Source organism: Microbacterium meiriae (assembly GCF_040685015.1).
Classification (GTDB): Bacteria; Actinomycetota; Actinomycetes; order Actinomycetales; family Microbacteriaceae; genus Microbacterium; species Microbacterium meiriae.
This window is the reverse complement of sequence record NZ_JBFBHD010000001.1, coordinates 1,512,037-1,736,232: the sequence shown is the minus strand read 5'-3', so window position 1 is coordinate 1,736,232 and position 224,196 is coordinate 1,512,037. Positions and strand designations below refer to the sequence as shown.

Here is a 224,196-nt window from a genome sequence, read left to right as displayed (position 1 = left end):
CCGATCTCGTTTCCGTTGTCAAGTCCGAGTTTCTTCGGCCAGACCGTGGGAACGGATCAGCATCCTTCATCCTGTTCACTCAGTGAGTGTGTGGGATTCGGGAGGTGTTAGCTGCTTGACGGGAGCCGGTCCGAGGACCTCCGCTCAACCGTTTGGGGCGAACAGGTAATAACTTACGTGGGTTCCAGGCATCGGGCAAATCACCGCCGATTCCCGGGCGTGTCGCCTCCTCCCGCTCCGTCCGACACCCTCTCGGCCGATGCGATCACCGACGGACCGGACGCCTCCTCGGGCTGCAGGTCGCCGATGCGCTTCGGCGTCGCGACGACGGCCAGGAGCGACACGAGGCAGGCGGCGATGACGAACAGCACCACGAGCCAGAGCCCTCCCCCGGCGGCCACGACGAGCGCGGTGGCGATGAGCGGAGTCGGGCCGGCGACCAGCGCGCCATTGAGCTCCCGGGCCGTCGCGACGCCGGTGAAGCGGTACCGGGTCGGGAAGAGGTTCGTGAGGAAGGTCCCGGTGGACGCCGCGGTCGCACCCACGGCGATGACGCCGAGCGCCGTCATCCCGAGAGCAGCCAGCACCGGGTCGCCGGACTGCAGGGAGAGGAAGACCGGGTACGTGAGGACGATCCCGGCGACCGAGCCGAACATCACCACGCGCTTGGCCCCGAACCGGTCGACCGCGACGCCGCCGAGGACCGGAGCGAAGGCGGTGAGCAGTGAGGACACCAGGACCGCGATCAGCGCCTCGACCCGAGGCATCCCGACCGTCAGCGTGAGGTAGCTCAGCGCGAAGGCGCTCAGCACGTAGTTGGTCACGTTGTGCCCGCAGACGCTGAAGAAGCCGATGACGAGCTCGCGGGGGCTGCGGCGGAACAGCTCCGCCAAGGGCACCTTCGTCGCGGACTGCTCCGCGTTCGTCACGGCGTCCCGGTACTCGGGCGTCTCCTCGAGGCGACGACGGATCCAGAGCGCCAGGACGAACAGGACGGCGGAGACCAGGAACGGAATGCGCCAGGCCCCGCCGAGGAGCACGTCGCCGGGCAGCATCGAGGCGAAGGTGAAGGCCAGAGTCGCGAGGAACGCTCCACCAGGGGCGCCTGAGGTGACCAGTCCGATGACCCGCCCTCGGCGGCGCTCTGGCGCGTACTCGGCGACGAGCGTGAGCGCACCGGCGAGTTCCGCACCGGCGCCGAAGCCCTGGATGAAGCGGAACAGGATCAGCAGGATCGGCGCCGCCACCCCGATCGCCTCGGCAGTCGGGAGGAGCCCGATGCCCACGGTCGCGATCCCCATGAGCACGATGGTCAGGATCATCGCGGGCTTCCGGCCGACCCGGTCGCCGAGGTGGGAGATGATGAGGCCGCCGAGCGGCCGCACCACGAACCCGACGGCGAAGGTCGCGAAGGCGAGCATCGAGGCGGAGGCGGGGATGACGTCCGGGAAGAAGAGCGGGCCGATCACGAGGCCGGCGGCGGCGCCGTAGAGCGCGTAGTCGTACCACTCGATGAGCGTGCCGAAATAGGCTGCGGCGATCGCCCGCCTCGCCTGCGGGGTCATGGTGCGCTGCTGTTCGTTGGCCATGGGGTGTCCTTTCGTCATTGAAAAGTGCTGGCGTGGTCGTGGTTATCCGGTCGGTGCGAGGACCGTGGTCCCCCGGCCGCGTACTTCAGCGGTCGTGCGCACGCCGAGAAGCTGCATCGTCGACAGGGTCTCGTTCGCCACGAGGTCGAGTGCTCGCTCCACCCCGATCCGTCCGCCTGCCATGAGGCCGTACATGTACCCCCGGCCGAGGAAGACGAAGTCGGCTCCGCACGCGATCGCGGCCACGACGTCGAGGCCGCTACGGATGCCGGAGTCGAGGAGGATCGGGATGTCGTCGCCGACGGCGGCGCGCACCGCACCGACGACCTCGATGGGCGCGATCGCACGGTCGAGTTGGCGACCGCCGTGGTTGGAGACCCAGATGGCGTCCGCTCCGGCGTCGATGAAGCGCTCGGCGTCGATGGCGGAGAGCACGCCCTTCACGACGATCGGCCCGTTCCAGTTCCCCCGCAGCCAGCGCACGTCGTCCAAGGACAGCGCGGGATCGAACATGCTGCTGACCACGTCGGTGACGCTTCCGGATCGGGGCCCGAAGTTCGCCATGGCCGGTGCATCGTGTGCCAGCAGATCGAGCGACCACGCGGGATGCAGCGCCGACTGCACGGCGGTGCGCAGCGTCAGACGCGGCGGCATCGAGAGTCGGTTGCGGTCGTCGCGGTAGCGCTGCCCCGGCACCCGAGTGTCGACGGTCAGCACGAGGGTGTCGAAGCCCGCCGCAGCAGCCCGCTCGATGAGGGCGAGCGACGCGGCACGATCCCGCCGCAGGTAGAGCTGGAACCATCGGCGCGCAGCGGGCGCCGCGTCGGCGACGTCCTCGATGCTCCGCGTGCCCATAGTGGAGAGCACGAACGGCACATCGCGGTTCGCAGCCGCGCGGACCCCGTCGGTCTCGCCGGCCGCGCGCATGAGGGCGGTGAGGCCGATGGGGGCGATGCCGATCGGCATCGCATGCTCGCGTCCCAGCAGGCGGGTGGTGAGCGACGCTCCGGCTGCGCTCTCCGTGACGGAGGGCACGAACCTCCGGCGGGCGAAGGCCGACTCGTTGTCTCGGGCGGCTTGCTCGGTCACCGCGGCACCCTCGACGTAGTCGAAGACGAATCCGGGCACGCGACGCTTCGCGAGCCGGCGGAGGTCGCCGAGGCTACGTGCCTCCGCCACGCGCGTCGCCTCGGTGGGAAGCGCCGGCGGAGCGAAGCTCAGCAGCTCGGTGAAGGTGCGGATGCGGCGTCGCAAAAGTCCTGGTTCCTCTCGGCAGCCCCGGGCCGGTCGAAGAGCCGACCTCGGTGTCGGCACCACCATAGCCACCAAATATCTCGGACACAATAGCGATATGCGTCAGATATATCTGACACGACCAGAGGGTCGCTCCTTCGCGACGAGCGCGGGTCAGGCTTCGAGGAATGCCTGGAGGACGAACTCCCGCAGCTCCACGAGGTGGCCGCGCATGGCCTCCTCGGCAGCCTGCGGATCGCCGGTGCGGATCGCCTCCAGCACCTGCTGGTGTCCGTTGTTCTCGACGTCCGAGTGGATTCGCGCATCGATCGCCGGGATCAGGTGATGACTCCGTGTCGTCTCGTCGAACAGGCCGCTCATGAGCGTCTTGGCCCGAGCGTTGCGCGCCGCGCCGAGGATGCACTCGTGGAAAGCGCGCGCCGCATCGGTCAGCTCCGCCGTGCCGGAGCCGCTGCGCTGCGCGTCCAGGATCGAGCTGAGCTCCTCGATGAAAGCCTCGTTGCCGTAGCGCGTCGCACCCGCCGCCATCGGCGGTTCGATGATCAGGCGCATATCGAGCACCTCGCGCACCTCGTTGATGCCCAGCGGGCGGACGACGTATCCGCGCCGGGGAAGGGCGACGACGAGCCCCTCGACGACGAGGATCTGCAGGGCCTCGCGCACGGGCGTCTTCGACACCCCGAAGCGCGCGGCCAGCTCCGGTTCGATGACGACCTCGCCCGGGGCGAGCCGGGTGCGGACGATGTCGTCCCTGAGCGCCACGTACACCTTCTGCGTGCGCGACAGCACGCGATCCCCCTCGCCGAGGGCTGCGGCGCGGCGCCGGCTGTCGACGGCATGCGTGTGCAGGGTCGAGCCGGATTCGCTGGGCGTCGCGTCCATGTCCTCAGCCTAGGGGCACGGAATCGAACCCCCGCCGCTGCTGAGCGGTCTCGTCGCAGCGGTCGGTCCGGCCCAGCGCTTCAACGAAAGAACCTCGCCCTGCGAGATGCGGGGCGAGGCTCTTGCGTTCTGTTCCTGTGGACCTAAGGGGATTCGAACCCCTGACCTCCTCGATGCGAACGAGGCGCGCTACCAACTGCGCCATAGGCCCGTGAACGACATCTACGTTATCACGCTCGGGATAGCCGACAGGACGAAGGCCCCGCATCTCCGTGTTTCCAGGGGAGTCGGGGCCTTCGTGGTGGCGGTGACGGTGGGATTTGAACCCACGGTAGGGGGTTACCCTACACAACTTTTCGAGAGTTGCACCTTCGGCCGCTCGGACACGTCACCGCGGATCAGTTTACGACACCGGGGCCGAGCGCGCGAATCGGCGGGTCACCAGGCGGTGGCGACCTCGGCGTGGGTGCGGAGGATGCCCTCCGTGGAGCCGGCGGGGGCGCGGCCGATGCCGCACTCCGTGGCGACGCCGAACTCCGGGGCGAACGGGACAGCGGCGGCGATCCGGCGACGCGCGCCCTCCGCGCCGTCCTCCCGGTGCACGAGGCCGAGGTAGAGCTCCTCGACCGGGGTGAGCTCGGCGAGCGGAGCGAAGTAGGCCTCGTCGTCGTGACCGATCGGCACGGGAAGGTGCAGCCAGGTGAGCGGACGGTGGGCCGCGGCGATGACGGCGTTGGCGTAGCGGACGAGCGCGCCGGCGTCGGTCGGCTCGAAGAAATGCTTCTCCCCCGCGTCGCCGTAGCAGAGGTGCACGCCCACCTCGACGTCGTCCGGGACGGCGTCGACGAGGGCGGCCAGACGCGAGACGAGTCCGTCGAACGGGTCACCGGGCCACCACGCCTCCATGACGGCGCCGTAGCCGGAGGCCCCCTCGATGATGCCCATCTCGCTCGCGACGTCCCACTGCACGGCGAGGTCCCCGTGCGGGATCGCGGCGAGGATCTCGTGGAGCTCGCGGAGCATCGCGGCGGTGTACACGGGCTCGATCGCGGCCCGGTCGTCGCCATGGAAGAAGGAGGAGATGACGGCGAGCGGGGTGGGCAGCGACACCTGGAACCGGGTGCCCGCCGCGACTGCTCCCTCCTCACGCAGCCGGGCGAAGAGCCCGTACGACTCGATCGCCGCGGAGGCGTACCCGAGCGGAGGCAGTGCGATGGTCGCCGGGTCCACGCCCTCGGCGATGCGGAGGCCGCGGGCGTCGATGCCGGCGGGGAACGGGATGGGCTCGTCGCCGATCCGCTCGATGCCGTCCGCCTGGCCGATGACGTCGGGCTGGAACATGATCCAGTGGAACCGCTTGCCGACCTCGCCGTCCGGGATGCGGCGCAACCGGTCGCCCAGCAGCTCCGCAGCGGTACGCATTGTGGTCTCAGCGTCGTCGAAGTTCACACTGCCCACGAGAAGGGCACCCTGGGGCTGCGTCATGCCCTCAGAATATCCCTCGCCGACCCACCCCCTTCCGGCCGGGCCACCCCTCTGCGTGCGGCCGGAAGGGGGTGGGACACACGCAAGGGGGTGGGTCGGCGAGGGGAGGTCGGGATTAGGATTGCCTAAGAACCCGCCGCCTCCGGGGGCAGAACGACGGGAAGGATGCAAGCAGCATGGGATTCATCACGTCTGCGGCGCTCGCCGAGACCGGATACGTGGTCCTCGACGACGAGACCACCCCGGTGGACCCGTCCGAGTGGCGTGACCTCGAGTACGTCGGCTGGCGCTCCTCCGGCATCACCCGCTTCGCACCCCTGACGAGCTACGCCGGCGACATCGACTGCAACGGCTTCTGGAACCACACACCCCCGCGCACCGACAAGGACGGCGTCTGGATCCCGGCGCAGGTCACGATCGCCCCGACCCTGCAGCGCCGTGCCCTGGCCCCGGGCGCCGGCGTCGGTCGCTGCCGGGTCATCGAGCTCCAGCCCAACGACTACGCCGACGCGATCTACAACCTGCACCAGGACGACAACAACCGCCTCAATGAGCCGGGCACGGGCTGGGTGGTCCGCGGGTATTACAACCTCACCGACGACACCGACTCGATGCTCATCCTCCGCTCCGACCGGTTCGACCCGGCCACCGAGGTCCGGCTGCCGCTGCGCGCCGGTTCGCGGATCATCGTCGACACGCAGCGCTTCTGGCACGCCGTGTGGCACCGCGGCACGGGCCCGCGGTACGCGCTCATCACCTCCTGGACCAGTGGCCCCGAGCTCGACGCGTACATCGCCGCCCACCACGGCGACCCGCATCCGGCGACGGTCGACCTCGACCCGCGTCTCATCGACGAGGCCCAGGTCGAGATGCACCGAAGGATCGAGGAGCGCCGTCGCGCGTTCGAGGCGCAGGGCATCGTGATGGAGCCGCCCGCCGACATGAACCTCGTCGGCTGAGGCTCAGACCGTCCGGCCGCCCTCGATCCGCACGACCCGGTCGACCGTCCCCGCGGGCGGCGCCACGTGCGAGATAAGCAGCACCGACTGCTCCCCCGTCGCCTGCAGCAGATCGCGCAGCAAAGCGTCCGAGGCCTCGGGGTCGACGCCCGCCGTCGGCTCGTCCAGCACGAGCACCGGGAAGCCGCGGAGCAGCGCGCGAGCCAGGGCGATCCGCTGCGCCTGACCGCCGGACACCAGCGCACCGCGGTCGCCCACCCGGGCGTCGAGACCCCCGCGCTCGCGGACCCACGCCGCGAGGCCCACACGGTCGAGCACGGCGAGGAGCTCGTCATCGGTGGCGGTGTCCCTCGCGAAGAGCAGGTTCTGCCGCACGTCCTCGTCGAACAGCTGCGGCTGCTGCTCGCACAGACCGACGATGCGCCGCAGTGCCGGTCCGGACAGGGCTGCCGCGTCGAGGTCGCCGATCCGGTACTCGCCGTCCACCCGGAGGAAGCCGACCAGTGCGGCCGCCAGCGAGCTCTTGCCCGCCCCGCTCGCTCCGGAGACGAGCACCCGCTCCCCGGGTGCGAGGTCGAGGTCCACGCCGGTCAACGCCGCCGCGCCTCCGGGCCAGTGCGCCGTGGCACCGCGCAGGACGAGGGCGGGCACACCCGCGACCTCGGCATCCTGCCCCGCGTCGGGCCGCAGCTCCGGCGGCATCCGTTCGGGCAGCACGTCCACGATGCGCTCCGCACTCGCGCGCACGCTCCGCCACGAGGCCGCGGCGATCGGCACGGCGCCGAACACCTCGAACACGGCCATCGGCACGAGCACCGCGACCGCAAGCCACGGGGCGTCGATGACTCCCGTGGCGAGGCCCGGGGCCGCCACGGCGAGCGCCCACACGGATGCGGCCCCGGCCATCAGCGACACCACTCCGGCCGCGACGGCCTGCGCGAGCGACGCCCGACTGACCACGCGACGCAGCGCGGCGTCCGCGACGCGGATCCGCTCCCGCGCCTGCGCCTCCGCACCGAACGCGAGGAGCACGTCGAGACTCCCGAAGTAGTCGACGAGGGCCGCGGACACCTCGGCCCGACGCGCCGACACCGCGGCCTCCGCGCGGGAGCCGAAGATCCAGCCGAGCCCGACCGCCGCGAACGCGGCGACGAGGAGGCAGACCGCGAGGGTCAGCGCGGCGGGTGGCGAGACGAAGGCGAGGAAGCCCACCGCTCCGAGGGCGACGACGCCCGAGACGGCAAGCGGCTGCACGACCCGGAGCGGGAGGTTCTGCAGGTTCTCCACGTCGTCGACGAGCGCCGCGAGCACCTGCCCGCGGTCGGTCGCGCCGAGCCCCGCCGGCGAGAGCGGGATGAGGCGGCGCACCATGTCGGAGCGGGTCGTGGCGAGCTGCCGGAGCGCGGCGTCGTGACCGCTCAGCCGCTCCAGGTACCGCGTGACAGCCCGGGTCACGGCGAAGAACCGCACCCCGACGACCGCGATGGACAGCGGCACGAGGGAGTCGACGATCGACGCGCTCACGATCAGCCAGCCGCTCACCGCGAGAAGGCTCACTGCGGCGGCCGCCGACAGCACCCCCCAGATCAGCCCGGGGAGGAAGCGGCGGAACGGCGGCTGCGCGAGCCGGAGCATGTCCCGGACCCGCTCGCTGCGCGTCGTCTCGGTCATGCGCTCACCCCCAGCGCCACGATCCGGTCGGCGATGTCCCTGGCCGAGCGGCGGTGCGAGACGAGGAGGATGGTCGCGCCGGCATCCGCCCGTGCGCGCAGCGACCGCCACAGCCGCTCCTCGGTGTCGGCGTCGAGGGCGCTGGAGGGCTCATCGAGCGCGAGCATCCGCTCCGGGGCACCGTCGTGGCGATACAGCGCCCTGGCCACCGCGACGCGCTGCGCCTGCCCTCCCGAGAGTCCCGCTCCCTGCACGCCCAGCACGCGGTCGGCCTCGATCCCCTCCGCGCACGCGGCGTCGAGGGCCCGGCGCACGCGGGCGAGGTCGGGAGCCGCATCGCCCAGAGCCACGTTCTCCGCGACGGTGCCGCGCATCAGCCCCGGCGCCTGGCCGGCCCAGGCGAGCCATTCCGACGGCGCGAGCTCGACGACGTCCCGTCCGTCCCAGGTCGCGGTCCCCGTGTAGTCCACCGCTCCGCGGAGGGCGGCGAGCAGACTCGACTTCCCGGAGCCGCTCGGTCCCTCGATCAGGGTCACCGTCCCCGGCTCCGCGACGAACGACACCGGCGGCAGGTCCCTCACCCGGAGCCCCTCGACCACGAGTCCGTGTGCCACCTGCACGACTCCGGCACGGCTGCCGGACGAGTCCACGGGGTTCGGTCGTGCATCCGTGTCCGGATCGTGCCTGCGCACCCCGCCGCGGTCCCGGTCGCGCGCCGCATCGAGCACATCGAACACGTCTTCCGTGGCCGCGACGCCCTCGGCCGCGGCGTGGAACTGCACGCCGACCTGACGGATGGGGAGGAAGGCCTCCGGGGCGAGCAGCAGCACGAAGAGCCCGACCTCCAGGCTCAGGTCTCCTGACAGCAGCCGGAAGCCGACCGCGACCGCGATGAGCGCGACCGCGAGCGACGACAGCAGCTCCATCGCGAACCCCGAGAGGAACGAGAACCGGAGCACCTTCATGGTCTCGCGGCGGTACTCGTCGGCGGTCGCCTCGATGCGGTCGGCCGCCCGACGGTCCCGGCCGAACAGCCGCAGCGTCGACAGGCCCTGCACCGTGTCGGCGAAGCGGGCGGCGAGGTGCTGCAGCGTCTGCCACTGCTTCTTCTGCACCGTGCGGGTCGCGATGCCGATGAGGATGAGGAACAGCGGAATGAGCGGCAGGGTGATGACGGCGGTGAGCCCGCTCGGCCAGTCCTGCCACCACATGACCGCGACGAGCACGGGCGTCGCGATGACGGTGAGCACGAGCTGCGGGATGTACCGCGCGAAGTACGCGTCCAGGGCTTCCAGGCCGTGACCGGCGGTGACGGCGATCTGCGTCTGGTTCCGCTGAGCGAGCCAGCCCGGCCCGAGTCGCCCGACCGCTGCGACGAGCGCCGCGCGCAGCTGCATCCCGGTGCGGGCCGCGGCCTGCGTGCCCGCCGCATCGGACGCGGCGATGAGCAGGCCCCGCAGCAGCGCCGTCGCCAGCAGCCAGAGCAGGGTCGCGGTGACGTCGCGACCCGCGATGGCGCCGACCACCGCCTCGGTGAGCAGCCACGCGAAGGCGATCGTCACCGCGGTCTGGAAGACGCCGATCGCGGCCGACGCCAGGAGGAACCCCCGGGCGGCGGCCGCGTATCGGAGCAGCCTCGGATCGACGGGTTTCACGCGTGCGCCGGAGCCCCCTCGATCGACCGGCGGGTGACGCGCTTACGGAACACCCAGTAGGTCCAGGTCTGGTACGCGATGACCAGCGGGAGGGCGATCAGCGCGGTCCAGCTCATGATCTGCAGCGTATACGGAGTGCTGGACGCGTTGGCGATCGTGAGGCTGAACGCCGGGTCGATCGTCGAGGGCATCACGAACGGGAAGAGGGCGGAGAACAGCATGACGACGGCGAACATGACCGTGAGCATGCCGGCGAAGAACGCCCACCCGTCGCGGCGGACGAGCGAGAAGCCGACCGCCGCGATCAGGCTGACCGCCGCGAGCGCACCGGCTCCGATGACCAGCCACAGCAGCGGCGCCTCGCGGCCCATCGCGATCGCGACCGTCCAGACCACCGTCGCGGCTGCGACGAGGATCGTCGGGATGGCGGCCTTCTTCGCGAGCTTCCGGGCATCCTCGTGCACCTGGCCGTCCGTCTTCAGCGCGACGAACAGCACGCCGTGCAGGAAGAAGAGCAGCAGGGTCGTGACGCCGACCAGCAGCGCATACGGGTTCAGCAGCGAGAAGAAGCCGCCGACGTAGATGTGGTTCTCGTCGATCGCGACGCCCTGCACGATGTTGCCGAAAGCGACGCCCCAGAGCAGTGCCGGGACGACCGAGCCGATGACGATCATCCGGTCGAAGCCCTGCTTCCACTTCCGGCTCTCCCGCTGGTGGCGGTACTCGAACGAGACGCCGCGGAGGATGAGCGCGAGCAGGATGAGCAGCAGCGGCAGGTAGAACCCGCTGAACAGGGTGGCGTACCACTCGGGGAACGAGGCGAACAGCGAGGCCCCGGCCACGATGACCCACGTCTCGTTGAGGTCCCACACGGGACCGATCGTGTTGATGACCTGCCGGCGGGAGACGTCGTCCTTGCCGAGGAACGGCAGCGACATGCCCACACCGAAGTCGAACCCGTCGAGGACGAAGTAGCCGACGAACAGGAAGGCGACCACCCAGAACCAGATCGTTGCGAGATCCATGATGCTCGTTCCTCTCAGTACACGACCGACGGCAGCTGAGCCGTCTCCTCATGGGGCTGTTCGTCGGTGTCCGGCCCCTTCTGGGCGGCCTTGACGATCAGCTTGACCTCGACGACGGCCAGCGCGGCGTAGATCGCGGTGAAGGCGATCAGCGAGATCAGGACCTCGAGTCCGCTCACCCCCGGCGAGACGCCGTCGCGGGTGGACATCAGGCCGAACACGATCCACGGCTGTCGGCCCATCTCGGTGAACACCCAGCCCATGATGTTGGCGGCGAGCGCGAGCGGGAACGACCAGATCGCGACCTTCCACATCCACGGTGCGACCGGCTTCGTGGCCTTCTTGCGCGTGACCCAGAGGCCGGCGACGGCGACGAGGGCGGCGGCCATGCCGAGGCCGATCATCCAGCGGAACGACCAGTACGTGATCCACAGGACGGGGGCGAAGTCGGTGAGGCCGGTGCTCGCGTAGGTCTGGGCGTACTCGGCGTTCAGGTCGTTGATGCCGTGCACGCAAGCGTCGAGCGTGTGGGTCGACAGCAGCGACAGCAGGTACGGCACCCGGATCGAGAACAGCTCGGAGCTGCCGTCCGGCGTGCCCAGCGTGAAGATGCTGAAGGAGGCGTCGGCGCCGCAGACCGTGTTGAACGTCGCCTCGGCTGCGGCCATCTTCATCGGCTGCGCGGCGTACATCGCCAGGCCCAGCTGGTCACCGGTGAGCACGACGCCCGCCGTGGAGAAGATCATCGCCCAGAGGCCGAACTTCAGCGAGACGCGCATGGTGTCGAAGTGCTGCCCGCGGGCCAGGTGCCAGGCGGACACCGAGATCACGACACCGGCGGCGAACATGAGCGCGCCGAAGATGGTGTGCGGGAACGCGGCGAGGGCGACGGGGTTGGTCAGCAGCGCCCAGAAGTCGGTGAGCTCGGCGCGGTTGGTCACCTCGTTGTACGTGTAGCCGACCGGGTTCTGCATGAACGCGTTGGCGGCGATGATGAAGTACGCCGACAGGATGCTGCCGATCGAGACGCACCAGATGGTGGCGAGGTGGATCTTCTGCGGGAGCTTGTCCCAGCCGAAGATCCAGAGGCCGATGAAGGTCGCCTCGAAGAAGAACGCCAGCAGGCCCTCGAAGGCGAGCGGGGCGCCGAAGACGTCACCGACGAAGCGGGAGTAGTCCGACCAGTTCATCCCGAACTGGAACTCCTGCACGATGCCGGTGACGACCCCCATCGCGAAGTTGATGAGGAAGATCTTGCCGAAGAAGCGGGTGAGGTGCAGGTACTGGACCTTGGCCGTGCGCACCCACGCCGTCTGGAAGATGGCTGCGACGAGCGCCATGCCGATCGTCAGCGGGACGAAGAGGTAGTGGTAGACGGTCGTCAGCCCGAACTGCCATCGGGCCAGGGCGAGCGGATCAAGCCATTCCATGAGCGACTCCCGTTCTGTTCGACGCCTGCGCGGCGGTGTCGCGCAGCTGCACGGTGCATTCGGAGGGCAGCGCGGCCTCGCGCACGCACTCGGCTTCGAGCGGACCCCCCGCTTCTGCCAGGATGCCCTGCATCAGGCCGAGATGCACCTGGCACAGCATCGGGCGGTCCTCCGGCCGGCCGGCCGCGTGCGGGCACGGGCTCAGGTCGACGGTCAGCCCGCGGTCATCCACGACCGGCTCGAAACCGCTCTCCTCCAGGTGCTCGACGAGGGCGTCGAGCTGGTAGGTGGCGTCCCTCCCGAGGGCGCTTCCGGTGCCGGGAAGGACGCTGCGGAGGAGGTCGCCGCGACGGGCGGCGGCCTTGGCCTTGTTCCGCGCGACCGGGCTGGAGGCGTCGGGGGCGCCGGTGGCGGCACGGTACAGCGTTCGAGGACGGCCCCGGGTGGTGCGGTGCTCCACGGTCGGGATCACGTAGCCGCCCTCGATGAGCCGCTGGAGGTGCTCGCGCACCGTGTTCGGGTGGAGGCCGGTGGCCTCGCACAGGTCGCCGATCGCGAGTTCTCCGGAGGCACCGGAGTGCCCGGCCTCGAAGAGGAGGTGCAGGATGCGCACCCGGGAGTAGCTGGAGATCGGCCCGCAGACGGACCCGCCGTTGGACATGTCTCAATTATCGGCCGGGACCGGTGGCCGTCGGGGGAACCGGGCCGTGAATAATCGCCTGGTCGATAGGGATGTCTGATCCCGCCGATAGCCTGGGGGCATGGCCACCCGGAAACCCGCTCCCCCCGCGTACGTCTGCACCGAGTGCGGGTGGACGACGGCCAAGTGGGTCGGCCGCTGCGGGGAGTGCCAGCAGTGGGGCACGGTCCAGGAGCAGGCCGCGCAGACCGGGATCCTCCGTCGCGTGAACGCGCTCGCCCCGACCGCCGATCGCGCCGCACGACCGATCACGCAGATCACGACCCAGGACGCCCCGCGGCGCACGAGCGGCGTCGGCGAGTTCGACCGTGTGCTCGGCGGCGGCATCGTGCCGGGAGCCGCGATCCTCCTCAGCGGCGAGCCCGGCGTGGGCAAGTCGACCCTGCTGCTCGAGGTCGCCGCGCAAGCGGCGCGGAGCGGGCGACGGGTGCTGTACGCGAGCGCGGAGGAGTCGCCGGCCCAGGTGCGGCTGCGGGCGGAGCGGACGGGCGCGCTGCACGACGAGCTCTACCTCGCGAGCGAGACCGACCTCGCCACCATCCTCGGACACATCGACGAGGTGCAGCCGCAGCTCGTCATCGTCGACTCCGTGCAGACCGTGTCGTCGTCCCTCACCGACGGCGCGGCCGGTCAGCCCAGCCAGGTGCGGGAGGTCGCCGCGACCCTGATCCGGGTGGCGAAGGAGCGCGACCTGCCGATCATCATCGTCGGGCACGTGACCAAGGACGGCCAGGTCGCGGGGCCCCGGGTGCTGGAGCACCTCGTCGACGTCGTGTGCCACTTCGAGGGCGACCGGCAGACCTCGCTGCGCTTCATCCGGGCGCTGAAGAACCGCTTCGGCCCCACCGACGAGGTCGGCTGCTTCGAGATGACCGGAGACGGCATCGCCGAGGTCCCCGACCCGTCCGGTCTGTTCCTGTCGCAGGGCGCCTCCGAACCCGGGACCTGTGTGGCCATCTCCCTCGAGGGCCGTCGCGCTCTCCCGGTCGAGGTGCAGGCGCTCACCGTGCCGAGCAACGCCCCGAACCCCCGCCGCATCGTGCACGGCCTCGACTCCTCGCGGGTGGCCATGGTGCTGGCCATCCTCGAGCGCCGGGCGGGCGTGCCCACCGGCAGCCTCGACGTGTACGTGTCCACGGTCGGCGGCGTGCGGTTCACGGAGCCCGCGGCCGACCTCGCCATCGCGATCGCCGTCGCCGGATCCATCCAGATGATCTCGGTCCCGCGTACGGTCGCCGCCGTCGGCGAGCTCAGTCTCGCGGGTGAGGTGCGGCCGGTGACGCAGGCGGCGCAGCGGCGGTCCGAAGCCGCGCGACTCGGCTACGAGCAGGTCGTGGACGACCGTTCGAAGACGCTGCGTGCCGCGCTGGGAGACGTCAGGGCACGGAACAGCACCCGTCGGCCCGACCGGGACATCCCGCCGTTCTGAGCCGGAGCGCGGCTGAGGTCAGGCGTCGAGGGCCTTGAGCAGTTCCACCGGGTCGGCCTGCATCGGGTGCGGTCCTGCGATGTCGAGGAACACGGTCGTGATCGGGTGCGCGGAGAGGAACGCCCGCAGCCAGGTCGCGTCGTAGATGCCCACGCCGGGCGGCAGGTTCGCCGGCTTGTTCTTCGCGTCGCTGAACAGCAGGAGGGCGAGGTCACCCGAGTTCGGGTCGCGGTAGGTCCAGACCTCGCCGCTGTCGAGCGGGTTGTCGCGGGCGCCCGGCTTGATGAGCGGGACGACGGTGGTGCCGTGCCGCAGGGCGAGCGCGACTGCGGCGACGTCCTGCTTCTCGAGCGCGAGCGCGAGCGCTTCGGACCGGAAGTCCTCGGGGGCGGGCTTCTTCTTCGCGCTCTTCCCGGACTTCGCCTTCTTCGCTGCCATGCATCCAGCTTAGGCATCGGGGCGACGCGGCGGCGCCGGGGAAAGATTGGGGCCCTCTCGAGTCCTCCATTGGGGACTGGGGTACTCGAGAGGGCCCTCGGACTCTCGAGCGGCGGTGTCGAAGCGCTGGGGACGCTGTGATTCGACGCCACTGGGGATGGCATGTTGCCGCATATCGGGAGAGTCACCTCTATGGTATCCCAAAGAGTGAGCCCTGTCAGCACAAGTGCCGGTCACGCCCTCAGAACAAGAGGATCTGGGTGGTCGTGGCGCTGGGGAAACCGCCGATCGAGACGCCCACGTGATACGAGGCCCCACCGCCGGGAGCCCGTTGCCGGTTCTCCTGCGCGCAGGTCTCGACGCTGGAGCGCGTGCGATCCCAGACGACCGGCTCCTTGCTCACCACGGTGGATCCCGCGGTGAGTGTGGCGATCATGCTGCTGGGGTTCTCCTGGCAGTCGGTCGACCGCCACCACACGTCCGAGCCGCTGGAGACCGTGAAGACCTGGGTCGTGGAGCCGACGTCGATCGTGCAGTCCCTGGTGCCCTTGTTGGTCAGCGAGATGGAGAGCTTCGGCGAAGCACCGTCGGCGTATGACTCGGCATCCGTCACGGCCTTCACCTCGACGTCCTTCGCCTCGCACGCGACGACGGCCGGAGTGGCGTCCGCAGAGGGCGAGGGTGAGGGCGACGGCGAGGCTGACCCGGACGGCGTCGGACCGGCGGTGGCGGAGGAGGTCGGCGCGGGTGCGGTCCCCTGCCCGTCGGCGGCCGCCCACGGTCGTGCGACGAGGAGCCAGACGGAGGCTCCGACGAGCGCGAGGACGAGGAGCAGTCCCAACAGCACCGCCAACCGCCGACGACGATAGACGGCGGCGGAGTGACGGGGCATGCCTCCAGGTTAAGCGATCCCCCTCCACGAGCCTGGGAGGCGCGAGCGGTCGTCCGGGGCTCAGAGCACCTTGAGCATCCGGGTGTTGCCGAGCGTGTTCGGCTTCACGTGCGCGAGATCGAGGAACTCCTCGACGCCGGCGTCGCCGCTGCGCAGGAGCTGCGAGTACACGTCCGGATCGACGACCTGCTCCCCGATGGGGGTGAAGCCGCGACGGCCGAAGAAATCGACCTCGAACGTGAGGCAGAACAGGCGCGTGAGCCCGAGCGCCCGCGCGTTCTCCTCGAGCTGCTCGACGATCGCCCGACCGACGCCGTGATGGAGCCAGTCGTCGCGGACGAGCAGGGTGCGCACCTCGCCGAGGTCCTCCCAGATCACGTGCAGCGCGCCGCAGCCGATCAGCTCGCCGTCGGCCTCGGCGACGACGAACTCCTGCACGGCGCCGTAGAGCACGGCGAGGTCCTTGCCGAGCAGGATGCGCTGCTCCACCATCGGCTGGAGCAGGTTCCGGATGCTGACGATGTCGGCGCTGCGGGCCGGCCGGACGATGTACGCGCTCACCCGACCAGCCTAGGACCCGCTCCTCCCGTCGGCTCTCAGACGGGGCACAGCTTCGGAGATCCCGACCGACACCCCGCCGCCCAGAGGCTGCGCCCCCGCGTGTCGTCTGCCATCTCCGAAGTTGTGGCCAGGAGGGCGGCGGAGCGGGGACGACGAAGGGGCGGATGCTGTCGCATCCGCCCCTTCGGGTGACCGGGTCGAGGATCAGTCGTTGCCGGTGATCGCCAGGTCGGGCGTGCCGGAGATCGCGCCGCCGCCGGTGTTGACACCGACCGCGACCTTCTCGCCGCGCGGGCCGTGCTCGAACAGGAACTCCCCGTCCTTCGCGTCGACCTTCACGTGGTCGCCCGAGTCGAGCTCGCCGTGCAGGATCTTCTCCGACAGACGGTCCTCGATCTCGTGCTGCATCGCGCGACGCAGCGGACGAGCACCCAGAGCCGGGTCGAAGCCGATCTCGATCAGGCGCTCCTTGGCCGACTGCGACAGCTCGATCGTCATGTCGCGGTCGAGCAGACGCTCGCCGAGGCGCTTCGTGAACAGGTCCACGATCTGCACCAGCTCGCTCTTGCTCAGCTGCGGGAAGACGATGATGTCGTCGACGCGGTTGAGGAACTCGGGCTTGAAGTGCCGCTTGAGCTCCTCGTTGACCTTGCCCTTCATCCGCTCGTAGCTCGTGGCGTTGTTGCCCTCGATCTGGAAGCCCACGGGGCCTCCGGCGATGTCACGCGCACCGAGGTTGGTGGTCATGATGATGACCGTGTTCTTGAAGTCCACGATCCGACCCTGGCCGTCGGTGAGGCGACCCTCTTCCAGGATCTGCAGCAGCGAGTTGAAGATGTCCGGGTGGGCCTTCTCGATCTCATCGAAGAGGACCACGCTGAACGGCTTGCGCCGCACCTTCTCCGTGAGCTGACCGCCCTCTTCGAAGCCGACGAACCCGGGAGGGGCACCGAACAGCCGCGAGACGGTGTGCTTCTCGCCGAACTCGCTCATGTCGAGCGAGATGAGCGCGGCCTCGTCGTCGAAGAGGAACTCCGCGAGCGCCTTGGCCAGCTCGGTCTTTCCGACGCCCGTGGGGCCGGCGAAGATGAACGAGCCGGAGGGACGCTTCGGGTCCTTGAGGCCGGCACGCTGACGACGGATGGTCTTGGAGAGGGCCGCGATGGCCTCCTCCTGACCGATGACGCGCTGGTGCAGCGCCTTCTCCATGAAGACGAGTCGGCTGGACTCCTCCTCCGTCAGCTTGAACACGGGGATGCCGGTCGCCTGGGCGAGCACCTCGGCGATCAGGCCCTCGTCGACGACCGCCTGGGTCGCGACGTCGCCCGCACGCCACTGCTTCTCGAGACGCAGACGCTCGGCGAGGAGGCTCTTCTCCTCATCGCGCAGGGAGGCGGCCTTCTCGAAGTCCTGCTCCTCGGAGGCGATCTCCTTCTGCTCGCGCACGGCGGCGATCTTCTCGTCGAACTCACGCAGCTCGGGCGGGCTCGACAGGATCGACAGACGCAGACGTGCGCCGGCCTCGTCGATCAGGTCGATGGCCTTGTCCGGAAGGAAGCGGTCGGAGACGTAGCGGTCGGCGAGGTTCGCCGCAGCCACGATCGCGCCGTCGGTGATCTGCACCTTGTGGTGCGCCTCGTACCGGTCGCGCAGCCCCTTGAGGATGTTGATCGCGTGCGGCAGCGTCGGCTCGTTCACCTGCACCGGCTGGAAGCGGCGCTCGAGCGCGGCGTCCTTCTCGAAGTGCTTGCGGTACTCGTCGAGCGTGGTGGCGCCGATGGTCTGGAGCTCACCGCGCGCGAGCAGCGGCTTGAGGATGCTGGCCGCGTCGATCGCGCCCTCGGCGGCGCCCGCACCCACGAGGGTGTGGATCTCGTCGATGAAGACGATGATGTCGCCGCGCGTGCGGATCTCCTTGGTGACCTTCTTCAGCCGCTCCTCGAAGTCACCGCGGTAGCGGGACCCGGCGATGAGCGAGCCGAGGTCGAGCGAGTAGAGCTGCTTGTCCTTCAGCGTCTCGGGCACATCGCCCTTGACGATCGCCTGGGCGAGGCCCTCGACGACGGCGGTCTTGCCGACGCCGGGCTCGCCGATCAGGACGGGGTTGTTCTTGGAGCGGCGGGAGAGGATCTGCATGACCCGCTCCGCCTCCTTCTCGCGCCCGATGACCGGGTCGAGCTTGTTGTCGCGCGCGGCCTGCGTGAGGTTGCGACCGAACTGGTCGAGCACCTGCGAGCCGCCCTGCGCACCCGACGGGGTGTCGTTGGACTGCGCGCCGACGGACGCGGGCTCGCGGCCCGGAGCGCCGGAGAGCAGCTGGATGACCTGCTGCCGCACCTTGTTGAGGTCGGCGCCCAGCTTGACGAGCACCTGAGCGGCCACGCCCTCACCCTCGCGGATGAGGCCGAGGAGGATGTGCTCGGTGCCGATGTAGTTGTGACCGAGCTGCAGGGCCTCGCGGAGGCTCAGCTCGAGCACCTTCTTGGCGCGCGGCGTGAACGGGATGTGGCCGGTCGGCTGCTGCTGACCCTGGCCGATGATGTCCTGCACCTGCTCGCGCACGGCGTCGAGGGAGATGCCGAGCGACTCCAGCGCCTTGGCTGCGACGCCCTCGCCCTCGTGGATGAGGCCGAGCAGGATGTGCTCGGTGCCGATGTAGTTGTGGTTGAGCATCTTCGCCTCTTCTTGGGCGAGGACGACCACTCGACGGGCTCGGTCCGTGAATCTCTCGAACATGTTGACTCCTTATTCGCACGGGGCGAAGACGCATGAAGCGCTTGTACATCGAGAGTAACGACCAGAAATGGCGGGTATGCCCGTGTTCGCCGTGGGCATAGCGAGGCCTTGACGGGTTTATCGACAGTCGTTATGTTAACGAAAGTCGATAAACACCGACCCACAGGAGGAGCACATGCTCGCCACGGAAAGACGCCCTTCGCTCGCCGACGGCATCGCGCTCGGGCTCATCGCCACCGGTGCCGTCAGCGTCGGGATCGGCGCCATCGTCGCGGTCGCCCAGGCCGCCGGCGCCCTGTTCTCCCCGTCGCCCACGGTCGCGATGCCGGTGCACGACGTCGACCTCTCCACCCTCGACGGGGTCGCCGGGATCGAGGGCGCCGCCGTCGACTCCGCCCTCGTCACCCTCACCGCGCCGCCCACGGGCGCCCGCTGGCTGCTGCTTCTGGAGACGGCGCTGCCCGCGCTCGCCACCGTGGCCCTGTGCGCGGTGGTGTGGTGGCTGGGCGTCTCCCTCATCCGCTCCCGCCCGTTCCGCGCCTCCCTCGGGTGGATGTTCGCCGTCGCCGCCTGTCTGCTGATGGCGGGCACGCTGTTCGGCCAGCTCGCCGGCGGCATCGGCCGGGCAGAGATCGTGAAGGACCTCGCCGCGACCGACCCCGCGGTCGAGGACGTCCTGTGGACGCTGCTCATGGAGTTCGATCTCGCACCCGTCGGGTGGGCGTTCGCGCTGGCTCTCGTGGCCGGTGTCTTCACCATCGGCCGCCGCCTGCAGCGCGACACGGAGGGACTGGTCTGATGGCCACCACCGCCACCCGCTCCGAGCGGGCCGATGCGATCACCGTCATCCTCTATGCGGCGGCGGCCCTCGTGACCGTCGGCATCGCGACGGTGCTCCGCGTGGGCGGCACCTTCCGCGACGACGGGATCGCGTGGACGCTCCCCATCGACGAGCAGCCGATCTCGGCGACCACCGATTCCGGGCAGATCTCGATCGAGGGCATCGCGCAGGAGGCGATGGTCTTCGCGACGGGGGTGAACAGCGTGTCGATCGCCGCCATCGTCGCCGCCATCGCACTGTGGGCCCTGGCCGCCGTCGCCGTCATCGGCGCGGTCACGCTCGTCGCCTGGAACTTCCTCCGCGGACGGTTCTTCGTGCCGGGCAATGCGCGCGCCTTCGACGTGATCGGCTGGACACTGGTGCTCGCGCCGATGGCGATCGTGATGCTCGAGACGATGGGACGCAACGGCGTGACCGCGGCGCTCGGCCTCGGCGACGGGGAACCCGTGCACCCGATCGAGTTCTGGGCGATCGCGCCGATCTTCGCCACCGGGGTCACCGTCGGCCTCATCGCCGTCGCGTTCCGTCGCGGCATCCGGCTGCAACAGGAGAAGGTCGTGCTGGAGAAGGAGACGGAGGGACTGGTCTGATGATCTCGTTCGGTTCGGAGGCCGTCTGGCCGTCTCTGCTCAACATCGGGATCGCGCTCGCGGTCTGCGCGGCCGTCGTCGCCCTCGTGGTCTGGAACAGCCGTCGCCGTGGCAGTCGCACGGTCGCCCTCGACGCGGCGCTCACGCTGTCCGGGTGGTGGATCACGCTCTCCGCGCTAGGCGCGGTGGTCATCGTCGTCAAGGCCTTCACCGTGGACTGGGCGGAGCTGCACGGTGCGACGACGGTCTTCCTCGACTGGCCCTCGAGCCTCCCGTGCTCGGAATACGGCGACAGCACGACGACCATGCTCACCTGCGGCGGCACGGAGCTGTCGGACTTCACGGTGGGCAACGCCTCGCTCGGGCTGCGCCTCCTCGCTGCGGCCGCACAGCTCAGCACCCTCGCCCTGACCACGATCCCCGCCGTGGTCCTCGCGCTCATCTGCTTCCACACCCTCCGCGGCCGCGCGTTCTCCCGCACCGTGACCCGCGCCCTCGTCGGGGGTGCGATCGCGTTCGGGGCGCTGGGCGTTCTCTCGGACCTCCTCAACGGCATCGCCGCCACCACCGGACTGCGGGAGGCCCTGCCGGCGGACAGCGCCTGGTATCCGCAGACCTACTGGCTCACCGTGACACCGCTGCCGTTCGCCGCGGCGCTCGGCCTCCTCGCCCTCGCCGCGGTGTTCCGTCAGGGCATGCGCGTGGAGCAGGAGCGGGCCGCCCTGGAGCGCGAGACGGAGGGGCTGGTGTGAGCCCGGCGGAGAGCGACGACGAGTTCACGGGCATTCACTGCCGTCTGGACGAGCTGCTGGCGGCTCGCGGGATGACGCTGACGGAGCTGAGCGCCGCCGTGGGCGTCAGCATCGTGAACCTGTCCGTGCTGAAGAACGACCGCGCCCGCGCGATCCGCTACTCCACGTTGCGGGCCATCTGCGAGGCGCTCGACTGCGAGGTCGGCGACCTCCTCGTCCTCGCCGATCGCTGACTCCCGTCGACCCGCCCCCTTGAGCGCGCCCCGGCCTCTTGCGGACGCACGCAGGGGGCCGAGACGCACGAAGAGGGGTGGGTCGGCGGAAGGGCGAGCACGGTCACACAGTGGATTGCAAGCCCCTTCTATGAGTCGGCTGTGAGTGGATACGGTCGTCCCATGATCAGCACCCGCATCCCCTCGCGTCGCGGCCTCCGCCTCCTGGCGATCGTCCCGGCCGCTGCCCTCGCCTTCTCCCTCGCCGCCTGCGCCGGAGAGAGCCGCCCCTCGGTCGACGATGTCGCCGACGGCATCCAGAAGGTCTTCGAGGGCACCCCGCAGGAAGAGGCCATGACCGACGATGCCGCCACCTGCCTGGCCGAGGCCCTGGTCGACTCCGACCTCAGTGATGAGACGCTCGGCTACATCGCCGACGGCGAGGACAAGCAGCGGGACGAGGCAGACAAGGCCCTGACGACCCAGATCATCCAGGACAACCTCCAAGACTGCGTCACGCCCTGAGGGCGGGATCGCAGCGAGGGATGACGGCCTCGGGAGGGCGGCCGTCATCCTTCGTCATATCCGCCCAGGGAATTCTCAGGCTCTCCTAGCGTTGAGCCTCATGGCGTGCACCCGGCGCGCCGCGATTCTGGAGTCCCCACCTCAATGAGCACCACCGCACGCGCCCAGAAGGCGCCAGACACCCGCGGGCCGGTCCGGAAGCTGCTGACCTCGTTCGGCTTCCAGATCATCGCCGCCCTCGTCCTCGGCATCGCCGCCGGTCTGATCGGCCGCCAGCTCGGCGCCACGGCCGAGAACCCGACCGCCCTGTCGGCCACCCTCGACACGATCGGCAGCTCCTATGTGACGCTGCTCCGCGCGGCCGTCGTCCCGCTGATCTTCACCGCGATCGTCGCCAGCATCTCGAACCTCCGTCGCGTGCAGAACGCCGCCCGCCTCGCCGGCCAGACGATCCTGTGGTTCGCGATCACCGCTTTCATCGCGGTCATCATCGGCATCGTCCTCGGCCTCGTGATCCAGCCGGGCAGCCACGCCGGCGACGGCCTGGAGCCCGGCGAGCCGTACACGGTCGGCACCTGGTGGAACTTCCTGCTCGGTCTCATCCCGCAGAACTTCCTCGGCCTGACCGTCAGCACCTCCCCCGGCGCCACCGAGGGTGCGTTCACCTCGAGCGTCGGCTTCAACATCCTCCAGGTGATCGTGGTCGCGGCCGTCGTCGGCATCGCGGCGCTCAAGGCCGGCAAGAAGGCCGAGCCGTTCCTCGTCTTCACCGAGTCGCTGCTCAAGGTCATCCAGCGCGTGCTGTGGTGGATCATCCGCATCGCGCCCCTGGGCACGTTCGGCCTCATCGGCTCCGCCGTCATCAAGTACGGCTGGGAGAAGCTCGCCTCCCTCGGCTGGTTCGCGGGCGCGGTCTACATCGGCCTCGCGCTCGTGCTGTTCGTCGTGTACCCGATCCTGGTGCGCACGCACGGCCTCTCCATCAAGCAGTACTTCTCGGGTGTGTGGCCCGCAGTGCAGCTCGCTTTCGTGAGCCGCTCCTCGATCGGCACGCTCCCCCTCACGGAGCGCGTGACCGAGCGCAACCTCGGCGTCCCCCGCTCCTACGCCTCGTTCGCGGTGCCGCTGGGCGCGACGACGAAGATGGACGGCTGCGCCGCGATCTACCCGGCCATCGCCGCGATCTTCGTGGCGCAGTTCTTCGGCATCGAGCTGAACTTCGTGCAGTACCTGCTGATCGTGATCGTCTCGGTCGTCGGTTCCGCCGCCACCGCCGGCACCACGGGCGCGGTCGTCATGCTCACGCTGACGCTGTCCACCCTGGGACTGCCGCTCGAGGGCGTCGGTCTGCTGCTCGCGATCGACCCGATCCTCGACATGGGCCGTACGGCGGTGAATGTCGCGGGTCAGGCACTCGTCCCCGCGATCGTCGCGAAGCGCGAGGGCATCCTCGACGAGGAGCTCTACAACGCACCCCGCGAGGGCCTGCCCTTCGCCGACGACTCCGGCGACGACGCCCCCGAGGCCGACGCCGCTTCCACCCCGGAGCCCGCCGGCGCGCGCTGACCCGGTCTCCTCACGAGCGCCCCACTTCCTTCCGGAGGTGGGGCGCTCTTGTCTCCCCCTCTCCACCCCGTCGACCCACCCCTTTGCGTGCGTCCCGGCCCGTTGCGGGCGGTCGCAGAGGGGTGGGTCGACCGGAAGGGGGTGGGTCGAGGGGAAGGAGGGGTCAGCTGCGACTCAGGGGGCGGGTCGCGCCGCGGGTGTCGAGCGCGAGCTCCTCGGCGTCCATCGCGGCCAGCAGCTCCCGCATGACCTCCTCGTCGAGCTCCCCGGCATCGCGCTCCGCGACGAGGATCTCCCGTCGCACCTGCAGCCATCCCTTGGTCAGCGCGACGAGGTCGTCGTAGGACGGGCGGGCCACGGTGTCCTCGACCTGCTGCGCGTCGTCGGTGTCCTTCTCCACCCGGGTCATGCGCTTCGTGAACGCGTCGAACATGCCGAGGTCGACCTCGCCGTGCTTCTGCTCCCACTCCCGACGCTTCTCGGCGAGATAGGCCTTGCCCGCCTCGCGGCTCTTGGCCTTGACCGTCTCCAGCGCCGCGACGTCCTCCTCGTGCTCCTCATCCCCGGCGATCTCCAAGCGCCGGATGAGCAGCGGCAGCGTGAGCCCCTGCAGCAGGAGCGTGCCGACGGTGACGATGAAGGCGACCACGACGATGGCGTGCGCGGCCTCGGTGTCGAGGCCGGCCAGGTCGGCGGCGGCCACCGCGATCGCCAGGGTCACCACGCCGCGCATGCCCGCCCAGGAGATGACCGCGTTGTCCTTCCACGTGAGCCGCAGACCCGCCATGCGCTCCCGCACGATCTGCGTCCGCAGCTCGTCCGTGCTCTGGTCGCGCCACCGCCGGGACCGCCGACGACGCTCGTCGAACTCCCCGGACGCGATGCCACGGTCCATGCGTGCGAGCCGGCGGCGGTCCTGGGAGTTCGACCACGCGCTGATCGGGTAGATGTAGAGCGGCCGGACGACGAGCACCACGAGCAGCACGGCGCCGGAGAGCAGGAGGATGTGCCCCACCGACTCGCTGCCGAGGTCGTTGAGCACCCGCGGGAACTGGAGGCCGATGTAGGCGAACACGAAGCTCTCCAGCAGCAGGTCGGCCGACAGCCACAGCGGCGCCTCCTGCTGCCGGGTCGTGTAGTCGGTGCGCGGGGCGTTGAAGCCGACGAAGAGGCCCATGGCCACGACCGCGAGGACGCCGGAGCCGAGCAGATGCTCCGCGATGTTGTACGCACCGAACGGGGCGAGAAGACCGAAGGTTCCGATCACGACGGGGTCGCCGATGCGCATCCGGAGCTGGTGCAGCACGATCCCGAAGACGAGCCCGATCCCCACCCCTACGCCGACAGCAAGGAGGAACTGCCCGACGCCGCCCCCGATCGACACGGTCGCTCCGGCGAGGATCGCGGCGAACACCCGGTAGAGCGTGAGCGAGGTCGCGTCGTTGATGAGGCTCTCCCCCGACAGCACCGTCATGATGCGGCGGGGCAGACCGAGACGACGACCGATCGCCGCCGCCGACACCGCGTCCGGCGGAGCGACGATGGCCCCGAGCAGCAGCGCGCCCGGCAGCGTGAGCGACGGCAGGATCCACCAGGCCACGAGTCCGACGGCGAACGCGGTGAGCAGCACCAGCCAGATCCCGAGACGGCGGATCTGCGGGAGGCTGCGCTTGAACCCGACGAACGACACGTCGAGGGCGGCGGAGTACAGCAACGGCGGCAGCACGAGGCCGAGCAGCAGATGCCCGTCGATCTCCAGTTCCGGCACGAACGGCAGGAACGACGCGGCCAGCGCGACGACGGTCACGAGCAGCGGTGCGGGCCACCCTCGCCACCGCGCGACGGCGGCCACGGCGACGGCTCCGACGAGGACGTAAAAGATCCCGGCTTCCATGCGGAAAGCGTAGCGGCGTCGTCCGCGCTCCCCGGTCCGCGGAGCATGGGCGGGGTGTCAGTCGCGGACGGGGCGCTCCCGTCCCGGCCCGTCCGCATCGAGGGCTTCGCGGAGGCCCGCGTTCTCGTCCTGCAGGTCGAGGACCCGCGCGATCCCGGCGATGTTGATGCCGTCCCCGCGGAGTTCGGCCGCGCGACGCAGGCGGGTGATGTCGTCGTCGCTGTACCGACGCGTGCCGCCGTCACTGCGAGCGGGCGCGAGAAGCCCCTTGCTCTCGAAGAGTCGGATCGTCGCCTCCGGCAGATCGACGAGCTGGGCGGCGACGGCGATGCCGTAGAGCGGGGTGCGCGAGTCGCGTGCGGTCATCCGGGTGTCCTCAGGTCGGGGTTGCGAAGAATCCTGCAAGTGTTCTATAACAAATCTATACCTGACGTGCAGATAATCTGCACACCACCTCAGCCCTTGCAGGGCCGCACGAAAGGAGAAACCTCATGGCACTGACCTTCGATCCCTTCAGCCAGCTCGACCGCTTCGCCGCGAGCGTCTTGGACTCCGTGCGCGCGCCCCGGTCGATGCCGGTGGACCTGTACCGCGACGGGGACCGCTACATCCTGCACGCCGACCTCCCCGGCGCCGACCCGGGCTCCATCGACGTCGACCTCGACGGCGGTCAGCTCACGATCCGCGCCCAGCGCACGGCCGACACCCGTGAGGGCGTGCGCTGGCTCGCCCGCGAGCGCGGGGCCGGGTCGTTCCTGCGCCAGTTCTCGCTCGGCGACGGTGTGGACCTCGACAACATCAGCGCCTCGTATGAGAGCGGTGTCCTGTCGGTCGTCATCCCCGTCAGCGAGCGGGCGAAGCCGCGCAAGATCGTCGTCGAGTCCGGCGAACAGCGCCAGGCGATCGACGCCTGATCATCCTGGGGGCGGTGCACTCGCGCCGCCCCCGCTCTTCTCCTCTTCTCACGGAAAGGACGAATCATGGCACTCTCCCCGACCCTCGACCGTTTCCTCGCCGACATGGAGTACCCGGCGACCCGCGACGATCTCCTGCGCGAAGCGGCGCGGGACGGACTGCCGGCGGAAGATCGCGCGGTGCTGCGCGACCTGCCCGAACAGAGCTACAGCGCCGCCTGGCTCATCCGCTACCGCCTCGCCCGCACCGCTCTCGCCGACGCGCTCACCCCCGCCTCGCGACTCGCCGCATAGGGAATGCCGGAGCGGCCGCCGAGGTTGCATCCGGAGATGAACGACGTCGCCCTCTCCGTCCTCGACCTCGTGCCGGTCCGCTCCGGCCAGACCAGCGCCGAGGCCATCTCCGCCTCCCTCTCCCTCGCCGCGACCGCCGACCGGCTCGGCTACCGCCGGTACTGGTTCGCCGAGCACCACAACATGCCCGCGGTCGCCTCGACCACGCCGCCGGTCCTCATCGCGGCCGCCGCCACGCGCACCTCCCGCATCCGTCTCGGCTCCGGCGGCGTCATGCTCCCGAACCACGCGCCCCTCATCGTGGCCGAGCAGTTCGCCGCCCTGGAGGCCATCGCACCCGGACGTATCGACCTGGGCCTCGGCCGCGCGCCCGGCAGCGACCCCGTGATCACCCAGCTCCTCCGGGGATCCGGGACCACCAGCGACGTGGAGCAGTTCCCCCGGCACGTGCAGGACATCGCGGCGCTCTTCACCGCCGACGGCGCCACCGTGCGCTTCACCTCCGGCGGGGAGTACACCGTGCGGGCGACCCCCGCCGCGACAGGAGTGCCCGAGGTGTGGCTGCTGGGGTCGAGCGACTACTCCGCACAGCTCGCCGCCTCCCTCGGCCTGCCGTACGTGTTCGCGAACCACTTCTCCGGACAGGGCCTGGAACGCGCCCTCGACCTCTACCGCACGAACTACCGTCCGAGCGAGGAGCATCCGGAGCCGCGGACCTTCCTCACCGTGAACGCCGTCGCGGCACCGACCGCGGAGGAGGCGGAGGCCCGCGCCCTCCCGCAGCTGCGGATGATGGCGCGACTCCGGCTCAACCAGCCGCTCGTCGCACTGGAGACCGTCGAACAGGCCCTCGCCGCGGAGCACGACGCCGCGACGGACCAGGTGGTCGAGGCCGCGCGGTCACGGTGGTTCGTCGGCACCGGGGAGTCCGTCGCCGCGGAGGTCCGCTCCTTCGCGACGACCTACGGGGTGGACGAGGTCATGCTCTCCCCGGTCGCCGGAGCCTACGACGCGGAGCCGAAGGACTCGGCTGCGGGGCGCGCCCAGACGCTGGAGCTCGTCGCGGGCGCGTGAGTCGCGTCTCGCGTCCCGGGCGCGTGAGTCGCGTCGCGGGCGCGTGAGTCACGTCGCGGGATCGATAACGGTCCCCGGCGCGGTCCGGCCGGCACTCTTTTGATCCCGGGTCCGGCCCCTTCCGAGGTGCGGGATCGATAACGGTCCCCCGCCTGCCCTGCGCGGCGCCTTTCTGATCCCGCACCCTTGACACCCGCCGCCCCCTCGCTCACGCCATGTGCGCCGCGCGCCTCAGCACGCGGGACCAGAAACGTGCCTCGGACCGCCATCGGAGGGGCATCTCTGATCCCGCTCGACGGGGACGTCTTCGCCACAGGTCCGTGTAGGTTCGGGTTTTCCACAGGAGCCGGACGGAGCGAGAGGAGACCGTCGGAGGGCGGGCACGCCACGGACAGCATGGACGCATGCGACACCGGATCCCTCTTCCACCTGACCTCGGCCCTCACTTCGCCGTCCGTGACGCCGCTGCCATCGGGGTCGGGCGGAAGAGGTACTCCAGCCGAGACCTCTCGCGGCCGTTCGCCGGCGTGCGGTCGACGGTGGAGCCCGCCACCTTCGACGATCGAGTCGCCTCCTACCTGCCGCGCCTCCGCCAGGGCCAGGCCTTCGCCGGCCGTACGGCCCTGCGACTGTGGGGCCTTCCCACACCCGTCCGCTGGTCACCCAGCGAGCCCCTCGATGTCGCTGTGCCCACCGGGACATCACCGCCCCGGACGGCCGGTGTCCGGGGGCGCCGTATCGCGCCCGGACGGGCAGATGCGTGGGACGTCAACGGAGTGCCGATGGTCGACCCGGTCAGCACACTGTTCCTGTGTGCACGGGAGTTCGCGTCGACGCCGATGGTCGTCGCGCTTGATGCCCTCCTAACGGCGTCCGATGTCTATCCGGGGCTGAGGACGGGCCGGCCTGTGGCAACCGCGGACAGCATCGAACGGCACTTGGTGCGATGGGGACGCTTCCCCGGGTGCGGCCGCATCCGAGAGGCGCTGCCGCTCGCGCGCCCGGGTGTCGAGTCCCCGAAGGAGACGGAGACCCGCCTGCTGCTCGTGAGCCTCGGACTGCCGGAGCCCGCCGTCCAGCACGTCGTCTCCCCGGGCGGACGCTTCCTCGCCAGGGTCGACCTCGCTTATCCGGAATACCGCATCGCCATCGAGTACGAAGGCGACGGCCACCGGACGGACCGCGATCAGTGGCGGGCCGATATCCGGCGCCAACGCGACCTCGAAGACCACGGGTGGCTCGTGATCCGGATGACCGAGCTCGATCTTCGCGATGGCGGAACGGTTCTCGCCGCGCGCGTCCGTCGTGCGCTCGACGTTCGACGCCAGCTCTGGGGTTGAGGTCCGTGTCACGGGCCGAACGGGAAGGCTTCTCCCCGGGAAGGGGCTGGCCCCGGGCCGCACTGAGGCGTAGCCTCGGCCGCAGAGAGAGGGGTTCGACGATGAGCACCAAGACACTCGCACTGTGGGTCGCCTACGGGACGAACGGTGTGGTGGGGAGCATCCGCCACGATGAGGACGGCTATGTGGTGACCATGGCGGGAGCGGACGCGGCAGCGGGCACCTATCCCAGCCTCGCCTCCGCGAAGGGCGCGCTACATGCCCGCATGCTGCCCGGCAGCGCCTGGCCGCGGTTCCAGGAGCACTGAGCACCCCACCACGCGTGCGGGATCGAAAAGGCGCCTCCCGCGACGGGGCGAGGCGCGAATCTGATCCCGCAGTGATCGCTACCGCGGGAGCGAGGCGGTATCTCCGCGTGGGTATGTCCAGGACTGCGGGACTGCGGGACTGCGGGACGGAATCCGCGCGTTGCCCGCGTCGGGGAGGCGCGAGATGGATCCCGCATGCGCACGGCACACGGGGGCGCGCGACGCACGGGCCGCGGCGAGACTCAGGCCTCGGGTTCGCCGGAGAGGATGCCGCGGAGCCAGTCGCGGGCCTCGATGAAGACCTCGTCCGAGTAGCGGTCGGGGTACTGCACGATCTGCCGATCGGCACGGGGATAGGACCCGAGGAACACCACGCGGGGGCTGAAGCGGCGGATCCCGAGCAGGGCGTCGGCCATCCGCTCGTGCTCGATGTGACCGTCCGCGTCGATCACGAACCGGTACCGGCCGAGCTCGTCGCCGATGGGCCGGGACTCGATGAGCGAGAGGTTGATGCCGCGCGTCGAGAACTGCTCCAGCATCTCGAGGAGCGAACCAGGGTGGTCGTGCGGGAGCTCCACGATCAACGAGGTCTTGTCGGCACCGGTCGGCACGGGCGAACGCGTGGTCCGCGTGACGAGGACGAACCGGGTCACGGCCGCCGCGTTGTCGCCGATGCCCTCGGCGAGGACGTCCACGTCGTAGTGCTGCACGATACCCGGGGCGGCGATCGCGGCCTGCGCGGGCGAGCTGCCGTCGAGGACACCGATGGCCGAGGCGACGTTGCTCGCCGCCGGCACGTGCGAGTGGGTCGGAAGGTGTTCGCCGAGCCAGCCGTGGCACTGCGCGTAGGCGACAGGGTGCGCGGCGATGACCTCGACCTGGTCGAGAGTGGTGCCGCGCGGTGCGACGAGGACGAAGTTCACCCGCACGAGGTACTCGCCGATGATCCGGAGCCCCGGCAGAGTCGCCAGCGCATCCTGCGTGGTGGACACACCGCCCTCGATGGAGTTCTCGATCGCGATCATGGCCGCGTCGCTGCGTCCTTCGAGCACATCCGCGAGCGCCTCACCCACGTTGTGCACCGGCCGCCAGTCCTGCCCCCTGGCCTCGGCCACCTGGTCGAGCGCCGCCTCCGTGAAGGTTCCGGCTGGTCCGAGATAGCTGTAGGTGCGGCGTGCAGTCACGGCGTTCAGCCTATCCCTCGGTGACTCATCGCAATCCCGCATGTCAAGCCGGATGCGAGCATCCGCCGCACGGGGCAGACTGAGTGCATGAGCAGCCGTGCCGGCCTCCCCGCGGAGGAAAGTGACCTGATCGACGTCGACGAGCTGATCGCCGCCTACTACGACCGCGTGCCGAACCCGGACGTCCCGAGCGAACGGGTCGTGTTCGGCACCAGCGGCCACCGCGGCTCGTCGCTCACCAAGAGCTTCAACGAGAACCACATCCTCGCCACGACCCAGGCGATCGTCGACTACCGTGCGGCGCAGGGCATCACCGGCCCCCTCTTCCTGGGGCGCGACACCCACGCCCTCTCCCTCCCCGCAGAGCGGAGCGCCATCGAGGTCCTGCTCGCGAACGGAGTGGACGTGCGCGTCGACGCCCGGGACTCCTGGGTGCCGACCCCGGCGCTGAGTCACGCGATCCTCACGTACAACCGCGACCGCGCCGCCGACGACCCGGGCCGCGCGGACGGCATCGTCGTGACCCCCTCGCACAACCCGCCCCGCGACGGCGGCTTCAAGTACAACCCGCCCCACGGCGGTCCCGCCGACACGGATGCGACCGGCTGGATCGCCGACCGCGCCAACCAGCTCATCGCGGGCGGCCTGGCCGAGGTGCGCCGCGAGCGCTTCGCCGACGTGGACTGGGACGCCATCACCGGATACGACTTCCGCGACGCCTACGTGCGCGACCTCCCGTCGATCATCGACATCGAGGCGATCCGCCGCGCCGGCGTACGTATCGGCGCGGACCCGCTGGGCGGCGCCTCGGTGGAGTACTGGTCGCTGATCGCCGAGATGCACGACATCGACCTCACGGTCGTCAATCCCGAGGTCGACCCCACGTGGCGCTTCATGACCCTCGACTGGGACGAGAAGATCCGGATGGACCCGTCGTCTCCGTCGGCCATGGCGTCGCTCGTCGCGAAGAAGGGCGACTACGACATCCTCACCGGGAACGACGCGGACGCGGACCGGCACGGCATCGTCACCCCCGACGCCGGGCTCATGAACCCGAACCACTTCCTCGCCGTCGCCATCGACTACCTCTTCTCGCACCGGGAGCACTGGCCGCGCGAGGCGGCGGTCGGCAAGACGCTCGTGTCGTCGATGATCATCGACCGCGTGGCCGAGTCGCTCGGGCGGCGTCTGCTGGAGGTCCCGGTCGGCTTCAAGTGGTTCGTGCCCGGGCTGCTCGACGGTTCCGTGGCGTTCGGCGGCGAGGAGTCGGCGGGGGCCTCGTTCCTGCGGCACGACGGCTCCGTGTGGTCGACCGACAAGGACGGCATCCTCCTCTGCCTGCTCGCGGCGGAGATCCTCGCGGTGACCGGCAAGACCCCGTCGCAGCGCTACGCGGAACTCGAGGACGCCTTCGGTTCGTCCGCCTACCAGCGCGTCGACGCCCCGGCCACCCCTGAGCAGAAGGCGACGCTGGGCAAGCTGACTCCGGAATCGGTGACGGCGACCACCCTCGCCGGCGAGGACATCATCGCGAAGCTCTCACACGCTCCCGGCAACGGTGCGGCGATCGGCGGCCTGAAGGTGCAGACCCCGCACGCGTGGTTCGCCGCGCGGCCGTCCGGCACCGAGGACGTCTACAAGCTCTACGCCGAGAGCCTGCGCGGCCCCGAGCACCTCGCCGAGGTGCAGGCCGAAGCCCGCGCCGTGGTGTCCGCCGCCCTCGGCGACTGACTCCGCCCCCGCGGGATCCGCAGGTGCCGCGGGATCGAAACCGCTCCCCTCGGCCACCGCCGAGGGGAGTCTTCGATCCCGCACCCCGGTGGACACCTCGTGCGGGATCGAGAGTGCGCCTGGCACGCGCCGGAGAGGGACGTAATCGATCCCGCGACCCGGGTCGAGCGAATCCGCCGAGTGCGCGCGTACGTCCCAAGGCCGTGGCGACGAGTCCTTCCGTTGTCGCAGGTCGGCCGCCCGTCTTCCGCCCACCGCTCCCGGTCGCGGGGTCGAAAACGTCCCTGCGAGAGATCGCGGAGGAGCGGTTTCGATCCCGTCCCGCCGGCCACCCCTGTCGCGGGATCGAAAACGTCGCTCCGGAAGACCGCGGAGGAGCGGTTTCGATCCCGTCCCGCCGGCCACCCCTGTCGCGGGATCCAAAACGTCCCTGGGGGCCTTCGCGGAGGGGCGGTTTCGATCCCGGGCGGGGCGGGACGGGGTGGGGTGGGGCGGGGCGGGACGGGGTCAGTCGGCGTCGGTGGAGGAGCCGAGGAGTTCGCGGACGCGGCTGGACACGCGGTGGAACTCCTCCGTCTCCAGCACGTCGGCGTAGCCGCGGCGGGCCGGGAGGTCGACGCGGTGCTCCTCCAGGATCCGTCCGGGGCGCGGACCCATCACGATGACGCGGCTGGCGAGGTAGACGGCCTCCGCGACCGAGTGGGTCACGAGCAGCACGGTCGTGCCGGTGGCGCTCCAGATCCGGTTGAGCTCGACGTTCATGCGCTCGCGCGTGAGGGCGTCGAGGGCACCGAACGGCTCGTCCATGAGCAGCACCCGCGGCTCGTGCAGCAGCGCCCGACACAGCGACACCCGCTGCTGCATGCCGCCGGAGAGCTCGTGCGGCAGCGACTTCTCGAAGCCGGTGAGGCCGGTCATCTCGATGAGCTCGTCGGCACGGGCCTGGGCCTTGCGCATGTCCATCCCGCGCATCTCGGCCTGCAGGAGGATGTTGCCGCGGACGCTGCGCCATTCCAGGAGCGCCGCCCGCTGGAACACGTAGCCGATGTCCTGCCGCGGACCCCGGACCTCGTCGCCGCGCAGGCGGATGCTGCCCCGGCTCGGCGCGGTGAGTCCGGCGACGGCCTTCAGGAGGGTCGACTTGCCGCAGCCCGAGGGCCCGGCGATGGAGAGGAACTCCCCCTCCTCGACGCGCAGGTCGACGCCCTCGAGGGCCGTGACCTGGCGCCGCTTGGAGGCGAAGGTGATCGCGAGATCCGAGACCTCGAGCGCCGGAGCTGTGCTCGTGGCCGCGGGTCCGCGTTCCTGCTGAACGTGAGTGTCCATGACGATCGGTCTCACTTCCCGGGGGTGAAGGCGTCGTCGAAGTAGGTCTCCACATCGCCGTCGCCCGAGATGAGCCCGGCCTCGGACAGCACCTCCAACGTGGACTCCCAGTCCTCGGTGGAGTTCGCGCCGGGAGCCTGACCCTCGGTGGCGTCGGTGTGGAGCAGCTCGATGGTCTCCTCCCACTGGTGCAGCAGGACCTCCTGCGACGGCATCTGCGGGTCCTTGCCCTCCATCGCGGCCACCGCGGCCTCGGGGTCCTCCTGCGCGGCCTCGAAAGCCTCCGAGGTCGCGGCGACGAGGGCCTCGACGAGCTCCGGGTCGTTCTCGATGGTGTCGGTCGGCGCGATGAGGCCGTTGCTGAAGAAGTTCAGGCCGGCGTCGGAGTAGCGCAGGTACTCGACGTCCTTGCCGCTCTTGTCGGCGATGGTCGGACCCTGGTCGTGTGCGAAGCCGATGAGACCGTCGACCTTCCCGGACAGCATGGCGGCGATCTTCCCCGCGGCGTCGAGGTTCTGCTGCGTCACATCGCCCTCCTCCAGGCCCACGGCCTCGAGGTACATCGGGAAGGTCGTGGTCGGGGCGTCGCCCGCAGAGACCGCGATGGTCTTGCCCTTGAGGTCTTCGGGGCTGGAGATGCCGGAGTCGGCGAAGACCTGCACGGCCGACGGCGTGGTCTGCAGGAAGACGCCGACGCTCTTGATGCCGACGCCCTTGTCGATGTTCGCGAGGACGGCGGGGGTGTCCGCCCAGCCGAAGTCGACCTGCCCCTGCCCGACGGCCTGCGCGGTCTTCGTCGAGCCCTGGCCGGCCTTGATCGTGAGGTCGATGCCGTGCTCCTCGAAGATGCCCTGGTCGACGCCGTAGTAGAACGCCGCGTGCTCGCCGTACGGGTACCAGTTGAGCATGAGGGTGACGGGCGTGAGCTCCCCGCCGTCACCGTCGCCGGAGCTCGCCGGGGTCGTCGATCCTCCGCAGCCGGAGAGGGCGAGCACCGCGGCGGACGCGAGGGCGATCGAGCTGAGGATGGTGCCTGACTTCTTCATCAGTGCCTTCTTTCGTGGGGGCGAGGGGGGTCAGAGTCGGACGGTGGCCGCGGCGACGTCGCGCTTGGAGGCGTGCCACGGGATGAGGAAGCGTTCGGCGATCTGGATGATGCCGAAGAGGATGACGCCGAGCAGCGACATGATGATGAGCGCGGCGAAGAGCATGGCGGTGTCGAGGTTGCCGTTGGCCTGCAGGATCACGTAGCCGAGGCCCTCGTTCGCGCCGACGAACTCGCCGACGACGGCACCGGTGACCGCGAGCGTCGCGGCGACCTTGAGACCGGAGAGGAGCTCGGGCAGCGCCGCGGGCAGCCGCACCTTGAGGAAGGTCTTGAAGCGGCTCGCTCCCATGGTCGACGCGAGCTGGAGGATCTCCGGGTCGACGGTGCGCAGGCCCGCGAGGCCCGAGATGACGACCGGGAAGAACGCCATGAGCACGGCCACGAGGATCTTCGGCTCCGCGCCGAACCCGAGCCAGACCACGAACAGCGGAGCGATCGCGATCTTCGGGATGACCTGGGCGAAGAGGATGACCGGGTAGAGCGTCTGCTCCAGACCCCGCGAGTACACCATGAGCACGGCGACGAGGACGCCGACGACGACCGCGATGACGAACCCGATCACGGTCTCGTAGGTGGTGACCCAGGTGTTCTGCGCGAGGTAGGCGGCGTTGTCGGTGAAGGCCGCCCAGGTGTCGGCGGGCGACGGGATGATGAACGCGGGCACCCACCCGAGGCTCGTGGAGACCCACCAGAGGGCGAGCACCGCGAGCACGAAGACGAGCGGGTGCCAGTGACGGCTCCACCAGCGGACGATGCCCGGAGGCTCGGGGCGGTCGGCGGCGATCGCCAGGGTCATGGTCGCGGAGGGGGCAGACGACATGGGGTCCTCGACATCTTCGTGAAGGATTCGGGAAAGCGCATTCCCGTTCGGTGTTGCGAGTCTATGCCGACCGTTCTGCCGTGTCAACGCACCGTGTCGCGCCCGCGCGGATCTCGCGCGTCGGCGCGGCCTCCGGGTCGGTCACCGCGACCGTGCCAGCTCCGCGCCCGCGACGCGAAGCCAGCGCGCGGGGTCGGCCACGGCGGCGGCGGACGACCCCGCCAACGCGGTCAGCGACACGGCCCGCGTGAACAGACCGGCGTCGGCATCGTCCGCGATCCGACCCGCGGCGAGCAGAGGACGCGCCCCCGCCTCGACGGCGAGCGCGGCGAGGAAGGACGGCACCTTCCCGTCACCCGACTGTCCGTCGTACGACCCCTCGCCGGTGATCACGGCCTCGGCGCCACGGACGGCCCCGGCCAGATCGACGAGCGCGGCCACCTCGGCCGCCCCCGGGGCGAGCATCCCGCCCCAGCGCACGAGCGCCGCCCCCGTACCGCCGGCGGCACCCGTGCCGGGGAGCTGCGGGTCGACGGGAAGGAGGGCGGCGAGACGGGCGAGCGCGTCGTCGACCCGGGCGATGTCGCCGGGCTCCGTGAGCCCCTTCTGCGGACCGAACACCGCCGCCGCGCCGCGAGACCCGGTGAGCGGATTGGTGACATCGGTCAGCACGCGGACATCCGGCGCGGTGCGCAGCGCGCCGAGATCCGCCGTGGCGATGTCCGCCAGACCCCGGGCTCCCCTCGCGACCGGCCGGCCGTCCCCGTCGAGGAAGCGCGCGCCGAGGGCGGTGAGCATGCCGGTGCCGCCGTCGGTCGAGGCGCTGGAGCCGATGCCGAGGATCAGTCGCGAGACGCCGTGATCGAGGGCGGCGGCGATCGCCTGCCCGAAGCCGGTCGTATCGGCATCCCAGGGCCGCAGACCGTCGAGGAGCTCGATGCCCGAGGTCGAGGCGATGTCGACGACGCCCGTGCCGCCGGGAGCATCGGTCGTGCTCGGCAGGAGCAGCCAGGACGTCTCGACGGGAGCGCCCGCCGGGCCGTCGACGGTGACCGGCATGCGCTGTGCATCCGGTACGGTCGTCGCGAACGCCGCGACGGTCCCCTCCCCGCCGTCGGCCATCGGGCGGAGGACGATGTCCGCCGCCGGCTCGACCTCCCGCCAGCCGTCGGCGAGCGCTGCCGCGGCCTCCGCCGCCGTGATCGTGCCCTTGAAACTGTCCGGAGCGATGACGACGCGGGTCATGCCCGGAGCCCCGGGGTGCTCGCGCGCACGACCACCTCGAGCGGGAGCGTCGGCTGCTGCCAGTCCTCGTCGACGATCGCCCGGAAGGCCTGATACCCGGCATCGCTCAGCGGCACGCAGACCGTGGTGAGCGCCGGGGTCACATCGCGGCTCGAGGGCACGTCGTCGAAACCGCAGACGGCGATGTCCGCGCCGACCTCCCGGCCCGCCGCGCGGATGGCCGCCATCGCCCCGATGGCCACCACGTCGCTGATGCCGAACACGACGGTACCCTCGGGGACTCCGGCTGCCAGGGCCTCGGCCATCGCCGTCGCCCCCGACTCGCGGCGGAAGTCTCCGCGGACGGTCTGCGCGACCTCGCCGCCGCCCTCCGCGAATCCGGCGCGGAAGCCCGCCAGCCGGTCGTCCGAGGTGCGCACGCCCTCCGCCGCCCCGACGAGCACTGCCGAGCGATACCCGAGTTCCGCCATCCGACGGCCGAGCGCGGCGGCCCCGGCCCGGTTGTCGATCTCCACCCGGCGGTCGCCGTCGCCGTCCGCGCCGAAGGCGACGACACGGCCCCCGAGGCGGGTGAACTCGGCGAGCTCGCGGGCGGTCTCCGCCTGCCCCTCCTCCTGCGTGCGCGAGGCGGCGAGGATGAGCCCCTGCGGTCGTTGTCCGCGCAGCGCACGGACGATCCGCGCCTCCCGCGCCGGGTCGCGCTCGGTGATGGCCACGGTCACGACGAGACCCTGCTCGTCGGCACCCCGCGCGACGCCCGATGCGATGAGTCCGAAGTAGGGGTCGGCGATGTCCGCGACGAGGAGCGCGATCACCGGCGAGCGTCCGCGGGCGGTCGCCTGCGCGGAGACGTTGGCGGTGTAGCCGAGGGCCTCGGCGGCGGCCTCCACGCGTTCCCGGAAGGGCGCCGCGACCTTGCGCTCGGAACCGTTCAGCACGCGAGAGGCGGTCGCCAGCGAGACCCCGGCCTCGAGCGCGACGTCATGCAGCGTGGGCGCCGGTCCCCGGGCGTGACGGGGGCGACGCGCGGCCGGCGGCTCTGCCGGTGTGGCGGACGGGGTCATGCTCCGAGCCTACCGACGAGGACGGATCCGCTTCGAGGGACGCTCACGGCCGCCGTCCGAGGAAACCGAGCAGGGCGGCGGCCTCACCGGCGAGGAGCTCGGGGGCGTCGTCGGGCACGAACTCCAACAGGGCGTCACGCGGCGGGTGCGGGGTGGCGGCCGCTTCCGCGAAGAACCGTGTCCAGAGCGCGGACCTCGAGCGCAGCGGGTGCCGTTCGGTGCGCGGCCACCAGGAGAAGACATGAGCGGCGGAGACATGGGGGCTGAGCCGACGGAACTCCTCGAGCACCGCGGGGACGGCGGCGCCGACCGTGGGCTGCCAGTACGTCGACAGCATCGGGTGGTCGACCTCGTGCAGGAGCGCGAGGGTGGCCGGGGCGGTGTCGGCGAGCGTGCCGCCGTGGAACTCCAGGGCGAGCCCGATGCCGCGGGCAGCCGCCTCGACCGCCGCCGCGCGGAGCCGCGTCACGACGCGGGCACGCTCCTGCGCGGACACCTCCGCGGAGCCGTGACTCCCTGCCCACACCCGCACGCGGTCGGCTCCGAGGGCCGCGGCGCTGTCGAGGACCGCGGTCAGCGACTCCTCCGATCCGGCTCGGAAGTACGACCCGTAGGACGCGACGGCGAGCCCGGCATCCGTGGTCATCCGCGCGACCTCCGCCGCGCGGCCGACCTCCCCCGGTGGCACATGCACGTCCCCGCCCCACTCGATCACCTCGAGACCTGCGGCGGCCGCGAGCGCGACGATCCTCTCCGGCGGCAGGGCACGGAACGTCACCGAGCACAGCCCTGCACGGATCCCCGTCATCCCGTCATCCTCTCAGTCCTCCCGATCTCCCCGACACCGGCCGGCCCGTCCATTCCCCGGGCTCCTCGGTCGGACGTCCCGGCCCCTTCCGTTCCCCGTCCTCGAGTCCCACCTGCACGACCCCGTCCCGCCTGCACGACCGAAACCTAGGTCTGATCGTGCCCACGGACCCGGGTCGTGCAGGTGTCCCTCGTCGACCGACACACGACGACCGACACACGACGACGGGACTGGGACGATGGGACTGGGTCGGATACACGACCCGGGCACGTCGGGACGACCGACACCCGGGGACGGGCCGTGCATCCGGGAACGGCCCGTGCATCCGGGAACGGGTCGTGCATCCGGGACCACGCCGGGACCAAGGAGGGGCCGGAGACGAGGGACCGGGACCAAGGAGGGACCGGGGATGGGCGTCACCGGGGCTCACAGGTGGGGGGCGACCGCCGTCGCGAAGGCCTCGGCCGTGCGCCGGACCACACGGGCCGGGTCGTCGGCCCAGACGTCGGCATGGAAGATCTCCACCTCGATGTCGCGGTCGTAGCCGGTGTCCTGCACCGCCCGCGTGAGGGTGCCGAAGTCGATCACTCCGTCCCCCGGATAGTGCCGGGAGAGCAGGGGGTCTGCGGCGAGGGGGGTCTTCCAGTCGCACACCTGGTACGTGGCGATGCGCCCCTCCCGTCCGGCCCTGGCGATCTGGTCGAGCACCTGCGGATCCCACCAGATGTGGAACGTGTCGACCGCGGCACCGACCACGGAAGGGTCGAAGTCCGCGGCGATGTCGAGCGCCTGACCGAGGGTGGAGACCACGGCACGGTCGGAGGCGTACATCGGATGCAGCGGCTCGATCGCAAGGGTGACCCCGGCGGCGCGAGCGTCGTCCGCGAGGGCGCCGATGGCGTCGCGGACACGCTCACGCGCCCCGACGAGGTCACGCGACCCCTCGGGCAGACCGCCGGCGACGAGGACGAGCACCGCGGTCGAGCCCTCCGCACCGGCCGCCGCGAGGGTGGCCGCCTCCTCGATCGCCCGGCGGTTGTCGTCGAGCGCGGCGTCACGCTCCGGACCGGGCGGAAGCGTGAAGAAGCCCCCGCGGCAGTGCGTCGTGAAGCGCAGGCCGGAGTCGGTCAGCATGCGGGCGGCGACATCGAGTCCCACCGCCTGCACGGGCTCCCGCCACAGGCCGATGGCCTCGACCCCCGCCGCCGCCGTGACGCGCAGGGCCGTGGCGAGGTCCGCGTGCTTCACGGTGGCCTGGTTGATCGAGAGCCGCGGATGCGGCACGGTCCCGACGCCGGGTGTCCGGGACTCGCGCTCCGCCGCCAGGCTCCGGGGGGCGGTCATGCGTCCACCCCGTTCAGCCGGAGCAGGCCGTGCCATCGCTCCCGGGCGAGCTCCGGCCGCTCCAGGGCGAGCGCCCCGTTCGCCAGCTCGACGATGCGGCTGAGGTGCGGCAGGCTCCGTGCGGAATGCAGCCCCCCGACCATCTGGAACGCGGGCTGATGGCCGTTGAGCCAGGACAGGAAGGCGACCCCGGTCTTGTAGTAGTAAGTCGGTGCCGCGAACACCTGCCGACTCAGCTCCTCCGTCGGGCCGAGGAGGTCGAGGTACCGCTCCGGGTCGTTCGCGTCGAGGGCCTGGATCGCGGCGGAGGCCACCGGGGCGAGCGCGGCGAACGCGCCGAGCAGCGCATCCGAGTGACCGCGCGACGCGGACCCCTCGGGCGCGGCAGCCCCGGTCAGGCTGTCCCCGCCGATGAGGCCGACGTAGTGGAAGTCGTCGCCGGTGAACATGCGCACGCCCTCCGGCAGCCGCTCGCGTACCCACACCTCGGAGTCCGCGTCGAGCAGGCTCATCTTCACCCCGGCGACAGCGGCGCGGTTCTCGCCGATGATGTCGAGCAGCACCCCGGCGGCCTCCTGCCACGCGGGACCACCGCTCCCGGCGGGCGACGAGGGCGCGAAGTAGCCCGCGAGCTCCGGGTCGAACGCGGTGCCGAGCCAGTGCAGCACGACGGGGACCGACGCGCGAGAGAGCACCTCGCGGTAGACGCGGCGATAGTCGTCGGCGGTCTCCGCGACCCGAGCCAGGTGCCGCGAGGCCATGACCACCGGCCCCGCCCCCTGCTCCTCGGCGAAGTGCAGCTGCTCGAGATAGGCGGCGATCACCTGATCGAGCGAGATGCGCTCCTCGTCGACATGATCGGTGTTGACCCCGACCACGACCGTGCCGCCCTCCTCGCGGGCGACCTCGGCGCTGCGGGCGATGAGCTCGCGCACCGCCGCCGCATCCAGCCCCATGTTGCGCTGCGCGGTGTCCATCGCGTCGGCGACGCCGAGACCCCACGAGTACACGTTGCGGCGGAAGGCGAGGGTCGCGTCCCAGTCGATGTCGGCCGGCTGTCCCGGGGTGTTGTCCGCGTGGACCTTCGGGACGACGTGCGCGGCGGCGTAGGCCACCCGGCTGCGGAGCGGGCCCTCCGGCCGCGTGACACCGGCGACCTCGCGGAGCTCCGTGTCGGCGGTGCGGCCGTCGGCGGCGAGCAGGCGGAGGGTGGTCATGCCTCGTCCAGGGTCAGGGGCTCGAGCACGATCTTGCGTCCCTCGGCGCTGGACGCGAGTCCGGCCTCGGCGAACTGGACCCCGCGCGCGCCGGCCAGCAGGTCGAACGGGTAGTCCGTCCCGAGGGCGAACGAGGTGAGGTACTCCTCCCACTGCTGCCGGAAGCCGTTCCGGAACACGTCGTTCGTCGGCACCTGCTGCCAGTCGGCGTCGTAGTCGTGGCTGTCCTCCAGGTCGGGGTTCCACACGGGCTTGGGCGTGGCGTTGCGGGGCTGGATCTTCGCACCGAACAGTCCGACGACCGCGGAGCCGTGCGTGCCGTCGACCTGGAACTCCACGAGCTCGTCGCGGTTCACCCGCACGGTCCACGAGGAGTTGATCTCGGCGATCGCCCCGCCGTCGAGCTCGAAGATGCCGTACGCGGCGTCCTCGGCCGTGGCCGTGTAGTGCTCGCCCTTCTCGTCCCAGCGGTCGGCGATGTGCACCGCGGCCTGCGCGTAGACGCTCTTGACCTCGCCGAACAGGTTCTCCAGCACGTAGTTCCAGTGCGGGAACATGTCGGTGATGATGCCGCCGCCGTCCTCGGTGCGGTAGTTCCAGCTCGGACGCTGCGCGGGCTGCCAGTCGCCCTCGAACACCCAGTAGCCGAACTCGCCCCGGACGGAGAGGATGCGGCCGAAGAAGCCCGAGTCGATGAGACGCTTGAGCTTCTGCAGCCCCGGGAGGTAGAGCTTGTCGTGGACGACGCCGGTCTTCACACCGGCGTCGCGGGCGAGGCGGGCGAGCTCCAGAGCCTCGTCGAGCGACTCGGCCGTGGGCTTCTCGGTGTAGATCGCCTTGCCGGCGGCGATGGCCTTCCGGATCGCGGATGCCCGGGCCTTCGTGACGAGGAAGTCGGCGTAGATCTCCCACTGCGGGTCGGCGAGGGCCGCGTCCAGATCGGTCGTCCAGTCCTCGATGCCGTGCTTCGCCGCCAGTTCGGCCAGCTTGGCCTCGCTGCGTCCGACGAGGATCGGCCGCACGGTCACGCGGCTGCCGTCGGGGAGCTCGATCCCGCCGTCGTCACGGATCGCGAGGATCGACCGCACCAGGTGCTGCCGGTATCCCATGCGCCCGGAGACGCCGTTCATGATGATCCCGATCTCGCGGGTGGGGGCCTGTGCCATCTCGGTCCGTTCCTCTCGGTGGAAGCTGTCGGCGCTGACAGGAGAATGTTGGTAAGCGCTTTCCGAGATCATGGCATGAGACGCTCGACCTCGCAACCGCGCCTAACGCGGAGGGGCCGTGCTCGCCCGCACGTGCAGCGCCGGGGCGACCTCCACGCGCTCGGCGGGCCGGGTGGTCCCCTCGCGCAGCCGATCCCGGAGAAGCTCCACCGCGCGGCGTCCGACGTGCTGCTTGGGCGGCCGCAGCGCGGTGAGCGGAGGGGAGCCGTGCTCCGCGACCTCGTCGTCGTAGGCGATCAGGGAGAGGTCGTCGGGCAGCCGCCAGCCCGCATCCTGCAGATGTTGCTGGAGCAGGAGCGCCTGCGGGTCCGAGTGCACGAGCAGCGCGGTCGTGCCCGTGTCACGGATCTCGGCGAGCACCGAGGACACGACGTCCGCCTGCGCGGGCCCCTCCATCCGGTCCAGCGCCGCATCGCGATCCACGCCCACCGCGAGACCGAGCTCAGCGACCGCCCGCGACCAGCCCTGCCGGAGCCCGGCGGAGGTCGGCGACTGCGGCGACGTGAGCACCCCCACCCGCCGGTGCCCGAGTGCGGCGAGGTGCCCGGCGGCGAGCGCACCCCCGAACGCGTGGTCCGTCGCCACGGTCTGCATCCGGGTGAGGGCGAGCGCGGGCGGGGTCCGGCGCTCGACCAGCACGACGGGAACCGGGAGCGTGTCCAGCCACGAGAGCAGCGCGTGTCCGTCGGCCCCTTGCGTCTCGGGGGCCACGATGAGGCCGTGCACGGTTCCGGATTCCAGGAGCGCCGCGATCTGGCGACGCTGGTCCTGCGCGGCGTAACTGGCCCCGCGGAGCACGAGCTGCACCCCGGTCTCCACCCCGGCGCTCCGGGCGCCGACGACGACCTGCGGCCAGTAGTAGCTCAGCGACGGCACCACCATGCCGATGCGGAACTGCGGCCCGGGAAGGGCAGCGCGGGCGACGGTCGTGTCCAGCGCGCTCCGCAGCACTGCTCCCCCGTGCACCCTGGTCAGCAGTCCGCGGTCCGCCAGCGCGGTGACGTCGCGACGGATGGTGAGCTCGGCCACCCCGAAGTCACGGGCGAGCTCGGCGACGCGCACGGCGCCGGTACGGCGCAGCTCGTCCAGGATGCGCTCGCGGCGGGAGAGGCCGAAACGCGGGGTGGGACGCTCTTCGGTCACACGATCCTCCCGACGTGCCGCACATCTTCGAGGGTGATGCGGGGGATCAGCATCCGGCTGCCTTCCGTGTACGAGTGTGTTCGATCTGGATGGTTCCTGTTCGATCACGTTGCCTGGGCTCGAACGCACAGTCTTCACTGGAACGGCACGCTTCGGCAAGCGCATACCCGAGACCCGCGGAGACTCATGGCCCACCGACCGTTCACCATCGCCGCCCTCTCCACGGAGGCGTGGGACCTCGTGTTCGACGACGCTCGGCGCGCCCGTCTGCGGACGCTCGTGGCCCCCGGCGCCCCGCTGCACACGCCCGCGCTCGACGCGGCCGCCGCGGCCGACCGCGTGTCAGGGATCGAGGTGCTGGTGACGGGCTGGGGCGCCCCCCTCCTGGACGCGGCCCTGCTCGACCGGCTCCCCCGACTCCGCGCGGTGTTCCATGCGGCGGGGAGCGTGCGCGGCGTCGTGTCCGACGCCTTCTGGGAGCGCGACATCCTGCTCACGTCCGCCGCCGAGGCCAACGCGGCCCCCGTCGCCGAGTACACACTCGCGATGATCCTGCTCTCCGGCAAACGCGCCCTCCTCCCGCTCCGCGGGGACGACGCACAGCGCGACCTGCGCATCGGGCCCCGCGTCACCGGCCGCATCGGCAACCTCGACCGCACGGTGGGCATCGTCGGGTTCTCCCGCATCGGGCGCCGCGTCGTCGACCTGCTGCGGCCCTTCCCCGGACTGCAGGTGCTCGTCGCCGACCCGTACGCGGACGCCGAAGAGGTGGCCGCGGCGGGCGCCCGGCTCGTCCCACTCCACGCCCTGCTCCCCGCCGTCGACCTGCTCTCCCTGCACGCACCGGCGCTGCCCGCGACGCGGGGGATGATCGGCCGCGCGCAGCTCGCGGCCCTGCGCGACGGCGCCACCGTGCTCAACACCGCGCGCGGTGCCCTCCTCGATCACGACGCGCTGCTCGCGGAGTGCGCCTCCGATCGCCTCGACGCGATCCTCGACGTCACCGATCCGGAGCCGCTTCCGCCCGACCACCCGCTGCTGCACCTGCCGAACGTCGCGGTCACCCCGCACCTCGCCGGCTCGCTCGGCACCGAGGCGCACCGGCTGGCCGACGCCGCCCTCGACGAGCTCGAGGCGTGGGTGGTCGGCCGTCCGCCTCGACACCCCGTGCACCGCGCCGACCTCGCGCACAGCGCATGACGATCCTCGCGCTGCCTCCGGAAGACCGGGCGCTCTCCCCGCACACGGGATGGACGCGCGCGCACCTGATGACGGTGGCCGATGCCATCCTCGACGGGGCCGCCCGTCATGCGAGCCCGGCGGGCGCGGGCATCCGGTACCCCGGCGCCCCTGGCGGCTTCGGCGCCGCGGTCGACGCGCTCGAGGGCTTCAGCCGCACGTTCCTGCTGGCCGCGTTCCGCATCGCCGGCGACCCACGCGGCACAGAGTCGCTGGCCGAGCGGTATGCCAGAGGGCTGGCGGCAGGTGTCGATCCGGCCGGTGCCGAACGGTGGCCGCGCCCCGACGAGGTCGACCAGGCGAAAGTCGAGGCCGCGGCGCTCGCCCTGGGTCTGCACCTCACCCGCGACACGGTGTGGGCGCGCCTGGACGACAGCGCCCGGACCCGCACCGTGGACTACCTGGCGGCCGTCGTCGGTGGGAGCCATCCGCCGAACAACTGGGCCTGGTTCCGGGTGCTCGTCGAGCAGTTCCTGGAGAGCGTCGGCGGGCCGTCCTCCGACGCGGACCGCGCAGCCGACTTCGCGCTGCTCGACGGCTTCGAGCGGGACGGCGGATGGAGCGCGGACGGCGCCGCCCGATCGTTCGACCACTACGCCGGCTGGGCGCTGTCGTTCTACCCGCTGCTCTGGGCGGACATGGTCGGCGACGAGCCGCGCCACGCGGATCGCATCGCCCGGTATCGCCGGCGGCTGGACGCGTTCCTCGACGACGCGCTGCACCTCGTCGGCGCCGACGGAGGACCACTCATCCAGGGCCGCAGCCTCACCTACCGTTTCGCGACGGCCGCCGCGGCCGGGGTCGCGGCGTTCTCCGGCACCTCGCGGCACGACCCCGGCCTCCTGCGCCGGGCGGTGAGCGGTCAGGTCCGGCACTTCACCGACCGCGGTGCGCCGGATGCGACCGGAGTGCTGCCACTCGGCTGGCACGGCGCCTGGCGTCCGCTCGCCCAGGACTACTCCGGCCCCGGCTCTCCGTACTGGGCGGCGAAGGGTCTCCTGCCGCTCGCCCTGCCCGCGGCGCATCCGTTCTGGACGGCCGTCGAACAGCCCCTGCCGATCGATCGGGGTCCGTTCACCCGCGTCCTCATCGCCCCGGGGTGGCTCGCGACGGGTACCGCGGACGGCATCGTGCGTGTGGTCAACCACGGCACCGACCACCGGATGCCGGGTGCCCACCAGCCGGATGCGCCGTTGTACGCGAAGCTCGGGTACTCGACCGCGACAGCGCCCGTGCTCGCCGGCCCCGGAGTCCGTGATCCGCTCGACGGCACGGTCGCCGTGGTGCGTGGCGGCCGAGCGAGCCATCGCTCCGGCTTCGCGACCGGAGCGCTGCGGAAGGTCGACGACGCCGTGCTCGGCGGCTCCTCCGGCCTCGTGCACTGGCACGACGGCTTCCGCGCGGAGTTCGATGTCGGCGGAGGCGGCGCGGCCGCCGAGACCACGGTCGGCCCCATGGTCGACGTGGTGTCGGCGCTCCGCGGACCGTGGGAGGTGCGGCTCGTGCGGGTCCGGGCGGGCGCGGGGACGGACGGGGTGATCCGCGACGGCGACGTCCTCCGCATCGGCGGCTGGGCGCTGTCCTCCCCGACGGTCGTCGAGACCGGCCCCGCGGTCGTCACCGCCGCCCTCGCCCTCGGCGGCGAGACGCAGAGCCGGGTCATCGGACTCCTCGGAGTCGACGGTGCGACCGCGGGGGTCCGACGGGAACGGGACGCGACCCCGCTCGGCCCGGAGACCGCCACCCCGTGGCTCTCGGCGGCGGTGCGGCCGGACGTCTGGATGGCCGTCGGCGTGCTTCTCGGGAGTTCCCCCGGCGTGCCGCAGCTCGACCTGCAGGCAGGCGACGCGGCGGTGTCCTGGCCGGACGGTGCCACGACACGCTTCCGCCCCGAGGAGTTCCTTCCGCGGGGGTGAGCGTCAGGGGCGTGCCGTACTCGCGCGCTCGACGAGCCGAGTCGGCACCACCACGGGCGCGGCGGGATCGGTCGCCGCCGCGTCGCCCTCCACGGCGGCGATGAGCGCTGTGACCGCCCGCTGCGCGAGCGCCGGGAAGTCCTGGCGGATCGTCGTGAGCGGCGGGAGGAAGTTCGCCGCTTCCGGGATGTCGTCGAAGCCGACCACGCTGACATCGCCGGGGACCGTGCGTCCGGATTCCGCCACCGCGCGCAGCAGCCCGAGCGCCATCTGGTCGTTGGCGCAGAACACCGCCCTCGCCTGGGCCAGGGCCGCCCCCGCGGCGAAGCCGGACTCCGCGCTCCAGTCCCCGCGCACGACCGCCGGAGGCGTGAGACCGGCAGCCGTCAGAGCCTCGCGCCACCCGCGCTCGCGCTCGGCTGCGGCGAACGAGTCCGCCGGTCCCGCGAGGTGGTGGACGGTCTCGTGCCCCGCGGCGAGCAGGTGGCGCGTGGCAGCCTCTGCTCCCGCGGCGTGATCGCTGTGCACCACGATCGCTCCGGCTCCTGCGGGAGCGTCCACGACGACAAGACGCAGCTCCGGCGGCAGAGTGGCGGCAGGGACCAGCGCCGAAGCCTCGTTCAGCACGAGGGCACCGTCGACACCCTGGTCGGCGAGCCGGGCGAACGCCGGGTCCACGCCGTCCGCAGCCGTGACGACCGTGAGCGCATAGCCGCGTTCCGCCGCCGCCTCGGCCGCGGCCTGCAGCATCCGGGAGTTGCCGACCGTGGCCAGGGTGGTCACGACGAGACCGAGGGTGTGGCTGCGACCGGTGCGCAGCGCCCGCGCGGCCCGATGCGGCCGGTACCCCAGTTCGGTCATCGCGGCCTCGACCCGCGCCCGCGTCTGCGGGTCCACGCGCGGACTGCCGTTGACGACGCGGGAGACGGTCTGTCCGGAGACACCGGCTCGCGCCGCCACAGTCGCCATGGACACGCGGGCGGACACCGACGCCGACAGCTTCCGGGCCACGGGATCCTCCGTTCACAACTCCGTCATGTTGACGTTAGCACGCAGCGGCACCTACCATGTTGACGTGAACACGCCCGAATCTCCTGAGTTGCGCACGGAGCGTCTCGGCGCCGGGGTCGTCAAGCGCCCGACCACCCTCGCCGACGGCCGTGAGCTCATCTACTACGACGACCCGGAGACGACCCTCGGCGCGGAACGGTCGGTCGACGCCCGCACCCTCGCCCCTCGACCCGACACCGCGACCATGCGGCTCGACGTTCTCACGGGCGACTGGATCACCGTCGCCGCCAACCGCCAGAACCGCGTGATGATGCCGGGAGCCGACGCCGACCCGCTCGCGCCGCAGACGCCGGCGAATCCGTCCGAGGTGCCGTCCCGGTACGACGTGGCCGTGTTCGAGAACCGCTCCCCCGCATTCGGCCCCGCTCTCGCCGAGCCCGTCGGCACCGCCCCCGGGGCGACGAACCCCCCGCGCGGCCTCGACGACCTCACCGCCCTGGGACTCGGGCGCACCCGCACCGCCGTCGGCCGCTGCGAGGTCGTGTGCTTCAGCCCCGAGCACTCCGGCTCCTTCGGCACCCAGACCGCGACCCGCGCCCGCACCGTGATCGAGGCCTGGGCCGACCGCACCGCCGCTCTGTCCTCCCTGCCCGGGATCCAGCAGGTCTTCCCGTTCGAGAACCGCGGCGAGGCGATCGGCGTGACCCTCCCCCACCCGCACGGGCAGATCTACGCGTACCCCTACGTGACCCCGCGCACCGCCCGGGTGCTGGAATCCGTCGACCGCACCGCACCCGACCTCTTCGCCCGCATCCTCGCCGAGGAGCAGGCGTCCGAGCGGGTGGTGTTCCGCGGCGAGCACTGGACCGCGTTCGTGCCCTTCGCGGCGCGGTGGCCGCTCGAGGTGCACCTCATGCCGCATCGGCACGTGCCCGACCTCGCCGAGACCACGGCGGAGGAGCGCGACGAGCTCGCCCCGCTCTACCTCCGTCTCCTCCGCGGCGTCGACGCGCTCTACGACAGCCCCACCCCGTACATCGCCGCGTGGCACCAGGCTCCGGTCCACGTCGGCCGCGAGAGCGTGCGCCTGCACCTGCAGCTCACGAGCCCCCGCCGCGCCGCCGACAAGCTCAAGTTCCTCGCGGGCTCCGAGGCCGCGATGTGGGCCTGGGCCGCCGAGGTCGCCCCCGAGCAGGGGGCCGCCCGACTCCGCGAGGCCCTCGCTCGCGCCGACCAGGAAGCCTCCGCATGACCTCCGCACACGACGCCGCCGTCGACCTCTTCGCCGCCCTCGCCGGGCGCACGCCGGACGGCGTCTGGTCCGCCCCGGGGCGCGTGAACCTCATCGGCGAGCACACCGACTACAACGACGGCTTCGTGCTGCCGTTCGCGATCCCGCAGCGCACGGTCGCCGCCGTCCGCCACCGTGCCGACCGACGGCTCCGCGTCGCCTCGACCTTCGCGGACGAGCCGGTCGAGATCGCTCTCGACGACCTCGACCGCCTCTTCCCCACCCCGCCCGGCACGGCGCCCGCGGTGCCGGAGTGGGCGGCGTACCCGCTCGGCGTCGCCTGGGCCCTCCGTGCGGCCGCCCCCGCGACCGCGGCCTCCGGCCTGGACATCGCGATCGCCTCCGACGTCCCGGTCGGGGCCGGGCTCTCGTCGTCCGCCGCGATCGAGGGCGCGACGGCCACGGCACTGAACGAGCTCTGGGACGCCGGCCTCGACGCGGTCGCCCTCGCCCGGATCGGACGCACGGCGGAGAACGAGGCCGTCGGCGCGCCCACCGGCATCATGGACCAGATGGCCTCGATGCTCGGGGAGCCCGACGCCGCGATCTTCCTCGACTGCCGCTCTCTCGCCGCCGACGTCGTGCCGCTGGGCATGGCCGACGCCGGCCTCGCGGTGCTCGTGATGGACACCCGCGTCACGCACGCGCACTCCACCGGCGGCTACCGGGAACGCCGCGCCGCATGCGAACGCGGAGCCGCGATCCTCGGAGTGCCCGCGCTGCGCGACGTCGCCGTGGCCGACCTCGCCCGCGCCGAGAGCCTGATGGACGACATGACCTTCCGCCGCGTGCGCCACATCGTCACGGAGAACCAGCGCGTGCAGGACACGGTGGCGACGCTGCGCACCGCGGGCGCACGCGGCATCGGCGACCTCCTCGTCGCGTCCCACGCGTCGATGCGCGACGACTTCGAGATCTCGACGCCGGAGCTCGACGCCGCGGTGGAGACCGCCCTCACCTCGGGGGCGGTGGGTGCGCGCATGACCGGCGGCGGCTTCGGCGGCGCCGCGATCGCCCTCGTCGACCGCGGTGCCGTGCCTCACCTCGCCGACGCGGTGCGGGGGCGGTTCGCCGCCGAGGGCTTCGTCGCCCCGCACCTGTTCGAGGTCAGCCCGTCCGCAGGTCCGCGCCGCGACGCCTGACACAATGAAGGGTCGAGCCGCCACCGCCGCGGCAGGAGAGGAACGCATGTCCTGGATCGTCACCGGCGGCGCCGGCTACATCGGTGCCCACGTCGTCCGCGCTCTCGCAGAGGCCGGTCTCTCCCCCGTCGTCCTGGACGACCTCTCCAGCGGCGTCGCCTCCTTCGTGCCGGAGGGCGTGCCCTTCGTGCAGGGCAGCATCCTCGACCGCGCCCTCGTCGAGGAGACCCTGCGCACGCACGAGGCGGAGGGCGTGATCCACGTCGCGGGCTACAAGTACGCCGGCGTCTCGGTCCAGCGCCCGCTGCACACCTACGCCCAGAACGTCGAGGGGACGCGGATCATCCTCGAGGCGATGGCGGCGGCGGGCGTCGCGAACATCGTCTTCTCCTCTTCGGCGGCCGTGTTCGGCACCCCGGACGTCTCCCTCGTCGTCGAGGACACCGCCAAGAGGCCCGCGAGCCCCTACGGCGAGTCGAAGCTCATCGGCGAATGGCTGCTCCGCGACCAGGCGATCGCCACCGCCGACTCCGACCGCCCGCTGCGTCACACCTCGCTGCGGTACTTCAACGTCGTCGGCTCGGCCGACCCGACGGTCTACGACGTCAGCCCGCACAACCTCTTCCCCATCGTCTTCGAGGCGCTGATCGAGGGCCGCACCCCGAAGATCTTCGGCGACGACTACGACACCCCTGACGGCACGAACGTGCGCGATTACGTGCACGTCGGCGACATCGCCGCCGCCCACGTCGCCGCAGCGCAGCGCCTGGCCTCCGGCGCACCGATCGAGCCCGCGTACAACCTCGGCTCCGGCGACGGCCTCAGCGTGAAGCAGATCATGGATGCGGTCGCCCGCGTCACCGGCATCGACTTCACCCCCGAGGTCGGCCCTCGCCGCCCCGGCGACCCGGATCGGATCGTGGCGACCGGCGAACTCGCGGCGCGCGACCTCGACTGGACCATGCGCTACACCGTCGACGAGATGGTGCGCACGGGCTGGGAGGCCCGCCGCGCCGCCGGCTGACCTCAGAGGTCGCGCGTGCGGATGGGGTAGAGCCAGAAGCACAGCCATCCGACCGCGGTGAAGCCCAGGGGGATGACCGCCAGCATCAGCCGGATGCCGCCGTCGACGGCCTCCAGCTGCGCGTCGCCGAGCCCGGCGTCGAAGCCCGTCGCGGTCAGCACAGCCGCGGCGACGATCGCCTGGAGGACCACGGAGCCGCGCACGACGAACCCGTTCACGCCGAAGTACGCACCCTCGCGACGGTGGCCCGTGCGATGCGCGTCGTCGTCGATGATCTGGGCGAGCACGACCTCGAGGAGCTGCAGCAGCCCGCCGACGCCGACGCCGACCGCCACCCCGACGAGAGCCGCCGCCCCCACCGACGTCGGGACCAGGTAGCCGAGCACCGCGACCCCGAACACCGCGACGCTCCACAGCAGCGCCGTGCGCGGGGAGGTGCGCCGGACCACCGCGCTCCACAGCACGATCGACGGGATGGCCGTGAGGAAGATGGCGCCGAGCAGGAGGCTGCCCTCGCCCTCGGCCGCCCCCAGCGAGTAGCGGACGTAGAACGGGACGGCGGCGAGGATCACGGCGATCGAGGTCTGCACGCAGAGCGAGCCCAGCACGTACGGCACGAAGGCGCGGTTGCGGAACGTGTAGACGAGCTGGTCCCGCCAGCGCATGGCCTCGGAGGCGGCCTCGGGCACCCGGCGCTCGATCATCCCGCCGAGGAACGACCACACGAGCAGCACGAGACAGACGCCGGACAGCACGAGGGCCATCCCGGGCCAGCCGATCGCGTCGTAGAGCGCGGGGGCTCCTGCCGTGCCGAGCACCATGCCGAGGATCGCGAAGATCTGCCGCGGCACGTTCCCGCGGGCGCGCTCCTCCGTGGTGCGGAAGATCTCCGGGAACAGCGCCGAGATGTTCAGCACCACCACGACGAAGGCGATGTCGTAGACCGCGACGACCACGAGGAACCACACGATGAGCCCGGCCGCCGGGAGCGCGGGCGGCATCCAGACGAGGGCGAACGCGACGACGAGCGGCACGATGCCGAGCCCGATCCACGGGATGCGGCGGCCCCACGGCGTGCGGATCCGGTCGGAGAGCGCCCCGACGACAGGGTTGAGCGCCGCGTTGAGGATGCCGTGGGCGATCATCGCCGCCGCCACCCACCCCGCGGGGACGGCGAGGTGCGAGACGTAGAAGTACACGACGAACGCCGAGAACGTCTGCGTCATCAGCTGCGTCGGGAACCCGGAGGCTCCGAAGGCGATGGTCTGGGAGCGGGTGGGAGCGGCGTCGAGACGGCGGTCGCGCAGCCGTTCGCCGAGCGCCGTCACCGGGCGTCTCCCCGCTGCAGCTCCCGCAGCGCGCGCCAGCCGACGCGGACCAGACCCTCCTCGACGATCGTCTGCTGCACGAGCGGGTCGTCGAGCAGCCGCAGCTCGTAGCCGCGTTTGGCCGCCGCGAAGTCCACCGCGGCGCGCAGCTCCTCGCCGTCGGCCATCGGATGCAGGTAGATCTCGGTGACACCGGGCGGGACGGCGCGCAGCACCGCGAGGAACCCGTCTCGGACCTGCTCGTACGACTCCTCATCGGCGGTGCCCTCGCCGCGCAGCTCGAACGGGTGCGTCCAGAGCCGATCGACGATCTCCACGCCGAAGGCATCCGCCACCGCCGCCGCCTCGGTGAGCTTCGCCTGCAGCATCGGATCGGCGTCCGCTCCCTCCATCTCGCGGGGCAGGCGGAAGGGGAGGCCGTGCCGGGCGGCGAGGTCGAAGACGGCGCGCAGGAAGTCCCGGCCGGTCAGCAGCCCGTAGACGGAGCCCATGTGGTTGTCGAGGTGGGTCACGTCGACGCCGGCATCGAGCGCCGCCTGCAACTGCGCGGCTATCTCGGCGGCGACATCCTCCTCCGACGCGTGCTGCTCCACGGTCGCGACGTCGGCGGGGAAGAAGCCGTCGGCGTCGACGAGGGTCGACGAGCCCGCGGTGAGCGGACGCCACCGGTATCGGCGCCACTCGCTCGTGAGGACGAGGTGCACGCCCACGTCGAGGTCCGGGTGCGCGGCGGCGAAGGCGAGTGCTTCCGGGGACCAGGCGCAGGGCACCATCACCGTCGCCGAGTCGATCCGCTCGCGGAGGAGGAGTCCGGAGATCGCCGCGTTCGCGGCATGGCACATCCCGAAGTCGTCGGCGTTGAGGATGACCGCCCTGGCACCGGACGGCAGCCCGAGTCGGTCGGCGAGAGCGGAGGAGGCGGTCATGGCGTGTCCTGTCGGGCGGTCAGCGGCCGGTGGCGGGTGCGCGGGAGGGTGTGAGGATCCGGGTGAAGACGTCGGCGCGGAGCGCGGAGGCCGCCTCACCCACAGCTCCGACGAGCGGCGCCTCCGGACCGAACGCCGAGGCGAGGAAACGGAGCGGCAGCTGCGCGGCGAACTCGTCCGCGACCCGCTCGATCGCATCCAGGAGCGCCGGGTGCACCGCCTCCCCGCCGAGGATGAAGGCCTCGGGATCGAGCACGAGGGCGACGCTGCCCGCCGCGAGGAAGAGCCGTCGTCCGATCTCCGCGACGAGGGCCTGCGCCGCCTCGTCTCCGCGTTGCGCCGCCTCCAGGTGGGCGAGGAAAGGCGCGTCGACATCCAGTCCGAGCCCGAGGGCGAGGTCGCGCACCACCGCGGCGCCCGCGACCGGGGCGCCGATGGGCACCGGCGTCTGCGGGAGGTACATCACCTCGCCCGCCACTCCCGAGAACCCGCGATGCAGCGCCCCGTCGATCACGATGCCGGCGCCGAGGTCGTCGTCGAGCAGCAGCAGCGCGAAACTCGCGAGGTCGATGCCGACGCCGGTGGTCGACTCGGCGAGCGCGGCGAGGTTGACGTCGTTCTCGACGCGGACCGGGCAGTCGAGGGCTGCCGCGAGAGCCGAGCGGAAGGCGCCGCCGTCCGGTCCCTGGTCGTCGCGGATCGCACCGTCCGACGCGACGATGCCGGGCACTCCGACGACGGCGAGGTGGAGCGCGCCCTTCACGGATCGGCGGCAGGCCGCGACGAGGGCGGCGATGTGCGCGACCCGGTCCTCGCCCGCGGGGAAGGCGCCGTGCCGTTCGGCTCTGATGGTGCCGGTCGCGTCGACGAGGACGACGTGGGCGGCGTGATGGTCCACGTGCACGGCCGCCGCGACCCCGAGGGCGGGGTGCAGAGCGACCCGGCCCGCCGCCGGTCCGCGGGTGTCGCGGTCGACCCCGGCCGCAGTGACGGCTCCCGCGGCGTCGAGCATCCGCAGTACCTGGGTCACGGCCGTGCGGGAGAGGCCGGTCGCCGCCATGAGCTCGGCCCTGGTCTGCGGTCCGCTCCGGGCGAGGCGCTCGAGGATCGCGCGGCCGTTGAGCGTGCGGAGCAGGGTCTGCGGTCCTGCGAGGGGTCGTGACATGCGGCGGAACCTCTGGGGGGTCGATTCTCGTGCGGAGTCGGTGCCCGCCAGCCTGCCACATCGCGTCGCACCCGTCGACCCGTCCTTCCCGGCTGCGTCGCCTGCACGACCCGGGCACGGCCGCACGACAGAACCCGGGATTCCTCCCCACAGACGCACCCGTGTCGTGCAGGTGTGACCGGGGAACCCGGAAGGACGTCGGCGGGCCCGCATAGGGTGGAGGGATGACGCCCCTGGTGATCCGAGACGCCGTCGCCGACGATGCCGAGGCCGTGGCCGGAGTGCACGTGCGGTCGTGGCAGGCGGCCTACGAGGGCCTCATCGACCAGGAGGTGCTGGACGGGCTGTCCGTCTCGGAACGGGCCGACGGGTGGCGCCGCATCTTCGCCGATCCGTTGCCCACGAGCCTCGGAACCCTGGTCGCGGAGCGCGACGGCACCGTCGTCGGCTGGGCGTCGTTCGGCTCTGGTCGCGACCCCGACGGCTTGGACGATGCCGAGCTGTACGGCATCTACGCCGACCCGACCGCGTGGTCGACGGGGGCGGGGCATGCCCTCCTCGACGCCGCCGAGCAGCGCATGATCGATGCCGGCCACACCCGCGCCTACCTCTGGGTCCTCGACGGCAACGACCGCGCCGACGGCTTCTACGCCCGGCACGGGTGGGAGCTCGACGGGGCCACGAAGATCGATCAGCGCCCGCAGTTCACGCTCCGGGAGCACCGCCGCGTCAAGCTCCTCGCCCTGCGCTGAACGACCGCCGCGTCAGTCGAGCGCGCTCATCACGTGCTTGATCCGGGTGTAGTCGTCGAAGCCGTACTGCGACAGGTCCTTCCCGTATCCGGAGTGCTTGAACCCGCCGTGCGGCATGTCCGACACGAACGGGATGTGGGTGTTGATCCAGACGCAGCCGAAGTCCAAGTCGCGGGAGAAGCGCATGGCCCTGGTGTGCTCCCGCGTCCACACCGAGGCGGCGAGCGCGTACGGCACGTCGTTCGCCATCGTGAGCGCCTCCTCCTCGGTATCGAAGGGCTGCACGGTGAGCACGGGTCCGAAGATCTCGCCCTGCACGACCTCGTCGTCCTGCTGCACGCCGGTCACGATGGTCGCCTCCCAGAAGTAACCGCGGTCGCCCTGCCGCCTCCCACCGGTGGCGATGGTCGCGTGCGCCGCAAGCCGGTCGATGAAGCCCTGCACCTGAGCGAGTTGGGCCGCGCTGCTCAGCGGTCCGTACAGCACGCCCTCTTCGTCCGGCACCCCGGTCCGCGCGTGCGTGCGGGTCCGCTCCACCAGTGCGGCGACGAGCTCGTCGTGCATCGACGCGTGCACGAGCACCCGGGTCGCCGCGGTGCAGTCCTGACCCGCGTTGAAGAAGGCCCCGGTGACGATGCCCTCGACCGCCTTCTCGATCGACGCGTCCGGGAAGACGATCGCGGGCGCCTTGCCGCCGAGCTCCAGGTGCACGCGCTTGACGTCGTCGGCCGCGGAGCGGGCCACGGCCATCCCCGCGCGCACCGAGCCGGTGATCGCCACCATCTGCGGTGTCGGATGCTCGACGAGGGCCGCTCCGGTCTCGCGGTCGCCGAGCACGACGTTGAGGGTGCCCGCGGGGGTGTGCGCGGCGACGATCTCCGCGAGCAGCAGCGTGGTGAGCGGCGTGGACTCGGCCGGCTTCAGCACGACGGTGTTGCCGGCGGCGAGCGCGGGAGCGATCTTCCACACCGCCATGTTCAGGGGGTAGTTCCACGGCGTCACCTGCCCGATCACGCCGATCGGCTCCCGGCGCACGAAGGAGGTGTGCCCGGGGAGGTACTCCGCGGCGGCTCGACCCTCGAGGCTCCGCGCGGCCCCGGCGAAGAACCGCAGCTGGTCCACCGACTGCAGGATCTCGTCGGCGACGAGCGTCGCCCGCGGCTTGCCGGTGTCCTTCGACTCGAGGTCGGCGAACTCCTCGGCCCGCGCGGCCATGTCCTCGGCGATGCGGAACAGGGCGAGTTGGCGCGCAGACGGCGGGGTGTCCCGCCAGGTCGGGAACGCCGCCGCGGCCGCGGCATACGCGGCATCCACGTCGGTGCGGTCGGAGATCGGGATCTCGCCGTAGGCTTCCTCCGTCACCGGATCGATGAGCGGCAGGCGCCCGCTCCCCGATGCGGTGACGGCGCGACCGCCGATGAAGTTCTGCAGGGGCACGGTCATCGTCGACGGTGAGGACATAGCGCCATGGTAGCCATCCGAGCGCGGAATCTGTAGCTTTTCGTCCACAGATCGACGGAATCAGTTGCGCAGGGCGGGTCAGAATGTCACGATCGGTACATGAGTCCGAAGACGCCTCCCCCCGCCCTCGACGACATCTCGAAGCGCATCGTCGAGCTGCTGCAGGAGGACGGGCGGCGTCCCTATGCGGAGATCGCCCGCGAAGTCGGGCTCAGCGAGGCCGCGGCCCGCCAGCGCGTGCAGCGCCTGACCGAATCGGGCCTGATCCAGATCGTCGCCGTGACCGACCCGCTGCAGCTCGGCTTCCACCGCATGTCGATGATCGGGATCCGGGTGTCCGGCGACCCCCGCGCGATCGCGGAGGAGCTCACGGCGATCCCCGAGCTGGCGTACGTCGTCGTCACCCTCGGGACGTTCGACATCCTCGTCGAGGCGGTGTGCGAGGACGACGACCATCTGCTCGACCTCATCGCCACCCGCATCCGCACCATCCCCGGCATCATCCAGACGGAGAGCCTGCTCTACGCCGGCCTCTACAAAGACCTCTACAACTGGGGAACGCGCTGACGCGCTCCCCTCGCATCGGAGTGAACATGGGCACCACGGTCTTCGAACGCCGTCGTCCTTCGCAGTCCGTCGTCGACGACGCCCTGCGCGACACGGCCCTGTCGGTCTTCTGGCTCGACGACGTCGAGCGGCCCGCGCATCCGCCGCTGCGCGGCACCGTGCACACGGACCTCGTGGTCGTCGGCGGCGGCTACACCGGGCTCTGGACGGCCGTGCGCGCGAAGGAGCGGGATCCGGAGCGGAAGGTGGTCCTCCTGGAGGCATCCCGAGTGGCCTGGGCGGCATCCGGGCGCAACGGCGGCTTCTGCGAGTCCAGCCTCACGCACGGCCACGAGAACGGCGTGAACCGCTGGCCCGAGGAGATCGACCGCCTCGAGGAGCTGGGCCACGAGAACCTCGACGGCATCGCCGAGACCGTGCGGCGGTACGACATGGATGCCGAGTTCGAGCGGACGGGCCAGCTCGCGGTCGCCGTGGAGCCGCATCAGGTCGAGTGGCTGCGCGAGGAGGAGGGCTTCCTCGACCGCGAGGCGGTGCAGGCGGAAGTGCATTCCCCCACGTTCCTCGCCGGCGCGTGGGACCGGGAAGGCAGCGCTCTCGTGCACCCCGCGAAATTGGGCCTGGAGCTCGCACGGGTGGCCGTCGAGCTCGGCGTGGAGATCCACGAGCACAGCCTCGTCCGGCGGATCGAGGGCGCGGACTCCGGTCCGGTGACCCTCGTCACGGAGCACGGCCGGGTGACCGCCGACGAGGTGGCGCTCGCGACGAACGTGTTCCCCTCGCTCCTGAAGCGCAACCGCCTCATGACGGTCCCGGTGTACGACTACGTGCTGATGACGGAGCCGCTGTCGGCGGAGCAGCTCGCGTCCATCGGCTGGCGCAACCGCCAGGGGCTCGCCGACAGCGCCAACCAGTTCCACTACTACCGGCTCACCGCGGACGACCGGATCCTGTTCGGCGGCTACGACGCGGTGTACCACTTCGGCGGCAAGGTGCGCCCCGCCTACGAGGACCGGATGGAGAGCCACCGGCGCCTGGCCTCGCACTTCTTCACCACCTTCCCGCAGCTCGCCGGCCTCCGCTTCACGCACCGCTGGGCCGGCGCCATCGACTCCTCCAGCCGATTCTGCGCATTCTTCGGCACCGCCCGCGGCGGTCGGGTCGCCTACGCCACGGGGTTCACCGGCCTCGGGGTCGGCGCCGCCCGGTTCGCGGCCGATGTCATGCTCGACAAGCTCGACGGCGAGGAGACCGAACGCACGCAGCTGCGGATGGTGCGCGAGAAGCCGATCCCGTTCCCGCCGGAGCCCGCCGCGTCCGTCGGCATCAACCTCGTCCGCGCCGCGATGGACAGGGCCGACCACAACGAGGGGCGCCGCAACCTGTTCCTGAAGACGCTCGACGCCCTCGGCATGGGCTTCGACTCGTGACCACGCTCACCCCAGGAGCCGTCGTCGACGCGGGGAACCTCGCGCTGACGCACGCCCCGCTGCCCGACGAGGACGTCCGCGACGGCGCGCCGACCACGGCCTACACGGTGCTCGACGATGCCGGCGGGATCGAGATCGGCGTCTGGGAGATGACGCCGGGCACGGCGGTGGACGTCGAGGAGGACGAGGTGTTCGTCGTGCTCTCCGGTCGCGCGACCGTGGCGTTCACCGCACCCGCGCTCCCGCCCGTGGGACTCGGCCCAGGGTCCGTGATGCGGCTCACGGCCGGCATGCGGACGGTCTGGACCGTGAGCGCGACCCTGCGGAAGGTCTCGATCGGGATCTGACGGCTCGTGCCGAGCGCGTCCCACTCAGGCCCGGCGGACCTCCGCGTGCGGGATGCGTGCGGCCATGACCCGCACCGCTTCCGGGTTGTCGTCCACGAGCACCGCCTCCCGACCGAGTGCGGAGGCCACCGCTCCGGTCGTGCCGCTGCCGGCGAAGAGGTCGAGCACCCGATCGCCCGGTCGGCTGGACGCGGTCACGATGCGCCGGAGGATGCCCTCGGGCTTCTGCGTCGGATAGCCCGTCTTCTCCCGTCCGGTCGTCGGGACGATCGTGTGCCACCAGACGTCGGTCGGGAGCTTGCCTCGTGCCGCCTTCTCCGCGGTCACCAGCCCCGGAGCCATGTACGGCTCCCGGTCGACGTCGTCGGAGTTGAACACGTACGTCCGCGGGTTCTTCACGTACACCAGGATCGTGTCGTGCTTGGTGGGCCACCGCCGCCGGGATTTCGCGCCGTAGTCGTACGCCCAGATGAGCTCGTTGAGGAAGCAGTCCCGGCCGAACACCGCGTCGAGCATGACCTTCGCGTAGTGCGCCTCGCGGTAGTCGAGGTGCAGGTACAGGGTGCCGTCGTCGGCGAGCAGCCGCCAGGCCTCCTCCAGCCGCGGCATGAGGAAGGCGCCGTAGTCGTCGAAGCTGTCGTCGTACGCGCGCAGCATGCCGCGCACCCGCTCGTACCGATGTCCGTGGAAGCCGTGCCGCACCTCCGGCCCGCCGACCGCGTGTTCAGAACTCAGGAGATCCGACGCGGTTTCGGCCGGTTGGGAGCTGCCCCCGTCCGGATCCGCCGATTCTTCCGGAGTTGTGAACGTGCGGCGGGCGGTGACCACCTGCCGCTCCCGCACTCTTCCGGTGTTGAACGGCGGGTCGAGGTAGACGAGCGTGAAGGACCCGGACGGCAGGGTCGCCGCGACGGCGAGGTTGTCCCCCTCGATCACCGACACCCGCCCCGGGACCTGGACCCCTGGGCCGTCCTCCTGGGTCCCTGAGCCTGTCGAAGGGCCTGAGCCTGTCGAAGGGCGTGAGCCTGTCGAAGGGCTTGAGCCTGTCGAAGGGCTCACGGAACGCGATGCAGCCACGCGTCGGTCGAGAACTTCGACTCCACCAGAGCCTCGGCATCGGCGTACTCGTCCGGCGTGATGCCGCCGTCCTCGGCGGAGGTGAGCGAGCGGAACGTGTCCTTGAAACGCTCGATGATCTCGGCACGTTCCAATCCGGTCTGGCTCCGCAGCGGGTCGACGCGCTTGGCGGCCGAGGTCGTGCCCTTGTCGCTGAGCTTCTCGCGGCCGATCCGCAGCACCTCGGTCATCATCTGGCCGTCGATGTCGTAGGAGAGGGTGGCGTGGTGCAGCACACCTCCGTTCGCGAGGCGCTTCTGCGCGGCGCCGCCGATCTTGCCGGTCGGGCTCGCGATGTCGTTGAGCGGCTGGTAGACGGCTTCGATGCCGAGCGAACGGAGCGCCTGCAGCACCCAGTCGTCGAGGAACGCGTAGGAGTCGGCGAAGGTCATGCCCGCGACGAGCGAGGCCGGCACGTAGAGCGAGTAGGTGATGATCTGCCCCGCGGCCATGAGCATCGCTCCGCCTCCGGAGATCCGGCGGACGACGTCGAAGCCGTGCTTCGCAGCGCCCTCGGGGTCGACCTCATTGCGATACGACTGGAAAGACCCGATGACGACGGCCGACTCGTCCCACTCCCAGATGCGCAGCGTCGGACGCCGACGCCCCTCGCCGACGCGGGAGGTGAGCACCTCGTCAAGGGCGAGGTTCATGCGCGGCGAGACCGCCTTCTCGTGGACGATCTCCCAGTCGAAGTCGCCCCAGCCGGGCGCCGTGACGAGCGCGCGGCGGACGGCGGTGCCGACCGCCTCGGGGGTGAAGCCGAGCAGCTGGGCCCCCTCGGGGAGGGCGCCGCGGACGGCCGCGGCGATGGCCGTGGCGTCGGACTCGACGGGGAGACCCTCGACAGCGGCGTTGATGTCGTCGAGCGCGGAGTCCGGTTCGAGGAAGAAGTCCCCGGCGAGCCGGAACCGCGCGATCCGGTCGTTCTCGACCTCGAGGTCGACGACGACGAGCTTGCCCCCAGGAACCTTGTATTCACCGTGCACGGATCCAGCTTAAGGCGCGCACTGCCCCCGTGGTCAGCCGCCGAGCACGACCACGCGCTCCCCTGCCCTGATCGGCGTGGAGTAGCGGTTGCCGGGCGTCGGCAGGGGGCAGACGAACTGGTCGGAGAAGGCGCACGGCGGCAGGTAGGCGCGGTTGAAGTCGATCACGGCGGAGCCGTCGGCGGCGGGTTCGTCGACGGGGAGGAACCGGAACCGATACGTCTCCAGCCCGTTCGTCCCGTCCGCGAAGACCGCGCTCAGCGCTCCGCTCCCACTGCGGGTGACGGTGAGCTCGTGCGGGGCCCCGGCGAGTTCGAACCGCAGGCGTCCGGCGATCGCGGTCTCGCGCTCCTCACCGTCGACCGAGGTGACGACGATCCGCTCGTCTGGCGCGGGTTCGAACGTCGCGGGGAGCCGCCAGCGCTCGTCCGGGGCGTAGGCGTCGATCGCCGTGAACCACTCCCGCTGCGGACGGGCCGGATTCCAGACGCGGAGGGCCAGCAGCCCGTTGCGATCGAATACCCGCAACTCCCGCCGCCCGAGGCGCAGGGTCTGGGCGCCGCGGAGGGTGACGACCGACCCCGACGGTCCGAGTTCGCTGCCGCGGATGCCGCCGTCGCCGGTGAGGGCCCAGAGTCCGGGGACGCCGTCGACCGCTGCGGGTTCGGTGATGAGCCAGTTCGTCGACTCCAGCGCGGACGGCCCGTACTCCGACCCCGCATAGCGTTCACGCGCCGCATGCCACTCATGCCAGTCCGTCAGGAAGCTCATCGCCGCGGGCCCTCCCCCTCGCTCGTGCGGATGTGCCCCGAATCTAGGACTGCCCCCATCTCCCGTGGCCTCCCTCCGTCACACGCCTTCACCGCGCGTCATCCCGCGTCACACTCCCCCGCGGTCCCCGCGCACCTCCCGCGGGATCAAACCCGTCCCTCGCCGCACCTTTCCCCGCCCGTTCCTGATCCCGCCGGCGCAGCCCCCGCGCACGTCCCGCGGGATCAAAACCGTCCCCCAGCGCGCCCTCCCCCGCCCCTTATTGATTCCTCCACCCGTGCGCAGCCCCCGCGCACATCCCGCGGGATCAAAACCGTCCCCCAGCGCGCCCTCCCCCGCCCGTTACTGATCCCGCCACCCGGGCGCAGCCGCCGCGCACATCCCGCGGGATCGAAATCGTCCCCCAGCGCGCCCTCCCCCGCCCGCTTCTGATCCCGCTACCCGGGGTCGTCCGCGGCGCGACGGAAGCCGAAGATCCTCCGCGCCTCCGCGCCCCCTATTCGCGAGGCGCGGGTGATTCCCCACTGCCACCGGCGCGCGAATCACCGTGCGTGTTCGAAAAGGCTCCCCCGAGGTCCGTCCCGGGCACGAAAGTGATCCCGCGGCAGTGGCGGGAGGCACAACACTGATCCCGCGGGATGTCGGGAGGCACGAAGGTGATCTCGCGGGCGGTGACGGGAGGCGCGGCCTTGACCCGACAGGTCATCGCGGACGCGGACTCACCGGCGCACCCACGCACAGTGCGTGTTCGAAAACGTTCCGCTGGGGCCTGTGCCACGCGCGAAAATGATCCCGCGGGGCCGGGGGAAGGGGCGAAAGTGATCCCGGACCGTAAAGGGACCGGAACCGGACCGGGACGGACCGGAACCGGACCGGGACGGACCGGGACGGAACGGGACTGAACAGGCCGGGGAAGGGCCGGACCGGGATCGGACCCGAACCCGGGACGGGAGTCAGCGGGCGGGGATGTGGGCGTCGAGCCAGGCGAGGACGTCGGCGCGCACCTCGTCCTGCTGCAGCTCCTGGAAGATCTCGTGCCGGGCGTCGGGGTAGACGAGGGTCGTGACGTCGGTGAGTCCGGAGCGGCGCCGGTACTGGTCGGCGAGCTTGTGGACGCTGCGGGGACCGCCGACCGGATCGTCACGGCCGACGAGGAGGAGCATCGGGAGGTCGCGCGCGAGGTGCGTCGCCGGACGCCCGTACAGTCGCGCCGCGTCGAGCAGACCGAAGAGCTTGAGCAGAGGCACCCCCGTCGTGAGCGGGTCCTCCTCGAAGGCCTTCCACACCGCGGGGTCGCGGCTCAGCCACTCGTACCCGGTCGCGTCGTCCGCGGCCCACGCGGCGTTCAGCGGCGCCGGGTTCAGGGAGCGGGGCGTGCGCAGCGCCGAACCCGACAAGATCACCGCATCGAAGGCCTCGGCGTGCTCGTTCACCAGCATCTGCGCGAGGAACGACCCCCACGAGTGCCCGAGGAGCACGAGCGGAAGGTCCGGGTTCTCGTCGCGGATGATGCCGGTCAGCTGCCAGATCGCATCCTTGGCCGCCCGGAGACCCCCGGGGCCGAGCCGTCCGAGCCGGGCCGGATCGCCGTGCTGGCGCATGCCGGTGCGCCCGTGCCCACGGTGGTCGTCCGCGTAGACGGTGAACCCGGCTCCGGTGAGCGCGGCGATCAGCGCCGGATACCGTCCTGCGTGCTCGCCCACCCCGTGCAGGAGCTGGACGACACCGCGGGGCGTGCCCTCCGCGGGGTGGACGTCGTAGACGATGGCGATGCCGTGGCTGTCGGTGTACTCGCGGGTCTCGGTCATGAGTCGGCCCTACCGGTCGGTTCCCGCGAGAGCGTCCCGGATCGCGAAGGCGATGTCGCGGTCCGTCACCTCGTAGCCGCCGACCCCGTCGGAGGCGGAGCCCATGCGCACGCCGCCGTCCTCGGTCACCGCCCGCTTCGCGGAGAAGTGGAGGGCGTCGACGCCGGCCGCGGCGAGCACCGGAGCGCTCGCGACGTCGACGCCGCTGCCGGCCATGACCTCGATCTGCCCCTCGGCTGCGGCGACGAGCGCGCGCAGCGTGTCGATACCATCGATCGCGGCCGAAGCTCCTCCGGACGTGAGCACGCGCCGGAGCCCGAGCTCCCTCGCGGCCCGCAGGGTCGCCACCGGGTCGGCGGTCACATCGATCGCGCGGTGCAGCGTCGCCGGAGCTCCCCCGGCCGCATCCCGCAGCCGCGCCATGGCATCGAGGTCGAGCCGCCCCTCGGCGTCCAGCGCGCCGATCACCACGCCCGCCGCGCCTGCGTCGACCGCGTGCCGCACGTCGCGTTCGGCGACAGCCAGCTCGTCGGCGCTGTAGTGGAAGCCGCCGGCGCGCGGACGGATGAGGACGTGCACCTCGGGGCCGTTCGCCCCCGCGGCTTCGAGCGCGAGTTCCAGGGTGGCCGGCGACGGGGTGAGCCCCCCCAGGGCGAGTGCCGTGGCGAGCTCGACGCGGGCGGCGCCGACCTCGGCGGCGATGCGCACTCCGGCGGGGTCCTGGACGGCGATTTCGAGAGCGATCGTTGGGGTCACCCCTCCATTGTGCCCGCTGGCCTCGGCTCCTCCCGCCCCCGCGACGGAAATATTAGATAGACTAACTAAGTATGTCTGCGTCCGATGATTCCCTGCACCTCACCGCCACAGACCTCCGCATGGCCACGTTCCGGCTCGCCCGCCGACTGCGCTGCGCCCGCGCCGCCGACATGATGAGCGACACGCAGCTCGCCGTTCTCGCCGAGCTGCGCATGAACGGCCGGCGCACGATCTCCACCCTCGCCGAGCGCGAGCGCGTGACCGCCCCCTCGATGACGAGCATCGTGAACGGCCTGGAGGAGCAGGGCTTCGTCGCCCGCACCCCGGACGAGGACGACCGCCGCCGCGTGCAGGTGGACATCACCGCCGCCGGCGTCGAGGTCGTCGTCGAGACCATCCGCCGCCGCGACGTGCTGCTGGCCGACATGCTCCGCGAGGTCGACTACACCGAGGAGGAACTGACGACGCTGCGAGAAGCGAGCGCCCTGATGCGGAGGGTGGTGGAGCGATGAGCGCCATGTTCCGTTCCTTCGCGAACATCAACTACCGGATCTGGTTCGCCGGCGCCCTCGTGTCGAACGTCGGCGGATGGATGCAGGCCACAGCCCAGGACTGGGTCGTGCTGACCGAGCTCACCGACAACGACGCGACCGCGATGGGCGTCACCATGGCACTGCAGTTCGGCCCACCGCTGGTGCTGGTGAGCCTGACCGGCTGGGTCGCTGATCGCTTCGATCGGCGGAAGATCCTGCTGACCACGCAGACCGCGCTGCTCGGCCTCGCGATCGCGGTCGGATCCCTGCTGCTGGCCGGCGTCATGACCCTGCCGATGATGCTCGCGTTCGCCCTCGGTTTCGGCATCGTCAACGCGTTCGACGCACCCGCCCGGCAGGCCTTCGTGTCGGACATGGTGTCCGCCACGGAGACCTCCAACGCCGTGGCCCTCAACTCCGCCTCCTTCAACCTCGCCCGTATGATCGGCCCCGCGGTCGGCGGTCTGCTCATCGTCGCGATCGGCTCCGGTTGGGTGTTCATCGTCAACGCCGCGACCTTCCTCGCCATGATCGTCGCGCTGATGCTCATGCGCACGCACCTGCTGGCACCACGGCCGAAGAACCGCAGCCGCGGCGGCCTCGCGGAGGGCTTCCGGTACGTCTGGGCGCGCAGCGACCTCAAGGTCGTGTTCGTGACGGTGTTCCTCATCGGCGCGTTCGGCATGAACTTCCCGATCTTCGCCTCGACCATGGCGCTGGAGTTCGGAGCCGGCGCCGACGGGTACGGGGTGCTGAGCTCGGTGCTCGCTATCGGCTCCCTGATCGGCGCCCTCCTCGCCGCACGGCGGGACCGTGCGAGGGTGCGCGTGGTGATCCTCGCGGCGGGCGGCTTCGGGATCGCGGCCTTCGTCTCGGCCGCGATGCCCACCTACCTCTCCTACGCGGTCACGCTCACGTTCACCGGCTTCATGATCGTGACGCTGCTGACCACGGCCAACGGCTACGTGCAGATCACGACGGATCCGGCGCTCCGCGGCCGCGTCCTCGCCCTCTACATGGCCGTGATCATGGGGTCGACCCCGGTCGGCGCACCGATCGCGGGCTGGGTGGCGGACACGTTCGGCCCCCGCGCCGCCATCATGCTCGGCGGGACGGCCGGCTTCATCGCGTGCGCGATCGGGGTGACGTGGGTGCTGACGTCGGGGAGGCTGCGCCGCGAGGAGAGCAGCCGCTTCCGCCTGACCCTCGACGAGACGCGCCCGCTGCGCGTCGTGCAGCCGGTCGAGCCGGTGGACTACACGGAGAAGGCCGCGGCGACGACGCCCATCCGGCTTCCTCGACGCGACGACGAGTGAGCTGCGGGCGCGTTTGTCAACGCCTTCCTCATCACGGCCCGGCGGTCGTAGCGTCGTGTCATGGACGAGAACATGAGCACTCCGCACCCGCAGGATCCGGCCGAAGGCGCTCCCGGCGTCGACGTCCCTGACGAGAACTCCGGCCAGGGCGACGGCACCGGCGGCGCGATCCAGGGCGACAGCTCCCGCGGGGAGTCGACCGGCGGCGCCATCCAGGGCAGTTCCGGCCCCGGCCACGACGCGCCGCTGGGCGGCGACGAGAACACCGAGGACGAGCTCGCGGCCGACAACGCCGCCGAGGAGGACACCCTCCGCACGCTCGACCCCGACTCCCCGCCGGCCTGAGCCGTCGACCCACCCCTTTCGAGACGAGCCACCCCCTTGCGAACGTTCGCAAGGGGGTGGCTCGTGCAGAAGGGGGTGGGTCGGCCGCGGTCAGGCGTCGAGCACCACCTTGAGCTGCTCGACGGCCCAGTCGAGCTCGGTCGCCCGGATGACGAGCGGGGGCGCGATGCGGATGGTCTGCCCGTGCGTGTCCTTCACGAGCACACCCCGGTCGAGCAGCTTCTCCGCGATCTCTCGGCCCGAACCGATCGCGGGGTCGATGTCGACGCCCGCCCACAGCCCGGCGATGCGCACGCCCGTGACACCGTGGCCGATCAGCGGCTGCAGCGCCTGCTCCAGGTGTGCGCCGAGTGCCCGCGCACGCTCCTGGAACTCGCCCGTCTGCAGCATCTCCACCACGCGCAGACCGACGGCCGCCGCGAGCGGGTTGCCGCCGAACGTGGAGCCGTGCTCACCGGGACGGATCACGCCCAGCACATCGGTGTTCCCCACCACGGCCGAGACCGGGAGGATGCCACCGCCGAGCGCCTTGCCCAGCAGGTACAGGTCCGGCACGACACCCTCGCGGTCGCACGCGAACGTCTCGCCGACACGTCCGAGCCCGGCCTGGATCTCGTCGGCGATGAACAGCACGTTCTTCTCGTCGCAGATCTCACGGATGCGGCGGAGGTACCCCTCCGGCGGGATCACCACACCGGCCTCGCCCTGGATCGGCTCCACGAGCACGCCCGCCGTGTCCTCGGTGATCGCCGCGGCGATCGCCTCCGCGTCGCCGAACGGCACGCGGTCGAAGCCGGGCGTGTAGGGACCGAAGTCGTCGTGCGCGGTCTCGTCGTCGCTGAAGCTCACGATCGTCGTCGTACGGCCGTGGAAGTTGCCCTTCGCCACGACGATCCGCGCCTTCCCCTCGGGGATGCCCTTCACGCGGTAGCCCCACGCCCTGGCGACCTTGATGCCGGTCTCCACCGCCTCGGCGCCCGTGTTCATCGGCAGGACGAGCTCCTTGCCGCAGAGCTCGGCGAGCGCGGCCGCGAAGGGCTCCAGCATGTCGCTCTGGAACGCCCGGCTGACGAGCGTGACCCGACCGAGCTGCTCGGTCAGGGCCGCGACGAGCGCGGGGTGACGGTGCCCGAAGTTGACCGCGGAATAGGCCGCGAGCAGGTCGAGGTAGCGCTTGCCCTCGACATCGGTCACCCACGCTCCCTCGCCGCGCGCGATCATCACCGGCAGCGGGTGGTAGTTGTGCGCGACGTGCGGCTCCGCGACCGCGGTGGGTCCCTGCGCCTGTCGAAGGGTCGAAGCGCCCGCCGTCTGCTCGATCGTCACTTCGCACCCCGCAGCTCGAGCGTGCAGCACTTGATCCCGCCGCCACCGAGGAGGAGCTCGGACAGGTCGACGGTGATCGGGTTGTAGCCGCGCTCCCGGAGCTGCTGCTCGAAGCCCTTCGCCCGCGGCGAGATGATGACGTTGTAGCCGTCGCTCGAGGAGTTCAGGCCGAACACCGCGCCGTCCTCGTCCGACACGAGGATCGCGTCGGGGAAGCGCTTCTCCAGCTCGGCACGGCTGGCGTCGTCGAAGGCCCCGGGGAGGTAGGCGATGTTCGCCCGCTCCGGACCGCCGTTCTCCACGCCCTGCACGGGGTCGAGCACCGCGATCGCGGTGTCCAGGTGGTAGAAGCGGGGGTCGGTGAGGTTGAGCGACACGACCTCGCGGCCGAAGACCTCGCCGACCTCGCGGTGGCTGTCGCCGGTGGAGCGGAAGCCCGTGCCCGCGAGGATCACGTCGCCGACGAGCAGGAAGTCGCCCTCGCCCTCGTTGACCTCCTCCGGCATGACGGTGTCGTAGCCGGCGGCGCGGAACCAGTCGGCGAAGGCCGGAGCCTCCCCCTGCCGCTCCACGAACCGGAACTCCGGCACGTAGGCGCGCCCGTCGATGAGGAAGCCGCCGTTGGCCGTGTAGACCATGTCCGGGTATCCGGGGAGCGGATCGATGAGCTCGACCTCGTGGCCGAGCTCGACATACAGGTCGTAGAGCTTCTGCCACTGGGCGACGGCGTTGGCTGTGTCGGTCGGCCGCGACGGCTCCATCCACGGATTGATGGAGTAGTTCACCGTGAAGTGCTCGGGACGGCACATCAGGTAGTGGCGGCGGTGCGCGGTGCGCGTGGGGGCGGTGGTGACGGCGGTCTCCGGCGTCGACATGGATGCTCCTCGTGTGAACGGGCGCGGCGGACGCTGTCCAGGGGCCCGGCGGTCCTTCGACCCCCTGCTCGGAAGAGGCGGAGGGGAAGATGCGACTCGGGCACGCCGGTGACCATTGTGCCACCGGACCCTGGGCGCCACCAGCATCCGTCCCGTGTCGTCGTCAGCCCTCGCGCTGCGTCACCACGACCTTGCCGACCGTGTGCCCGGCCTCGACGTGCGCGAGCGCCGACACGGCCTCGGCGAACGGGTAGGTGCGCTCGATCACGGGGACCAGGTGCCCTTCCTCCACGAGCTCGAGCAGCTTCGCGAGGATCTCCGGGTGCGAGGTCGCCGCGAGGGACACCACCCGGGGTCCGCGGACCGAGAGCACGGCGGCGCGGATCATCCGCGGCACCGGACCGAGTACGCGTCCGCCGTCGCCCGTCACCAGCACCACGCGACCACCCGTGCGGACGAGACGCTGCAGCTCGCGGATCGGCACACCTCCCGCGAGGTCGATGACGGCGTCGAACCGGGCGGAGGGCAGGTGCGTGAGCGGAGACGTGCGGTGGTCGAGCGTGCGCACGGCTCCGAGGCGCTCCAGCAGCAGGGCGTTCCGTGGACGGCACGTCGCCCAGACCTCGGCCCCACGGAGCGCCGCGAGCTGCACGGCGAAGGTCCCCACGCCGCCGGACGCCCCTATCACGAGGACCCGCTGCGCACGGTGCCGCAGCCCCACCCCGGCCGCATCGAGCGCCTGCCACGCGGTGCCTCCGGCGATCGGCAGGCACGCAGCCGCCTCGGGCGTGACATCCGGGGGCACGGGCACGACGCGGTCGGCCGCGATGCGGGCGCGGGAGGCGAGGCCGCCTCCACCCTGCAGCTCTCCCACCACGAGTTCACCGAGTTCGGCGTTCACGACGTCGGCGCCGACCGCCACGACGGTGCCCGCGACGTCGAGCCCCCGGACCGGGTGCTTCGGGCGCGTGAGGCCGAAGAAAGGCCGGACCAGCAGCGGATCGCCGAGGAGCAGCCGCACGTCGCCGGCGTTGATGGCGGTGGCCTGCACGCGCAGCACGACCTCTCCCCGGTGGGGCTGCGGCACGGGCAGGCGGGTCAGCGAAGTCCCGGCGGCCGGGCCGTACGTCTCGCGGGTCCAGGCGGGCATCGTCTCGGTCATGCGGCACCTCCGGGGTCGGTGGGATACGCGAACAGGTCGTCGATCCCGACGCCGAAGGCCCGGGCGATCTGGAACGCGAGCTCGAGCGTCGGCGAGTACTTCTGCTGTTCGATCGCGATGAGCGTCTGCCTCGTGACCCCGATCGTGCGGGCGAGCTCGGCCTGCGTGAGTCCGGCACGCTCGCGGTGGGCGCGGATGCTGTTGGAGACGAGGGTGGGCTTGACCATCAGACCAGGCCCCGACGGTACGCGATCGCCCGGGCGACACCGCCGACGACGGCCGCCACGAGGAACCCCGCGAACATGGTGTTCGCGATCCAGAACGCGTCGGCACCGAGACCGCACAGGACGATGACCCCGAGGCCGGCGATGGCGACGAAGGCCTGCTCCACGCGCGCCCCCATCCGGCCGATGTCCCGGTCGCGGATGTCGGAGCGGCCGACGCCGTCCGGATCGGACATCCCGGCGATGATGCCCCAGAGGATGCTGAGCACGATCGTCCCGACGATGCCCCCGCCGATCGTCCACAGCATCAGCGGGAACCAGTCCGTCGCGGTGAGCGGTCCGCCACCGGCCTGCTGCATGAGCAGCAGCACGTAGACGACCGCGACGATCGGACTGACGATGAGCCCGGCCCAGACGTTGCGCTCCTCGTAGACCATGCGCTTCTCCTCGTGTCAAAGATTCTTGACACGAGAGTACGTCCGCATCGCACCTGTGTCAAGAATCTTTTACACCCGCATTCCGTCCCGCGCAGTCTCTTCCGGGATCACAATCGCACCCCCGAGCCGCCGCTCCCGCCCGTTTCCGATCCCGCATGTCCTGCGCATCCCGAAGCGGGATCGAAAACGCACCTGCCGGGGGCCGGGAAGGCACCTTTTCGAGCCCGCACCGCACTGGCACCGGCACCCGCACCCGCGCCGAAACGGGCGGGGGTCAGATGACGGAGGCGCTCCAGGGGTCGGGGTTTCCGTAGCGGTGGGCGGTGATCGAGACGGACTGCTCGTGCACGAACGGGAGGAGCTCGATGCGGGCCGCCGCCGTCACCTCCGCGTCGTACACCGCGAGGTCCGGGTCACCGCCGGTGGCCACCGCCAGCGCGGAGCGCAGCGCCGCCACCGACTCCCGTCCACCCACGAGCCGCACACGCCCATGCCGCGGAAGCACCGGAACACCCGCATCTCCCGCGGCCCCCGACTCCTCGGCCACCTGCATCCGCTGGAGCCACTCGTCCTCCGTCTCCAGGAACACCACGGCGTCGAGGTCACCCAGAGCATGCCGCACGCCCGCCGGAAGCCCGACCGGAGTGGACACCACGAAACCCGCCCCCGCGCGCACTCCCGCGATCACGACCCGCAGCAGGTCGTGCAGGGCGGCGTCCTCGGTGGCGCGGATCTCCACGGGTACGGGCCGATACCGGAAGAGGTTGCGCTCGATCTCCAGCCGCGAGACGTCCCGCACCCGGCCGAACTCCCGGTCCCAGGCCAACGCGTCCGACAGAGCGGATCGCCGAAGCCACTCGAACGACTCGAACGGGAGGGAGGGCTGCGCCGCCTCGATGAGCCCCGTGATCCGGGAGTCGAGCCCCCGCAGATGGAGGGTGCTCGACGCCGGGGCCCCGTGCTGGGCGCGCCACGACCCGAGTCCGATGAGGTGGTTCGGCCCGCCGGGCTTGGCGCCGGCGCCGACGGAGGAGCGCTTCCACCCGCCGAACGGCTGCCGCTGTACGATCGCTCCGGTCGTGCCGCGATTGACGTAGAGGTTCCCGGCCTGCACGCGGTCGAGCCAGAAGGCCAGGTCGTCGGGATCCTGGGTGTGGAGCCCCGCCGTGAGACCGTAAGCGACCGCGTTCTGCAGGTCGACGGCCTTCGCGAGGGTCGGGGCGTGCATGATCCCGAGGACCGGTCCGAAGAACTCCTCGGTGTGGAAGCGAGAGCCGGACTGCACGCCGACCCGCACGCCGGGGCGCCAGAGCCGTCCGCTGCCGTCGTCGGCGGGGTCGAGGGCGGGTTCGATGAGCCACCGCTCGTCGCCCTCCAGCTCGGAGAGGGCCCAGGCGAGCTTGCCCTCGGGCTTCTCGATGACGGGGCCCACCTCGGCGAGCGGATCCGAGGGCCAGCCGACCCGCAGCGAGCGGACCGCGTCGGCGAGCTGACGCGCGAAGCGCTGCGAGCGCCCCACCGGCCCGACGAGGATCCCGAGCGACGCCGCGGAGCATTTCTGCCCCGCGTGCCCGAACGCGCTCTTCACGAGGTCGGCCACGGCGAGGTCGAGGTCGGCCGAGGGCGTGATGATCATCGCGTTCTTGCCGCTGGTCTCCGCGAGCAGAGGCAGGTCGGGGCGCCAGGAGCGGAACAGCGCCGCGGTCTCCCACGAGCCGGTGAGGATCACCCGGTCCACGGCCTCGTCCGTGATGAGGGCACGGCCGAGGTCGCCTTCCTCGATGTCGACGAGAGCGAGGGCTTCGCGGGGCACGCCGCCCTCCCACAGCGCCGCCACGAGCACCGCCGCGCACCTGCGTGCCTGCGGGGCGGGCTTGAGGACGACGCCGGACCCCGCGGCGAGCGCCGCCAGAACGCCACCGGCAGGGATCGCGAGGGGGAAGTTCCACGGCGGAGCGACGACGGTCACCCGGGCGGGGACGAACACGGCGCCGGAGATCGCATCGAGCTCGCGGCACGTCGCGGCGTAGTACCGGGCGAAGTCGACGGCCTCGCTCACCTCGACGTCAGCCTCGGCGAAGACCTTGCCGGTCTCCGCGGCCGCGACCTCGATCAGCTCCCCGCGGCGGGACTCGAGAGCGGCCGCCGCGCGCAGCAGCACCTCCGCCCGCTCGGCCGCGGGACGTGATCCCCACGCTGCCGCCGCGCCCTGCACGCCGCGCACGATGCGGCCGAGGTCATCGGCGTCATCGACGCGCGCCGCGTCCAGGACATCCCTCCCGACCGTCGAGTCCGCGAGCCTCGCACGGATCCCCGCCGCCCACTCACGATTGGCGGGGAGGGCGAGGTCGGTATCGGCCGTGTTCACGAAGCCCGGGGCGCCCCCGGTGTCCTCCCCGCGCTCGCGCGCGGCGTACACGGCGGTCTCGAGGTAGGCGCCGGTGTCGGTGTCGTCGGAGCCGCGCACGATGCCGAGCACCGCCTTCGTGAGGTCGGCCTCCGCCGCCGGACCGACCGGGGCGGGTCGCACGGACTCGTGCACGGGCGCGAGGCGGTCCTGGGTGCGCCGCGGGCCGAGGCCGAGGGCCGGGTCCCCCGCCCGGTCCAGGGCGTCGAGGAAGCGCTCGGCCTCCCGCGCGAAGAGGGACTCGTCGTCGTGCAGGTGGAACGCCGCGGAGAGGAAGTTCTCGGACGACGCGTTCTCCTCCAGCCGCCGCACGAGGTAGCTGATGGCCACATCGAACTCGGCGGGCGCGACGACCGGCACGTACAGCAGCACCGGACCCACTTCGCGGGACACCGCCTGCACCTGCCCCTGAGCCATGCCGAGCAGCATCTCGAACTCGACCGCGTCGCGGACCCCGCGCTCCCCGGCGAGCAGCCACGCATGGGCGATGCCGAAGAGGTTGTGGCCGGCCACCCCGATCCGCACCGAGGTCGTGTGCTCGGGCTGCAGCGCCCAGTCCAGGCAGCGCAGGTAGTTGGCGTCGGTGTCGAGCTTCGTGTCGTAGGGCGCGGGCGTCCATCCGTGCAGGGTCGCCTCGACGTGCTCCATCGCGAGGTTCGCGCCCTTCACGAGGCGCACCTTGATGCGGGCCCCGCCGTGGATCACGCGATCCTGTGCCCAGGCGGTGAGCTCCTGCAACGCCGGCAGCGCGTCGGGCAGGTAGGCCTGCAGCACGATCCCGGCCTCGAGTCCGGTGAGCCGAGGGTCCTCCAGGATCCGCGTGAAGACGGCGATCGTGAGGTCGAGGTCGCGATACTCCTCCATGTCGAGGTTGATGAAGGTGCCGTCTTCCGCAGCCGTCACGTAGAGAGGGAGCAGCCGGTCGATGACCCGCTCGACGACCTCGTCGAAGCCCCACATCGAGATGCGGCTGACGATGGCGGAGACCTTGACCGACACGTAGTCGACATCCGGACGCCGGATGAGCTCGTGGATGCCGTCGAGCCGCCGCTGCGCCTCTGCCTCCCCGAGCACCGCCTCCCCGAGGAGGTTGAGGTTCAGTCGCGACCCCGACTCCCGCAGCTTCTCGATCGCGGGTCCGAGCTTCGCGGGCCGGGCGTCCACCACCAGGTGCCCCACCATCTCGCGTAGCGCCCGCCGCGCGATCGGCACGACCGGCGTCGGCAGCACCGGGGCGACCCCGCCGCCGAGCCGCACGGCGGAGCGCAGGTACCACGGCAGGAACTCCGGCACGATGGGCGCGATGCGGCGCAGCTGGGCGGCCGCAGCGGTCAGGCTCTCCGGCCGCATCACGCCGTCGACGAAACCGAGGGTGAACGGCAGGCCGTTGGCGTCGCGGAGGACGCCCGCTAGACGCTCGGCGGCGGGGTCGACGTCGGCCGCAGCCGCCTCGATCACCCAACGGCGCGCGAGTTCGACGGCCTGATCGGCGAGGGATGCGGATGCCCCCGCCTCCGCGGAGGATGACGACGACTCTGCCATGTGACCACCCTAGGTCTCCGGTCGCGGAATCCCGGGGTGCCCGACCGGGCGGGCCGCAGCCGGGTCAGTTCCAGATGCTGGGGGCGGGCGTGCGCACGGGAGGCAGGGCGGACGCGGCGGCCCAGTCATGCACCCACGCGTCGATCTCCGGCACCCCGTCGGGCTTGCCCACCGCGGCGAACAGCTCCTCGTTGCTGACCGTGCCGCCGGACCGGCGCAGCACGCGGGCCCGCACGATGGCCCTGGCGTAGACCTCGCCGGCGACCACGGCCCGGTGCTCCAGGAACAGCGCCTTCTCGTCGTGCCCGATGAAGCGCGACTGCACCTCGAACCGCTGCCAGAGCTGGAGCGACTTGCGGAAGGTGATGGTCTCGCTGGAGACCACCGCGTACCAGCCCTGCTCCTTCATCACGTCGAACAGCCCCGTGCGGATGAGGTGGTCCCAGCGGCCGAGGTCGAACAGCGACAGGTACCGGCCGTTGTTCATGTGGCGGAGGATGTCGAGGTCCGTGGGCAGGGTGGTGACGGTGACGGTGCCGACGGCGGTCGGGTCGAGGGTCTTCCCCTGCCGTACGCGACGACGCGCACCGAGGATCACGAGGAGGGTCCGCCAGATCACATTCACGAGCACTGATCGTAGCCATCCGCGCACGACGGTCGAACTTCGTTGTCCGATTCCTCCATGCGGTCGAAGGGCCTCCCACGGGCCGTCATCCCGATTTCCGATTTCCACGGACCCGCCGTAGAGTCACCGCATGAGCGCCGAAGCCCAGCCCGAAGTCATCGTCCGTCCGGTCCGTGATGTGGATGCGGAAGCCCTCGGTCGCGTGCATGCGCAGTGCTGGCACGAGACCTACGATCACCTCATCAGCAAGGCGGCGCTGGAGAAGGTCTCGCCCCGCCGTATGGCCGAACTGTGGACGCACTGGGCCTCGCAGGGTCCCGACTTCAAGATGAACGCGGCGCTCGTCGACGGCGAGATCGTCGGCTTCGTCGGCTCGGGTCCGGCCCGCGACAAGGACGCCCCGGCGTTCCGCGAGCTGTACTTCATCTACCTGCTCGACGCGTACCACTCGACCGGCATCGGGCAGAAGCTGTTCGATGCGGCCGTCGAGAAGGACGAGCCGCTCTACCTCTGGGTCGCCGAGGACAACCCTCGCGCGCACCGCTTCTACACGCGCAACGGGTTCCACCTCGACGGCGCCGCGCACACCGAGCCGTTCCTGGGCGAGACGCTCACCGAGGTCCGCTTCGTGCGCCCCTGACCCTCGTCCTCACCGAAAGGGCCGCCCCGCGGGGCGGCCCTTTCGTCTGCGCTCAGAGGCGTTCGATGATCGTGACGTTCGCGACGCCGCCGCCCTCGCACATCGTCTGCAGGCCGTACCGTCCGCCGGTGCGCTCGAGCTCGTTCAGCAGGGTCGCGAGGATGCGGGTGCCCGTCGCGCCGATCGGATGCCCCAGTGCGATGCCGCCGCCGTTGACGTTGACCTTCTCGTGCGGCGCACCGGTCTCGCGCATCCAGGCGAGCACGACCGAGGCGAACGCCTCGTTGACCTCGAACAGGTCGATGTCCTCGATCCGGAGTCCCGTACGCTCCAACGCGTGCCGGGTCGCCGGGATCGGTGCCGTGAGCATGAGCACGGGGTCGTCGCCGCGGACGGAGACGTGGTGGATGCGGGCCCGCGGCGTGAGGCCGTGCTCCTGCACCGCCCGCGCGCTGGCGATGAGCACGGCACTCGACGCATCGCTGATCTGCGACGCGACGGCGGCGGTGATCCGCCCGTCGGGCGCGAGCGGCGGCAGGCCGGCCATGCGTTCGAGGGTGGTGTCCCGGCGCACGCCCTCGTCGTGGTCGAGCCCGGCGAGCGGCGCGATCTCCGCCGCGAACCGCCCGTCGTCCTGGGCCTGGGCCGCCCGGCGGTGGCTCTCCAGCGCGTACCGCTCCATCTCCTCCCGTGAGATGTCCCACCGCTCGGCGATGAGCTCCGCTCCGCGGAACTGCGAGATCTCCTGGTCGCCGTAGCGCTCCTGCCATCCGGGCGACTCGGCGTACGGCGTCGTGAAACCGTACTCCCGGCCGACGGTCGCGGCGGCGGTGAGCGGGATCCGCGACATGTTCTGCAGCCCGCCGGCGATCACGAGGTCGCTGGTGCCACTGAGCACCGCCTGCGCGGCGAAGTGCACGGCCTGCTGACTCGATCCGCATTGCCGATCGATCGTGACGCCCGGCACGTGTTCCGGGAAGCCGGCGACGAGCGACGCGGTGCGCGCGACGTTCCCGGCCTGCCCGCCGATCGCATCGATGGCTCCGAGGATCACGTCGTCCACGGCGCCGGGGTCGATGCCGGTCCGGTCGACGAGGGCCCGCAGACTGTGCGCGCCGAGGTCGGCGGGGTGGATCTCCGCGAGAGCGCCGCCACGGCGTCCGACCGGCGAACGGACCGCGTCGACGATGTAGGCCTCTGCCATGAGTGCTCCCTCCTCAGCGCCGGGACCCCGACGTCACACCTTCCAGAGTGCCTCATCGCACGCTCGGGGAACACCAGCGACCCCTCCCGTGTGCAACAATCTGCGTATGCATGCAGATAAGCAATGTTCCCTCACGCCGGACAGCAGCTACGTCGAACTCGCCGTCGAGGTGTTCGCGATGCTCGCCGACGCGACGCGCATCCGCATCATCTTGGCCCTGCGCGATCAGGAGCTCTCGGTCAACCACCTCGCCGACATCGTCGACAAGCCGGCACCCGCCGTGTCGCAGCACCTCGCCAAGCTTCGGCTCGCTCGGATCGTCGTGGCGAGGCAGGAGGGCACCCGGGTGTTCTACCGTCTCGCGAACGAGCACGCCCGGCAGCTCGTGGCCGACGCCATCTATCAGGCGGAGCACTCGCTGAGCACCGACCCCGCGCACCATCGGGGCGCACACCCCGCTCCGGAGCAGACGCGGTAGTGCTCCGGGTCCTGCGGAACACCGTCTACGCCCGCCTGTTCGCCGCGCAGGTCGTCGCGCTCCTGGGCACCGGGCTCCTCACGGTGGCTCTCGGGCTGCTCGCCTTCGACATCGCCGGCGACGCGGCCGGATCGGTGCTCGGCACCGCGCTGACGATCAAGATGGTCGCCTATGTCGGCGTCGCCCCGCTGATCGCCGCCCTGGTCGATCGTCTCCCCCGCAAGGCGGTCCTCGTCACCGCGGACATCGTGCGCTTCGCGATCGCGCTGGCGCTCCCCTCCGTCGGCGAGACCTGGCAGATCTACGTGCTCGTGTTCGTGCTGCAGTCCGCCTCCGCGACCTTCACGCCCGCGTTCCAGTCGCTGATCCCCGCGGTTCTGCCCGAGCCCAGGGACTACACGCGCGCCCTGTCGCTGTCGCGACTCGCGTACGACCTCGAGGCGCTGCTCAGCCCCCTGATCGCGGGGGCGCTGCTCGTCGTGGTCACGTTCCACGATCTGTTCGCGGGCACGGCGATCGGATTCGCCCTCTCCGCGCTCCTGGTGGTGAGCACTCGCGTGCCCGGCACCGGCGACGAATCCGCCACCTCCTCCTTCTGGCAGCGCCTACCGGCCGGAGCCGCCGTGTTCGCACGGACTCCCAGCCTGCGCTTCCTGCTGCTCACGAACATGGTGGTCGCCGCCGGCACCGCGATCGTGCTGGTCGATTCCGTCGTGTACGCGCGCGCCGTGTTCGACCTCGATGACGCCGCCCTCGCCATCGCTCTCGCCTGTTACGGCATCGGATCGCTCGTGACGGCGCTGAGCATCCCCTGGCTGGTGGACCGCGCAGGGGTGATCCGCACCATGTCCATCGGGGTCGCCGTGATCGTGGCGGGGCTCCTCGCAGCAGTCGTCGTCACGGCCGTGGCCACGGCGAGCGGCGCGGGATGGGAGGCGCTCCTGGGCACCTGGGTGCTGCTGGGCATCGGCACCTCACTCGTGAACACGCCGTCATCCCGACTGCTTGCCGACGCGTCGACTCCGGCGAACCGCACGCTCGTCTACACCGCGCAGTTCGCGCTCTCCCACGCGTGCTTCCTGGTCACCTATCCGGTCGCGGGATGGCTCGGCGCACTCAGCCTGACCGGAGCAGCCGGGACGCTCTTCGGAATCGCCTTCGCCGCGGCGACCGCGGCGCTCCTGTTCTCCCGACGCCGGCTGCGCACGGCGGCCTGAGCGTCGATCAGCCGGAATACACGAGCCGGAAGCGCTCGCACAGCACCGGCATGTCCGGTGCGAAGCCGCGAGGATTCTCCGAATGCGCCCGCCAATAGCGCTCGTGCACCGTGCGCCAGTGGGCGAGCGTGCGATCACCCTCGCCTTCGGCGAAGGCGTGCTCCTCGTCGACCTCGTCGAACGGCACGGTCGCCAGCGCCGTGGTCTCGATGACGGCGCGTGGCGCTCCGGTCCCGTCGAGGATGATGCTCAGCTCACCCTCGACCGGGAGCGGGTCGCCGGTCGCGTCGTAGTCCCAGAGCGACGACGCGGTGCCGACCTTGATCCCGTCGAGGACCAGCGCGAGCAGTTCGTCGGCGTGTGCGGGCGTGGCGCCGAACGCCCACGCCTCGGGCCGGTCGGTCGGGAGCTCCGGGCAGGCCTCCCTCGCCGCACGCCAGAATCTGTCGATGTCGGTACCAGGGCTCACCTCACCAGGCTAGCCCGGAGGATCAGCGCCCCGAGACCTTGCCGAACGCCTTCGCGATCGGGGCGAGCACGAGCGGACGCGCAGCGACCCAGGCGACCGCGATCACGACGAGCGAGGCGATGAACACCCAGAATCCCGTCCACGTCGCGGCATCCTGCGCCGCGAACATGTGGTTGAGGTTCCGCAGGAAGCCGGTCAGCATCACGAGGGCGACGTGCGCGATGATGAACGCCACGAAGTAGAGCATCACCGGGAAGTGCAGGGCACGCGCCCACTCCACCGGGTACGCCTTCGACAGGCGCTCCGCCCTCTTGGGCCAGAGCCCCGACATGCGGAACCCGGTGACCGCGGCGAGCGGCGCCGCGAGGAAGACGGTGACGAAGTAGGCGAGCTGCTGCAGGCTGTTGTAGTTGTTCCAGCCGTTCTCGTGCGGCCAGTCGAACGAGATGTACTGGAGGGCCGCCGACAGCGCGTTCGGGAACACCTCCCAGCTCGTCGGCACGATCCGCACCCAGTGCCCGGTGACGAACAGCAGGACGACGAAGATCACGCCGTTGACCAACCACAGGATGTCGAGCGCCTGGTGGAACCAGAGGTTCAGGCTGATCTTGCCCTTCGGGTTATTCCGCGGGGACCAGAACACGCTCGGCCGCTTCTCGGTGCGCACCTGCAGCCCCGAGCGGATGATCAGCACGATCAGGAACATGTTGAAGAAGTGCGCCCAGTTGACCCACGGCGCGAAGCCGGGCTCGACCGGGATCGGTGGCTCGTACTCGCCAGGGAAGGCCGCCAGGAAGTCCTGCATGAACGGGAGGCTCAGCAGCGTGCGGACGAGGGCCACGGCCGCGGCCGCGAGCACGCCGAGGGCGGCGGCGCCGAACAGCGTCGCGATCGCCTGGGTCCAGGTCGGGCGCCGGCGAGCGGTCGCGGCCGCCGAGGCGGCGGCCGGGAGATGCCGCGGTGCTCGACCGTTCCAGACCGTACGGGTCCAGGGCAGCGGCGCGCTGATGTCGGCGCCGGTGGCGAGCGCGGTCCCCGGGACAGCGGCGGGCTCGGAGACGAGGGTCGCGGACGGCGCCGCCGTCTCCGGGATCGCGGAGACATCCGCCGCCACGGCCGGGGACGGAGCGGAGGTCGGACGGGCGGGCACGGTCCCCGCGGGGGGCCAGGGCTCGCCACCCGGGACTCGGGGCAGTCCGCGGCGGACGCTCTCGCCTGCGGCGGGCGTCTCGGGAGCGGGCGCCGCAGCAGGAGTCCGGGCCGGCGCGGCGGACGACGCGGCGGCAGCGGGCGCGGCAGGAGGCGCAACGGGCGCGGCGGACGCCGCGGTGGAAGGTGCGGTCTCGCCCGGCACCACGGCGGGTGCGGACGACGCCGCGGGCGCGGCCCCGACCGTAGACGGCGGCCAGGGCTCACCGCCCGGAACGCGCGGGAGACCCCGGCGGAGCGCCCGACGCGGCGCGGCGTCCGGCTGCGCAGCCTGGACGCCGGTGGCGTCCGGCGTGACCGCGGTGGGGTCGTCCTCCCCGCCCTCCGGCGTCGCAGAGACCGGCGTCGCCACCGGCGCCTCGACGGCGACGGCCGCATCGACGGTCTCGACCGTCGCATCGGCGGGCGGCCACGGCTCGCCGCCCGGCACCCGCGGAAGCCCGCGGCGCAGCACCCGCGTCGCCATGACTACTTCTTCCGCGCCTCGAGCGCGGCGATCACCTGCGGGACGATCGCGAACACGTCGCCGACGATGCCGAAGTCGGCGACGTCGAAGATGGGCGCCTCCGGGTCCTTGTTGATCGCCACGATGTTCTTCGACGTCTGCATGCCGGCGCGATGCTGAATCGCCCCGGAGATCCCGAGCGCGACATAGAGCTGCGGCGACACCGAGACCCCGGTCTGCCCGACCTGGTGGGACTGCGGGATGTAGCCCGCGTCGACCGCGGCGCGCGAGGCACCCACGGCCGCGCCGAGAGCGTCGGCGAGCTCCTCGACGAGCACGAACTTCTCCTTCGACGCGAGGCCGCGGCCACCGGAGACGACGCGGGTCGCTCCGCGCAGCTCGGGACGGGACGAGGTGGCCTCGACGGTCTCGACGGGGCCCGCCGTCGCGGCGACCGCTCCTGACGGGGTGACCGCGAGCTGCTCGATCTGCGGGGAGGCGACCGCCTCGGCCCTGGCCTCCACCGCGCCCTGCCGCACCGTGACGACGAGCGTGCCGTACGTCGCGGCCGCATCGACGAGGTACGCCCCGCCGTAGACCGAGTGGTGGGCGACGATGCCCTCGTCGTCGCGGGAGACCCCGACGGCATCCACGGCGAGAGCGCTCTTCGATCGCACCGCGAACCGGCCGGCGACATCGCGCCCGGAGATCGAGTTCGAGATGAGGACGGCTTCGGGCTGCGCCTGCACGGCGGCGGCCCGCAGCGCGTCGACGATCGGGACCGTGAGCGCCGACGGGTCGCCCTCGGCCGTGAGCACGACCGCGGCTCCGGCCGCCGCGGCCGTGGCGACCGCGGACTCGGAACCGCCGACGATCAGCGCCACCGGGGTGCCGATGCCCGCCGCCGCGCCGAGGAGTCCGGCCGCGCTGCTGGCGAGCTCGCCGGACGGGTCGACGTCGAGGAGCACGAGGATCGGGTTCTCGGGGTACGCCATGTCACACCAGCCTGTTCTGCACGAGGAACTCGACGAGCTTCTCGGCGGCATCGCCCTCGTCGGTGATCTTGACACCGGCCGCCCGCGGAGGCTTCTCGGAGACGGCGGTCATGATGGTGCGCGGAGCCGCCGCGGGGTCCGCCGACACGTCGAGGTCGGCGAGGGACAGCACCTCCAGCGGCTTCTTCTTCGCCGCCATGATCCCCTTGAAGTTCGGGAACCGGGCGTCAGGGAGCGCCTCGGTGATGGAGATCACGGCGGGCAGCGGCGCGGTCACCTGCTGGTTCCCCGCGTCCGCGCCCCGGGTGCCGGAGATGCCCTCGGCCGTGATCTCGACCGCGGAGAGGGCGGTGGCCTGCGCCCAGCCGAGGTGCTCGGCGAGCATCGCGGGCAGGACGCCACCGGCGCCGTCGGTGGACAGGTTGCCGGTGATGACGAGGTCGGGGGCGCCACGGCGGATCGCGGCGGCGAGGACCTCGGCGGTGAGTCCCAGGTCGGCGCCGACGAGCTGCTCGTCGACGATGTGGATCGCGGAGGCGGCGCCGATCGCGAGGGCCCGTCGCACCGACGCGGTCGCGCTCTCCGGCGCCATCGTGAGGGCCACGACCTCGGTGCCCTCGTTCTTGTCGGCGTAGGAGAGAGCGACCTCGAGGGCCCGTTCCGTGATCTCGTCGAGGACCACATCCCCGGCGCCGCGATCGGCGAGGCCGGTCTCCAGATTCAACGTGCGATCACCATAGGTGTCCGGCACCTCTTTGACCAGGACGAAGATCTTCATCGAATGCTCCTCACGACACGCTGAGTCTATCCGCCCGCTCTTCTATGTAGCCAAAGGCAGAGGGATCCGCAGGCTGCACCCGACATTTCGGTCACGAATGTATACATAGTCGACAGCTGCCGTCCTCGGCTCGCCGCTGGCGACCGGGGGCGCCCTCCCCCGGTACCGTAGAGACGTGGTCCGACCCCGCCCGCTTCCCGTCGACCCGCTCGCCGAGGCGAAGCGGCAGTGGATCGCGCACGGCTGGACCGAGGCCGCAGACGGCATGACGGTCGTCACGTCGGTGATGCGGGCACAGCAGCTCCTCCTCGCCCGCGTCGACGCGGCCCTCAAACCCTTCGCGCTGAGCTTCGCGCGGTACGAGGTGCTCCGGCTGCTCGCCTTCAGCCGGGCCGGACGACTGCCGCTGTCGAGCGTCGTCGCGCGCCTGCAGGTCCACGCCACCACCATCACCAGCACCGCCGAGCGGCTCGTGCGCGACGGCCTCGTGATCCGAGAACCGCACCCCCACGACGGACGCGCCGCGATGCTCGCCCTGACCGACGCCGGGCGCGACCTCGTCGAGCGCGCCACGACCGCCCTGAACGCCGACGTCTTCGCCGACCCCGGCATGAGCGAGGCCGACGCCGCGGAGCTCGTCGCCATCGTCGCCCGCCTGCGCCGTGACGCCGGCGACTTCATCGATCCGCGCCCCCTCCCCGAACCGCTCTGATGCCCCGGTTCGTGCTCGACACCGTGATCGCGGCGCCCCGCCCGGTCGTCTTCGCCGCGGCACTGGACCCCGAACTGCATCTGCAGTCCATGGCGCGCTACAGCGAGACCATGATCGAGGAGCCTGCGGGCGGCGCGTTCACCGAGGGGTCCACGGTGACCTGGCGCGCGCGGCACTTCGGCATCCCGTTCCGCCTGCGCTCCGTGGTGTTCGACATCGACGCGCCGCATCGGTTCACGGACCGTCAGATCGCCGGACCGTTCCGCGAGCTCCGGCACGAGCATGTGTTCGAGGAGCACCCGCGTGGCACCCTCATGCGGGACACCGTCGTGTTCCGGTCGCCTTTCGGGCCCCTCGGCCGCCTCGTCGACGCCCTGGTCCTGGGGCGGTACATGGAGCGGCTGATCGCGGAGCGCAACACCGCCCTCGTCGCCGCGATCGAGGACGGCGGGCGTACTCTTCCTGCATGAGCGAACTGCGCGTGCACACCGTCCTCACCGGTCGCGGTCCCGCCGCGGCGATCCTCCTCACCGACGAACAGGTGGCCTCCTTCGGCGCGGGGAAGACCTTCCCGGTCGCGGTCACGATCGGCGGCCGCACCGCCCGCCTGCGCCTGGCCCGGATGGGCGGCGAGAACATGATCGGTCTCAGCAAGGCCGCCCGCGCAGACCTCGCGGTGGAGATCGACCAGGAGGTGGACGCCGTGATCCGGCTCGACACCGCAGAGCGGACGGTCGAGGTGCCGGCCGCCCTGGCCGCCGCCCTCGACGTCGACCCCGCGGTGCGCGCGGCCTTCGACGCCCTCTCCCCCTCAGCGCGGAAGGAGCACGCCAGGGCGGTCGCCGACGCCAAGCAGGACGCGACGCGCGAGCGCCGGATCGCGAAGATCGTGGAGTCCCTGCGCGGCTGACCCGTTCACAACTCAGGAGAATTGCGGCCCACAACCACGCGCAACCGCCGAACGGCGGTTCCGCGACCGATTCTCCTGAGTTGTGAACCGCGATCAGCGGTTCTGGAAGTCCGGCGTGCGCTTCTCGCGGAAGGCCGCCATGCCCTCCTTCTGGTCGTGCGTGTCGAACAGCGCCGCGAACGCCTGCTTCTCGTGGGCGAGGCCGGCGGACAGCGTCGTCTCCATCGCCGCATCGAGCGCGGCCTTGGCGGCGTAGACCGACGGCAGCGACTTCGACGCGATCGTCTCCGCCAACGTCGTCGCCTCGGCCAGGAGTTCCGCCGCCGGGACGACGCGGGACACGAGTCCGGAGCGCTCCGCTTCCTCGGCCCCCATGAAGCGGCCGGACAGCACGAGCTCCGCGGCCTTGTAGTACCCGACCGCGCGGATGAGCCGCTGCGTGCCGCCCATGCCGGGGATCACCCCGAGGTTGATCTCCGGCTGTCCGAACTTCGCGGTGTCCGCGGCGAGGATGATGTCGCACATCATCGCCAGCTCGCAGCCGCCGCCGAGCGCGAATCCGGAGACCGCCGCGATGACCGGGGTGCGCACGGCAGCGAAGTCGTGCCAGACGCCGAAGTGGTCGGTCTCGAGCATCTCCGCCGCGGACATGCCCTCCATCTCCTTGATGTCGGCACCGGCCGCGAAGGCCTTCTCGGAGCCGGTCAGGACGATCGCCCCGATCCCGTCATCGGCATCGAAGGCCTGCGCGGCCGCGGTGACCTCCTCGGCGAGCCGGCTGTTCAGCGCGTTGAGCGCCTCCGGACGGTGGAGGGTGATCCACCCCACGCGTCCGCGCTGCTCCACCAGGATCGTCTCGTACTCGGTCATCGCTGCCGCCTTCCTGTCGTTTGTCATCCACCCTCCCCTTCGAATCGCCCGATGTGCTGCATTTCGGCCGGATTCGGCGCCAATCGCGCGATTCGAAAGCCGGGGTCAGCCGCGGATGTCGGTGATGATGCCGGAGAAGTCGCGGGCGGCGCCGTCGCCGGCGGCGTAGGCGGCGTACAGCTCCTGCGCCAGACGACCCATCCGGGCATCCGTCGAGGTCTGCTCGATGGCCTGCAGCGCGAGACCGAGGTCCTTCGCCATGAGTGCCCCCGCGAACCCCGGCTGGTAGTCCCGGTTCGCGGGGCTCGTGGGCACCGGGCCGGGGACGGGACAGTTCGTGGTGAGTGCCCAGCACTGCCCCGACGCCTGGGACACCACATCGAACAGGGCCTGATGCTCGAGCCCGAGCCGCTCGCCCAGCACGAAGGCCTCGGCGACGGCGATCTGCGACACCGCGAGCACCATGTTGTTGCAGACCTTCGCCGCCTGACCGAGCCCGGATCCGCCGCAGTGCACGATGCGCTTCCCCATGATCTCCAGCAGCGGAAGCGCCGCCGAGAAGTCGTCGTCGGAGCCCCCGACCATGAACGCCAGGGTCCCGGCCTCCGCCCCGACCACACCTCCGGAGACCGGGGCGTCGATGTGCCGATGGCCCGCGGCGAGCGCGAGCGCATGAGCGGCCCGCGCCTCGTCAACCGCGATGGTCGACGACTCGATGAACAGCGTTCCGGGGCGCGCGGCCGCCAGCAGCTCCGTGCGGTAGGCCTCGATGACGTGCTTCCCCGCCGGGAACATCGTCACCACGACCTCCGCGTCCGCCACCGCCTCCGCGCCGCTCGCGGCCACGGGGATCCCGGCCGTCCCGGCCGCCTCGATCGCCGCGGGGACGAGGTCGAAGCCGTGCACCTCGTGTCCGGCGGCGACGAGGTTCTTCGCCATCGGCAGGCCCATGTGCCCGAGCCCGAGGAAGGCCACGCGGGTCATGAGGCGCTCCGCATCGACGTCGACCCCGCGGGTCGCAGCATCTCCCGCCCCACGATGAGGCGCATGATCTCGTTCGTCCCCTCGAGGATCTGATGCACGCGGAGGTCGCGGACGATCTTCTCGATGCCGTAGTCCTGCAGGTAGCCGTAGCCGCCGTGCAGCTGGAGGGCGCGGTTGGCCACCTCGAAGCCGGCGTCGGTCGCGAAGCGCTTGGCCATCGCGCACCGCATCGTCGCGTCCGGCGCCTTCTCGTCCACTGCCTGCGCGCCGTCGCGCACCATCAGCCTCGCCGCCTGCAGGTCGGTGCGCATGTCGGCGATCGCGAAGAGGATCGACTGCTTCTCCGCCAGCGGCTCCCCGAACGCGACGCGCTCGTGCACGTACTGCACGGCCTTGTCGAGCGCTGCCTGCGCACCGCCGATCGAGCACGCCGCGATGTTGAGGCGTCCGCCGTTGAGCGCCGACATCGCGATCGCGAAGCCGCGGCCCTCGTCGCCGAGCATCGCGGACGCCGGCACCCGCACGCCGTCCATGATCACGGGACGGGTGGGCTGCGCGTGCCACCCCATCTTCTTCTCCGGGGCGCCGAAGCTCAGGTTCTCCGCGTCGCCGGGGACGAGGAAGGCGCTGATGCCCCGGGCTCCCGGCTCGCCGGTCCGCGCCATGACGACGTACACCGCGGCCTCACCGGCTCCGGAGATGAACTGCTTCACCCCGGTCAGCACGTACTCGTCGCCCTCGCGGACGGCGCTGGTCGCGATGTTCGCCGCGTCGGATCCGGCTCCCGGCTCCGTGAGGCAGTAGCCGCCGAACTCCTGCATGGCGGTCAGCGACGGCAGCCAGCGCGACCGCTGCTCGTCGTCGCCGTAGGTGTCGATCATCCACACCACCATGTTGTGGATGGAGATGTAGGCGGCCACCGCAGGGTCGGCCTTGGCGAGCTCCTCGAAGATGGCGACGGTGTCGACGCGGGTGAGCCCCGTGCCGCCGAACTCCTCGCTCACGTAGATCCCGCCGAGGCCGAGTTCGCCACCGCGCTGGAGCGACTCCCGCGGGAACAGGTGCTTCTCGTCGCGTTCGGCGGCGAACGGGGCGAGCTCCGCATCGGCGAACTCCCGCACGGCGTCGAGGATCGCCTCGCGCTCCTCGTCAGTGGTGGTGACAGTGGTCATGGTCATCGCGTGTCCTTAGTGCATGGTGGGGATCACGAAGCTCGCGCCCTCGCGGATCCCCGACGGCCAGCGGCTCGTCACGGTCTTGGTCTTCGTGTAGAAGCGGAAGGCGTCGGCGCCGTGCTGGTTGAGGTCGCCGAAGCCGCTGCGCTTCCAGCCGCCGAACGTGTAGTAGGCGATCGGCACCGGGATGGGCACGTTCACGCCCACCATCCCGACCTCCACCCGGGCGGCGAAGTCGCGGGCGGCATCGCCGTCGCGCGTGAAGATGGCGACGCCGTTGCCGTATTCGTGCTCGGAGGCCATGCGCAGCGCCTCCTCGTAGTCGGCGGCGCGGGCGATCACGAGCACCGGGCCGAAGATCTCCTCGCGGTAGATCGCCATGTCGGTGGTCACGTGGTCGAAGAGCGTCGGTCCGAGGTAGAAGCCCTCCTCGTGCCCGAGGACCGTGAAGCCGCGGCCGTCGGCGAGCAGCGTCGCGCCCTCGTCGATCCCCTGCTGGATGTAGCCCTCAACCCGCTCGACGGCTGCCCGCGTGACCAGGGGGCCGTAGTCGACATCCTTCGCCAGGGACGGCCCGACGCGCAGCTGGGCGACGCGTTCGGTGAGCTTGGCGGCGAGGGCGTCCGCGGTCTCCTCGCCGACCGGGACCGCGACGGAGATGGCCATGCACCGCTCCCCCGCGGAGCCGTAGCCGGCGCCGATGAGGGCGTCGACGGCCTGGTCGAGGTCGGCGTCGGGCATCACGATCATGTGGTTCTTCGCGCCGCCGAAGCACTGCGCCCGCTTCCCGTGCGCGGCCGCGGTGGCGTAGATGTACTCGGCGATGGGCGTGGAGCCCACGAAGCCGACCGCGCGGATCCGGTCGTCGGTGAGCAGCGTGTCCACCGCCTCCTTGTCTCCGTGCACGACGTTGAGGACACCGGCGGGCAGGCCCGCCTCGAGGAACAGCTCGGCGAGACGCACGGGCACCGAGGGGTCGCGCTCGCTCGGCTTGAGCACCACGGCGTTGCCGGCGGCGAGGGCGGGGCCGGCCTTCCACAGCGGGATCATGGCGGGAAAGTTGAAGGGCGTGATCGCCGCGACGACCCCGAGCGGCTGCCGCATCGAGTACACGTCGATGCCGGCCCCGGCACCGGTGGAGTACTCGCCCTTGAGCAGGTGCGGGGCCCCGGCGGAGAACTCGATGACCTCGAGACCCCGCTGGATGTCACCCTTGGCGTCGTCGACGGTCTTGCCGTGCTCGCTCGCGAGGAGTTCGGCGAGCGAGGTCATCTCCTGCTGCACGAGGTCGAGGAACCGCAGGAGGACGCGGGCGCGCTTCTGCGGGTTGGTCGCCGCCCACGCGGCCTGGGCCTGCTCGGCGTTCGCGATGACGCGGCGCACCTCATCCGCGGACGCGAGCGGCACCCGGGCCTGCACGGCGCCGGTGCTCGGATCGAAGACGTCGGCGAAGCGGCCGTCTTCCGGGGTGACATGCGTTCCGCCCACGAAGTGCGGGATAGTACGGGTCATTGTGCGACATCCCTCCGTGCCCTCTTTGGCACATCGGCGAGTTTACTCCGACGACCGTGAAAATACGAGGACGTCCTTGTATCTCTTGTCGTCGGGCAGACGAGTGGCCGCACGGCGCCGTTCGCCCCTCGTTCACCCGCTGGCCACCTGGGCCGATTACAACTGCAGATGCACGGCACAGACTCAGACCGGATCGGGTAGTCGCGTCTCCCGTGCACACGGTGAGCACTCTCGCTCCCGAGACCCCCGCCGAATCGGGTCGGCGGGGGTCTTCTTCTTCCCTTCGAATCGCTTGCCTTGCTCCATTTCGCCCGGGGATGGAGCACAGCGCGCGATTCGAACCGGGGCTGTGGAGACCGGACCCAGCCCGACAGCAGCGGTGGGAGCGTGGGGGCATGGGACGACGACACGAGCTTCCGGCCCGCTTCGGGGTGGACTTCGCGGTACGGACGGCGCGGCTGCACGGCGTGAGCCGCGGTCGATTGCGCGGATCCGACCGGACACTTCTTCAGCCACGAGACCGCGGCCTCGATCTGGGGAGGCCCGCTACCGCTCGCCTTCGACGACCGCGGGAGCGTCGCGACGGCGGACGACCTCGCCCTCCACGTCAGCGCGTCCGGCGGGATCCCGATCCCTCGCGCCCGCGGCGTGACCGGACACCGCACGCTGTCCAGCCTCACCTCGATCCGTTATCGGGACGGCCTCCGGGTGACCTCCCCCGCCGCGACCTGGGTCCCCCTCGGCACGCTGCCGCTCGCGGACCTGGTGGCGCTCGGCGACTACTTCTGCCGACGCTGGAGGCCGGGGGTCGGGCGGCCGGATGTCGCGTGGCAGCCCTGGGCGACGATCGATGAGCTGCGGGAGATGCTGGCGGCATCCGGCCCGGATCTGGAGCCAATCGCGCGACTCGAAGGAGAACTAGAATCGACCAGGCGCCGCGACCCTGGCGCCGTCGCCCCGCGTCCGCACCCCGACGCCGCTCACCTCGAGGACCGCACCATGTCCGCATCCGCCCCTGTGTCCGAACCCGTCACCGTCTCCATCCGCCGCGAGGTCGACCCGGAGCGCATCGCCGAGGCGACCGCGTGGGTGCAGACCGGGGTGAACCTCGCGACGAAGTACCCGGGCTTCCTCGGCTCCGGCTGGGTCCGCGCGGGCGAGGACTCGCAGGTCTGGCACATGCTCTACCGCTTCGCGAGCGAGGACGCGCTCACCGCGTGGGAGCAGTCCGGGGAACGCGCCTGGTGGCTGTCGATGGGCCAGGGCTTCGTCCGCAGCGAGAGGTCCAAGCGCCGCTCGGGCATCGAGGGCTGGTTCGACGAGCCGTCCACCGGCTCCATCCCCGTCGTCGACCCGGACGGCACGACGAGCACCGTGACCGTCGCCCCGGCGCCGCCGCGGTGGAAGCAGGCCGTCTCGATCTGGCTCGGCTTCTTCCCCGTGAACCTCGCGTTCACCTACGCCATGAGCCCGGTGCCGGGATGGGACGTCGTTCCGCTGTGGCTCCGCGTGCTCATCACCACCCTCGTGCTCACGCCGATCATGACGTACTGGGTGCTGCCGTTCGTCACGCGCTCCCTGCGGAACTGGCTCGCCCGCTAGCGGAACCGCCTTCTCAGGAGCCGGACTCCGACCCCGGGGTGACGCCCTTCTTCGCCGGTTCCACGAGCGACAGCGGATCGGCGATGTCCTCCAGCGACTTCCCGGCCGCACTGACGCCGAAGACACCGCACACGACACCGCCGAACATCATGATCGCCGCGCCGAGCACGTACCCCCAGAACAGCGGACCGCGGTCGCCCGACTCCGCGCTCGCGCCGATCAGCGCGCCGTAGAGAACCGGGGCGACCGCGCCGACGAGCTGCCCGATGGAGAACACGTAGGAGATCACCTGGCTGCGCAGCTCGAGTGGGAAGATCTCGCTCACGGTCAGGTACGCGGCGGACGCACCGGCCGAGGCGAAGAAGAACGACGCGCACCAGAACGCCGTGTGCGTGCCCGCGTTCAGCACACCCGCGTTGAAGAGGAAGGCGCTGACGAGCAGGATCAGACCCGCGAGCACATAGGTGCCGAACAGCATCCGCCGACGACCCCACGTGTCGAAGAAGTGGCCGAGGATGAGGGCGCCCGCGAGGTTGCCGACCGCGAAGACGATGAAGTACTGCGATGCGGACGCCGGCGGGGTGTCGTAGAAGTTCTCCAGCACGAGCGCGTACGTGAAGAAGATCGCGTTGTAGAGGAAGGACTGCGTCACCATCATGGTGATGCCGACGAGCGTGCGCCGCGGGTACTTCTTGAACAGCACCTTCGCGATCACGAGGAGCGGGACGCTGCCGTACTCCTTGACCGTGATGGCCTTGCTCTCGTCCACGGGCTCGATCGACTTGCCCTCCTTGCGGATGCGCTCCTCGATCTCGTCGACGTTGCGCTCCGCCTCCTCCTCGCGGCCGTGCGTCATCTGCCAGCGGGGGCTCTCCGGGATGTGCCGCCGCAGCCAGATGATGAGGATGCCGAGGATCGGACCGACGAAGAAGCTCAGCCGCCAGCCGATGTCGGCGGGGAGGAGGTCGGTGTTGAGGAAGAACATGTTGGCCACGGCACCGAGCGCCGCGCCACCCCAGTAGGTGCCGTTGATGGCGATGTCGACGCGGCCGCGGTACTTCGCGGGGATGATCTCGTCGATGGCCGAGTTGATCGCCGCGTACTCACCGCCGATTCCCGCGCCGGCGACGAAGCGCCAGATGTAGAAGAACCAGGGGGCGAACGCGAGACCGGCGACGGCCGACCCGACGAGGTACACCCCGAGCGAGAGCAGGAAGAGGTTCTTGCGGCCGAGGCGGTCGGCGAGGCGGCCGAACACGAGGGCGCCGAACACCTGGCCGAGCAGGTAGCAGGTGCCGGCGAGGCCGACCTCGGCGGGACCCATCCCCAGCGTCTGCGCGTAGCCGTTGGCCGCGACGATCTGCACCTCGAGGCCGTCGAGGATCCAGGAGAACCCGAGTCCGACGACGATCATCCAGTGGAAGCGCGACCAGGGGAGCCGGTCCATGCGCGCGGGGACGAGCGACCGGACCTCCTTGACGGTGACGTCGGACGCGGACATGGGGCCTCCTTCTCGTGGGACATGCTTTCGTCCCGGATCCGGTTTACTCCTCCCGGAAATCCGCCGCATCCGCTTGACCCGGGGGCCGTCGGCACGCTACTGCTCCGAATCGCGCGAATGGCTCCATCCCGCGGTGAGATGGAGCCATTCCGGCGATTCGAACGGAGAGGTCAGCCGGCCACGTGCCGCTCGTCGGGGCCGTCGTAGTGGGACAGCGGACGGATCAGGGCGTTCGCGCCGGCCTGCTCGATGACGTGGGCCGTCCATCCCGTCACCCGCGCCGCGACGAACAGCGGCGTGAAGGTGAGCGTGTCGAAGCCGATGAGGCTGTACGCGGGACCGGACGGGTAGTCGAGGTTCGGGTGGATGCCCTTGCGCTCGACGAACTGCGACTCCAGCGCGTCGTACAGCTCGGCGACGTCCTCCCGGCCGTAGTGCGCGACGAGGGTGTCGAGCGCGGCCTTCATGGTCGGCACCCGTGAGTCGCCGTTCTTGTAGACGCGGTGTCCGAAGCCCATGATCTTGCGCTTCTCCGCGAGAGCCTTGTCGAGCCAGGTCTCGACGGCGTCCGCCGATCCGATCTCCTTGAAGATGTGCAGCACGGCCTCGTTCGCCCCGCCGTGCAGCGGGCCCTTGAGCGCACCGATGGCCCCGACCACAGCCGAGTAGATGTCGCTGAGGGTCGAGGTGATGACCCGGGCGGTGAAGGTCGAGGCGTTGAAGGAGTGCTCGGCGTAGAGGATCATCGACCGGTTGAAGGCGTCGACCACGACGTCGTCGGCCTCTTCCCCGAACGTCATCCAGAGGAAGTTCGCCGAGTAGTCGAGGTCGTCGCGCGGAGGGATGAGCTCCTGGCCACGACGGCGACGCTGACCGTAGGCGACGATGGCCGGCAGCGCCGCGAACAGGCGGATGCTGCGCGCCAGGTTCTGCTCCGGGCTGCCACCGGCATCGAGCACCGAGCCGCCGGCCTCGGGGTCCGATGCGCCGATCAGGCTGACCGCGGTGCGCACCTCGTCCATCGGATGCGCCTCGAGAGGCACGAGATCGATGGCGGCCTTGACGTTGTCGGCCAGGGCGCGGTGCTTGCGCTCCTCCAGCCGGAACGCGGCCAGCTCGTCGCCCGTCGGCAGCTCGCCGTTCCACAGCAGGTACGCCACCGCCTCGAAGGACTGCGTGTCGGCGAGCTCCTGCACGGGATAGCCGCGGTAGAGCAGGCTGTTCGTCTCGGGGTTGACCTTCGAGATCGCCGTCGTGTCGACGACGACGCCCGCGAGGCCCTTCTTGATGTCCGGCTCGGTCATGGTCACTCCTTCGTAACGGTGAAGTTGAAGACGCCGGAGTCGAAACGGTTGTACGACTCGTAGTCGATCAGCTCGTAGAGGTCGGCGCGGTGCTGCATCTCGCCGAGCTTCGAGGTCAGGTGCCCCTCGTCGTTCAGCGTATCCAGTGCGCGGCCCGCGGCCCCCATCGAGATGCGCAGCAGCGACACCGGCCAGATCACCATCCGCACCCCGGCGTCGCGGAGACTGTCGACGGAGAACAGCTCGCTCTTGCCGAACTCGGTCATGTTCGCCAGGATCGGCACGTCCAGCGCCGCGGCCATGGCCTCGAACTCGCCGATCGTGCGCATGGCCTCGGGGAAGATCGCATCGGCTCCCGCGTCGACGAGCGCCTGGGCCCGGTCGATCGCCGCGTCCAGCCCCTCGATCGCCCGGATGTCGGTACGCGCCATGATCAGGAAGTTCTCGTCACGGCGGGCGTCGGCGGCTGCGCGGATGCGCTTGATCGCGGTGTCCTCGTCGACCACGGCCTTGCCGTCGAGGTGGCCGCAGCGCTTGGGGTTGACCTGGTCCTCGATGTGCGTTCCCGCGAGGCCAGCGTCCTCGAGCTCCTGGATCGTGCGGGCGACGTTCATCGGCTCGCCGAAGCCGGTGTCGGCGTCGACGATCGCGGGGAGGTCGGTCATCCGGGCGATCTGCTTCGCCCGCCCGGCGACCTCGGTGAGCGTGGTGAGGCCGATGTCGGGCAGGCCGAGGTCGGCGGAGAGCACGGCGCCCGAGATGTAGACCCCCTCGAACCCCTTCTGCTCGATCAGTCGGGCGCTCAGGGGGTTGAACGCGCCGGGGAAGCGCAGCAGCTCCCCGGAGGCGAGCCGTTCCCGGAACAGGCGCCGCTTCTCGGCCGGCGTCGTGGTGGAGTACAGCATCAGTTGCTCCCCTTCGATCGGTGTTCACAACTCAGGAGACCGGCGGGGGAAAGTGCCGTGTAGGCGGTCAGCCGACGCATTCCGCGCCGATTCTCCTGAGTTATGAACGGCGTGGGCATCAGAACAGACCGGCGGGCGCCGCGGCGTCGTCGAGCAGACCCGGCTTCGCGACGATCGAGAGCTCGGCGACCTCGGCGGCCGTGAGCTCGGGCAGGCGCTGCACGAGCTCCAGGAACCGCTCGATCTCAGCGGCCTCGAGCACGGGCTCCGCGAGCAGGCGGAACTTGGCGATGTAGTTCTCCCGTGCGAACGGGCGCGCACCGAGCGGGTGGGCGTCGGCGACGGCGATCTCGTCCACCACGGTCGAGCCGTCGGTGAGGAGGATCTCGACGCGGCCGCCGAAGGCCTTCTCGTCCGGGTCCTCCGAGTGATAGCGGCGCGTCCACTCGGCATCCTCGGCCGTGGTGATCTTGTGCCACAGGGCGACCGTGTCGGCCCGGCCGGCGCGCTCCGGCGTGTAGGAGTCGACGTGGTGCCAGCCGCCGTCCTGCAGCGCCACCGCGAAGATGTACGGGATCGAGTGGTCGAGCGTCTCGCGGGACGCCGTCGGGTCGTACTTCTGCGGGTCGTTCGCACCCGAGCCGATCACGTAGTGCGTGTGGTGGCTGGTGTGCAGCACGATCGAGGCGATGTTCGCGGGGTCGCGGAGCGCCGGGTTCGCCGTGCCGAGCTTGCGGGCGAGGTCGATCCACGCCTGCGCCTGGTACTCCGCGGAGTGCTCCTTCGTGTAGGAGTCGAGGATCGCGCGCTTGGGCTCGCCCGCAGCGGGCAGCGGCACCTCATAGGCGGCGTCCTTACCGTCGAGCATCCAGGCGATCACGCCGTCCTCACCTTCGTAGATCGGCGCAGGGCTGGTCTGGCCGCGCATCGCCCGGTCGACCGCTTCCACGGCCATCTTGCCGGCGAAGGCCGGGGCGTGCGCCTTCCAGGTGGAGATCTCGCCCTTGCGGCTCTGCCGGGTGGCGGTCGTGGTGTGCAGCGCCTGGCCGACCGCCTGGTAGATCGTCTCGACGTCGAGGCCGAGGAGGGTGCCGATGCCGGCGGCGGCGGACGGGCCGAGGTGCGCGACGTGGTCGATCTTGTGCTTGTGCAGGCAGATCGCGCGCACCAGGTCCATCTGGATCTCGTAGCCGGTGGCGATGCCGCGCACGAGCGCGCGGCCGTCCTTGCCGGTGTGCTGCGCGACCGCGAGGATCGGCGGGATGTTGTCGCCCGGGTGCGAGTACTCGGCGGCGAGGAACGTGTCGTGGTAGTCGAGCTCGCGCACGGCCACGCCGTTCGCCCAGGCCGCCCACTCCGGGCTGGTGCGGCGGTCGAGCGGTGTTCCGAAGAGGTTGGCGCCGGCACCACCGGTGGACACGGGGTGGCTGAACGCCTGCGCGCGGGCTGCGACGATCGGCGCACGGGTGAGGGAGGCCGCGGCGACGGACGCGTTGTCGATGATGCGGTTGATGATCATGTCGACGACGGGCTGCTCGACCTCGACCTGGTCGACCGCGACCTCGGCGATCTTCCAGGCGAGCTGGTCCTCACGGACGAGGTTCTCGGAGCTGGCGTGCACGCGGACGTGGTGGGTGACGGTCATGAGTGTCCTTCGCTGTCGGGGAGGGAGTCGAGGATGCCGGTGAGCGCGTTGTGCAGGTGCACATGCGTGGCATGGGCGGCGAGGTCGCCGTCGCGGGCGGCGAGCGCCTCGGCGATCGTGCGGTGCTCGGCCGCGGAGGCTGCGAGCCGCGCGGGCTTGTCCCGCGCCATGCGCCGCACGCGGACGAGGTGGGTGCGGACCGTGCGCAGCGCCGCGGCGATGTAGTCGTTGGCGACGGCGTCGTCGAGGGCCGCATCGAACCGCGCGATCAGCGCGTAGTACGCGTCGCGGCCCTCCGCCCTGGTGAGGTCCACGTGCGCGAACTCCGCGGCGAGCGCGGCGAACCGGTCGGCGTCGCCCCGGACGGCCGCGAGGCGGGCGGAGGTCTCCTCCAGCGCGCGGCGGATCTCGAACAGGGACCGGATGTCGTCGGCATCGAGGTCGGCGACCACGGTGACGCGGGGCGACTGCTGCACGACCAGGCCGTCGGCGGCCAGGCGACGCAGCGCCTCCCGCAGCGGGGTCCGGCTCACGCCGAGGCGCTCGGCCTGCTCCACCTCGCCGAGCACGAAACCGGCCGGCAGCTCCCCGGACTGGATGCCGTCCAGGAGCGCCGCATAGGCGCGATCACCCATGGACGTGCGCTCGACCGGGAGGACCATATCGCCAGTGTATACATAAATGGCCCCCAGCAGGCCACCTGTCTCATTCAGGCGGTGCATTCGTATACATAATCTCCGCCCAGCCGTTCCCCCATCCGGGCACATCTTCGGAGATCGCCGCGGACACGCCGCACGGCGGGGCCGGGGGCCGGCGTGTCGGCCCTGGAGTCCGAAGTTGTGCGCGGAGACGCCGCTCAGGCCGCGGGGCGGGGCTCGCCGAGCTTCACCACGACCACACCGGCGAGCACGAGCACGCCACCGACGGCCTGCAGCGGACCGGGGAGCTGGCCGAGCAGAAGCCAGCCGAAGAGCAGGGCCGCCACGACCTCGGCGAGCGCGACGAACGAGGCGAGCCGCGAGCCGAGCATCCGTGTCGAGACGATGCCGAGCACGTACGCGAGGGCCGTCGCGATCACGCCGATCGCGAGGACCGGCACGAACCACGGCACCGCGCCGAAGCGGTAGCCGACGTCGGAGGTCGTCCACGCGAAGGGCAGCACCCCGACGAGCGCGGCGAGACTCAGGCCGACGGCGCCGAGCAGCAACCCGCTCCCCGCGAGCGCGATCGGCGGTATGCCGGTGTCGGCCCGGGCGGACAGCACGAAGTAGCTCGCGGCCCCCACCATCGCACCGAGCGCCCAGAGGACACCGACGACATTCACCTGCGCGCCGGTGACGATGTCGAGCATGAGGACGAGCCCGACGAAGGCGATGCCGGCACCGAGGACGCTGCGCCGCGTGGGACGCTCTCCCCGACGCAGCCAGAGCCAGACGAGCACCGCGACCGGGGCGGTGTACTCGATGAGCAGAGCGATCCCGACGTCCATCACCGCGACCGCCTGGAAGTAGCAGAGCTGGGTGGCTGCGACGGCGAGCAGGCCGTAGGCGGCGACCATCCCCGCGTTCTGCCGGAGCGCACGCCACCGTCCCCGCAGCGCGAGAAGAGTGGGGACGAGCAGCACGAGCGCCGCGACCCACACCCGCACGGTGACGGCAGCACCTGGCGTCCACCCCGCGTCGATGAGTCCGCGCGCCCAGGCCCCGGAGGAACCGAACGCGAAAGCGGCGGCGATCGCGAGCGGGAGGCCGAGACGCACACTCGCCCGTGTGCTTATCGTGTCATCAGCCACGGTGCTCATGGGAGATGACGCTACGCCGACGGGAGTAAGCTGTCAACATGGTCTTCACCGATGACACCGAGGACGCACTCCGAGCGGCGGTCTGGCTCGCGAATTCGGCGGAAGAGCCGGACACCCTCGTGGATATCGACGACGAGAAGACCTTCCTCCAGGTGTTCCCGTACACGGGACGGGTCGACAGGGACGCGGTGGAGCTCGACGACCTCCGCGCTCTGCGCCCGCGGCTCCGTGCCATGCTGCTGGCTCCGCGCGACGAGATGGCCGCGCACGTGAACGCCGCTCTCGCGGAGGTGCGTCTGACCCCGCGGCTCGTCCGTCACGACGAGCTGGACTGGCACCTGCACGGCCTCGCCGATGAGCGCCCGCTGGCCGAACGCGTGCTCGTGGAGACGGCGATGGCTCTGATCGACGTCATCCGCACGGACGAAGGCTCTCGCCTCACCGTCTGCGCGGACGAGGCCTGCCAGGCGATCGCGCTCGACCTCTCCCGCAACCGCTCCAAACGGTACTGCTCCACGAGCTGCGCCAACCGCAACGCCGTGGCGGCCTATCGCGCCCGGCGCGCCGCCGGCTGACCCCGTCGCCCGCCACGCACGGAGGCCGCCCTCTCCGAGCGGGATCTGATGCTGCCCACTCTTCACAAACGATTATCGATTAGTGTAATGTCGCGAGCGGCCCTCCCTCATGCATCAGGAAAGGATCAACGATGATCAAGGCCCGAGTCCTCCCCCTCGCCGGCATCGCGGCGGTATCCGCCCTCGCCATCGCCGGCTGCTCGACCACCCCCGGTGACGACGGCGGCGATGCCGGCGGCGACGTCACCGTCCGCATGCTCGTGAACGTCACCCCGAACCTGACCGAGGAGTTCTGGAACGACCTCGTCGCCCCGTTCGAGGATGCCAACCCGAACATCGACGTCGTCATCCAGAACCCGGGTGCCGAGGGGGTCGAAGCCGCCGTGCCGCGTCTGCTGGCCGCCGGTGACGCTCCCGACGTCGTGCAGTCCATCGCCCCGACGACCAAGCTCGCTCCCGAGCTCGTCGACCTCTCGCAGTACGAATGGGCGTCGTCCGGTCCGCTCGCCGACCAGTACTCGATCGACGGCAAGAACTACATGGCCGGCATCGGCGTGCAGCTGCAGAGCCTCTTCTTCTACAACAAGACCGCCTTCGAGGAGGCCGGGATCACGGAGCTGCCGACGACCGTCGACGAGCTCACGGACGCCCTCGGGAAGCTCAAGGACGCAGGGTGGACCCCCGTCCAGACCGGCGGCGACTGGATGACCAGCCACACGCTGCAGGCGCTCGGACTGCCGACCATCATCGCCGACGACCCGGAGTGGTTCCAGGACATCTCGGCGGGCGACGTCACGTTCAGCGAGACCTACGGCGACGCGGTCGAGACCTACGCGGACTGGGTGTCCGAGGGGTACATCCCCGGCGACGCCCTGGGCATCAAGTACCCGGATGCCGAGCAGGCCTTCCTCTCCGGCAAGACCGCGGTGTACTCGATGGGCAGCTGGTTCGCCGGCACCCAGGCGAAGGCGACGGACTCGGCCGACATCGGCGTCTTCCGCGCCCCCGCGATGAGCGCCGACGAGCAGCCCGCGATGGGCGCCAACATCGCCAGCCCCTACTCGATCCTCAAGGCGAGCAAGAACCAGGATGCCGCGGCGAAGCTCATCGAGTTCCTCACCACCGACCAGACCGCGGTGAGCGACCAGCTCGCTGTCGACGGCAACTTCCGCGACGGCTACGAGTACGACATGACGCCGCTCGGCGAGGAGCTGCTGCAGATCGTCGCCGACACCCCCGCCGAGGCCTACACGCCCACCGGCGGTGGCTACGGCGAGCGCACCCTCCCCGACGGTTACGCGGGCGAGATCAACACCCAGACCCAGGCCCTCCTCGGCGGCGCGCCCGCCGACCAGGTGCTGCAGGCCATGGACGACTGGTTCGCCGCGAACGCCGGCTGACCCTCGAGGAGCCGGGGACACATCGTCCCCGGCTCCTCCCCGGCGCTGCTCCAGCGCCCTCCCCGCTTACGCGCCACCGAGAACGAGAGTGCCGCCATGACTCCGCCCACCACGACCGCGCCGCCTCCGGCCGCCGCCGCCACCCCGACAGGACCATCGACGCCGATGAGCTCGCCCCCCGCCCCGCGCCGCCGCACGGCGCTGCAGCAGTGGCGGAACCGGATCCCCGGCATCCTCATGGGCGGCCCGGCCGTCGCGGTCTTCCTCGCGATGTTCGTCATCCCGATGATCCTCGCGGCGGTGCTCAGCTTCACCGACTGGAACGGGTACAGCCTCAACTTCACCTTCGTCGGCTGGGACAACTACGTCAAGGCGTTCCGCAGCCCGCGCTCGACGCAGGCCGCGATCTTCACGGGCATCATCGCGGTGGTGGGCACGATCCTCTGCAACGCCATCGGCCTCGCGATCGCCGCCCTCATCTCCGGGCCCGGCCGCTCGAACACGATCCTGCGCACGATCTTCTTCTACCCGTACGTGATCAGCGCCCTCATCATCGGCTTCCTCTGGTCGGCGATGCTCTCCCCCACCGGCGCCGTCAACGGTCTGCTCAGCACGCTCGGCCTCCCGGCGATGCCGTTCCTCACGGACCCGACCTTCGCCAAGGCGAGCGTGATCTTCACGATCGTGTGGTCGCACTTCGGCTTCAACATGATCCTGTTCCTCGCCGGCATCAAGTCCGTCCCCGCGGAGTACTACGAGGCGGCGACCGTGGACGGCGCCTCGCGGTGGCAGCAGTTCCGGTCCATCACGCTGCCTCTCATCGCGCCGGTCTTCACCGTGAACCTCGTGCTCACCCTCGTCGGGCTCCTCAAGGCGTACGACGTGGTGCTGTCGCTCACCGACGGCGGGCCTGCCGGCTCGACGCAGACCATCGTGTACCAGATCCTCAAGGACTCCTTCGCGAACTCGGCCCTCGGCTTCGGCGCCGCGCAGTCCATGATCCTCCTCATCGTCACCGCGGTCGTCGGCCTCGCCGTCACCCTGGTGCGACGCCGCGCCGAGCAGAAGGCGACCGACTGATGAAGCAGACCCGCAACCGCCCGGCCCTCGCCGTCAGCGCGATCCGGTGGATCGTCCTCGGCGTCGTCGCGATCACGATGCTGATCCCGATGTACACGATGCTGATCAACGCCTTCAAACCGCAGGCCGACATCATCGAGAACCCCCTGCTGATCACTCCGCAGATGTTCACGTTCGACTACCTGTGGGCCGCGATCACGAGCAGCAAGTTCAACGTGATCGCCGCGTACGGCATCACGCTGCTGTTCGTCGTGCTGGTGAACCTGTGCTGCATCGCCCTCGCCGCGCCCGTCGCCTACGTGATCGCGCGCGGACGGTCGAAGTGGCACCTGGGACTCCTGCTGCTCTTCGTCTCCGGGCTCTTCATCCCGGGCCAGGTGACGCTGATCCCTGTGGTCTTCGTGCTGCGGGTGCTCGGGCTCATCAACACGATCCCCGGGTTCATCCTCTTCGAGACCGCGGCGACCCTGCCGGTGACGATCTTCCTGTTCACCGCCTACCTCCGTAGCGTGCCCCGCGACATCGACGAGGCGGCGTCCCTGGACGGCGCCGGTCCCATCCGCGCATTCTGGGCGTGCATCTTCCCGATCATGAAGCCCGTGGTCGCGACGGTCGTGGTGCTCAACTCGATCGGGGTGTGGAACGACTTCGTGAGTCCGCAGATCATCCTCGGGCCGAGCTCCGGGATCTACACCGTGACCACCGGGGTGTATGCGGCGGTCGGACAGTTCTCCACCGACTACACGCAGGTGTTCCCGACCCTCCTGCTGGCCGTGCTGCCCGCGATGGTGTTCTTCATCGTGATGCAGCGCCACATCATCGGCGGCCTGGTCGCCGGAGCGACGAAGGGATGACCGTGCCGGAGACCCCGCTCACCCGTCCGTTGCGCACGATCCCGGCATGGGCCGTGCTGCAGCGCCGGCTCTTCGCCGAGGTCGAGGAGGCCCGCCGCCTCTTCCGCGACCGCTACACGCTGCCGGACGGCCGCCTCCGCGGCGTCGCCGAGTTCATCGACCGCGACGGCGTGGACGACCTGTACGAGCCGTTCTTCAACTGGCCCGCGTTCTACCTGCTCGGCGGCCCCGACGAGGTCCTCGCCGACGCCAAGCGGCACTGGGAGGGCGTGACCGTGCAGCTGGCCGAGGCGGGCATGCTCGCCGAGGAGTACGACAACGGCTACGACTGGTTCCACCAAGGCGAGTCGCTGCTCTTCCTCGCCGGCATCTGCGCCGCCGACCCGGCCGACACCGCGTTCGCCGCGCGCGCCGCCCGGTTCGCGGCCCTCTTCACCGACCCCGCGAAGGGCAACTACGACGCCGAGCGCAACATGATCCGCTCACCGCACAACGGCGCGCTGGGCGCCCGCGAGGGGCTCGACGAGAAGATCGTGCCGTACACGGCCGACCGGGACGAGATGCGCCCCTACGGCCTGCCGCTGCACGGTGTGGACGGGATCGCCTCGTGGGAAGACCTCGCCGATCCCGCGCACGCCCAGCGCATGGCGGAGGAGATGCAGCGCCGCGCGGCCGGTGACATCGCCGTGAACCTCGCCGCGACCTCCCTCGCCGCGAACCGCTGGCTCTACGACGGCCACGAGGAGGCGGCCGCGTGGATCCGCCGGTACGTCGACGGCTGGCGCGCGCGGGCGGACGGCGGGCTGCTCCCCGACAACGTCGGCCCGGACGGCACCGTCGGCTCCCTCCACGACGGCCGCTGGTGGGGCGGGCACTACGGCTGGGCCTGGCCGCACGGGCTGCACTCGGTCGGCATGAGCGCCCTGATCGGTGCCCTCAACCACGCGCTCGTCACAGGCGACGACGCCGCCCTCGACCTCGTGCGCACGATGCTCGACACCGTGCTCGCCGAGGCGCGCACGGGCAGCGTCGCCGAGTCCACCTACAGCCTGCGCGGCGGATGGATGGCCCGGCTCGGTGCCGCCGCCACCGAGCCGGGACTGCTCGTCCCCTACCGTCACGGCGCGGACGGCTGGTTCGACTACGGTCCGCTGCAACTCGACCTCCCTCTGTGGCTCTGGTGGTGGTCGCGACGGGCGTCTGACCGGGAGCGGCTGGAGACGGCGATCGCCGGTCTCCCCGACTCCACCGACCTCGTCGCGCCGTTCCGCGACAAGGAGGAGGCGGGCCACGAGGCCGGCTGGTTCGCGTATCTCTCCGGCGACCTTCCGGACTACCCGGTGCGGGCATTGGAGATGGCGCTCGGCCAGGTGGCGCGCCGTGCCGCGATGATGCTCGCCGACGACCGCGACCCCGACGCGGCGCACCTGCACTTCTGGCAGCGCGTGAACCCCGTCGTGACCGAGGTGCTGACCCAGCTCGTCGGCGGGGCTCCACAGGTGCTCTACAACGGCGGACTCGGTTTCACGGCTCTGCGCTACGAGGATGTGGACCGCGCGCGACCCGGGCTCCCGGAGGACGTCGCCGCGCTCGTGCACCGCCTCGACGACCACGGCATCGGCGTGCAGCTCGTGAACACCTCCGCCGTGCACACCCGCACCGTGCGGCTGCGCGGCGGGCGCTTCGGGCTCGACCGGATCGTCCAGGTGACCGCCACCGGGGAGGAGCCCGGCTTCTGGCCCGGCGCCTCGGGCACCTACACGGCCCCGGACGCCCCGCTCGTCACCACGACGTTCGACGTGGACGACGACCTCGTGGTGACCTTGCCCCCGGCGCACAGCGCCGACCTCGACCTGACCATCGCGCGGGCGACCGGCTCGCCGCGCCACCTGTTCCCTGAAGGAGACGCATGAGCGCCGATCTGATCCGACCCGACTTCGCCCTGCCCGTGCGGGGTGCGGCCTACGAGCGACCCTCGCGCGAGGTGGTCGACTCCTTCGACGCGATCTCCTCCGCCACCGCGTGCGCCAAGCTGCACGGGCTCGGGATCCGCCGCAGCTACATCGACGGGCCGGAGCCGCTGAGCCTCGGTCAGCGCGTGGTCGGCTCGGCGCTGACCCTGCAGTTCATGCCGCAGCGCGAGGACATGGCCTCCGGCGACGGTCAGGAGTACGCCGAGCGGCACACCGCCCTGTGGCACGTGCTCGAGGCCGTGCAGCCCGGCGACGTGCTGGTGATCCAGGCCTACGGCAGCCGCTTCTCCGGGTGCATCGGCGACATCCTGGCGCGTTACTTCGCGCGCAAGGGCGGGGCGGGGATCGTCGTGGACGGCCGCATCCGCGACGCCGGCCGCATCCGCGAGCTCGGCATCCCGGTGTGGTCGACGGGCACGACCCCGCACTACGCCTCGCAGTCGGAGCTCGTGCCGTGGGCGTACGACGTACCGGTCGCGGTGGGCGGTGCGCTGTGCATGCCGGGCGACCTCGTGGTCGCCGACGACGACGGCCCCGTCGTGGTGCCGCGGGCGATGGCGCCGCAGGTCGTGGACGACGCGCGCGATCATGAGGAGTGGGAGGTGTTCAGCCGCCGCCGTCTCGACGAGGGCGCGCGCCTGAGCGACTACTACCCGTTGACCCCCGACAGCCGCGAGGAGTACGAGGCATGGCGTTCCGTCCAGAGCTCCGTCCGCTGAACCCCGCCGTCGCCGCGCGCGACGACGTCGGACTCGGTTGCGCGCCGATCGGCAACCTCTTCGCCCCCGTGGCGGACGCCGACGCGGTGGCCACCGTGCATGCGGCGCTCGCCCGGGACGTGCGGTTCTTCGACACCGCGCCCCTGTACGGGTCGGGTGAGAGCGAACGGAAGCTCGGCCTCGCCCTCCGCGACGTCCCGCGCGACGACTACGTGATCGCGACGAAGGTCGGCCGGGTGCTCGTCGATGCGGACGGCCGGCCGGTCTCGGGAGCCGCGAGCGGGCACGACTCCGTCGTCGATCTCAGCAGGGACGGCGTGCGGAGGAGCCTCGACGGCAGCCTCGCCCGGCTGGGCGCCGATCGCGTGGACGTGCTCCACCTGCACGACCCCCTGGACGTGGAGGCGGCGTTCGCGACAGCACTCCCGGCGCTCGTCGAGCTGCGCGACGAAGGAGTGGTGCGCGCGATCAGTGTGGGCCTCGGGCGGCTCGACCCCCTGGAGCGCTACGTCGCCGAGGCGCCGCTCGACGTGGTGATGGAGGCCGGACGACTCACTCTGCTCGACCGCACCGCCCTGGACCGGCTGCTGCCGACCGCGGCGGCCCGCGGCATCGGGGTGCTCGCGGCCGCCGTGTTCAACTCCGGCATCCTCGTCGACCCGGTCGGCTCCCCGTTCTTCGAGTACAAGCCCGCACCCCCGGAGCTCCGGGAGCGGGCGCTGCGGTTGCAGGCCGTGTCCGCGACGTACGGCGTGCGGCTCGCCGACGCCGCGGTGCAGTTCCCGCTGCGGCACGGTGCGGACGCCGTGGTCGTCGGGGCTCGGACGCCCGCGGAGGTGGACGCGTTCGTGGACGGCCTCGATGCCGAGCTGCCCGCCGCGCTGTGGGACGCCCTCGACGCGGAGGCCGCGTGACCGCGCGGCGCAGGATCTGACGTGCGGATCGTCGACGCCCACGTGCACGTCTGGGATGCGGATGCCGTGCCGATCCCCTGGTTCCGCGACGACCTCGGCCTTCCCCGCCACGCCGCGGCCACAGACCTCGGGCGGGAGCTGACGGACGCCGGCGTCTCCTCCGCCATCGCCGTGCAAGCAGCGGACTCGGTGGCCGAGGCGGAATGGCTGACCGCGACGGCCGCCCGGGACCCGTACCTGCGGCGCGTGGTTCTGCAGTACACCCCCGCGCCGGGACGGGCCGCCGGCGCCACCGCAGTCGCGTTCTCTCCCGCCGTGGTCGGCGTGCGCGCCGCGGTGCCGCAGTACGCCGCTGACCTGTCCGATGTGGACGGCCTCGACGCCCTCGCGGAGCACCTGGGAGCGACCGCCCGCACCCTCGAGCTGCTGATCCGCGCGGAGCAGCTTCCCGCCGCGGCCGCCCTCTCCCGACGGCACCCCGGCACCGCGATCGTCCTCTGCCACCTCGGCCTCGGAGCACGGACGGCCGATGCCGCATGGCTCTCCGCCCTCGCCGAGGCCGCGTCGGCTCCGGGAGTGTCGGCGAAGGTCTCCGGGCTCGACCTCGCGGCGCGCGGGGCGGACGAGTCGCAGGAACTGCTGCGCTCCGCATTCACCCTCTTCGGCGCGGACCGGCTGATGTTCGGCAGCGACTGGCCGATGTCCACGCGGACCACGACCTACGCGGAGGTGCTCGCCGCGACCCGGCGGGCCCTTCCTCCCCTGTCCCCTTCCGAAGCTCGAGCATTCTGGTCCGGCACCGCCGACCGCCTCTCCCCCTTCACCGCGTAGCCCCCCGTCGCAGATCCTCACCGCGTCGCAGGGACTCTGGTCACCCGTGCGACCCCGGGGCGAAACTGCGACCCCGCGCAGGGACTCCCCACCCCGGGACACTTCCGCACCCCCGTCGCGGATCCGCCCCGTGTCGCAGGGGCTCCGGCCAGCCGTGCGACCCCGGTGCGAAACTGCGAACTCGCGCGGGGGTCAGTCGAGGAGGGTGCCGGCGGCGTGGGCGCGGAACAGGGAGGACGCGGCCTCTTCGTCACCGGCGTCCAGCGTGTCGAGCAGGCCCTTGTGCCAGTCCGCGACCTCGTGCCAGTCCCCCGTGAAGGTGGGGTCGCCGAGCACGTGCATGACGCGCAGGCTCGGCTCCAGGAGGTCCCACATGCGGGGGAGGTACACGTTGCCGCTGGCCTCGATCACCGCACGGTGGAAGGTGAAGTCGAGCTCGCGGAAACGGGCGAGGTCCTCCGCCTCGGCCGCCTCGTGCATCTGTGCGATGAGGCCGACGAGCTCGGCCCGGCGAGCCGGGTCGAGCGCTCCGCAGGCCAGCCGTCCGGCCAGCCCCTCCAGCTCGACGCGGGCGACCTTGGCCTGCGCCGCCTCCTCCGCGGAGTAGCTCGCGACGAAGTTGCCCTGATGCCGCACGTGCGACACGAGACCCTCGTGGGCGAGCCGCTTGAGGGCGTCGCGCACGGGCGCCTGGCTCACCTGCATCTGCCGGGCGAGCTGCGACTCCACGAGCTGCTCGCCGGGAGCCAGCGTGGAGTCCTTGATCATCGCCTTGATGAGCGCGTAGATCTGATCAGACAGCAGTCCGCGCTGCAGTCCGGCCGTGCCGAGAGCATCCGTCATGACCATCAGTCTACGTCCATTATCGACTATCGCTAATGGATGCGGCCGTGCGCCAGGCATCCGCGATGAGGGCGGATCCGCGGGGCGTCGGGTGCACCCCGTCCGGCGCGAGCTCGACGACCGGATGCTCCTCCGCGGCCGCCGTGAAGACATCGTGCAGGGGCACGAACGCCGCCCCGTGTTCCGCGGCGAGAGCCCGCACCGCCGCCCGCTTCCCGTCGAGGTCGTCGAGCCATGCGCGCTGCTCCTCCGTCACCGGGAGGAAGTACGGCTCCATGAGGATCAGCCGCGGGGCGTGCGCCGCCACCGCGCGGCCGAGGAGGTCGCCGAGCGTCGCCTCGAAGTCCTCGGCCGGGGTCGGGTCGTCGCTGTCGAACCGCCGCCACATGTCGTTCACGCCGACGTACACGGTCAGCAGCTCCGGCGCCGTCGGCAGCAGCTCCGCGTCCCACCGGGCGGCGAGGTCGCGGGCGCGGTCCCCGGCGATCCCGAGGTTGCGGACCGTGGCTCCCGCCGCCTGCAGCTCGGGCGCGAGGAGCGACACGTAGCCATCGCCGAAGGACCCGGGGTCGGAGCGATCGCGCCCCGCGTCGGTGATCGAGTCTCCGATGAAGGTCACCCGCATCGTGGCACGTCCTGTTCGTCGTTCTTGAGCTTGGGTCGCACCGAGATCGGGAGCTCGACGCTCGCGCCAGCGTACGTCACGGTGAGCGTGTGGTGCGGGCGCACCTTGCTGCTGTCGAAGCCGCTGACCATGTCCGCCGTCACCTGCTGCGTGGTGCGGGAGCCGTCGCTCCAGTCCACCCCCAGCAGCATGCCGGTCACGTCGAGCTCCTCGCCGCGCACGTAGCGGGTCTTCGGGTCTGCCTCGGGGGCCCAGCAGATGCCGGTCACCGTCGCGGGCGGTGGCGTCGGCCGCACGGCCAGGGTGTTCGTCTTGCCGTAGTGGTAGACGTTGAAGAAGCCGTCGGCACCGATGCGGAGGTTCTCCCTGGCGTCGACCATGTTCCACACGGTCACGTCGTCCACCCGGAGCACGATGCGGGTGCCACCGTCCTCGGCGACGGCCCCGAACTCGATGCGGTGCGTGGAGCCCGGCTCGATGACCGTGTTGGGGATGCTGTCGAGCATGGTCTGGCCCGGGGTCCAGCTCTGGAACTCGATCACGTCCTCCTTGATCACCGCGAGGTAGCCGGTGTTGGAGTTCTGCCAGGCGGGGAGCCCGGTCTGATCGGAGCGCGCCTGGAAGCCGTACCAGCCGCCGTCGAAGGCACCGAACTCCGCCTCGAACTGCAGCAGGGTGTCGCCGAAGCGCTCGGCCTCGTAGCCGTGCACGCCCTGGCCGCTGATCACGACGCCGGTGTCGTCCACGGCGATGTGGTCGGACTGACTCCAGTTCGCCCCGTCCTTCAGCTGGCCGTCGAGGCGGGTGGTCGGGTACTCGGCATCGTCCACCGTGACGGTGACCGTGTCGCTGAGGCTCGGGTCGGCGACCGAGGTCGCGGTGATCGTCGCGGTTCCGGCCGTGACCCCCGCGATCCGGCCGCCGGAGACCGTGGCGACCTCCGGCGCATCGGTCGTCCAGGTGACCCGGGCGTCGCTGGCGTCCTCCGGGGCGACCGTGGCCGCGACGGACCGCCGCTCCCCCACGGTCAGTCCCACGGCGTCGGCGTCCAGGCTCACGCCCGCGACCGGAACACCGGAGAGCGAGAACCCGATGTCGTCGAAGTCGAGCGAGGCGTAGTTCTCCACGTAGAACCCGACCCGACCGGCCTTGCCGGGGCCGGGGTCGGCGCCTTCCAGCGCGATCGCCCCGTTCACGGAGATCCGGATCTGCCCGTCCTGCACCGCGATGCGGACGTGCGACGTCTCCCCGGGGGTCAGGCCCTGCGCCGCCGGCACGACCTTCTCGGCGACGACCTTCCAGGCGTCGTCGAAGATCGTCCAGGTCGGACCGGCCGCGGCCTGACGGAAGCGGATGTAGCCGCCGCCCTTGCCGTTGCGGTCGTAGACGATGAGTCCCGCGTTGGCAGGGGTCGTCGCCGGCGCCGTGACGTCGAAGTCGAGCACGAACTCCGTGAAGTCCCGCGGCAGGATGCTGTTGGCGCCCTTGAGGATGCGGTACACCTTGTCGCCCGATGCATCCACCTGAATGGAGCGGTTCGGGTCGGTCGGCCAGCCGTTCGCCCCCGACTCGAAGTCGGTGAAGTGCAGCACGCCGTCACCCTCCTCGACGATCACCTCGATGGTCGCGGTCTTGGTGGCATCGGCCTTCGCCGTCGCCGTGACCGTGGTCGTGCCGGGGCCCATGCCGAGCACCACGCCCTTGTCGTTCACGGTGGCGACGGCGGCATCGGCCGAGGCATAGGTCACCGCGGCGTCGTCGGCGTTCCAGGGCAGCGGCACGGCACGCACCCGCACCTCGTCGCCCGCGTCGATCGTGAGCGTGTCGCTGTCGAACGCGATGCCCTCGAGCGGGACGGTCTGCGGCTGCTGCGTCTGCCCGATCGCGCCGTCGACCCCGATCTCGCCGAAGGCGATGGACTCGAAGCCCGGGATCTGGTCGAACACGGCGGCATCGGCCTTCAGCGTGTAGTCGCCGTTCGCGGCGTCCACGAAGCCGGGGTCGGCGTCGGCCACCCAGTTGTCCTCGTAGTTCAGGAGGTTCTTCCCGTCCTTCGCGCCGTGTTCGTTGACACCGGCCATCCGGGCCCGGTTCGGGTTCCACACGACGTTCTCGGCGAAGGTGCTGTGGTTCGGGAAGTGGTGGTCGTCCTCGAAGAAGTGCGCGAGCTCGGGGTACTTCGTCAGATACGGCGTGCCGACGAAGTCGTTGTTGTCGGCGAACACCTTCTCCCAGGCCGGCATGTAGTCGCGGTCGACGACGTTGCCCTCCTGGTCGCCCATCCACTGCTCGTAGTTGTCGTACGGGGCGTACGCGTCGACGAAGACGTTGTTGCGCGCCTCGATGTAGTCGGCCGAGCCGCTCTTGATCGCGCCGTTGCCCATGTTCACGAACACGTTCTTCTCGATCGTGAGGTCCCACGTGAAGTTGTCGGCGTAGATACCCTCGACGCCCGCCATGCCGACGCCGATGTCGTGGAAGTAGTTCTCACGGAACACGTGGCCGCGCTGCTGCGGGGTCTTACCGGAGTTCATGTAGATCGCACCCAGGTCGTGGAACTGCTTGCAGACGTCGTACACCTCGTTGCGCTCGAACAGGTGGTCGTTGCCGTGCACGATGATCCCGGGGTGGGGAGCGTCGTGGATCTCGTTGTCCCTGGCGATGTTGCCGACGCCGTCGAACATCACACCGGGGTTGTAGGCCTTGTGGTAGTAGGCGAAGTCGGCGATCTCGGAATTCTCGACCCGGTTGCGGCCGGGTTCGAGCGTCGTCTTGTCGCCGCCCTGGAGTACCACGCCGACGCCGCCGACGTGCGTGAGCCGGCTGTCGGTGACGGCGTGGTCGCGGCCGCCGCGGTTCACCGGGATGCCGTCGTAGGTGTAGCGGCCTGGCGAGTTGATGAGCACGCCGCCGTCGGTGAAGTTGCGGATGTCGCTGTGCGAGATCGTCACGTGCGAGCCGCCGAGGATGACCGCGGCCGTCGCGCGTCCGTACTCCATCACGAGGTCGTCGAAGTTCACGTAGGAGGCCCCGTCGGCGCGCAGCATCGGCTCATCGAGCGTGGTGACCGTCACGGCGCCGCGGCCGGACGTGAAGGCCGCGTTCGGGATGAGGTACAGCTTCCCGGCGTCCCGGTCGATGTAGTACTCGCCGGGGGCGTCGAGTTCCTCCAGCAGGTTCTGCGCGAAGTGGAAGTCGGGGAACCAGCTCTTCATGATCCCGGACATCTCGCCGTAGCGGAGGGTGATGGTCTTCGCCTCGGTGTCGATGCTCTCGATCTTGTTGTACGACCACTCCCAGCTGTAGCCGAAGATGCCGTCCAGCCACACGTCCTCGGCCTGGGTCCAGTGCTTCGGGCGGTCGTAGCCGTAGCTGAACGTGCCGCCGCGCTCCTGCAGGTCGGCGTCGTTGCGGTCGGGCCCGGCGTCGATGATGTCGCCCATCTGCACGGTCGGGGTGGCCGCGTCGGCGTTGGGCCAGCGCGCGAGGGTCATGCCCTGGCCGTCGATGAACAGCTCCATGGGCGGGGTGGTGCTGACGTCGTTGGCCTTCCAGTAGCCGTGGCGGCTGAGCTGGCCGTAGTCGGTGATGCCGAGGTCGGCGAGGTCGATCCCGACGACACGGTCGCGGGCAGCTGGGTCGATGATGCGGTCGGTCACCGCCGCGTCGTCGACCGCGGCGAACTGGTCGCGCGGCAGCTCGCGACCGCCGGTGAGGGTGGCAGTCTCCCCCGGGTACGAGCGGTAGGTGATGGGGGCGTCGGCAGTGCCCGAGTCCTGCGCGCCGATCTCGAACGACGCCGAGCGGGGGTACGTGCCCTCCCGGAGGTACACCGTGAGGCCGTCGTTCGGGAGCGCGGAATCCGCCTTCAGCGCGCGGATCCGGTCGCGGGCGCCTTCCAGCGTCGCGAGGGGGTCGTCGATCGTGCCGGAGGCCGCGTCGTCACCTCCCGGCGCGAGGTAGAGGGCGTCATCGTCCGCGGCCGCAGCCGCCGACGGGATCGCCGCGCCGAGGGCGGATCCGAACACCGCCGCCAGGGTCAGGCTTGCCAGTACACGCTTCATCGCGTCTCCGAACTGTCGCTTCCCGCACGGCCGATGCGCGCGGCGCCGCGGGAGCGGCTGCTCCGACCGTAGCCAATCGATAATCGACTAGCAAGGATCGATACTGATCGTTTCAAATCGTCGATGTGTCAGAACGCCCGCCCCACACTGAGCAGTACGCCTAGTGATCCCGAGCCGCGAGGAGGGAGGTCGGGATGTGCCCGACCGCGAGGACGACCGCGGCCAGCGCGATCCACGGGTTCTGCAGCCACGCCGCTGTGCCGAGGAAGGCGGCCACCGGCGCGAGGGCCATCGGGACCGGGATGCCGAGGACGGTGTCGAACAGCGCCGACGCGGGCCGGCCGCGACGCAGGTAGCGGATCCAGAGGGCCCCGTACGCGAGCACCGCCAGCGCCACCGGCACCGCCCACCCCCACGCGATCGGGCCGGTCGCCGTGATCGCCGGGACCGTCATGCAGAGCGCCTGCCCTGCCCTCTCGAACACGAGGAGCACACGGGGCACCGCCGGGCTCTCGAGCTTCGGCCTCGGCGGGAAGGGGATCAGCAGCAGGTTCGGCAGGAAGATCGCGAGACTCACCGCCAGGCCGAGCAGTGACAACCCCATGTCGTGATCGTACCGAGGGCTGCTCCCGGGGAATCAGTTCACAAAACAAACACTTTCCACCACTTTCTGACTATTGCGCTCTCCAGTTGACGTCGCTGTAATCTGCCGGAAATACTGAGGAAGCCCGAGACCGCACCGCGAGAGTGCGGACACATCACCCCAGGCCAAGGATGACCTAGATGACAGAACAGACCATTTCCTCACAGATAGGAACAGGTCGCCGGCCCCGTCGCCTCTCGGACGGGATGTTCGCGCTCCTCCTCACGGCACCCGGCCTCGCGCTCCTCGCCGCCGTCGTCGTGTACCCGCTGATCACGGCCCTCATCACCGCGTTCTACAAGCAGAGCCTCGTCGAGCCCGGCCGCGAGTTCGTCGGCTTCCAGAACATCGTCGACGTGCTCACCGGTGAGTTCTTCCCGCTCCTCACCCAGACCCTCGTCTTCACCCTCGGCACGACCATCGCGCCGTTCGTGATCGGCTTCGGCCTCGCCCTCGCCCTGAACACGCGCATCCGCGGCGCCAAGGTGCTCCGCGGCCTCATGCTCATCCCGTGGCTGATCCCCGGCGTGGTCGTGTCGTTCCTCTGGATGTGGATCTTCAACGCCAACTACGGCGTGCTCAACGCGGCCCTGGAGACCGTGGGCCTCATCGACTCCCCGCAGGCGTGGCTCGCGAACCCCACCACCGCCATGATCGCCGTGATCGTCGCGAAGACCTGGCAGTCGTTCCCCTGGATGATGGTCATGCTCCTCGCCGGCCTGCAGACCGTGCCGATCGAGCTGCACGAGGCCGCCGAGATCGACGGCGCCGGCACCATCCGCCGCTTCTTCTCCATCACGGTCCCGCAGATGAGCGGCATCATCGGCCTCGTGATCCTGCTGGAGTTCATCTGGAACTTCCAGCACTTCGACATCATCTACGTCCTCACCGGCGGCGGTCCCGCCGGCTCCACCCAGACGTTCGCGACCGCCGTGTACGAGACCGCGTTCGACGGCTTCGACCTCGGCCACGCCGGCGCGATCGGCCTGCTCTGGATGATCCTGCTGATGGCGCTCGTCGTCGTCTACGTCCGCCTGTCCGAGAAGGGAGAGAAGCGATGACCGCCGTGCTGACCGAGGAGACGGTGGCCGCCGTCTCCGCCCCGCCCGCCGCACCCCGTCGTCGGCGCCACCGCGCCGACCGCCGTGCCTCCACCGTGAGCGCCTGGATCGCCGTCGTCGTGTTCGGCGGGTTCGCGCTGCTGCCGGTGTACTGGCTGCTCGCGACCTCGCTGACCCCGCGCACAGAGGTGTTCAGCTACCCGCCGAAGCTGTTCCCCACCGAGATCACGTTCGAGGCCTACGCCGCCCTCGCGAACAACCCGGCCCTGTTCGGCTACCTCCGCAACAGCATCGTCGTCTCCGTCATCACCGCGATCCTCTCGGTCCTGGTGTCGGCGTACATGGGCTACGCGTTCTCGAAGTTCCGCTACCGCGGCCGCCGCAGCCTCATGTACTTCGTGCTGGCGTCGCAGATGTTCCCGCAGGCGCTGCTGCTCATCACCCTCTATGCGGTGTTCTCGGCATACGGCCTGCTCAACACCTACACGGCGCTCGTGCTGTCGTTCACGACGTTCACGCTGCCGCTGTGCGTGTGGATGTTGAAGGGCTTCTTCGACACGATTCCGGACGAGCTCATCGAGGCCGCGCGCGTCGACGGGGCCTCCCGCATGCGCATCATCCACTCCATCGTGCTGCCGCTGGCCGCGCCCGGCCTCATCGCCGCGGGGTTGTTCGCGTTCGTCCGCGGCTGGAACGACTTCATCTTCGCCCTCACGCTTGCCGGCCCCGACAAGCAGACCCTGCCGCCGGGACTCGTCAACACGTTCATCGGCGAGGCGTCCACCGCCTGGCCGGAACTCATGGCGGCTTCGCTGGTGGTCTCGCTCCCCGTGGCCATCGCGTTCATCGCCCTGCAGCGCTTCCTCGTCGGCGGGCTCACCGCCGGCGCGGTCAAGGGCTGACCCGCACCACCCCTCATCCGCAGTCCCTCGAAGAAGAGAGAGCACCCCCATGTCCGAGAACACTACCGTCTCCCGTCGCCAGCTCCTGCAGTTCGCCGGGCTCGGCGCCGCCGGCCTCCTCCTCGCCGGTTGCATGCCGAGCGGCGGCGGCAACGGCAGTCCGTCCTCCTCCCCCGGCGCCGGGCTCGGCACCGGCGACTTCACCGCCACCGACTTCTCCTTCTCCAGCTGGTCGCTGACCGAGGAGGCCGCCGCCCCGGCGACCCGCGCGCTGCTCGACGGCTACAAGAAGACCAACGAGGTCGGCATCACCGAGGTCTCCTTCCCCTACAACGAGTACTTCAAGCAGCTCATGCTGCAGGTGCGCGGCGGGCAGTTCACCGGCGCCGCGCACGTCGACGTCGCCTGGCTCGCCTCGCTGGCCGCGCTCGGCAAGCTGGAGGACGTCTCGGCACTCACGAAGGGCCGCGGCTACACCGCGTCGAGCCTGGAGGCCACGCAGCTCGACGGTAACCAGTACGCGTTCCCGTGGACCATCGGCGCGATCGGGCTCATCACCAACTCCGAGCTCCTGAAGAAGGCGGGGATCTCCACGTTCCCGACCACCGTCGACGACTTCGAGGCGGCGCTGAAGAAGCTCAAGGCCCTCGGCGGCGGCCTCATCCCCTACGCCGCCTCGACCAAGGCCGCCCAGCTCAAGGACGTTCTCATCTGGATGCAGACGTTCGGCAGCGACCTCGTCAAGGACGGCAAGGTCACGATCGGCGACGACGCGAGCATCGAGGCAGTCACCTGGTACAAGTCGCTGTACGACCAAGGGCTCATCGCCGCCGACGTCGACCGCTTCGACGCCCGCTCGCTGTTCTCCCAGGGCCGCGCCGCCATCTACGACGACGCCCCCGTGGGCCGCGCGTCCGTCACGAAGGACTCGCCGGATCCGGACCTCGCCTCCAAGCTCGTGCCCGAGTCCCGCCCCGTGCTGAAGAAGGGCGACACCCCGCGCGCCCTCGTCTGGGGTGGCGCGATCGCCATCGTCGGCGGCGGAGCCGGAGACAGCACGCGCACGGCCGCGGACTTCGGCCAGTGGGCCACGAGCGACCTGAAGGCGGTGCTCGGCGACTACGAGCTGCGCGGACTGCCGCCCGTGACCGAGGAGGCGCAGGCCTCGAAGGAGGTGGCGTCCGACGCGTTCGGCTCGCGCTTCGCCGAGAAGATCACGGCGACCGCGACCACCAACCCGTTCTGGCAGTACCCGCAGTACGCCCAGATCGAGACCGTGATCGCCGACCGCGTGCAGGCCGTCCTCGTGGGACAGCAGAGCGCGAAGGACGCGATGGCGCAGGCCGGCGACCAGGCGCAGAAGCTGCTGGGCTGAGGAGCATCGCCATGACCCTCCGCTGGAAGGCCGGCGCCACCGCTGCCGCCGCCCTCACCGCACTCGTCCTCGCCGCGCCGGCTCCGGCCGCCGCCGCGACCCCCGACGTCGAGACCGTGCCCGTCACGGTCGACAGCTCCAACCAGTCCGGCTGGTGGAACCCGCTCGTCGTCGACGGCGACGAGACGTACTTCGCCTACAACGTGCCCGGTTCGGTGGCGACGAAGCACCAGGTGAACCTGGCCGTCCGCGCCGCCGACGGCACGTGGACATCGGGCTGCCTGCGCCTGGCGACCGGGGCCTGCGCGGAGTATGCGGACGACAACGGCCACAACCAGCCCTCGATCGCGATCGACGGCGACGGGTACATCCACGCGTTCGTCTCCATGCACCACGAGCCGTGGAAGTACTTCCGCTCCACCGTGCCCTACGACGCGACCTCGCTCGTCGACGTGAGCGCCGAGATGCCCGACGCCGGCGCCGCGATCTCCTACCCGGTCACCGCGCAGGGCGCCGACGGCGACATCTGGCTCATGGTGCGGGTGGGCGCCGACCCGCAGGCCCGCCGCGACGGGGTGCTGTACCACTACGACCCCGCCGCCGGGACGTGGAGCCGGGAGACCACGATCGCCGCGGCCGTGAACCACTCCTTCTACCCGGACGACCTCGAGGTCGACGCGGACGGCAAGGTGCACGTGCTGTGGGAGTGGGGTCCGTGGCCCGCCGATCCCTACCGTCACCTCGGTTCGTACGCGGTGTACGACCCGGCCACGGGCGGCTTCCGCGACGTCGCCGGGCAGGCGCTGCCGACACCGATCCGCCCGGACACCCCCGGCGCCGTCGTGTGGCGCGGCTACGAGCCCGGCGAGACCATCGGCGACGCCGTGCCGGCGGTGCAGACCGCGAAGATGGCCCTCGCCGACGGCGAGCTCGTGGGCGTGACCTACCGGTACGCGGATGAGACGGAGAACGCCTTCGACGTGCGATGGGCGACCTGGACCGGCTCGGCCTGGACGAGTGAGACCCTCGTGGACACGGACGCCCCGGGTGGCGGCGTGCAGACCATCGCCGCCCTCGACACGACGACCGCGGGCGGTGAGACCCGCGTCTACGCCGTGGTGTCGGTGCAGGACTGCGGCATCACCCGCAGTCAGACGGTGCTGCTGACCGCCGGAGCTTCCGGATGGACCGCCGACACCGTGGGCGACCCCGTCGTGGGCCAGCAGCGGCTCCGCGCGGCGACCCGCGCCGACGGCACCGACGTCGTCTACCTCAGCGCCCCCGCTGTTCCCGGCGGCGGGACGCTGCGGCACGCCGAGATCCCGCGCGACGGCCAGGCCGGCACCACCAGCCTCTCCGCCATCGTCGCCTCCCTCCGCGGCGATGCCGGCGGCGAGAACCTGGCGCTCGGCGGCACCGCGACCGCCTCGTCCCAGCTCCGCGCCGACACCGGCCCGGAGAAGGCCATCGACGGCGGGTGCACGGATGCGAGCCGGTGGATCTCGGCGGCCTCCGACACCCAGCCGACCATCACGGTCGCGTGGGACGAGGCCGCGCCGCTCGACGTCGTCCGGGTGCGCAGCGGCTACACCGTCGGGCCGCCGCAGACGTCGGTGCTGCGCGACTTCACCGTGCAGCTCCGGACCGCCGGCGGCTGGGTCACTGTCGGCACCATCACCGGCAACACGAAGACGACGGTCGTCGTCGACGCCCAGGGACGGACCGCCGACGCCGTGCGACTCCTCATCACCGACCCGTCCGACTCCGCCACCGACGTCGCCCGCGTCTACGAGATCGAAGCGATCGCCGCGCGCTGAGCGGCACCACCACCCCTCCCGAAAGGAACCCATCCCCATGCGCACCCAGACCGTCGAAGCCGACATCATCGTCGTCGGCGGCGGCCTCGCCGGAGTGAGCGCCGCCGTCGCGGCCGCCCGCCTCGGCCGACGTACCGTGCTGATCAACAACCGGCCGGTACTCGGCGGCAACTCCTCGTCGGAGGTGAGGGTCTGGGTGTGCGGAGCGACCGCCCACGGCAACCAGCGGTGGGCGCGGGAGACCGGGATCATCGGCGAGATGTACCGGGAGAACCAGTTCCGCAACCCCGAGGGCAACCCCGTGTACTGGGACGACGTGGTGCTCGACATCGTGCGCCGCGAGCCCAACCTCACGCTGTTCCTGAACACGGAGGTGCTCGAGGCCGAGGCCACCGGACCCGACGACGCCCGTCGGGTCCGGTCGGTCACCGGCTGGACGATGGGCTCCGAGATCCGCACGGTCTTCCGCGGGCCCCTGTTCCTGGACTGCACGGGCGACGGGCTGGTCGGCCGTCTCGTCGGCGCCCGGCACCGGCTGGGCAAGGAGAGCCGCAGCGAGTTCGGTGAGGACTGGGCGCCCGAGCAGCCCGTGCGCGAGTTCCTCGGCTCGACGCTCCTCTTCTATACGAAGGATCTCGGGCACCCGGTGAAGTACGTCGCGCCGGAGAGCGCGAAGGACATCTCGACCACCCCGATCCCCTCGTCGCGCATCATCCGCAGCGGCGACAGCGGCGCGCACTACTGGTGGATCGAGTGGGGCGGCACGCTCGACATCGTCGACGACAACGAGGCGATCCGCGATGAGCTGCGGGCGGTGATCCTCGGCATCTGGGACCACATCAAGAACTCCGGCGAGTTCGACGCCGACAACCTGACGCTGGAATGGATCGGCAACATCCCCGGCAAGCGCGAGTACCGCCGCTTCATCGGCGACTACACGCTGCGCCAGCAGGACATCCTGGAACAGACGTCGTTCGACGACGGCATCGCGTTCGGCGGCTGGTCCATCGACCTGCACCCCGCCGAGGGCATGTACGCGACGGGGGCCGGCGCGGTGCAGCGCTTCTCGGACGGCGTCTTCGAGATCCCGTTCCGCTCGCTCTACTCCGTCAACGTCGACAACCTGCTGATGGCGGGCCGCGACATCTCGGCCACGCACATCGCGTTCGGCGCTGCCAGGGTGATGGCGACATGCGCCGCGATGGGCGAGGCCGCGGGCACCGCCGCCGCCCTCTGCTACGCCCACGACGCCACGCCCCGGGAGCTGTACGAGAACCACCGTGCGGAGCTCCGGCAGACGCTGCTGCGCGCCGACGCGTCCCTCATCGGCGTCGCGAACGAGGACGCCGCCGATCTCGCCCGCACCGCGGCCGTCTCCGCGTCCAGCACCCTGCGCACGATCGGCACCCCGGCGAGCGCGGTGGCCGCCGCGACCCCGCACGCCCTGACGGACGACCTCGGCGTCGTCGTCCCCGTGCACCCGCGCCTCGACACCACCGAGCTCCTGCTCAGCGCCGAGGCCGACACGCAGGTCATGGTGGAGGTCTGGTCCACCGGCCGTCCGCAGAACATCGTGCCCGCGGTGCTCGAGCACCGCACGGTGATCGACGTCCCCGCCGGTGGCCCGTCCTGGGTGCGGGCGGAGACGCCTTTCGCGCCGGAGGAGCCGCAGAACGCGATCGTCGTGCTCCGCGCGAACCCGCAGGTGCACGTGCAGCTCGCCTCCGAGCTGCCGCCAGGGGTGCTCACCCTCGTGCACCGCGTCGACAACGACGACCGCAACGTGCAGGTCGACCGCGACGGCCTCCTCGTGCAGTGGCCGACCAAGCCGCTGCGCGGCCGGGTGCCCGCGTTCCGCACGGCCCCGGACTCCGAGGCCGTCGCGCCGGAGCGCGCCGTCTCCGGCTACAACCGTCCGTTCGGCGGGCCGCACCTGTGGGCGTCCGCTCCGGAGGCGGAGGGCCCGCAGTGGCTGCGCCTGGACTGGGAGCAGCCGATCACGGCATCCGAGATCCGTCTCGTGTTCGACGACGACGTGGACCTGGAGCTCAACACCCTGCATCACCACCGCAGCCCCGACGAGGTGCTGCCCCAGCTCGTGCGCGACTATCGCGTCGAGGTGCAGCCGGAGGGCTCGGACGAGTGGCGCACCGTGGCCGAGGAGCGCGACAACCGCCATCGCCTGCGGGTGCATCCGCTGCCGGCGGACCTCGGCGCCTTCACGGCCGCCCGCCTCGTGGTGGAGCGGACGAACGGCGTCGCGGAGGCGCGCGTGATCGCGTTCCGAGTGCAATCGTGACGGAGGGCGCTAACGTGAAGGGCATCCGTCGTCCCGGCGGAGACCGTCGTCCCTCCAGGAGGCCGCAGGTGACCACCTCGCCCGGCGGCCGCGTGCTCCCCGTCGCGCGGGCCACCCGCACGGGACTCATCGCGCTCGCGGTGCCGCATCTGGAGGAGCCGTACTTCGCGGAGCTCGGCTCCCGCATCGTCCGCGGTGCCGACGACCGAGGGCTGGCGGTGCTCATCGTGCAGACCGAGGGCGACCACGGCCGCGAGATCGACGTCGCCAACGGCGTCGGCCTGCCACCCATCGACGGGCTCATCCACATCCCGCGCTCGCTCACGGTCGCCGACCTCACCCGCCGCACCTCCCCCGGGCCGCTCGTGCTGCTCGGCGAGCACATCCAGGTGAGCCCGTTCACGCACGTGACGATCGACAACCGGGCCGCCGCCTACACCGCCACGGAGCACCTGCTCGCGGTCGGCTGCCGCCGCATCGCCTTCGTCGGTCGCCGCGATGCCCGCCCGTCGGACGCCGCCGACCGTCGGCATGCCGGATACCTGGAGGCGCTGGCCGCCGCCGGAATCCCCGCCGATCCCGCACTCACCGCGCAGGTCGACGCCTTCACAGCCGAGGAGGGTGAACGCGTGGCGGGCGCCATGGCCGCCGCGGTCCCCGACCTCGACGGCATCGTCTGCTCGAACGACTCCGTTGCCCTCGGCGCCCTGGCCGCCCTTCAGGCCCAGGGACGGAACGTGCCGGGAGACGTCGCCGTCGTCGGCATCGACGACATCCGCGCCGCACGCTTCGCCGTCCCCGCCCTCAGCACCATCGCCCCCGACCACGCGCGCCTCGTGGACGCCGCGTTCACGGAGCTGGAACGGCAGATCGCCGCACCCCCGGGAGCCGATCTCCCGGTGCGGCACGTGACGGTCGGCGCCCGGCTGATTCCGCGGGCGAGCACGGCCCGATGACGGCGGCGGACTCACTCCGCGAGGGCCGCCGCGAGCGCACGTTCGTCGCCGCCGTCGCGCGGCGCGACGTGCAGGGTACCGACGTGGGCGGCGAGCAGCTCCCGCGCGGAGTCGTCGAGGCCGTCGTCGGTGATGAGGCGGTCGATGTCGCTGAGGTCGGCGACGGTCGTGAGTCCGACCACGCCCCAGCGGCTGTGCTCCGCGAGGACGACGACCTCCCGCCCTGCAGCCATGAGCGCCCGGTTGGTCTCGGCCTCCAGCAGGTTCATGGTCGTGATGCCGGCTTGCTCGTCGAGGCCGTGGGCGTCGAGGAACACGAGGTCGCAGTGCAGATGCTCGAGGGCGCGGACGGCGACCGGTCCGACGAGGGCCTGCGAGGGCGTTCGCACGCCCCCGGTGAGCACGACCGTCTGCGTGTACGGGGCGTCCGCGCGGTCCGGCGGCGAGAACAGGTCGGAGACCGGCAGGGCGTTCGTGACGACCGTGAGCTCCGGGACGCGCACGAGCTCCCGCGCGAGCGCCAGCGCCGTGGGTCCGCCGGAGATGCCGACGGCCATGCCGGGCTCCACGAGATCCGCGGCCGCCGCGACGATCGCACGCCGTTCGGCCGAGGCCGCCGGGGCCGGAGCCAGGCGCTGGAGGCCCCGCGCCCGCACGCCGCCACGGATGCGCTCGACCGCGCCCTCCTCGGCCAGCTGATCGACGTCGCGCCGCACCGTCATCTCGCTCACCTGCAGCGTGGCCGCGAGCTCGCCGATGGACGCAGTGCCGCGATCGCGGGTCAGGGCGAGGATGCGCTCGCGTCGTTCCGTGACCAGCACGCGGTCTCCTTCCGATGGAGCCTCCAGTCTGCCACGCACCCCCGCCCGCCCCACTCCCGGAACAGGATCCCTCAGCCCGCATGACCTTCCCCGAGCCTTACGCCACCTGGTTCCCCGATGCCGCGTTCGACGGCAGCTACGGCCGCACCGAAGCCGACCTCCGCGCCGTCCGCCCCGTGCCCGCGCCGCCCGGTTTCGCCGACCGCTGGCGGCGCTGGCGGCGCGAGGCCGCCGCGGTGGACGCGGCCCCCGTGGTCCTCTCCACCTCCGAGGAGCAGGGCCGTCGGGTGTCCGTCGTCGAGCATGCCGGCGTCAACGGCGTGCGACTGCGGGCCTGGGTGGTCGAGCCCCTCGACGGCCCTCCCCGCGCGGGCGTCGTGCACGGCCACGGCTACGGGGGTCGCGACGCGGTCGATCTCGCCCGGGTGCCGGACGACGTCGCGGCGATCTATCCCGTGGCCCGCGGGCTCGGCGTGCTGAACGCGGGGATCGGAGCGCCCGAGCCCACCCCCGAGCACGTGCTCGCGGGCATCGACGATCCGGAGCGCTACGTGCTCGGCCTCTGCGCGCGCGACCTGTGGCTGGCGGCGGACGTCCTCGTCTCGGTCGTCGGCGCGCTTCCTCTCTACTACGTCGGGGAGAGCTTCGGCGGCGGCATCGGCGCGCTCGCCCTGCCGTGGGACGACCGGTTCGTGGGGGCCACCCTCATCGTGCCGAGCTTCGGCCAGTACGACGAACGGCTGGCGGTGCCGTGCCTGGGGAGCGGGGAGACCGTGCGTCAGCACGTCCTGCGGCATCCCGAGGCCCGCGAGGTGCTGCGCTGGTTCGACTCCTCGACGAGCATCGGCTTCGCGGAGGTACCGGTCCGGGTGGAGGCGGCTCTCTGGGACCAGTACGTGCCGCCGCAGGGGCAGTTCGCGGTCGCCGCGGGGGCCCATGATCTCGAGCTGGCGGTGCTTCCGGCCGGCCATGCGGAGTATCCCGGGTGGGACGACGTGACGGCGGCCGCGATCCGCGACGGGCGCGCACATCTCGAGCGCGCGCTTGCCCGCTGAGACCGCCGCATGCGCGGCTCCTCGCGCGCGGGAGAGCACTGGACGCAACCTGTCATAACAGGTACAGTGAGCTTGTCATTACAGGTTGCGCGACGACGCAGCACCCGTTTCGAGGAGCATGGATGCCCGAGTACCAGACCCCGCCGATCTCCCCGATGGCGATCGCCTTCGACGCTGAGAAGCTCACCCTCTCCCCCGAAGGCCCCACGCTGACCCGGCGGATGTCCGACCTCGAGGGCCTGTTCCGCGACCACGACGCCTGGGCGGCCGCCGCCGCGGGCGAGGACCCGATCGTCTACACGGTCGTCAGCTCCCCTGTGCCCGAGATCGAGCGCGAGCTGCCGCAGTCGATCACCACGATCATGCCCGGCGACACGGGCGGCGAGCTCTGGATGACCAAGGGCCACCAGCACCCCGACCACCAGGGCGAGATCTACCTCGCGCTGCACGGCCGCGGCGGACTGCTCATGTTCGACGGCGAGCGCACTGAATGGCTCGACATGCTCCCGGGCACCATCGGCTACATCCCGCCGGGCTGGGCGCACCGCTCCGTGAACACCGGGGACGAGCCCTACTCCTTCCTCGCCGTGTACCCGGGTGGTGCAGGCCACGACTACGGCTGGGTGCTGGAGCACGGCATGGGCTCGCGGGCGTTCCGCGCGGAGTCCGGCGTCGACCTGCGTCCCTACGCGGAATAGGCTCCGGCCATGATCATCGCCCACGACCTCGGCACGACCGGGAACAAGGCGTCCCTGCACCACGACGACGGCCGCCTGATCGCCGCGGTCACGGTTCCCTACCCCGCCCACTTCGCGGCCGGCGGCGTCGCCGAGCAGGACCCGGCCGACTGGTGGCACGCGGTCGTCACGGCGACCCGCGATCTGCTCGCGCGCACCGGTACCGCCGCCGCCGACGTCGCCGGGCTCGTGGTCAGCGGGCAGATGATGGGCGCCGTGCTGCTCGACGCCGACGGAGAGCCCGCGCGGCCGGCGATCATCTGGGCCGACACCCGCGCCGGCGCCCAGCAGCGCGAGCTCGAGGCGGCGGTCGGCGCCGAGCGCGCGTACGGCATCCTCGGTCACCGCCTCAACCCCACCTACTCGATCGAGAAGGTCATGTGGGTCCGGGACAACGAACCCGAGGTGTGGGAGCGCGTGCGCCGGGTGTGCGTGGCCAAGGACTTCATCGTGCTGCGGCTGACCGGGCGGTTGGCCACCGACCGTTCGGACGCCTCCGGCACGAACGCGTACGACCAGGTCGCCGGCACGTGGTCCCCCGAGATCCTCGCCGCCGCGCGGCTCGATCCCGCCCTGTTCCCCGAGATCCTGGAGTCGACGCAGATCGCGGGCCCGCTCACGGCCGCCGCGGCCGAAGCGCTCGGGCTGCACACCGGCGTCCGGGTCGTCATGGGCGGCGGCGACGGACCGCTCGCCGCGGTCGGCTCCGGAATCGTGGCGCCCGAGGACGGCGCCTATGTCTGCCTCGGCACCTCGTCGTGGATCTCCTTCGCGGCGGACGCCCCGCTGCACGACGCCGCGATGCGGACCTTCACCTTCGACAACGTCGTCCCGGGCTCGTTCGTGCCGACCGCGACCATGCAGGCCGGCGGCGCCTCCGTGCAGTGGATCGCCGAAGCCCTCTCCGTCGACCCCGCGCACCCGGAGACGGGGCGCCTCGTCGCCGAGGCCGCGAGCGATGTCGACACCGACGACCTCTACTTCCTTCCCTACCTGCTCGGCGAGCGCTCCCCGCTGTGGGATCCCGACGCGCGCGGCGCGTTCGTCGGTCTCGCCCGCCACCACGGGCGGGCCCACCTCGTGCGCGCAGTCCTGGAGGGGACGGCGTTCAACCTCCTCACCTGCATCCAGGCGTTCCGGGGAGCTGGCGCGACGATCGACCGCATCGACGCCGTCGGCGGCGGCGCGCAGAGCGACGTCTACCTCGCCGTCCTCGCCGACGTCTGGGGAGTGCCGGTTCGTCGCCGCACCATCGTGGAGGAGGCGAACAGCCTCGGTGCCGCGGTCACGGGAGCCGTCGGTCTCGGCCTCACCGACTTCTCCGCCGCCCGAGCGCTCAGCGAGGTCACCGCCGAGTTCACGCCCGACCCCTCCCGGCATGCGGTCTACGCCGAGCGCCACGCGCGTTTCACCGACGCCTACACGGCCCTCGCGCCGTGGTTCGCCGGAAGGCCGCATTGATGGGCGTCATCCTCGTCACGAGCCGCTCCTTCTCGGACGGCGACCTCGACCTGGTCGGGCGCGCCGCGCAGGCCGGACACCGTATCCTCCGCGGACCCGCGCATCACGACCTCGACGAGCTGCGGGTGCTGCTGCACGGCGCCGACGCCTGGATCGCCGGCACCGGACCGGTCACCGACGCGCACCTCGCCGCCGGCCCGAAGCTCAAGGTCGTGGCGCGCTACGGGGTCGGCACCGAGGCGGTGGACCTCGCGGCGGCACGCGAGCGCGGCATCCCGGTCACGAACACCCCCGGCGCGAACGCCGACGCGGTCGCCGACCACGCGGTCGGCCTCATGCTCGCCGCCCTGCGCACCATCCCGGACGGCGACCGCCGCGTGCGGACCGGCGACTGGACCGTGCGCCGCGGCCGGGAGCTCGGCGCCGCGACGGTCGGCATCGTCGGCTTCGGGCGGATCGGCCAGGGGGTCGCGCGGCGACTGGGCGGGTTCGGTCCGCGGCTGCTCGCCTCCGACCCGTTCCTGCCCGCCGACCTCGTGCGGGACCGCGGCGCCGAACCCGTCACCCTCGACGACCTGTTCCGCACCGCCGATGTGATCACCCTGCACGCCCCCGGCGGGCAACAGCTCGTCGACGCGGACCGCCTCGCCGGGATGCGGCCGGGCACCGTGCTCGTCAACACCGCCCGGGGCGACCTCGTGGACGAGCAGGCCGTGGCCGACGCGCTCCGCGACGGCATCCTCGCCGGGTACGCGGCGGACACCCTCGACGGCGACACGGCCGCGCACGACAGCCCCCTGCTCGACCCGGCGCTCGCCGACCGCGTCATCGTCACCCCGCACCTCGGTGCCCAGACCACCCAGGCCGTCGACAACATGGGGGCGCTGTCCCTCGACGACGTGATCGCGGTCCTCCGTGGCGCCGACCCCGCCCACCCCGTCCCCGTCCCCGCGTCCGCCCCCGAGGAGAACCGATGACCACCGCCGCGACGCCCTCCGCACCGCCCGCCACCGCCGACTACATGGGCTTCGTGGGCGTCACCACCGCCTCGTCGTCGATCATGAAGGTGTTCCCGCTGTGGGCCGACATCCTCGGCCTCCCCACCCGGACCCTCGTCGGCCACGACCTGCCGATGGATGCCGACCCCGCGCAGTACCGCGCCATGGTCGAACAGATCCGCGACGACCCGCACCACCGCGGCGCGCTCGTCACCACGCACAAGATGAACGTGTACGCGGCGGCGTCCGACCTGTTCGACGAGCTCGATCCGTTCGCGGTGTCCTGCGCCGAGATCTCGAGCATCGCCAAGCGCGGCTCCACGCTGTCCGGCCGCGCGAAGGACCCGATCACGGTCGACCTGGCGCTGCGCGACTTCCTGCCCGCCGATCACTTCGCGCGCACCGGTGCCGAGGTCGTCATCCTCGGGGCCGGTGGTTCCGGCACCGCCCTGAGCTGGGCCCTCGCCGAGCGGGACGACGCCCCCGCGCTCATCACCGTCACCGCGCGCACCCAGGACAAGCTCGACCACCTCCGCGAAGTGCACCTCCAGCACGGCACCCCGGAGGGACTGCTTCGCTACGTCGTCACCGAGACGCCGGAGGAGGCCGACGCTCTGGTCACGGCCGCCCCCGCGGGATCGGTCATCGCGAACGCCACCGGGCTCGGCAAGGACCGCCCCGGGTCGCCCCTGACCGACGCGGTCGTCTTCCCCCAGGGCGCGTACGTGTGGGAGTTCAACTACCGCGGCTCGCTGGAGTTCCTGCACCAGGCCGAGGCGCAGGAGGACGATCGCGCGCTGCTCGTGGTCGACGGCTGGCGGTACTTCATCCACGGCTGGTCGCAGGTCGTGGCGGACGTGTTCGACCTCGACCTCACGCCCGAGACCGTCGAGCGCCTCGCGGAGGCTGCGGAGTCGGTGCGCTGATGCCCGCCGTGCGGACCGTCCTCGGCGACATCGACCCGTCGCAGCTCGGGCGCGTGGACTACCACGAGCACCTGTTCCAGGTGTCGCCGCTGCTGGTCGGGGACGAGCTCGACGACGAGGCCGCGTCCGGCGAGGAGGCCGGTCTGCTGCGGGCGAGCGGCTTCGAGGCCATGGCCGACGCCACGCCGTTCGGCCTGGGCCGCGACCCCGCCGCCGTCGCCCGCATCAGCGCCGCGACCGGGCTGCATGTCGTCGCGACGACCGGTCGACACCGTGAGGCCCACTACGGCCCCGACCACCCGATGCAGGTGTGGGGCGCCGACCGCCTGGCCGCCCTGTTCGTGTCCGACCTCACGCGCGGGATGCCGGCGGATGACGCCGCGGTGTTCGAGACGCCAGACGTGCCCCTCGCCGCGGGCCCTGGAGGGGAGCCCGTGCGCGCCGGGATGCTGAAGGGCGGCGCCGACTACTGGCGCATCAGCCCGTTCGAGCGGACGACCCTGGTCGCCGTCGCCCGGGCGCACCGGGAGACGGGAGCGCCCGTCATGGTGCATCTGGAGTTCGGCACCGCGGCCCACGAGGTCCTCGACCTCCTGGAGGCCGAGGGGGTGGCAGCGGATCGCGTCGTCCTGGCCCACGCCGACCGTGACCCCGACCCCGGTCTGCACGTCTCGCTCGCCGAGCGCGGTGCCCACCTCGGCTACGACGGCTTCGCCAGGCCGCGCACCCGGTCCGACGCGGAGCTGCTGGCGCTCACGGTCGCCGTGGTCGAGCGCGGGGCCGGCGACCGGATCCTGCTCGGAGGCGACGTCGCCCGTCGCACCCGGTACATCGCCTACGGCGGCATGCCGGGTCTCGCCTACCTCGGCGAGCGCTACCTCCCGCGACTCCGCGAAGCCGTCGGCGATGACGCGGTGCACCGGATGCTCGTCACGACGCCGGCGCGCTTCCTGACTCTCCGCCCCTGACCACCCGAACCCGAGGAGTCGTCATGCCCGAACCCACCGTCCTCCACGCCGTCTTCACCGCGCAGCCCGGGGCCGCCGACCGCGTCGCGGCACTGCTGCGGGACTTCGCCGAGGTCGTCCGCGCCGAGGAGGGCAACATCGTCTTCGAGGCCCACCGTCTCGTCGACGACCCCGACCGCTTCTTCGTCTACGAGGTCTACCGCGACGAGGACGCCTTCCAGGCCCATCTCCACGCACCCGCCGGCGTCCCCTTCAACGCCGCGCTCCAGGAACTCATCGTCGAGCCCACCTCGATCCTCACGTTCCTCCGCCCCCTCTGACCCCGTCTGACCCCTCTCCGTCTCCCCTCTCCGTCTCCCTGTTTCACCTGCACGACCTCGCCACGCCCGCACGCCCGTTCCGGCCCCCTCGTCGTGCCCCCGTCACCCCGTCGTGCATCCGCCCCTCGTCGTGCCCACGTCCGTCCTTCTGGCTGACCGTCCCTCGTGCCACACGGCTCCGCTCGGCCCTCCGGTTTCACCTGCACACCCCTGTCACGACGGCACGACCCAACCGCCCACCCGGTCACACATCGGTCCCCGCGTCGTGCATCCGTCCCACCCCCGTCCCCCCACCCCGGACCCCAGACCGATCCCAGACCCAGACCCCAGACCGACCCGACCCCGGACCCTGTTCATCTGCACGACCCCGAGACGGGTGCACGAGGAAACCGGGGGTCCGATCGTGCATCCGCCCCGGGGTCGTGCAATCGGACCGCCGATCGCCCACGGACCACGGACCACGGACCACGGACCACGGATCACGGACCCACGGACCCGGAACACCACTGAACACGACGAAGCCCCCCGCCCGAAGGCGAGGGGCTCCGTCGTGCGGGTCACTCGTAGAGGACCGCGGCGATCTTGTCGTCGTCGATGTTGTTCTTGTCGTACCAGTAGGAACCGGTGTCGTAGAACTCCTCGACGTCGTCGCCGTTGGCCGCGTCGTAGGCCGCCTGCACGACCTGGGCGCCGATGCCGATCGGGTCCTGCGTGATGGCGCCGGCCATGGTGCCGTCCTTGATGGCGTTGATCTGGGCTGCACCGGAGTCGAAGCCGACGATGGTGATCTTGCCCTTCTCCAGGCCGAGCTCGTTCACGGCGTTCACGACGCCGATGGCCGAGCCCTCGTTGGTGCCGTAGATGCCCTTGAGGTCGGGGTGCGCCGCGATGAGCGTCTTGGCGATGTCGGCCGACTTCAGGTGGTCGCCGTCACCGTACTGGATGTCGACGATCTCGATGTCGGGGTAGTCCGCCTCGATCTTCTCGACGAAGCCGTCGCGACGCTCGACACCCGTCGAGTTGATCTGCGAGTGACCGACGATGGCGACCTCGCCCTCGCCGCCGATCAGCTCGGCCATGTGCTCGGCCGCCAGCGCGCCGGCGACCTTGCTGTCCGTCGCGGAGAGGCTGAGTCCGACGTCGCCGTTGCACGGGGCGTCGAAGTAGACGACGGGGATGTCCTTCGACTTCGCCTGCTCGAGCGGGGCGACGCACGCCTCGGGGTCGAGGGCGGCGTAGGCGATGGCGTCCGGGTTCTTGTCGATCGCGGCGGTCAGCATCTCGAGCTGCTGCGCGATCTCGGTCTCGGCGGCCGGGCCCTCGAAGGTGATCTTGACACCCAGCTCCTGGGCCTTCTCCTCCGCACCCTTCTTGACGGCCTGCCAGAACTGGTGCTGGAAGCCCTTCGAGACCATGGCGATGTACATCTCGCCGTCGCTGCTGCCGGTGTCGCCGCCCGAGCCCTCTTCGATCACGTCGCCGCCGCCGGCACAGCCGGCGAACACGAGCGCGGATGCGGCCACGAGTGCCGCGAATGCGGTCTTCTTGCCGAATTTCATGGAAACTCCGTTGTTCTGTGTGGGTGCCGGCCAGGACCGGCGGGTGGACATTCGTGGTGCCTGTGCGGAGGGTTCCGCGGGGTCCGGCCGGAGCCGGGGACGGCGGCGGGCACGGGTTTCGCCGCCGCCGTGTCTCAGGTCCGCTGGCGGTTGCGCAGCGAGTCGAGGAAGACGGCCAGCAGGACGACGACGCCGACGACGATGTTCTGCCACTCCGGCTGGATCGACATGATCCGGAGGCCGTTGACCAGGACGCTCATGATGAGCGCACCGATCACGGTGCCGAGGATCGAGCCGCGGCCGCCGAGCAGCGAGGTGCCGCCGATGATCACGGCCGCGATGGCCTGCAGCTCGTAGCCCGTGCCGATCTGCGGCTGGGCCGAGTCGAGGCGGGCGGCGATAACGATGCCGGCGATGCCGGTGAAGGCGCCCGCGAACATGTAGATGAGGATCGTCCAGCGGCGCGTGTTGACGCCGGAGAGGCGCGTGGCCTCCTCGTTCGATCCGATCGCGAACGTGTACCGCCCGAGGAGCGTCTTCGACAGCACGAGCCAGGCGACGATCGCGAGGGCCGCGGTGATGAGCACCGCGTTCGGGATGCCGGGGATGAGCACGCCGAGCGCGATCTTCTTGAAGTCGGGAGCCGAGGTCGAGAAGTAGATCGGCGCGACGTTCGAGATGACGAGGGCGAGGCCGCCGGCGATCATCATCATGGCCAGCGTCGCGATGAACGGCGGCAGCCGCAGGAAGGTGATGTTGACGCCGTTCACCAGACCCATGAGCACACCGGTCGCGATGCCGCCGAGCACGCCCACCCACACGGGCAGGCCCAGGTTGGTGATGAGCACACCCGTCATCACGGCGCAGAGCGCCATGCCGGTACCGATCGACAGATCGATGCCGCCGGTGATGATGACGAACGTCGTGCCGAGGGCGAGGATGCCGATGACCGCGGTGGACAGCAGCACCGTGGCGATGTTGCTGAAGGTGAAGAAGTTCGGGCTGGCGATCGAGAAGAAGATGACCAGGACGATCAGGGTGCCGAACGCGAGCGACTGCTGGAACTGCCGCTTGAGGAACCCGGCGACGTCGCGCTTGTCGGTGTCCTCGTTGACGGCCGTCTGGATGATCGTCGTCGTCGACGATCCGGACTGCTGTGGGGTGCTCATCAGTCTTCCTCCCCGTGGGCTGCGAGTTGCATGATCTTCTCCTGGCTGGCTTCCTCGTTGCGGAGCGTCCCGGTGATGCGGCCGTTCGCGAACACGGCGATGCGGTTCGCGACCCGGAGGATCTCGGGGAGCTCCGACGAGATGACGATGATGGACTTGCCCGCGTCGGCGAGCTGCTGCATGAGGCGGTAGATCTCCTCCTTCGCACCGACGTCGATGCCTCGCGTCGGCTCGTCGAAGATGAGGATGTCGCAGTCGCGCATCAGCCACCGGGCGATGACGACCTTCTGCTGGTTCCCTCCGGAGAGGAGCTTGACGACCTGGTTGACCGAGGGGGTCTTGACCCGCAGCTGCTGGACGTATTCCTTGGTGCGGTTCTTCGCCTTGCTGTCGCCCATCCAGCCGATGCCGTTGGCGTAGGAGCCGAGCGACGCGAGCACGGTGTTGAAGGTGACGTCCTGCTCGAGCATGAGGCCGAGCAGCTTGCGATCCTCGGAGAGGTAGCCGACGCCGTGCTTGACCGCGTCCGCGGGCTGTGCGATGCGGACGGTGCGCCCGCCGATCGTGATCGTGCCGCCGTCGCGGTGGTCGGCGCCGATCACGGCCCGGGCGGTCTCGGTGCGGCCGGCGCCCATGAGGCCGGCGAATCCGAGGATCTCGCCCTTGTGCAGCTGGAACGACACGTCCTTGAGGAGCTTCCGCGTGGAGAGCCCCTGCACGTCGAGCACGATGGGGTCGTTGAGATGCTCCCGCGCCTGCGGACGCGTGCCCTCGTCGATCACGCGGCCGACCATCATCTCGATGATCGTCGGAATCGTGATCTCGGACTTGTCGAGTGATCCGATGTATGTGCCGTCGCGGAGCACGGTCACGCGGTCGGCGAGGCGGCGCAGCTCGTCCATGCGGTGCGAGATGTAGACGATGCCGGTGCCGCGCGCCTTGAGCTGCTCGATGAGGACGAAGAGGGTCTCGACCTCGCTGTCGGTGAGGGCCGACGTCGGCTCGTCCATGATGAGGACCTTGGCGTTGAAGGACAGCGCCTTGGCGATCTCGACCATCTGCTGCTCGGCCACCGTCAGCTCTCCCACGCGCTGGCGGGGGTCGAGGTGGATGTCCAGGCGCTGCAGCAGCTCGGCCGTCTGCCGGTTGAGCTTCCGCTCCGACAGGAACGGGCCCGTCGTGGGCTCGCGGCCGACGTAGATGTTCTGCGCGACCGTGAGGTCGGGCATCAGGTTGAGCTCCTGGTGGATGATCGTGATCCCCAGCTCCTGCGCCTGCAGCGGGCTGGTGAGCTCGACCTCCTGCCCCTCGAACGTGATCGTGCCCTCGTCCTTGGTGTAGATCCCGGAGAGGATCTTCATCAGGGTGGACTTGCCGGCACCGTTCTCACCCACGAGGACGAGCACCTCGCCGGCGCGCACCTCGAGATGCACGTCCTTCAGCGCCTGGACACCGGGGAATCCCTTGCTGATCCCCTCGACCCTCAGGATGGGTCCACTCATGCGCTCACCTGCTTCCTTGAAGGTTCTGTCGCGATTTCGGCGGACCGTTCCGCCGTAAACATCGGATCAATTCTGCGTCCTGCACCCGGGTCAGTGCAAGTTGTATCTAAATGTATCTAACGATCGGCGGCGGGGGAAGACCTGTAATAACATCTTGATCTCGAAGCACCCGCGGGCCTCAGTGGAGGCGGATGGAGTCGACCGCCACGAGCTTGTCGCGGATGTAGTCGTTCGCGTGCGCCCCGAGTTCGTCGTTGTCCGTCCAGAGGTTGCGCCAGATTCCGAGCATGCGGCTGAGGTCAGGCGCGACCACGGCCGAGGAGAACGACTCGAACACGATGGGGCCGTCGTAGCCGATGCGTCCGAGCGCCTTGAAGAACGTGTCGAAGTCGACCGTCCCGGTGCCGAGATAGCCGCGGTGGCTCTCGCCGATATGCACGTACCGCAGGGCCGGGGCCGCATCGAGCACCGGCGCGAACATATCCGACTCCTCGATGTTCATGTGGTACGTGTCCAGGTGGATGCCGAGGTTCGGACGGTCGACCTCAGCGAGGTACGCCAGCGCCTGCCGCGCGGTGTTCAGCACGTTGGTCTCGTAGCGGTTGACGACCTCGAGCGAGACGGAGACTCCCCGCTCGGCGGCGTGGTCGGCCACTCGGGCGATCGTCCGACGGCTCGAGGCGAGACCCTCGGGCGTGACCGGATCCATGTACTTCTTCATGGCGCTGTAGATCACGCCGCAGAAGTGCGTGCCCCCGAGCTCGGCGAGCACGTCGACCGCGCGGAGCAGGAGCGCCTCGCCCGCGGCCACCACGGCGGGGTCACCGCTGGTGATGTCGGTCTCGTCGGAGAGCCCGAGCGAGGCGCTGACCGCGAGTCCGTGCTCCGCGAGGGCGGCCTTCGCGGCGGCGACGTCGAACGAGAACGGATCCATCAGCGGGAACTCGATGAGGTCGAAGCCCGCCTGCTTCGTCTTCTCGACCGCGAGCCGGATGCCGTCCGCGTCGAAGGTCCCCGTCCAGACGAGTCCGTGGCAGCCGATGTTCATGAGCGCTCCTCCGGCGGGTGTCCGGCACCGTCGCCGCGCGGACTTGGCACGTTACAAGTCCGGTGTGCGAGTCACGCTACGTCGCCGTCGACCGGGGTGTCAAGAACTTTCTTGGCACGTTACAAGTCCTCCGCTAGCCTGGGCCTCATCGGGCCGCACACCGACGGCCCCACCGTCGAAGGAGACCCATGTCCGCGAGCGTGAAGGACGTCGCGGCTCTCGCGGGGGTCTCGGCATCGACCGTGTCGAACTACCTCAATCACCCGCACGTCCTCGGCGCCGCCAGCCGCGAGCGGGTGCGCGCCGCGATCGCCGAGCTCGGCTTCGTGCCGAACGAGTCGGCCCGCCAGCTCCGCGCGGGATCGAGCAAGGCCCTCGCCCTCATCCTCCTCGACGCCTGGCTGCCGTACTTCAACGACCTCTCCCGCGGCGTCGACGACGTGGCGCGGGAGGGCGGCTGGTCGCTCTTCTTCAGCGACAGCGCCCGCGACGCCGCCCGCGAGGAGCAGAACATCGACATGTTCGAGGCCCACCGGGTGCAGGGCATCATCATCTATCCGCGCGGCGATGTCGTGCCGCGGCTGGAGCAACTCGCGACCCGCGGGATCCGCTCGGTGGTCGTCGGCCCCATCCGGGATTCGCCCTCCGTCGCCGCGGTCACCTTCGACGACCGCGGCGGAGGACGGCTGGCCGGTGAGCACCTGCTGTCCCTCGGCCGACGCCGCATCCTGTTCCTCGGAGCCCCGACGGTCAGCCAATCGAACGACCGCCTCGCCGGCCTGCGCGATGCGGTGGCGGGCACGGACGTCCGCGTCTCCGTCCTCGACGTCGAGCATCTGGCGACCGAGGACGGCCTCCGCGCCGGGGCAGGCCTCGTCGAGCTCCCGGCGGACGAGCGCCCGGACGCGGTCTTCGCCGCGAACGACGGGGTGGCCCTCGGTGTGCTGACGCAGCTGCTCCGCCACGGCATCCGGGTGCCGGAGGAGATCGCCCTCGTCGGCTTCGACGACGTGGCCGCCGCACACCAGGGCGTGGTGCCGCTGACGAGCGTGCGGCAGCCCGGCTACGAGATCGGCCGCGCCGCCGGGGCCGCGCTGCTGCAACTCCTCGCCGATCCGACCGCTCCCCCGCCGGCGCCGACGCCGTTCCCGGCCGAGCTCATCGTGCGGGAGTCCACCGTCGGGCGGTGAACCCGGCGTTCACAACTCAGGAGAAGAGCGCGGCTCCGCGTCGAAACGGCCCGTCCAGCCGCTTTCACCGACGCAGCTCCTGAGTTGTGAACGGAGTCAGGCCGAGGGGTGGCCGACCACGCCCTTCCGGAGCAGTGCGTTGCCGTACTTGCGCGTCTCCCCCGTGCGCACCATGAGGTACGTCTCCTTCGCGACCTCGTAGTACGCGAAGCGCTCGACGAAGCGCGTGGTGTCGAGCTCCGTACCCGCCGCGGCCATGAGCTCGCGTTGCACATCCAGCACCTCGCCGTCGGCCGAGGTCATCAGGTCGATGCCGGGCGCGTCGTCGAGTGGCAGCACGCTGCGGATCGCGGCCACGACCTCCGGCGTCGTGGTCCCGGGAAGTTCGACCACCCGTGCGCCCAGTCCCCACGCCGGGAAGTGCGCGTCGGCGACGACCACCGCGTCGGAGTGCCCCATCCGGTCGAGATGCAGCAGCAGCTCCCCGGTCAGCAGCGGGTGGATTCCTTCGAGCACGGCGGCTCCTCTCGGTGGACGGGGGTCAGGAGGTGGGGATGAGGCCCTCGGCCGCGAGGTTCTCCCACAGGGCCGACGGGATCTCCAGGGCAGCGTACTCGGCGTTCTGCCGGAGCTGCGCCGGACGGCTGCCCCCGACGACCACCGAGCGCACCACGTCAGACTGCAGCGGGAACCGGATCGCCGCGGCCGGCAGGGGCACATCGTGATCGGCGCACACCGCGGCGATGCGCACGAGGCGGTCCCACAGCTCGTCGGGGAGCTGCCCGTACTCGTAGCGGCCATCGCGTCGCGGCTCGTTCGAGGCGAGCAGGCCGGAGTTGAACACCGACGCCGCGACGATCCCGGTCCCGGTCTCGCGGCACGCGGGCAGCACGTCGACCGCGGCGGGCTGCTCCAGCAGCGTGTACCGACCGGCCACCATCACGAGGTCGAGGTCGGCCGAACGCACCGATGCCGCGAGGGCGTCCGACACCATCGAGCCGATGCCGATCGCGGTCACCTCACCGTCGGCGCGCAACTGCTCCAGGGCGGGAAGGGCCTCGGCGAGCGCGAGGTCGAGGTCGTGCCGCTCCGGGTCGTGCAGGTAGAGGAGGTCGATGCGCTCGATGCCCAGGCGCTCGCGCGACTCCTCCAGGCTCGTCCGGATGCCGTCCGCCGAGAAGTCCCACACGCGCTGGAGGTCGTCCGGTACGTGGAAGTCGTTCGCGGTGTCGAGGCCGCCGGCGTGGTCGGGGTTCGGGCGCAGCAGCCGGCCGACCTTGGTCGAGAGCACGTACTCGTCCCGCGGCTTCGTCTGCAGGAAGGCTCCGAGTCGGCGCTCGGACAGCCCGAGGCCGTAGTGCGGAGCGGTGTCGTAGAAGCGGATGCCGCTCTCCCACGCCGCGTCCAGCACCGCCCACGCGTCGTCGTCGGACAGCTCACGGAAGAGGTTGCCGACGTTCGCGGCACCGTAGCCGAGGGTCGGGACGGTCAGGCGCTCAGGCGTGGACATGCGCACCCGTCCAGGTGTACTCCGCGATGCTGTCGGCCTTCATCTCCATGCCCGTACCCGGCGCGGTCGGAGCCATGTAGGAGCCGCCCTGGATGTCGGTCGGCACGATGAAGTGCTCGTGCAGGTGGTCGACGAACTCGATCAGGCGGCCTTCGCGAGTGCCTGAGAGGGCGACGAAGTCGAACATCGACAGGTGCTGCACGGCCTCGCACAGCCCCACGCCGCCGGCATGCGGACACACCGGCACGTCGAACTTCGCCGCGAGCAGCAGGTTGGCGATGTTCTCGTTCACTCCCGCGACGCGGACGGCGTCGATCTGCATGACCGAGATCGCGTCGGCCTGCAGGAGCTGCTTGAAGATCATCCGGTTCTGCGCGTGCTCACCGGTGGCGACACGGATGGGCGCGACGCCGCGGGCGATCTCCGCGTGCCCGAGGATGTCGTCGGGGCTGGTGGGCTCCTCGATCCATGCGGGGTGGAACTCGGCGAGCGCGTTCACCCACTCGATCGCCTCGGAGACCTCCCAGCGCTGGTTCGCGTCGATCGCGATGGGGAAGTCCGGGCCGCACACTTCCCGAGCCTTCCGGAAGCGGCGGATGTCGTCGTCGAGGTCGGCGCCGACCTTGAGCTTGATCTGCGTGAATCCGTCGGCCATGGCCTCGCGGGCGAGGCGCTCGAGCTTCTCGTCGGAGTAGCCGAGCCAGCCGGGGCTGGTCGTGTAGCCCGGGTAGCCGGTGGCGAGGAGCTGCTGCTCGCGCTCGGCCCGGCCGGGCTCCGCCGTGCGCAGGATCTCCAGCGCCTCCTCGCGGGTGAGGGCGTTGGTGAGGTAGCGGAAGTCGACGAGGTCGACGAGCTCCTCCGGGGTCATCCGGGCGAGGAGCTGCCAGAGCGGCAGGCCCGCGCGCTTGGCCTTGATGTCCCACAGCGCGTTGATGACCGCGCCGATGGCCATGTGCATGACGCCCTTCTCCGGCCCGAGCCAGCGGAGCTGCGAGTCGCCGATGATCTCGCGGAACGTGCCGCCCATGTCATCGAGCAGCGGTTCGATCTCCCGCCCGACGAGGTGTCCGGCGAGCGCGTCGATGGCCGCGACCTGCACGTCGTTGCCGCGGCCGATCGTGAAGACGAAGGCGTGCCCCTCGATGCCGTCGGCGGCGTCCGTGCGGACGATGACGTACGCGGCGGAGTAGTCGGGGTCCGGGTTCATCGCGTCGGAGCCGTCGAGGCTCAGCGACGTGGGGAAGCGGATGTCGGTGGTGTCGAGGGCGACGATACGGCTCACGGGGTTCCTCTCCATGCGCGGGTCGTTCTTCCGCGCGGATCTCTTGGAGTGTAAACATCCGATGTCTATACTGTCAACGAGACCGGCCGCTGAGCAGCGGCCTCCCGAACGATCAGGAGAATCATGAAGTTCGCGCGGCTCGGCACCCCGGGGGCGGAGATCCCCGTCCTCCTGGAGGGTGACCGCTACCTCGACCTCCGCCCGGTGACATCCGATGTCAACGGCGACTTCCTTGCGGGAGACTTCGTCGCCCGCGTCGCCGCCGCCCGCGACGCCGGGGAGCTCCCCGAGCTGCCGGACGCCGCGACGATGCGCATCGGCGCCCCGATCGCCCGCCCGAGCGCGGTGATCTGCATCGGGATGAACTACGCCGCGCACGCCGCGGAGTCGGGGTCGGAGCCGCCGACCATCCCCATCATCTTCCTCAAGACGCCCAACACGGTCGTCGGCCCCAACGACGCGGTGACGATCCCGCGCGGGAGCGAGAAGACCGACTGGGAGGTCGAGCTCGGCATCGTCATCGGCACCCGCACCGCCTACCTCGACTCCCCGGAGGAGTCGATGGCGCACGTGGCCGGCTTCGTCGCCGCGAACGACGTGTCGGAGCGCGACTTCCAGATGGCGGTGTCCGGCGGGCAGTGGTCGAAGGGCAAGATCGCCTTCGGCTTCAATCCCACGGGTCCCTGGATGGTCACCCCGGACGAGGTGGACCATCAGGCGCTCGGCCTCCGCAGCTTCGTGAACGGCGAGCCGCGGCAGGACTCGAACACGAGCGACATGATCTTCACGGTCGAGCAGATCGTGCACCACCTGTCGCAGTACGTCACGCTCGAGCCCGGTGACCTGATCCTCACCGGCACCCCGCAGGGCGTGGCCCTGTCCGGCACGTACCCCTACCTGGCCGCGGGCGACGTGGTGGAGATCGAGATCGACGGCCTCGGCCGCCAGCGCCAGGACTTCGTCGCATGGGAGGCAGAGAAGTGACCCTTCGAACTCAGGGAACCGACGCGGAAGGCCTCGTGGCCATCGTCACCGGAGGAGCCTCCGGCATCGGCGCGGCGATCGCCGACCGTCTGCATGCGGACGGCGTCACCGTCGCGGTCCTCGATCGTGACACCACGCACGCCGACGAGCGGTTCGCCGCGTTCACCGCCGACGTCTCCGACCGCGCGAGCGTGGACGCCGCCGTCGCCGCCGTCGCCGAGCGCTTCGGCCGCATCGACATCGTCGTCAACAACGCCGGCATCGGTGCGCAGGGCGACATCGCCGCGAACGACGACGACGAGTGGGCCCGCGTCCTCTCCATCAACGTCACGGGCATCGCTCGGGTGACCTCGGCGGCGCTCCCCTGGTTGCGGACGTCCCCCGCCGCCGCCGTATGCAACACGGCCTCGATCGCCTCGACCACCGGACTCCCGCAGCGGGCGCTGTACTCCGCGTCGAAGGGGGCCGTGTCGGCGCTGACTCGCGCGATGGCCGCCGATCATCTGCGCGAGGGCATCCGCGTCAATGCGGTCAACCCCGGCACGGCGGACACGCCGTGGGTCGGACGACTGCTCGACTCCGCGGCCGACCCCGCCGCCGAGCGGGCCGCGTTGGAGGCACGACAGCCCCACGGACGACTCGTGAGCCCCGACGAGGTCGCCGCCGCGGTGGCCTACCTCGTGAGTCCCGCCGCGGGCTCCACCACGGGCACCTTCATCGAGGTCGACGGGGGGATGGCGCAGCTCCGCCTCCGCCCCGAGTGACTCGATCCTCCCGACGGCCCGGTGTCTCCCCGCGAGACCCCGGGCCGTTCCCGTCCCGTCCCACCCCAGCCGGGATCAATTCCGCTCCCTCCTCCCGCCCCGCACGCCCCTTTCTGATCCCGCACACGGCACGCTTCCCGCCCGCCCCGCCGTTCGGGATCAGAACCGCTCCCCCATCCCGCCCCGCACGCCCCTTTCTGATCCCGCACACGGGTGTCCGCGCCGGCGGGATCAGAATCGCTCCTCGATGCGGCTGCCGCGGACCGTTTCCCATCCCGCACGCCACGAGGCGCCCAGGAGGGACGACCGTGAGCGGTACGGTACCCATCCGGCCGGGATCAAAAGCGGGCCTGGACGGGGCTCCGAAGGTGGCATATTGCACCCGCCCCGCGTAAGGGGCGGGGGGGAGGGGGGCTAGAGGGAGTAGAAGGAGGTGGCGGTGGCGTGGAAGAGGGCGTCGTGATCGATGCCGCGGGACGTGGCCCAGGCCGCCACGGCGTCGGCCCAGCGGCTGCGTGCGGACGGCTGATACACCGGAGAGCCGTCGGCGGAAGCGCGGGGATCGTCCGGCACCGCGGGGCCGACCGCCGACACGGGCCAGTCGCTCCCCCACATCAGGCGCTCGGGACCGAAGACGTCGGCCGCGATGTCGAGGAAGGGTTCGAGCTGCGCGAGGCTCCAGTCCCCTCCGGCCTCCGCGGGCAGTCCGGACACCTTGCAGAACACCCCGGGGTGTCGCGCCAGCTCGGCGAGGTCGCGCTCCCACTCCACGGAGGGCGTGCGCGGAGCAGAAGCCGTCCCGACCTCCGGCTTGCCGAGGTGATCGAGCACGATCCGCAGCTCGGGGATCGCGCCGGACAGTCGTGCGACGTCGGGGAGCTGCGCGGCACGCACGCACGCGTCGAAGGTCCACCCGTGCGCCGCGACCTCGCGGGCCCCGGAGATGAAGGCCGACGAGAGCATCATGCCGTCCGGCTCCCCCTGCAGCAGATGACGCACGCCGACCACGAGGGGCTCCGCGGTGAGGCTCTCCAGGTGCACCGTGGTGTCGGTGCCGCGATCGAGCCGAGCGCCGGCGACGATGCCGACCACCCCGAGTCGTTCCGCCTGCCCTGCCACCCACCGCACCTCCGCGAGGAAGTCGTCCTCGGCGGTCTCGGCCTGCACGAACACGGCCCGCTCCTCCGTGGCCCGCTCCACCCGCGCATGCTCGAACTCGCCGGCAGCGAAGCGCCGCGCGAGCGGTCCCTCGAGCCACGTGTACCCGAGGGCCTCCGGGTCCCACAGGTGCAGGTGCGAGTCGAGGATGCGCATGCCCCCATCCTGCCGCAGACATCGGATGTTGTGCGAGGATGAGCGCCATGGCAGTGACGGACGAGGCGATCGAGAAGATCAAGGCGATGATCGTGTCGGGCGAACTGGCCCCCGGCGATCGCCTGCCCCCGGAGAAGGAGCTCTCCGAGCGCCTCGGCCTCTCCCGCAACTCGATGCGCGAAGCGGTCAAGGCGCTGGAGGTCATCCGCGTGCTCGACGTCCGTCGTGGTGACGGCACCTATGTCACGAGCCTGGAGCCGCACCTGCTGCTGGAGGCGATCGCGTTCGTCGTGGACATGCACGACGACGACTCGATGCTGGAGATGTTCGCCGTCCGCCGGATGCTCGAATCGCAGGCCACCGGGCTCGCGGCGACCCTGGGCACGGACGAGGCGATCGCGGCCCTTCAGGACGAGGTGGAGGCCGTCGACGCCTCCGTCGGCATCGAGGAGCTCGTCGACCACGACATCCGCTTCCACCGCGAGATCGTGGGCATGGCGGGCAACGCCTACCTCGCGAGCCTCATCGAGCACCTGAGCAGCCAGACGGTCCGGGCCCGGGTGTGGCGGGGGCTCACGGAGGGCGGCGCCGTGGAGCGCACCCTGTCGGAGCACCGCGCCATCGCCGACGCCATCGCCCAGCGCGACTCGGCACTGGCCACCTCCCTCGCCACGGCCCACATCGCGGGTGTCGAGCGGTGGTTGCGGCAGGCCGCCTCGGCCTGACCCGTCAGGCGCCGAGACGCTCCATCGCGGCGTCGAACTCGGCCGCCGAGCTGTCGCTGACCTCGTGGAACAGCACCTGGTCGAGCACGCCGGGCGCGGCGGTGAAGTAGGGGACGCCGGCAGCGCGCAGCCCGGTGATGTCATCGGCCGTCCGCAGCGACGCGGCGAGGACGTTGGAGGCGCTGCCCGCGCACATCTCCTGCATCCGGGCGATGAGGGCGTCGCCGTCCATGCCCGCGTCGCGCATGCGCCCGAGGTAGGGCGCGATGTACTGGGCACCGATCGAAGCGCACGCGAGCGCCTGCGCGACGGAGTAGACCGCCGTGACGAGGACCGTGGCCCCGTCACGGATGAGGGCGGAAGCGGCGGCGAACCCGGCTGCGGTCGCGGGCACCTTCACCGCGACGCGGTCGCCGAGCGCGCGGATGCCCTCCGCGTTCCGGAGGAAGGAGGCGGTGTCACCACCCCACGTCTGGAAGAACACCTCCCGAGCGCCCTCCTCGACCCAGCGGGCGTAGAGGTCGGGGATCTCCCCAGCCGTCCGCCCGCCACGCTCGAGGATCGTGGGGTTCGTCGTGACACCGTGCACGACCCCCGCGGAGAGCAGCCGCGCGACACGGTCGGTGTCGGCGCTGTCGACGTACAGGCGGGGCGCGATCGCGGTCATCGGGGTCTCCTCGCGGGCAACCTGTCGTTACAGGTGGGGCTTCGGCTAATGTAATGACAGCTCCCGAACCTTGTCAAAGACCGGGAGTCCCGCGCTGTCGAGGAGGATCAGGAGCGAGATGACACCCGCACACCCCGGCGACCGCTCCGGCGTCGTCATCGTCGGCAGCGTGACGGCCGACGTCACGACCTTCTCCCAGCGGCTCCCGGCCCGCGGCGAGACCATCCTCGGCGACGAGTTCACGCTGATGCTCGGCGGCAAGGGCGCGAACCAGGCCGTCGCGGCGGGACGCTCCGGCGCCCGCACGAGCTTCGTCGGCTGCGTCGGCGACGACCTGTTCCACGACCTCGTGGTGGACGGTCTCACCGCCGCCGGCGTCGACCTCGCGCACCTGCGCACCGTCCCGGGCCCCACCGGCATCGCGCACATCCGCGTCGACGCCTCCGCGCAGAACGACATCGTCATGGTGCCGCTCGCGAACGCCGCCCTGAGCACCGAGCAGATCGACGAGGCCCTCGCAGCGCTCGCCCCCACGACCTCGGTGCTGCTCACCCAGCTCGAGACCCCGTCCGCCCTGACCGCCCACATCACCGCCCGGGGACGCGAGCACGGCATGACCGTGATCCTCGATCCGGCACCGGCGGCGGAGCTGGCAGCGGAGATCTGGCGGAGCATCGACATCGTCACCCCGAACGAGACCGAGGCATCGCTCATCAGCGGCATCCAGGTGACCGACGCCGCTTCCGCCGAACGCGCCGGACACTGGTTCCTGGAGCAGGGTGTGGGCGCCGCGGTCATCACGCTGGCCGGACAGGGGTCGTGCGTCGTCACCGCCGAGGGCGCCACCGTCGTCCCGCCGTTCCCCGTGGAGGCCGTCGACACCACCGCCGCGGGCGACGCCTATGCCGGCTACCTCGGCGCCGCGCTCGCGAGCGGAGCGGCCCTCACCGATGCGGTGCGGCTGGCGACCGCCGCGGGCGCCCTCACCGTCACGAAGCAGGGGGCCTCGCCCAGCCTCCCCCACCGCGCCGACGTCGAGGCCTTCCTCGCCGCGCGCACCGCGGCCCCCGTCGCGAACTGAACCAGGAGCACACGATGCGCAAGACCTCGACCACGATCAACCCCGCGCTCTCCCGCGTCATCAGCGAGACCGGGCACACCGATCTGATCGTCGTGACCGATGCCGGGCTGCCGATCCCGCCGGGCGCCGAGCGCATCGACCTCGCCTACCGCCCCGGCGCCCCCGCCTTCCTCGACGTGCTCGACACGGTGCTCGCGGAGCTCGTCGTCGAGGGCGCGACGGTGTCGGCCGAGGTCGCCGAGAAGAGCCCGGAGGTGCTCGACGCCCTGCGCGAGCGCTTCGCCGATGCGGGGTTCGAGATCGAGCTGGTCCCGCACGTCGAGTTCAAGCGGCGCACGCACGCCGCCCGCGCCTTCGTGCGCTCCGGGGAGTTCACCCCGTACGCGAACGTGATCCTGCACGCGGGGGTGGCGTACTGATGTCCCTCATCGAGGACGCCATCGACCGCCACAGCGCGGCGCCCATGTACGACCAGCTCCGGCAGCTCATCATCGACGGCATCGCCCGCGACGGTCTGCAGCCGGGCGATCCTCTTCCCGGCGAGCACCGGCTGTGCGAGCGCTACGGCATCTCCCGCACGGTCGTTCGGCAGGCGTTGGCGCAGCTCGAGCACGAGGGACTCGTCGAGCGCGTGAAGGGCAAGGGCACGTTCGTCTCCCGCCCGCGCACGAGCGAGAGTCTCGTGCACACACTCGTCGGGCTGTACGACGACGTCGAGCGGCGCGGCGGCCATGTGCACAGCGACGTCCTCCGCCACGAGCAGACCGTCGCGGACGAGGAGGTCGCCCTGGCCCTGGAGGTGCCGGTCGGATCGCCGGTGATCGTGCTGGAGCGGCTGCGACACGTGGACGGCGAGCCCTGGTCGCTCTCGACCACGTGGATGCCCGAGGCGGTGGGGGCGGTGACGCTCGGCGCGGATCTCACCGAGGCGTCGCTGTACCGGCTGCTCGCCGACCACGGCATCATCGCCACGCACGGCGTCCGCTCGGCCGAGGCGACGGTCGCCACGCACGAGCAGGCTCAGCACCTCGGTGTGAGCGCCGGCTCCGCCCTCCTCCGCCTGCGCAGCATCAGCCGCAGTGAGGACGGCGTGCCGATCGAGTACTTCATCGCGTACCACCGCGGCGACCGCTCGCGCTTCGAGTTCCAGCTCCAGCAGGAGCAGTCCCAGGCGTCGTTGATGCACGTGGACGGATCGGGCGGCGCCTCCCCCGCGGGCACGGTGGGCTGACAGCGGCCCCGGTACGCTCGAGGCATGAGCGACTGGACCAGCACCGCGATCGCCCTGCTGGAAGCCGATGCCAACCGCAGCGCCGACACACACCTGCACCTGTTCCCGCTGCCGCCGGAGTGGGGCATCGACCTCTACCTCAAGGACGAGTCGGTGCACCCGACCGGCTCGCTCAAGCACCGCCTCGCGCGCTCCCTCCTCCTCTACGGGCTCGTCAACGGGCGCATCCGTGAGGACACGACCCTCGTGGAGTCCTCGAGCGGATCGACCGCGGTGTCGGAGGCCTACTTCGCCCGCATGCTGGGGCTGAAGTTCATCACCGTCGTGCCCCGGTCGACGGTGCAGGAGAAGATCGACCTCATCGAGTTCTACGGCGGAACCTGCCACTTCGTCGACCGCCCGGAGGACATGTCGTCGGAGGCCCAGCGCCTGGCGGCGGACTGCACCGGGCACTACCTCGACCAGTTCACCTTCGCGGAGCGCGCCACCGACTGGCGCGGCAACAACAACATCGCCGAGAGCGTGTTCAGCCAGCTCGCCCAGGAGCGGCATCCGATCCCCCGCTGGATCGTCACGGGCGCCGGCACCGGCGGCACCAGCGCCACGTTCGGCCGCTATGTGAAGTACCGCCGCCATGACACCCGGATCGCCGTCGTCGACCCCGAGGGCTCGGCCTTCTACGACGGCTGGGCGGGCACGGTCGACCCGCCGGCGGGACGCCCGAGCCGCATCGAGGGCATCGGGCGGCCGCGGGTGGAGGCCTCGTTCGTGCCGTCCGTGATCGACGAGATGATCCAGGTGCCGGACGCGGGCTCCATCGCCGCGATCCGCCTCCTCCGCGAGCGCACCCTGCACTGGGCGGGCGGCTCCACCGGCACGAACCTCTACGGCGCGTTCCAGCTCATCGCCCGGATGCGTGCCGCCGGCGAGACCGGCAGCGTCGTGACCCTCATCTGCGACAGCGGTGTGCGCTACGCCGGCACGTACTACTCCGACGAGTGGGTGGCGCAGCAGGGGTGGGACCTCGCCCCGCACCGTGCGCGGCTGGAGCGGTTCCTGGAGACCGGGGTCTGGGCGGAGTGATCCCCGGGTTACGCTGACCCCATGACCACACTCATCCTCACCGTCGCGGGTGCCGATCGTCCTGGCCTCGTGGCCGCCGTCGCCGATGTCGTCGATGCCCACGGCGGCAACTGGGAGAACAGCTCCCTCGCCGAACTCGCCGGCACGTTCGCGGGTGTCATCGAGGTGTCCGTGCCGACGGAGCGCACGGGGGAGCTCGAGACCGCGCTCCGGGCGATCCAGGGCCAGGGGCTGCTCACGCTGTCGGTGCTCACCGGCACGCCGGGGCCGTCGGAGGACGAGGAGCAGCTGATCGTGATGCAGGTGCTCGGCAACGACCGCCCCGGCATCGTGCGGGAGGTGTCGGCGGTGCTGAACGCGCACGCCCTGAGCATCGAGGAGCTCACGACCGAGACCCGGGAGGCCGCGATGGCCGGCGGGCGACTGTTCGAGGCCTCGGTGATCGCGAAGGTCCCGCCGACGGTCGACCTCGACGCCCTGCGCGCCGACCTCGAGCGCCTCGCGTCGGAGATCCAGGTCGACATCACCCTCGGCTGACCCCGTTCGAATCGCCTGAATGGCTCTATCCGGCCGCCGGATGGGACCGATCGCGCGATTCGAACGCAGTCAGAGGCCGGAGTATCGCCGCACCCAGTACTCGGTGTAGGCGACGTGGGCGGACGCGGCGGCGGAGGCTGCCACCGGATCCGCGGCGGCGAGGCCGCGCAGGATCGCGCGGTGACCGGCATCGGAGTGGATCTTGAGCTCCGCGGCGTCCTCGGGGTCGGATATCCGGTAGGCCCGGGAACGGGAGCGCAGCACGTCGATCAGGCTGGTCAGGGCCTCGTTGCCCGCGACCGAGGAGATGGCCATGTGGAACTCGTGGTCGAGGCGGGACTGCGCCTCGAAGTCCGTCGTCGACTCGATCTCCGTGAGCACCTCGTCGAGTGCGGCCACCGTGTCCTCGTCGATGCGGGCCGCGGCGAGCGCCGCCGCATGCGGCTCGAGCACCCGTCGGAGCTCCGTCAGCTCCAGCACCCCCGCCATCGGCAGCAGCCCGACCGTGAGCGAGAGACTGCCGATGAGATCGGCCGCGCGGAGCTCGCTGACGTAGCTCCCGGAGCCGTGCCGCGTCTCCAGCACGCCGAGCGCGGCGAGAGTCCGGATGGCCTCACGGAGCGATCCCCGTGAGACGCCGAGCCGTTCGCAGAGCTCTCCCTCGCTCGGCAGCCGGTCGCCGGGGCGCAGAGCGCCGTCGGCGATGAGGGCCCGCAGCCCGTGCAGCGCCGTGTCGAGTGCGCTCATCGTCATCCTCTCCGCCACTCCCCCACCCCTCGTGAAGTCTGTCGGACACACCGGCGGCCGCAAACTCGTATGACAACTATGTTTCATCTTCGCGCTTTCGTAGCCAAAACCGAAGGCGTGTGGCAAAGTTGTGCAACAACTCGCCCCCACTCACCGATGAGGTCCGATGCCCGCTCCGCAGTTCCCCGCTCCGCTCACGCTGAACTCCGGCCTGCGGGCGCGCGACGCCTGGCCGCTCGACCCGACCGTGATCCACCTCAACCACGGGTCCTTCGGGGCGGTGCCGTCGGTGGTGGTCGCCCATCAGGACGCCCTGCGCCGCCGTGCCGACCTGAGCCCCGTGGAGTGGTTCCCGCGCATCGCGGAGCGCGTGCAGGAAGCGAGGCAGCGGACGGCTCCGTTCGTCGGCGCCCGCGCGGAGGACAGCGTGTTCGTGCCCAACGCCTCCGCCGCGGCCACCGTCATCTACAACGCCCTCCAGCTCGAGAGGGGCGACGAGATCCTCGTCACCGACCAGGGCTACGGCGCCATCACCATGGGAGCCGAGCGCCTCGCCCGCCGGTTCGGCGCCGCCGTCCGCACGGTCGCCCTGCCCCTGCTCGCCGATGACGACGAGATCGTGGAGCTGTTCGCCGACGCCCTCACCCCGCGCACGCGGCTGCTCGTCGTGGACCAGATCACCTCGCCCACCGCTCGCCTGCTGCCGACCCGCCGCATCGCCGACCTCGCGGCCGAGCGCGGCGTGCGCACCCTCGTCGACGGCGCCCATGCTCCCGGCCTCATCCCGGACGCGGCGGCCGTCGCCGGCGGCGACTGGTGGTTCGGCAACCTGCACAAGTGGCCCTGCGCCCCGCGCGGCTCCGCCCTCCTGGTCACCACCGCCCCCGACCGCGACGAACTCTGGCCACTGATCGACTCCTGGGCCGCGCGGGAGCCGTACCCCGAGCGCTTCGACACCCAGGGCACGATCGACGCCACGACGTACCTCGCCACCCCCACCGCGATCGAGTTCATCGAGGCCGAGTTCGGATGGGCGGCCGCCCGCGAAGCCATGGCAGCGCGCGCCGACGCGGGGGCCGAGCTCATCGCCGAGGCCCTGCGCCCGTTCGGCGACGAGGACCCGCTGACCCCGCTCCCCTCACCGGTGCCGTCCATGCGCCTCATCCGGCTGCCGCTCGGCCTCGGTGCCACCCGCGAGGAGGCCGACGCGCTGCGCATGGACCTCCTCGACGAGGTCGGCGTGGAGACCGCGTTCACGAGCTTCCGCGGCGTCGGCTACTTCCGCCTCTCCGCGCACCTGTACACCGAGGCCGCCGACGTCGAGGCGTTCGTCGAGCGCTGCGTCCCGGCGATCCTGCGCCGCGCCGGCATCCGCCCCGCGGACGCCCTCATCCTCCCCTGACTCGCATCACCTCCCGCACGACCCACCCGAACACCCACCCACCCCCACCGAGAGGCACATCGTGAAGAACAAGATCTTGACGACCGCAGCCGGAGTCGGCACCGTCGCCGTCCTCGCACTCACCGGATGCTCCGGAGGCTCCGGCTCGTCCGGCGGCGACGGCAGCGTCACGCTCCAGATGGTCGAGAGCCTGACGAACCCGGCACGCACCGAGCTCCTCCGCGGACTGCTCGATGAGTTCGAGAAGGACAACCCCGACATCACCGTCACCCTGGTCTCCCCGCCCACCGAGCAGGCCGACCAGAAGATCCAGCAGATGCTGCAGTCCGGCAAGGGCGTCGACGTGCTCGAGGTGCGCGACATCACCGTCGGGCCGTTCGCGAACAACGGCTGGCTGTACGACCTGGGCGACGATCTGAAGAAGTGGGACGGCTGGGACGCCCTGACCGAGAACGCGCAGTCGGCATCGGTCGCGGAGGACGGCAAGAGCTACTTCGTCCCCTACGGCTTCTACGGCCTGTCGCTCTTCTACCGCACGGACCTCGTCGAGCAGGCCGGCTTCGACGGCCCGCCGCACAGCTGGAAGGACCTGCTGGAGCAGGCGTCCGCCATCCAGGACCCGTCGAACAACATCTACGGCTACGCCTTCCGCGGCGGCCAGAACGCCAACAGCAACGTCGTCGCGGCGATCGAGGCCTACACGATCGACGGCCTCGACACGGAGGACGCGTTCCTCATGGAGGACGGCTCCACGATCTTCGCCGCGCCCGAGGCCCAGGAGGCCGTCGACGACTACTTCGACCTGTTCAAAGAGGCCTCGCCGCCGTCCGCCGTCTCGTGGGGCTACCCCGAGATGGTCGCCGGGTTCACCAACGGCACCACCGCGTTCCTGCTGCAGGACCCGGAGGTCATCGCGACGGTGCAGGACTCCTCGCTGACCGAAGACCAGTGGGACACCGCCCCGCTGCTCGTCGGCCCGTCCGGCAAGGCCGCGCAGCCCCTCGCCGTCGCCGGCTGGGGCGTCGCGGAGAACAGCGAGCACAAGGAGGCGGCGGTCAAGCTCGTCGAGTTCCTGTCGTCGGCCGAGCCCGCCACCGAGTTCGCGCAGGCGAACAGCCTCGTCCCGATCATCGCGGCCGCCGCGGACGACGAGTTCTACTCGACCGGCCCCTGGACGAGCTACGTCACCATGACCGAGGACCCGGAGACCTACGTCAACGTGCGTCAGCCGCGTGGGGTGAGCTGGTGGACCGAGTGGATCCAGAAGTCCGACCAGGACGTGCAGAGCGTGCTGCTCGGCAACATGTCCACGAAGGACCTCCTCGCCTCGTGGGACGCGTTCTGGACCGAGAAGTACGCCGCGGAGAAGGGTTGATCCGTGGCCCGCACCATCCGTGAAGGGGGCTCCGTCGGCACCGCCGGCGGGGCCTCCCCGGCATCGCGTCGTCGGCCGTTCCGGGGTCGCACTGCGCTCACCCTGCTGGCGTTCCTCGCGCCGGCGATCGTCTTCGTCTGCTGGTTCACGTACTGGCCGATGCTGCAGGGCGCCCGCATGGCGTTCCACGACTGGAACCTGTGGGACCTCACGTCGACCCCGTTCGTCGGCATCGACAACTTCCTCGCCGTCTTCCGGGACCCGGCGTTCCCGACCGTGGCGTGGAACTCCGTGCTCTGGGTGGTCGGCTCGCTCGTGCCGCAGCTCGTGATCGGCTTCCTCATCGCTCTCGCCCTGCGCAAGCGATTCCGCTTCCGCGGGCTCTACCAGGCGCTGGTGTTCTTCCCGTGGGCGGTGTCCGGCTTCCTGATCGGCATGCTGTTCCGCTGGATGTTCAACGCCGAGTTCGGCGTCGTCAACGACCTGCTCATGAAGGCGGGGCTGATCGACGCGCCGCTGCCGTGGCTGGCCGATCCGAAGCTCGCGATGTTCGCCGTGATCGTCGCGAACATCTGGTACGGCGTGACCTTCTTCGCGATCATGATCCTCGCGGCCCTGCAGTCGGTGCCGGACGAGATGCTGGAGGCGGCGAGCCTGGACGGCGCCGGCAAGGTGCGGCAGCTGTTCTCGATCATCATCCCGTACATCTCGATGACGCTGCTGCTGACGATCCTGCTGCGCGTGATCTGGATCTTCAACTTCCCCGACATCATCTACGCGATGACGAACGGCGGCCCGGCCAACCAGACCCACATCATCACGACGTGGATGATCAACTACACGCAGCAGGGCAACTACGGCATCGCGAGCGCCATCGGGCTCATCGTCGTGGCCTTCCTCATGGTGTTCTGCGCGTTCTACCTGATGGCGATGCGGAGAGTGCAGCGATGACCATCACCTCATCCGTCCGGACCGGCTCCTCGGTCACGGAGACCCGTCGCATCACGGTGCCCGACCCGAAGGCCGCCCCGCGCCCGAAGCCCCGCGTCACGGTGGGCGGCGTGGTGCGTGTCGTCGGCCTGGGGCTGTGGCTGCTCATCACGCTGTTCCCGCTGTACTGGATCACGCTCACCGCGTTCAAGTCGCCGGGCACGATCAACCGCTTCCCGATCGAGTACTGGCCGAGCGAGCCCTCGCTCGACAACTTCACGAGCCTGTTCGAGAAGAGCTCGTTCGGGACGTTCCTGGCGAACTCGGCCATCGTGGCGGTGTCGGCCGGCGCGGTGGCGACGCTCATCGCCCTGCTCAGTGCGTACGTGCTGGCGCGGTTCGAGTTCCGCGGCAAGGGGGCGGTGCTCATCGCGTTCCTGCTGACGCAGATGATCCCGGCGTTCATCGCCCTGGGACCGCTGTACTCGATGATGACCGACCTGGGACTCGTCGACACCAAGCCGGGGCTCATCCTCGTCTACATCGCGATCTGCATCCCGTTCTCCACGGTCATGCTGCGGGGCTTCTTCGAGAACGTCCCCGACGCGCTGGAGGAGGCGGCGATGATCGACGGCTGCTCGCGCCTGGGTGCCCTGTTCCGGGTGCTCGTGCCGGTGATGACGCCTGGCATCATCGCGGCGTTCATCTTCAACTTCGTGAACTGCTGGAACGAGCTGTTCCTGTCGGTCGTGCTGATGAACACCGACGCGAACCGCACCGTCCCATCGGCGCTGAACGGCTTCATCTCCACGTTCAACATCGACTGGGGCTCCATGAGCGCCGCGGCCGTGCTGACGATCCTCCCGACGATGGTGATGTTCGCCCTCGCCAGCCGCTGGATCGTCCAGGGCCTCACGGCCGGGGCCGTCAAGGAGTAACCCGCCCGAATCGCGCAGATGGTCCCATTCCGCGACGGAATGGGACCATCTGCGCTCTTCGAAGGCTTAGACGAGCCGGGACTTCGGCGACACCGAGTACGTGTGCTCGGCGTCGCGGTTGACCGTGTCGCCGAGAGCCTCGTCGATCGCGGTCATCGTGTCGGCGTCGAGCTTCACGCCGGAGGCCTTGACCGTGTCGGCGAGCTGCTCCGGGCGGGAGGCGCCGACGAGGGCCGCTGCGACGTTCGGGTTCTGCAGCACCCACGCGATCGCGAGCTGCGGCATCGACAGCCCCGCCTGCTCCGCGATCGGCTTGAGGCGCTGCACCGCGGTGAGGATGTCGTCCTGCAGGAAGCTCTTGATGAAGCCCGCACCCGAGTTCTGGTCGGTCGCCCGCGAGCCCTCCGGCACCGGCTGCCCCGGCAGGTACTTGCCGCTGAGCACGCCCTGCGCCATCGGCGACCAGACGATCTGCGAGATGCCGAGCTCCTCCGACGCGGGGACGACCTTGCCCTCGATGACCCGCCACAGCATCGAGTACTGCGGCTGGTTCGAGATGAGCTGGATGCCGAGCTGCTTCGCCAGCGCGTGCCCGTCGCGGAGCTGCTCCGCGGTCCACTCCGAGACGCCGATGTAGAGCGCCTTGCCCTGCCGCACGATATCGGCGAAGGCCTGGAACGTCTCCTCCAGCGGGGTCTCGTGGTCGAAGCGGTGCGCCTGGTACAGGTCGACGTAGTCGGTGCCGAGACGCTGCAGCGAGCCGTTGATCGACTCCATGATGTGCTTGCGGCTCAGGCCGGTGTCGTTCGGACCCTTGGGACCGGTCGGGAAGTAGACCTTCGTGAAGATCTCGAGGCTCTCGCGACGCTGACCCTCCAAGGCCTTGCCGAGCACGACCTCGGCGGCCGTGTTGGCGTACGTGTCCGCGGTGTCGAACGTGGTGATGCCGGCATCCAGGGCGGCGTGCACGGTCTTGACCGCGGCGTCGTCCTCGACCTGCGAGGCGTGCGTGACCCAGTTGCCGTAGGTGATCTCCGAGACCTTGAGACCGCTGTTGCCGAGATAGCGATAGTTGACCATGGACCAACGCTAGTCCCGCCAGGGGGACCGGCGGGCCGGATCGGCCGCGATCATCAGGCAGTGGCGGGCGAAGGCCCGCGGCGGCGGGACGTGACCGCGGCCCCGACCAGCACCCCGACCGCGGAGAGCGCGCTGACCGCGTACAGGGGCAGCGCCCACGGGGAGGCATCGGCGCCGCTGATGCCGAAGGTGTCGGCGAGCCCCATGCCGGGGCCGAACGACGCGACGAAGTAGGCCGGCGCCCCGCCCATGAGCAGCGCGAGGAAGGTCATGCCGGCCACCACCGCCGGAGCCCGCGTGAGGAGGCAGACGACCGCCGTCCCGACTCCCAGGCACACACCCGCGCCGAGGATGCCGAGGACGGTCTGCGGCATGAGGCTCTCTCCGGCGTTCGACATCGCGGCCCTGACCTCGTCGAGGGAGAGGCCGCCCGGCGCCGCGGCGAGCGGGTTCAGCACGAGAATCTGCACGGCGGCGAGCGCGGCATACGCGGTGACGGCGAGCACGCCCGCGACGCAGATCCAGAGGGTGGGGCGCGGCACCGGTGTCATGCGGTCACCCTAGGCAGGGCTGCTGAGAGTCTCCCGGTACTCGCGCCAGGCGTCGCCCAAGCGGCGCACCCCCTCGGTGAGCACGTCGTCCGGCGCGGTGAACGGCAGACGCACGTGGTCGTCCGGCGCGGCGGCCGAGACCGCGAAGGCCCCGGTGCCCGCGATCGAGACCCCGTGCGCGGCAGCGATTCGCGCGAGAGCCGCCGCAGAGCCCCGAGGCAGCCCCGCCCACAGCGAGAGTCCGCCCCGCGGAGCGTCGTAGGTCCAGTCGGAGAGGTGCGCGGCCATCAACTCCTGCAGCAGGAGGAGGCGTTCCCGGTGCACGCGACTGTTGGCGCGGCGGAGCTCCGTCGCATGGGCGATGAGGTCGAGGGCGAGGAGCTGGCCGGGCACGCTCGTGGACTGGTCGGCGAGCTGGCGCGCACCGCGCAGCCGTCGGACCAGGACGGGGTCGGCGCGCAGCCACCCGATCCGCAGCCCGGCCCAGGCCCACTTCGACACGGACTCGACGACGAGCACCGGGGCGTCCGGCCGTTCCGAGGCGAGCGTGGGCGGCACGATCCCGTCGAACGAGATGCCGGCGACGACGCGGTCCTCGATCACGGGCACCCCGTACTGCGCGGCGAGTTCGGCCACGCGATGCCGCGCCGCCCCGGGCAGACGCGTCCCCGTCGGGTTCTGGTGGTGCGGGTTGAGCGCGACGAGCACGGGACGCAGTCGTGCCATCGCCTGCTCCAGCGCATCGACGTCGAGGCCGTCCGCCCCCATCGGCACGCCGTGGACCGTCCCGCCGCGCAACCCCACGGAGTCGGTCACGCCCGGCCACGTGATCTCCTCCGCGAGGACGACGTCCCCCGGCTCCACGAGCGCGTTGACGACGAGGCTGATGGCCTGCTGCGCGCCGTGGGTCACGAGGATCTGCTCGGGCGTGGTCGGCGTCCCCTCGGCGCGGTACATGTCGGCGATGAGTTCGCGGAGGGCCGGGAGACCCGCGGGGTCGGTCTCCGGGAGCAGGGCGAGGTCGAGCCGCGGCTGGTGGTCGCGGATGAGCTGCACACCCAGATCCGGGATCTGCGGGACCGTGCGGAGCAGGTCGATCGCGTTGGGGAGTGCCGAGAACAGCGCCTCGCCACGTCCCGGACGGCGGTCGGCCGCGGGCGCCGTCCTCGCCCCCGACACCCTCGCCCCACTGCCCTGTCGGCGCTCCACGAGACCCTGCTCCGCGAGGGACGCATAGGCGGACACGACCGTGCCCCGCGAGACCGCGACCACCGCGGCGAGGGCGCGTTCGGCAGGCAGGCGGTCGGCGGGGCGCAGCTCACCACTGCCGATCAGGGCGGCGATCCCTGCAGCGAGTCGGGTGGAGAGGGTGCCGTCGCCATGGGCCCAGCGGCCGAGGCGTGCGGCGAGCGCGGCCGCGGAGACCTCCCCGCCCTGGACGAGAGGGCCGGGGGCCGATCCGTGGGCCACCGGCGTCGCATTGGCCCTGTCGAGGGTGTCCATGAGACCTGATTCTGGACCAATGACAGTTCCCACGACCAGCATCGGTCTCGATCTCGGTCCAATCGACCGGGATTGGACCATGGGCGAACTCCTCGACTGGCTCGGCGACGACGCCCGCACCCACGACCCCGCCCTCCTCGGACCGCTCGCTCTCATCGAGGCCGCCGTGACCGGCACCCCGGGGCAGACCACCCCGTCCACGGTCGCCCTGACCCGTTCCCTCGCGCTGGCGTCCCGGTCCGGGGACCTCTCCCGCGTTCGAATCGCCCACTTTGTCCCGAACCCGGCCGGGATGGAGCACAGTGAGCGATTCGAAAGGAGTCAGGTGGCCTGAGCCCCGGGGGTGGTGACGATGTCGGCGCGGTCGCGGAAGCCCTCCGCCGTCACCCTGTCCAGGGCGACCTGCTTGCGGATGGCCAGCGCCTTCTCGTAGAGGCTCGGGTCGCCGTAGCTCGTGAGCACCTTCACCAGCACCGGCAGCAGCTCGATCATGAAGAACAGCGCCGCGATGAGGATGTGCGCCCACAGGATCGTGGGCTCCTTCTCGCTCAGGCGGTTGAGGCCGCTGATCTGGCTCAGCAGTCCCACCGCCCCGGCGTTGCCCTGCGCCACGGAGTCCGCCCGGGCGTTGTAAGCCGCGAGCGCTTGCTCATACGTGTCGCGCGCGGCGGGGAGCTCGCCCTGCGCCTGCTGACGGTTCTGCGACTCCGACGCCGTGGTGTTCTCCTTGGCGGCGCTTCCGGCAGCGGCGAGCTCCTCGTTGGCCGTGCGGAGCTGGGCGGCCAGTGCATCGTAGGTCTGCTGGGCCTCGGCGAGCTGGGCCTGCGCGGCCTGCGAGCTCGCACCCTCGCCGTTCACACCGGTGCAGCCGGGAACGGTGCCCGCGCCCTCGCCGGTGAGCTCGCACTGATACAGCGTCCGCGCCTGGTCGATCACCGCCTGCTGCTCCGTGAGCTTGGCCGTCAGATCGTCGACCGTGGACTGGGCGGCCGACTCCGTGGCCGATGACGACTCGGTCCCGGCGACGATGCCCGTCGCCGCCTGGTTCTCAAGCGCCGCGACGCGCTCGGACGCCGCGTCCAGCGCCTTCTTCTCCGGACCGGTCTCGAGCGCCTCCTGGTCGGACTGCGCCTGCACGATGTTGGTCGCGGCGACCTCCCGGGAGATGTCGTTGTGGAAGATCTGCAGCACGAGCGGCTCCGCGACGACGAACCCGATGATCGCCGCCATGATGACGCGGGGGATCGCGAGGCCGATGAGCTTCCAGACGTTGCGGGTCGACGTCATGGTCGAGGTGAGGAAGCGGTCGAGGTTGAAGATGATCAGTGCCCACACGATCGCGAGCGGGATGGCCAGCCAGACCGCCGCGCGCACCCCCGTCGTCAGGGCGAAGAGCATGGAGATCGCGCTGACCAAGGCGGTCCCGGCGAGCACGAAGAACATCTGCACGAAGCGCGGGGTCTCGCCGGGGACCCTGTCGAGGATCTCGCCCTCCGCCCCGCCGAGGATCGCGAGAGCACGGAGGCGTTCGGCGGCGGTGCGTCGGCGACGCGACTTCCGGACGCGCTGCGGGCGCGCCGGACGGTCGGGGGCGGGCTCCGCGTCGACCGGGGCGTCGGGCGCCGTCACCGGCTCGGACGTCGGGTCGTCGGACGCGACGTCGGGCTGCGCGGGTGTGTCGCCGGTCGGCTCGTACTCGCGCAGGAAGTCGAGGTCATCCGTCTCGGCGTTCGGGTCGCCGTCGATGATGATCCGACCCTGCGAGTCGAAGCGACCCGGGCGGTGGGCGGAATAGGGCATCCCGACAATCTACGAAACTCCGCCTGTGCATACCGTGGAAGACCGGGGCGAGAACCCTTCGAATCGCGCAGATCGCTCCATCTCGGCCGGGAATGGAGCAAGGTGCGCGACTCGAAAGAGTCAGCGGGTGAGAGAGGCCGCGTAGGCGGACAGGGCGTCGTCGAGCGTGAAGTGGCCGGCCGCGGCGAGGGTGCCCAGGCCGTGCATCAGCCCCCACAGCGACACGACGTCCGCCGGGCGGTCGAGCCCCGCCGCGGCGGCCGCCTCCGCGAGCACGCCCTCGAGCGCCTCGATCAGCGGGGCCATGGTCTCGGTAGGAGACCCCGGTACGCACACGGTGGGGTCGTAGACGGCATCGAACGCGTGGGGATGCTCGACGGCGAAGCGGATGTAGGCCGATCCTCCGGCGACGAGGGCGTCGTGCGGCGTCGCGGCACCCTGGGCCGCCACACGCACCTGCCGGAGAAGGTCGGCCATGCTCCGCTCGGCCAGGGCCTTGAGCAGCCCGAGGCGATCGGAGAAGTGGTGATAGGGGGCGTTGTGGCTGACGTTCGCCGCGCGCGCCACTTCGCGGAGGCTGATCTCGGCGGCCGGTCTCGTCTCGAGCAGCCGCATCGCGGCGTCCTCGAGCGCACGCGCCAGATCACCGTGGTGGTAGCCGTCCTTCGAACTTGACATAAGCAACATTGTTTCCTATGTTGACACTGTCCAACCAGGTTGACACTGTCCAGATAGGAACCGCATGTCCGCACTCGTCATCGACGGCCACCCCGACGCCCGCTCGCTCACCGCCGCCCTCGCCCGTCGTTACGCGGACGGCCACGGCGATGCGCGCCTGCTCGCGCTGCGCGACCTCGACTTCGACCCGAACCTGCGATTCGGCTACCGGGAGCGCATGACGCTCGAGCCCGACCTCGTCGACGCGCGGCGCGCGCTCCACGAAGCCGATGCGCTCGTGGTCACCACCCCGCTGTGGTGGGGCTCGGTGCCCGCACTGCTCAAAGGGTTCTTCGACCGCACCCTCCTCCCCCAGCAGGAGTACCGCTACACGAAGCGCGGACTCCCCCAGGGGCTCCTCCCGGCGCGGCACGGCCGGCTGCTCCTGCTCGCGGACACGCCCTGGTACGCCGTGCCGTTCACCGGAATGCCCGCGCACACCCAGGTCGCCCGCAACACTCTGCGCTTCTGCGGCATCCGCGCCGTCCGCACAACGCGGATGCTGGGCGTGAAGCACGCCCGCCCTGCGACCATCACCGGATGGCTCGACCGGGCCGAGCGACTCGGCGCCGCGGATGCGGCTCGCGACCGCGCGCGTCAGGCCAGGGCAGCGGCAGCAGCCTCGTCCTCGGTCGTCGCCACGAGCTGACCGCAGGCGCCGTCGATCTCCTTGCCACGGGTGTCGCGGAGGGTCGTCGGGATGCCGGCGTCGTTCAGCCGCCGCACGAACTCGTCCGTGACGTCCTTCTCCGACGACGTCCAGATCGAACCCGGCGTCGGGTTCAGCGGGATCGGGTTCACGTGCACCCACCCGCGACCGCGCTGGTTGAGCTTCTCCGCCAGCAGGTCGGCCCGCCACGCATGGTCGTTCATGTCCTTGATGAGTGCGTACTCGATGGACACCCGACGACCGGTCTTGGCGTAGTAGTCGTAGGCCGCATCGAGCGCCTCGTCGACCTTCCACCGCGAGTTCACGGGGATGAGCTCGTCGCGAAGGTGGTCGTCGGGGGCGTGCAGCGACAGGGCGAACGTGACGGGGATGTTCTCGTCGGCGAGCTTCCGTATCGCGGGCACGAGACCCACGGTGGACACCGTGATGCCACGCGCGCTCATGCCGAGACCGTCGGGCTGGGGGGCGACCATGGTGCGCACCGCGTCCATGACGCGCTTGTAGTTGGCGAGCGGCTCTCCCATCCCCATGAAGACGATGTTGGAGACGCGCTCCATGCTGTGGTCGTCGCGCTTCTTGCCGCCCAGCTCACCGTTGGCGATGGCCCGGTTCGCCCGGACGATCTGCTCGATGATCTCCGCGGTGGACATGTTGCGGGTCAGTCCCGCCTGCCCGGTGGCGCAGAACGGGCAGTTCATGCCGCAGCCGGCCTGGCTCGACACGCAGAGCGTGATGCGGCCGGGATAGCGCATGAGGACGGACTCGACGAGAGCACCGTCATGCAGACGCCACAGGAACTTGATGGTGTCGCCGCGGTCGGTCTCCAGTCGTCGCACCTCGGTCATGAGGGGCGGAAGCATGCCGGCGACCAGCTCGTCGCGGATACCGGCGGGGAGGTCGGTCATCTCCGCGGGGTCGGACGTGTAGTGCCGGAAGTAGTGGGTGGCGAGCTGCTTGGCACGGAAGCCGGGGAGCCCGAGTTCCTTCACCTTCTCGATGCGCTCGGCCGGGGTGAGGTCGGCGAGGTGGACCGGCGGCTTGCCGCGCTTCGGGCTCGCGAACTGCAGCAGGGGGCGCCCTTCCGCGTCCTTCTTCTGGGTCCAGCCCTCGGTCGCGGGGCGCACCTGCGGGGTACGGGTCTCGCGGATCGCCCCCGAACGGGACGACGCGGGCGCTGTCGCGGAGCGCGTCTCGGGTGTGCGGGGGTTCTCGGCCATCCCTCCAGGGTACCGGGATGCGGGTGGGAGGCGCCTGGGCACGACCCCTCTTCCCACGCCGCTCCCCGGCTACTTGTAATGACAAGTTGCGGTGCGGAAGAATGGGCCCGTCCCCTCGATCAAGGAGCAGCATGTCCGACCGTCTCGCCCGCGCCCGCACCACCGGCATCCTCGCCGTCCTCCGCGCCCCGTCGCCGGAACTGGCCCTGGAGGCCTCGGAGGCGATCATCCGCGGCGGCGTCTCCGGCATCGAGGTGACCTTCTCGACTCCGGACGCCCCGGCCGTGATCCGCGAACTCATCGCCCGTCACGGAGACGCCGCGTACATCGGCGCCGGCACCGTCACGACGTCGGAGCAGGCGACCCAGGCCGCCGACGCGGGTGCCGCGTTCCTCGTCAGCCCGGGAACCCTTCCCGATCTCACGCGCGCCATGCTCGACACCGACCGCGTCGTGATGACCGGCGCGATGACGCCGACCGAGGTCATGGGCGCACTCGAGCTCGGCGTCGACGTCGTGAAGATCTTCCCCGCCTCGCTCGGCGGCCCCGCCTACCTCGGGGCGCTGCGCGGACCGTTCCCCGACGCCCCGCTGATGCCCACGGGCGGCGTGAAGCCCGACAACCTCGCCGACTGGTTCGCGGCGGGCGCTGTCGCCGTGGGAGCCGGTGGAGACCTCGCGAACGGCACCGCCATCGCGAACGCGGACTGGGCGGACATCGAGCAGCGGGCCTCGCGGTTCGCGGCCGCCCTCGCTGCCACGCGAGGCTGAACCGCCCACCTCCGGGATCATTTGGTATACCGGATGCATGCGGATGCGACGGGTGGCGGCGGCTGTCGCGCTCGCGGGCGCGCTGCTGCTCGCCTCGGCCTGCACGGCCGCGCCGTCGCATCCCGCACCACCGACCCCGGAGGCTCCCATGACCGACGCCACATCCGACCTGCTCGCTGCGGCCGCCGCGGGCGACGCTGACGCGGTCCGCCGCGCGCTCGACGCGGGCGCCGACATCGAGGCCCGCGGCGACGGCGGCATGACTCCCCTGGTCGCGGCCACCAAGGCGAACCGCGTCGACGCGGCACGGCTCCTGATCGAGGCCGGCGCCGACGTGAACGCGAAGGACGACATCCAGGACTCCGCCTATCTCTACGCCGGCGCCCGCGGGCATGACGAGATCCTGCGGATGACCCTGGCGCACGGGGCCGACCTCCGCAGCACGAACCGCTTCGGCGGCACGGCGCTGATCCCCGCGTCCGAACGCGGCCTGCTGCCGACGGTCGAGATCCTCCTGGAGGCGGGCGTCGATCCGGACCACATCAACAACCTCGGCTGGACCGCCCTGCACGAGGCGATCGTGCTCGGCGACGGCTCCGCCCGGTACGTCGAGGTGCTGCGCACTCTCCTCGACGGCGGCGCCGACGCGACCATCCGCGACGGCGACGGCATGCTGCCGGTCGACCTCGCGGCCGCCCGCGGGTACGACGCCATCGTCGCCGAGCTCCGGCGGTGACAGCGCTCGATCCCTGGGCCTGGGCCGCACTCGGCGTGGCCGCGGTCGTCATCGGGATCTCGAAGACCGCTCTTCCGGGCGGCAGCATCCTCGCGATCGCCCTGTTCGCCGCCGTGCTCCCGGCGCGGACCTCCACGGCGGCGACACTCCTGCTGCTCATGGTGGGCGACGTGTTCGCGCTGCTCGCCTATCGACGGCATGCGCACTGGCCCACGCTGCTGCGGCTCGCACCGGCGGTCGTGGCAGGACTCCTCTTCGGCTTCGCGTTCCTCGCGCTGACAGGAGACGGGGTCGTTCGCCGCGCCATCGGCGTGATCCTGCTGCTCATGATCGCCGTGACCCTGTGGCGCCGGTGGCGGCAGGCCAGGGCGGAGCAGGAGGCGGCGGCCAGGGGCGGTGCGGTGCTGGCCGGGGTCTACGGGACGCTGGGCGGCTTCACGACCATGGTGGCCAACGCGGGCGGGCCGGTGATGTCGATGTACTTCCTCGCCACCCGCACGCCCGTCCAGGTTTTCCTCGGCACCTCCGCCTGGTTCTTCGCGATCATCAACGTGATCAAAGTGCCGTTCCTCGCCGGGATCGGGCTGTTCACCGGCCCCGTGCTGCTCACCGATGCGATCCTCGCGCCGCTCGTGGTGCTCGGCGCGCTGCTCGGCCTGCGGGTGGCGCGGCGCCTGGACCAGCGGCTCTTCGACCGCATCGTGATCGTGCTGACGGTCCTCGGTGCCGTGTACCTGCTGCTCTAGCCCTTCGACGGGCTCAGCGACCTTCGACGGGCTCAGGGACCCACCCCTTCGACAGGCTCAGGGACCCAGCCCTTCGACAGGCTCGGGGACCCAGCGGTGGGTCGCCGAGCCTGTCGAAGCGCGTCAGTCGAGGAAGATGTCGGGGAACAGCGCGCTGTCCGGAGTGCCGGGGACGGCGGCGTAGCCCGAGAAGTCGGTGACGCCGTTCGCCTCGAGCACATCCTCCACGATCAGCGACTGCCCCGTGTACGTGCGCGCCGGCTGGGTGAGCACGGCATAGGCGGCGTCGGCGTAGATGTCCGCCGTCCGGCTCGCGGCCATCACCTTGTCCCCGCCGAGGAGGTTCTGCACCGCGGCCGTCGCGATCGTCGTGCGCGGCCACAGTGTGTTGGCGGCGATGCCGTCGGCCGCGAACTCCGCCGCGAGTCCGAGCGTGACCATCGTCATGCCGTACTTCGCCAGCGTGTACCCGGTGTGGGCGCCGAGCCACTTCGGGGTGGGGTTCAGCGGCGGCGAGAGCGAGAGGATGTGCGGGTTCTCGGCGTCCTTGAGGATGGGCACCGCGGCCCGGGAGAGCATGAAGGTGCCGCGGACGTTCACGTCCTGCATCAGGTCGTACTTCTTCGCGGAGAGGTCGAGCGACCGGGAGAGGTCGATGACGCTGGCGTTGTTGAGGACGATGTCGATCCCGCCGAACTCGCCCTGCGTCTTCATGACGGCCTCGGTGATGTGGTCGTCGTCCCGCACGTCGCCCACGATCGGCAGCGCCTGGCCGCCGGCGGCGCGGATCTGCTCGGCAGCGCTGTGCACGGTGCCCTCGAGCTTCGGGTGCGGGGAGTCGGTCTTGGCGAGCATCGCGATGTTCGCGCCGTCCGCGGCCGCGCGCAGGGCGATCGCGAGGCCGATCCCGCGGCTGCCGCCCGACATGAGGATGGTCTTTCCGGCGAGTGTGCTCATGGTTCTCGTTTCGAATCGCGTGATTGGCTGGATTTCCGGCTCGAATCGGGTCATTCAGGCGATTCGAACACCGGGAGGGGTCACCGCGGGGCCATGCGGATGGCGCCGTCGAGGCGGATGGTCTCGCCGTTGAGGTAGCCGTTCTCGACGATCTGCTGCACGAGGGCGGCGTACTCGTCGGGGCGTCCGAGGCGAGCGGGGAACGGCACCTGCTGACCGAGCGAGTCCTGCGCCTCCTGCGGCAGCCCCATGAGCATCGGCGTCTCCATGATCCCGGGGGCGATGGTGCACACCCGGATGGCGTGGCGGGCGAGCTCGCGGGCGATCGGCAGGGTCATCGCGTGCACCCCGCCCTTGGAGGCCGAGTACGCCGGCTGCCCGATCTGCCCGTCGAACGCGGCGACGCTCGCCGTGTTCACGACCACGCCCCGCTCCTCGTCGTGCAGCTCGTTCGCGGCGATGACGGCGGCGGCCTGGGAGATCACGTTGAACGTGCCGACGAGGTTGATCCGGACGATCCGCTCGAAGTCGGCGAGGACGGCGGGGGTGCCGTCCCGGTCGAGCACCTTGGCGGGCGGGGCGATGCCGGCGCAGTTCACGACGACCCGTAGCGGTGCGGCGGCCTGTGCGGCGGCGACGGCGGCCTTGACCTCGTCGACGCTCGTCACGTCGGCGGGGACGAAGAGACCGCCGAGCTCCGCCGCGACCTCCTCCCCCTTCGACGAGGCGAGGTCGATGATGGTGACGTGCGCGCCCGCGGCCGTGAGCCGACGGGCGGTGGCCAGTCCGAGTCCGGAGGCGCCGCCGGTGACGAGGGCCCCCTGTCCGCTGATCTGCATCTGATGTTCTCCTTCGAACGTCGTCGTGCGACATGCATGGAACGCAGTCCCAGCCTATGCGGTTCTTGGTGTCACCGCAGGCCTGCCGCGTCGCCCCCGAGCCTACGACACCGGCGTTCCGGCAGGATGGACGGGTGAGCATCCCCGCAGCGTCCGTCGAGGTCCCCGCCCGGGTGCGCGAACTCGCCGCCGGGGCCGCACTGACCCCTGCGTGGCGCAACGCGCTCGGCGGCCTGACCTTCCGCACCGATGACGGCCGCTACATCAAATGGGGTCCCCTCGATCCCGAGGCGAACATGCGTGACGAGGCCGAGCGGATGCGCTGGGCCCGCACCTGGACCACCGTGCCCGAGGTGATCTCCCAGGGCCAGGACGAGGCGTACGAGTGGCTCGTGACGACAGCCCTCCCCGGCAGCAGTGCGGTGGATCCGCGCTGGGCGTCGTCTCCGGAGACCGCCGTGCGCGCGGTCGGGGTCGGTCTGCGCCTCCTGCACGACGCCCTCCCCGTCGCGGAGTGCCCGTGGACGTGGAGCCCTACGGAGCGCATCGCGAACGCCGCCGCCCGCGGGACGACGGTGCCGACGGACCTGCACGAGCCCCCGCCGGTCGATCGGCTCGTGGTCTGCCACGGCGACGCGTGCCTTCCCAACACCCTGCTCGACGACGACGGCCGTCCGGTCGCCCACGTCGACCTCGCCGCGCTCGGGGTCGCCGACCGGTGGGCCGACATCGCCGTGGCCGCCATGAGCACGCTGTGGAACTTCGGTCCCGGGTGGGAGGACACGCTCATCGCGGCCTACGGCGTCGACCCCGACCGCCCGAGGCTGGAGTACTACCGACGACTCTGGAACGAGTCCTGAGCCGGGCTCACGCCTCCGGGTGGGCGTCGCTGAGGAGGCTCCCGTCGGCCGGGCGCCGGTCCCACGACGGTTTCCGCAGCGCGTAGAACAGCAACGGCGGAGCGCCGAGCACGACGATCACGACACCGACGATCCACGGGTACGCGGCGGCCGGGAACGCGGTGAAGCCGTCGGGCGGGATGAAGGCGAGCAGGAACGCCGCGAGGCAGGCGAAGAACCCGACGCCGGCGACGAACGGGAGAGCCTTCACCCGGTAGGCACGGGGGACGTCCGGCGCCTTCCGCCGCAGCACCATCGCCGAGGCGAACATGAGCATGTACATGATGAGGTACAGCGCGGCGGCCATGTCGATGAGCGCCACGAAGGCGGCGCTGACGTTGGGCACGATGATGAAGATCGCCGCGAGGATCGTGACGATGGTTCCCTGGAGCATCAGGATGCCGGACTGCACACCGGCCTTGTTCCGCTTCTGCAGCAGCGGCGGGAGCAGTCCCGTCTCCGCGGCCGCCAGCACGCCCTTGGAGGGACCGGCGACCCAGGTCACGACCGAGGCGAGAGCACCGGCGGCGATGAGCGCGGACACGACGGCCGTCGCCCATCCCATGTCCCAGTGGTCGAAGTACTCCCCGAACGCGAGCATGATGCCGTTCGTCAGCCCGAGCTCCTTCTTCGGCACCGCGACCGCGATCGCGATGGTGGGCAGGATGAAGACGAGCAGGATGAGGCCGGCGGCGAGGAACACCGAGCGCGGGTAGCCCTTGCCGGGATCCTTCATCTGATTCACGTGGACCGCGTTCACCTCCATGCCGGCGTAGGCCAGCACGTTCGAGACGATCAGCACGATGGACGCGAGACCCGTGAACGGCGGGATCACCGCCGAGGCCTCGAGCGGCACCTGGCTCTTCTCCCCGCTGAAGACCCACACCGCCCCGAACACGATGAGCAGCACCGCCGGGAACAGCGTGCCGATGATGCCGCCCCACGAGCCCAGCTTGGCGAAGAGGTCGCCGCCGCGGAGCGTGACGAGCGTGGCGCCCCAGTAGCAGACGATGATGATGACGGCCGTGAAGAAGCCGGAGCTGGACAGCGAGGGGTCGAGGAAGACGAAGGCGAGGGCGCCGGCCACGAACGCGAGCTGCGTGGGGAACCAGACGACGTTCTGGATCCACTGCAGCCACACCGCGGTGAATCCCCAGCGGTTGCCGAGGGCCTCCCGCACCCAGACGTACACCCCGCCCTTCCACCCCGTCGCCAGCTCCGCGGCGACGAGGGCGGTGGGGACGAGGAACAGCACCGCGGGGATGAGGTACAGCGTGATGCTGCCGAGGCCGTAGATCGCCATCGCGGGCAGCGACCGCAGGCTCGCCACGACGACGAGGGTGAGCAGGGCGAGCTGGCCGATGCCGAGGACGGCGACGGCGGGACGGGAGACGCGCGGCGCGGGCGCGGCGCCGGTCGGACCGGACTGCGGAGCAGACATCTCGGCCCCCTAGTGGTGGAACGCCGAGTCGGGGTGGTCGGACGGCATGGGGGCCGTGAGCGCGTCGAGGTGGGCCACCTCGGCGGTGATGGCGTCGAGCAGTTCGGCGGCCAGGTCCATGCTGAGCCCGTTGCGCACGACGATGCGCTGCACTGTGAGGTCCTCCAGATCGGCGGGCATCGGGTACGCGGGGACGAGCCAGCCGCGCATCCGGAGCCGATCCTGCAGGTGGTAGAGCGTCCACTTGTCGGTGTGCCCGTCCTTCAGGCGCCAGGCGAACACCGGGATGTCGCTGCCGTCGTTCCACAACTCGAACGCGTCGAGCTTCGCGATGCCCGCGGAGAGGAACTTCGCCACGTCCTGCGAGGCCTGCTGCACCGCGCGGTAGCCCTCGAACCCGAGGCGGAGGAACAGGTAGTACTGCAGCAGCACCTGAGCACCGGGGCGGGAAAAGTTCAGGGCGAAGGTAGGCATCTCCCCGCCGAGGTAGCTCACCTGGAAGATGAGATCCTCCGGCAGCCACTGCGCGTCGCGCCAGACCACCCAGCCGAGGCCGGGGTAGACGAGACCGTACTTGTGTCCCGAGGTGCTGATCGAGTGCACACGCTCCAGCCGGAAGTCCCACACGAGGTCCGGCTGGAGGAACGGAGCGATCATGGCACCGGAGGCGCCGTCCACGTGGATCGGGATGTCGAGGCCGGTCTTCTCCTGGATCGCGTCGAGCGCCGCGGCGATCTCCGCCACCGGCTCGTACATGCCGGTGTAGGTGACGCCCATGATGGCGACGACCCCGATGGTGTTCTCGTCCACGTACTTCTCGAGATCGTGGCCGTCGAGCGTCTTGTGCTCCTCGCTGATGGGCACGTAGCGCGGCTCGACGTCGAAGTAGTTGCAGAACTTCTCCCAGCACACCTGCACCGCGCTCGACATCACGAGGTTCGGCGTGGAGGCGTCCTTGCCGGCGGCACGGCGGGCCTGCTGCCAGCGACGCTTGAACGCGAGACCGCCGAGCATGCACGCCTCGGAGGAGCCGATCGTCGACGTGCCGATGCTGCGCGCCGCATCCGGGGCCTTCCACAGGTTCGCGAGCATGTGCCAGCAGTTGTCCTCGATGGCGGCGGTCTGCGGATACTCGTCCTTGTCGATCATGTTCTTGTCGAAGGAGGCCATGTAGACCTGCTTCGCCTCGTCGTCCATCCAGGTGCTGACGAAGGTCGCGAGGTTGAGGCGTGCGTTGCCGTCGAGGATCGTCTCGTCTTCGACGATCTGCTTCGCCGTCGCGGGGAGCGACTCGGTGTCGGGGATGACGTGTCGTGGTGCGACGGTGGCCTCGCCCGGCCGCGTGAAGAGCGGCTGGTCGTCGGCGGAGGAGATGCTCATGGGACGTCCCTTTCGGTCGGTGTCGATGGCACTGTCTCCTGCGGACGCTAGCCCCGCCTCTGACCGACCTCCAGGGACCCTCGTCCGAAAGGGGTGAGGGTCAGGACGGCCCGAGGATGAAGTTCCAGGCTCCGGTCGCGACCGCGGCGGCGATCGCCGTCGCGGAGATCGCCGCCCCGACGGCGAGCAGGATCCACTCGGGCGCGCCGAAGCGCGACTCCCGCGCCCAGGTGCGACGGCCGGGGGCGCCGAAGCCCCGCGCCTCCATCGCTGTCGCGAGCTTCGCGCCCCGGCGGATCGACAGCACGAGCAGGGCGAAGGCCATGCCGAGGAAGCGCCGGATGCGCCCGCGGTCGGCCACGCCGCGCGCGCGACGGGCGAGTTCGAGAGCACGCCAGTCGTCGAGGAACAGTCCCACCATGCGCAGGCCGGCGAGCGCGCCGAGGACGAATCGGGCCGGAAGCCGCAGGATCTGCCCGAGGCCGTCGGCGAGATCCGTGGGATCGACCGTGATGAACAGGACCACGGAGGGCAGGGCGATCGCGAGCACGCGCAGCATCGTGGCGACGGCGAGCGCGAGCGACCCCTCGCTGATGCGCAGCACGAACCAGTCGACGTAGACGGTGCCGCTCGTCTCGCCGTAGAGGGCGATGGTGAGACCGGTCAGCGGCGCCGCGAGCCAGACCGGCCACGTGCGCACCCAGAACTCCCGCCAGCCGATGCCCGCGAAGAGGAACAGCACCGCTTCGAGTGCCAGGGCGACGGCCGCCGACACCGGGTCGAGCGTGAGGACCAGAGGCACGGCGATGAGCGCGCTCACGCCCAGCTTGGCGACCGGATTGATGCGGGCGACGACGCCGGTGCGGGTGGGGGCGGGGGCGAGCGCCGTCATGCCGGTGCCCCCAGGACGAACCGGGTGGCGTGCAGAGCGCGCGCCACATCGAGATCGTGGGTGATGGTGACGATCGCCGATCCCTCGTCCCGGAGGGTGGCGAGCATCGCCACGAGCTCGGCCCAGGTCCGGGCGTCCTGGCCGAAGGTCGGCTCGTCGAGGATCAGCACCCGGGGTCTCGTGGCGATCGCGGCCGCGACCGTCAGGCGGCGCTTCTCCCCGCCCGAGAGCGTGTACGGATTCGCCGCACCCAGGTGCGCGAGCCGCAGGCGGGTGAGCAGCTCGTCGACGCGGGCAGACACCTCGTCATCGGGGACGCCCAGGGCGCGGGGACCGACCGCGAGCTCGTCGCGCACGGTCTGGGCGAGGAGCTGGTGCTCCGGTTCCTGGAACACCATCCCGATCCGTGTGAGGAGCTCGCGAGACGCCCACCGGATCGGAGACGGATTGGCCCCCTGCGCGAGTGACGGCGCCGCGATCACGGCTCCCCCTGCGGGAGGGAGGAGCCCCGCGAGGGTCAGGGCCAGCGTGGACTTGCCCGCGCCGTTCGGCCCGGTGATCGCGAGGGCCTCGCCGGCACGCACGTCCAGGTCGATGTCGTGCGCCACCGGACGCCCCTTCACCCGTGCGACAGCCAGCCCGTGCGCCGAGAGCAGCACGTCCCCGGGCGCCGCGCGTGGTGCGGGGGGCTCGGCCGGCGGGCGGCCGGGTACCCACACGCCGTCCGCCGCCAGGCGCTCCCCCTCCGTGCCGAGCACCTCCGCGGGAGTGCCGTCCGCGACGACCCCGCCGGCGCCGAGCACGATGACCCGCGTGAGGAGGGGCAGCCACACCTCGAGGCGATGCTCCACGACCACGAGGGTGGCGGGACGCGCGGCGAGCATCCGCTCCACCGCATCCCTCACCTCGCGCACGCCCTCGGGATCGAGATTCGCCGTCGGCTCGTCCAGCAGCACGAGTCCGGGGCGCATCGCGAGCATGCCGGCCAGGGCGAGGCGCTGCTTCTGGCCGCCCGAGAGCGCCGCGGTCGGATGGTCGAGCGGCACGTCGAGGCCGACGGCCGCCATGGCCGCCTCGACACGAGGCCAGATCTCCGCCCGCGGCACCCCGAGGTTCTCACAGCCGAAGGCCACATCGTCGCCGGCGCGGGCGAGGATCACCTGCGAGTCGGGATCCTGGAGGACGAGCCCGGCCCGACCGCGGGTGGCCACGGCGGGGCCGCCGTCGATGAGCAGCTCCCCCTCGCTCTCCCCCTCCTCCTCGCCGCCGAGCACACCGGCGAGGCCGTGCAGCAGTGTGGATTTGCCCGCGCCAGAGGCCCCGAGCACGAGAACCCGCTCGCCGGGCTCGACGCGGAACGAGACATCGCGCAGCGCCCAGGCGAGGCGACTCGCGTGTCGCCACCCCCACCCCCGGGCCTCGACGCCGGCGGGAGCGACCTGCTCGGACGACATCAGACGCGCACGCGCGCCTCGCGCCCGGAGCCGAAACGGTCGAGAGCCCCCGTCGCCGCGATGCCGCGCGCGAGCACCCAGGACAGCGCACCGGCGATGACCGCCCCGGAGATCACGGTGCTCACGAGATAGATCGCGGTGAAGGCGGGACCGGAGCCGGCGTACCAGAGGACGAGGTTGTTGATGCCGCCCGCGAGCGCAGCGCCGGCACCGGCGAGGATCGCGACGGGCAGCGACCAGCGGCGGTAGAAGAACAGCAGGAAGATCAGCTCGGCACCGAGTCCCTGCACGAGGCCTGCCTCGAGCGTGAGGAAGCCGCCCCACTGGTTGCCGATGAGCGCCGAGACGACGGCGGCCAGCAGCTCGACGTAGATCGCGGCGCCCGCCTTGCGGATGATGAGCCCGCCGAGCACGCCCGCGAAGAGCCACGGGCCGTCGAGGAGCCCTTGGAGGCCGGGAAGCAACGGCTCGAGCAGGGCCTTCGGCCCCAGGTATCCGACGTTCCAGGCCAGGAAGATCAGACCGGCGGCGACGCCGAGGACGCTGGCGACGACGATGTCGACGACGCGCCAGCGCAGATAGCCGCGCGCCGGAACGGCCGTGCTCTTCGCAGACGCGGATGCGGACGTGGACGTACTCATGTGAACTCCTCCCTGCGCTGGCATGACCCAGATCAGGTTCGACGGTCGAAGCGCGATTCGCTCCCTCTCAGCCCGGCTCGCCGGACTCCCGTGGTTGTGCTGTCGATCCTACCCCGTTCCGCCCGCGCGTCCCGAGCCGCGCACGGCGGATTCCGGGCGGTATTCGGTACCGTAAGCGAGTGACCGCTTCCGATCCCCCTGAAGAGGCGTCCGGCGGCGTCGACGTCGACGCGCGGCCCGAAGACTCCGCACCCGTGTCCGCCGAGCCCGCGCTCGACCCTCCGGTCACGGAAGCGGTGTCGTGGGCCGATGCGTCGGCTCCGGCGACCGCGCTGACCTGGGTGGACCCGTCGCTCGTCGCCGCGGAGTCGTCGACGCCCGAGTTCGACGCCTCGGCCGGCACGGAGGACGAGACGGGATTGCTGCGCGACGCGAAACTGCGACCCGCGATCGCCGGCCCCGGACTGCTCGTCCCGCTCGGTGTGCTCGTCGGCCTCGTCGCCTCCTACGCCGGCACCACGCTGCTCTGGCCGCTGCACGAGGTCGCCCCGACCGTCCAGGCCGTCGAGTTCACCCCGGTCGCCGCCCCCACCGCCGCGCTCGCCTGGCCCGCGGTCGGCGACGGCGCTGTCGGGATCGCCGGGATGACGACCGCGGCGTCCACCACCGCTCCGGTGAGCATCGCGAGCATCACGAAGGTCGTCAGCAGCCTCATGGTGCTGGATCGTCTGCCGCTGGCCCCCGGGGAGCAGGGTCCGGAGTTCGCCTTCTCGTACGCCGACAGCATCCGCTACTGGGACTACCGGATCGCCAATCAGTCCGCACTCGATGTCCCCGTGGGTGGAGTGCTGACCGAGTACCAGCTTCTCCAGGGCACCCTGCTCGGCTCGGCCAACAACTACATCGACCGGCTGGCGTCGGAGATCTGGGGGTCCGACGGGGAGTTCGCGGCCGCGGCCGAGGTCTGGCTCGGCGAACGCGGGCTCTCCGGCATCACGGTGGTGACGCCGTCGGGATTCGATGAACGCAACGTCGCCACCCCCGAGGCCCTCGTGGCCCTGGGCGAGATGGCCATGCGCAACCCGGTGTTCGCCGAGATCGTGGGAACCCGGTCTGTCGACCTGCCCGGGGCAGGCAAGGTCGAGAACACGAACGGGATGCTCGCCGATCCGGGTGTCGTCGGCATCAAGACGGGCACCCTCGTCGGGTGGAATCTGCTGACCGCCAAGGACGTCGCCGTCGGCGACTCGACGGTCCGGCTCTACGCCGCGGCGCTGAACCAGGAGGACGACGAGGCGCGTCTCGCCCTCACCCGTGCGCTGTTCGCCCAGACGGAGGCGGCGTTGCAGGCCCAGGGCCCGGCCGTCCCGGCGGGCACGGTGGTCGGGCGCGCGGTCACCGCCTGGGGTGAGCGCGTCGACGTGGTCGCGGGCGAGGACGCCGACGTCGTGCTGTGGAACGGGGCGAGCGCGACCGCATCGACGGTGTTCGACCTCGGGGAGGAACGGGAGGCGGACGGGACGGTCGGCACCCTGACCACGACCGGCCCTGTCGACAGCACGGAGACCGCGCTCGTCCTCGACGAGGACCTGGACGGTCCGAGCCCGTGGTGGCGGCTCACCCACCCGCTCGAGCTCTTCGGCATCTCCGGGGACGACTGAGTCCTGACGACGATGCCCCACTCCGGATCCGGAGTGGGGCATCGTGCGTGAAGCGGGTCAGGCGCGGGGCGTGGAGCCGTCCGCGCCGTCGTCGAGAAGCGCCTGCGCTGCTGCGGACTCGGCCGCCGGAACCTGGGCGCCGACGGCTGCTCCCGCCACGGCGTCCGCCGCCTGCTCCTCGGCACTGGCTTCCGCGTCCGCCTCGCCGGTCACGACCACCGGAGACGAGCCGGTGAGAGCCGCTTCCGCATCGAGGTCAGTCGCCGCCTGCTCGAACTGCGACTGGTACAGCCGCCAGTACGCGCCCTGCGCCGCGATGAGCTCGTCATGCGTGCCCTTCTCCACGATGTCGCCGTGCTCCATCACGAGGATGAGATCGGCGTCGCGGATGGTCGACAGACGGTGCGCGATGACGAACGAGGTCCGTCCGTGCCGGAGCGCCGCCATCGCGTTCTGCAGCAGCAGCTCGGTGCGGGTGTCGACCGCCGAGGTGGCCTCGTCCAGGATGAGGATCGACGGCTGCGCCACGAAGGCCCGCGCGATCGTGATGAGCTGGCGCTCACCGGCCGAGACGTTCGACGCGTCCTCGTCGAGCACGGTGTCGTACCCGTCCGGAAGCGCGTGCACGAAGCGGTCGACGTAGGTCGCCTTCGCCGCGGCAAGCACCTCCTCGTCCGTCGCGGTCGAACGGCCGTAGCGGATGTTCTCGCGGATGCTCCCGGCGAAGAGCCAGGGGTCCTGGAGCACCATGCCGGTGCGGGAGCGCAGTTCGTCCCGGGTGATGGTCGAGATGTCCTGACCGTCGAGCATGATCCGGCCGCCGCTGAGCTCGTAGAACCGCATGATGAGGTTCACGAGCGTCGTCTTACCCGCACCCGTGGGGCCGACGATCGCGACGGTCTGCCCCGGTTCCACCCGGAAGGACAGATCGGTGATGAGGGGACGCTCGGGCGAGTACGAGAAGGAGACGTTCTCGAACTCGATCACGCCCTCGCCCTCGCGGAGCGCGGGGGCGTCGGGGGCATCGGCCTCCTGCTCGTCGGAGTCGAGCAAGTCGAACACCCGCTCCGCCGACGCCGTGCCGGACTGCACGACCGCAGCCATGCCGCCCAGCTCGGACAGCGGCTGCGTGAACTGCTGCGAGTACTGGATGAACGCCTGCACGTCGCCGAGGCGCAGCTGCCCGCTCGCGACCATGAGGCCGCCGAGCACCGCGATGCCGACATAGGTGAGGCTGCCGACGAAGGTCATCGCGGGCATGATGATGCCCGAGAGGAACTGCGCCTTGAAGCTCGCCTGGAACAGCTCCTCGTTCTCGGCCTTGAACTTGTCCAGGGCGTCCTGCTCGCGGCCGAACACCTTGACCAGGGCATGCCCGGAGAAGGCCTCCTCGACCCGGGCGTTGAGCCGCCCGACCTTGCGCCACTGCGTGCCGAAGGCCTTCTGCGACCGCGGACCGATGACGCCGAAGATCACTCCCATGAGCGGAAGCGCCACGAGTGCCACGAGCGCGAGCTGCCACGAGATCGAGAACATCATCACGAGCACGCCGACCACCGTCAGCACGGCGGTCAGGGCACCAGACAGCGACTGCTGCATGGTCTGCGTGATGTTGTCGATGTCGTTCGTCACGCGGGAGATCAGCTCGCCGCGCTGCACCTTGTCGAAGTACGCCAGCGGCAACCGGTTGATCTTCGCCTCGACGGCCTCACGCAGGCGCCACATGGTGCGGACCATGATGACGTTGATGACGTACCCCTGCAGCCAGCTGAGGAACGCGGCCACGACGTAGATCGCGAGGACCGCCGCGATCACCCAGCGCAGGGCGTCGAAGTCGATGCCGTCGCCGACCCGGAAGTCGCCGAGCGCTCCCACCTGGTTCGCGAAGTCGGTCTGTCCGGCATCACGCAGCGCGTCGACCACCACGTCCTGCGGCGTCCCCGCCGGGAATCCGGGGAAGTCGCCGCTCGGCTGGCCGAGCTGGATGGAGATGAAGCCGCGGTAGACGATGTTCGTCGCCTCGGCGAGCACCTTCGGCGCGGCGACGGTCAGCACGACCCCGATCGCTCCGAGGATCGACACGAAGACGAACCAGACGGCAGAGGGCTTGAGCAGCCCGATCATCCGGGCGAAGCTCTTGCCGAAGTTGTCGGCCTTGCCCGGTGCGACGCTGTCCCAGTCGCCGGAGTGCTGCCGAGCCTGCTCGGCGAGCTCCGCCTCGTACTGCTCCTCGGCGGTGAGCTCCCGCTCGGCCGTGGGAGCCGGGGCCTTCCCTCGCCCGCGGCGCCGCGCCGCTGCCCCCTGGGTCCCTGAGCTTGTCGAAGGGCCCGCACCCTGGGTTCCTGAGCTTGTCGAAGGGCCCGCACCCTGGGTCCCTGAGCCTGTCGAAGGGTCCTGCTCGCTCATGCGTCCACCCCCAGCTGCGACTCGACGATCTCCCGGTAGGTCTCGCTGGTCTCCAGCAGCTCCTCGTGGGTGCCGACTCCGACCATCGTGCCGCCCTCGAGCACCACGATGCGGTCGGCGTCGGTGATCGTGGAGACGCGCTGCGCGACCACGATCTTCGTCACGTGCGGAAGCTCCCGCCACAATGCCTGCCGCAGACGGGCGTCCGTCGTGAGGTCGAGTGCGGAGAAGGAGTCGTCGAACACGAGTACCTGCGGCCGGTGCACGATGGCCCGCGCGATCGCGAGGCGCTGTCGCTGACCGCCGGACACGTTCGTTCCGCCCTGGGCGATGCGGGAGTCCAGGCCGTCCGGCATCTCCTCGACGAAGTCACGACCCTGAGCGATCTCGAGAGCGTGCCAGAGCTCCTCGTCCGTCGCGTCCTCGCGGCCGTAGCGCAGGTTGGAGGCCACGGTGCCGGTGAAGAGGAAGGGCCGCTGCGGCACGAGGCCGATGCTGTCCCACAGCGCTTCGACGTCGGCGTTCCGCACGTCCGTGCCACCGACGTGCACGGAGCCGCCGGAGACGTCGAACAGGCGCGGGATGAGCGAGACGAGCGTGGTCTTGCCCGACCCGGTGGAGCCCACGACGGCGACGGTCTCGCCCGGCTCCGCGGCGAAGCTGATGCCGGTGAGGACCGGGGCGTCGGCACCGGGGTAGGTGAACGACACGTCGTCGAAGGCGACGGCGCCCGGCGTCGGGAAGACGGTGACGCCGTCCGCCGGACGGGTCATCGTCGACTCGGTGTTCAGAACCTCGCCGATGCGCTCGGCCGAGACGGCGGCGCGCGGGATCATCATGGCCATGAAGCTCGCCATGATGACGCCGCCCATGATCTGACCGATGTACTGCATGAAGGCGAACAGGGTGCCCACCTGCACGGTGCCGTTGTTGACCTCGATGCCGCCGAACCAGATGACGGCGACGACCGTCACGTTGAGGATGAGCATGAAGAGCGGGAACAGCAGCACGAACAGCGAGCCGACCTTGCGGCCGACGACCATGATGTCGGTGTTCGCGCCGCGGAAGCGCTCTTCCTCGATGCGCTCGCGGACGAAGGCCCGCACCACGCGCACGCCGGTGAGCTGCTCGCGCATGATGCGGTTCACGTTGTCGAGCTTGCCCTGGTAGCTGCGGAACAGCGGGACCATGCGGCCGATGACGAGTGCCGCGAGGAGGAGCAGCACCGGGACGGAGACGGCGATCAGCCAGCTCAGCCCGGCGTTGGTCTGCACGGCGAAGATGATGCCGCCGATCGCGAGCAGCGGCGCGGTGACGAGCATCGTCGCGCCCATCATCGCCAGCATCTGCACCTGCTGCACGTCGTTCGTGTTGCGGGTGATGAGGGAACCGGCGCCGAACTGCGAGACCTCGCGCTCGGAGAAGCCGCTGACCTTGCCGAACACGTCGGCACGGATGTCACGACCCGCCCCCATCGCGGCGCGGGCGGCGAAGAAGGTCGCGATGACCGAGGCCACGATCTGGCCGAGCGACACGGCCAGCATGAACAGGCCGGTGCGCCAGATGTACGCGGTGTCGCCCTGGGCGACGCCCTTGTCGATGATGTCGGCGTTGAGGCGGGGCAGGTAGAGGGTCGCGGCCGCGCTGGCGAACTGGAAGACCAGCACGGCGACGAGGAGCCACTTGTAGCGAGACAGATATCGGAGGAGGAGTTTTCCCAGCACAGGCGGACTTTCTAGGAAGGAGGAGGCGGCGGGTCTCCCGGCAGACGGATGCCGACCGACGACCGGCCATAGGACAGGGTGCCACGAAGCGGCGACATTCGGATCCCCCTCCGGGAGGACCTTCGCTCACAGCGAACCACTCCCCCGTCTCGCCGCCCATTTCTGCACGCGGGCGATCAAGGACTTCCCGGTCGTGACCGGGGCCGTGATCGTCAGAACAGCGCGGGCTGCGGAACGTAGTCCCGCGCGGCCGCCCCGGCGTCGGGGCCGAGCTCGGCGAGCGTGGCGGGCTGCCACTTCGGGTTGCGGTCCTTGTCGACCACCTGGGCCCGGATGCCCTCCACCAGGTCGGGGTGCTCGTTCACGAACCACAGCACCCGGCGGTACTCGCCTTCGAGCGCGGCACGAAGCCCACTCATCCCCCGTGCCTCCCGCACGGCGTCGAGGGTCACGACGAGGCCGGTCGGGGCCAGTCCGTCGAGCAGGTCGGCGACGGCGGCCGCTTCATCGGAGCCGAGCGCACGCAGCCGCTCCAGGATCTCGGGCACGGTCGAGGCGGCGAAGACCTCGTCGATCCACTCCCGCGCGTCGGCGAGCGCGGACGGCTCCGGCGTCTCGTCGAAGAGCAGGACGATCTCGCTCGGGCTCGTCGGATCGGCGCGGTACGCCAGAGCCTCGCGCAGCGCATCGAGGCGGTCGGAGGGGACGAAGTGGTCGGCGAAGCCCGCGTACACGGCGTCGGCACCGTTCATCGTGGCCCCGGTGAGACCGAGGTATTCGCCGAGCCGTCCCGGCGCCCGCCCCAGCAGCCACGTGCCGCCGACGTCGGGCGTGAAGCCGATCCGGGTCTCCGGCATGGCGAGCTTCGAGCGCTCGGTGACCACGCGGATCGCGGCGTGCCCCGCGAGACCGATTCCGCCGCCCATGGTGATGCCGTCGGCGAGCGCGACCACGGGCTTCGGGTACTCCGCGATCATGGCGTTCATCGCGTACTCCCGGCGGAAGAACTCTGCGGACTGCTCCGGATGACCGGACGTGATCTGGCTGTGCAGGCGGCGCACGTCGCCGCCCGCGCACATGCCGCGCTCACCCTCACCGTCGATGAGGACGATCTGCACGTCGGAATCGTCGCGCCACGCGACGAGCGCCGTCGTGATGGCCGCGATCATGTCCTCGTCGAGCGCATTGATCGCCTCAGGGCGGTTGAGCGTGAGCCGCCCGAGCGCTCCTTCGGTGCGGATGAGGACACGGGGCGCGGCGGGGGTATCGGTCACGGGTGCCAGGCTACCCCGTCGCATGCGGCCGGATTCCGCACGAAATGCGGGTTCCGGGGCGGTTTTCCGGCAGGATAGGAGGAACTGTTCATCGCAACGAGAGGTCCCGGATGCCCGAAGGACAGGTGCTCGAGTTCACGAATGTGACGAAGCGCTTCAACGAGGTGACGGCCGTCTCGGACTTCTCCGCACGTGTCGAGCCCGGCGCGGTCACCGCTTTCCTCGGCCCCAACGGCGCGGGCAAGACGACGACCCTGCGCATCCTGCTCGGCCAGGTGCGCCCCACGTCTGGCACCGCCACGATCGGCGGCGTCGCGTACGCGGAGCTGCGCCAGCCGCTGCGCACCATCGGCGCGGTCCTGGAGGAGACGGCCTACCGGCCGCGCCGCACCGCGAGTCGTCAGCTCACCATCGCCGCGAAGGCCAACGGCATCCGCCTCGCCCGCGTCGACGAGGTGATCTCCCTGGTCGGCCTGGAGGACGAAGCGGACACGCGCATCGGCGGGTTCTCGCTCGGCATGCGCCAGCGCCTCAGCGTCGCCCACGCGCTCCTCGGCGACCCCGGAGCGCTCGTGTTCGACGAGCCGGCGAACGGTCTCGACCCCGAGGGCATCCGCTGGATGCGTCTGCTGATGCGTCGCCTCGCCGACGAAGGCCGCACGGTGCTGGTCTCGTCCCACGTGCTCAGCGAGATCGAGCAGGTCGCCGACCACGTCCTCGTGCTCTCCAAGGGGCGCCTCGTGCTGTCGAGCGGCATCGAGACCCTCGCCGATCCGGCCGGCGGCTCGGTGGTCGTCGACTCCGTCGATCGCCCGGGCCTCACGACCGCACTGGTCGCCGCCGGGTTCGACATCGAGGTGCTCCGCTCCGGCCTGACCGTGCGCGGCACCGACGCGAGCCGAGTGGGTGCCGTGGCTGCGGACGCCGGTATCGCTCTGAGCACGCTCGTGCAGCGCGGCCCGACGCTGGAGGACGTCTTCATCGACCTCATGCGCGGCGGCCGGTTCGACACCGCTCCGGCGGTCGAACCGTCGGAAGACGCTTCGACCGGGACCGAGACGGTCACGACAGGCGATGCGGCCGCCGGTGCCGCCGCCTCCGCTCTCGCGGCCGGCGGTGCCGCGGCTCTCGCCGATGACCTCAGCACGGAGATCCCCGGCGATGCCGCGGCCACCGGGTCCGGCGACGATGACGAGACGGCGGGAGCCGAGGGCCCGGTCGACGACGAGACCACCCAGCTCGTGACCGTGGTCGAGACCGCTGCGGGCGACGAGACCGTCCAGGTCATCCCCGTGGTCGAGGAGACCGCGGCGCTGACGTTGAGCGATGCCGAGGAGGAGACGGATGCGGAGCCCGACACCGCGTCCGACGCGGAGTCCGACTCCTCGCGTTCGTTCGACGACATCCTCTTCGGCGCTCCCGCGCCGGTGCCCGCGACCGAGTCCCCGCGACGCTCTTTCGCCGCCCTGTTCGCGGCATCCTCCGCCGAGATGGCGGACGAAGACACGGCGGAGGCGCGCACATCGCCCGAGCAGTCGGCGGGACAGGACGCTCCCGCCCCAGGGGAGTCGGACGAGACGACACCCGCCGCGTCCGTCCCCGCAGATGGAGCCGAGATCGAGGGCCCCGAGACTCCGTCTGACATCGACGCCGCCGACGACACGACCGGCACCGAGGACGCGGAGTCCGCGGCCGACGAACCGGAGCCCGCGGGCGTGGAGTTCTTCTCCGAGCTCGACGCCGCGTCCGCCGCGAACGACGAGACCGCGACCGCCGACACGACGCAGCCGGCAGAGGCATCCGATCCCGCGACCGACGACGAGGACCCGCGATCCGCGGCCGTGAGCTCCATGCTCGCCGCCGCCGCCCGCGCCTACTACGAGGACGAGCCCAGGGACTACCCGCTCGCGTCCGCGGAGGGCGACGCCCCCGCCGAGACCGCATCGTCCGAGGAGCAGCCATCCGCGGACGACGAGTCCTCGGAGGAGCCCGGTGCGCACGCTCCAGGTCAGGAGCAGGCACCCGACGCGCAGACGGACGAGGACCACGGCGCGCGCTCCGACGAGAACCACGGCTGAACCGCACACACGAACGCCCTCCCGATCGGGAGGGCGTTCGTGTGTGAGGTCAGGCCGGACGGGGCCGGATGACGGGCCGGCGACTGCCCTTCGAGACGGGAGTCGGGGCCGTGGCGACGATCTCCTCGACCGTCGCGGGCTCCTCCGACACGGGGAGACGGAGAGCCTGCGTGAGCGCGAGGCCGTGCCGGGTGGTGAGGATCAGCCGGTTGTACTGCGGGTCGCCCTCGAGGTCGACGACCACGCTGGGGCGACGGCGACGGATCAGCACGAAGTCGAGGCTGCCCGCGGCCTTCCAGCTCCCCGCCGCCAGCACGCCCGGGATGTGGGTGCCCGGGTTCGGGACGCCGCGGAGCCAGGTCCAGGCGTCATCGGTCAGCTGGACCTTGGTGATCGTGTCGCGCACGATGCGGACGTTCTCACGGTGGAAGGTGGCGGCACGTTCGATGGGCGAGAGCACGACCTCGAGTTGCGTCTGATCCAGCAACAACGTCACCATGCCCCCAGTCTGCCAGCGCCGCCCTCCCGGTTGGCTGGAAGTTGCTCACAGGAACGCAACGATCCCTTGTCGGAATCACCCACACGCCCACCCGCACGCCCACCCGCAGCAACCACCTCCCGCGAGGACAGGCGCCCACGCCGGAACAGGCCGCTACCGGGAGCGCAAGCCTGACTCCGCGCGAGCGCCTGATCTCGCCGACCTCGCGACCGCCGCTCCCTGGGCAGGCATCCGCGCGACCTCAGGCAGCAGGGTCCAGGGGCCCCTGTTCCCGCGCGGGCGCCTGTCCTCGCGCGAAAGAGGAGCGGCGGCGGAAGTCAGGGACGCGCGGTGAGGGCGGCCCGGGCGGCGTGCGGCAGGGCCTCCTCGATGCGCTGGAGCTCGTCCTCGCCGTGCGCGGCGGTGAGGAACCAGGCCTCGAAGACGCTCGGCGGCAGCGCGACCCCGTGCTCGCGCATCGCGTGGAAGAACGCGGCGTACCGGAAAGACTCCTGCGCCTGCGCCTCGGCGTAGTCGCGCGGAGCGGAGGCCCGGAAAGACGCGCTGAAGAGGTTGCCGGCGGACGCCAGAGCGTGGGTGACCCCGGCCTCGCCGAGCGCGCGGTCCAGCGCCGACGACACCCGAGCGGCTGCGGCGTCGACGGTCGCGTAGACCTCGGGCGTCGCGAGTCGCAGCGTGGCCAGGCCCGCGGCCACCGACAGCGGGTTCCCGGAGAGCGTGCCCGCCTGGTAGACCGGGCCGAGCGGCGCCAGAAGGTCCATGACCTCGGCACGACCGCCGAGGGCCGCCAGCGGCATACCGCCGCCGACGACCTTCCCGAAGGTGAGGATGTCGGGCAGGTAGTCCTCCCCCGCCTCCGCCTGGAGTCCCCAGAAGCCCGCCGGGTGCACCCGGAATCCGGTGAGGACCTCGTCGAGGATCATGAGGGCGCCGTGCGCGTGGGCGGTCTCCGCGATGAGGCGGTTGAAGCCCGGCAGCGGAGGGACGACGCCCATGTTCGCCGCCGAGGCCTCGACGATGACGGCCGCGATCCGCGGGCCGTGCTCGGCGAAGACGGCGGCGAGCGCCTCCGGGTCGTTGTAGCGGATCACGAGCGTCTGCGCAGCGATCGGCGCGGGCACGCCTGCCGAGCCGGGCAGCGCGAGGGTGGCGACCCCGGAGCCGGCCTCGGCGAGCAGGCCGTCGGAGTGGCCGTGATAATGGCCGGCGAACTTCACGAGCAGATCGCGGCCGGTCGCGCCGCGAGCGAGGCGGATGGCGGTCATGGTGGCCTCGGTGCCGGTCGAGACCAACCGGACACGCTCGACGGGACGGATCTCGCCGAAGCGGACGCGGTCTGCGATGAGCGCGGCGAGCTCGACCTCCCCCTCGGTGGGAGCGCCGAACGAGAGCCCGCGGGTGGCGGCTTCCTGCACCGCGGCGACGACCTCGGGCTGTGCGTGGCCGAGCAGCGCGGGGCCCCACGACGCGACGAGGTCGACGTACTCGTTGCCCGCGGCATCGGTCACGGTCGCTCCCCGCGCCGAGGCGAGGAACCGCGGCGTCCCGCCGACCGACCCGTAGGCGCGCACCGGAGAGTTCACCCCGCCGGGGATCACCGCACGGGCGGCAGAGAAAAGGTCGTCATTGCGGTCGGTCATCGAGGCTCCTCCGTGATGCACGGAGCTCTCCCGGCATCCCTTCCAGGCTAACCCGCCGCCTGCCCTTCGAAGGCCGTCTGCGGACAGGAGGGAGGCTCAGCCGCGCAGCCAGCGGGCGGCTTCCGTGGCCCAGTAGGTCAGCACCGCGTCGGCACCCGCGCGACGGATCGAGAGCAGCGACTCGAGCACCGCGGCACGACGATCGATCCACCCGTTCGCCGCGGCGGCCTCGATCATCGCGTACTCGCCCGACACCTGGTACGCCCAGACCGGGACGGTCACGGCGTCGCGCACCTCGCGGAGCACGTCCAGGAAGGCCATCGCCGGCTTCACCATGACGATGTCCGCGCCCTCGTCCTCGTCTACCAGGGCCTCCCGCACGCCCTCGCGGCGGTTGCCGGGGTCGAGCTGGTACGTACGGCGGTCGCCCTGGAGCTGCGAGTCGACGGCTTCGCGGAACGGGCCGTAGAACGCGCTCGCGTACTTCGCGGCATACGCCAGGATCAGCGTGTCCGTGAACCCCTCGGCGTCGAGCGCCTGACGGATCACGGCGACCTGGCCGTCCATCATCCCGGACAGCCCGAGCAGCTGGGACCCTGCGCGCGCCTGGGCCAGGGCCATCGAGGCGTACCGCTCCAGGGTCGCGTCGTTGTCCACGGAGCCGTCGGCGGCGAGGACGCCGCAGTGACCGTGGTCGGTGAACTCGTCGAGACAGAGGTCGGTCTGCACGACGAGGGCGTCGCCGACCTCGGCCGCCAGCGCTTCGGTGGCGACGTTCAGGATGCCCTGCGGGTCGTCCGCGCCGGAGCCCCGGGCGTCGCGCACCGCGGGAACGCCGAACAGCATGACGCCGCCGACCCCGGCCTCCGCGGCCTCCACGGCCGCAGCGCGCAGCGAGTCGATCGAGTGCTGGGCGACACCGGGCATCGACCCGATGGCGACCGGTTCGCTCCGGCCCTCGCGGACGAAGAGCGGGAGCACGAGCTGCCGGGGCTCGAGAGAGGTCTCGCGCACGAGGTCGCGGACGGCGCGCGACTGGCGAAGTCGGCGCAGGCGGATGTCGGGGAAGCTCACGGCGCGAACTCGTCTGCCGCGTGCGGAAGGGTGAACTGCGAGACGGCTTCGATCAGCGCATCGATGGTCTGCCGGTCGGCGACCACCGAGACGGGGAGACCGGCACGCTCGGCGTCCTTCGCCGTGCGGGGACCGATCGCCGCGAGCAGCGTCTCGTCCGGGATCTCGGGGAACTGTTCCCGCACCTGCTCGGCCACCGAACCGCTGGTGATGAGGATCGCGTTGATCCGGCCGTTCTCGACATCGCGGCGGATGCGCTCCGTCACCGGGACGCCGACCGTGCGATAGGCGACGACGCCGTGCACGTCGTGCCCCGCGTCGGAAAGGAGGAGGCTGAGGACGGGCTTGGCGATCTCGCTGCGCAGCGCCAGGATGCGGCGCGGCTCGTGCTCCAGGGCGATGAGCTGCTGCGCCATGCCCTGCGCGGAGTTGTCCTGTTCCGGCACCAGGGCGACCTCGTAGCCCACGGCCTGCAGCGCCGTGGCCGTCGTCTCGCCGACGGCCGCGATCTTCGTGGTCTTCGGCACGACGGCGCGGTGGGCGAACAGCACGTCCACCGTGGTCGCGCTCGTGACGGTCAGCCAATCGAACTCACCGGCCGCGAGCTGCTCCAGCGCCCGGTCGAGCGTCGCCTGGTCCGTCGTGGGCGCGAAGTTGATGAGCGGGGCGACGACGGGAACGGCCCCGAGGTTCCGGAGACTCGCGGCGACGCTGTCGCCCCAGGGTCCGCCACGGGGCACGAGGATGCGCCAGCCGTCCAGCGGTCGGTCCTGCTTGCTTTCAGAAGTGGTCATGACAATTCGGATTGCTCTTGAGGGACGAGGTCGGCCGCCCCTTGATCGAGCAGCCGACGGGCAACAGCGAGCCCGAACTCACGCGCTGCGTGCATCGGGTCTGCACCATCGGCAGCATCCGCACCATTGCCACTGCCGTTCCGATGAATATACTCCCCGTTCAGGGCTTCCGTGACGTCCAGACCGATCCGGCGACCCCCGTCCGGGGCGTAGACCACTGTCCTGACGCGGATCTCTGCCCCCTGGACGACGGCGTGCGCCGCCATGGGGGCTTGACAACCGGCGTCCAGGCCCTCCAGGATGGCCCGCTCGACCGTGATCGCGAGCCGCGTCTCGCGGTGGTCCAGCGCCGACAGCGCCGCGCGCAGCTCCTCCGGGGCATCCGCCCGCGTCTCGACTGCCAGCGACCCCTGGCCCGGCGCCGTCGGCCATTCCGCGAGACCGAGCTCCTCGCGATGCAGGGGCGAATCGGTGCCCAGCCGCGAGAGCCCGGCGGCGGCGAGGATCACGGCGTCCAACTCGCCGGACGCGACGCGGGAGAGCCGGGAGTCGACGTTGCCGCGGATGTCCACGACGTGAGCGCGGGGCGCACGACGGTGGACCTGCGCGATGCGGCGGGGCGACCCGGTGCCCACCGCGCTCCCGGCCGGCAGCTCATGCAGCGGGATGCCGTGTCGGGTGAGCACCACGTCGCGGGCATCCTCCCGTCGGGGCGTCGCGGCGATGACGAGCGACTCCGGCACCGCGGTCGGGAGATCCTTGAGGGAGTGCACGAGGAAGTCGCACTCGCCGGCGAGGAGGGCCTCACGGAGACGGGTGGCGAAGATGCCGAGGCCGCCGATCTCCGACAACGAGGCGCGATTGGTGTCGCCCTCGCTGGTGATCGGGACGAGCTCGACGCGCCGGCCGGTGACCTTCTCGAGCGCTGCGGCGACGTGGCCCGACTGCGCCTGCGCGAGCGCGCTGCGACGGGTGCCGAGACGGATGGGGGTGCTCATGGCGCTTACTGCAGCACGTCCGCGATCTCGTCGAAGCGCAGGCGGCGCCCCGTGTAGAAGGGCACCTCCTCCTTCACGAACATGCGGGCGTCGGTGTAGCGGAGGTCGCGCATCATGTCGACGAGATCCGTGAGTTCATCCGCCTCCATCGGGAGCAGCCACTCGTAGTCGCCCAGCGCGAAGGCTGCGACGGTGTTCGCGATGACACCGGTGAACGCGGCGCCCTTGCGACCGTGGTCGGCGAGCATCGTGCGGCGCTCCCCCTCCGGCGCGAGGTACCACTCCGGGGTGCGGACGAACGGGTAGAGGACGAGCCAGTCCTTGGGCTCGATGCCACGGAGGAACCCGGGGACGTGCGCGCGGTTGAACTCGGCGTCGCGGTGGACACCCATGGCGTTCCACACCGGCAGGAGCGAACGCAGCATCTCGGTGCGGCGCAGGCGACGGAGCGCCCGCTGCAGCTCCTCGGCCGTGGCACCGTGCAGCCACACCATGAGGTCGGCGTCGGCCTTGAGCCCGGAGACGTCGTAGAAGCCGCGGACGGTGACGCCCGAGTCCTCGATGTGCGAGACGATCGACTCGACCTCGGTCGCGTCGTTCTCGGTGACGGGAGCATCGGGATTGCGTCGCCAGACGGCCCAGAGGGTGTAACCGGACGGGTTCTCTTCACGCAGGTCGGACATGATCCCAGTCTGCCCCCTTTGCGGAGGAGCCGCTAATCAGGGGAATACTGCCCCCACGCGAGGGCGGTACGGGGGTCGATCAGCGGGCGATGGCGCGGGCGATGGCCCACACCGCCCCGCCGACGACGGCGGCGATGCCCACGGTCGCGGCGATCGCTGCGGCGGGGTTGCGGTCGGCGAACGCGCGCGCCTTCACGGCCGCCCGCGCCGACGCCTTCTCCACGCGCCGGGGGATGTTCCCCTTGACCTCGATGGCGGCCAGGGCCGCCTTCAACTCCGCCCGCGCCGAGGCGACGGGATCGACGATTCCCGCGGGGACCGCGGTGCGCGGCAGAGACTCAGGGGTGCTCATCGCCGGCCTCCTTCACGATTCGGATGTCCTCGGCCACGGCCTGTGCCGGGTTCTGGCGACGGAGCACCTTGCGGAACTTCAGGATGCCGAGCAGCGCGAACAGCAGCACGGCGACGATGAGGATGCCGAACACCGCCAGCGCGGACAGCCATACCGGCCACCACGACGACAGCCCCGCGATCGCGAACACGAGGATCACGGGCACGGCCCAGAACAGGAAGAACAGCGCGACGAGGAACCAGACGGAGCCGACGCCCGCATCCTTCGCCGTGCGCGACACCCACGCCTTGGCCGCGTCGATCTCGGCCTTGACGAGGGTGGTGACGAGCTCCGGCAGGTCGCCGAGCAGCGTCAGCAGACTGTCGTCGGCGCGATCCCGATATCCGCGGGGCATGTCAGTCGTCGGACTTCCGCGGGGTGGGCTTGCTCGCGGCGGGCTTCGACGCCGCGGGCTTCTGGGCCTCGGCCGCGCGCTCCTTGACCTCGTCGACCGCGTCCTCCGCGGCGTCCGAGATCTCTTCCGCGGCGTCCTTGCCGGAGGCGATGACCGCGTCGAGCTTCTGGCCGGGCGTGCCGTCGCCCTTGACCGACTTGACGATCTTGACGGCGCCGGTCCAGACCGCGCCGGGAACCGCGGCGGCCTTGTCGCCGACGAAGCCCTTGACCTTGTCGACGCGCTCCTGCACCGGGTCCGTGTTCCAGACCTTCAGCCACTGCGTCTTGATCTGCTCGTAACGCTCGCGTCCTGCGCGGGTGCCGAGCACATAGCCGACGCCGAGTCCGACGACGAGTCCGATCTTCCCCTTCATGGGGTCTCCTCACGTTGTTCCGGCTGTGGTCCGTCCCGGGGGACGCCCGATCGCCCGCGTCTCCGCCGCGATCAGGTACCCAGCGTAACGCCGTATGCCGATTTCGGCATCAATCGATGAGAGGGTTGACACGGAGCCCCGGAGCGCACTCGCGTACGCCCCGCGCGCACTCAGTCCCAGAGGAGGGCGCGACGCAGGCGCTCGGCTTCCTCCGCGGCGTCCGGCACGACCTGCGCGAGCCCGGTGCCGGCCAGCCAGGCCCCCACCGCGGCCAGACCTGGAACCGCCTGCACGGCCTGACGCGCCGCCGCGCGGCGCTCTCCCGACCCGATGATCGACGCCGGCTGCGCCTGCACGAAGCGCCCCCGGTGGCCTGCCACGACCTGGTCGGCCGTCAGGGGAACCCCCAGGAGGGCCGAGGCCTCCCGGCGGGCGAGGTCGACCGCGGCCTCGTCGTCCAGCGCCGCCGTCGCCGCCGGCTCCCCCTGGGCACCGAACGAGACGCGGACGACCTCCCGGTCGCCGGCGGCCTCACGCACCCAGGACCACTTCGCCGTGGAATGCGTGAGCGCCTTCGCCGTGTGGCTGTGCGGCACCGTGAGCACGCCGGTGCCCCGGGGCGGGGTGCGCAACGCGGGCGCGTCGAGCAGCAGACTGATGATCTCGATCTCGGGGGCCGGTGCCGCGTCGGCGGCCGCGAGGGCGGGCACGGCGCCCGCGAGCAGCTCCCGCGCCCCGTGCTCGGAGGTCGCGACGATCACGGCGTCGGCGACGAGTTCCGCCTCCTGCGTCGTCTCCTCGCCCTCGATCGGCTCCTCCGCGGCGGGCTCCTCGACCACGACGCGCCAGGTGGTGCCGTCGGTGGTGAGGCGACGAGCTCGGACGCGGGTGCGCACGGTCGCACCGAGTTCGTCGAGGTCGGCCGCGAGGGCGTCGACGAGTACGCTCATCCCGCCGACGAGCCCCTCGACGGCGGCACCGGGAGTCTTCGCGCCGCGCGACGCCGCCTCACCGCGGAGGGCCAGCACCGCCCCGGAGAGGGATCCGACGCGGGTCAGGGCGGCGTTGAGTCCGGGGGCGGCGACGTCGATGTCCACGTCGTCCGGGGAGGCGGAGTAGACACCCGTGGTGACGGGGGCGACGAGGCGGTCGCGCACCTTCTCCCCCATGCGCGAGGCGACGAGGCGGCCGAGGCTCAGCTGGTGGCCGATGGTGAGCGGCGGGCGCACCCGGTCGAGATAGGCCCGCCAGGCGCCCGACCAGCCGATGATGCGGCGGACGTCGTCCTGGAAGGGGTTGCCGGGGATGCCGAGGATGCCGCCGGCCGGAAGCGGAGCCGCGCCGCCGCCGGGGAGTCCGGCGAGCCACGCGCCTCCCGCCTGCGGCGTCACGACGCGGTCGGAGAGACCGAGATCGTTCACGAGAGCCCGGACGTGCCCGCCCTTCGTCGCGTAGCTCTCCGCGCCCGCGTCGACGACGACACCGTCCAGCGCGACTCTGCGGATCACGCCACCCAGCGACTCGGACCCTTCGAGCAGCGTGACCTGCATGCCGACCTTCGCGCACTCCCGCGCGGCCACGAGTCCGCCGACGCCGCCGCCCACCACGACGACGTGCTTCCGTGCGGCACGGGCGGCCAGGTCGGCCGGTTCAGCGGGTGCGGGGTGCTCGGGGCTCATGCCTCCATCCTTTCACCGCCCCTGTGCTTCGAATCGCCCGATTGACCGGATAATCGCCGCGGATGCCGCCAGGTGCGCGATTCGAACGGAGGTCAGGCCCGACCGCGCTTGCGCACCTCGCGGAGGACGATCTGCTCGGGACAGACCGTGGAGAGGAAGTCGCCGACGGAGAGGGCGAGGCGTTCACCGACGAGCGAGTAGAAGATGCGGTTGGCATCGCGACGTTCGGAGACGAGGCCTGCCTGCCGCAGCACGCTCAGGTGCCGGGAGATGGTCGGGCCGCTCGCGGAGAAGCGGGACGCGATCTCCCCGGCCGCGAGCTCCCCCTCCTTGAGGTCCTGCAGGATCTGCCTCCGGGTGGGATGGGCGAGCGCCGCGAAGATGTCGGATGCGCTGTCGGCCATGCTTGCAATATAGCACCTTCGCTAGATACAGTTTCGCCAGATAGCTAATTAGCGAAGGAGAACACCATGAAGGTCGCCATCACCGGAGGCAGTGGATTCGTCGGCCGCGCCCTCGCCGATCGCCTGGAGGAGCCCGTGGCGATCTCCCGACGCTCCGGCACGGACATCACCGACGTCGACGCGCTGACCGCCGCCTTCGCCGGATGCGACGCGGTCGCCCACTGCGCCGGGATCAACCGGGAGATCGGCGACCAGACCTTCCGCCGCGTGCACGTCGAGGGCACGGCCGCCGTCGTCGAGGCCGCTCGCCGCGCCGGCGTCCGGCGGCTCGTCATGGTGAGCTTCCTCCGCGCCCGGCCCGACTGCGGCTCCGCTTACCACGAGTCGAAGTGGGAGGCCGAGGAGATCATCCGCGGCTCCGGGCTCCCGCACACGATCCTGAAGTCCGGGATGATCTACGGCCCCGGCGATCACATGGTCGACCATGTGACCCGTGCCGTCCGCACCCTCCCCTTCTTCTGGACGGTCGGCTACCGCGAACGCACCGCCCGCCCGGTCCCCGTCGAGGATGCCGCGGACGTGCTGGTGGCCGCGCTCGAGGGCCGCATCCCGGAGCCGACGGTCGCCGTGATGGGGGCGGACGAGGTCACGCTCGGGGAGGCCATCCGCCGGATCGCCCGCGTCGCCGGACGTCGTCCCGCGTTCCTCCCCGTTCCGGCCTGGGTCGTGCGGGTGCTCGCGCAGCTCACCGAGTGGACCATGGTCGTGCCCCTGGTCGCGAAGGCGCAGGCGCGGATGCTCGCGGAGGGCGTCAGCGAGCCGGCACCGTGGGCGCCGGAGCCGCCGGAGGGGATCCGTCCGTCGCGGCCGTTCGACGACGACCGCATCCGCGCGGCGCTGCCCACCGGGCGCTTCGGTCTTTCGGATCTGCGGCTGGTGCGGGCGCTTCGAATCGCCTGAATGGCTGCATCTGGGCCGCAGATGCCGCAAAGCAGGCGATTCGAACGGAGGTCAGCCGGCGTGCACCAGCTCGACGATACGGGTGAGCTGGTCGGGGTCGGTCTCCGGGGGCACACCATGGCCGAGGTTGAGGATGTGCCCGCGGGCCGCGCGACCGCGTTCGAGCACGTCGCGGACATGCGCCTCGAGCACCGGCCACGGCGCGCCGAGGAACGCGGGGTCGATGTTCCCCTGCACCGAGACGTCGGGGCCGAGGATCGCGGCGGCCTCGTCGAGGGGCAGCCGCCAGTCGACCCCCACGCCGTCGGCGATGCCGTCCAGCCGCATGTCGCCGAGGAAGGGGCCGGTGCCGACGCCGAAGTGGATCGTCGGGACGCCGATGCCGTCCAGAGCGGTCCGTGAGTGCGGCGCCACGAAGGTGCGGTAGTCGGCGGGGCTGAGGGAACCCGCCCAGCTGTCGAAGAGCTGCACGACCGCGGCGCCGGCATCGCGCTGCGTCTCCAGGAACCGCCGCGAGATCTGCGCCAGCCAGCCCGCGAGACGGTGCCAGGCCTCGGGCTCCGCGTGCATCATGCCGCGCGCACGCAGGTGCTCCTTGGACGGACCGCCCTCGACGAGATACGCCGCGAGCGTGAAGGGGGCTCCCGCGAAGCCGATGACCGGAGTGTCGCCGAGCTCGGCGGCGACGATGCCGACGGCTTCCGCGATCGCGCTGCCGTCGAGGCTGTCCGGATCGATCGCCGTGATGCGGTCGACGTCGGCGACCGTCCGCACCGGGTTCGCGAAGACCGGGCCGCGGCCGGGCTCGATCTCCACGTCCACGCCGGCGAGACGCAGCGGGATGACGATGTCGCTGAAGAAGACCGCCGCGTCGACGCCGTGCCGTCGCACGGGCTGGAGGGTGATCTCGGCGGCGAGGTCGGGGGTGAGGCAGGCGTCGAGCATGCGCGTGCCGACCCGCAGCTCCCGGTACTCGGGCAGGGACCGGCCCGCCTGGCGCATGAACCAGACCGGAGCGGTGGCGGGGCGGTCGCCGGTGAGGGCGCGCAGCAGCGGGGCGTCGGAGAGTGCCATGCCCCCATCCTCCCATCCGGCGCCTAGGGAGCCGCCGAGTCCCGGCTCCGTACGCTCGGGTACAATCGAAGGGTGCTGCTGTGTGTGACGGCGAGTCACAAGACCGCCTCCTTCGAACTGCTCGAACGCCTGAGCCGCACCCCCGACGACGTCGCTCCCACCATCGTGGGCATGGCGCCGTGCGTGCAGGGTGCCGTGGTCCTGGCGACGTGCAACCGCTTCGAGGCGTACGTGGAAATGGACGAGCCCGTGACCGCGGCCGGCGCCATCGGCGTCGAAGCCGTGATCGAGGCCGTCGAGTCCGCGACCGGCATTCCCGCCGCCGACCTCGACGGTGCCTACGCCGTGCATTCCGGTCGCCGCGTCGCCGAGCACCTCTTCTCCGTGGCCTCCGGTCTCGAGTCCGTCGTCTCCGGCGAGGGCGAGATCGCCGGCCAGGTGCGGCGTGCCCTGAAGTCCGCCCGCAAGGACGGCACCACCTCCCCCGAGCTCGAGCGCCTGTTCCAGCGCGCGAGCCAGGCGCAGCGCAAGGTCAAGAACGTCACCGCCCTCGGCCGCGCCGGTCGATCTCTCGTGCGTCTCGCACTGGAGCTCGCCGACAGCCGCATCGCCGACTGGTCGGCCGAGCGCGTGCTGCTGGTCGGCACCGGAGCCTACGCCGCCGTCACCCTCGCGACTCTGCGCGAGCGCGGCGCCGTCGACATCTCCGTCTACTCCCCCTCTGGCCGCGCAGAGATCTTCGCGGCCAAGCACGACATCCGCCCGGTTCCGGCAGACGAGTACGCACGCACGGCGGCGCACTCCACGCTGCTGATCACCTGCACCACCGCGACCGAGCCCGTGCTCGGCCCGGAGCACCTGCAGCTCCCGGTCGGCCTCGCCGCCGCGGGCTGCCCCGTCAGCGCGACCAGCGGCACCACCGGTGTCCCGAGCCGGCTGGTGGTCGACCTCGGCATGCCGCGCAACGTCGACCCGGCCGTGGCCGCACTGGAGGGCGTCGCGCTGCTGGACCTGGAGACCATCCGCCTGCACGCCCCGCTCGAGGAGCTGCAGGCGACGGACGCCGCCCGGAGCGTCGTCCGCGAGGCCGCGGAGACCTTCCACGTCGTCGGTGCCCGCCAGAGCGTGACCCCGTCGGTGGTGGCGTTCCGGTCGCACATCTTCGAGCTGCTGGAGCGCGAGATCGACCGTGCGCGCGCCCGCGGCGACGAGGACGGCAAGGTCGAGCAGGCCCTCCGGCACCTCTCCGGCGTGCTGCTGCACACGCCGACCGTGCGGGCTCATGAGCTCGCCGCCGCCGGTCGCGCGGACGAGTTCGCCGCCGCGCTCGCGACGCTGTACGGCATCACCCCTGCCGCGGACACGGTCGAGGACGCCGCCACAGCCTGATCCCGTGAGGGCGAGATGGGAGGCGCGGCCCTCCACATCACCGGAGACACCGCCGCCGCCGACGCTGCGGAACGAGAGCCGCGTGCTGCGCGTCGACATGCTGATGGACCAGAGGGCGGGAGCCATGGGCTGCGCGAGGATCCGCGCTGTGAGAGCGTGGGGCACGAGGAGGCCCGAATGACCCAGGATCTGTACTCGGACGCGAGGCTGTACGACCTGCTGTTTCCGACGAGCGAGGCAGCCGTGGACTTCTACCGTGCCGAAGCCGACAGCGTGGGCGGTCGCGTGCTCGAGCTCGGATGCGGAACCGGTCAGAAGCTGATCCCGATCGCGGCCGACGGGCACCCAAGCGTCGGACTCGACCTGTCGCTCGACATGCTGGCTGTGGCACGTCAGAAGGCTGAGGAGCGCGGTGTGTCCGTCGAGTGGCAGCACGGCGACATGCGCGACCTCGACCTGGGCGACGAGTCCGACCTCATCTTCATCGCGGGCAACGCTCTGCTGCACCTGCACGAGGCTGACGACATCGTGCAGTGCTTCCGCGCGGCACGGCGGCACCTCGCGCCCGGCGGACGTTTCGCTTTCGACGTCTTCCATCCCGACGTGCGGCTCCTGGCTGACGCCGACGGGGTCCGGCGCCCGCGCACGACATTCGCCGATCCCGACCGCGGCGACGTCCGCGTCGACGTCGCGGACGCCTATGATGCCGCCGCACAGGTGACGCGCGGCACCTGGTACTTCTCGACGGACTCCGAGCCCGACTTCCAGACGGTGTCCATCGAGGTGCGGAGCATCTTCCCCCAGGAACTGCCGGTGCTCCTTGCGCATGCCGGACTCCGACTGGTCGAGCGCTTCGGCGGCTGGGACGGCAGCCTCTTCGGGGCGGGCTCCTCGACCCAGCTCTGCATCTGCGAATCCGCCGCCCCGTAGTGAGAGAGGATGGGACTCATGGCCCTTCACATCACCGGAGACACCGCCGCCGACGCCCTGCTGACCGAGAACCCGACGGCTCTGCTGATCGGCATGCTGCTGGACCAGCAGATCCCCATGGAGACCGCGTTCTCCGGTCCGCTCAAGATCGAGCAGCGCACCGGCGCCACGGATGCCGCGGCGATCGCGGGCATGGCACCGGAGGAGTTCCTGGAGGCCTTCCGGCAGACCCCCGCCGTGCACCGGTTCCCCGGATCCATGGCGACGCGGGTGCAGACCCTGTGCCAGGCGCTCGTCGACGAGTGGGACGGGGACGCCGCCGCCCTGTGGACGCGCCCTTCGACAGGCTCAGGCCCGTCGACAGGCTCAGGGACCCAGCCGAGCGGCGCCGAGGTGCTCAAGAGACTCAAGGCTCTTCCCGGCTTCGGTGAGCAGAAGGCGAAGATCTTCCTCGCCCTCCTCGGCAAGCAGTACGGGTTCACCGGCGAGGGCTGGCGGGAGGCCTCCGCTCCCTACGGCGAGGACGGTTCGTACCGCAGCGTCGCCGACATCGTGTCGCCCGAGTCGCTGACGAAGGTGCGCGAGTACAAGAAGGCGATGAAGGCGGCGGCGAAGGCGGCGAAGTAGTGCAGCCGACCGGGGACGACGTCGCGGGGCTGATCGCCCGCTCCTCCCCGGCCGTGCGTCGCCGTGATGCGGAGACGCTGATCGCTCTCCTGCGGGACATCTCCGGACGCGAACCGCAGACCTGGGGCTCGATCATCGGGTTCGGCTCCTGCCACTACCGCTACCCCACCGGGACGGAGGGCGACAGCGGCATTCTGAGCTTCGCCCCCCGGAAGGCCGCGACCACGATCTACCTCCTCGACGGCGTGGACGCCCACGCGGAGGCTCTCGGCGCGCTCGGCCCGCACACGACAGGGGTGGGCTGCCTTTACATCAAGGACCTCGACCAGGTCGACCTCGACGTGCTGCGCGGGATCCTCGAGCGTTCGCGCGCCTGGGTCGAGTCCGGCGGCGACGCGCGTATGCACCTGACGATCACGTCGTAGCTCCCCCTCCTGTCGCCGAGACCCCGGGTTCCCGCCGAGACCCCGGGGTGGGGACGTGTGGGGCCCGGGGTCTCGGCGGGAGGGCGGGGTCTCAGGTGGTGGCCACCCCCTCCTCGACCTGCACGCGCCGCGCGTGCTCCGCGTGACGCCGCCACCGGCGGTCGTGCGTCACTGTGACGACGGCGGCGGGGTGATCGACGAGGGCGTCCTCGAGCTGCTCCACGAGCTCGGGGTCGAGATGGTTCGTCGGCTCATCGAGCAGCAGCAGGTCGAACCGCGACGCCAGGGCGACCGCGAGATCCAGCCGGCGACGCTGCCCGACCGAGAGTGTCCGCACGTCGCGGTCCGCCTCCGGCCCGCGGAAGAGTCCATGAGCCAGGAGAGCGTCGTGCGCATCCGCCGGCGGCGTCCCCGTCGGCGCCGCGAAGACCTCGATGGCCGTGCCTCGCAAACGGGTATCGACCTCCTGCCGGAGGAACGCGATCCGCAGCCCGTCCGCGTGGCGGATCGTCCCGGACGCGGGGATCAGCTCGCCGACGAGGAGGCGGAGGAGCGTCGTCTTCCCGGCGCCGTTCGGCCCGGTCACGAGCCACCGCGAACCGGCCTCGATCGTCCACTGCGACACGTCGAGCCGTCGTCCCGGTTCACGGAACGAGACGGCATCGAGGGTCAGGAGCGGGTCGTCGAGCGGTGCCCGATCCTCTGCTGCGACCACGAACCGCAGGGGCTCGGGCGGCGCCGGGCACGGGTTCTCCCGCAGCCGCGACAACCTCTCCTTCGCCATGCGGATGCGTCCGACGGCACCGTGGTCGCGGCTCCGCGCCCGGAACGCGCCATGACCGAAGCCGTCGAGCTCGAGCTTCCGCGGGATCGCCTGCAGCCGGAACGCGTTGGCGGCGAGCAGCGACTCGGCCCGGGCGACCTCGGCCTTCCACTCCTCGTGGCGCGCGACCGCCGCACGTCTCTCGGCCTCGCGCGCTCGCAGGAACCCGGCGTAACCATCGCCGTAGCGGCGGATCCGACCGTCCTCCACCTGCACGACAGCCGTCGCGAAACGGTCCAGGAAGTCGCGGTCGTGGGTCACGACCACCAGCGCTCCGCGGTGCGCCGCGAGACGGTCCTCGAGCCAGGTCAGCGCCCGATCGTCGAGGTCGTTCGTGGGCTCGTCGAGGAGCAGCATCTCGGCTCCGGAAGAGAGGGCGACCGCGAGAGCGAGCCGCGCCCGCTCTCCGCCCGACAGCGCGGCCACCGGTCGCGCGCGGTCCACTCCGCCCAGCCCGAGCTGTTCCAGGGCGGTGTCGATGCGACGGTCGACGTCGTATCCCTCGCGGGACTCGAAACGGTCCTGCAACAGGGCCACAGCGGCCATCTGCTGCGCACGCTCGGCGGAGCCCCCGGCGGCGAGGAGCTCGTACGCGTGGCCGAGGTCGCGCTCCAGCACGCGGAGGTCGCCGAGGAGATCGTCGATGGCATCGGCCATCGTCGCTCCATCCGCGAACACGGGGTTCTGCCGGGCATGAGCGATCCCGCCGGGGAGGTCGAGCCGCACCTCCCCGGATGTCGGTGCGAGAACACCGGCGAGCAGATCGAGCAGCGTCGACTTCCCGGCGCCGTTGTCGCCGATGACGGCGAGGCGGTCGGCGGGTCCGACGGCGAGATCGATGCGGTTCAGCACGAGACGGTCGGCGAACCGGACGGAGGCGGCCTGCAGCGCGCACTCGCGATGAACGCGGGCCGGAGTGTCGGAAGGGGGCGAGGGTACAGGGAACATGAGGGGTCCTCTCCGGCGGCGCACGCGCACCGCCGGGATCTGCGTCGATGACGCGGGGAACAGGAACCTCGACCGCACCCTGCTCGGGTGCGGGTCGCTCAGGACCCACCGCGGAGAAGAGCTCTCGACGCGGCGTCCCGATCTAGCGAATCAGAGTACCCACGAGGAGCGACCATAGCAGGGTCACTCCGCGCCCGCCAGACCCCGCTTTCTCGGCGAGACCCCGACCTACCCCCACACGCAGCCCGGGGTCTCGGCGGGAACCCGGGGGCTCAGCGGGAGCGGAGGCGGGAGGAGAGGCGGGCGTGGGCGGCGGGGACGGCGAAGAGGAGGATGATCGCGAGGACGATGCCGCGGACGATCCAGAGTCCGGGCTCCCAGATCACCTCGTAGTTCCCGGGAAGACCGAGGAACGCGGCGATGATCGATCCCCACGACGCGCGGCCGCTGCTGTCCGTGTCGATCGAGAGTCCGCCCACGATGCTCAGCACCCCGAGGCTCAGCAGCACGATCGGCATGATGAGGGCGCCGGGCTTCGCCTCCCCGCGGGCGATCAAGCGGATCACCGTCACGAGCGACACGAGGGGGAACACGAAGAAGAACCAGACGAGGGCGCCGAGCAGCAGCCCCACGACGATGAAGATCGGCACCCAGATCAGCATCCAGGGGCCTTCGTCCGCGATGAAGTAGTCCGGGTCGCGGAGGATCGCGACGACGAAGCCCGCAAGGGTCCCCAGCGGCAGCACCGCGAGCACCCACCAGAACACGGCCTTCGGCACCCGCTTGCGCTCCCCCAGCCGCGCCATCACGATCTGGATGATGACCGCCGCCGCGAGCGCCGGGATGCCGAACATCGCGATGATCGGGCCTGCGCCGTCGTTCTCGCGCAGGTCGAGCACCGTGAGGATCATCCACGACACGGCGAGCGCGCCGAGCACGATGGCCGCGACCGGACGCACGGGCGAGGATTCCACCCGCGCGTCGGCTCCCCCCGGTGCCGTCATGTCAGGCGCCGCGGAGGCGCTCCGCCAGGTAGGCGTGCAGCTCGTCGATCGGGACGCGCTCCTGTGCCATCGTGTCCCGGTCGCGCACCGTCACGGCGCGGTCGTCGAGTGAGTCGAAGTCGACCGTGACGCAGAACGGCGTGCCGATCTCGTCCTGGCGGCGGTAGCGCCGGCCGATCGCACCGGCGTCGTCGAAGTCCACGGCCCACGAGCCGCGCAGCGTGTCGGCCACCTCGCGGGCGAGCGGCGACAGCTTCTCGTTGCGCGACAGCGGGAGCACGGCGGCCTTGACCGGAGCCAGGCGCGGGTCGAGCTTGAGCACGGTGCGCGTGTCGGTGCCGCCCTTGGCGTTGGGCACCTGCTCCTCGACGTACGCGTCGACGAGGAAGGCCATCATCGCGCGGGTGAGTCCGAACGAGGGCTCGATCACGTACGGGGTGTAGCGCTCGCCCGTGGCCTGGTCGAAGTACGTCAGGCTCTGGCCGGAGGCCTCGCTGTGGCTGGAGAGGTCGTAGTCGGTGCGGTTGGCGACGCCCATGAGCTCGCCCCACTCCTTGCCGGCGAAGCCGAAGCGGTACTCGACGTCGATGGTGCCGGCCGAGTAGTGCGCGCGGTCCTCCTCCGGCACGTCGAACTGCCGCATGTTCTCCGGGTCGATGCCGAGGTCGATGAACCAGTTCCAGCACGCCTCGACCCAGTGGTCGAACCACTGCGGCGCCTCGGCGGGCGGCGTGAAGAACTCGATCTCCATCTGCTCGAACTCGCGGGTGCGGAAGATGAAGTTGCCGGGGGTGATCTCGTTGCGGAACGCCTTGCCGACCTGGCCGATGCCGAACGGCGGCTTCTTGCGGCTCGCGGTGAGCACGTTCGCGAAGTTCACGAAGATGCCCTGCGCGGTCTCGGGGCGCAGATAGTAGAGGCCGGACTCGTCATCGACGACGCCGAGGTACGTCTTCACCAGACCGGAGAAGGCCTTCGGCTCGGTGTACTGCCCCTTGGTGCCGCAGTTCGGGCAGGGGATGTCGGCCAGACCGTTCTCGGCCTTCCGCCCCTTGCGCGCCTCGAAGTCCTCGATGAGGTTGTCGGCACGGAAGCGCTTGTGGCACTGCAGGCACTCGACCAGCGGGTCGGTGAAGGTCGCGACGTGGCCGGAGGCCTCCCACACGCGCTTCGGCAGGATGATGCTGGAGTCGAGGCCGACCATGTCACCGCGACCGCGCACGAAGGTCTGCCACCACTGGCGGCGGATGTTCTCCTTCAGCTCCGTGCCGAGGGGTCCGTAGTCCCAGGCCGACCGGGAACCGCCGTAGATCTCACCCGCCTGGAACACGAACCCGCGGTGGCGGGCGAGGGCGATGACCTTGTCAAGACGGGACTGTTCGGCCACGGTGGCTCCAATGGTCGGATGCGGAGAATGCCCGTGAGCACGGGCACCCCCAGTCTATCCGGGGCCGGAGCGCAACCCCTGGCCGCGGGACCCGCGGGAGGAGTACCGTCCCACGCATGAGCACCACCGCGCACCCGCCCGCCTCCCGCGACGAGGACACCCGCTTCTTCGGGCAGCCGTGGTCGCTCGTGCACATCTTCGGCGTGGAGATGTGGGAGCGGTTCAGCTTCTACGGCATGCAGGGCATCCTGCTCATCTACCTATACTTCTCGGTGACCGACGGCGGCCTCGGGCTTCCGGAGGCGGTGGCGGGCGGGATCGTCGGCGCGTACGGCGGCTCCGTGTACCTGTCCACCATCCTCGGGGCCTGGCTCGCCGATCGGCTGTTCGGCTCCGAGCGGGTGCTGTTCGTCAGCGCCATCGTCATCGTCTCGGGCCACCTCGCCCTCGCGCTCCTGCCGGGGTTCGTCGGCGTCGGGGTCGGACTCGTGCTCGTGGCCCTGGGCTCGGGAGGCCTGAAGGCGAACGCCACGTCGGTCGTCGGGACGCTGTACCGTCCGGACGACGAACGACGCGACGCCGGGTTCTCGCTGTTCTACCTCGGCATCAACCTCGGCGCCTTCCTCGGACCGATCCTCACCGGGCTGCTCCAGTCGACCCTCGGCTTCCACTGGGGGTTCGGCCTCGCCGCCCTCGGCATGACGCTGGGTCTCGTGCAGTACTCGTTCGGCCGCCGCGGCCTGCCCGCCTCCTCGCGCGAGGTGCCGAACCCGCTCCCCCGCACGCGCTACCCGCTGGTCGCCGGCATCGCGGTCGGTGCGGTCGTCGTGATCGCGGTGCTCGTGCTGACCGGAGTCATCCAGGCCGACAACCTCGCCACGATCGTGATCGGGGTCACCGTGGTCGCCGCGGTCGCCTACTTCGCGGTGATCCTCGGCAGTCGCCGCATCGACGCCACCGAGCGCTCGCGGGTCTGGGGGTTCCTGCCGCTGTTCCTCACGAGCGTCGCGTTCTGGTCGCTGTACCAGCAGCAGTTCACGGTGCTGACGATCTACTCCGACAAGCGGCTCGACCGCGACCTGTTCGGGTGGGAGATGCCGGTGTCGTGGGTGCAGTCCATCAACCCGGTGTTCATCATCATCCTGTCCGGGGTCTTCGCGGCGATCTGGACGAAGCTGGGGAAGCGCCAGCCGTCGACCCCGGTCAAGTTCGGACTGGCCGCCATCATCATGGGCTCCGCGTTCCTGCTGTTCCTGCCGTTCTCCGGCGGCGGTGCGAACTCGACGCCGCTGCTCGCGATCGTCGGCATCCTGTTCGTGTTCACCGTCGCCGAGCTGCTGCTCTCGCCGGTCGGGCTGTCGGTGACGACGAAGCTCGCCCCGGCCGTCTTCCACACGCAGATGGTCGCACTGTTCTTCCTGTCCATCGCCCTCGGCACCGCCATCTCGGGCGAGCTCGTGAAGTTCTACGATCCGGGGAACGAGGTGCCGTACTTCTCGATCCTCGGCGGCATCGCGATCCTCGTCGGCATCGGACTGCTGCTGAGCGTGAAGCCGGTGCTGCGGCTCATGCGCGGCGTGCGGTGACGGCCGCGCCGCCGATCACGCGGTGAAGAGGTAGCCCCGACCGGCCTCGAAGCCGCCGATCGTGAGACCGCTGCCGAGCAGGCCCTCCATCTGCGCGCGCAGGCGCAGCCGCCACTCGTGCGCGGCCGCGGGGTCGGACTCCCGCATGCCCTCGATGTCGTCCGGGATCTCCAGCGTCTCGACGACCGCATCGTCCGCCGGGGGCTTGGCGATGTCCGCGAGGGCCCACTCGACGTCGAGGCGGTCGCTCTCGTCGCCCGCATCGCCGCCGCCGAAGATGCCGTAGCGGTTCACCGAGTAGCCCGTGGCGCGGGCGCCGAGGACGGTGAGGAAGAAGTGCGCGTTGCGGGCGACCAGCGGGTCGAAGGTCCACGTGATGCGGCCGACCTCGCGGGAGAAGGCCCACTGCCGCTGGTGCTCCTTGAGCTCCCGCCCCCATCCGCGCCCTCGGTACTCGGGCAGCAGGGCCGTGATGTGCGAGTGCATGGCACGGCGGGCCGGTTCGCCGAAGAAGGCGATCGAGGCGCCGACCATGCGCTCCTCGTCGCCCTCGCCGTCGAAGAAGCCGACGACGTAGTTGCCCGACTGCTGCAGGGCGCGCAGGGTCCCGGCGTCCACCACGCGCTGCGGACCCCGGATGGAGTCGAGCAGGCTCTGGGCGTCGAGGATGAGTTCAACGGTGTCGAGATCGCGGATGGTTCGCACGATCCCAGTCTGCCCCTCCTCCGCCCGTTCGCGGAAACCGACCCCGGGTCACCGGTGCGGAAAGGCCTGTCCCCCGCCCGCGGCGAGCGCCTCCGCGACGATGCGGAGGTGGTCCTCGGCCATCTCCGCCGGCAGCGGCGGCAGGATCCCGTCCCAGAACGCGAGCACCGCACCGCGTCCCTGCATCATGCCGGCCGGACGGCCCAGCGCCCACATGTGCATGTGCGCGGAGCCGTCATTCCAGCGGCCGAAGTGACAGCGGGCGACGCCGGGGATGCTCTTGACCGCCTCCGACACGCGCTGCATCAGCGGTCCGAGAGCGGCGAGCACCTCCTGCGGGGCGTTCTCGAGGAGCCAGTGCTCACGCGGCGCGACCCCGCCGATGAACGGCAGGCCGCCGACATCCCACCCGGCACGCACCTGCCAGAGGTCGTCGTGCCAGATGGTGTGCACGCTCGGACCGCAGTGGCCGCACTCGGCCGGGTCCTGCTCGCCGGCTCGGGGTTCCTCCGGCACGAGCATCGGCTCCAGCGGTCGCATCGTGATGCTCTCGAACGCCCAGGGCAGGCCTTCCGCGAGCGCCGAAGCGTCGAGCACCTCCCCGATCGGGAGCCGTCGGTGGTACGCGGAGTCGGCGGGGTGCTGCACGGGCGCGGAGTCGTCGGTCATCCGGCCATGCAACCACATCGGCCCCTCCACTCCGGGAACGCCGATAGCCTGAGCCGGTGGGTGCGAACGACGACAGAGCCAGGAAACGCCTCTCCCGTACCCCTCCGCGGTGGGCGGTCATCGCCGTGCTCGCGTTCGCGGGCCTGTGCTCGTCGTTCATGTTCACCCTCGTCGTGCCGCTGCAGGCCGAGCTGCCGCAGCTGCTGAACTCCTCCCGCGAGGACACCACCTGGGTGGTCACGATCACCCTGCTCGTGGCCGCCGTCGCGACCCCCATCTCCGGCCGTCTCGGCGACATGTACGGCAAGCGCCGCGTCGTCATCGTGCTCCTCGCGACCCTCATCGTGGGCTCGGTCATCGCCGCGCTCTCCGGATCGATCGTCGGCGTGATCATCGGCCGCGCCCTCCAGGGGGCCGTGACCGGCGTCGTCCCCCTCGGCATCGCCATCATGCGCGACGTGCTGCCGCCGGAGCGCCTCGGCACCGCGGTGGCCCTGATGAGCGCGACCATGGGCGTCGGCGGGGCGATCGGCATGCCCGTCGCCGCACTGCTCGCCGAGAACGCCGACTGGCACATGCTGTTCTGGCTCGCCGCCGCCCTCGGAGTCCTCGGGCTGCTGCTGGTGCTCGCCGTGGTGCCGGAGGACGTACTCCGCTCCCCCGGCCGCCTCGACGTGCTCGGGGCCATCGGACTCGCGATCGGCCTCACGGGCCTGCTGCTGTTCGTGTCGCGCGGCGCCGAGTGGGGCTGGACGGCACCGCTCACCCTCGTCTGCGTGATCGGCGGCGTCGCGGTCCTGCTGCTGTGGGGCTGGTATCAGCTCCGCGCGAAGGATCCGCTGCTCGACCTGCGGGTCGCCGCTCGGCCCGCCGTCCTCTTCACGAACATCGCCGCGATCGGCATGGGCTTCGCCCTGTTCGCCTCCAACGTCACCTTCCCGCAGATGCTGGAGATGCCGGCGGTGGGCGGCGCCGGGTTCGGGCTCGACATGGTGGCCGCCTCGCTCGTCATCATGCCGGCGGGTCTGGTCATGATGGTGATCTCGCCGCTGTCCGGATGGCTGGAGCGCACCGTGGGGCCGCGTCCGCTCTTCACCGTCGGCGCCATCGCGATCGTGCTCGCCTACGTCTTCGTGCTGCTGTGGTCGACCGAGGTGTGGCACATCTTCGTCGCCAACATCTTCATCGGCGTCGGCATCGGGTTCACCTTCGCCGCGATGCCCATGATCATCATGCGCTCCGTGCCCGCGAACGAGACCGGGGCATCGAACGGGCTCAACGCGCTGTTCCGCTCCGTGGGCACCTCGACGGCCTCGGCCGTGATGGGCGGGGTGCTCGCGGCGATGAGCGTCGACGTCGGAGGCGTGGCCGTGCCGACGCGGACGGCGTTCGAGGTGTGCTTCTGGCTCGCGATCGCCGCCGGCATCGTGGCCGTGATCCTCTCGCTGTTCATTCCGCGGCGCCGTGCCACGGAGCAGCACCCCTCGCTCCCCGGCTGACTCGGCCCGTCGCAGATTCGCGTCGGGGTCGCAGGGATTGCCGCAGAACGTGCGACGTGCGGCGGATCTGCGACGCGGCGCCGGGTCTCAGCGGGAGATCGTGCGCGGATCCGGGTCGTCGGCACGCGGGGGCCGGAGGCGGGCGGGCAGCGGCCACGGCAGGGTGAACCGTGCGGTCGCGGGTCGGGTCATGTCTCCGAAGTCGTCGACCTTCACGACGATGCGCCCCGGAACACCTTCTTCGTCTGGTGTCACTTCGAGGATGCGCACCCGGAGCGGGCGGTCCCCCTCGCCCTCGAGCATCCACGGATCGGCGAGCCACGCGATGCCGTGCTCCTCCAGCGCGGCCTCCGCGTCCAGCCACTCGCCGGGGGTGGAGACCCTGCGTCCGAGCACGTCGACGGCGACCCAGTCCGCGCCCTCCGGATGGATCCAGCCGAGCAGCTCCCCGTCGTCGCGGCGGTGCGGAGTCCAGGCGTGAGGCATCCCCCGATGCTAGCCACCCCTGCTCCCGATCAGGCGCTCGCGCGAGACCAGGCTCACTGCCGTTCCAGAAGCCTGATGCCGCGCGGATGCCTGCGTTGACGCGCGGGGACAGGCGTGCGGAGTCAGTGCGTGTACTCCATGAGCTCGACCCCGAGCACGCGGAAGGCGTCGTGCGCACGGAGGCGGTGGCTGATCGAGAGGTCGTCGAAGCACACGATCATCGAGTAGGCGACACCGGCCCGCGGCCCCGCGAGCACACCGGCCTCGGCGCGCACCCCCCGATCGCGGCCGGTCTTGTTCACGAACAGCAGGCCGTGGGCATCGTGCTCGTGGGCGAAGGGGTCGAGCCCCGTCGAGGCGGCCACGAGACTGAGGTCCTGGTTGAGGCTGAGCCACTCCGACACCTGGGCGCTGACCGCGGCATCCACCACCTGGGAGTTGACGAGCGCGGAGAACAGACCCGCGAGCTCGCGCGCCGATCCCACGGCGACCTGCGGGGCGTCGTCCGGACCGCGGCGGTCGCGGAACCGGTCGAGCAGGGCGGTGCGCCGCAGACCCAGTTCCTCGATGCGCTCCCGCACCCGGTCATGCCCCACCTTCTGCAGCAGGATGTTCACGGCGATCGGATCTCCGGCGGTGGCGGCCAGCACGGCGAGATCCTCCAGCGGCAGCGCCGGTGCCCGCAGATGCCGCCACAGGCCGGAGCTCTCCACGGCTTCGACGCTCGAGCGCTCGACGATCTCGAGAGGGTCGAGGGCGCCGGACTCGAACGCCGCCGCCACCTCGATGAGCAGGGGGACCACACCGAGCCCCGCGACGGGCATCGTGACGTGGTCGTCCCCCGCCAGCACGTGCACATGGGAGTCGAGGTCGACCACGTGCACCGACACCTGTGCCCCGGCGTTCGCCAGGCCTTCGAGAGCCTTCAGCGTCGAGGTGAACGACCGCCGACCGACGGCCACGCGACGCGGCAGCCGGCGGGCTCCCGGCCGCTGCGAACGGCGACCGCTGGCCGACTCGGGCGCGCTCCCGGACGCTCCGGGAGCCGAGGCGTTCCGGAACGCGTCACCAGGGTCGGTCGCACCCACGCGTGGTCCTTCAGGAGGGGGAGGGATACTGCGCTTCCGGGAAGGGGCGCCCCGGCGGCAGGGCTATCGTAACCCCACCGCCGGGGCGCGTCTCACAGAGTGCGGAGGTTCGTCACCAGATGGTCACCCGGGAAGACTCCGGAAGCCATAGGGCGTCCTTCTCGGTGACCCCGAAGGCCTCGTAGAACGCGTCGATGTTGCGGACGATCTGGTTGCACCGGAACTCGTTGGGCGAGTGCGGGTCGATGGTCAGCAGACGCAGCGTCTCGGCGTCCCGGCTCTTCTGCTGCCAGACCTGCGCCCACGACAGGAGCAGCCGCTGCACACCGGTGTAGCCGTCGATGACCGGGCCTTCGACGGGCTCAGGGACCGCGGGATCGGCGCGCAGGGACAGCTCATACGCCTTCAGCGCGATGCCGAGCCCGCCCAGATCGCCGATGTTCTCGCCGATGGTGAGGGCGCCGTTCACGTGATGCTCGGCGTCCAGCCCCTCCGGCACGAGGGCGTCGTACTGGGCGATGAGCTCTTTCGTGCGCTCCTCGAAGGCGGCGCGGTCGGCATCGGTCCACCAGTCCTGCAGGCGCCCCTCGCCGTCGTACCGGCTGCCCTGGTCGTCGAAGCCATGGCCGATCTCATGCCCGATGACCGCGCCGATCCCGCCGTAGTTCGCCGCCGCGTCGCGCCCCGCGTCGAAGAAGGGGTACTGGAGGATGGCCGCGGGGAACACGATCTCGTTCATCGAGGGGTTGTAGTAGGCGTTCACCATCTGCGGCGGCATGTGCCACTCGGTGCGGTCGATCGGCTTCCCGACCTTGTCGATGTTGCGGTCGTGCTCGAAGATCGCCGCGCGGCGCACGTTGCCGAGGAGGTCGGCCGGGTCGATCACGAGGGCCGAGTAGTCCCGCCACACCTCCGGGTGCCCGATCTTCGGCGTGAAGGCGTCCAGCTTCGCGAGCGCACGCTGCCGGGTCTCGGCGGTCATCCACTCCAGCGTCTCGATGCTCTGCCGGTACGCCTCGACGAGGTTCGCGACGAGCTCGTCCATGGCTGCCTTCGCCGTCGGCGGGTAGTGCCGCTCGACGTAGACCTTGCCGATCGCCTCGCCGAGCGCCCCCTCGGTGACCGACACGCCCCGCTTCCAGCGCTCGCGGATCGTGGGGACGCCGGTGAGCTGGGTGCCGTAGAACGAGAAGTTCTCCTGCACGAGGTCGTCGGTGAGGTAGGGCGCCGCCGCGTGCACGACCTTCGCACGCAGCCAGGCCTTCCAGTCGTCCAGACGCTCGGGAGTGAGCAGGCCGCCCAGCCCTTCGAAGAAGCTCGGCTGCGCGACGACGACCTCGTCGAACGCCCGCGGGTTCGTCGGCGTCACGGCCTCGCGCCACGGGGTGAGGTCGACGCCGGCGAGGGCCTGGAGCTCGTCCCACGTCTTGAGGTTGTAGGTCGCCACCGCGTCACGGCTGCGCACGTTGTCCCAGTGGTGCCCGGCGAGCTCGGTCTCCAGGGCGATGGAGCGCTCGGCCTGCGCGGCGGCATCGGCGACACCGGCGAGAGCGAGCAGGCGCTCGAGGTGCTCCCGGTACGCCGCGCGGGTCTCTGCGAAGGTGTCGAGACGGAAGTAGCTCTCGTCCGGCAGCGAGAGTCCGGCCTGCACGAGCACCGGGAGGTAGCGCTCCGGGTTCCCGGGGTCGCCGTCGACGTAGAGGCCGATCACCGCCGCCCGGCCCTCCCGGTCGTAGGTCCCCACGGTGCGCAGGAAGGCCGGGATGCCGTCGATCGCGTCGATCTCGGCGAACGTCTCGGCCAGCGGGGTCACACCGGCGGCGGCGATGCGATCGGTGTCCATGAAGCTCGCGAAGAGGTCGCCGATCTTGCGGGCGAGAGTCCCCTCCTCCGCCTCCTGCGACTCCTCGACGATCGCGCGCACATCCTTCTCGGCCTGCTCGGCCAGCAGATGGAAGGAGCCCCAGCGCGCCTTGTCTCCGGGGATCTCGGTGCGAGCGATCCAGGCGCCGTTCACGTGACGGTAGAGATCGTCCTGCGGGCGGATGTCGGGGCTGAGGTCGTCGAGCGCGAGGCCCGCGGGAAGCACATCGGTCATGCGCTCCAGCCTATGGCCGGGGTCCCCCACGGTGTCCAGACGGCGTCACGGATGCCCAGGGGCCCCCACGGGGAGCGAGACGTTCATGCGGAACCCGGCGGCGGTGCGCTCGGCGAAGACGTCACCGCCGTGCGCACGCGCGAGGCCTCTGGCGATGGACAGCCCGAGCCCGGCACCCGACGCGACCCCGTCCTCGTCGCCGGCCGTCGCTCGCGCCGTGTCCTCGCGCCAGCCGACGTCGAACATCCGATCCAGGTCCTCCACCGCCACACCGGCCCCTTGATCCAGCACCCCCAGGACGAGTCGGTCCCGGTCGACCATCGTCGCGGACAGCACGATCTCCGTGCCCGGAGGGGCGTGCCGGACGGCGTTCGTGAGCAGGTTCACCACGATCCTGCCGAGCTGATGCGGATCGGCCCAGAGCACCGGACCGGCGATCCCGCGCTCGACGATGCGGAGGTCGCGCTTCGCCGCGGCGGCCGCGACGTCGGCCACCGCATCGGAGACGACATCCCACAGGACCACCTGCTCGGTCTGCAGTTGCACCGCGCCGGACGTGAGGCGGGACAGCTCGAAGAGATCGTCGACCATCCGGCTCATCGTCTCCACCTGTCCCCGCACCTGACCGGCGAACCGCTCCGGAGCGACCGCAACGCCGTCCTCCACCGCCTCGGCGAGCACACGGACCGCGGTGAGCGGGGTGCGCAGGTCGTGCGAGATCCAGGCGAAGAAGCGCCGACGGGCGGAGTCCAGCCGCACCAGCTCGGCCCTCGCCGCATCCACCTCGGCCGAGACCACAGCGAGCTGTGTCGAGAGGCCCGCGAGCTCGCGGGAGGCCGCCGCGTCCGCCACCGCGTCGTCCGTCCGACCGATCCTGCCCAGCGACACCGAGAAACCCTCGACCCAGGCGCGCACCGTCCGCGCCATGCACCACGCCATGCCCAGACCGAGCACGAGCGAGACCGCGATCACGGTGAGGAGGATCGTCAGGTCGTGGGCGGAGAGGTACATCTCGAGTGCGATCGCCACCACGGCCCCCGCCATCGCGACCGTGCCCGCACTCGCCACGACCATCAGCTGTGCGCGGAGTCCGCGACGCCGAAGGGCTCGCAGGAGAAGTACGGCGATGAGGGCGACGACGATCGCCACCAGCAGGCTCGTGACGACGATCTGCAGGACGACCGCACCGGAGGGCATCGTCATCAGCCGTCCCCTCTCGCCACGAAACGGTAGCCGACGCCCCATTCGGTGAGCAGATGGCGCGGGTCCTGCGGATCCTCCTCGACCTTCTCCCGCAGGCGCCTGACGTGGACCGTCACCGTCGACAGATCGCCGACGGTCCATCCCCAGACCTCGCGGAGGATCTCGTCGCGCCCCAGCGCACGGTCGTCATTGCGCACGAGGAAGACCAGCAGTTCGTACTCCCTGCTCGTCAGGGCGATCTCGTCTCCGCGCACCCACGCGCGCCGCCGGAGCAGATCGATCGCGAAGGCGCCGGCCCTGAGCTCCCCGGACGCGGCCTGCGCGGCGTGCGAGCGGCGGACGAGGGCCGCGATCCGCAGGGACAGCTCCCGCATCGAGAACGGCTTGGCCAGGTAGTCGTCGACACCGAACGCGAAGCCGTCGATACGGTCCTCCACCTCGCCGAGGGCGGTGAGCATCATGATCGGGACATCGGACGCGGCGCGCAGCTCACGACAGAGCTCATCGCCGCTGATGCCCGGCAGCATGCGGTCGACGATCACGACATCGGGCACGGTCTCCCGCAGCGCCGTTCGTGCCGAGACGCCGTCGCCGAAGCTCGAGACCGCATAGCCGTGCGTACGCAGATACTCCCCCACGGCCTCGCGCACCGTGGGGTCGTCCTCCACGACCGCGACTGTGACGACGCCTTCCATGCGGTCGAGGGTAGCTCCCGCGGCCACGGCGGTCGGCGGATCCTTACAGTTCCGAAATGTCTTCCCCGTCCTGCTCCGGTGCTTCCTAGCGTGCTGTGCAGCACGTCCGTCCGGCATTCGCCGGGCGGGCTCTTCCCGCACCGGACAGGAGATCCTCATGCGCAAGACCCTTCTCGCCACGACCGCCGCCCTCGGGCTCGCCCTCGCCCTCGCCGCCTGCAGTCCCCAGGACTCCGGCGCTTCCTCCGCGCCGTCGTCCTCCTCCTCCCAGAGCACCACCAAGAGCTCGGCGAGCACGGACACCGCCGCCAGGACCGGGGAGTTCGCCGGCCTGAACGGCAAGAAGGTGGCCGGCACCGTCTCGGTCTCCGACGCCGAGGTCATGCTGTCGGAGTTCTCCTCGGACGAGGGACCCGATCTGCACGTGTACCTCGCGGACGGCACCGATGAAGCCGCGATCGCCGCCGGCATGCTCGTCGACGCGGTCTCGTACGACACCGCCACGCAGACCTTCACCCTGGACGGCGTCGACGCGGAGGACTACTCGCACGTCGTCATCTACTGCGACAAGGCGAAGGCCGTCTTCGGGGCAGCCGAGCTGTCATGACCGCGCCACGATCCGCTCGCCTCCCGATCGGCTCGCTGCTGGGGGCGGCCGCCCGGGTCGCGGTCGGGGTCCTGTGGCTCATCGAGGGTGTCCTCAAGTACCGGGCGGGCTTCGGGGCCGCTGACATCGAGCTCGTGGCGCAGAGCGCGCAGGGGAACACGAGGGTGCCGGCGTTCTTCGATCCGCTCGGCGCGGCGATGGCCTCGGCGTCTCCGTTCTTCGGGGCGGTGATCCCGGCGCTGGAGGTCGGTCTCGGCATCCTCCTCGTCGCGGGTGCGCTCACCCGAACGGTCGCCTTCATCTCGGCCGGGACCCTGGCGCTCTACTGGAGCGCGGATCAGTTGATCGCGCAGTACCCGGTGATGCTGGTGCTGTCCGCGACGGTGCTGCTGATCGTCACCGCCGGACGATTCGGGGTGGACGGCTGGATGCAGGCGCGGCGGGCGCGTCCGGTGGAGGGAACGGAGGGCTGAGTCATCCCCGGCGCCGACGACCGAAACGTCGGCGCCGGGATGGCGCCTCGGGAGGGGCTGCACGCGTCGCCCGGCGCTCCGCCCATGCGACGACCTCGGCGTCGACATCGCGCAGCGGTGTCACGACGGGTGGCCCGCCCTGCAGCTGCCTGCGCGCCTCGCGCACGCGGCGGTTGAAGTCCTCGAGCACCTCACGGACGTCGGATTCCCTGCCGAGGAGGTCGAGCTGGCCGTCGAGCTCCCGGTCCTCGGTGCGCAGCAGGATCGCGGGAGGGCCGAGCCCGGTCAGCCCCTCCGTCTCGATCTTCCGACGGATCCACCAGTCCGGGTCGTGGTGGTCTCCGAGCCCTTCGAGCGGCTTCCCGGCGCCCGGCAGGTCGTCGAAGTCGCCGCGACGGATGGCGACCTGGATGGCGGACTCGACGAAGGCGGCTCGATCGACCGCCGCCGCGGACGGGGCACCGGTCTCGCCGTCGTCCTCAGCACCACCACCACCCTGCTGCCGTCGGGCCCGATAACGCGCGGCCGCCTCCCGGGGATCCGTCATGATGCGCCTCCGTCCGCTCGGAGCTCCTCCTTCACCCTACGTCCGCTCGAGGCCGGAGGTCTCGGGGGTCGACGACAGGTCATAGGCTCGGAGGATGGCCGCCCGCACCTCCCTGAACCGCGAGATCCTGCGCCTGGCCGTCCCCGCGCTCGGCGCCCTCATCGCGGAGCCGGCCTTCCTCATCGTCGACGCCGCCCTCGTCGGCCACCTCGGCACCGTCCCCCTCGCCGGACTCGGCATCGCCGGAGCCGTGCTGCAGACGATCGTCGGCCTCATGGTGTTCCTCGCGTACTCCACCACCCCCGCGGTCGCGCGTCGGTTCGGGGCCGGGCGTCCGGGAGAGGCGGTCTCAGTCGGGATCAACGGCATGTGGCTCGCGCTCGGCCTGGGTGCCGTGCTCGCCGTCGTCGGCGCTGTCTCCTCCCCCTGGCTCGTCTCCCTGTTCGGGGCGAGCCCCGAGGTCGCGGCCCAGGCGAACGAGTACCTCGTGATCTCGATGTGGGGTCTCCCCGCGATGCTCATCGTGTTCGCGGCCACCGGTCTCCTGCGTGGGATGCAGGACACCATGACGCCGCTGTGGATCGCGGGACTCGGCTTCGCGGCGAACGCCCTGCTGAACTGGCTCTTCATCTACGGACTCGGCTGGGGCATCGCCGGCTCCGCGGCGGGCACCGTGACGGCGCAGTGGGGGATGGTCGCGGCGTACGCGCTCGTGGTCCGGCGTCTCGCGACCCGGCACAGCGCCTCGTTGCGTGCCCAGCGCGACGGTCTGCGCCACACCGCGACGTCGGGCGGCTGGCTGTTCCTCCGCACCGTGAGCCTGCGCGTCGCCCTGCTCGCGACCGTCGCCGTGGCGACGGGGATCGGCACCGAGGAGCTCGCCGGCTGGCAGATCGTGTTCACCATCTTCTCGGCGGCGGCGTTCGCGCTCGACGCGCTCGCGATCGCCGCGCAGGCGCTGATCGGCAAGGAGCTGGGCGCCGGGGACGAGGAGCAGGTGCGCCGCGTGCTGGCGCGGACGGTCGCATGGGGGGCCTGGTTCGGGGTCGTGGTCGGCGCCGTCATCGCCGCCCTCTCCGGGGTGCTCGGCATCGTCTTCACCGGCGACCGGGCCGTGGCGGAGGTGGTGCAGCCGGCCCTGCTCGTGCTCGCGGTGGCGCAGCCGATCGCGGGCGTGGTGTTCGTGCTCGACGGCGTGCTCATGGGGGCCGACGACGCCCGGTACCTGGCGATCGCGGGCGGTCTGAACCTCGTGCCGTTCCTGCCCGCTTTGGGCATCATCGCCGCGACGGGGATCGACGGCACCGCCGGCCTCGTGTGGCTGGCCGTCGCGTTCTTCGGGGTGTACCTGCTCGCACGGCTGGCGACGCTGGGGTGGCGAGTGCGCTCCGGGCGATGGCTCGCCGCGTCCGCATAAGTCCTCCACAACCGACGGAGAGGACGACTTATCCCCCGCCGCCGGGCAGAGCGGAATACAGCACCCCGCACCCCTCGCGCTTCCGACGAACATGGAGCGACACTGAAGGGATGCTGGGGATGAACGACGCACAGGTATGGACGACGATCGGAGTCCTTGCCACGGGCATGTACGCCACGATCACTCTCATGGCGACCATGTTCGTGAGGATCATCAAGACGGAGATCGGCACGGTTCGCACCGAGATCGGCGGGATCAAGGGCGAGATCGTCGGGATCAAGGGTGAGATCGGCGGGATCAAGGGCGAGATCGTCGGCGTGAAATCCGAGATCGGGGATCTCCGGAAGGAGGTGCACGGCCTGAGCCGGCGCATGGACGGCCTCGACCGCGACGTCAGCGCGATCTCGCGACACCTGTTCGGTATCGATCCGGCCTGACGGAGCCGACCGGCCGCGCTGGTCACGCCGCGTGGCGACGGCACCACTCGTACATGATGACGGCGGCGGCGGCACTCGCGTTGATCGAGCGGGTCGAGCCGTACTGCGTGATCTCGATGTGACCCGAGGCGGCCGCCAATGCCTCCGGGGACAACCCGGGCCCCTCCTGACCGAAGAGGAGGACGCAGGAGCGCGGCAGGTCGGCACGATCGACCGGCACGGCCCCGTCGACGTTGTCGATCGCGATGACGGGCAGCCCTTCCGCCGCGGCCCAGGCGGCGAACGCGGCGATGTCCTCGTGGTGCACGACATGCTGATAGCGGTCGGTCACCATGGCGCCCCGCTTGTTCCAGCGACGGCGACCGATGATGTGCACCGTGTCGGCGAGGAACGCGTTGGCGCTGCGCACGATGGAACCGATGTTCATGTCGTGCTGCCAGTTCTCGATCGCGACGTGGAACGGATGACGCCGCGTGTCGAGGTCGGCGACGATCGCCTCCATGCGCCAGTAGCGGTAGCGGTCGATCACGTTCCGCGTGTCGCCCTCCGCGAGGAGTTCCGGATCGTACTGGTCTCCCCGCGGCCAGGCCGACGGTCCTCCCGGCCAGGATCCGACGCCGTATCCGGGCTGCGCCGGAGACCCACCGGGGGCGGTCGGGTCCGAGCTCTCGGGGCGCTGCGCATCCATCCCGCCAGGCTATCGCCGTGTCGGCCGTCTCCCCGTCGGCGAAGAGGTCACCAGAATCATCTCGCAGATATTTAGGCACACCGAAAAATACGCTACGGTTTCGGTGTGGCTAAAAGTTCCGACGCCTCGCTGACCCCCGCTCGCACCGCTTCGCCGCGCCTGCTGTGGCTGCTGGGACCGGCGCTCGTGGCGGGTGTCGCCTACCTCGACCCCGGCAACGTCGCCAGCAATATGACCGCGGGGGCGCAGTACGGCTACCTGCTCGTGTGGGTGGTCGTCGCCGGCAATGTGATGGCCTGGCTGATCCAGTACCTGTCCGCGAAGCTCGGCGTCGTCACCGGCCAGAGCCTTCCGGAGGTGCTGGGCCAGCGGCTGCGCCGCCCCTGGGCCCGCCGTGCCTACTGGCTGCAGGCCGAGCTGGTCGCGATGGCGACGGACCTCGCCGAGGTCATCGGCGGCGCCGTCGCCCTGAACCTGCTGTTCGGCGTCCCCCTGCTATGGGGCGGCCTCATCACCGGCGCGGTGTCGATGGTCCTGCTCGCCGTGCAGAGCCGTCGCGGCGCCCGGCCCTTCGAGTTCGTGATCATCGGCCTCATGTTCGTGATCACGATCGGCTTCATGGCCGGTCTCTTCCTCGCGCCGCCGGATCCGGCCGGCGTGGTGAGCGGCCTCGTGCCGCGCTTCGAGGACACGGGGTCCGTGCTCCTCGCCGCCTCGATCCTCGGCGCGACGATCATGCCGCACGCGATCTACGCGCACTCCTCCCTGGCCCGCGACCGGTTCGGTGCGACGAGCGCCGAGACGACCGAGGAGGCCGCCCGGGTCGAGACCTCGCGGATCCGCCGCCTCCTCACGGCGACACGCTGGGATGTGACGATCGCCATGGTCATCGCGGGCTCCGTGAACCTCGGCATCCTCCTGCTCGCGGCGGCGAACCTCGCGGGGGTCGCGGGGACCGACTCGCTGGAGGGTGCGCACGCCGCCCTCGCCGCAGGCCTCGGCCCGGTCGTGGCGACCTTCTTCGCCGTGGGGCTACTCGCCTCGGGTCTCGCCTCGACCTCCGTCGGCGCATACGCGGGCGCCGAGATCATGCACGGCCTGCTGCACGTGCGCATCCCCCTGCTGGCGCGCCGCCTGGTGACGCTCATCCCCGCGCTGGTGATCCTCGGCATCGGGGTGGATCCGACGCTCGCCCTCGTCCTCAGCCAGGTCGTGCTGTCGTTCGGCATCCCGTTCGCGCTCATCCCTCTCGTCACCCTCACCGCGCAGCGCCGGACACTGGGCGCGTGGGTCAACCGGGTGTGGACGACGGTCGCCGGCGTCGTGGCCTCGGTGCTCCTCATCGCCCTGAACGGCGCCCTGCTCTGGCTGGTGCTGACGGGGGCATGACGGCGGATAGGCTCGACACCATGTCTGCCGCCTCCGCCCGTCGCACCGTCCGCCTCCTCACCTGGAGCGGCTTCGCGACCGGCGTCATCGGCGGTCTGCTCATCGCGTTCCCGAAGGTCATCGGCCCCGCCAGCCCCTGGGTCCAGCTCGCCCTCGGGGTCGCGACCCTGGTCTTCGCCTTCCGTGCCCGCAAGGTGGGCATCGCCGAGGTGGAGGGCTTCGACGGGCGCCTGTCGCTCGCCGCCGCCCTCCTGGGGTTCCTCGTCCTGTTCTTCGCGGGGCAGGCGGCCGTGATCCTGCTCGGCTCCGCAAGCGCCTGACCCAGGCCGCGAGGCAGCCCGACCCGAACGCGTAAGGTTGACGGGTGGCATCCCCGGCAGCTGACGACTACCTGAAGACCGTCTACGCACACACCGAGTGGCAGGATGCGCCGATCACCCCCTCGGTCCTGGCCGCCAAGCTCGGCATCGCGCCGTCGTCGGTCACGGAGATGGTGAAGAAGCTCGCCGCGGCGGGGCTCGTGTCGCACGTGCCGTACGGAGCGGTCCGGCTGACGGAGGCCGGGACCACCCGCGCCCTCGCGATGGTCCGCCGCCACCGCCTCATCGAGACCTGGCTCGTGCAGGAGTTCGGGTACGGGTGGGACGAGGTGCACGACGAGGCCGAGGTGCTGGAGCACACCATCAGCGACCGGCTGCTCGAGGGCATCGACGAGCGCCTGGGGCGGCCGCGCTTCGACCCGCACGGAGACGCCATCCCGGACGCGGAGGGCCGCATCGAACGGGTGCCCTTCGTCCTGCTCGCCGATGCCCCGGAAGGACACACCGGCCGCGTGCTCCGCGTCGACGACCGCGACCCGGAGCTCCTGCGGACCCTGGAGGCCCAGGGCCTCACCGTCGGCACGACCGTGACGGTGACGCCGTTCGGCATCGCCCTCGACGGCACCGAGCCGCCGTTGCCCGCCGCCGCCCGCGACGTGGTGTGGTTGTCGGCCTGACCTCCGCTTCGAATCGCGCGCTTTGCGCCAAATCGGCCGGGGATGGGGCCAATCAGGCGATTCGAAAGGAAAGGTGGGGCCTCTAGGCTGAGCACATGGCACACCGTGACGACATCGAATGCTGGCTCACCGACATGGACGGCGTGCTCGTCCATGAGAACGACGCCATCCCCGGGGCCTCCGAACTCCTCGCCGGATGGGAGCGCAACGAGATCCCCTACCTCGTGCTCACGAACAACTCGATCTTCACCGCCCGCGACCTCTCCGCCCGCCTGCGCGCGAGCGGCCTGATCGTGCCGGAGGAGCGCATCTGGACCTCGGCGCTCGCGACCGCCGACTTCCTCGCGCAGCAGCTCCCCGGCGGCTCCGCGTTCGTCATCGGCGAGGCCGGCATCCTCACCGCGCTGCACGAGGCCGGCTTCATCATGACCGAGACGAACCCCGACTTCGTCGTCGTCGGCGAGACCCGCAACTACTCCTTCGAGGCCATCACGAAGGCCATCCGCCACATCATCAACGGCTCGCGCTTCATCGTGACCAACCCGGACGCCACCGGCCCGAGCGCCGACGGGGTGCTGCCGGCCACGGGAGCGATCGCCGCCCTCATCACCAAGGCCACCGGCAAGGAGCCCTACGTCGTCGGCAAGCCCAACCCGATGATGTTCCGCTCGGCCCTCAACAAGATCGGCGCGCACTCGAAGAAGACCGGCATGATCGGCGACCGGATGGACACGGACATCGTCGCCGGCATCGAGGCGGGTCTGCACACGGTGCTCGTGCTCACGGGCATCAGCGATCAGCGGATCATCGAGCAGTACCCCTTCCGGCCGGATGAGATCGTCGACTCGGTCGCCGACCTGCTGCCGACCATCACCGACTCGATCCCCACCCTCGACGAGGACTGACGTGGGCGCCCTCGACGACGGCGAGCGGGTCACGGCGGCGGACGCCGCGGCCTGGCGCGCCTGGCTCGAGGCGAACCACGAACGCACGGCCGGGGTGTGGCTGCTGAGCGTCCGCGGGCGATCCGCCACCGGCGTCGGCTACGAGGACGCGGTCCGGCAGGCCCTCTGCTTCGGGTGGATCGACGGCCCGGTGCGCACGTTCGACGACGAGACCGGCGGCCAGTGGTTCTCCCCTCGACGGCCGGGGAGCGGCTGGGCGGCGACGAACAAGGCGCGCATCGCGGAGCTGGAGGCCGCGGGGCTGCTCGCCCCTGCCGGAATCCGCGCGCTGGAGACGGCGAAGGCGAACGGCTCGTGGACCGTGCTCGACGGCCCGGAGTCCGGCATCGAGCCCCCGGAGCTCACCGCCGCCCTCGACGCGGTGCCGGCGGCGAGGGCCACCTGGGATGCGTTCCCGAAGTCGGTGAAGAAGTTCGGCCTCACGCACATCGCGATGGCCAAGCGCGCGGAGACCAAGGCCGCCCGCATCGCGAAGATCGTGGCGGATGCCGCGGAGGGGAAGCGCCCATGAACCAGAGCGACCTGCTGTTCCTCGTCCTGATCCTCATCACGCTCACGTCGCTGGTCGTGTTCGTGGTGCAGTTCGTGCGCTCCCGCCGCCGCGGCGGCGAGGACGACGGCCGCGCCGGCTGGTGGGAAGGCCCCTGGGACGACGACGACCGCCGGCGCTGAGCCGACGGCCGCATCGAGGTCTCAGGAGGCGAGCGACGCCCCGGGGATCGCCGCGAGCAGCTCCCGGGTGTACGGATGCTGCGGCGTGTCGAAGATGCTCTCCGGGGTGCCGCTCTCGACCACGATGCCGCGCTGCATGACGTGCACCTCGTCGGAGATCATGCGCACGACGGCGAGGTCGTGGCTGATGAAGAGGTAGCTGAGCCCGAGGCGCTTCTGCAGGTCGGCGAGGAGGTCGAGGATCTGCGCCTGCACCAGCACGTCGAGCGCGGAGACCGCCTCGTCCAGCACGACGAGCTCGGGCTCCAGGGCCAGGGCGCGGGCGATCGCGACACGCTGCCGCTGTCCGCCGGAGAGCTCGTGCGGCAGCCGCTCGGCCATGGCCGCGGGCAGGGCGACCTGCTCCAGGAGCTCCAGGACGCGGGCGTGCCGGGAGGCCGCGGTGCCGATCCGGTGCACCCGCAGCGGCTCGGCGATCGACTGCTCCACGGTGTACCGCGGGTCGAGCGAGGCGTAGGGGTTCTGGAAGACGGGCTGGACGCGGCGGCGCAGCGCGAAGAGCGCCTTGCGGCGGAGGGTCGTCAGGTCGGTGCCGTCGAAGAGGATGGACCCGGAGGTCGCGTCCTCCAGCCCCAGCACCATGTTCGCCGTGGTGGACTTGCCGGAGCCCGACTCGCCCACGATGGAGACGGTCGTGCCGCGGCGGATCGAGAAGCTCACGCCGTCGACCGCCGTGAAGGTCTGCGGCTCCCCGGCCTTCGCGTTCCGGAGCGGGAACTCCTTGCGCAGGTCGCGGATCTCGACGAAGGGCACGGCGTCGGCGGCGATCTCGCGTGAGGGCAGGGCGTCGCGGCGGGACGCCAGGCTCGGCGCGGCCGCGAGCAGCTGCCGGGTGTACTCGTGCTGCGGGTTCCCCAGGACCTGCGCCGAGGTCCCCTCCTCGACGACACGGCCGCGGAACATCACGACTATCCGGTCGGCGCGCTCGGCGGCGAGAGCGAGATCGTGGGTGATGAGGAACACCGCGGTGCCCAGCTCGTCGGTCAGCTGATCGAGCTGGTCGAGGATCCGCCGCTGCACGGTGACGTCGAGCGCCGAGGTGGGCTCGTCGGCGATGAGCAGCCGCGGTTTGCAGGCGAGTCCCATCGCGATGAGCACGCGCTGCCGCATGCCGCCGGAGAACTCGTGGGGATACTGGGTCGCCCGGCGGGCGGCATCGGGGATCCCGACCATCTCCAGAAGCTCGACCACGCGGGCCTTCGTCGCGTCGCCGCTGGTATGCCCGTGGACTTCGAGCGCCTCCCCGATCTGCTCGCCGACGCGCATGAGGGGATTGAGGTTCGACATCGGGTCCTGCGGCACGAGGCCGATGCCGGCCCCGCGGAGGGACACCATCGCGTTCTCGGGGAGGTCGGTGAGCTCGCGGCCGTCGAATCGGATGCTGCCCGCGGTGATGACGCCGTTCTCGGGCAGCAGACGGTTGACCGCAGCCGCCGTGGTGGATTTCCCGGAGCCGGACTCGCCGACCACGGCGACCGTCTCCCCGGCGGCGATGTCGATCGAGATGTCGCTGATGGCGGTGACCAGCTCGGAGCCGGTCCGGAAGGCGACCGCGAGGCCGTCGATGCTCAGCACGGGCGGAGTGGTGCTCATGGGGTACTCGTTCCTTCGGGGTCCAGGAGTGCGGGCAGCGCTGCGCGCCAGAGGGTCTCGGTGGGGGCGACCTCGCTCGCGAACAGCCGGTTCGCGAGCAGGACGACGGCGGCTCCGGTGGCGGGGACCACGCCCAGGGCGCAGCCGGTGTATCCGGGGTGCCAGAGCATCCGGACCGGTCGTCCGCCGGCGGTGACGGTGTCACTGCGCCAGCCGAGCGCCTGACCGGGGTCGGGGCCGTCGCGGAACAGCTCGGCCACGAGTGCCGGGTCCCAGAGGTCCGGGTGCGCGTCGGCATCGGCGAGCGCGACGCCGAGAGTGAGCAGGTCGTCGACCGTGCCGAAGAGGCCGGCGTGCCCGGAGACGCCGCGCAGGGCGTGGAAGCAGTTGCCGTCGTTGACGACACCGGTGATCTCCCCCTCACGCCAGGGGAAGTGCCGACGAGAGGTGAGGATCGGGTAGGGCGTGCCGGTGGCGACCATGCGTCGCTCAGCGGCATCCCCGTCGCCCGCGGATGACGCGACCGGACCGGAGACGGGCCCGTAGCCCGTGCGTGTGAGGCCGAGGGGCTCGGTCACGAGCTCGCGCACGGCCGCGTCGAGGGAGAGGCCGGTCGCGGCGGCGACGATGCGGCCGAGGATCAGGAAGCCCAGGTCGGAGTAGTGCCGCCCTTCATCCACGCCGTAGCGGAGCGGGAGGGCATCTGCGGCGGCCGCGCCATCGGCGTGCGCGCCGTCGAGGTACAGCGGCTGCCATTCCCACAGTCCCGCCCGATGCAGCAGCAGATGGCGCACGGTGGTCCCTGGTGCGCAGGCGGTGCCGGGGACGAAGCGGTCGACCGGATCGTCGAGTCGGAGGTCGCCCCGGGAGGCCAGCCGGAGGATGGCGGTGGTGGTCCCGGCGACCTTGGTGACCGAGGCGAGGTCGAACGCGGTGTCCGTCGTGACCGGCGTCCCCGCGAGGTCGGCGAAACCGCCGGCGGCCGTGTCCCGGCTCGTGCGGGTGGCGACACCGGCGACGGCTCCCCGCGGCGCGGTCGGCCCGGCGAGGACGGCGACGATCGCCTCGGCAGCGCTCATACGAGAACCCCTGTCCGGGAGCGGTCGAGCAGCACCTCGGCATCGGGGGCGATCCCGGTGATCCCCAGTCCTGCGGCCGGGGCGAGGGTGAGCCAATCCGCGTCGGCGGTGAGCCCTCCGGTCACCGGGGAGCGGCGCAGCCACGATGCCGCGTCGAGGTCGTGCACGACGTCCGGAGCGACGGCGGCGGCGAGATGCGCCGCGGCGGCCACACCCACGTGCGACTCCATCATGCAGCCCACGACGACGCCGAGGCCGGCGGAACGGGCGGCCTGCACGCAGGCGAGCGCCTCGCTGAGCCCGCCGGTCTTGGCGAGCTTGACGTTCACGAGCCCGGCAGCCCCGCGCGCGGCGATGTCGCGGACATCCTGCGCGGTGCGGACGGACTCGTCCGCCATGATCGGGGTGTCGACGGCCGCGGTCACCACCGCCAGCGCGTCGAGGTCGCGCGCGGCGACGGGCTGCTCGACGAGCTCGAGACCCACGCCGGCGTCCTCCGCCGCCCGGATGACGCGGATCGCGGTCCCGGCGTCCCACGCCTGGTTCGCGTCCACGCGCAGGGCGATGTCGGGGCCGACGGCGGCACGGACTGCCTGGAGCCCCGCGACCGTGTCGTGGTCCTGGGACGCCTTGATCTTGAGGCAGCGGAATCCCGCCGCCGCATGTTCGACGGCGGTCGCGGCCAGCGCGGCCGGCTCCGCCACCGACAGCGTCATGTCGGTGCGGATGCGCGCGGGCGCGTCTCCGTCCGTGGCGAGCGTCTGTGCGAGCGGCTCGTCTCGGTGCTGCGCGGTGAGGTCGGCGAGCGCGCACGCCACCGCGCTGCGTGCGGCGGCGTTGCCCCAGGCGGCCGCGGCGAGGGCGTCCGGCAGCCCGGGATCGTCGACCGAGCGCCTGAGCGCGGCGTCGGCGAGGGGACCGGCGACCACAGCCGCCACGCTCTCGGGGCTCTCCCCGGTGACGCGCCAGCTCGTCGCGGCCTCCCCGTATCCGCGGCGGCCGTCGGCGTCGGTCACCTCCACGAGCACGACGTCGAGGTGGGCCGTGCGACGGACGGCCGTGACGAAGGGGCGGGCCAGCGGCGAAGGCACCCGCAGCACGCGTATCCGTTCGACGACGGTCACGATCCCGCCGCCTCCGTGAGGGTGAGGGAGTCGATGGCCGCCACCGGCTCGGGCATCTGCAGCGGACCGGCGCCGGGCGTGATCGTGCCGAGGATGCGCGGCTCGCGCGCCCCCGTCCCGCCGGGGACGATCGCGGGGACGCCGTGCAGGGTCGACCAGCCGATGAGCGCGAGGAGGATGGCCTCCTTGCTGTCGGCGGGGGCGCCGAGCTCGTCGGCCAGCACGACCTCGGTCTGCGGCAGCGCGGTCCGCAGCCCCTCCAGGAGCAGCGGGTTGCGGCAGCCGCCGCCGGACACCGCGAGGAACCCGATCCCGGCGGCCTCGACGTCGCGGGCGACCGTGCGGACCGTGAGCTCGGTGAGCGTGCGCACGACGTCGGGGACCGCGATCTCGCGTCCCTGCGCCGCGAGGTGCTCCTGTACGTAGGTGAGGTGGAAGTGCTCCTTACCGGTGCTCTTCGGCGGGGTGAGGGCGTAGTAGGGGTCCGCGAGCATGGCGTCCAGCAGCGCCTCGTCGACCCGTCCGGTCCGGGCGATCGCCGCATCGTCGTCATAGCCGAGCGGGTTGAGATCGTGCGCGACGATGACCGCGTCGACCAGCGCGTTCGCGGGGCCGATGTCGTAGGCGACGAGGCCGTCCGGGCGGACGACGGTCATGTTCGAGATGCCGCCGAGGTTCAGCGCCGCCGAGACGCCGGCGCGGCCGCGGAGCAGCAGCTCGTCGAGGAACGACACGAGCGGAGCGCCGTGGCCGCCGGCGGTGATGTCACGGATGCGGATGTCGGAGACGACCGGCACACCGGTCTTCTCCGCGATCCAGGCGGGCTGCCCGATCTGCAGCGTCCCCAGCGCGTGCGCGCCGTCGACCCAGTGGTACACGGTCTGACCGTGCGAGCACACCGCGTCGACGCCGCCGACCTCTGCCGCGATGTCGGCCGCCACGTCGGCGAACGCCTGCCCGATGAGGGTGTCGAGCTCGGCCACCTCGGCCAGGGTGGTCTGCGCCGGGGGCAGCGCGGCGATGAGGCGTGCCCGCAGCTCGGGATCGTAGGGGATGCTCGTGGAGGCGAGCACCGTGCCCCGGAGGTCGACGCCGTGCGCCGTGAAGCCCCCGTTGGTGGCGAAGTCGACGACGGCGGCGTCGATCCCGTCGTGCGAAGTGCCGGAGATCAGTCCCAGGACGCGCATCAGTTCTCCTCCAGAGCGGTGCGCAGACGGCCGCCTGCTGCCGCGAGTCGGTCGGTGGCCGCGGCGAGGTCCTCCCCGCGGCGGATCATGATCGAGGCGAGCTTCACATCCCACCCGGAGCTCTCCAGCGCGGCGGCCGCCGTGTCGCAATCGACAGCGGCGATCGTCCGCACCATGCGGATCGCCCGCTCGCGGAGCTTGTGGTTCGTGGCCTTCACGTCGACCATCAGGTTGCCGTAGGCCTTGCCGTTCCGGACCATCGCGATGGTCGAGAACATGTTCAGCACGAGCTTCTGCGCCGTGCCGGACTTCAGTCGCGTGGAGCCGGAGAGCACCTCGGGGCCGACCTCGACCTCGATGCCGTGCTCCGCGGTCGCGCTCAGCACGGTGCCGGTATTGCACGACAGACCGATGCTGAGTGCCCCGCGCTCACGCGCCCGCCGGACGGCCGCGACGACATAGGGCGTGCGACCGCTGGACGCGATGCCGATCACGGTGTCGAGCGGGCCGATGCCGGCCTCGTCGATCGCGGCGGCGCCGGCGTCGTCGTCGTCCTCCGCGCCCTCGACGGGGTTCACGATCGCGCCGGGACCGCCCGCCATGATCGCGAACACGAGCTCCGGCGGCGTGCTGAACGTGGGCGGGCATTCGGAGGCGTCGAGCACCCCGATGCGCCCGGGGGTGCCGGCGCCCACGTACACCAGGCGCCCGCCCTGCGCCATGCGCGCGGCCGTCTGCTCGATCGCCGGGACGATCTGCGGGAGAGCGCGCTGCACGGCCGCGGGCACGGTGGCGTCGGCCTCGTTCATGGTCTGCGCGAGCTCGGCCACGCTCATCTGGTCGAGGCGGGCGTACCGGGGATCGCTCGCCTCGGTGGCGAGGGCGCCGAGGTCTTCCGCGATCATCGCTTGCCCCGGTTCCGCGGATCGAGGCTGTCGCGCAGCCCGTCGCCCAGCAGGTTCAGGCCGACGACGAGGAGCACGACGATCACGCCGGGGGCGATCATGGTCCACGGGGCGATGGTCACGAGGGTGCGCGCCTCGAAGATCATGGAGCCGAGCGACGGCGCGGGCGGCGGAGTCCCGAGTCCGAGGAAGCTCAGCGACGCCTCCGTCAGCACCGCCCACGAGAGCGACAGCGTGACCTGCACGATGATGATCGAGGTGATGTTCGGCAGCACGTGGCGGAACATGGTCGCCATCCGCGCCTGACCGGTGCTCTTGGCCGCCTTGACGTACTCCACCTCGCGCAGCGACAGCACCGGGCCGCGAGTGACGCGGATGAAGATCGGCACGTAGACGATGGCGATGGCCACGGCGATCGTGAACCAGTTGCGGTCGAACACCGACGCGAGCGACAGGGCGAGCAGCAGCGGCGGGAACGCGAACAGCACATTGGTGACCGCGGTGATCGCCCCGTCGGAGAAGCCGCGGTAGAAGCCGGCGATGAGTCCGCAGACCGTGCCGACCACGGTCGCGAACGCCACGGCGACCACGGAGATGAGGGCCGAGTTGGCGACGCCGGCAGCCACCCGGGAGAACACGTCGCGGCCGAACTGGTCGGTCCCGAACCAGTGCACCGCGGACGGCGGCTGCAGCCGGGACGGCGGGTCCTGCGCGAGCGGGTCGAACGGCAGCAGGCCGAACGCCGAGACGAGGCTCAGCACTGCGAGCAGCACGACGATGATGAGGCCGGCGAGACCGCTGCGGCTGCGCAGCAGGAGACGCACGCGCTCCATCGTGCGCCCGCCGCCGGGAGCGAGGGCCGGGGTCTGAGAGATGTCGGTCATGCGGCACGCACCCGGGGATCGATGACCCGGTAGAGCAGGTCGGTGAGCAGGTTGACGATGACGAAGGCGAGCGCGATCACCAGGACGGTGCTCTGCACGAGCGCGTACTCCTTCTGCTGGATGCCGAGCAGCACCTGGCGCCCGATGCCGGGGAGCGAGAAGATCTGCTCCACCACGACCGCCCCGCCCAGCAGGTAGCCGAACTGCAGACCGGTCATCGTGACGATCGGGACCAGGGCGTTGCCGAGCACGTGACGCACCTGCAGCCGACGCGGGGGCACGCCCTTCGCCCTGGCGGTGCGGATGAAGTCGTTGGCGCGGATCTCCAGGACCGCGGTGCGGGTGGTGCGCATGATGGGCGCGGCGATGCCGAAGCCGAGCACGATCGACGGCAGGAGCATCTGCTGGAGGTTCAGGGCCGGATCGTCGAAGAGCCGCGCGTAGCCCTGGCCGTTCGGGTTGAAGCCGAGCGACTGCGCGAGGATCGCGAGCAGCGCCGTGCCGAGCAGGAACGCGGGGATGGAGAGGCCGGCGAGACCGACGACCTGGCCGACGCCGTCACGCAGCGAGTCGGGCTTCGAGGCGGACAGCATGCCGAGCGGGATGCCGATGGCGAGCGCGATGACGATCGAGAAGATCGCGAGCTCGAAGGTGACCGGCAGCGCGGCGGCGGTGAGCTCGAGCACGCTGGTCTGGGCCCGGGAGGAGAAGCCGAGGTTGCCGGTGAAGATGTTGCCGAGCCAGGAGAAGAACTGCACGATGAGCGGCTGGTCGAGCCCGTAGTACGCCTCGAGCGCGGCGCGCTGCGCCGGGGTGAGGGCCGCCGCCTCGGTGCCGAGGCCGGAGCTGATCTGGTCGCCGGGGATGGCGCGCAGCATCAGGAAGACGAAGACGGCGACGCCGAAGAGGGTGCCGAGGGCTGCGAGGATGCGTCGCAGCACGCTGTTGCGGAGGAGCTGTCTGAACATGCGCGTGGGTGGGGTGCCTGTCGTCGGGGAGGCGAGGGGGCGCGCGTGTCCGCGCCCCCTCGTTCCACTACTGGATGGAGGTGGTCCGCAGGTACTGCAGCGAACCGTTCGCCATCGGGGTGAAGCCGTCGACGGTCGAGGCCGTCGCGGTGTAGGTGTAGCTGGTGAACAGCCAGATCCAGGCGGCGTTGTCCTCGAGGTTCTCGGAGACCTGCGCGTAGATGCCCTTGCGCTTCTCCGGGTCGGCTGTCTCGCGTCCCTCGGCGAACAGGGCGTCGAGCTCAGGCGAGGAGTACCCTGCGACCTGGTTCAGGTTGCCGGTGCTGGTGAAGTAACGACCGTACATGCCGTCCGGGTCCGGGCGTCCGCCGTTGAGGGCGACCGCGGCGTCGAAGTCGGCCGCGATCCAGCGGTCCACGAACGCGCCGGACTCCAGCACCTCCAGGTCGAGCGTGATGTTCGCATCGGCGAGCTGCGCCTTGAGGTTCTGCGCCTCGTTGACGGAGGTGGCGTACTCGCCCTGCGACACGATCGTCTTGACGGTGACGCCGTCCTCCTTGCCGGCCTTCTTCAGGTACTCGGCCGCCTTGTCGAGGTCGCGCTCCGGGCACGGGCGCGCGTCGGGGTCGGACTTGAAGGCGGGAGAGGTGATCGGACCGGTGACCTCGCCCTCCCCGAGCGCGGCGGTGTCGAGCACCTCCTGGCGGTCGATCGCGCACTGCATCGCGAGGCGCACGTTCACGTCGGCGAGGTCGCCGCGCTGTGCGTTCAGCTGCAGGGCGTGGTAGCTGAGCTGCGGGGTGGTGGCGACCTCGACGTTCGCACCCTCGGCCGTCTGCGCGACGAGCGGGTCGTCGAACACCGCCAGCTGCACGTTGCCGGACTGCATCGCCGACACGATGGACGACTCGTCGGGGATCACGCGGAACTCGACGGTGTCGAGCAGCGCGGTGTCGCCCCAGTAGTCGTCGTTCTTGGCCAGGGTGAGCGACTGGCTCGCCTTCCTGTCCTCCAGCACGAACGGGCCGGTGCCGTTCGGAGTGGTGTTGAGCGCCTCCTCGGTGTCGTCCGACGAGAGCATCGCCATGTTGATCACGGCGAGGTTCGCCGGCAGCGCGGCGTCGGGGGCGCTGAGGGTGAGGGTGACGGTGCTCTCGTCGGTGGCCTCGACCGCGGCCACCGAGGCGAGCGAGCTCGCGGCCACCGCGGCGGTCGCCTCGTCGGCGATGGCGTCGAGCGAGTACTTCACGTCAGCGGAGTCGAACGCGCTGCCGTCCGCGAACGTGACGCCCTCGCGGAGGTGGAGGGTGACCGTCAGGCCGTCCTCGGAGACGTCCCACGACTCGGCGAGACCGGGGACGACGTTGAGCTCCTCGTCGAACTCGGTCAGCGTGCCGTACAGGTTCTGCAGGACGTTGACCGCCTGGAACTGGGTGGCCTTCCACGGGAAGAGCGTGTCGGGATCGCTCGTGACGCCGATGACGAGGTCGCCGCCGGCGGCGCCCGATCCACCGTCGGACGGGTTGGATGCGGGCGCGGAACACCCGGTGATGACGAGCGCCGCGG

At 71.1% G+C, this 224,196-nt stretch carries 213 protein-coding genes, 2 tRNA genes and 1 riboswitch (1 of these 216 only partly in view); of the genes, 92 read left to right on the top strand and 123 right to left on the bottom strand.

All coding sequences use genetic code 11. The features are described 5' to 3' along the window. Positions 1–200: 200 nt before the first annotated feature. From AB0N68_RS08475 to AB0N68_RS08450, 6 genes are all read right to left on the bottom strand, one after another. Complete coding sequence (locus AB0N68_RS08475) at positions 201–1,589, bottom strand: MFS transporter (RefSeq protein ID WP_280566965.1); 1,389 nt, start codon at positions 1,587–1,589, stop codon at positions 201–203. Positions 1,590–1,631: 42 nt separating this feature from the next. Then, entirely contained in the window at positions 1,632–2,843 is a 1,212-nt protein-coding gene (locus AB0N68_RS08470) for an alpha-hydroxy acid oxidase (protein WP_292795458.1), read from the bottom strand. A 153-nt stretch (positions 2,844–2,996) separates the two neighbouring features. Beyond that, positions 2,997–3,725 (bottom strand): GntR family transcriptional regulator, encoded by a 729-nt coding sequence (locus AB0N68_RS08465; RefSeq protein WP_280566971.1) that lies wholly within the window; start codon positions 3,723–3,725, stop codon positions 2,997–2,999. A gap of 138 nt (positions 3,726–3,863) precedes the next feature. Then, positions 3,864–3,936 (bottom strand) — tRNA-Ala (locus AB0N68_RS08460). A 91-nt stretch (positions 3,937–4,027) separates the two neighbouring features. Beyond that, positions 4,028–4,118, bottom strand: a tRNA-Ser gene (locus AB0N68_RS08455). A 45-nt stretch (positions 4,119–4,163) separates the two neighbouring features. Continuing rightward, positions 4,164–5,210, bottom strand: coding sequence for a hypothetical protein (locus AB0N68_RS08450; RefSeq protein ID WP_280566128.1), 1,047 nt, complete (start codon positions 5,208–5,210; stop codon positions 4,164–4,166). Between the two features lie 176 nt (positions 5,211–5,386). Between AB0N68_RS08450 and AB0N68_RS08445 the strand changes: the two genes are divergently transcribed. Next, positions 5,387–6,169: a hypothetical protein gene (locus AB0N68_RS08445; protein WP_292795451.1), complete on the top strand. Its 783-nt coding sequence runs from the start codon at positions 5,387–5,389 to the stop codon at positions 6,167–6,169. 3 nt (positions 6,170–6,172) lie between these two features. On the opposite strand, the gene cydC is transcribed toward AB0N68_RS08445, so the two are convergent. The 5 genes from cydC to AB0N68_RS08420 are packed head-to-tail and all read right to left on the bottom strand — an operon-like array spanning position 6,173 to position 12,611. Beyond that, positions 6,173–7,840, bottom strand: a complete 1,668-nt coding sequence (gene cydC / locus AB0N68_RS08440) for a thiol reductant ABC exporter subunit CydC (protein ID WP_292795448.1) — start codon at positions 7,838–7,840, stop codon at positions 6,173–6,175. After that, positions 7,837–9,495, bottom strand: coding sequence for a thiol reductant ABC exporter subunit CydD (cydD, locus tag AB0N68_RS08435; protein ID WP_292795445.1), 1,659 nt, complete (start codon positions 9,493–9,495; stop codon positions 7,837–7,839). The genes cydC and cydD overlap by 4 nt, the downstream gene beginning before the upstream one ends. Continuing rightward, positions 9,492–10,520, bottom strand: coding sequence for a cytochrome d ubiquinol oxidase subunit II (gene cydB / locus AB0N68_RS08430; protein ID WP_187662432.1), 1,029 nt, complete (start codon positions 10,518–10,520; stop codon positions 9,492–9,494). The genes cydD and cydB overlap by 4 nt, the downstream gene beginning before the upstream one ends. Positions 10,521–10,534: 14 nt before the next feature. Further along, positions 10,535–11,950: a cytochrome ubiquinol oxidase subunit I gene (locus AB0N68_RS08425; protein WP_187662433.1), complete on the bottom strand. Its 1,416-nt coding sequence runs from the start codon at positions 11,948–11,950 to the stop codon at positions 10,535–10,537. Beyond that, positions 11,937–12,611 (bottom strand): helix-turn-helix transcriptional regulator, encoded by a 675-nt coding sequence (locus tag AB0N68_RS08420; RefSeq protein WP_187662434.1) that lies wholly within the window; start codon positions 12,609–12,611, stop codon positions 11,937–11,939. The genes AB0N68_RS08425 and AB0N68_RS08420 overlap by 14 nt, the downstream gene beginning before the upstream one ends. 100 nt (positions 12,612–12,711) lie before the next feature. On the opposite strand from AB0N68_RS08420, the gene radA reads away from it, so the two are divergent. Continuing rightward, positions 12,712–14,079, top strand: coding sequence for a DNA repair protein RadA (radA, locus tag AB0N68_RS08415; protein ID WP_187662435.1), 1,368 nt, complete (start codon positions 12,712–12,714; stop codon positions 14,077–14,079). An 18-nt stretch (positions 14,080–14,097) separates the two neighbouring features. Here radA and AB0N68_RS08410 read toward each other — a convergent pair whose 3' ends face one another. From AB0N68_RS08410 to AB0N68_RS08395, 4 genes are all read right to left on the bottom strand, one after another. Further along, positions 14,098–14,517, bottom strand: a complete 420-nt coding sequence (locus AB0N68_RS08410) for a dehydrogenase (RefSeq protein ID WP_187662436.1) — start codon at positions 14,515–14,517, stop codon at positions 14,098–14,100. A gap of 241 nt (positions 14,518–14,758) precedes the next feature. Beyond that, complete coding sequence (locus AB0N68_RS08405; RefSeq protein ID WP_187662437.1) at positions 14,759–15,409, bottom strand: hypothetical protein; 651 nt, start codon at positions 15,407–15,409, stop codon at positions 14,759–14,761. Positions 15,410–15,469: 60 nt separating this feature from the next. Next, positions 15,470–15,970, bottom strand: coding sequence for an amino-acid N-acetyltransferase (locus AB0N68_RS08400; protein ID WP_259955273.1), 501 nt, complete (start codon positions 15,968–15,970; stop codon positions 15,470–15,472). A gap of 204 nt (positions 15,971–16,174) precedes the next feature. After that, on the bottom strand, positions 16,175–18,706 hold the full coding sequence (locus tag AB0N68_RS08395) for an ATP-dependent Clp protease ATP-binding subunit (RefSeq protein ID WP_071329948.1): 2,532 nt from the start codon (positions 18,704–18,706) through the stop codon (positions 16,175–16,177). A 175-nt stretch (positions 18,707–18,881) separates the two neighbouring features. On the opposite strand from AB0N68_RS08395, the gene AB0N68_RS08390 reads away from it, so the two are divergent. From AB0N68_RS08390 to AB0N68_RS08365, 6 genes are all read left to right on the top strand, one after another. After that, on the top strand, positions 18,882–19,505 hold the full coding sequence (locus AB0N68_RS08390; protein WP_280566142.1) for a hypothetical protein: 624 nt from the start codon (positions 18,882–18,884) through the stop codon (positions 19,503–19,505). Beyond that, positions 19,505–20,137 (top strand): hypothetical protein, encoded by a 633-nt coding sequence (locus AB0N68_RS08385; protein WP_187662439.1) that lies wholly within the window; start codon positions 19,505–19,507, stop codon positions 20,135–20,137. The genes AB0N68_RS08390 and AB0N68_RS08385 overlap by 1 nt, the downstream gene beginning before the upstream one ends. Further along, a complete protein-coding gene (locus AB0N68_RS08380; protein ID WP_363332494.1) occupies positions 20,137–20,889 on the top strand; it encodes a hypothetical protein in 753 nt (250 codons plus the stop codon). Before AB0N68_RS08385 ends, AB0N68_RS08380 begins: the two co-directional genes overlap by 1 nt. Further along, positions 20,886–21,122, top strand: coding sequence for a helix-turn-helix domain-containing protein (locus AB0N68_RS08375; RefSeq protein ID WP_060922489.1), 237 nt, complete (start codon positions 20,886–20,888; stop codon positions 21,120–21,122). The genes AB0N68_RS08380 and AB0N68_RS08375 overlap by 4 nt, the downstream gene beginning before the upstream one ends. A 162-nt stretch (positions 21,123–21,284) precedes the next feature. After that, complete coding sequence (locus AB0N68_RS08370) at positions 21,285–21,626, top strand: hypothetical protein (protein ID WP_280566147.1); 342 nt, start codon at positions 21,285–21,287, stop codon at positions 21,624–21,626. A gap of 144 nt (positions 21,627–21,770) precedes the next feature. Continuing rightward, a complete protein-coding gene (locus tag AB0N68_RS08365; protein ID WP_280566149.1) occupies positions 21,771–23,192 on the top strand; it encodes a dicarboxylate/amino acid:cation symporter in 1,422 nt (473 codons plus the stop codon). A gap of 163 nt (positions 23,193–23,355) precedes the next feature. On the opposite strand, the gene AB0N68_RS08360 is transcribed toward AB0N68_RS08365, so the two are convergent. Beyond that, positions 23,356–25,086 (bottom strand): cation:proton antiporter, encoded by a 1,731-nt coding sequence (locus AB0N68_RS08360; RefSeq protein WP_292795430.1) that lies wholly within the window; start codon positions 25,084–25,086, stop codon positions 23,356–23,358. A gap of 57 nt (positions 25,087–25,143) precedes the next feature. Next, the gene (locus tag AB0N68_RS08355; protein WP_187662444.1) at positions 25,144–25,452 is read right to left on the bottom strand and encodes a MerR family transcriptional regulator; all 309 of its coding nucleotides are present in this window, start codon (positions 25,450–25,452) and stop codon (positions 25,144–25,146) included. 125 nt (positions 25,453–25,577) lie between these two features. Between AB0N68_RS08355 and AB0N68_RS08350 the strand changes: the two genes are divergently transcribed. The 5 genes from AB0N68_RS08350 to AB0N68_RS08330 all read left to right on the top strand — a co-directional run bounded on the left by AB0N68_RS08350 (position 25,578) and on the right by AB0N68_RS08330 (position 29,016). After that, positions 25,578–26,000 carry an Hsp20/alpha crystallin family protein gene (locus tag AB0N68_RS08350; protein WP_025105470.1) on the top strand — a complete coding sequence of 141 codons (423 nt, stop codon included), beginning with the start codon at positions 25,578–25,580 and terminating at the stop codon, positions 25,998–26,000. Between the two features lie 66 nt (positions 26,001–26,066). Further along, complete coding sequence (locus tag AB0N68_RS08345; RefSeq protein ID WP_259953410.1) at positions 26,067–26,294, top strand: DUF2795 domain-containing protein; 228 nt, start codon at positions 26,067–26,069, stop codon at positions 26,292–26,294. Positions 26,295–26,330: 36 nt separating this feature from the next. Further along, positions 26,331–27,368: an LLM class flavin-dependent oxidoreductase gene (locus AB0N68_RS08340; protein WP_187662446.1), complete on the top strand. Its 1,038-nt coding sequence runs from the start codon at positions 26,331–26,333 to the stop codon at positions 27,366–27,368. A 782-nt stretch (positions 27,369–28,150) separates the two neighbouring features. Next, positions 28,151–28,708 carry an endonuclease domain-containing protein gene (locus AB0N68_RS08335; protein WP_313362710.1) on the top strand — a complete coding sequence of 186 codons (558 nt, stop codon included), beginning with the start codon at positions 28,151–28,153 and terminating at the stop codon, positions 28,706–28,708. A 101-nt stretch (positions 28,709–28,809) separates the two neighbouring features. Continuing rightward, positions 28,810–29,016, top strand: a complete 207-nt coding sequence (locus tag AB0N68_RS08330) for a methyltransferase (protein WP_101848254.1) — start codon at positions 28,810–28,812, stop codon at positions 29,014–29,016. 242 nt (positions 29,017–29,258) lie between these two features. Here the strand turns inward: AB0N68_RS08330 and pheA are convergent, their stop codons facing one another. Then, positions 29,259–30,242 (bottom strand): prephenate dehydratase, encoded by a 984-nt coding sequence (pheA, locus tag AB0N68_RS08325; RefSeq protein ID WP_280566159.1) that lies wholly within the window; start codon positions 30,240–30,242, stop codon positions 29,259–29,261. 45 nt (positions 30,243–30,287) lie between these two features. On the opposite strand from pheA, the gene pgm reads away from it, so the two are divergent. Continuing rightward, positions 30,288–31,931: a phosphoglucomutase (alpha-D-glucose-1,6-bisphosphate-dependent) gene (gene pgm, locus AB0N68_RS08320; RefSeq protein ID WP_187662450.1), complete on the top strand. Its 1,644-nt coding sequence runs from the start codon at positions 30,288–30,290 to the stop codon at positions 31,929–31,931. 507 nt (positions 31,932–32,438) lie between these two features. On the opposite strand, the gene AB0N68_RS08315 is transcribed toward pgm, so the two are convergent. The 10 genes from AB0N68_RS08315 to AB0N68_RS08270 form a co-directional block, all read right to left on the bottom strand. Then, complete coding sequence (locus AB0N68_RS08315) at positions 32,439–33,257, bottom strand: ABC transporter ATP-binding protein (protein ID WP_060922883.1); 819 nt, start codon at positions 33,255–33,257, stop codon at positions 32,439–32,441. Between the two features lie 11 nt (positions 33,258–33,268). Beyond that, positions 33,269–34,303 carry an ABC transporter substrate-binding protein gene (locus AB0N68_RS08310; protein ID WP_292795419.1) on the bottom strand — a complete coding sequence of 345 codons (1,035 nt, stop codon included), beginning with the start codon at positions 34,301–34,303 and terminating at the stop codon, positions 33,269–33,271. Positions 34,304–34,333: 30 nt separating this feature from the next. After that, entirely contained in the window at positions 34,334–35,185 is an 852-nt protein-coding gene (locus AB0N68_RS08305) for an ABC transporter permease (protein ID WP_085605959.1), read from the bottom strand. A gap of 141 nt (positions 35,186–35,326) precedes the next feature. Then, a complete protein-coding gene (locus AB0N68_RS08300) occupies positions 35,327–36,430 on the bottom strand; it encodes a glycerate kinase (RefSeq protein ID WP_313366538.1) in 1,104 nt (367 codons plus the stop codon). Continuing rightward, positions 36,427–37,494, bottom strand: coding sequence for a LacI family DNA-binding transcriptional regulator (locus AB0N68_RS08295; RefSeq protein WP_292794939.1), 1,068 nt, complete (start codon positions 37,492–37,494; stop codon positions 36,427–36,429). Before AB0N68_RS08295 ends, AB0N68_RS08300 begins: the two co-directional genes overlap by 4 nt. A gap of 43 nt (positions 37,495–37,537) precedes the next feature. Continuing rightward, positions 37,538–38,302 carry a sugar phosphate isomerase/epimerase family protein gene (locus AB0N68_RS08290; RefSeq protein ID WP_292794941.1) on the bottom strand — a complete coding sequence of 255 codons (765 nt, stop codon included), beginning with the start codon at positions 38,300–38,302 and terminating at the stop codon, positions 37,538–37,540. A 426-nt stretch (positions 38,303–38,728) separates the two neighbouring features. Then, positions 38,729–39,646, bottom strand: a complete 918-nt coding sequence (locus tag AB0N68_RS08285; RefSeq protein WP_292794943.1) for a sugar phosphate isomerase/epimerase family protein — start codon at positions 39,644–39,646, stop codon at positions 38,729–38,731. Next, positions 39,643–40,863 carry a DUF993 family protein gene (locus AB0N68_RS08280; RefSeq protein WP_292794945.1) on the bottom strand — a complete coding sequence of 407 codons (1,221 nt, stop codon included), beginning with the start codon at positions 40,861–40,863 and terminating at the stop codon, positions 39,643–39,645. The genes AB0N68_RS08285 and AB0N68_RS08280 overlap by 4 nt, the downstream gene beginning before the upstream one ends. After that, positions 40,860–42,029, bottom strand: coding sequence for a Gfo/Idh/MocA family protein (locus AB0N68_RS08275; RefSeq protein WP_280567301.1), 1,170 nt, complete (start codon positions 42,027–42,029; stop codon positions 40,860–40,862). The genes AB0N68_RS08280 and AB0N68_RS08275 overlap by 4 nt, the downstream gene beginning before the upstream one ends. Positions 42,030–42,131: 102 nt before the next feature. Continuing rightward, positions 42,132–43,232: a substrate-binding domain-containing protein gene (locus tag AB0N68_RS08270; protein WP_292794948.1), complete on the bottom strand. Its 1,101-nt coding sequence runs from the start codon at positions 43,230–43,232 to the stop codon at positions 42,132–42,134. A gap of 186 nt (positions 43,233–43,418) precedes the next feature. On the opposite strand from AB0N68_RS08270, the gene AB0N68_RS08265 reads away from it, so the two are divergent. Both AB0N68_RS08265 and AB0N68_RS08260 read left to right on the top strand, forming a co-directional pair. Continuing rightward, the gene (locus AB0N68_RS08265) at positions 43,419–44,432 is read left to right on the top strand and encodes a hydroxyacid dehydrogenase (RefSeq protein WP_313366537.1); all 1,014 of its coding nucleotides are present in this window, start codon (positions 43,419–43,421) and stop codon (positions 44,430–44,432) included. Further along, positions 44,429–46,387 (top strand): DUF2264 domain-containing protein, encoded by a 1,959-nt coding sequence (locus AB0N68_RS08260; protein ID WP_313366536.1) that lies wholly within the window; start codon positions 44,429–44,431, stop codon positions 46,385–46,387. The genes AB0N68_RS08265 and AB0N68_RS08260 overlap by 4 nt, the downstream gene beginning before the upstream one ends. Before the next feature lie 3 nt (positions 46,388–46,390). On the opposite strand, the gene AB0N68_RS08255 is transcribed toward AB0N68_RS08260, so the two are convergent. After that, complete coding sequence (locus AB0N68_RS08255; RefSeq protein WP_313366570.1) at positions 46,391–47,356, bottom strand: LacI family DNA-binding transcriptional regulator; 966 nt, start codon at positions 47,354–47,356, stop codon at positions 46,391–46,393. Between the two features lie 106 nt (positions 47,357–47,462). Between AB0N68_RS08255 and galT the strand changes: the two genes are divergently transcribed. From galT to galE, 3 genes are read left to right on the top strand one after another with little or no spacing between them, the layout of a single operon-like run. Beyond that, positions 47,463–48,650, top strand: a complete 1,188-nt coding sequence (gene galT, locus AB0N68_RS08250; RefSeq protein ID WP_313366535.1) for a galactose-1-phosphate uridylyltransferase — start codon at positions 47,463–47,465, stop codon at positions 48,648–48,650. Continuing rightward, positions 48,647–49,831: a galactokinase gene (gene galK / locus AB0N68_RS08245; RefSeq protein WP_313366534.1), complete on the top strand. Its 1,185-nt coding sequence runs from the start codon at positions 48,647–48,649 to the stop codon at positions 49,829–49,831. The genes galT and galK overlap by 4 nt, the downstream gene beginning before the upstream one ends. Positions 49,832–49,877: 46 nt before the next feature. Further along, positions 49,878–50,855 carry a UDP-glucose 4-epimerase GalE gene (galE, locus tag AB0N68_RS08240; protein WP_292797446.1) on the top strand — a complete coding sequence of 326 codons (978 nt, stop codon included), beginning with the start codon at positions 49,878–49,880 and terminating at the stop codon, positions 50,853–50,855. Positions 50,856–50,857: 2 nt separating this feature from the next. On the opposite strand, the gene AB0N68_RS08235 is transcribed toward galE, so the two are convergent. From AB0N68_RS08235 to AB0N68_RS08225, 3 genes are read right to left on the bottom strand one after another with little or no spacing between them, the layout of a single operon-like run. Next, positions 50,858–52,183, bottom strand: a complete 1,326-nt coding sequence (locus tag AB0N68_RS08235) for an MFS transporter (RefSeq protein ID WP_292797443.1) — start codon at positions 52,181–52,183, stop codon at positions 50,858–50,860. After that, positions 52,180–53,109: a polysaccharide deacetylase family protein gene (locus AB0N68_RS08230; RefSeq protein WP_292797440.1), complete on the bottom strand. Its 930-nt coding sequence runs from the start codon at positions 53,107–53,109 to the stop codon at positions 52,180–52,182. The genes AB0N68_RS08235 and AB0N68_RS08230 overlap by 4 nt, the downstream gene beginning before the upstream one ends. A gap of 19 nt (positions 53,110–53,128) precedes the next feature. Continuing rightward, positions 53,129–54,274 (bottom strand): ROK family protein, encoded by a 1,146-nt coding sequence (locus AB0N68_RS08225; protein ID WP_187662465.1) that lies wholly within the window; start codon positions 54,272–54,274, stop codon positions 53,129–53,131. A 224-nt stretch (positions 54,275–54,498) separates the two neighbouring features. Here AB0N68_RS08225 and AB0N68_RS08220 point away from each other — a divergent pair, with 224 nt between their 5' ends. Beyond that, positions 54,499–55,026 (top strand): GNAT family N-acetyltransferase, encoded by a 528-nt coding sequence (locus tag AB0N68_RS08220; RefSeq protein WP_268777081.1) that lies wholly within the window; start codon positions 54,499–54,501, stop codon positions 55,024–55,026. A gap of 12 nt (positions 55,027–55,038) precedes the next feature. Here the strand turns inward: AB0N68_RS08220 and AB0N68_RS08215 are convergent, their stop codons facing one another. Continuing rightward, on the bottom strand, positions 55,039–56,487 hold the full coding sequence (locus tag AB0N68_RS08215) for a gamma-aminobutyraldehyde dehydrogenase (RefSeq protein WP_280567277.1): 1,449 nt from the start codon (positions 56,485–56,487) through the stop codon (positions 55,039–55,041). Between the two features lie 99 nt (positions 56,488–56,586). Between AB0N68_RS08215 and AB0N68_RS08210 the strand changes: the two genes are divergently transcribed. From AB0N68_RS08210 to AB0N68_RS08200, 3 genes are read left to right on the top strand one after another with little or no spacing between them, the layout of a single operon-like run. After that, on the top strand, positions 56,587–57,054 hold the full coding sequence (locus AB0N68_RS08210; protein ID WP_025105441.1) for an Lrp/AsnC family transcriptional regulator: 468 nt from the start codon (positions 56,587–56,589) through the stop codon (positions 57,052–57,054). 26 nt (positions 57,055–57,080) lie between these two features. After that, positions 57,081–58,484 carry an NAD(P)/FAD-dependent oxidoreductase gene (locus tag AB0N68_RS08205; RefSeq protein ID WP_280567274.1) on the top strand — a complete coding sequence of 468 codons (1,404 nt, stop codon included), beginning with the start codon at positions 57,081–57,083 and terminating at the stop codon, positions 58,482–58,484. After that, the gene (locus AB0N68_RS08200; RefSeq protein ID WP_280567272.1) at positions 58,481–58,831 is read left to right on the top strand and encodes a cupin domain-containing protein; all 351 of its coding nucleotides are present in this window, start codon (positions 58,481–58,483) and stop codon (positions 58,829–58,831) included. Before AB0N68_RS08205 ends, AB0N68_RS08200 begins: the two co-directional genes overlap by 4 nt. Before the next feature lie 24 nt (positions 58,832–58,855). Here the strand turns inward: AB0N68_RS08200 and AB0N68_RS08195 are convergent, their stop codons facing one another. The 5 genes from AB0N68_RS08195 to AB0N68_RS08175 form a co-directional block, all read right to left on the bottom strand. Then, positions 58,856–59,773, bottom strand: coding sequence for a DNA-methyltransferase (locus tag AB0N68_RS08195; protein WP_187664232.1), 918 nt, complete (start codon positions 59,771–59,773; stop codon positions 58,856–58,858). Positions 59,774–59,886: 113 nt separating this feature from the next. Further along, positions 59,887–60,936 carry a lipoate-protein ligase LplAB gene (gene lplAB / locus AB0N68_RS08190; protein WP_280567261.1) on the bottom strand — a complete coding sequence of 350 codons (1,050 nt, stop codon included), beginning with the start codon at positions 60,934–60,936 and terminating at the stop codon, positions 59,887–59,889. 33 nt (positions 60,937–60,969) lie between these two features. Beyond that, complete coding sequence (locus tag AB0N68_RS08185) at positions 60,970–61,707, bottom strand: DUF1684 domain-containing protein (RefSeq protein WP_259953359.1); 738 nt, start codon at positions 61,705–61,707, stop codon at positions 60,970–60,972. Positions 61,708–62,660: 953 nt separating this feature from the next. Then, complete coding sequence (locus AB0N68_RS08180; protein ID WP_187662471.1) at positions 62,661–63,515, bottom strand: alpha/beta fold hydrolase; 855 nt, start codon at positions 63,513–63,515, stop codon at positions 62,661–62,663. Positions 63,516–63,524: 9 nt separating this feature from the next. Next, entirely contained in the window at positions 63,525–64,271 is a 747-nt protein-coding gene (locus tag AB0N68_RS08175) for a copper homeostasis protein CutC (protein ID WP_292797428.1), read from the bottom strand. A gap of 71 nt (positions 64,272–64,342) precedes the next feature. Between AB0N68_RS08175 and AB0N68_RS08170 the strand changes: the two genes are divergently transcribed. The 3 genes from AB0N68_RS08170 to AB0N68_RS08160 are packed head-to-tail and all read left to right on the top strand — an operon-like array spanning position 64,343 to position 66,465. Further along, positions 64,343–64,783 carry a MarR family winged helix-turn-helix transcriptional regulator gene (locus tag AB0N68_RS08170; RefSeq protein WP_187662473.1) on the top strand — a complete coding sequence of 147 codons (441 nt, stop codon included), beginning with the start codon at positions 64,343–64,345 and terminating at the stop codon, positions 64,781–64,783. A gap of 5 nt (positions 64,784–64,788) precedes the next feature. Then, a complete protein-coding gene (locus AB0N68_RS08165) occupies positions 64,789–66,120 on the top strand; it encodes an MFS transporter (protein ID WP_280567314.1) in 1,332 nt (443 codons plus the stop codon). Between the two features lie 60 nt (positions 66,121–66,180). Continuing rightward, positions 66,181–66,465 carry a hypothetical protein gene (locus AB0N68_RS08160; protein ID WP_025105431.1) on the top strand — a complete coding sequence of 95 codons (285 nt, stop codon included), beginning with the start codon at positions 66,181–66,183 and terminating at the stop codon, positions 66,463–66,465. Positions 66,466–66,555: 90 nt separating this feature from the next. Here AB0N68_RS08160 and rocD read toward each other — a convergent pair whose 3' ends face one another. The 7 genes from rocD to AB0N68_RS08125 all read right to left on the bottom strand — a co-directional run bounded on the left by rocD (position 66,556) and on the right by AB0N68_RS08125 (position 75,063). Beyond that, entirely contained in the window at positions 66,556–67,785 is a 1,230-nt protein-coding gene (gene rocD, locus AB0N68_RS08155) for an ornithine--oxo-acid transaminase (protein WP_292797449.1), read from the bottom strand. Positions 67,786–67,787: 2 nt separating this feature from the next. Then, entirely contained in the window at positions 67,788–68,666 is an 879-nt protein-coding gene (gene ddaH, locus AB0N68_RS08150) for a dimethylargininase (RefSeq protein ID WP_187662474.1), read from the bottom strand. Between the two features lie 163 nt (positions 68,667–68,829). Further along, a complete protein-coding gene (locus AB0N68_RS08145) occupies positions 68,830–69,828 on the bottom strand; it encodes an NAD(P)-dependent alcohol dehydrogenase (RefSeq protein WP_292797420.1) in 999 nt (332 codons plus the stop codon). Continuing rightward, complete coding sequence (locus AB0N68_RS08140) at positions 69,825–70,055, bottom strand: helix-turn-helix transcriptional regulator (RefSeq protein ID WP_187662476.1); 231 nt, start codon at positions 70,053–70,055, stop codon at positions 69,825–69,827. Before AB0N68_RS08140 ends, AB0N68_RS08145 begins: the two co-directional genes overlap by 4 nt. Beyond that, positions 70,055–70,489: a hypothetical protein gene (locus AB0N68_RS08135; RefSeq protein WP_292797415.1), complete on the bottom strand. Its 435-nt coding sequence runs from the start codon at positions 70,487–70,489 to the stop codon at positions 70,055–70,057. The genes AB0N68_RS08140 and AB0N68_RS08135 overlap by 1 nt, the downstream gene beginning before the upstream one ends. 274 nt (positions 70,490–70,763) lie before the next feature. Next, positions 70,764–74,438, bottom strand: coding sequence for a proline dehydrogenase family protein (locus AB0N68_RS08130; protein WP_292797412.1), 3,675 nt, complete (start codon positions 74,436–74,438; stop codon positions 70,764–70,766). A gap of 64 nt (positions 74,439–74,502) precedes the next feature. Then, positions 74,503–75,063, bottom strand: a complete 561-nt coding sequence (locus AB0N68_RS08125; protein WP_187662479.1) for an acyl-CoA thioesterase — start codon at positions 75,061–75,063, stop codon at positions 74,503–74,505. A gap of 130 nt (positions 75,064–75,193) precedes the next feature. On the opposite strand from AB0N68_RS08125, the gene AB0N68_RS08120 reads away from it, so the two are divergent. Further along, positions 75,194–75,703, top strand: coding sequence for a GNAT family N-acetyltransferase (locus tag AB0N68_RS08120; protein WP_060922628.1), 510 nt, complete (start codon positions 75,194–75,196; stop codon positions 75,701–75,703). Positions 75,704–75,755: 52 nt separating this feature from the next. Here the strand turns inward: AB0N68_RS08120 and AB0N68_RS08115 are convergent, their stop codons facing one another. Continuing rightward, positions 75,756–76,907: an acetyl-CoA C-acetyltransferase gene (locus tag AB0N68_RS08115; RefSeq protein WP_259953351.1), complete on the bottom strand. Its 1,152-nt coding sequence runs from the start codon at positions 76,905–76,907 to the stop codon at positions 75,756–75,758. Between the two features lie 106 nt (positions 76,908–77,013). Here AB0N68_RS08115 and AB0N68_RS08110 point away from each other — a divergent pair, with 106 nt between their 5' ends. Together AB0N68_RS08110 and AB0N68_RS08105 are read left to right on the top strand one after the other, a co-directional pair. Then, positions 77,014–77,385 (top strand): ArsR/SmtB family transcription factor, encoded by a 372-nt coding sequence (locus AB0N68_RS08110; RefSeq protein WP_292797406.1) that lies wholly within the window; start codon positions 77,014–77,016, stop codon positions 77,383–77,385. Next, positions 77,385–78,602, top strand: a complete 1,218-nt coding sequence (locus AB0N68_RS08105) for an MFS transporter (RefSeq protein WP_292797403.1) — start codon at positions 77,385–77,387, stop codon at positions 78,600–78,602. The genes AB0N68_RS08110 and AB0N68_RS08105 overlap by 1 nt, the downstream gene beginning before the upstream one ends. 7 nt (positions 78,603–78,609) lie before the next feature. Here AB0N68_RS08105 and AB0N68_RS08100 read toward each other — a convergent pair whose 3' ends face one another. From AB0N68_RS08100 to AB0N68_RS08085, 4 genes are read right to left on the bottom strand one after another with little or no spacing between them, the layout of a single operon-like run. Further along, positions 78,610–79,071 carry an ASCH domain-containing protein gene (locus AB0N68_RS08100; protein ID WP_292797400.1) on the bottom strand — a complete coding sequence of 154 codons (462 nt, stop codon included), beginning with the start codon at positions 79,069–79,071 and terminating at the stop codon, positions 78,610–78,612. Positions 79,072–79,093: 22 nt separating this feature from the next. After that, positions 79,094–80,746, bottom strand: coding sequence for a cytochrome b/b6 domain-containing protein (locus AB0N68_RS08095; RefSeq protein WP_363332475.1), 1,653 nt, complete (start codon positions 80,744–80,746; stop codon positions 79,094–79,096). 2 nt (positions 80,747–80,748) lie between these two features. Next, complete coding sequence (locus tag AB0N68_RS08090; protein ID WP_313366531.1) at positions 80,749–81,720, bottom strand: electron transfer flavoprotein subunit alpha/FixB family protein; 972 nt, start codon at positions 81,718–81,720, stop codon at positions 80,749–80,751. A gap of 1 nt (position 81,721) precedes the next feature. Beyond that, positions 81,722–82,498 carry an electron transfer flavoprotein subunit beta/FixA family protein gene (locus tag AB0N68_RS08085; RefSeq protein WP_259953345.1) on the bottom strand — a complete coding sequence of 259 codons (777 nt, stop codon included), beginning with the start codon at positions 82,496–82,498 and terminating at the stop codon, positions 81,722–81,724. 175 nt (positions 82,499–82,673) lie between these two features. On the opposite strand from AB0N68_RS08085, the gene AB0N68_RS08080 reads away from it, so the two are divergent. Genes AB0N68_RS08080 through AB0N68_RS08070 form a run of 3 tightly spaced genes read left to right on the top strand, consistent with a single transcriptional unit; the run spans position 82,674 to position 84,120 of the window. Further along, a complete protein-coding gene (locus AB0N68_RS08080; RefSeq protein ID WP_259953343.1) occupies positions 82,674–83,210 on the top strand; it encodes a MarR family winged helix-turn-helix transcriptional regulator in 537 nt (178 codons plus the stop codon). Continuing rightward, complete coding sequence (locus tag AB0N68_RS08075; RefSeq protein ID WP_187662486.1) at positions 83,210–83,680, top strand: SRPBCC family protein; 471 nt, start codon at positions 83,210–83,212, stop codon at positions 83,678–83,680. Before AB0N68_RS08080 ends, AB0N68_RS08075 begins: the two co-directional genes overlap by 1 nt. Further along, positions 83,677–84,120 carry a YdeI/OmpD-associated family protein gene (locus AB0N68_RS08070; RefSeq protein WP_292795083.1) on the top strand — a complete coding sequence of 148 codons (444 nt, stop codon included), beginning with the start codon at positions 83,677–83,679 and terminating at the stop codon, positions 84,118–84,120. Before AB0N68_RS08075 ends, AB0N68_RS08070 begins: the two co-directional genes overlap by 4 nt. Before the next feature lie 93 nt (positions 84,121–84,213). Here the strand turns inward: AB0N68_RS08070 and AB0N68_RS08065 are convergent, their stop codons facing one another. From AB0N68_RS08065 to AB0N68_RS08050, 4 genes are all read right to left on the bottom strand, one after another. After that, a complete protein-coding gene (locus AB0N68_RS08065; protein ID WP_292795086.1) occupies positions 84,214–84,990 on the bottom strand; it encodes an enoyl-CoA hydratase-related protein in 777 nt (258 codons plus the stop codon). Positions 84,991–85,095: 105 nt separating this feature from the next. After that, complete coding sequence (mmsB, locus tag AB0N68_RS08060; protein ID WP_292795081.1) at positions 85,096–85,974, bottom strand: 3-hydroxyisobutyrate dehydrogenase; 879 nt, start codon at positions 85,972–85,974, stop codon at positions 85,096–85,098. After that, the gene (locus tag AB0N68_RS08055) at positions 85,971–87,152 is read right to left on the bottom strand and encodes an acyl-CoA dehydrogenase family protein (RefSeq protein ID WP_292795079.1); all 1,182 of its coding nucleotides are present in this window, start codon (positions 87,150–87,152) and stop codon (positions 85,971–85,973) included. Before AB0N68_RS08055 ends, mmsB begins: the two co-directional genes overlap by 4 nt. 9 nt (positions 87,153–87,161) lie before the next feature. Further along, on the bottom strand, positions 87,162–88,661 hold the full coding sequence (locus tag AB0N68_RS08050; protein WP_292795077.1) for a CoA-acylating methylmalonate-semialdehyde dehydrogenase: 1,500 nt from the start codon (positions 88,659–88,661) through the stop codon (positions 87,162–87,164). A 1,017-nt stretch (positions 88,662–89,678) separates the two neighbouring features. On the opposite strand from AB0N68_RS08050, the gene AB0N68_RS08045 reads away from it, so the two are divergent. Further along, on the top strand, positions 89,679–90,263 hold the full coding sequence (locus AB0N68_RS08045) for an antibiotic biosynthesis monooxygenase (RefSeq protein WP_187664235.1): 585 nt from the start codon (positions 89,679–89,681) through the stop codon (positions 90,261–90,263). 13 nt (positions 90,264–90,276) lie between these two features. On the opposite strand, the gene AB0N68_RS08040 is transcribed toward AB0N68_RS08045, so the two are convergent. From AB0N68_RS08040 to AB0N68_RS08015, 6 genes are all read right to left on the bottom strand, one after another. Next, positions 90,277–91,764, bottom strand: coding sequence for an MFS transporter (locus AB0N68_RS08040; protein WP_187662492.1), 1,488 nt, complete (start codon positions 91,762–91,764; stop codon positions 90,277–90,279). 170 nt (positions 91,765–91,934) lie between these two features. Next, complete coding sequence (locus AB0N68_RS08035) at positions 91,935–93,068, bottom strand: bifunctional 2-methylcitrate synthase/citrate synthase (RefSeq protein WP_187662493.1); 1,134 nt, start codon at positions 93,066–93,068, stop codon at positions 91,935–91,937. Positions 93,069–93,070: 2 nt separating this feature from the next. Beyond that, complete coding sequence (gene prpB / locus AB0N68_RS08030) at positions 93,071–93,973, bottom strand: methylisocitrate lyase (RefSeq protein ID WP_187662494.1); 903 nt, start codon at positions 93,971–93,973, stop codon at positions 93,071–93,073. A 118-nt stretch (positions 93,974–94,091) separates the two neighbouring features. Then, a complete protein-coding gene (locus AB0N68_RS08025; RefSeq protein ID WP_280565954.1) occupies positions 94,092–95,618 on the bottom strand; it encodes an MmgE/PrpD family protein in 1,527 nt (508 codons plus the stop codon). After that, complete coding sequence (locus tag AB0N68_RS08020; protein WP_187662496.1) at positions 95,615–96,280, bottom strand: GntR family transcriptional regulator; 666 nt, start codon at positions 96,278–96,280, stop codon at positions 95,615–95,617. The genes AB0N68_RS08025 and AB0N68_RS08020 overlap by 4 nt, the downstream gene beginning before the upstream one ends. Before the next feature lie 194 nt (positions 96,281–96,474). Next, positions 96,475–97,419 (bottom strand): EamA family transporter, encoded by a 945-nt coding sequence (locus AB0N68_RS08015; protein ID WP_280565956.1) that lies wholly within the window; start codon positions 97,417–97,419, stop codon positions 96,475–96,477. A 38-nt stretch (positions 97,420–97,457) separates the two neighbouring features. Between AB0N68_RS08015 and AB0N68_RS08010 the strand changes: the two genes are divergently transcribed. The 8 genes from AB0N68_RS08010 (at position 97,458) to AB0N68_RS07975 (ending at position 105,765) form a co-directional block, all read left to right on the top strand. After that, complete coding sequence (locus tag AB0N68_RS08010) at positions 97,458–97,994, top strand: CGNR zinc finger domain-containing protein (RefSeq protein ID WP_268777061.1); 537 nt, start codon at positions 97,458–97,460, stop codon at positions 97,992–97,994. Positions 97,995–98,125: 131 nt separating this feature from the next. Then, positions 98,126–99,394: an ABC transporter substrate-binding protein gene (locus tag AB0N68_RS08005; RefSeq protein WP_280565958.1), complete on the top strand. Its 1,269-nt coding sequence runs from the start codon at positions 98,126–98,128 to the stop codon at positions 99,392–99,394. A 96-nt stretch (positions 99,395–99,490) separates the two neighbouring features. After that, the gene (locus tag AB0N68_RS08000) at positions 99,491–100,474 is read left to right on the top strand and encodes a carbohydrate ABC transporter permease (RefSeq protein WP_292795071.1); all 984 of its coding nucleotides are present in this window, start codon (positions 99,491–99,493) and stop codon (positions 100,472–100,474) included. Continuing rightward, positions 100,474–101,328, top strand: a complete 855-nt coding sequence (locus tag AB0N68_RS07995; RefSeq protein WP_101848193.1) for a carbohydrate ABC transporter permease — start codon at positions 100,474–100,476, stop codon at positions 101,326–101,328. Before AB0N68_RS08000 ends, AB0N68_RS07995 begins: the two co-directional genes overlap by 1 nt. Further along, positions 101,325–103,241, top strand: a complete 1,917-nt coding sequence (locus tag AB0N68_RS07990; RefSeq protein WP_187662500.1) for a DUF8034 domain-containing protein — start codon at positions 101,325–101,327, stop codon at positions 103,239–103,241. Before AB0N68_RS07995 ends, AB0N68_RS07990 begins: the two co-directional genes overlap by 4 nt. After that, complete coding sequence (locus tag AB0N68_RS07985) at positions 103,238–104,020, top strand: RraA family protein (RefSeq protein WP_280565963.1); 783 nt, start codon at positions 103,238–103,240, stop codon at positions 104,018–104,020. Before AB0N68_RS07990 ends, AB0N68_RS07985 begins: the two co-directional genes overlap by 4 nt. After that, the gene (locus AB0N68_RS07980; RefSeq protein WP_280565964.1) at positions 103,990–104,934 is read left to right on the top strand and encodes an aldo/keto reductase; all 945 of its coding nucleotides are present in this window, start codon (positions 103,990–103,992) and stop codon (positions 104,932–104,934) included. The genes AB0N68_RS07985 and AB0N68_RS07980 overlap by 31 nt, the downstream gene beginning before the upstream one ends. Positions 104,935–104,955: 21 nt before the next feature. After that, complete coding sequence (locus tag AB0N68_RS07975) at positions 104,956–105,765, top strand: amidohydrolase family protein (RefSeq protein WP_292795067.1); 810 nt, start codon at positions 104,956–104,958, stop codon at positions 105,763–105,765. A gap of 192 nt (positions 105,766–105,957) precedes the next feature. Here the strand turns inward: AB0N68_RS07975 and AB0N68_RS07970 are convergent, their stop codons facing one another. The 4 genes from AB0N68_RS07970 to AB0N68_RS07955 form a co-directional block, all read right to left on the bottom strand. After that, complete coding sequence (locus tag AB0N68_RS07970) at positions 105,958–106,608, bottom strand: GntR family transcriptional regulator (RefSeq protein WP_136051814.1); 651 nt, start codon at positions 106,606–106,608, stop codon at positions 105,958–105,960. A gap of 19 nt (positions 106,609–106,627) precedes the next feature. Beyond that, entirely contained in the window at positions 106,628–107,233 is a 606-nt protein-coding gene (locus tag AB0N68_RS07965; protein ID WP_187662505.1) for an SGNH/GDSL hydrolase family protein, read from the bottom strand. Further along, complete coding sequence (locus AB0N68_RS07960; protein WP_292795064.1) at positions 107,224–111,297, bottom strand: Ig-like domain-containing protein; 4,074 nt, start codon at positions 111,295–111,297, stop codon at positions 107,224–107,226. The genes AB0N68_RS07965 and AB0N68_RS07960 overlap by 10 nt, the downstream gene beginning before the upstream one ends. A 160-nt stretch (positions 111,298–111,457) precedes the next feature. Then, on the bottom strand, positions 111,458–111,901 hold the full coding sequence (locus AB0N68_RS07955) for a hypothetical protein (RefSeq protein ID WP_292795062.1): 444 nt from the start codon (positions 111,899–111,901) through the stop codon (positions 111,458–111,460). 179 nt (positions 111,902–112,080) lie between these two features. On the opposite strand from AB0N68_RS07955, the gene AB0N68_RS07950 reads away from it, so the two are divergent. The 6 genes from AB0N68_RS07950 (at position 112,081) to AB0N68_RS07925 (ending at position 120,350) form a co-directional block, all read left to right on the top strand. Then, a complete protein-coding gene (locus AB0N68_RS07950) occupies positions 112,081–113,001 on the top strand; it encodes a carbohydrate ABC transporter permease (protein ID WP_025105393.1) in 921 nt (306 codons plus the stop codon). Further along, positions 112,998–113,903 carry a carbohydrate ABC transporter permease gene (locus AB0N68_RS07945; RefSeq protein WP_101848185.1) on the top strand — a complete coding sequence of 302 codons (906 nt, stop codon included), beginning with the start codon at positions 112,998–113,000 and terminating at the stop codon, positions 113,901–113,903. The genes AB0N68_RS07950 and AB0N68_RS07945 overlap by 4 nt, the downstream gene beginning before the upstream one ends. 49 nt (positions 113,904–113,952) lie before the next feature. Next, positions 113,953–115,278 (top strand): extracellular solute-binding protein, encoded by a 1,326-nt coding sequence (locus AB0N68_RS07940; protein WP_292795058.1) that lies wholly within the window; start codon positions 113,953–113,955, stop codon positions 115,276–115,278. A gap of 11 nt (positions 115,279–115,289) precedes the next feature. Then, positions 115,290–117,095 carry a BNR-4 repeat-containing protein gene (locus tag AB0N68_RS07935; RefSeq protein ID WP_292795056.1) on the top strand — a complete coding sequence of 602 codons (1,806 nt, stop codon included), beginning with the start codon at positions 115,290–115,292 and terminating at the stop codon, positions 117,093–117,095. 37 nt (positions 117,096–117,132) lie between these two features. Further along, positions 117,133–119,394, top strand: coding sequence for an FAD-dependent oxidoreductase (locus tag AB0N68_RS07930; protein WP_292795054.1), 2,262 nt, complete (start codon positions 117,133–117,135; stop codon positions 119,392–119,394). Between the two features lie 68 nt (positions 119,395–119,462). Continuing rightward, entirely contained in the window at positions 119,463–120,350 is an 888-nt protein-coding gene (locus AB0N68_RS07925) for a LacI family DNA-binding transcriptional regulator (protein ID WP_268777049.1), read from the top strand. Between the two features lie 11 nt (positions 120,351–120,361). Here AB0N68_RS07925 and AB0N68_RS07920 read toward each other — a convergent pair whose 3' ends face one another. Next, a complete protein-coding gene (locus AB0N68_RS07920) occupies positions 120,362–121,171 on the bottom strand; it encodes a DeoR/GlpR family DNA-binding transcription regulator (RefSeq protein WP_363332463.1) in 810 nt (269 codons plus the stop codon). A gap of 80 nt (positions 121,172–121,251) precedes the next feature. Between AB0N68_RS07920 and AB0N68_RS07915 the strand changes: the two genes are divergently transcribed. From AB0N68_RS07915 to AB0N68_RS07885, 7 genes are all read left to right on the top strand, one after another. Further along, the gene (locus tag AB0N68_RS07915) at positions 121,252–122,226 is read left to right on the top strand and encodes an acetylxylan esterase (protein ID WP_363332461.1); all 975 of its coding nucleotides are present in this window, start codon (positions 121,252–121,254) and stop codon (positions 122,224–122,226) included. A 122-nt stretch (positions 122,227–122,348) separates the two neighbouring features. Further along, a complete protein-coding gene (locus tag AB0N68_RS07910) occupies positions 122,349–122,924 on the top strand; it encodes a glucose-6-phosphate isomerase family protein (RefSeq protein ID WP_025105385.1) in 576 nt (191 codons plus the stop codon). 9 nt (positions 122,925–122,933) lie between these two features. Then, on the top strand, positions 122,934–124,424 hold the full coding sequence (gene xylB / locus AB0N68_RS07905; protein WP_313366527.1) for a xylulokinase: 1,491 nt from the start codon (positions 122,934–122,936) through the stop codon (positions 124,422–124,424). Next, the gene (locus AB0N68_RS07900; RefSeq protein ID WP_232089109.1) at positions 124,424–125,401 is read left to right on the top strand and encodes a phosphoglycerate dehydrogenase; all 978 of its coding nucleotides are present in this window, start codon (positions 124,424–124,426) and stop codon (positions 125,399–125,401) included. Before xylB ends, AB0N68_RS07900 begins: the two co-directional genes overlap by 1 nt. Continuing rightward, positions 125,398–126,348, top strand: coding sequence for a shikimate dehydrogenase family protein (locus AB0N68_RS07895; protein WP_292793369.1), 951 nt, complete (start codon positions 125,398–125,400; stop codon positions 126,346–126,348). The genes AB0N68_RS07900 and AB0N68_RS07895 overlap by 4 nt, the downstream gene beginning before the upstream one ends. Next, positions 126,348–127,316, top strand: coding sequence for a phosphotriesterase family protein (locus AB0N68_RS07890; protein ID WP_292793372.1), 969 nt, complete (start codon positions 126,348–126,350; stop codon positions 127,314–127,316). Before AB0N68_RS07895 ends, AB0N68_RS07890 begins: the two co-directional genes overlap by 1 nt. Positions 127,317–127,339: 23 nt before the next feature. Continuing rightward, positions 127,340–127,636: a putative quinol monooxygenase gene (locus tag AB0N68_RS07885; RefSeq protein WP_126894150.1), complete on the top strand. Its 297-nt coding sequence runs from the start codon at positions 127,340–127,342 to the stop codon at positions 127,634–127,636. 557 nt (positions 127,637–128,193) lie between these two features. Here the strand turns inward: AB0N68_RS07885 and AB0N68_RS07880 are convergent. From AB0N68_RS07880 to AB0N68_RS07865, 4 genes are all read right to left on the bottom strand, one after another. Then, positions 128,194–129,195: an ABC transporter substrate-binding protein gene (locus AB0N68_RS07880; RefSeq protein ID WP_071329175.1), complete on the bottom strand. Its 1,002-nt coding sequence runs from the start codon at positions 129,193–129,195 to the stop codon at positions 128,194–128,196. A gap of 134 nt (positions 129,196–129,329) precedes the next feature. Then, the gene (locus AB0N68_RS07875) at positions 129,330–130,364 is read right to left on the bottom strand and encodes an ABC transporter permease (RefSeq protein WP_025105378.1); all 1,035 of its coding nucleotides are present in this window, start codon (positions 130,362–130,364) and stop codon (positions 129,330–129,332) included. Continuing rightward, positions 130,364–131,866 carry a sugar ABC transporter ATP-binding protein gene (locus AB0N68_RS07870; RefSeq protein ID WP_025105377.1) on the bottom strand — a complete coding sequence of 501 codons (1,503 nt, stop codon included), beginning with the start codon at positions 131,864–131,866 and terminating at the stop codon, positions 130,364–130,366. The genes AB0N68_RS07875 and AB0N68_RS07870 overlap by 1 nt, the downstream gene beginning before the upstream one ends. Positions 131,867–132,044: 178 nt before the next feature. Further along, positions 132,045–132,914 carry a sugar phosphate isomerase/epimerase family protein gene (locus AB0N68_RS07865; protein WP_292793379.1) on the bottom strand — a complete coding sequence of 290 codons (870 nt, stop codon included), beginning with the start codon at positions 132,912–132,914 and terminating at the stop codon, positions 132,045–132,047. A 188-nt stretch (positions 132,915–133,102) separates the two neighbouring features. Between AB0N68_RS07865 and AB0N68_RS07860 the strand changes: the two genes are divergently transcribed. After that, the gene (locus tag AB0N68_RS07860) at positions 133,103–134,104 is read left to right on the top strand and encodes a LacI family DNA-binding transcriptional regulator (protein ID WP_292793382.1); all 1,002 of its coding nucleotides are present in this window, start codon (positions 133,103–133,105) and stop codon (positions 134,102–134,104) included. 96 nt (positions 134,105–134,200) lie between these two features. Here AB0N68_RS07860 and AB0N68_RS07855 read toward each other — a convergent pair whose 3' ends face one another. The 3 genes from AB0N68_RS07855 to AB0N68_RS07845 are packed head-to-tail and all read right to left on the bottom strand — an operon-like array spanning position 134,201 to position 136,896. Further along, positions 134,201–134,620: an RbsD/FucU family protein gene (locus AB0N68_RS07855; RefSeq protein ID WP_363332455.1), complete on the bottom strand. Its 420-nt coding sequence runs from the start codon at positions 134,618–134,620 to the stop codon at positions 134,201–134,203. A 25-nt stretch (positions 134,621–134,645) separates the two neighbouring features. After that, positions 134,646–135,614: an aldo/keto reductase gene (locus tag AB0N68_RS07850; protein ID WP_292793388.1), complete on the bottom strand. Its 969-nt coding sequence runs from the start codon at positions 135,612–135,614 to the stop codon at positions 134,646–134,648. Then, a complete protein-coding gene (locus tag AB0N68_RS07845) occupies positions 135,601–136,896 on the bottom strand; it encodes an L-fuconate dehydratase (RefSeq protein WP_292793391.1) in 1,296 nt (431 codons plus the stop codon). The genes AB0N68_RS07850 and AB0N68_RS07845 overlap by 14 nt, the downstream gene beginning before the upstream one ends. Before the next feature lie 123 nt (positions 136,897–137,019). On the opposite strand from AB0N68_RS07845, the gene AB0N68_RS07840 reads away from it, so the two are divergent. Both AB0N68_RS07840 and AB0N68_RS07835 read left to right on the top strand, forming a co-directional pair. Then, positions 137,020–137,880 (top strand): fumarylacetoacetate hydrolase family protein, encoded by an 861-nt coding sequence (locus tag AB0N68_RS07840; RefSeq protein ID WP_292793393.1) that lies wholly within the window; start codon positions 137,020–137,022, stop codon positions 137,878–137,880. Continuing rightward, entirely contained in the window at positions 137,877–138,644 is a 768-nt protein-coding gene (locus AB0N68_RS07835; RefSeq protein WP_396654838.1) for an SDR family NAD(P)-dependent oxidoreductase, read from the top strand. Before AB0N68_RS07840 ends, AB0N68_RS07835 begins: the two co-directional genes overlap by 4 nt. A 414-nt stretch (positions 138,645–139,058) precedes the next feature. Here the strand turns inward: AB0N68_RS07835 and AB0N68_RS07830 are convergent, their stop codons facing one another. Further along, positions 139,059–139,958: an amidohydrolase family protein gene (locus AB0N68_RS07830; protein WP_292793399.1), complete on the bottom strand. Its 900-nt coding sequence runs from the start codon at positions 139,956–139,958 to the stop codon at positions 139,059–139,061. Between the two features lie 47 nt (positions 139,959–140,005). On the opposite strand from AB0N68_RS07830, the gene AB0N68_RS07825 reads away from it, so the two are divergent. Then, a complete protein-coding gene (locus AB0N68_RS07825; RefSeq protein ID WP_187662527.1) occupies positions 140,006–140,683 on the top strand; it encodes a FadR/GntR family transcriptional regulator in 678 nt (225 codons plus the stop codon). Positions 140,684–140,687: 4 nt separating this feature from the next. Here AB0N68_RS07825 and AB0N68_RS07820 read toward each other — a convergent pair whose 3' ends face one another. After that, positions 140,688–141,350, bottom strand: a complete 663-nt coding sequence (locus AB0N68_RS07820; protein ID WP_259954358.1) for a transaldolase family protein — start codon at positions 141,348–141,350, stop codon at positions 140,688–140,690. 118 nt (positions 141,351–141,468) lie between these two features. On the opposite strand from AB0N68_RS07820, the gene AB0N68_RS07815 reads away from it, so the two are divergent. The 5 genes from AB0N68_RS07815 to AB0N68_RS07795 are packed head-to-tail and all read left to right on the top strand — an operon-like array spanning position 141,469 to position 145,282. Continuing rightward, positions 141,469–142,431, top strand: a complete 963-nt coding sequence (locus tag AB0N68_RS07815) for a ribokinase (protein ID WP_259954360.1) — start codon at positions 141,469–141,471, stop codon at positions 142,429–142,431. Between the two features lie 14 nt (positions 142,432–142,445). Continuing rightward, complete coding sequence (gene rbsD, locus AB0N68_RS07810; RefSeq protein WP_187662530.1) at positions 142,446–142,850, top strand: D-ribose pyranase; 405 nt, start codon at positions 142,446–142,448, stop codon at positions 142,848–142,850. Then, positions 142,850–143,662, top strand: a complete 813-nt coding sequence (locus AB0N68_RS07805) for a GntR family transcriptional regulator (RefSeq protein ID WP_187662531.1) — start codon at positions 142,850–142,852, stop codon at positions 143,660–143,662. Before rbsD ends, AB0N68_RS07805 begins: the two co-directional genes overlap by 1 nt. Before the next feature lie 24 nt (positions 143,663–143,686). After that, the gene (locus AB0N68_RS07800) at positions 143,687–144,745 is read left to right on the top strand and encodes a PLP-dependent cysteine synthase family protein (RefSeq protein WP_187662532.1); all 1,059 of its coding nucleotides are present in this window, start codon (positions 143,687–143,689) and stop codon (positions 144,743–144,745) included. A gap of 21 nt (positions 144,746–144,766) precedes the next feature. Continuing rightward, positions 144,767–145,282, top strand: coding sequence for a glycine cleavage system transcriptional repressor (locus AB0N68_RS07795; protein ID WP_187662533.1), 516 nt, complete (start codon positions 144,767–144,769; stop codon positions 145,280–145,282). A 69-nt stretch (positions 145,283–145,351) separates the two neighbouring features. Here the strand turns inward: AB0N68_RS07795 and AB0N68_RS07790 are convergent, their stop codons facing one another. Then, positions 145,352–146,029, bottom strand: coding sequence for a FadR/GntR family transcriptional regulator (locus AB0N68_RS07790; RefSeq protein ID WP_085605550.1), 678 nt, complete (start codon positions 146,027–146,029; stop codon positions 145,352–145,354). A 166-nt stretch (positions 146,030–146,195) separates the two neighbouring features. Between AB0N68_RS07790 and AB0N68_RS07785 the strand changes: the two genes are divergently transcribed. The 4 genes from AB0N68_RS07785 (at position 146,196) to AB0N68_RS07770 (ending at position 150,674) form a co-directional block, all read left to right on the top strand. Next, entirely contained in the window at positions 146,196–147,431 is a 1,236-nt protein-coding gene (locus AB0N68_RS07785) for an aminotransferase class V-fold PLP-dependent enzyme (protein WP_292793422.1), read from the top strand. Between the two features lie 61 nt (positions 147,432–147,492). Next, complete coding sequence (locus tag AB0N68_RS07780; protein ID WP_187662535.1) at positions 147,493–148,806, top strand: ABC transporter substrate-binding protein; 1,314 nt, start codon at positions 147,493–147,495, stop codon at positions 148,804–148,806. A 3-nt stretch (positions 148,807–148,809) separates the two neighbouring features. Beyond that, complete coding sequence (locus AB0N68_RS07775; RefSeq protein WP_187662536.1) at positions 148,810–149,757, top strand: carbohydrate ABC transporter permease; 948 nt, start codon at positions 148,810–148,812, stop codon at positions 149,755–149,757. Beyond that, the gene (locus AB0N68_RS07770) at positions 149,754–150,674 is read left to right on the top strand and encodes a carbohydrate ABC transporter permease (RefSeq protein WP_197971853.1); all 921 of its coding nucleotides are present in this window, start codon (positions 149,754–149,756) and stop codon (positions 150,672–150,674) included. Before AB0N68_RS07775 ends, AB0N68_RS07770 begins: the two co-directional genes overlap by 4 nt. Positions 150,675–150,740: 66 nt before the next feature. On the opposite strand, the gene AB0N68_RS07765 is transcribed toward AB0N68_RS07770, so the two are convergent. From AB0N68_RS07765 to AB0N68_RS07755, 3 genes are read right to left on the bottom strand one after another with little or no spacing between them, the layout of a single operon-like run. Continuing rightward, a complete protein-coding gene (locus AB0N68_RS07765; RefSeq protein ID WP_187662537.1) occupies positions 150,741–151,754 on the bottom strand; it encodes an aldo/keto reductase family protein in 1,014 nt (337 codons plus the stop codon). A 53-nt stretch (positions 151,755–151,807) separates the two neighbouring features. Then, positions 151,808–152,305: a hypothetical protein gene (locus AB0N68_RS07760; protein WP_187662538.1), complete on the bottom strand. Its 498-nt coding sequence runs from the start codon at positions 152,303–152,305 to the stop codon at positions 151,808–151,810. 9 nt (positions 152,306–152,314) lie between these two features. Further along, positions 152,315–153,808, bottom strand: coding sequence for an aminotransferase-like domain-containing protein (locus AB0N68_RS07755; RefSeq protein ID WP_292793434.1), 1,494 nt, complete (start codon positions 153,806–153,808; stop codon positions 152,315–152,317). A 19-nt stretch (positions 153,809–153,827) separates the two neighbouring features. On the opposite strand from AB0N68_RS07755, the gene AB0N68_RS07750 reads away from it, so the two are divergent. Beyond that, a complete protein-coding gene (locus tag AB0N68_RS07750; RefSeq protein WP_313366526.1) occupies positions 153,828–154,142 on the top strand; it encodes a hypothetical protein in 315 nt (104 codons plus the stop codon). Here AB0N68_RS07750 and AB0N68_RS07745 read toward each other — a convergent pair. Continuing rightward, complete coding sequence (locus AB0N68_RS07745) at positions 154,130–155,608, bottom strand: DUF4407 domain-containing protein (protein ID WP_187662541.1); 1,479 nt, start codon at positions 155,606–155,608, stop codon at positions 154,130–154,132. The genes AB0N68_RS07750 and AB0N68_RS07745 overlap by 13 nt on opposite strands. 120 nt (positions 155,609–155,728) lie before the next feature. Next, complete coding sequence (locus AB0N68_RS07740; protein WP_187662542.1) at positions 155,729–156,286, bottom strand: TetR/AcrR family transcriptional regulator; 558 nt, start codon at positions 156,284–156,286, stop codon at positions 155,729–155,731. A 64-nt stretch (positions 156,287–156,350) separates the two neighbouring features. Between AB0N68_RS07740 and AB0N68_RS07735 the strand changes: the two genes are divergently transcribed. Further along, positions 156,351–156,974, top strand: a complete 624-nt coding sequence (locus tag AB0N68_RS07735; protein WP_187662543.1) for an NAD(P)H-dependent oxidoreductase — start codon at positions 156,351–156,353, stop codon at positions 156,972–156,974. Here the strand turns inward: AB0N68_RS07735 and rlmN are convergent. Beyond that, complete coding sequence (rlmN, locus tag AB0N68_RS07730; RefSeq protein WP_232089110.1) at positions 156,923–158,212, bottom strand: dual-specificity RNA methyltransferase RlmN; 1,290 nt, start codon at positions 158,210–158,212, stop codon at positions 156,923–156,925. The two genes, AB0N68_RS07735 and rlmN, sit on opposite strands and share 52 nt — an antisense overlap. Before the next feature lie 131 nt (positions 158,213–158,343). Here rlmN and AB0N68_RS07725 point away from each other — a divergent pair, with 131 nt between their 5' ends. Genes AB0N68_RS07725 through AB0N68_RS07715 form a run of 3 tightly spaced genes read left to right on the top strand, consistent with a single transcriptional unit; the run spans position 158,344 to position 160,464 of the window. Continuing rightward, entirely contained in the window at positions 158,344–158,982 is a 639-nt protein-coding gene (locus AB0N68_RS07725; protein ID WP_187662544.1) for a bifunctional 4-hydroxy-2-oxoglutarate aldolase/2-dehydro-3-deoxy-phosphogluconate aldolase, read from the top strand. Between the two features lie 37 nt (positions 158,983–159,019). After that, positions 159,020–159,718, top strand: coding sequence for an ankyrin repeat domain-containing protein (locus AB0N68_RS07720; protein WP_313366525.1), 699 nt, complete (start codon positions 159,020–159,022; stop codon positions 159,716–159,718). Continuing rightward, positions 159,715–160,464, top strand: a complete 750-nt coding sequence (locus AB0N68_RS07715; protein WP_187662546.1) for a sulfite exporter TauE/SafE family protein — start codon at positions 159,715–159,717, stop codon at positions 160,462–160,464. Before AB0N68_RS07720 ends, AB0N68_RS07715 begins: the two co-directional genes overlap by 4 nt. Before the next feature lie 123 nt (positions 160,465–160,587). On the opposite strand, the gene AB0N68_RS07710 is transcribed toward AB0N68_RS07715, so the two are convergent. Beyond that, the gene (locus AB0N68_RS07710; protein ID WP_025104853.1) at positions 160,588–161,421 is read right to left on the bottom strand and encodes an SDR family oxidoreductase; all 834 of its coding nucleotides are present in this window, start codon (positions 161,419–161,421) and stop codon (positions 160,588–160,590) included. Between the two features lie 80 nt (positions 161,422–161,501). Continuing rightward, the gene (locus AB0N68_RS07705; protein WP_187662547.1) at positions 161,502–162,260 is read right to left on the bottom strand and encodes an SDR family NAD(P)-dependent oxidoreductase; all 759 of its coding nucleotides are present in this window, start codon (positions 162,258–162,260) and stop codon (positions 161,502–161,504) included. A gap of 134 nt (positions 162,261–162,394) precedes the next feature. Between AB0N68_RS07705 and AB0N68_RS07700 the strand changes: the two genes are divergently transcribed. Then, complete coding sequence (locus AB0N68_RS07700) at positions 162,395–163,120, top strand: aminoglycoside 3'-phosphotransferase (protein WP_187662548.1); 726 nt, start codon at positions 162,395–162,397, stop codon at positions 163,118–163,120. 7 nt (positions 163,121–163,127) lie between these two features. Here the strand turns inward: AB0N68_RS07700 and gadC are convergent, their stop codons facing one another. The 5 genes from gadC to AB0N68_RS07675 form a co-directional block, all read right to left on the bottom strand. After that, positions 163,128–164,600, bottom strand: coding sequence for a glutamate/gamma-aminobutyrate antiporter GadC (gene gadC / locus AB0N68_RS07695; RefSeq protein ID WP_232089111.1), 1,473 nt, complete (start codon positions 164,598–164,600; stop codon positions 163,128–163,130). 9 nt (positions 164,601–164,609) lie between these two features. Beyond that, positions 164,610–165,980, bottom strand: coding sequence for a glutamate decarboxylase (gene gad, locus AB0N68_RS07690; protein ID WP_187662549.1), 1,371 nt, complete (start codon positions 165,978–165,980; stop codon positions 164,610–164,612). Between the two features lie 100 nt (positions 165,981–166,080). Next, positions 166,081–166,872 carry an energy-coupling factor transporter transmembrane component T family protein gene (locus AB0N68_RS07685; protein WP_187662550.1) on the bottom strand — a complete coding sequence of 264 codons (792 nt, stop codon included), beginning with the start codon at positions 166,870–166,872 and terminating at the stop codon, positions 166,081–166,083. Next, positions 166,869–168,326, bottom strand: coding sequence for an ABC transporter ATP-binding protein (locus AB0N68_RS07680; protein WP_313366523.1), 1,458 nt, complete (start codon positions 168,324–168,326; stop codon positions 166,869–166,871). The genes AB0N68_RS07685 and AB0N68_RS07680 overlap by 4 nt, the downstream gene beginning before the upstream one ends. Beyond that, positions 168,326–168,967 carry an ECF transporter S component gene (locus tag AB0N68_RS07675; RefSeq protein ID WP_187662552.1) on the bottom strand — a complete coding sequence of 214 codons (642 nt, stop codon included), beginning with the start codon at positions 168,965–168,967 and terminating at the stop codon, positions 168,326–168,328. The genes AB0N68_RS07680 and AB0N68_RS07675 overlap by 1 nt, the downstream gene beginning before the upstream one ends. Beyond that, positions 168,958–169,069: riboswitch (TPP riboswitch) on the bottom strand. Its footprint overlaps the gene before it by 10 nt. A gap of 77 nt (positions 169,070–169,146) precedes the next feature. On the opposite strand from AB0N68_RS07675, the gene AB0N68_RS07670 reads away from it, so the two are divergent. After that, positions 169,147–170,628: a D-alanyl-D-alanine carboxypeptidase family protein gene (locus AB0N68_RS07670; protein ID WP_292797822.1), complete on the top strand. Its 1,482-nt coding sequence runs from the start codon at positions 169,147–169,149 to the stop codon at positions 170,626–170,628. 57 nt (positions 170,629–170,685) lie between these two features. Here the strand turns inward: AB0N68_RS07670 and AB0N68_RS07665 are convergent, their stop codons facing one another. From AB0N68_RS07665 to AB0N68_RS07655, 3 genes are all read right to left on the bottom strand, one after another. Continuing rightward, the gene (locus AB0N68_RS07665; RefSeq protein WP_292797824.1) at positions 170,686–173,034 is read right to left on the bottom strand and encodes an ABC transporter ATP-binding protein; all 2,349 of its coding nucleotides are present in this window, start codon (positions 173,032–173,034) and stop codon (positions 170,686–170,688) included. After that, positions 173,031–174,758, bottom strand: a complete 1,728-nt coding sequence (locus tag AB0N68_RS07660) for an ABC transporter ATP-binding protein (RefSeq protein ID WP_292797827.1) — start codon at positions 174,756–174,758, stop codon at positions 173,031–173,033. Before AB0N68_RS07660 ends, AB0N68_RS07665 begins: the two co-directional genes overlap by 4 nt. A gap of 212 nt (positions 174,759–174,970) precedes the next feature. Beyond that, positions 174,971–176,032, bottom strand: coding sequence for an enoyl-CoA hydratase/isomerase family protein (locus tag AB0N68_RS07655; RefSeq protein ID WP_292797830.1), 1,062 nt, complete (start codon positions 176,030–176,032; stop codon positions 174,971–174,973). A 110-nt stretch (positions 176,033–176,142) separates the two neighbouring features. Here AB0N68_RS07655 and AB0N68_RS07650 point away from each other — a divergent pair, with 110 nt between their 5' ends. Next, entirely contained in the window at positions 176,143–178,110 is a 1,968-nt protein-coding gene (locus AB0N68_RS07650) for an ATP-binding cassette domain-containing protein (protein WP_292797832.1), read from the top strand. Positions 178,111–178,159: 49 nt separating this feature from the next. Here the strand turns inward: AB0N68_RS07650 and AB0N68_RS07645 are convergent, their stop codons facing one another. The 11 genes from AB0N68_RS07645 to AB0N68_RS07595 all read right to left on the bottom strand — a co-directional run bounded on the left by AB0N68_RS07645 (position 178,160) and on the right by AB0N68_RS07595 (position 187,042). After that, the gene (locus AB0N68_RS07645; RefSeq protein WP_136052962.1) at positions 178,160–178,609 is read right to left on the bottom strand and encodes a hypothetical protein; all 450 of its coding nucleotides are present in this window, start codon (positions 178,607–178,609) and stop codon (positions 178,160–178,162) included. 317 nt (positions 178,610–178,926) lie between these two features. Continuing rightward, the gene (gene hemL, locus AB0N68_RS07640; RefSeq protein WP_259954388.1) at positions 178,927–180,249 is read right to left on the bottom strand and encodes a glutamate-1-semialdehyde 2,1-aminomutase; all 1,323 of its coding nucleotides are present in this window, start codon (positions 180,247–180,249) and stop codon (positions 178,927–178,929) included. A gap of 96 nt (positions 180,250–180,345) precedes the next feature. Further along, positions 180,346–181,323: a porphobilinogen synthase gene (gene hemB / locus AB0N68_RS07635; RefSeq protein ID WP_363332440.1), complete on the bottom strand. Its 978-nt coding sequence runs from the start codon at positions 181,321–181,323 to the stop codon at positions 180,346–180,348. Continuing rightward, complete coding sequence (locus tag AB0N68_RS07630) at positions 181,320–182,117, bottom strand: uroporphyrinogen-III synthase (protein ID WP_187662559.1); 798 nt, start codon at positions 182,115–182,117, stop codon at positions 181,320–181,322. Before AB0N68_RS07630 ends, hemB begins: the two co-directional genes overlap by 4 nt. Continuing rightward, positions 182,114–183,115, bottom strand: a complete 1,002-nt coding sequence (gene hemC, locus AB0N68_RS07625) for a hydroxymethylbilane synthase (protein ID WP_187662560.1) — start codon at positions 183,113–183,115, stop codon at positions 182,114–182,116. The genes AB0N68_RS07630 and hemC overlap by 4 nt, the downstream gene beginning before the upstream one ends. A gap of 5 nt (positions 183,116–183,120) precedes the next feature. Next, complete coding sequence (hemQ, locus tag AB0N68_RS07620) at positions 183,121–183,801, bottom strand: hydrogen peroxide-dependent heme synthase (protein WP_370429007.1); 681 nt, start codon at positions 183,799–183,801, stop codon at positions 183,121–183,123. Positions 183,802–183,877: 76 nt separating this feature from the next. Next, entirely contained in the window at positions 183,878–184,150 is a 273-nt protein-coding gene (locus AB0N68_RS07615; protein WP_187662562.1) for a hypothetical protein, read from the bottom strand. Further along, the gene (locus AB0N68_RS07610) at positions 184,137–184,544 is read right to left on the bottom strand and encodes a phage holin family protein (RefSeq protein ID WP_259954392.1); all 408 of its coding nucleotides are present in this window, start codon (positions 184,542–184,544) and stop codon (positions 184,137–184,139) included. The genes AB0N68_RS07615 and AB0N68_RS07610 overlap by 14 nt, the downstream gene beginning before the upstream one ends. 1 nt (position 184,545) lies before the next feature. Next, positions 184,546–184,959 carry a hypothetical protein gene (locus tag AB0N68_RS07605; protein ID WP_259954394.1) on the bottom strand — a complete coding sequence of 138 codons (414 nt, stop codon included), beginning with the start codon at positions 184,957–184,959 and terminating at the stop codon, positions 184,546–184,548. Between the two features lie 170 nt (positions 184,960–185,129). Beyond that, positions 185,130–186,638, bottom strand: a complete 1,509-nt coding sequence (locus AB0N68_RS07600) for a protoporphyrinogen/coproporphyrinogen oxidase (protein WP_280567760.1) — start codon at positions 186,636–186,638, stop codon at positions 185,130–185,132. A 92-nt stretch (positions 186,639–186,730) separates the two neighbouring features. Next, positions 186,731–187,042, bottom strand: a complete 312-nt coding sequence (locus AB0N68_RS07595; RefSeq protein ID WP_060921528.1) for a metalloregulator ArsR/SmtB family transcription factor — start codon at positions 187,040–187,042, stop codon at positions 186,731–186,733. Positions 187,043–187,108: 66 nt separating this feature from the next. Between AB0N68_RS07595 and AB0N68_RS07590 the strand changes: the two genes are divergently transcribed. Next, positions 187,109–188,002, top strand: coding sequence for an NAD(P)H-binding protein (locus tag AB0N68_RS07590; protein WP_292797845.1), 894 nt, complete (start codon positions 187,109–187,111; stop codon positions 188,000–188,002). Between the two features lie 51 nt (positions 188,003–188,053). Here the strand turns inward: AB0N68_RS07590 and hemE are convergent, their stop codons facing one another. After that, on the bottom strand, positions 188,054–189,076 hold the full coding sequence (gene hemE, locus AB0N68_RS07585) for a uroporphyrinogen decarboxylase (protein WP_259954402.1): 1,023 nt from the start codon (positions 189,074–189,076) through the stop codon (positions 188,054–188,056). 72 nt (positions 189,077–189,148) lie between these two features. Between hemE and AB0N68_RS07580 the strand changes: the two genes are divergently transcribed. From AB0N68_RS07580 to AB0N68_RS07565, 4 genes are all read left to right on the top strand, one after another. After that, positions 189,149–190,465 (top strand): glutamyl-tRNA reductase, encoded by a 1,317-nt coding sequence (locus tag AB0N68_RS07580; RefSeq protein ID WP_187662566.1) that lies wholly within the window; start codon positions 189,149–189,151, stop codon positions 190,463–190,465. 177 nt (positions 190,466–190,642) lie between these two features. After that, positions 190,643–191,395: a class I SAM-dependent methyltransferase gene (locus AB0N68_RS07575; protein WP_292797849.1), complete on the top strand. Its 753-nt coding sequence runs from the start codon at positions 190,643–190,645 to the stop codon at positions 191,393–191,395. An 18-nt stretch (positions 191,396–191,413) separates the two neighbouring features. Further along, a complete protein-coding gene (locus tag AB0N68_RS07570; protein WP_259954406.1) occupies positions 191,414–192,022 on the top strand; it encodes an HhH-GPD-type base excision DNA repair protein in 609 nt (202 codons plus the stop codon). After that, positions 192,022–192,447, top strand: coding sequence for a DUF1801 domain-containing protein (locus AB0N68_RS07565; RefSeq protein WP_259954408.1), 426 nt, complete (start codon positions 192,022–192,024; stop codon positions 192,445–192,447). Before AB0N68_RS07570 ends, AB0N68_RS07565 begins: the two co-directional genes overlap by 1 nt. Positions 192,448–192,538: 91 nt before the next feature. Here the strand turns inward: AB0N68_RS07565 and AB0N68_RS07560 are convergent, their stop codons facing one another. From AB0N68_RS07560 to AB0N68_RS07550, 3 genes are all read right to left on the bottom strand, one after another. Continuing rightward, positions 192,539–194,218: an ABC-F family ATP-binding cassette domain-containing protein gene (locus AB0N68_RS07560; protein ID WP_268777009.1), complete on the bottom strand. Its 1,680-nt coding sequence runs from the start codon at positions 194,216–194,218 to the stop codon at positions 192,539–192,541. 272 nt (positions 194,219–194,490) lie between these two features. Then, positions 194,491–195,192 carry a hypothetical protein gene (locus AB0N68_RS07555; RefSeq protein ID WP_363332433.1) on the bottom strand — a complete coding sequence of 234 codons (702 nt, stop codon included), beginning with the start codon at positions 195,190–195,192 and terminating at the stop codon, positions 194,491–194,493. A 31-nt stretch (positions 195,193–195,223) separates the two neighbouring features. Next, positions 195,224–196,609 carry a glycine--tRNA ligase gene (locus tag AB0N68_RS07550; RefSeq protein ID WP_187662571.1) on the bottom strand — a complete coding sequence of 462 codons (1,386 nt, stop codon included), beginning with the start codon at positions 196,607–196,609 and terminating at the stop codon, positions 195,224–195,226. Between the two features lie 116 nt (positions 196,610–196,725). Between AB0N68_RS07550 and AB0N68_RS07545 the strand changes: the two genes are divergently transcribed. Continuing rightward, a complete protein-coding gene (locus AB0N68_RS07545; protein WP_259953895.1) occupies positions 196,726–198,195 on the top strand; it encodes a peptide MFS transporter in 1,470 nt (489 codons plus the stop codon). Positions 198,196–198,210: 15 nt separating this feature from the next. On the opposite strand, the gene AB0N68_RS07540 is transcribed toward AB0N68_RS07545, so the two are convergent. Both AB0N68_RS07540 and AB0N68_RS07535 read right to left on the bottom strand, forming a co-directional pair. Then, positions 198,211–198,900 (bottom strand): GNAT family N-acetyltransferase, encoded by a 690-nt coding sequence (locus AB0N68_RS07540; RefSeq protein WP_259953894.1) that lies wholly within the window; start codon positions 198,898–198,900, stop codon positions 198,211–198,213. 48 nt (positions 198,901–198,948) lie between these two features. Then, positions 198,949–199,569 carry a hypothetical protein gene (locus AB0N68_RS07535; protein ID WP_187662574.1) on the bottom strand — a complete coding sequence of 207 codons (621 nt, stop codon included), beginning with the start codon at positions 199,567–199,569 and terminating at the stop codon, positions 198,949–198,951. A 56-nt stretch (positions 199,570–199,625) separates the two neighbouring features. Between AB0N68_RS07535 and AB0N68_RS07530 the strand changes: the two genes are divergently transcribed. Next, positions 199,626–201,068, top strand: a complete 1,443-nt coding sequence (locus AB0N68_RS07530; protein WP_259953893.1) for an MFS transporter — start codon at positions 199,626–199,628, stop codon at positions 201,066–201,068. 87 nt (positions 201,069–201,155) lie between these two features. On the opposite strand, the gene AB0N68_RS07525 is transcribed toward AB0N68_RS07530, so the two are convergent. The 5 genes from AB0N68_RS07525 to AB0N68_RS07505 all read right to left on the bottom strand — a co-directional run bounded on the left by AB0N68_RS07525 (position 201,156) and on the right by AB0N68_RS07505 (position 206,638). Continuing rightward, the gene (locus tag AB0N68_RS07525; RefSeq protein ID WP_187662576.1) at positions 201,156–201,554 is read right to left on the bottom strand and encodes a hypothetical protein; all 399 of its coding nucleotides are present in this window, start codon (positions 201,552–201,554) and stop codon (positions 201,156–201,158) included. 122 nt (positions 201,555–201,676) lie between these two features. Further along, a complete protein-coding gene (locus AB0N68_RS07520; protein WP_187662577.1) occupies positions 201,677–202,642 on the bottom strand; it encodes a serine hydrolase in 966 nt (321 codons plus the stop codon). A 112-nt stretch (positions 202,643–202,754) separates the two neighbouring features. Further along, a complete protein-coding gene (locus AB0N68_RS07515) occupies positions 202,755–204,740 on the bottom strand; it encodes a M13 family metallopeptidase (protein ID WP_259953892.1) in 1,986 nt (661 codons plus the stop codon). Between the two features lie 45 nt (positions 204,741–204,785). After that, positions 204,786–205,943 (bottom strand): sensor histidine kinase, encoded by a 1,158-nt coding sequence (locus tag AB0N68_RS07510; RefSeq protein ID WP_259953891.1) that lies wholly within the window; start codon positions 205,941–205,943, stop codon positions 204,786–204,788. Then, on the bottom strand, positions 205,943–206,638 hold the full coding sequence (locus AB0N68_RS07505) for a response regulator transcription factor (protein ID WP_259953889.1): 696 nt from the start codon (positions 206,636–206,638) through the stop codon (positions 205,943–205,945). Before AB0N68_RS07505 ends, AB0N68_RS07510 begins: the two co-directional genes overlap by 1 nt. Positions 206,639–206,795: 157 nt before the next feature. Between AB0N68_RS07505 and AB0N68_RS07500 the strand changes: the two genes are divergently transcribed. Together AB0N68_RS07500 and AB0N68_RS07495 are read left to right on the top strand one after the other, a co-directional pair. Continuing rightward, a complete protein-coding gene (locus tag AB0N68_RS07500) occupies positions 206,796–207,245 on the top strand; it encodes a DM13 domain-containing protein (RefSeq protein ID WP_280569607.1) in 450 nt (149 codons plus the stop codon). Beyond that, entirely contained in the window at positions 207,242–207,718 is a 477-nt protein-coding gene (locus tag AB0N68_RS07495; RefSeq protein ID WP_259953886.1) for a DoxX family protein, read from the top strand. The genes AB0N68_RS07500 and AB0N68_RS07495 overlap by 4 nt, the downstream gene beginning before the upstream one ends. A gap of 1 nt (position 207,719) precedes the next feature. Here the strand turns inward: AB0N68_RS07495 and AB0N68_RS07490 are convergent, their stop codons facing one another. Further along, complete coding sequence (locus AB0N68_RS07490) at positions 207,720–208,265, bottom strand: DnaJ family domain-containing protein (RefSeq protein ID WP_187662582.1); 546 nt, start codon at positions 208,263–208,265, stop codon at positions 207,720–207,722. 94 nt (positions 208,266–208,359) lie between these two features. On the opposite strand from AB0N68_RS07490, the gene AB0N68_RS07485 reads away from it, so the two are divergent. Together AB0N68_RS07485 and AB0N68_RS07480 are read left to right on the top strand one after the other, a co-directional pair. Then, positions 208,360–209,682, top strand: coding sequence for an MATE family efflux transporter (locus AB0N68_RS07485; RefSeq protein ID WP_259953875.1), 1,323 nt, complete (start codon positions 208,360–208,362; stop codon positions 209,680–209,682). Between the two features lie 119 nt (positions 209,683–209,801). Next, on the top strand, positions 209,802–210,119 hold the full coding sequence (locus tag AB0N68_RS07480) for a hypothetical protein (protein ID WP_187662584.1): 318 nt from the start codon (positions 209,802–209,804) through the stop codon (positions 210,117–210,119). Between the two features lie 22 nt (positions 210,120–210,141). Here the strand turns inward: AB0N68_RS07480 and AB0N68_RS07475 are convergent, their stop codons facing one another. After that, positions 210,142–210,807, bottom strand: a complete 666-nt coding sequence (locus AB0N68_RS07475) for a TrmH family RNA methyltransferase (protein WP_259953873.1) — start codon at positions 210,805–210,807, stop codon at positions 210,142–210,144. A 105-nt stretch (positions 210,808–210,912) separates the two neighbouring features. On the opposite strand from AB0N68_RS07475, the gene AB0N68_RS07470 reads away from it, so the two are divergent. The 6 genes from AB0N68_RS07470 (at position 210,913) to AB0N68_RS07445 (ending at position 214,830) form a co-directional block, all read left to right on the top strand. Next, positions 210,913–212,196 (top strand): Nramp family divalent metal transporter, encoded by a 1,284-nt coding sequence (locus AB0N68_RS07470; RefSeq protein WP_363332427.1) that lies wholly within the window; start codon positions 210,913–210,915, stop codon positions 212,194–212,196. A 20-nt stretch (positions 212,197–212,216) separates the two neighbouring features. Continuing rightward, on the top strand, positions 212,217–212,516 hold the full coding sequence (locus tag AB0N68_RS07465) for a hypothetical protein (protein ID WP_136052938.1): 300 nt from the start codon (positions 212,217–212,219) through the stop codon (positions 212,514–212,516). Between the two features lie 44 nt (positions 212,517–212,560). Next, complete coding sequence (locus AB0N68_RS07460; RefSeq protein ID WP_259953869.1) at positions 212,561–213,193, top strand: metal-dependent transcriptional regulator; 633 nt, start codon at positions 212,561–212,563, stop codon at positions 213,191–213,193. Positions 213,194–213,288: 95 nt separating this feature from the next. Further along, the gene (locus AB0N68_RS07455) at positions 213,289–214,098 is read left to right on the top strand and encodes an HAD-IIA family hydrolase (protein WP_025104898.1); all 810 of its coding nucleotides are present in this window, start codon (positions 213,289–213,291) and stop codon (positions 214,096–214,098) included. 1 nt (position 214,099) lies between these two features. Beyond that, a complete protein-coding gene (locus AB0N68_RS07450) occupies positions 214,100–214,669 on the top strand; it encodes a YdeI/OmpD-associated family protein (protein WP_259953866.1) in 570 nt (189 codons plus the stop codon). Then, entirely contained in the window at positions 214,666–214,830 is a 165-nt protein-coding gene (locus tag AB0N68_RS07445; RefSeq protein WP_259953864.1) for a hypothetical protein, read from the top strand. Before AB0N68_RS07450 ends, AB0N68_RS07445 begins: the two co-directional genes overlap by 4 nt. Positions 214,831–214,851: 21 nt before the next feature. On the opposite strand, the gene AB0N68_RS07440 is transcribed toward AB0N68_RS07445, so the two are convergent. From AB0N68_RS07440 to AB0N68_RS07405, 8 genes are all read right to left on the bottom strand, one after another. Further along, entirely contained in the window at positions 214,852–216,483 is a 1,632-nt protein-coding gene (locus tag AB0N68_RS07440; protein WP_187662589.1) for an ABC transporter ATP-binding protein, read from the bottom strand. Continuing rightward, a complete protein-coding gene (locus AB0N68_RS07435; protein WP_259953861.1) occupies positions 216,480–217,562 on the bottom strand; it encodes a serine hydrolase domain-containing protein in 1,083 nt (360 codons plus the stop codon). Before AB0N68_RS07435 ends, AB0N68_RS07440 begins: the two co-directional genes overlap by 4 nt. Then, positions 217,559–218,686 (bottom strand): enolase C-terminal domain-like protein, encoded by a 1,128-nt coding sequence (locus tag AB0N68_RS07430; protein WP_313366522.1) that lies wholly within the window; start codon positions 218,684–218,686, stop codon positions 217,559–217,561. The genes AB0N68_RS07435 and AB0N68_RS07430 overlap by 4 nt, the downstream gene beginning before the upstream one ends. Continuing rightward, positions 218,683–219,873 (bottom strand): anhydro-N-acetylmuramic acid kinase, encoded by a 1,191-nt coding sequence (locus AB0N68_RS07425; protein ID WP_259953857.1) that lies wholly within the window; start codon positions 219,871–219,873, stop codon positions 218,683–218,685. The genes AB0N68_RS07430 and AB0N68_RS07425 overlap by 4 nt, the downstream gene beginning before the upstream one ends. Further along, entirely contained in the window at positions 219,873–220,778 is a 906-nt protein-coding gene (gene murQ / locus AB0N68_RS07420) for an N-acetylmuramic acid 6-phosphate etherase (RefSeq protein ID WP_292794722.1), read from the bottom strand. Before murQ ends, AB0N68_RS07425 begins: the two co-directional genes overlap by 1 nt. After that, positions 220,775–221,662 carry an ABC transporter permease gene (locus tag AB0N68_RS07415; RefSeq protein ID WP_187662593.1) on the bottom strand — a complete coding sequence of 296 codons (888 nt, stop codon included), beginning with the start codon at positions 221,660–221,662 and terminating at the stop codon, positions 220,775–220,777. Before AB0N68_RS07415 ends, murQ begins: the two co-directional genes overlap by 4 nt. Beyond that, entirely contained in the window at positions 221,659–222,630 is a 972-nt protein-coding gene (locus AB0N68_RS07410; RefSeq protein ID WP_187662594.1) for an ABC transporter permease, read from the bottom strand. The genes AB0N68_RS07415 and AB0N68_RS07410 overlap by 4 nt, the downstream gene beginning before the upstream one ends. Before the next feature lie 67 nt (positions 222,631–222,697). Continuing rightward, positions 222,698–224,196, bottom strand: the 3' portion of a protein-coding gene (locus AB0N68_RS07405; protein ID WP_363332422.1) for an ABC transporter substrate-binding protein. Its footprint extends 52 nt past the window's final position; only the last 1,499 of its 1,551 coding nucleotides appear in the window; the start codon falls outside the window, past its right edge; it ends in the stop codon at positions 222,698–222,700.

Excerpts from the sequence above, each read along its gene's own strand:
- AB0N68_RS08475 (WP_280566965.1), bottom strand. The coding sequence starts at position 1,589 with ATGGCCAACGAACAGCAGCGCACCATGACCCCGCAGGCGAGGCGGGCG.
- AB0N68_RS08465 (WP_280566971.1), bottom strand. The coding sequence starts at position 3,725 with ATGGACGCGACGCCCAGCGAATCCGGCTCGACCCTGCACACGCATGCC.
- AB0N68_RS08450 (WP_280566128.1), bottom strand. The coding sequence starts at position 5,210 with ATGACGCAGCCCCAGGGTGCCCTTCTCGTGGGCAGTGTGAACTTCGAC.
- AB0N68_RS08445 (WP_292795451.1), top strand. The coding sequence starts at position 5,387 with ATGGGATTCATCACGTCTGCGGCGCTCGCCGAGACCGGATACGTGGTC.
- cydC (WP_292795448.1), bottom strand. The coding sequence starts at position 7,840 with ATGACCGAGACGACGCGCAGCGAGCGGGTCCGGGACATGCTCCGGCTC.
- cydB (WP_187662432.1), bottom strand. The coding sequence starts at position 10,520 with ATGGATCTCGCAACGATCTGGTTCTGGGTGGTCGCCTTCCTGTTCGTC.
- AB0N68_RS08425 (WP_187662433.1), bottom strand. The coding sequence starts at position 11,950 with ATGGAATGGCTTGATCCGCTCGCCCTGGCCCGATGGCAGTTCGGGCTG.
- AB0N68_RS08420 (WP_187662434.1), bottom strand. The coding sequence starts at position 12,611 with ATGTCCAACGGCGGGTCCGTCTGCGGGCCGATCTCCAGCTACTCCCGG.
- radA (WP_187662435.1), top strand. The coding sequence starts at position 12,712 with ATGGCCACCCGGAAACCCGCTCCCCCCGCGTACGTCTGCACCGAGTGC.
- AB0N68_RS08410 (WP_187662436.1), bottom strand. The coding sequence starts at position 14,517 with ATGGCAGCGAAGAAGGCGAAGTCCGGGAAGAGCGCGAAGAAGAAGCCC.
- AB0N68_RS08405 (WP_187662437.1), bottom strand. The coding sequence starts at position 15,409 with ATGCCCCGTCACTCCGCCGCCGTCTATCGTCGTCGGCGGTTGGCGGTG.
- AB0N68_RS08395 (WP_071329948.1), bottom strand. The coding sequence starts at position 18,706 with ATGTTCGAGAGATTCACGGACCGAGCCCGTCGAGTGGTCGTCCTCGCC.
- AB0N68_RS08390 (WP_280566142.1), top strand. The coding sequence starts at position 18,882 with ATGCTCGCCACGGAAAGACGCCCTTCGCTCGCCGACGGCATCGCGCTC.
- AB0N68_RS08385 (WP_187662439.1), top strand. The coding sequence starts at position 19,505 with ATGGCCACCACCGCCACCCGCTCCGAGCGGGCCGATGCGATCACCGTC.
- AB0N68_RS08380 (WP_363332494.1), top strand. The coding sequence starts at position 20,137 with ATGATCTCGTTCGGTTCGGAGGCCGTCTGGCCGTCTCTGCTCAACATC.
- AB0N68_RS08370 (WP_280566147.1), top strand. The coding sequence starts at position 21,285 with ATGATCAGCACCCGCATCCCCTCGCGTCGCGGCCTCCGCCTCCTGGCG.
- AB0N68_RS08365 (WP_280566149.1), top strand. The coding sequence starts at position 21,771 with ATGAGCACCACCGCACGCGCCCAGAAGGCGCCAGACACCCGCGGGCCG.
- AB0N68_RS08360 (WP_292795430.1), bottom strand. The coding sequence starts at position 25,086 with ATGGAAGCCGGGATCTTTTACGTCCTCGTCGGAGCCGTCGCCGTGGCC.
- AB0N68_RS08355 (WP_187662444.1), bottom strand. The coding sequence starts at position 25,452 with ATGACCGCACGCGACTCGCGCACCCCGCTCTACGGCATCGCCGTCGCC.
- AB0N68_RS08350 (WP_025105470.1), top strand. The coding sequence starts at position 25,578 with ATGGCACTGACCTTCGATCCCTTCAGCCAGCTCGACCGCTTCGCCGCG.
- AB0N68_RS08345 (WP_259953410.1), top strand. The coding sequence starts at position 26,067 with ATGGCACTCTCCCCGACCCTCGACCGTTTCCTCGCCGACATGGAGTAC.
- AB0N68_RS08340 (WP_187662446.1), top strand. The coding sequence starts at position 26,331 with ATGAACGACGTCGCCCTCTCCGTCCTCGACCTCGTGCCGGTCCGCTCC.
- AB0N68_RS08335 (WP_313362710.1), top strand. The coding sequence starts at position 28,151 with ATGGTCGACCCGGTCAGCACACTGTTCCTGTGTGCACGGGAGTTCGCG.
- AB0N68_RS08330 (WP_101848254.1), top strand. The coding sequence starts at position 28,810 with ATGAGCACCAAGACACTCGCACTGTGGGTCGCCTACGGGACGAACGGT.
- pheA (WP_280566159.1), bottom strand. The coding sequence starts at position 30,242 with ATGCGGGATTGCGATGAGTCACCGAGGGATAGGCTGAACGCCGTGACT.
- pgm (WP_187662450.1), top strand. The coding sequence starts at position 30,288 with ATGAGCAGCCGTGCCGGCCTCCCCGCGGAGGAAAGTGACCTGATCGAC.
- AB0N68_RS08315 (WP_060922883.1), bottom strand. The coding sequence starts at position 33,257 with ATGGACACTCACGTTCAGCAGGAACGCGGACCCGCGGCCACGAGCACA.
- AB0N68_RS08310 (WP_292795419.1), bottom strand. The coding sequence starts at position 34,303 with ATGAAGAAGTCAGGCACCATCCTCAGCTCGATCGCCCTCGCGTCCGCC.
- AB0N68_RS08305 (WP_085605959.1), bottom strand. The coding sequence starts at position 35,185 with ATGTCGTCTGCCCCCTCCGCGACCATGACCCTGGCGATCGCCGCCGAC.
- AB0N68_RS08300 (WP_313366538.1), bottom strand. The coding sequence starts at position 36,430 with ATGACCCGCGTCGTCATCGCTCCGGACAGTTTCAAGGGCACGATCACG.
- AB0N68_RS08295 (WP_292794939.1), bottom strand. The coding sequence starts at position 37,494 with ATGACCCCGTCCGCCACACCGGCAGAGCCGCCGGCCGCGCGTCGCCCC.
- AB0N68_RS08290 (WP_292794941.1), bottom strand. The coding sequence starts at position 38,302 with ATGACGGGGATCCGTGCAGGGCTGTGCTCGGTGACGTTCCGTGCCCTG.
- AB0N68_RS08285 (WP_292794943.1), bottom strand. The coding sequence starts at position 39,646 with ATGACCGCCCCCCGGAGCCTGGCGGCGGAGCGCGAGTCCCGGACACCC.
- AB0N68_RS08280 (WP_292794945.1), bottom strand. The coding sequence starts at position 40,863 with ATGACCACCCTCCGCCTGCTCGCCGCCGACGGCCGCACCGCCGACACG.
- AB0N68_RS08275 (WP_280567301.1), bottom strand. The coding sequence starts at position 42,029 with ATGGCACAGGCCCCCACCCGCGAGATCGGGATCATCATGAACGGCGTC.
- AB0N68_RS08265 (WP_313366537.1), top strand. The coding sequence starts at position 43,419 with ATGGCCCACCGACCGTTCACCATCGCCGCCCTCTCCACGGAGGCGTGG.
- AB0N68_RS08260 (WP_313366536.1), top strand. The coding sequence starts at position 44,429 with ATGACGATCCTCGCGCTGCCTCCGGAAGACCGGGCGCTCTCCCCGCAC.
- AB0N68_RS08255 (WP_313366570.1), bottom strand. The coding sequence starts at position 47,356 with ATGGCGACTGTGGCGGCGCGAGCCGGTGTCTCCGGACAGACCGTCTCC.
- galK (WP_313366534.1), top strand. The coding sequence starts at position 48,647 with ATGACCTCCGCACACGACGCCGCCGTCGACCTCTTCGCCGCCCTCGCC.
- galE (WP_292797446.1), top strand. The coding sequence starts at position 49,878 with ATGTCCTGGATCGTCACCGGCGGCGCCGGCTACATCGGTGCCCACGTC.
- AB0N68_RS08230 (WP_292797440.1), bottom strand. The coding sequence starts at position 53,109 with ATGACCGCCTCCTCCGCTCTCGCCGACCGACTCGGGCTGCCGTCCGGT.
- AB0N68_RS08225 (WP_187662465.1), bottom strand. The coding sequence starts at position 54,274 with ATGTCACGACCCCTCGCAGGACCGCAGACCCTGCTCCGCACGCTCAAC.
- AB0N68_RS08220 (WP_268777081.1), top strand. The coding sequence starts at position 54,499 with ATGACGCCCCTGGTGATCCGAGACGCCGTCGCCGACGATGCCGAGGCC.
- AB0N68_RS08215 (WP_280567277.1), bottom strand. The coding sequence starts at position 56,487 with ATGTCCTCACCGTCGACGATGACCGTGCCCCTGCAGAACTTCATCGGC.
- AB0N68_RS08210 (WP_025105441.1), top strand. The coding sequence starts at position 56,587 with ATGAGTCCGAAGACGCCTCCCCCCGCCCTCGACGACATCTCGAAGCGC.
- AB0N68_RS08205 (WP_280567274.1), top strand. The coding sequence starts at position 57,081 with ATGGGCACCACGGTCTTCGAACGCCGTCGTCCTTCGCAGTCCGTCGTC.
- AB0N68_RS08185 (WP_259953359.1), bottom strand. The coding sequence starts at position 61,707 with ATGAGCTTCCTGACGGACTGGCATGAGTGGCATGCGGCGCGTGAACGC.
- AB0N68_RS08180 (WP_187662471.1), bottom strand. The coding sequence starts at position 63,515 with ATGACCGAGACCCGCGAGTACACCGACAGCCACGGCATCGCCATCGTC.
- AB0N68_RS08170 (WP_187662473.1), top strand. The coding sequence starts at position 64,343 with ATGTCTGCGTCCGATGATTCCCTGCACCTCACCGCCACAGACCTCCGC.
- AB0N68_RS08165 (WP_280567314.1), top strand. The coding sequence starts at position 64,789 with ATGTTCCGTTCCTTCGCGAACATCAACTACCGGATCTGGTTCGCCGGC.
- AB0N68_RS08160 (WP_025105431.1), top strand. The coding sequence starts at position 66,181 with ATGGACGAGAACATGAGCACTCCGCACCCGCAGGATCCGGCCGAAGGC.
- ddaH (WP_187662474.1), bottom strand. The coding sequence starts at position 68,666 with ATGTCGACGCCGGAGACCGCCGTCACCACCGCCCCCACGCGCACCGCG.
- AB0N68_RS08145 (WP_292797420.1), bottom strand. The coding sequence starts at position 69,828 with ATGACCGAGACGATGCCCGCCTGGACCCGCGAGACGTACGGCCCGGCC.
- AB0N68_RS08140 (WP_187662476.1), bottom strand. The coding sequence starts at position 70,055 with ATGGTCAAGCCCACCCTCGTCTCCAACAGCATCCGCGCCCACCGCGAG.
- AB0N68_RS08135 (WP_292797415.1), bottom strand. The coding sequence starts at position 70,489 with ATGGTCTACGAGGAGCGCAACGTCTGGGCCGGGCTCATCGTCAGTCCG.
- AB0N68_RS08130 (WP_292797412.1), bottom strand. The coding sequence starts at position 74,438 with ATGGCAGAGTCGTCGTCATCCTCCGCGGAGGCGGGGGCATCCGCATCC.
- AB0N68_RS08120 (WP_060922628.1), top strand. The coding sequence starts at position 75,194 with ATGAGCGCCGAAGCCCAGCCCGAAGTCATCGTCCGTCCGGTCCGTGAT.
- AB0N68_RS08115 (WP_259953351.1), bottom strand. The coding sequence starts at position 76,907 with ATGGCAGAGGCCTACATCGTCGACGCGGTCCGTTCGCCGGTCGGACGC.
- AB0N68_RS08110 (WP_292797406.1), top strand. The coding sequence starts at position 77,014 with ATGCATGCAGATAAGCAATGTTCCCTCACGCCGGACAGCAGCTACGTC.
- AB0N68_RS08095 (WP_363332475.1), bottom strand. The coding sequence starts at position 80,746 with ATGGCGACGCGGGTGCTGCGCCGCGGGCTTCCGCGGGTGCCGGGCGGC.
- AB0N68_RS08090 (WP_313366531.1), bottom strand. The coding sequence starts at position 81,720 with ATGGCGTACCCCGAGAACCCGATCCTCGTGCTCCTCGACGTCGACCCG.
- AB0N68_RS08085 (WP_259953345.1), bottom strand. The coding sequence starts at position 82,498 with ATGAAGATCTTCGTCCTGGTCAAAGAGGTGCCGGACACCTATGGTGAT.
- AB0N68_RS08075 (WP_187662486.1), top strand. The coding sequence starts at position 83,210 with ATGCCCCGGTTCGTGCTCGACACCGTGATCGCGGCGCCCCGCCCGGTC.
- AB0N68_RS08070 (WP_292795083.1), top strand. The coding sequence starts at position 83,677 with ATGAGCGAACTGCGCGTGCACACCGTCCTCACCGGTCGCGGTCCCGCC.
- AB0N68_RS08065 (WP_292795086.1), bottom strand. The coding sequence starts at position 84,990 with ATGACCGAGTACGAGACGATCCTGGTGGAGCAGCGCGGACGCGTGGGG.
- mmsB (WP_292795081.1), bottom strand. The coding sequence starts at position 85,974 with ATGACCCGCGTGGCCTTCCTCGGGCTCGGGCACATGGGCCTGCCGATG.
- AB0N68_RS08055 (WP_292795079.1), bottom strand. The coding sequence starts at position 87,152 with ATGACCATGACCACTGTCACCACCACTGACGAGGAGCGCGAGGCGATC.
- AB0N68_RS08050 (WP_292795077.1), bottom strand. The coding sequence starts at position 88,661 with ATGACCCGTACTATCCCGCACTTCGTGGGCGGAACGCATGTCACCCCG.
- AB0N68_RS08040 (WP_187662492.1), bottom strand. The coding sequence starts at position 91,764 with ATGTCCGCGTCCGACGTCACCGTCAAGGAGGTCCGGTCGCTCGTCCCC.
- AB0N68_RS08035 (WP_187662493.1), bottom strand. The coding sequence starts at position 93,068 with ATGACCGAGCCGGACATCAAGAAGGGCCTCGCGGGCGTCGTCGTCGAC.
- prpB (WP_187662494.1), bottom strand. The coding sequence starts at position 93,973 with ATGCTGTACTCCACCACGACGCCGGCCGAGAAGCGGCGCCTGTTCCGG.
- AB0N68_RS08025 (WP_280565954.1), bottom strand. The coding sequence starts at position 95,618 with ATGACCGTCACCCACCACGTCCGCGTGCACGCCAGCTCCGAGAACCTC.
- AB0N68_RS08020 (WP_187662496.1), bottom strand. The coding sequence starts at position 96,280 with ATGGTCCTCCCGGTCGAGCGCACGTCCATGGGTGATCGCGCCTATGCG.
- AB0N68_RS08015 (WP_280565956.1), bottom strand. The coding sequence starts at position 97,419 with ATGAGCACCGTGGCTGATGACACGATAAGCACACGGGCGAGTGTGCGT.
- AB0N68_RS08010 (WP_268777061.1), top strand. The coding sequence starts at position 97,458 with ATGGTCTTCACCGATGACACCGAGGACGCACTCCGAGCGGCGGTCTGG.
- AB0N68_RS08005 (WP_280565958.1), top strand. The coding sequence starts at position 98,126 with ATGATCAAGGCCCGAGTCCTCCCCCTCGCCGGCATCGCGGCGGTATCC.
- AB0N68_RS08000 (WP_292795071.1), top strand. The coding sequence starts at position 99,491 with ATGACTCCGCCCACCACGACCGCGCCGCCTCCGGCCGCCGCCGCCACC.
- AB0N68_RS07995 (WP_101848193.1), top strand. The coding sequence starts at position 100,474 with ATGAAGCAGACCCGCAACCGCCCGGCCCTCGCCGTCAGCGCGATCCGG.
- AB0N68_RS07990 (WP_187662500.1), top strand. The coding sequence starts at position 101,325 with ATGACCGTGCCGGAGACCCCGCTCACCCGTCCGTTGCGCACGATCCCG.
- AB0N68_RS07985 (WP_280565963.1), top strand. The coding sequence starts at position 103,238 with ATGAGCGCCGATCTGATCCGACCCGACTTCGCCCTGCCCGTGCGGGGT.
- AB0N68_RS07980 (WP_280565964.1), top strand. The coding sequence starts at position 103,990 with ATGGCGTTCCGTCCAGAGCTCCGTCCGCTGAACCCCGCCGTCGCCGCG.
- AB0N68_RS07970 (WP_136051814.1), bottom strand. The coding sequence starts at position 106,608 with ATGACGGATGCTCTCGGCACGGCCGGACTGCAGCGCGGACTGCTGTCT.
- AB0N68_RS07965 (WP_187662505.1), bottom strand. The coding sequence starts at position 107,233 with ATGCGGGTGACCTTCATCGGAGACTCGATCACCGACGCGGGGCGCGAT.
- AB0N68_RS07960 (WP_292795064.1), bottom strand. The coding sequence starts at position 111,297 with ATGAAGCGTGTACTGGCAAGCCTGACCCTGGCGGCGGTGTTCGGATCC.
- AB0N68_RS07955 (WP_292795062.1), bottom strand. The coding sequence starts at position 111,901 with ATGGGGTTGTCACTGCTCGGCCTGGCGGTGAGTCTCGCGATCTTCCTG.
- AB0N68_RS07950 (WP_025105393.1), top strand. The coding sequence starts at position 112,081 with ATGACAGAACAGACCATTTCCTCACAGATAGGAACAGGTCGCCGGCCC.
- AB0N68_RS07945 (WP_101848185.1), top strand. The coding sequence starts at position 112,998 with ATGACCGCCGTGCTGACCGAGGAGACGGTGGCCGCCGTCTCCGCCCCG.
- AB0N68_RS07940 (WP_292795058.1), top strand. The coding sequence starts at position 113,953 with ATGTCCGAGAACACTACCGTCTCCCGTCGCCAGCTCCTGCAGTTCGCC.
- AB0N68_RS07935 (WP_292795056.1), top strand. The coding sequence starts at position 115,290 with ATGACCCTCCGCTGGAAGGCCGGCGCCACCGCTGCCGCCGCCCTCACC.
- AB0N68_RS07930 (WP_292795054.1), top strand. The coding sequence starts at position 117,133 with ATGCGCACCCAGACCGTCGAAGCCGACATCATCGTCGTCGGCGGCGGC.
- AB0N68_RS07915 (WP_363332461.1), top strand. The coding sequence starts at position 121,252 with ATGACCTTCCCCGAGCCTTACGCCACCTGGTTCCCCGATGCCGCGTTC.
- AB0N68_RS07910 (WP_025105385.1), top strand. The coding sequence starts at position 122,349 with ATGCCCGAGTACCAGACCCCGCCGATCTCCCCGATGGCGATCGCCTTC.
- xylB (WP_313366527.1), top strand. The coding sequence starts at position 122,934 with ATGATCATCGCCCACGACCTCGGCACGACCGGGAACAAGGCGTCCCTG.
- AB0N68_RS07900 (WP_232089109.1), top strand. The coding sequence starts at position 124,424 with ATGGGCGTCATCCTCGTCACGAGCCGCTCCTTCTCGGACGGCGACCTC.
- AB0N68_RS07895 (WP_292793369.1), top strand. The coding sequence starts at position 125,398 with ATGACCACCGCCGCGACGCCCTCCGCACCGCCCGCCACCGCCGACTAC.
- AB0N68_RS07890 (WP_292793372.1), top strand. The coding sequence starts at position 126,348 with ATGCCCGCCGTGCGGACCGTCCTCGGCGACATCGACCCGTCGCAGCTC.
- AB0N68_RS07885 (WP_126894150.1), top strand. The coding sequence starts at position 127,340 with ATGCCCGAACCCACCGTCCTCCACGCCGTCTTCACCGCGCAGCCCGGG.
- AB0N68_RS07880 (WP_071329175.1), bottom strand. The coding sequence starts at position 129,195 with ATGAAATTCGGCAAGAAGACCGCATTCGCGGCACTCGTGGCCGCATCC.
- AB0N68_RS07875 (WP_025105378.1), bottom strand. The coding sequence starts at position 130,364 with ATGAGCACCCCACAGCAGTCCGGATCGTCGACGACGACGATCATCCAG.
- AB0N68_RS07870 (WP_025105377.1), bottom strand. The coding sequence starts at position 131,866 with ATGAGTGGACCCATCCTGAGGGTCGAGGGGATCAGCAAGGGATTCCCC.
- AB0N68_RS07865 (WP_292793379.1), bottom strand. The coding sequence starts at position 132,914 with ATGAACATCGGCTGCCACGGACTCGTCTGGACGGGGACCTTCGACGCG.
- AB0N68_RS07860 (WP_292793382.1), top strand. The coding sequence starts at position 133,103 with ATGTCCGCGAGCGTGAAGGACGTCGCGGCTCTCGCGGGGGTCTCGGCA.
- AB0N68_RS07850 (WP_292793388.1), bottom strand. The coding sequence starts at position 135,614 with ATGTCCACGCCTGAGCGCCTGACCGTCCCGACCCTCGGCTACGGTGCC.
- AB0N68_RS07840 (WP_292793393.1), top strand. The coding sequence starts at position 137,020 with ATGAAGTTCGCGCGGCTCGGCACCCCGGGGGCGGAGATCCCCGTCCTC.
- AB0N68_RS07830 (WP_292793399.1), bottom strand. The coding sequence starts at position 139,958 with ATGCGCATCCTCGACTCGCACCTGCACCTGTGGGACCCGGAGGCCCTC.
- AB0N68_RS07825 (WP_187662527.1), top strand. The coding sequence starts at position 140,006 with ATGGCAGTGACGGACGAGGCGATCGAGAAGATCAAGGCGATGATCGTG.
- AB0N68_RS07820 (WP_259954358.1), bottom strand. The coding sequence starts at position 141,350 with ATGACCGCGATCGCGCCCCGCCTGTACGTCGACAGCGCCGACACCGAC.
- AB0N68_RS07815 (WP_259954360.1), top strand. The coding sequence starts at position 141,469 with ATGACACCCGCACACCCCGGCGACCGCTCCGGCGTCGTCATCGTCGGC.
- rbsD (WP_187662530.1), top strand. The coding sequence starts at position 142,446 with ATGCGCAAGACCTCGACCACGATCAACCCCGCGCTCTCCCGCGTCATC.
- AB0N68_RS07805 (WP_187662531.1), top strand. The coding sequence starts at position 142,850 with ATGTCCCTCATCGAGGACGCCATCGACCGCCACAGCGCGGCGCCCATG.
- AB0N68_RS07800 (WP_187662532.1), top strand. The coding sequence starts at position 143,687 with ATGAGCGACTGGACCAGCACCGCGATCGCCCTGCTGGAAGCCGATGCC.
- AB0N68_RS07795 (WP_187662533.1), top strand. The coding sequence starts at position 144,767 with ATGACCACACTCATCCTCACCGTCGCGGGTGCCGATCGTCCTGGCCTC.
- AB0N68_RS07790 (WP_085605550.1), bottom strand. The coding sequence starts at position 146,029 with ATGAGCGCACTCGACACGGCGCTGCACGGGCTGCGGGCCCTCATCGCC.
- AB0N68_RS07785 (WP_292793422.1), top strand. The coding sequence starts at position 146,196 with ATGCCCGCTCCGCAGTTCCCCGCTCCGCTCACGCTGAACTCCGGCCTG.
- AB0N68_RS07770 (WP_197971853.1), top strand. The coding sequence starts at position 149,754 with ATGACCATCACCTCATCCGTCCGGACCGGCTCCTCGGTCACGGAGACC.
- AB0N68_RS07765 (WP_187662537.1), bottom strand. The coding sequence starts at position 151,754 with ATGGTCAACTATCGCTATCTCGGCAACAGCGGTCTCAAGGTCTCGGAG.
- AB0N68_RS07760 (WP_187662538.1), bottom strand. The coding sequence starts at position 152,305 with ATGACACCGGTGCCGCGCCCCACCCTCTGGATCTGCGTCGCGGGCGTG.
- AB0N68_RS07755 (WP_292793434.1), bottom strand. The coding sequence starts at position 153,808 with ATGGACACCCTCGACAGGGCCAATGCGACGCCGGTGGCCCACGGATCG.
- AB0N68_RS07750 (WP_313366526.1), top strand. The coding sequence starts at position 153,828 with ATGACAGTTCCCACGACCAGCATCGGTCTCGATCTCGGTCCAATCGAC.
- AB0N68_RS07745 (WP_187662541.1), bottom strand. The coding sequence starts at position 155,608 with ATGCCCTATTCCGCCCACCGCCCGGGTCGCTTCGACTCGCAGGGTCGG.
- AB0N68_RS07740 (WP_187662542.1), bottom strand. The coding sequence starts at position 156,286 with ATGTCAAGTTCGAAGGACGGCTACCACCACGGTGATCTGGCGCGTGCG.
- AB0N68_RS07735 (WP_187662543.1), top strand. The coding sequence starts at position 156,351 with ATGTCCGCACTCGTCATCGACGGCCACCCCGACGCCCGCTCGCTCACC.
- rlmN (WP_232089110.1), bottom strand. The coding sequence starts at position 158,212 with ATGGCCGAGAACCCCCGCACACCCGAGACGCGCTCCGCGACAGCGCCC.
- AB0N68_RS07725 (WP_187662544.1), top strand. The coding sequence starts at position 158,344 with ATGTCCGACCGTCTCGCCCGCGCCCGCACCACCGGCATCCTCGCCGTC.
- AB0N68_RS07720 (WP_313366525.1), top strand. The coding sequence starts at position 159,020 with ATGCGGATGCGACGGGTGGCGGCGGCTGTCGCGCTCGCGGGCGCGCTG.
- AB0N68_RS07710 (WP_025104853.1), bottom strand. The coding sequence starts at position 161,421 with ATGAGCACACTCGCCGGAAAGACCATCCTCATGTCGGGCGGCAGCCGC.
- AB0N68_RS07705 (WP_187662547.1), bottom strand. The coding sequence starts at position 162,260 with ATGCAGATCAGCGGACAGGGGGCCCTCGTCACCGGCGGCGCCTCCGGA.
- gadC (WP_232089111.1), bottom strand. The coding sequence starts at position 164,600 with ATGTCTGCTCCGCAGTCCGGTCCGACCGGCGCCGCGCCCGCGCCGCGC.
- gad (WP_187662549.1), bottom strand. The coding sequence starts at position 165,980 with ATGAGCATCTCCTCCGCCGACGACCAGCCGCTCTTCACGCGGCCGGGC.
- AB0N68_RS07685 (WP_187662550.1), bottom strand. The coding sequence starts at position 166,872 with ATGACGGCGCTCGCCCCCGCCCCCACCCGCACCGGCGTCGTCGCCCGC.
- AB0N68_RS07680 (WP_313366523.1), bottom strand. The coding sequence starts at position 168,326 with ATGTCGTCCGAGCAGGTCGCTCCCGCCGGCGTCGAGGCCCGGGGGTGG.
- AB0N68_RS07675 (WP_187662552.1), bottom strand. The coding sequence starts at position 168,967 with ATGAGTACGTCCACGTCCGCATCCGCGTCTGCGAAGAGCACGGCCGTT.
- AB0N68_RS07665 (WP_292797824.1), bottom strand. The coding sequence starts at position 173,034 with ATGAGCGAGCAGGACCCTTCGACAGGCTCAGGGACCCAGGGTGCGGGC.
- AB0N68_RS07650 (WP_292797832.1), top strand. The coding sequence starts at position 176,143 with ATGCCCGAAGGACAGGTGCTCGAGTTCACGAATGTGACGAAGCGCTTC.
- AB0N68_RS07645 (WP_136052962.1), bottom strand. The coding sequence starts at position 178,609 with ATGGTGACGTTGTTGCTGGATCAGACGCAACTCGAGGTCGTGCTCTCG.
- hemL (WP_259954388.1), bottom strand. The coding sequence starts at position 180,249 with ATGACCGACCGCAATGACGACCTTTTCTCTGCCGCCCGTGCGGTGATC.
- AB0N68_RS07630 (WP_187662559.1), bottom strand. The coding sequence starts at position 182,117 with ATGACCACTTCTGAAAGCAAGCAGGACCGACCGCTGGACGGCTGGCGC.
- hemC (WP_187662560.1), bottom strand. The coding sequence starts at position 183,115 with ATGAGCACCCCCATCCGTCTCGGCACCCGTCGCAGCGCGCTCGCGCAG.
- AB0N68_RS07615 (WP_187662562.1), bottom strand. The coding sequence starts at position 184,150 with ATGAGCACCCCTGAGTCTCTGCCGCGCACCGCGGTCCCCGCGGGAATC.
- AB0N68_RS07610 (WP_259954392.1), bottom strand. The coding sequence starts at position 184,544 with ATGCCCCGCGGATATCGGGATCGCGCCGACGACAGTCTGCTGACGCTG.
- AB0N68_RS07605 (WP_259954394.1), bottom strand. The coding sequence starts at position 184,959 with ATGAAGGGGAAGATCGGACTCGTCGTCGGACTCGGCGTCGGCTATGTG.
- AB0N68_RS07600 (WP_280567760.1), bottom strand. The coding sequence starts at position 186,638 with ATGAGCCCCGAGCACCCCGCACCCGCTGAACCGGCCGACCTGGCCGCC.
- AB0N68_RS07595 (WP_060921528.1), bottom strand. The coding sequence starts at position 187,042 with ATGGCCGACAGCGCATCCGACATCTTCGCGGCGCTCGCCCATCCCACC.
- AB0N68_RS07590 (WP_292797845.1), top strand. The coding sequence starts at position 187,109 with ATGAAGGTCGCCATCACCGGAGGCAGTGGATTCGTCGGCCGCGCCCTC.
- hemE (WP_259954402.1), bottom strand. The coding sequence starts at position 189,076 with ATGGCACTCTCCGACGCCCCGCTGCTGCGCGCCCTCACCGGCGACCGC.
- AB0N68_RS07575 (WP_292797849.1), top strand. The coding sequence starts at position 190,643 with ATGACCCAGGATCTGTACTCGGACGCGAGGCTGTACGACCTGCTGTTT.
- AB0N68_RS07570 (WP_259954406.1), top strand. The coding sequence starts at position 191,414 with ATGGCCCTTCACATCACCGGAGACACCGCCGCCGACGCCCTGCTGACC.
- AB0N68_RS07560 (WP_268777009.1), bottom strand. The coding sequence starts at position 194,218 with ATGTTCCCTGTACCCTCGCCCCCTTCCGACACTCCGGCCCGCGTTCAT.
- AB0N68_RS07545 (WP_259953895.1), top strand. The coding sequence starts at position 196,726 with ATGAGCACCACCGCGCACCCGCCCGCCTCCCGCGACGAGGACACCCGC.
- AB0N68_RS07535 (WP_187662574.1), bottom strand. The coding sequence starts at position 199,569 with ATGACCGACGACTCCGCGCCCGTGCAGCACCCCGCCGACTCCGCGTAC.
- AB0N68_RS07525 (WP_187662576.1), bottom strand. The coding sequence starts at position 201,554 with ATGCCTCACGCCTGGACTCCGCACCGCCGCGACGACGGGGAGCTGCTC.
- AB0N68_RS07515 (WP_259953892.1), bottom strand. The coding sequence starts at position 204,740 with ATGACCGATGTGCTTCCCGCGGGCCTCGCGCTCGACGACCTCAGCCCC.
- AB0N68_RS07510 (WP_259953891.1), bottom strand. The coding sequence starts at position 205,943 with ATGACGATGCCCTCCGGTGCGGTCGTCCTGCAGATCGTCGTCACGAGC.
- AB0N68_RS07505 (WP_259953889.1), bottom strand. The coding sequence starts at position 206,638 with ATGGAAGGCGTCGTCACAGTCGCGGTCGTGGAGGACGACCCCACGGTG.
- AB0N68_RS07500 (WP_280569607.1), top strand. The coding sequence starts at position 206,796 with ATGCGCAAGACCCTTCTCGCCACGACCGCCGCCCTCGGGCTCGCCCTC.
- AB0N68_RS07495 (WP_259953886.1), top strand. The coding sequence starts at position 207,242 with ATGACCGCGCCACGATCCGCTCGCCTCCCGATCGGCTCGCTGCTGGGG.
- AB0N68_RS07490 (WP_187662582.1), bottom strand. The coding sequence starts at position 208,265 with ATGACGGATCCCCGGGAGGCGGCCGCGCGTTATCGGGCCCGACGGCAG.
- AB0N68_RS07485 (WP_259953875.1), top strand. The coding sequence starts at position 208,360 with ATGGCCGCCCGCACCTCCCTGAACCGCGAGATCCTGCGCCTGGCCGTC.
- AB0N68_RS07480 (WP_187662584.1), top strand. The coding sequence starts at position 209,802 with ATGAACGACGCACAGGTATGGACGACGATCGGAGTCCTTGCCACGGGC.
- AB0N68_RS07475 (WP_259953873.1), bottom strand. The coding sequence starts at position 210,807 with ATGGATGCGCAGCGCCCCGAGAGCTCGGACCCGACCGCCCCCGGTGGG.
- AB0N68_RS07465 (WP_136052938.1), top strand. The coding sequence starts at position 212,217 with ATGTCTGCCGCCTCCGCCCGTCGCACCGTCCGCCTCCTCACCTGGAGC.
- AB0N68_RS07455 (WP_025104898.1), top strand. The coding sequence starts at position 213,289 with ATGGCACACCGTGACGACATCGAATGCTGGCTCACCGACATGGACGGC.
- AB0N68_RS07445 (WP_259953864.1), top strand. The coding sequence starts at position 214,666 with ATGAACCAGAGCGACCTGCTGTTCCTCGTCCTGATCCTCATCACGCTC.
- AB0N68_RS07440 (WP_187662589.1), bottom strand. The coding sequence starts at position 216,483 with ATGAGCACCACTCCGCCCGTGCTGAGCATCGACGGCCTCGCGGTCGCC.
- AB0N68_RS07435 (WP_259953861.1), bottom strand. The coding sequence starts at position 217,562 with ATGAGCGCTGCCGAGGCGATCGTCGCCGTCCTCGCCGGGCCGACCGCG.
- AB0N68_RS07425 (WP_259953857.1), bottom strand. The coding sequence starts at position 219,873 with ATGCGCGTCCTGGGACTGATCTCCGGCACTTCGCACGACGGGATCGAC.
- murQ (WP_292794722.1), bottom strand. The coding sequence starts at position 220,778 with ATGATCGCGGAAGACCTCGGCGCCCTCGCCACCGAGGCGAGCGATCCC.
- AB0N68_RS07415 (WP_187662593.1), bottom strand. The coding sequence starts at position 221,662 with ATGACCGACATCTCTCAGACCCCGGCCCTCGCTCCCGGCGGCGGGCGC.
- AB0N68_RS07410 (WP_187662594.1), bottom strand. The coding sequence starts at position 222,630 with ATGTTCAGACAGCTCCTCCGCAACAGCGTGCTGCGACGCATCCTCGCA.